Here is a 226,309-nt window from a genome sequence, read left to right on the forward strand (position 1 = left end):
CTGGTTCGCGCGGGAGATCTGAGGTGATCGAGTTCCGCCAGATCGACGATGCAAACCCGGCGCTGGCGCATTCGCCGATGGTGCGGGCACTGGAAAGGACTTTTGCCTACATCGCCGAACATGGCGAAATCGGACTGACGCCATCGAAAGCCTTCAAGCGGGTATTTGTGCATTGGGCCGCGCGCGAGTTCGACTGGCCCGACTACACCGAGGAAGACCTGTTCGCCATCAACAAGGTGCTGAACGAGATCGACTTTGGCCCGCTGATGGATCTGCACGACGTGATGATCGCGTTGAAGATCGGGCGGCACTACAAGGGACAGTTCAAGCTGACCAAGGCGGGCCAGGAGCTGGTCGGGCATCCCGGCCGCATCTTCAGCATCGTTACGCCGTTTTACCTGTTCGAGGTCAATCACGCCCGCGTTTCCCGTTTCGACGACGAGCCGATCTTGGGCAATTGGGACGTGTTCCTGAACGTGTTGAACGTCGAGACCGAAGACGGCGCGACGGGCGCTGACCTCCGTAAGGTGCTGTTCGGCGAACCCAATCCCAGCGATCGTTTCGACCAAGTGCTGAGCAACCTGTATATTCAGGTGCTTCGGCCTCTCTGCTGGACAGGGTTACTGCAAGAAAACCGTGCCAAGGGGTTGCTTCGGACGCGGGAGAGCACGTTCACCAAGACGCCGTTGTGGCGAGCGGCGCTGAGGCTGGAGACCGACAGGATGATGCGACCCCAGACACGACATTGATATTCAGGATCAACGTTGCTGCATGACGAGAGCGCAACCACCGTTACTGACTACGTCAGAAATAATGGACATAATAGCCATAATGTACCCTATGGACATATGAGCCGAAACGAGACAAGAAGAAGGAATGAAAAACTTCTCTGCGCGTGATGCGAAGAACCAGTTCGGCCTGCTCATAGATACCGCGAGGGTGGACCCCGTGGTAATCGAGAAACATGGTAGACCAGTGGTCGTCGTCTGCTCTGTCGAAGAGTTTGATCGCCTGAGACGAATTGCATCAAAGCATTCCGATCCAACCAAAAAGGGGTCTGAATGACAAAAACGCCTGAAAAAGTCTGGATCTACCACATCGTTCACAAGGACCGATTGCAATCAATTATGGATGATGGGTTTCTTTGGTCGGACGCCGAAGCCCGCGCGCGCTCAAGTGCTGGAACGACTGTCGGAATGATGGGGATCAAGGACAGACGCCTCGCGACAAGTTTGAGTTCGCATCCGGACCTTACCGTGGGCGCGTGTGTCCCTTTCTACTTCTGCCCTCGCTCAATAATGTTATTCCTCCTACACAGAGGAAATCACCCCGAAGTAACCTATCGCGGCGGTCAGGAACCAATAGTCCACCTAGTCTCGGAATTGCCTACTACTGTTGCATGGGCAGAAGAAAATGAACTGCGGTGGGCTTTCACCCTATCTAACGCCGGCTCAAGTTACTTCGAAGACCGCTCGGATCTTGGCGCTCTGGATGAAATCGACTGGAACTCAGTAGCTGCCACCAAGTGGAGTGGGAATGGCGTCAGTCGGCAGGTGAAGGAGGGTAAGCAGGCAGAGTTCTTAGTTGAGCGCTGCTTTCCTTGGACGCTCGTGCAGGGCATCGGTGTCCGCTCAGAAGCCGTTGGCAGAGATGTCACCAGAATGATGTCTGGCAGGGCCCACAGGCCAACGGTGAAAGCCTTGCCAACGTGGTATTACTAGAAAAGGGAGGACAATAATGATTCGATATATGACTGGAGATATCCTCCGCAGCGAAGCCGATGCTTTGGTTAACACAGTCAACTGTGTAGGCGTTATGGGGCGTGGTATTGCCCTTCAATTCAAGAAAGCATTTCCCAGAAATTTTGAAGACTACAAGAATGCCTGTGATCGCGGTGAAGTTGTGCCTGGGAAAATGTTTATCACGGAACGGAACGCACTGACAGCGCCAAGGTTCATTATCAATTTTCCGACGAAACGACACTGGAGAGGGAAGAGTCGAATAGAAGATATTGAGTCTGGGCTAGTCGATCTTCGCCAACAGATTGAAGCGCGTGGGATCCGGTCCATTGCAATTCCCCCACTGGGCAGTGGGTTGGGTGGATTAAACTGGTCTGATGTCCGGAAGCGTATCGAGGCATCTCTGACGGGCACGGATGCCGAGATTATTGTGTTCGAACCCGGTGAAGCTCCTGACGCTCAAGTTATGGCGCGAAGCACAGAACCTCCAAAGATGACGACTGGCCGAGCTACTCTAGTCACTTTGATGCACCGGTATCTTTCCGGACTGCTGGACCCGTTCGTGACGTTGATCGAGCTTCATAAGCTAATGTATTTCATGCAAGAAGCCGGGGAGCCACTTCGTTTGAAATACAAGAAACACCATTACGGCCCCTATGCTGAGAACCTACGGCATGTCTTGAACCAGATTGAGGGGCACCTCGTGTCCGGTTACGCAGACGGCGGGGACATTCCTGGCAAACAAATAGAATTGGTACCCGGAGCGGTTGCTGAAGCTGAAGCACTTCTGCAGGTGCATGAAGACACACATGAGCGGTTCGAGCGAGTAAGTCGCTTAGTGGAAGGATTCGAATCTCCGGTTGGACTAGAACTTTTGGCAACGGTTCATTGGATAGTACGCCAGGAAGCTGTCACGAATGTTGAAGAAGCTATCGAGCGGACATACGCATGGAATGACAGAAAGCGACGCTTCACACCCCGACAAATCAAACTTGCATTCAATCGCCTCGTTGAATGCGGGTGGGGTCCGGAGCGAACACAAACTCAGTAAGAGCCCAACAAACTTGAAGTGGCGACAATACTGGAGCAAAAAAGTAAAACTGCCTGAGACCGCTACATTTGTGGTTTTGTTCCGCCAGCGAGAGAGTTGAGTGTTGGAATTCACCGGCACCTCCTCATTTTGACGATTGAAGCGGCGCGTCCGATCCTCTCCTCATGATTTCGCCCCTCTACGACAACCCATTGTTTTAACTTGAAATCCCATCCGCATCGCGGCCACCACAGGGCAAAACAGCTCCTGAGGTTCGCCCGCCATGCCCGATAACGACGTCAATTTCGCCCCACCGCCTGAAACGCTCACCACCAATGAGCGGCTGGCAGAACTCGCCCAGATCCTCGCTTCGGCCGTGGATCGCGCCAACCCACCAAAAATAAACGAAAAATCTCCGGACGAAGGAGACAGTTCGCTGGACATCCTCGCCCTTGTTCGCCGTCGTCGTCACCAATTGCGAACCCGAGTTGGAGAGGACGAATGACGAAAACCAAAACGAAATCAGTGGGAAAGAGAACAGGCACTGGCGCTTCGCAGGACCACGTTGTCCTGGCGGACCTGGTCGCGCTGAAGGCGATGACCGTGCCCGAATTGCGCGAGAAATGGGCGGCGATCTTTGGCGCGCCCGCGCCGAACACCAGCCGCCAGAATCTCGAGCTGCGGCTTGGCTACCGCATCCAGGAACTGGCCCTTGGCGGCATCGGCCGCGACACCCGGCGGACGCTGGATGCACTTGCGGCGGAGGTGGCTTCTGGCGAACCCGGTCAGGTGATGACCGACCCGCGCCGCCCGATGCCGGGCACCAAACTGGTCCGTGAATGGAACGGCGTCGAGCACACTGTCACTGTGCTGACGAAGGGCTTCGAGTGGCAAGGTCGCCGGTACAAATCGCTTTCTGGCGCGGCGCGGGCCATCACCGGCGCGAATTGGAATGGCTGGAAATTCTTCGGCTTCACTCCACGCCCGAGGATCAGCAAATGACGCGCCAGACACAGCCGCAACCGCCCCGCCGCCTGCGCTGCGCGATCTACACACGCAAGTCGAGCGAGGAAGGGCTCGACATGGAATTCAACAGCCTCGACGCGCAGAGGGAGGCCTGCGAGGCCTATATCGCCAGCCAGAAGGCAGAGGGTTGGGTATGCCTGCGCGACAAATACAATGACGGCGGCTTCTCCGGTGGCACGCTGGAACGCCCCGCGCTGAAGGACCTGATAGCCGACATCGAAGACGGGCTGATCGACATCGTCGTGGTCTACAAGATCGACCGTTTGCCGCGCGCGCTGATGGATTTCTCAAAGCTGGTCGAGATCTTCGACAAGCACGGCGTAACCTTTGTTTCTGTCACCCAGTCCTTCAACACCACCACGTCCATGGGGCGGCTGACGCTGAACATCCTGCTCAGCTTCGCTCAGTTCGAGCGCGAAGTCATAGGTGAGCGGATCCGCGACAAGGTTGCCGCGTCGCGCAAGAAGGGCATCTGGATGGGTGGGCCGGTGCCGCTGGGTTACAACGTGAAAGACCGCAAGCTGATCGTGGATCCGGTCGAGGCCGAGACGGTGCGGACGATCTTCACGCTCTACGCACGGTCAAGTTCCACGGCGCAGGTGATCCTAGAGCTGGACGCACGCGCGATCCTGACCAAGACCGGCAGGCCCTATGACAAGACTTCGCTGCTCAAGACCCTGCACAACAAGGTCTATCGCGGCCTCGCCGTCCACAAGGGCAACGCCTATCCCGGCGAGCACGACGCGATCATCGACGAGACGCTCTGGGACGAGGTGCACGAGGTGATCGCTAACAACCGGTATCTTAGGAAGGCCGCAGCTCAGGAGCCGTCACCGGCGCTGCTGCGCGGGTTGATCTTCATCGAGACCGGCGTGGCGATGACCCCGCACCACACCAAGAAAGGCACGCGCCGCTATCGCTACTACGTCTCGATGGACGTGATCAAAAAACGGCCCAAGGCCGAGTTGCGCGGCCCGCAGCGGTTGCCGGGTGGCATGGTCGAGGATGCCGTGATTGGCGAAATCCGCCGCCTGCTGCGCACCCCCGAGGTTGCCGCGCGGGTGTCGCGGACTCTGCGCAAGGATCGGCCGGACCTTGGTGAGGACGCGATCAGCGCGTCGCTCACCCAGTTCGACGACATGTGGAACGCGCTGATTCCGGCGGAACAGGCACGCGTGGTCCGGCTTCTGGTGGCGCGGGTCACGGCCAGCGAGGCCGGATTGGCTGTCGATCTCCGACATGAGGGCTTGGGCGCGATTGCAGCACTCATGGCCCCGGCAAAGCCAGAGGTGGCGTGATGGCAGAGCCAGAAACCCTGCGCGTCCACATCCCGCTCACCCTGCGCAATCGCGGCGGCCGCCCCCGCATCCTGCCGTCCAAGGAGATCGAGGTCGCCATGGATCTCGGACAGGACGCTCGGCTGTTACGCGCCATCGGCCGCGCGTGGGACTGGCGGCGCAGGCTGGAGCGTGGCGATGTCACCACCATCGCCGACCTCGCCAGAGAGGAAGGCATCTCCGACCGCTATGTCAGCCGTGTGATCCGGCTGGCATGGCTTGAACCGTCGGTGCTGGAGAGGCTGGTCCTGCGGCGCGAACCCACAGTGCTGTCGATCTTCGACCTCTGCGGCGTGGCGGAGCTGCCGTGGGTCAAGCAACCGGGGCTGGTGTTCGATTGATAGACACCCGTTTTAGCTGACCGCCGGATGCACCCGGATCTTGTCCATCGAAAGCGGTCCGACCGGGTCGGACATATCATATGACACCAGTGGGCCGTCCTTGCCTGCAGAATAGTCGAGACAAAGCGCGTTATGTGCCTGTAGGACCGGGTCGCCACTCAACCAGTAATGCCCGAAGAACACCGGTCGCGCAGTGGCTGGATAGGTCTGCGCCGAAAGCGTCTCCGGCAAGTATTCGTCAGGCAGGTCCTCAATTGATGGCACAGAGATCGCGATGTCGCGCCAGGTGCGAGCGGCGGCGTTCCACCATTGCAGCCGCACATGATCCTGCTCCGTCCCGTCCTTGTCCGTGAACGACCAGCCATCAGGTAGCTGCTGCTCCGGCCCCTTGGTGATCTGCTCGGCCAGTATAAACATCTCGTCGGTCTCGTCTCGATCCGCAGCACGGATCAGTTGTTCCTCGGTCAGCACGCCATCCCCGGTCAGTGTCTTGAGCCGATCCAATGAGGCGTCGATCCAGCAGGCGTGCACGGCACGAAACCCGTCCTCCTCCAGAAACAGTGGCAGGCTGCGCATCCAGTCCAGAACGTCGCGAGTCTGCGGATCGCCGGGCGGGAACTGGTCGAGGAACGTCCGGTACTGCCGGATGTTCTTAGGGGAATGCGCACGAAGCGGCTGACCATCATCGGGGTGCATCGTGTGGAAATGCAGAGCGTTGAGCTCATGATTGCCCATGATCGCCTTGGCCTTGCCTGCATCGACAAGTTCGCGAACGGTCTTGAGAACAGCCCGATTATCCGGCCCACGGTCGATGAAGTCTCCCAGAAAGACGATCTGTCGATCCGGATCCGGATGGGTCCATCCGAGAGCACTCCGCCTCCACCCCAGCCCAGCGAGGGAAGCGTCGAGTTTGGCGGATTGGCCGTGGGTGTCTGGAATGATGTCAAATGGGTTCATGCGGTCATCCTGGGATTGTTCTCGGTACTTGGTTTGGCTCAGCCTCCGCATCGATCTGAACCAACCCGAGGTTCTTGAAACGCTAGCGGTGCCAAAATGGTTTGTCATCAGGGGTTTCGGTGAGTGAATGGGATGCGAACCAGCCCCAGCAATCCGCTGCTTTACGCTGGGCTCCCGAGCAACGCGCCTACCGTGTGTTCCGTCTACGTTGCCATCGTTACCTTTCGGATCGCCGATTTGGGTTTTGGCGGGGTTTGGAAGCAGGTCATTGAAAGGTAATGAGAAAACGGGACCGAACCGGAACGAACGAGGTTCGCCCAAACTGAGACTGAGGGCCATTCTGAACCCAGCTTCAGCTAGGCGGCGCGTCTATGAGGATCGGCCGGCCCCTGTAAACCGCTTTGATAACACGAAAAAAACCGTGCCCGTCAGGGCGGTGTCACTGGTTCGAAATGGGAATAATGGCGGAGAGGAAGCCCGCCATTGGTTGTTCCGGCGCGATCCGATATGGACCTATATGTTCCTGTATACATGAAACCTTTCACCTTCCCTTGTGCGATGCGTTCCGGCATAATCCGAGGCAATCCACGCTGCAGTGGGGGATGTAACGGGGGATGTCATGCCGCGCGAAAATATCCGCAGACCGGAAAAGGCCCTGTCGCCGCGCTTTGTGGAGACCGTGACGGAACCGGGCAAGTACTTCGATGGACAGGGCCTCTTTCTAAGGGTGTCGAACAACGGCGCGAAACAATGGGTGCAACGGATAACCATTCGCGGAAAGCGAACCGAACTCGGGCTGGGCAGTCCGCCCGCCGTACCGCTGGCAACCGCACGCAAGCTAGCGCTCGAAAACCGGGGCACGGCGATGCTGGGCGGCGACCCGCTAGCCGACAAGCGCAAAGCCCGCGAAGGCATGACCTTTGCCGAAGCGGTGGATAAATACCTTGCCGCGAAGCTGTCGGAGTTCAGAAACGAAAAGCACCGCAAGCAATGGCGCTCAACCTTGGACACCTATGCAGCGCCCGTGCTAGGGCCGAAACTGGTTTCGGAAATCACAGTGCAGGATGTCCTGCGTGTCTTGCAACCGATATGGGCCGCAAAAACGGAGACCGCATCCCGCCTTCGCGGCAGGATCGAAAACGTGCTGTCATGGGCAACCGTGTCAGGGCATCGGACAGGCGACAATCCCGCCCGCTGGAAGGGCAACTTGTCCGAGACACTGCCCAAACCCTCCAAGGTGGCAAAGGGGGGTAATCAACCCGCACTGGCACTGTCCGACGTATCACGATGGTGGGCAGATCTGGGACAACGCGACGGCATGGCGGCGCGGGCGCTTCAATTCCTGACCCTGACCGCTGCGCGCTCTGGCGAGGTGCGTGGATTGACATGGGATGAAATCGACCTTGGGGGCGTTGCTAGAAGCAATACGCAGGGGGCGGTCTGGACCGTTCCGGCTTTACGGATGAAGAACGGGCGGGAACACCGCGTGCCGCTGACACCCGAGGCCGTGGCCTTGTTGGAGGCTCTGCCGCGTATGGATGGATCACCCTTTGTGTTCTTTGCACCGCGCGGTGGGATGCTGTCGGATATGTCCATTTCTGCCGTCATGCGGCGCATACAAGAATTAAAGACAAAGAATGGTGAGATTGGCTATCTTGACCCGCGCAACAAGCGCCCTGCGGTGCCGCATGGGATGCGTTCAACCTTCCGGCAGTGGGCGGCGGAACGAGGTTATCAGCGCGACATGGCTGAAATCGCTTTGGCGCACTTCATTGGTTCAGAGGTGGAACGCGCCTACCAGCGGTCCGACATGCTGGACCGTCGGAGGGCCATGATGGAGGACTGGGTAGGTTTTCTCCTTGGGGCAGAGGCGGCTGGTAACAACTTGATACAAATGGGTGAGCGACAGTGAACGCGTCTCGGAGATCGCTCGAAAGGCGGGTCAGCAAAGTCTTGGACAGACATCTTTATTTGAGTGACGCTCCTGAAATCGCTCAGACTTTGCTTGTCGAATCTTTCGTGTCGGCGCTGGCGGCAGCAAATGAGAACCGGATAGGTCGACAATTTGAGGATGAAAAAAATGTGGCGTACGAACAGCTTGAGGAAATAGGAAAACTGCTTCGAACCGCCTCACAAGCGGTATCAAACCTAAACCCTATCGCAAAAGAACTCCTTGCGCGGGACAAGTTGAGTCTACTGGAATTGTCCAATGGCGAGCTGGATCAGTTCTTTTGGGCTGGCACTGAAATTGGCGATACAGAAGCAATTCAGCATCATGTTGAACAACTCAATTCAATACACCAAAGCGTCGAACATGCTCGCTCTCAGCTAGAAGGCCGGTTCAAGAAGTTTGGTCGAGGAAGACCGGCCTTGGATGGCGCGTTAGCCGTTGCGAAACACTGCGCGCTTGCTTTCCGTGAGTATGTTGAAGACCCTCATTACCCACCCAGGGGTAACTATGGCCAAGAATACGAAGGGCGATTCTTTAAGTTTGTAGAAGACGTCTTTCTCGCCGGTGAACTCGATGCGCAACCTGAAGCCTACACAAGGCAAGCGGTTGATTTTATAAAATTATTAAAACCAAGAAAATCTGAATAAGCTCCGTTATCTATATCGATCGTGTTCCTCCAAGTTCCCAGAGCACATGGGAAGTAAGGAAAGGAACCGACAATGTCCAAGGCAACCACACATCGCCCCGCAACTCCTCACGACCAGCATGAGGTCTCAAAAAAAATCCACGACTTGAAGACGTTGGCCGAGGCATCCAAGGGCCGGATCTCCGGGTTTGACTTTGAGCGCGAAGCCAATTCTGCGCACTCTTTGCGCATACGCCTTCTCCGCCGCCGCGAGGTGGAAGCCCTGACCGGCCTCTCCCGCTCCACGCTCTACGACTGGATGAAACGCGGCGAATTCCCCCAGCCAGTCAAGCTGGGAGCTCGTCTTGTTGCTTGGCGCGAAAGCGATGTGATCGCTTGGCTGGAAAGCCGTGAAACGCGGATGGTTTAAATGATGATCGCAAACGAAAACCCCGGCGCGACGGCAATCGCAACCGGGGTTAAAGACATTGTGGAAAGCGTCTATCTTCCCGAACGTGATAGCCCAGAATGGGCCGGAGCGCCAGCGATTATCCCGCGCCACTTCTGCGGGGTGGCAGCATGACCCGTATCCCGTTCAGGATCTTCCCCGTTGGCCCCGACAAGGCCCCGCTTGTGGCGGGCTGGCAGGATAAGGCCACCCGCGACGGCTACACCATATCGCAATGGGAGGCCCACGGGGCTGTCGCATGGGGCATCCCATGCGGCGAGACCAACGGCCTGTTCGTGATCGACTTGGACGTGGACAAGGTCACGAGCGAGCCGATGGGCGAGGTCAGCTTGCAGGCTTTGCCCCGCTATGCGGGCCTGATGGATCATGCCAACGTCTACACGCCCTCAGGCGGGCGACACATCTACTGCCAGCACTTCAACGGGGCGCGGAACACGGCGAACAAGATCGGCCCCAAGATCGACACGCGGGGGCAAGGCGGCTACGTGGTCGCGCCCGGATCGTTTGTCGAGGGTGGTTCCTATCTCGGCCACTTCCCTGAGACGTTGCCCCCGGTCCCTTTGGGTCTGCGGGCGATGCTGCTGCATACGCCCCCGGCACCGGCGCACACCTTCGACCGCCTGGCGCCCACTGGCGAAGTGGAGGAACTGCTGACCCACATCCCGGCGGATGTGCCCTACGGCGATTGGGTGGCCGTGCTGATGGCCTTGCATGACCGTTTCAATGGGTCTGACGAAGGTTTCGTGCTGGCGGATCGCTGGAGCGCGACCGGATCGAAATACCGCAAGGGCGAGGTTGCCGCCAAGTGGCGCAGCTTCAAGCGCAGCGGCGTGTCGTGGGCGACAATCCCGGCACTGGCCCGTCAAAACGGGGCTAACCTGTCCGACATCGCGCGGAGGTGGACAGCTTGGCCGTGATTACCTCAACATGAACGCTTCTCGCGCGTCCCAAATCGAAACCCGCCTTGTGAGCCTGTCGGCAATCGACCCGGTGTTGACCAGCAACTATTTGGTCAAAGGTTGGATGGATCGGAATTGCCTTTCGATGCTCTATGGCCCGTCCAACGCGGGCAAGACGTTCGTGGCGCTAGACATTGCTATGCACATAGCTGCGGGCCAGCCATGGCACGGCCAGCGGGTGAACGGTGGGCCCGTCCTATACATCGCCGCTGAGGGCGGCGCGGGTATCCGCAACCGCCTTGCGGCGATCAAGCGTGACCGCCCCGAAGTGGCGGGGGCACCCTTCACCCTGTTGCCTGTCGGGCTGGACCTGCACGGCGAAGGCGATGCAACGGCCGTTTGCACGATCATGCCGGACGCTGACCCGGCCCTTGTGGTGATCGACACCTTGGCCCGGTCCATGGGCGGGGGCGATGAGAACGCGGCCAAGGATGCGGCCATGTTCGTCCGCAACTGCGATCTTATCCGCGAGGCGACCGGCGCGCACGTCATGGTGGTCCACCACACCGGCAAGGATGAGGACCGGGGCGCGCGTGGATCGTCTGCCCTGCGGGCGGCGATGGATACCGAGATACAGGTAACAGCCGGTTGGGAAATCATATCCCGCAAGCAACGCGATCAAGAACCGCCTGAGCCGCTGCATTTCAAGCTGCGCCCAGTCACACTTGGCATGGATGAGGATGGCGAGCCGGTGACAAGCGCGGTGGTGGACATGGCCGAACCGCCCAAGAAAGAACGTAAGCCCCTGACCGGCAAGAACGAGGTGGCGATGCAGGCGCTCTATGACGCCCTGCGCGACCACGGCGAGACGCGCACCGGCAACCTGTATCCGTCCAACCGCAAGGTGGTGCATGTGAAACGATGGCGGGACGCCTGTGACGCCCACAGGCTGGCCTCAGGCGCCAGCGATAGCGCAGGACGCCAAGCCTTTAAGCGAGCCAGGGACAAGCTGATGGAAATGGACGAAGTGCGTCAGCATGGCGACCATGTGTGGAGGGTGCAGGATGATGACTGACCTCTTCCGTGACAAACGTGACAGGCCGTCACTGTTCGTGACATGTGCGGGCCAGAATGACCGTGACAAACGTGACACCCCTCTAGGAGGTGTCACGTTTGTCACGCTGGCGCGTCCGTGCGGGGCCTAAACTGAAATCAAGTTTAAAACAGGAGCTGAAATATGAATGACGAACCCACAAACGCCGAATTGATCGCCGCTGCGTCCGGTCTCATCCTCAACAAGCGTCGGATAATCAAGGCGACCAATATCGACGACCGGGCGGACATCACATCTACCCTTGACGGGTTGTCGACCTGACCTGCACCCAGCTCGACCTGCCCATAGTGCAGGTAGTGCGACGTGGCCACCTCAACACTAGTCGGATGGTGTAACGACATGCGACACGCCCCCCAAGAAGAAATCAACGCAAATCAAAGCACCCTCGGCCCTTCCTGGTGGCCTCAAAAGCAACTAGAACTGCGGATTTTTCGCCTTGGAGCGACAGTTGAGTACCGCGCCCTTTCGGAAAAAATGCACGCAAATGACAACATCAGAACGGAGGATGCCAACTCCAAGGTGATCCTACATGCCCCGTAGTTGTCCCTGTCGACTTGTCCCTATAGCCTGCGTCCCAGACTTCGTTGCATAAGGTCGATTACCCCCCATGTCTCAGTCCGAGCTTTCCAACCTCATCTGGTCCGTGGCCGACCTGCTGCGCGGTGATTACCGCCAGTCCGAATATGGCCGCGTTATCCTTGCCTTCACCGTCCTGCGCCGTCTGGACTGTGTCCTTGCACCCACCAAAGAGGCCGTCCTTGACATCCAAAAAAAGATGCGTGCCCAAGACCTCCCACCCGACAGGTTCATGCGCCGCGCCTCGGGGGCAAGCTTCTACAACGGCTCCACCCTCGATCTGGCCAAAATCATCGGTGACCAGGACAACATCGGCCCCAATCTGCTGTCCTACGTCGACGCCTTCTCGCCAGAGGTGCGCGACATCTTTGAACGCTTCAACTTCACCGAACAGGTCGACCGCCTAGTCAAGAACAAGCTGCTCTACATGGTGACCGAGAAGTTCGCCGGCTTCGACCTGCTTCCGCACCGCGTCACCAACGCCCAGATGGGCCTTGTCTTCGAGGAACTGATCCGCAAGTTCGCCGAGGCCTCCAACGACACTGCCGGGGAACACTTCACCCCGCGCGAGGTCATCCGCCTCATGGTCAACCTGCTGTTCATCGAGGATGACGATGTCCTCTCCGGTTCCAACGTCGTGCGCACGATCTACGACCCGACGGCAGGCACCGGCGGCATGTTGTCCGTCGCTGACGAATATCTGATGGAGCACAACCCCAACGCCGCGCTCACCATGTACGGGCAGGAGTTGAACGACATGTCCTACGCCATCTGCAAGGCGGACATGCTGATCAAGGGCCAGAACGTCCAGAACATCATCGCGGGCAACACGCTGTCGGACGATGGCCACCCGGACGCGAAATTCGACTACATGCTGTCCAACCCGCCCTTCGGCGTCGAATGGAAGAAGGTGCAGAAGGAGGTCCAGCAGGAACACAAGCTGCAGGGCCACTCTGGTCGTTTCGGCCCCGGCCTGCCGCGCGTCTCGGATGGCTCGCTGCTCTTCCTCATGCACCTGCTGTCCAAGATGCGCCCGTTCAAGGACGGCGGCTGTCGCTTTGGCATCGTCCTGAACGGCTCACCGCTCTTCACCGGCGGCGCAGGTTCGGGCGAGAGCGAGATCCGCCGCCACGTGCTTGAAAGCGATCTGGTCGAGGCCATCATCGGCCTGCCCACGGACCTCTTCTACAACACCGGCATCGCCACCTACGTCTGGATCCTGTCGAACAAGAAACCGGAGCATCGAAAGGGCAAGGTCCAACTGATCGACGCCTCTGGCATGTGGCAGAAGATGCGCAAGTCGCTGGGCTCCAAGCGGCGCGAGATCAGCAATGAGGGCATCGGCATCGTCACACGGCTGTTCGGCCAGTGCATCGAGGCGCAAATGGCCATCCTGATCGACGCCGACGGCAAGGAGACCGGGCAAGTGGCTGTCGAGGCAGGGCAGGACGCCCCGCGCGCGCCGGAGGGCGGCAAGGTCAAGCTGCGGCCGCTGTCGATGCTGCTGCCCAACAAGGCCTTCGGCTACCGCCAGATCACGGTGGAACGGCCCCTGCGCGACGAGGACGGCAAGGTCGTCGTCGGCACACGCGGCAAGCAGAAGGGGCATCCGCAGCCGGACAGCAGCCTGAGGGACACCGAGATCGTGCCGCTGACCGAGGACGTGCAGGCGTACTTTGACCGCGAGGTGAAACCGCACGCGGCCGATGCCTGGATCGACGTGAGCAAGACGAAGACGGGCTACGAGATCCCCTTCAACCGGCATTTCTACGTCTTCGAGCCGCCGCGCGAGCTGGCCGAGATCGACGCTGACCTGTCCGAGGTCACGAAGAACATCCAGCAGATGCTGGTGGAGTTGGCGGGATGAGGCGGTATCCGCAATACAGGGACAGCGGAGATTCCTGGATCGGAGACGTACCCGTTCAATGGACGGTGGCTCCGATCAAGTCTGTTGCCAAGGTAATAAACGGCTTTCCGTTTGCTAGCGACAAGTTCGGCCCCGAAGGCGGGATGCCGCTTGTCCGCATCCGCGACCTGAACAAGTCAGTTTCGGACGTTAACTTCACGGGCGACCCGATCGAAGTGGCAATCATAACGAAGGATGATGTCCTCATCGGTATGGACGGCGACTTCAATGTTGGCCGATGGCTCGGCAGTTTGCCAGCGCTCCTGAACCAGAGAATGTGCTGCGTCAGAGGCCGAAATGAAGCCATGACACGGTTGATTGAATATTGCTTGCCTACGCCGCTCAAGCGGATCAATGACGTAACGTATTCGACGACAGTCAAGCATCTTGCTGCATGGCAGGTTGAGAAGACCAAGGTTCCGGTGCCCGATACCGACGAGCAGCTTCTCGCCATTCTCTCCTTCCTCGATCGGGAGACGGCGAAGATCGATGCGCTGGTCGAGGAGCAGCGACGGCTGATTGCGCTGCTCAAGGAAAAGCGGCAGGCCGTCATCTCTCATGCCGTCACCAAGGGCCTCGACCCCGCCGCCCCGATGAAACCCAGCGGCATCGACTGGCTCGGCGATATTCCGGCGCATTGGGAGGCACGTCCGATACGCCATCTTGCGAAGCTGGAGAGCGGTCACACACCAAGCCGGTCTCGACCCGATTGGTGGGAGAACTGCTATATCCCGTGGTTCGGTCTCGCAGACGTTTGGCAAATCCGAAGCGGTGATGTCGAATATGTCAGCGAGACCAAGGAACAAGTGAGTAATTTAGGGCTTGAGAACTCGTCAGCGCGGCTTTTGCCTGCGGGCACCGTAATTCTGTCGCGAACAGCCTCGGTCGGCTACTCCGCCATCATGGCTGTGCCAATGGCGACCACTCAGGACTTTGCGAACTGGATATGTGGCGACAAAGTGCAGCCGGAGTACCTGCTCTATTCGCTCCGGGCGATGAATGGCGAGTTTGAACGCCTGAAGATGGGGTCAACGCACAACACGATCTACATGCCGGACATCGCAGGTTTCAAAATTGCCGTTCCCTCAAAAGAGGAGCAGGCGGAGATTGTCGAGCACATCCGGAACAAGGTCGGCAATCTATTCGCCCTCATCACAGAGGCCGATCGTGCAATCACCCTCCTGCTGGAGCGCCGCTCCGCCCTGATCTCCGCCGCCGTTACCGGCAAGATCGACGTCCGCGACACGACCACCAACAGCACCGAGGCCGCATGAGCATCGACAAGATCATTGAGACCCTGCCCGAGAAATCCGCCGAGGAGCGCGCCCGGATGCGGCGCAACGCCGAGGACAAGAAAAAGCCTGGCCCGCCCAAGCTGCGTGCGGAGGCGGAAAAGCTGCTCGACGCCCTCGACACACTTGAGGTTCAGGAGCGGGAAGTCGTCCGCAACATGCCGGTCTCCGAACGCGTGGTGCAGGCCTTCACCAAGCGCCCGCCCAGCGAAACGGAGGAAAAGCTCCTACGCGTGTTACTGGATAACCCTGGCTCGACCTCCTCCGCGCTGACACAGGCGCTCGGCTGGCGCGCGCAGTCCTGGCACCTGCACTTCGGCACCATGTGTCAGAACCGCGAAGCCGATCTTTGGCCGGCCGAAAAGTTCGACAAGCGAGACAAGGGCTTCTTCTCAGGCATCCTCGCCGATTTCGACGGCGAAGGCGCGACTTTCACGATGAAGCCCGAGGTGGTCGGCGCGTTGGCGAAGCTGGGGATCCATAGAAAGGCAACGGCATGAGTTCCGAAGCCGCCGGTCAACGCCTGTGGATGGTGCGGTTGGGTCGTCATGGGGAGTTCGAACCCCGGGCCTTGGACGACAAGAAGCTACGCATCAGTTTCGGCATCGGGCACGACATTTCTCATCTCAACAGCCGAGAGGCGCTGACGGAAGAGATGGCCAAGATGTTTCCGGAGGACAAGCCGGGGCGGCACAAGAACTTTGCGACGCAGATCAACCAGTTCAAGAACGTGGCGAAGACTGGTGATCTGGTGGTGACGCCGCTCAAGACCACGTCCACCATCGCCATTGGACGGTTTGCGGGACCCTATGAAGTCGGGCCGGATGGCGCCTGCGAGCGACCTGTAGAGTGGTTTCAAACTGAAATCCCGCGAGACGCCTTCAAGCAGGACATGCTGCACAGCCTTGGTGCCATCGGGACCGTCTGCGAGATCAGCAGGAACAACGCCGTTGCCCGTTTCAAAGCCGTAGTCGCAACAGGGAAGGACCCCGGCGATGGCCAGACGCCGAAGACATCGGCGACGCCCGTGACGGAAGATGCCGAGGAGGCCTCGGATCTGCCGCTTGACCTCGTACAGGTCGCCCGTGACCAGATCGAACGCCGCATGGCCTCAGTGTTCGCCGGGCACGACTTTACCGAACTCGTGGCGGCGCTCCTGAGGGCGCAGGGGTATCAAACACGCGTGTCTCCACCTGGCGCAGATCAAGGCGTGGACATCGTGGCAGGCAGCGGGCCGCTTGGCTTGGATGCGCCGCGGATCGTGGTGCAAGTAAAGTCCGGCAGCCAGACGGTTGATCAGCCGACGTTGCAGGCGCTTATCGGCAGCATTCACGATGTGCAGGCGGATCACGGGCTGATCGTCAGCTGGGGTGGTTACACGTCCAACGTCAGAAGGCGACTGAACGAGCTTTTCTTTCGTGTTCGGCTTTGGGGAAGGGATGATGTCATTGACGCCTTCCTAACCCACTACGACAAACTGCCGGAAGATATGCGGGCAGAACTCCCGATGAAGCGGATTTGGACCTTGGTGCTCGACGATGACGAGGAATTGTCGTGAACCTGCACAAGGAGATTAGCTTCGAGGACGAGATCTGCGCGCATATGGCAGCGCATGGCTGGGAGTACGATCCGAACGCGGCCAAGCTCTACGACCGTGAGCGCGCGCTGTTCCCGGACGATCTGCTGGAATGGGTCAAGGCCTCGCAACCGAAGGCCTGGGAGGGGATCGAGAAACTTGGCTCGGACGCGCTGCTGGACCGGGTGCGCAAGCAGATCGTTGCGCGTGGGACGCTGGACGTGCTGCGCCACGGGATCGAGATGATGGGCGTGCGCGGCACACTGAAGCTGGCCGAGTTCAAGCCGGCCCTTGCCGAGAACACCGAGATCATGGCGCGTTACGCAGCGAACCGTCTGCGCGTGGTGCGCCAAGTGCGCTATTCGACGGCGAAGGGCGACAGTATCGACCTTGTGCTATTCCATAACGGTATCGCCGTGGCCACGGCAGAGTTGAAGACAGACTTCACCCAGAACATTGGCGACGCCATCGACCAGTATCGGTTCGATCGCCCGCCAAGGACGCCGGGGCACGGCGCCGAGCCGCTGCTGGGTTTCCACACCGGCGCGCTGGTGCATTTCGCGGTCAGCACCTCCGAGGTGTTCATGTGCACGCGGCTGGAAGGCAAGGACAGCTTCTTCCTGCCCTTCAACCGTGGCCGCGACGGCGGCGCTGGCAATCCGTTGAACGATGCCGGCCACCCGACCGCCTATCTCTGGCAGGAGGTCTGGCAGCGCGACAGCTGGCTTCAGTTGATCGGCCGTTACATCATCCCGGAGAAGGACAAGAAGGGCGCGGTCACCAAGCTGATCTTCCCGCGCTACCATCAGCTGGATGCAACGCGCCAACTGGTAGCCAAGGTGCTAGAGGAAGGCCCGGGCAAGAAGTACCTGATCCAGCACTCGGCCGGGTCCGGCAAAACGAACTCCATCGCTTGGTCCGCACACTTCCTCGCCGATCTGCACGACGCCACGAACACGAAGATGTTCGACACCGTCATCGTGGTGTCGGACCGAAAGGTGATCGACGGCCAGTTGCAGGATGCCATCTTTGCCTTTGAACGCACCAAAGGCGTTGTGCAAACGATCAAGGGCAAGGGTGGCAGCAAAAGTGGCGAACTCGCCCAGGCCTTGGCTGATGGCAAGAAAATCGTGGTGTGTACGATCCAGACATTTCCCCATGCCTTGAAGGAAGTGCGGGAGCTGGCGGCCACCGAGGGCAAGACCTTTGCCGTGATCGCCGATGAGGCTCACAGTTCGCAGACCGGGGAGGCGGCGAACAAGCTGAAAGAGACGCTTTCGGCAGAGGAGTTGGAGGAACTTAAAGACGGCGGAGAGGTCAGTACAGAAGACATTCTCGCGGCGCAGATGAAGGCCCGTGCCAGCGAGACCGATGTGACATATGTGGCTTTCACGGCGACCCCCAAAGCCAAGACGCTGGAGCTGTTCGGGCGCCGACCTGACCCAGAGAAGCCCGCAGGCGACGGCAACCTGCCGGAACCGTTTCACGTCTACTCGATGCAGCAAGCGGTCGAGGAGGGTTTCATCCTCGACGTGCTGCAGAATTACACGCCGTACAGCCTCGCCTTCAAACTGGCGAACGAGGGGCAAGAGTTTGATGACGACGAGGTGGAGCGCAGCCAGGCCATGCGCGGCCTCATGCAATGGGTCCGCCTGCACCCTTACAACATCAGCCAGAAGGTGCAGATCGTCGTCGAGCACTTCCGCGCGAACGTGCAAGATCTGCTGGGCGGCAAGGCCAAGGCGATGGTCGTCCTGCAATCCCGCAAGGAGGCCGTGCGCTGGAAACTGGCCATCGACAAATACATAAAGGAGAAGGGCTATCCACTGGGCACGCTGGTCGCCTTCTCCGGCGAGGTGGTGGACAAGGAAAGCGGGCCGGAACCCTTCACCGAAACCAACCAGACCGTGAACCCGGACCTCAAGGGGCAGGATCTGAAAGAGGTCTTCGCGGGTGAGGAGTACCAGCTCTTGCTGGTCGCCAACAAGTTCCAGACCGGTTTCGATCAGCCATTGCTGTCAGCCATGTACATCGACCGGCGCCTTGCCGGGGTCCAGGCCGTACAGACGCTGTCCCGCCTGAATCGGGCCTACAAGAGCGGCGACATTCGGAAGGACACGACATACGTCCTCGACTTCTCGGACAGTTCCGATGAGGTGCTGAAGGCCTTCAGCCAGTATTACGGAAAGGCTGAACTTGAAGCGGCGACGGATCCCAACCTGCTGTTCGACCTCAAGGCCAAGCTCGACGAGGCGGGTCACTACGACGACTACGAGATCGACCGGGTGGCCGAGGTTGAGCTGGATCCGACATCGGTGCAGGGCGATCTCAGCAAGGCCATCGGCCCGGTTGCTCAACGCCTGCTTGACCTGTTCTCGGCAGCCAAGAAAGCATGGAAACAGGCGGTCGAGGCCAAGAATGTGGCCGCAGCGAAAGAAGCGAAACTGGCGATGGAACGTTTACATTTGTTCCGGGGCGACATGCAGGCCTTTCAGCGGATGTACGCTTTCCTGTCCCAGATCTTCGACTACGCCAGCACCGGCATCGAAAAGCGCGCGCTCTTTTACCGCCGATTGGTGCCATTGCTGGAGTTTGGTCGTGACCGTGAGCAGGTCGACCTGTCTCAGATCAAGATGACCCACCATAAGCTGACCTCAAAGGGAAAGCGGTCACTTTTACCGGACACCGACGGGCAGAAACTTGTCCCCGTGACAGCAACTGGCACCGGTGCTGTGCGCAACGAAGACAAGATCCGCCTTCTGGAGGTCATCGAGAAGCTCAACGAGTTGTTCGACGCCGACCTGACGGACGACGACCAACTGCAATGGGTGTTCGGCACACTGCGGACCAAGATGGAGGAATCAGACGTTTTACGGGGCCAAGCCGCGAACAACAGCAAAGAACAGTTCGCCAGTTCCCCGAACCTCAAGGACGAGTTCCTCAACGCCGTAATGGACAGCCACGCGGCCAACTCCGCGATGAGTAAACGGGCGCTGGATAGCGAGACGGTGTTGGATGGGCTTCTAGCGATTCTGATGGACCATGGGCAGCTTTGGGAGAGGCTTCGGGAACAAGCGCGGTAGCCGCGGCGGTTTGTTGTATGTGATGAACCACATTTGACAAAAGGTCGATTTAGTCGCCTCTGGCCGATGGGCACTGCTTGGTTGGAGCCGAAGCCGCCAGTCCAAAGGCAAGCGCGGTGTCTGATCTTTGAACATGCGGCCCAATGCTGCCATTCAAACCCGACGCAGCGAATGTCTGGAGATGGCCATTTAACTATGGGGGGCAGCGCAGCATAGCCGAGAGAAGTGACCTGCAACCGATACGATTAATTATGTAGCTAAACGATGCGCCGGGAAAGCTCTCTGGACGCACACCATGTTTTCACTAGTTATCTGGGAAGACCCGAAGCGGGACTTCCCAGTCGTGTCGAGTTGTGCAGACTCAAAAGATTTCAAAATCCAAATTGTCGACGCGTGATAGATTGCCATCCGATTCGAAAATTAGAATTTCCACATCAGTGATGTTGACGGCCACATCGGTTCCTGTGCCATTCGCATCGAACAGGACATTTCCGTCGCCATCCTTGATCTGAAAACCGGAGTCAGCAAGGATATCGAGGGTGTCCAGGTTGAACGAACCGCCGTCCGAGCGGGTCACGATGAGGTCGTTGTCGCCAGGGTTTCCGCCGTCATCATGCCAGGTGAGTTCGCCGATCTGATCGACATGATCTCCGTCTGATGAATGCCGGAAAACGAAGCCGTCTTCCGAATAAATCTCGCCACCAGACCCCGCCGAGGTGTTCATTGAGCCACTGAAGTCTACGGTCACCGGAACTGCCGATACGCCCGAGACCGTCATGGTCACCGTCGCCGTATCTGTGCCGCCGTTGCCGTCAGAAATCGTGTATGTGAAGGTATCTTGAAGGATTTCTCCGTCATCAAGAGCTTCGAGTGTCGCGGAAGTTGTCGGGTCGTAGGTGACCGAGCCGTCCGGATTCAGGGTCACGGTTGCCCCCAGATCGCTGGTTGCCGAAACGGCAGAAATGGTCAACGGGTCGCCATCGGGATCGGTGTCATTTCCGAGGAGATCAGCGGAATCGATTGTATAAGCTGTGTTCTCGTCGGTGACCGAGCCATCCGCAGGCGTGCCGTCTGCCTTGAAGATCCGGGCTTTGACGCCGGTAGACGACGGGTCGTCAACACCGTCCTCTGTTTGCCAGCTCACCACGAAACCACCATTCGGCAGGGCCGTGACGACAGGGTATTCTTGGAACCCAAAGCCCTCTTCATTGACGAGGAATTCTTGGGAGACCGCGGTCCCATCAGCATTGTAGACCCGTGCCTTGATCGCGAAACCGTACCCGTCACCGCCACTTCTGGCCCCGGAGGCCCAAGTCACCACGAACCCGCCATCTGCGAGCGCTACAACGTCAGGATACCATTGGTTTACAATAATGTTCTCGTTGACGAGAAACTCACTCACGGCCTCCGTGCCGTCGGCATTCAGGATCTTGGCCTTGATTCCATTGAATGATGTGTCGTCTACCCCATCGTTAGAATACCAGGTGACAACGAGGCGCCCATCTTCAAGGGCCGTGACTCGGGGAGAGGCTTGTCTATCAAATGTTTCGTCGTTCACGAGGAATTCGCTGACGACTTCCACTCCATCTGCATCGAAGATACGAGCCTTGATTCCGGTTCTCGATGTGTCGTCCACCCCATCTCCAGAATACCAGGTCACAATGAAACCACCCCCCGGAAGCGCGACCAGGCTTGGGTCATGTTGGGCGCCTGTGGTGATATTGTTTATGGGGAATTCGCTCACAACTTCGTTTCCGTCCGCATCAAATATTCGCGCTTTGATGCCGCTGGCAGCACTATCTTCAACGCCATCATTGGAAACCCAGCTCACGATGAAATTTCCGTCCTCAAGCGCGACGACGTCTGCATCAAACTGGAAGCTATTTATTCTTTCGTTGACGAGAAACTCACTTCCGGCAGGCGTACCGTCCGCGTTGAAGATCCTTGCCTTGATGCCACCAGAGGGGTCCAATGGATCTATTCTGGATTCCCAAGTCACGATGAACCTACCGTCTTTTAGGGCGGTAACGGTTGGGTTGAATTGATTGTTGTCGGTCAGCTCATTGACGAGGAATTCGCCAACAATTTCCACTCCATTGGAGTCAAAGATCCGAGCTTTTACACCGGTACCAGACGTGTCATCCGCCCCGTCGAAACTGGTCCAGGTGACCACGAAACAACCATCTGTGAGCGTAGTGATACTGGCAGCATTTTGAGAACTATAGGTTTGTTCGTTTACAAGGAATTCGCCGACCACGCTCCCCATCACCACGTCATCATTTGCTACCGGCGGCAGGTTGTCCGTCACGCCAGTGACCGAAAGCGTTGCGGTGTTGGCCACTCCGACGAAGCCATCCGAAACGTCGTAGCTCACGGTCACGATCCGGCTTTCGCCCGTGTCCAGGTCATCGTACTGGTACGGATCCACGCTAATCGTGCCATCACCATTGTCAGTATAGGTAACCGCTGCGCCGGTATCGTCGGTCACCACGATGGCGTCTGCGGTCAGTACTGCGCCATTGTCGACATCTGTCTGCCCGGCGAGCAAATCGATGACCACTAGGGCATCATCTTCAGTCACCGAGCCCGCGTCGATTGCAGACACTTCGGGCGCATCGTTGGTGCCGGTGATCTTCACCGTCACCGTCTCGGTCGCTGTGCCGCCGTTGCCGTCATCAATGTTGACGGCATAGCTCTGGATCAACACTTGGCCTGCTGCGAGGTCGTCGATGGCTGCATCGGCGATATCGAAGGTCCAGTCCACCGCACCCGTGGTTGTCGCGTCTGTCGAGGTCGGCGCCAGGATGGAGAAGGTGCCCCGGTAGTCCGCGCCGTTCGGCACAAAGCTCGCCGTATGGGTGTCTGTCACATCGACATCGGAGAAGTTCACCGCGCCGGTGGTTGTCAGCGTGTCAGCATTCTCACCTGCCGCGCCGTCGGCAATCTCGGTCACCGCCCCGGTCAGGGTCGATGTCTCGATCACCGGCGCATCGTTGGTGCCGGTGATGGTAATGTCGAAGGTGGTGGTGGTCTGGTTTCCGTTGCTGTCTTCGACGATCAGCGTGACGGTCTCGACCGTGGATTCACCAAACGCAAGATAATCGAAATCCGTCAAAGGATCGAAGGCGATTTCAAGACCTTCGCTTGACCCCATGACGGCGAACTGGCCAGCCGCGAGACCCTCGGCCGCGCTGACAGAGCCACGCGACGAGGATACGCCGACAACGGAAACCTCGTCACCGTCAAAATCATACATGTCTCCCGACAGTGTCAGTGCGGTATTTTCTTCTGTTGTTGCGGAGCTGCGCAACACCGCTATTGGCGCGTTGTCGCCTTTGGTCGAATAGTTAAAATCGTCAAACTGAAAATGCTCGAAATGTTTGAGTTGGTCGTTTCCGTCGGCGCCGGAGACATTCAGCGTGTTGCCTTTGGCCCATTCCCAAGTGTAGTCGAGGATCGATCCTGAGAAGACCGCTGTGTCGTCGCCATCATTGCCAAACAGGATGTCATCGCCAATGCCTCCATTGACGGTATCGTTACCGTCACCGGCATTTACACGGTCTTCCGCATCAGTTCCAACGATATCGTCGTTGCCATCACCGCCGTTGATCTTGGTGCTGTCCGTATCGGTCGACGTGTCGATCTCGTTATCGTCATCATTACCTGTAACAGGCCTACCTACGGTTTTTGTCTTGCCAAAAGCTTTGCCTGCCATCTCAAAGTCACCTTAATGTTCCTAAATGTTAGCCTCAACATTCGATACCAAAAGGCGACGGGTCAAGCGGTAATGACTGAGGTCCTCTTTTCACTGGTCGGTGTTCCTGAGCCCCGCCCCTCCCAACATAGTCCCAAACCTTTTTTGTGGGATCACTTGAACGATACTCTAACTGACCGAGTCTTGTCCTCCAAGGACGTTGCAGGTTCGGTTGATCGAGGGCCCACCTCGCAAACTCGGGCTTACTTCCTTCACACTTTTGCCATTCGTGAAACATGCAGCGAACTTCCCCTCTCCGCCCTCTTTTCTTGGACGACACAACCAGCCCAGAGCCGACATCCAGCAGCCAACCAAGATGCTGCGGTCGCATCCGCTGCAGATGCATTCTATCACTGAGGCGAAACACGCGACTGGGCGGAAAAGTTGACCAACCCAGAATTTTCGAGTTTCCGTTTTCCCAATTGGGCCAGTTCACGGGACAAGACCAGAGCGGCATCAAACTGCGACAGGTCCAATAATCTGCGGAGGCTTTTTGTGTCGACGCGTCCTGTCTTGGTGGCGGGGTCGATCTGTCCGATACGCAGTTTTCTTTGGTATCCCGGTAAACTGCTGATTGCTGCATCTGCTCATCAGCCGACCGCAAGGATGTCTTCCGCGTTTGGCAAGCTGGCAAAGATGCAGTCGGAGAGCCATAGCGTAATATCACGGGTCAGGGCAGTTGGGCCGATGATTTCCATTTCGCCGGAAGCCTTCGCCGCACGATAACTGGTGCGTCCCAGCCAGGCATCCGCCATTGCGCGGACCTTGGTGGTAATAAAAACATCCACGTCCAGTCCCGGATCGGTGGTGCAGACGTCGACATTGCCACCCTCCGCCGTGATCCACCATTTCGGCTGTTCGGGAAAGTCAGTGAACTGGAATAACACGACCGTTTTGCCATCCGGCAGGTTGTCGGTGACCACGCTGCGTTGCAGGTAAAGCATGAGCAACTCGACGTCATAGTCGGCGTCGCTCATGAAGGCCTTGGACCACTCCATTCCCCAGGCGCCCAATGCCAACAGGATCGGTTGCAGTTTCTTGCAGCTTGGCGTCGGCACGTATTCGTGGCCGCGTCCCCCTTGTATTTGGCGTTTGTATACGAGGTCGTATTCCTCAAGCGTGGCCAGCCTGCGCGTCAGCAATGTGGGAGATATTGCACCCAGCCCGCGTTGCAGTTCGGAGAACCGTGTGCTGCCCATCAAGAGCTCGCGCACGATCAGCATCGTCCATTTCTCACCGAGGATTTCGGTGGATTTCGCGATCGGGCACCACTGACCGTACTTGTGCGACATGACGGCTACTCCAGAAAATGTAGCGACTTGCTCCAATCGGTATAGCGCGTTGCTCCATTGTGTAAAGCGGCCAAGGGCCGTGGCGCAGGGTACATCTGCCCCCACGAAACGCCTGCTTTGGCGTCTTGCTGGAGACAACCCCTCCATTCGTTCCTACCCGGCTTTGCCGCCGTTGGACGCAATCCGGGCCGGACGCGGCATCGCGCTGGGTGCCCTTGGCAAGAACGTCTGGAGGTGACGGACATCAAGGAGACTGCGCCGTGAAACACGAGATATTCACAATTAAACCCGCGCCTAAACCCGCGCCCCCGTACGGAAACGGCTTTGCCCGACTGCGGGGGCTGATCGGCCCCGGGGGCTTCCGCGACTGGTTCGCGGCCCGGACCCGCATCGCGCCACATGACGTCCGCCAGCCAAAAACTGTGGCGGACAAACGCACCCAGACCCAACCGCACACCAACCCCAACCCGAAGGAAAAAGACATGACCATGCACACCCAAGTTATCGACAACGGCGTCAATACCGAAGCGCTGATCGGCGCGCGCGACGCCTTCGCCGAGATGCCGCGAGCCGCGGCCTTCACCTTTCGCAGCGCATGCGAATGGAAGGGAGGCACGTACAACGTCAACACGATCAACGGCTATTTCGGCCTGGGCGAAGAGCATACACGCAAGCAGAGCTATACAATTGAAGCCGATCACCCTGAGGTCTTCGCGGCCCATGACCGCGCGGCCACGCCGACCGAGATCGTGCTGGCGGCCCTTGCCAGCTGCCTCACAGGCGGTGTCGCGGCCGTTGCACAGCATCGCGGGATCCAGCTTCGCTCGGTCCGCTCGACGGTCGAAGGCGATATCGACGTGCGCGGGATCCTCGGCATGGACCCCGAGATCCGCAACGGCTTTTCGGCGATCCGCGTGACCTTCGAGATCGACGCCGACGCGAGCCACGAAGACATCCGCGCGCTGGTCGCCCAGTCGCAGAAACGTTCGGCCATGTTCGACATCCTGACCAACCCGACGAATGTCGCCGTCCACGTCGCGTGAGACACGACAAAACCTCCGCCTGTGACTGGTCGGGCGGAGGCACTCTCATTGGAAAGGCAAAGAACATGAAACGGATACCAACGCTGGTCATCGGCGCCGGACAGGCGGGCCTCGCCATGAGCCATTGCCTGACCGAGAGGTCGGAGCCGCATGTGGTGCTCGAACGCGGAGAGGTCGGCAACTCCTGGGTTCATGAGCGGTGGGACAGTCTCACCATGCAATCGCCGAACTGGCAAAGCCGCCTGCCGGGGTTCGCTTATTCCGGGCCGGAGCCGCATGGTTACATGACTATGCCCGAGGTCGCCACTTTCCTGAAATCCTACGCTGCGCACTCCTGCGCACCGGTCGAAACCGGCACCACCGTGACGTCGGTCGCCCGGGACGGTTCGGCCTACGTCGTTGCCACTGATAAGGGCAATTGGCGCGCGTCGAACGTGGTGGTGGCAAGCGGTGCTTGCAATCGCTCCGCCATGCCGGATTTTGCCTGCGAAATACCTCGACGGATTACGCAAGTAACGCCTCTGTCGTACCGAAACCCCTCGGTTTTGCCCTCGGGCGGTGTTCTCGTGGTCGGTGCGTCCGCCACGGGCGTACAACTGGCTGCCGAAATCCATGCCACGGGCAGACCTGTTACCCTTGCGACCGGCAACCACATCCGGATGCCGCGCCACTATCGCGGCCATGACATCACCTGGCTGATGGACCAGGCCGGCCTGTTTTCGGCGACGCTGGACGACGTCGACGACATTGCCCGCGTCCGGTCCCTTCCGTCGCTGCAGTTGATCGGCGACCGATCCCGCCGGTTCCTCGACCTGAACGCGCTTCAGGAGATGGGTGTCGAAGTCACCGGTCGGTTGGTTGGCTACCGCGACGGGACGCTAATGTTTTCCGGTGCGCTGGCCAATGCCGCAGAACTGTCAGACCTCAAGATGAACCGCGCCCTTGCGGCGATCGACGGCTGGGCGGCGCAGAGCCTCCTGGACTTCACCGAGTCCCCACGTCGCTTTGCACCGACATCGGTGCCGCAAAATCCGCGCCTTGCCCTGTCACTGGCCAGTGGCGCCATCTCGTCAATCGTCTGGGCCTCGGGGTTCCAGCCCGACATGTCGTGGCTTCACCTCCCCGTCTTCGATCAAAGGGGCCGACTGAGACACGACGGCGGCATCGTCGCGCCGGGGCTCTACGCCCTTGGGCTGCCGTTCTTGCGGACCCGGAGATCCACCTTTCTCGACGGTGTGGGCGACGATGCCCGCGTGCTCGCACGGCACATTGCCGAAACCCGCGGTCGACAGGCCGCATGACCTGAAGGAATCAGCCATGTACCAGAACCCGAACCATTTGACCGAAGAAAACACCTTGGAAGAGGCGGCGTACTGTCAGGGCGGGTGCGGATGCGGCGCGGTGCGCTATCGCGTGACTTCTGTGCCGCTGATCGTCCACGCTTGCCACTGTCGGCTTTGCCAAAGGCAGACCGGCAGCACGAACGCCGTCAACGCGTTGATCGAAGCAGATCGGGTCATCGTTTTGTCCGGCACGGTCGAGGAATCCCTTCTCGACACGCCCAGCGGTCGCGGACAGCGTATTGCGCGATGCACCTCTTGCAAGGTTGCGCTCTGGAGCAACTACCTGATTACCAACCAAGGGGATCACATGCGGTTCCTGCGTGTGGGCACGCTGGACGACCCCGCGCTCATGTCCCCCGACATTCACATCTACACGAGCACCAAGTTGCCCTGGTACGCCCTCGCGCGCGACGTGCCAGCGATCGACACCATCTATGAACGCAAGGGGACGTGGTCAGAGCAAAGCATGAAACGGCTGAAAGCCCTTTGTAAAAAAAGCGGCGCGCCGTTCAAATGACCTGCCAGTAAACCCGGCAAGCCGCCCCTAAGGGCAAAAAACAGAAAGGACCCTGAAATGTGGCCTGACGACCGAATTCGCGATCTGTTCAAGATAGATAATCCCATCATCCAGGCCCCCATGGCCGGCGCCAGTGGTCTTGATATGGCTCTTGCAACAAGTGCTGCGGGCGGGCTTGGGTCGTTGGCCTGTGCCACGCTCAATCCGGACCACTTGCGCAGCCTCTTGTCCGCCGCTCGGGACGCGACGGACCGTCCGCTCAACGTGAACTTCTTTGCCCATGACCAGCCCGTGGAAGACACAGAACGCGACGCCGCGTGGATTGGCAGGATGTCGGGTTACTACGCCGAGTTGGGGCTGGACGTCCCTGAATCCCTGTCTACCGGGCCCATCCGTCCCTTCGACGCAGCGCGTTGCGCAATCGTCGAGGAATTTGCACCGTCCGTCGTCAGCTTTCACTTCGGACTGCCGGACCTGGTACTGGTGTCACGGATCAAGGCCGTCGGCTGTAAGATCATCAGTTCCGCCACGACCGTGACTGAGGCGCGCTGGCTGGCCGCCAATGGCTGTGACGCCATTATCGCCCAGGGCCTTGAGGCCGGCGGACATCGTGGCATGTTTCTGACCAACAGCCTTGGCAGCCAGATGGGAACGCTCTCCCTGGTGCCCCAGATCGCCGATGCTGTCGATGTCCCAATCATCGCAGCCGGCGGTATCGGGGATGCGCGCGGCATCGTTGCCGCCTTTGCACTTGGGGCAAGCGCCGTGCAAATCGGTACGGCGTATCTGTATACCGACGAGGCCACGATAAGCCCTGTCTACAAGCGATCCCTGGAGGACGCTGCCAACAGCGAAACCAGAGTCTGCAACGTGATTTCCGGCAGACCGACCAGGGTGCTCGTTAACCGAATGGTTCATGATCTTGGACCGATTTCGCAGAGCGCCCCGAATTTTCCCAACGGGTTTGTCGCCACAGGCCCGATACGCGACGCAGCCGAAGCGATTGGAAAACAAGATTTCAGCGCCCACTACTGTGGTCAATCGGCCGCACTTGGGCGCAGGGCCACTGCATTCTCGCTGACGCGGGAACTGGCTGCAGAGGCGCTGCGGTATTTCCATCCGCAGTGCGCTGCGTCGCCTTGAGTCTTACTGCTAAATGGGTTTGTGGCAGCTAAGTTCGTTCATAGCGCCGAGGTTTCCACGTCGGTTTGCGGCCAGCATTTCTTCTGCGTTTGATGCAAACATCGGTATTTTTGACAACATCCAAGCTCGCGGCACTGAGCGACCGCAGAGGAACAACTTCTACCAGGAACCAACCAAGAAAGGATCTGTCGGATAGTGCTCCAACCGGACCATCGCGACGCAGGACGGCAACGTGGGTTCTCCAGTTGCCGCTGGTCAGCTTCCGCGACCTACGCCATTCTTTCTCGCACTTGCAGCGAATGATCAGGCTCCGCCGTCAATGCCAGAGGAGCGCATCCGACGCTCTCGGCCGATTGTGTTGAAAAACTCCCATCCAGCGCGTTGACTCCAAATTTGGCAGAACAAAATTCTGATTTACTTAAATTTCGACAGCGGTATTGGCTGCAATCAACTCGTCAGGGAACGATATCCCACTTTTCCGAAATTTGCAGATGCAGCAAAGAGTTTTTCAACAGAATCGGCCCATTGCTGACATTCGCCTCAATCGCGCACGCTGCATTGCAGCTTCACTAAAGCGGACATTGATCGCCTCTGCCGTATTTCAAGGCTTTGTTTGCTACGATCGAGGTATGTGCAAAGCATTTTCAGGTCAATTTGAAGCTGGAGGAACCCTCTGTCGGCTCCATCTCGCCCCGTGGTTAAAATGCCGAAATGCGCAGCCTTTAGCTGTTACCTTAATTGACTGATTGCGGACCAATGTGGTGGAGAATGACCTTACTCTTCGACCCCATCCATGCAACCGTTACACCGTGTCGGTCAGCATTGATCGCAGACTTGAGTGTTCCCAAGCGATACATGTCCACGCTGTAAATACCGGTTTCCCCATCGGCTTCATCTCGCAGCGACAGTAAGGTGTCTTGATCCGGCACATCTCCAACCCAATCGACACCGTGGGTGCTCGTCTGGGATCTCCATCTGCGGAACCGTCCTTTCCGAATGCTGTCCCTAAAAGACTGCCAGACTGCCCGTGTCTCTGGCGTTGGCCAGTCCGCTTGCTTCTGAAGTGCTCGAACTTGTGGGGACAGCTGCCATGCTCGCAGGCCTGCTCGGGTCTCGAAGTCTGCAGCAGTCTTGTCGACTGCCGCCCGAGCAGCTTCTCGAGAGCCGAGCCCTGCGCGGAGGAGGAGAGCGTCAGAACGCCGTGATGTACCGGTTTCCACGGCTAGGGCTGCGCGACTTATATCAACGTCATCACCCGAGTAGCCGACAATGTCCTCGGCATCAGGGAGATCGCTTCGAAGCCTGATCACTTCCAGCGCCCAGACTAGGCGATACACAAAGGCATCTTCGACGAAACGCGGAAGGCCATCCCCCTCCTCATGAGGTAATGCATCTCCTGCGAGCCAGGTGCCCAGGAGGGCTTGCCAGTCGTCTCGAAGATCATTCGGAACGAAAGGCGGGATGGCGAACACAGTTTTCGCGATGCGGACCAAGGCCTTTGTAGCCTCTTCCGTGTCCGCCTCCATTAGGGCGACTTCGGCGGTGAGGAGATCAATCCCGAGACCAGGCATCGCCTTTTCAATGGTATGCCCGTTTGATAAGCCGACCCCGGCGAGGAAGAAGAAGCGCCTTTGGTTCGGTGTGGTCGTGTTGACAACAATGCGCGTGCGGGCCTCAAGGGTCGCGTTCAAACGTTGCACCTGATTGGGGTTTAAACCCCGCAACGTATAGTCCCAGAGGGATGTTGCCAGGACATCGTCGAGCAACGTGGCAACGTCTATGGCGTCTTCTGTTTCACTTTCCCCGAGCAGCGCTAGGATAGCTGTATCAAGGCTATCGAGGTACTCCGTCCACTTCTTCTGTGTTGTTTCCCAATCCCTGTCGTTGCGATCCGCCTTCATACGCTTCAAGGCCCAGTTATCAGCATTGCCAATGTACTCGATAACTTCATCGATTTTTTTTAGGCCGGCTTGCTGCTTTAGACGGCGAAAAAGCACCCAGACAATGCGTGCAAGCCCACTTCTCATTTCACGACCATGGCTGTCTGCTATCAAGCCCTTCCAAGCAGTTCTCTTTTTGCTCCTGTCGCTTCCACCTTTGAAAGTTGGCAGCAGCACAAGACCTTCCGTGTCTACATAGGCCCTGCCTGCTCGTCCAACGACGTTCCGAAACTCTGCCGCGGTAAGGAAGTCTTTGGATTTCTTCAGGTCATGAAACACTAAAACCGAGGCAGCGAGATTCAATCCTTGTGCTAAGGTCGGTGACGAGATGACCAGCGGCAAAATGCCCGTTGCGATTAGTCGATCCAGTTCACGCCTGAATGGCGAGGGTAAGCTGCCGTGATGGATAGCCACTCCAAGCTTTAGACAAGCGATGATATCGCTATCTGGGCCGAACCATTCCAGTCCTATGGCGCAGGCTGCATCAATATCGCCTTCCTTGCCTCGAAAGACAGAATTGAAAGCACCCCGCTTGTGCAGATCGATGATGCGGGTGGCATATGGCCCAACGGACCTTCTTTGTGGGCAGAAAATGAGGACTGTTTTCTCTTCGTCCAAAAACTTCTTCGCAGTCGCGAGGCACAGTTCACGCTGATCTCTAGGAAAGATCGTTGTACGCTTACCAACCGGAGGTATAATTCCTTCAATGAGCTTCGGAACGAACGTCTTTTGACCAGATATCTCGATGTCCAGACGAGCATGGCCGGGTAGCTTCGCGTCGTACCAACTGACCTGCCCAAATCGAAGCTCAGTTGGCCTCCAGTCGCTTTCAATTCGCCCTTCCTTGGGGTCTCCGGTCAGCCATTCAGTGAAGTCGTCCAGCGCATCGCCGGGTGGCAGAACGGCTGACAAACAAACGATACGACGTTGATCTGCATCCTTGCGACGCAATAGGCGTTGCACCTGCACCTCATACCGAACCTCACGCTGACCTGTTCCGATCATGTGACCTTCGTCGAGCACGATAAGACCGACATCATCGAGGAGGTGTGGATCACTCCTCAAAGCAAAGTCGAGTTTCTCTGGCGTTGCGACAACGATCTTCTCATCTGTCAGAAGGTCATGATCCGGGCCAACATCCCCGATCGAGCCATAGAGCGCAGACACGCGCGCCCCAAGCGGCCCGAAAGTCTTGCGAAGACTGGTCTCTGTTTGTGCGGATAGAGAGCGCAGCGGCGTAACGAAGACGATGCGCTTGCCGGTTGCAAGCGTGGCTAGAATGCAAAGCTCGGCAACCCTGGTTTTTCCCGCACTGGTTGGGAGTGCCACAACCATATCGTCTTCCAGATCGAACGCTCGATCCGCGGCTTCGATCTGAGAAGGCCAAAGTCCGATCTCCGACTGATCCCGGGAAAACAGCGAAGCGATGTAGGTCTCACGTGCTTCTTCAGCCCCGTCGGAGGGACCGATGGGAGAGGGCAATCGTGCGTGAAAGCTATCCTTCCACAGGTCTCGAAGGAGACGGATCGCTAGGCGGTGCAGCCACCACTGTTCTACGAGCGCCTCATTCGCGGAAATTTTGAGGCCCTCAGTGAGCCGGCTGACCGCGATGCCTATGAACTCCGCGTTTCCCAGTTCGAACGCATGCAGTGCAACTGCAACTGCGCGAAAGAAATGATCGGTCAACGCGGCTCCGACAATCGTTGTTCGCTCGCGATCAATGACTCCATCGGGCTTGTCTGATGTAGCTATACGATCAATCGACGACAGGATCTGCCCATCGATTTCGCCATCCAGCAAGGTGTCGAAAAGGAATTCACGAAGACCTGAGATATCTCGCACCAAGAGGCGGATGATAATCTCACCGCCCGGTAGAAGCAGTTCGCTGCCTCGCGTTTCGTTGACCAGAGAATAGGATCGGGCGGCGAGACGCGCAAAGTGATATGCACATCCCGCGACCAGGCGGTGGAAATCCCTGTCAGGGTCTTGTGTGCCGCCATTCGTGACCACGCTCGCGAGGGCGTCAGCTGCTGCGGTGTAGCCCTGTTCGATCAACGCTACATGCTCATCACCGAAATCGGTCGGAGCCTCGCCCATAACCTCCTCTTCAAGACGCAAAGAATGGTCGAGGAGGCCGAAGCCATAGGTAAGAAGGTCATATCGGAGATGGTCGTCGAAATTCGGCGCATCGTCTGGCACCTCGCCATCCCGCATGATGAGGGAACGGGCGCGGCCGCGAGCGATCAGATCACCGCGGAAGCCCGGCGCTGTTGCGGCTTCGATTGCTGATGCAAGTGCGTCGAGCGTTCTAGCCATCGATATCGTACTCGAAGACGTCTGTTATGAACGCACCGTGATCCGGAATTCGAACACCGATGCTCATCTGCTCATTGGCCCCTTCGTAAGTGTCAAGATCTGCCTCAAGGAAAGATGTCGGGTCGTTCCCGGATAGGGTGAAGAGCATATGACAAACATCATCGGGACGTATGCCACTTGTGAGGTTTACATCATCGATCTTGTCAGCAAGATCAGAGTTGCCTGTTTCGTAGAGCCTATCGGCTACGAAAGTCAGGGCGTGAGGTGAGGGTAGCCCGTCGTTCTTATTCAATCCATCACGGGCCTCTGTCACGGTCTTGGTATTCAGTTTTGCTCTGCTCTTTGATTCCCCCTTGAGGAAAAATAGGTGGCCACCGGCCTCGTGGAAGGCCAGCATGTCTTCGCCACGCATTGCCATCTCAGGGTGATCGCTCCAACGCAAACGGGCAATCCCCATGTCGTAAACCGTTTCCTGATTGATATAGTGTGATGCTACTATCTCACCGAAGTCACCAGACCGAGCCGTTAGCTTTTGCGGGAGCTTCTGTTTGACAGCTTCGGCTGCCGCAGGCTTGCCTAGACGTTCAAGGATCCCTTCCAGCCTCTCTATGGCGATGTAGTGTGACCGCAGCGCGTTCGCCGCCGCATGCAGCGCGTCCTCACGGAAATCATCATCCGCACAGAGAACCGTGAACTGGGGTTCAGCCTTTGTGTCTCGTATAGGATTGAGCCAGACGTCGAAGGGTAGATCTGGTAGATCGTTCATACATTTTTCCACGAACAAAAAGTACCGAATTCTTCAACACTGCAACGGATAACATCAAAAGGAAAACCACTGCCGCGGCTTGGTGCAAAATTGATCAATTAATCATTGATTGCCAATTATGTGGCATACTTCATTTTCATATTTTGGCGCAAGAAGGCATTTCAAGCCTGTCGCTCACTACCGCCGCTATCAATGTCTGCTGATGAGGCAAGAGTGCCTTACTAACACCATTGCAGAGAGTGACCGCTTCCCGCCCAATGTCCAAATCGTCCTGAACTTCTAAAGCACGGAAAGCAGTAGTGTTGCCAACACTTGGCAACACCTGGTGCCTGTGGGTCCGGACCCAAGGGTCTGCCTTTGGGCTGGGGCGCGGTTTGCACCCTTGGTCCAGACAAGGGGAAACTCCTGGTCACTGCGGACCGTTTCCACCCAAGGAAAGGCCAGTATCGGCGTTTTGTAGTCACAGCGAACAAGCCAAGCGATCAGTCCTGTGCCGTGATCCGCGCCCGACATCCGCATCTCTCGAAAGATCGCGCATGTTAACACAGCGGCCCCGAGATGGATAAAAAGCCCTTGGTCCGAGCAAGTCCGACGCAATCCCTGTTCAAGTGGGGGATGCCTTGAGGGATTGGATTTTCAGAAACTAGATTTTAGTGAGTTAAAACAGTCTGTTGATCGCGACTTGTGGCGGAGAGGAAGGGATTCGAACCCTCGAGACGGTCTCCCGCCTACACACTTTCCAGGCGTGCGCCTTCGACCACTCGGCCACCTCTCCGTCGACCCCTTTAGCAAGGACGGGGCCAGGGCTGCAAGGGGCTTTCTGAATGCGCCGGTTCTCGGCCAGATGTGTGACCCCGATGACGCCTCGGATGGGAGCCGCCCAGGGCGCGCGGCGGAGGGGGGCTGGGGCGCAACAACATCTGCCGCTGACGCGGGCCAAAGTGCGCCGCAGTGCGGCTTTTGGGCCTTTCCAGACCGAATACGCGAAAGACGATGACCGGGCAGAAGGCCATTTTCACGGGTCTGACGGGGCCATTCTCTGTTTCCGGCTCAAACTCCTTTTTCGGTGTGACCGTCGGCGATCCGCGTGGCAGGAGGCAGGGGCGCACTGGCCGTTACAGTCGGCTCCGCCCAGCCATTCAGCTTCCCCAAAGGGCGCACAGGCCCGGCAACCTGCCTTGCGATCAAAGGGCTCAAAGGGACGCAACTGCGACTCCCGCAGACGCCCGCCTCAGGTAGAGACCTGTTCCCGGAGGATCGACGCCGTGAGCGAGATCATCAGGTAGACGCCGCCAAAGATAAGGAACGCAAGGATCGTGTTCTCGAACTTGCGTGGATAGCTCGGGTCTTCGGAGGCGACCGGTTCAACCGAGGTGGTCAGGTAACGCGCCTGACTGTCGGCATCACGCCGCGCCTGTTCCAAACGCTCCAGCGCAGTTTGCAGCATCAGGTCGCGCGTGGCGAGGTCGGCCTCTGCCAGTTTGATCTGCACCGCAATTTCCGCCAGCGATTCCTCACCCGTGGTTGCGGTCGTCATCTCGCGGTTCAGCCGTGTCAGCAGCGTCTCCAGCCGCCGAATGTCACCTTCGGTGCCATCGACCTTGGCGCGGTTCGGACGGTTGTTGTCCAGAAGCGCCTGTAGTTGCAGCTGTTTCTCCTGGAGTTGCAGCTCATATGTATTGATTTGCGACCGCAGCGCGGCGATCCGTCCCTCGGGGTCAATCACATTGCCGTCCTGCTGCATGCGCACCAGTTTCTCCTGCGCCTCGCGGCGGCCAGCCTCTGCGTCAAGAAGGCCCTGTTCAGCGTCGGTGACGGCATTGGACCGCTTGCGGAACGACAGGTTGTCCACGCGTTCCTCTGCATAGCCGATCAGCGCCCGCGAGAAATCGCGCGCGGTCTGCGGGTTGGCGGCCATGACTTCCATCTTCACCACGCCTTCGGTGGGATCATAGCCGATCTCGATGTGGCGCTTGTAAAGCGCATAGGCTTCTTCGTTGGTGGGGTCAGGGTCCAGTCGCTGGATCGGGTCGATGAACTCTTGCGAAAAATGCGCCTTGAACCCTTCGTCCCGGTCCAGCCGCAGCATGGCGTCCTTGGAGGTCAGGTAGGATTGCACGGCGATGGCGTCCTGATTGGTCGCGAACTGCGTACCAGAAAACAAAGAGCCCATCGCGCCGCCGGTGTTTTCCGCCTTAAGGATCAGGAATTCCGATTTCGTCGAATACATCGGCGTGGCCATGGCGTAGAAATAATACCCCGCCAGCACCGTTGGCAGCAGGACAAAGGCCGCCAGCCGAACCATCAACAACATCATCTTTTTGCGGCGTCGGGCGGCCAGTTCGCGCTGGATTTGCAGGATTTCAGCGGCGCGGCGCTCTGCCGGGCTGATGGTTTCCGTCGACGGCAACTGCTGCTTTTCAGGCTTTATTGTCTGTGGCAGTTGCACCTTGGTGTCGGGTTTGACCGGTTGCGCGGGCTCCGGTCTGGGACCGGCCTCTGCCTGCACGAGTTCCAGCATATTGGTGCGCTGGAACGGATCGATCCCGCGTTGCCGCAACAGGCGCACAGCGTCGAAATCAGAGGTCGGGTTCAGCCCGTGTTTGTTGGCCACCCGCCGCGCCATTCGCAACTGTCGCCCGGTCAGCCCCTCGTCCCGGATGCTGTCGATGTCGATCTCACCGGCCACCTGACGGGGCGAGGCGACCTCACCGCTGCGGACCTCCGGTGGAGAGGCGGGTTTAGAAAATTGCGGGCGCGACGCGGCGGGCGGCGTCGCTCTGGCCTGCGTTGGCGGGGTCACGGGGGGCAGCTCCGCCGGGGGCGGTGCCGCCGGGTCGAGGGCGGGGGCACGCGCGGCGCTGCCGGTGTCCGGCGCTGGTCTCTCTCCGGGCAAGGCGGGTGCGGCCGGGGAACGCCGAATGCGGAATTTCTTAGCTTTCGGTTTCGTAGTCATACAGCCGTTTCGCTTCTTCCAATGTGTCGAACATATGCATTTTGCCATCCATCAGGACAGCCGCCTTGCGGGCGAATTTTTCCAGTATCTTGGGCTGGTGTGAGACGATGATGATCGTCGTGGTCCGCAGCCGGTCGGCAAGGATATCGCCGGCACGTTTGTTAAACCCCGCATCGGTGGAGTTCGGCATACCCTCGTCGATCAGGTACATATCAAAATCCAGCGCCAGCATCAGCGCAAAGGTGAACCGCGCGCGCATCCCGGACGAATAGGTGCCCAAAGGTTGATCAAAGTATTCCTTGAGGTCGCAAAGCCAGCGGCAGAAAGATTCGACATAGTCGGGGTCCAATCCGTAGAGCCGGGCGATGAAACGGGCGTTTTCCTTGGCCGAGATCTTGGAGACGACGCCGCCCATGAAACCCAGCGGAAAAGACACCCGGCAGGTGCGCCGGATTTCACCCTCATCGGGTTTTTCCAGACCGGCCATCATCTTGATGACAGTGGATTTTCCGGTCCCGTTGGGCGCAAGGATGCCAAGGGATTCCCCCATCTCGACACGAAAGGACACCCGGTCAAGGATCACCTTGCGCTGGGTTCCTGTCCAGAAGGACTTGCTGACCATGTCGAACTCTAACATCTGGGCGTCCCGGTTGTGCCTCGGTTCCCTCGTACTTTGGTGTATGGGTGATTTAGGTAGATAATTTGTTCACATTATGACCTTGCGGCGAAACAAAAACAATTCGGGCCCCGCGTGGGGGCCCGACTGGTCAACAGTTAACCAAGGTTTTCAGGCAATCGCGCCCCATATCAGCCCGGCGATCATCGCCCCCATCAACGCCCAGCCCAGATAGGCAAAGAAGATCCTTGGCTTGACCAGCGCCCAGACCGCGATGGCGGCGGGGATGCAACTGACGCCCCCCGCGATGACAAAGCTCATGGCAGCCCCCGGTGCCATGCCCTGCGCCAGCAGCGCATCGACCAGCGGCACGGCGGCATAACCATTCAGGTAGGCGGGGGCCCCGACCAATGCGCCCATCAGGATCGGCATGATGCCAGTGCCGCCCAGCAGGCCCGCGATCATCTCTGCCGGGACATAGTGGATCATCAGCGCCTCCAGCACATAGGCCAGCGTCAGCCACTTCAGCAGGAACAGCGCGTTCTCCAGCCCGGTGTCCCGGAACGTCTCAACCCGGTCGCCGTGCTGCCAGAACTGCCAGACCGGCTTGCCCTGAAACGGTTTCTTGACGCCACAGCAGCCGCCCACCTGCGGTTTCTCCCGCAGCGGATCACGAAACACCGCGCTGTTGGCCAGCGCGCGGGTGCCGAACCCGCCCAGCAGACCCAATCCGACCGCCGCCAGCGCCTTGGCCACGGCAAAGGACCAGCCCAGCGTGCCCGCGGTGATCAGGAACATCGCCGGGTCCATCAGCGGCGAGGCCAGCCAAAAGGCCATGACCGCCGCCAACGGCGCGCCCACCGCCAGCAGGGCGGCGATAAACGGGATCACCTCGCAGGAGCAGAACGGCGAAAGCCCGCCAAGCGCGGCGGCCAGAAAGATCATCCGCACCTCGCGCCCCTCGAACGCCTTGGCCAGCAGCGTCTCGGCCCCGGTCGCCTTCATGTAGGCGACGGCCAGCACGGCAAACAGGATAAACGGCGCGGTGCCCAGCAGCGCCTCCCACGTGAACCGCACCGTCTCGGGGAACTGCGGCCAGTCCAGCAGCGCGACCAGCGCCAGAATGCCGACGATGACCAGCCAGACCTTGGAAACCGGGGGCAGGCGGCGGGTTGCGGTTGTCGTTGTATCAGCCATGATCGGCATCCTTGTGGCAGGTGGTGGCATCGGCGCAGCACTGGCGCAGCAGGTAATCGGACAGCGCCTCGACCTCGGAATAGTCAGCCGCCGCGCAGATGGTGGACCGCCCCTGCCGCGCCTGTGTCACAAGACCGGCGGCAGAGAGGATTTTCAGGTGGTGGGTGAGGGTCGACCCGGTGATCCCGGTGCGCTCACCCAGCGCGCCGATGCTCAGCCCGTCACGACCTGCGCGCACCAGAGTGTGCAGCACCTGCAAACGTTGTTCAGAGCCAAGCGCCGCGAACTTGGAGGCGGCGGTTTCGACGGTGAGGGCGGGGGACTCAATCATTTTCATATTTCTAACGTTGTCGAAATAAACGCGCTGTGCAAGCTTTATTTCGACAAGTGTCGAAATGAATGCCCGCGCCCCGCGCCAACGTGACCTCATCCCGCGCGGCCTGTAGGGTCCGCCACATGGACAACCTGCTGACAGAGATCCGCGCCTGCCGCCTTTGCGCTGACCGCTTTGCCGCGACAGAAACCGCCCACGCGCCGCGCCCGGTCCTGCGCGCGGCCGCCTCGGCGCGGCTGCTGATCGCCGGGCAAGCGCCGGGGATGAAGGTACACCTGTCCGGTCTGCCGTTCACCGACCCCTCGGGCGACCGCTTGCGCGACTGGCTGGGGATCGACAGCGCCACCTTTTACGATGACACCCGCGTCGCCATTGTGCCGATGGGCTTTTGCTTTCCAGGCTACCGCAAGGGATCAGACCTGCCGCCGCCGCCGATCTGCGCCCGCACATGGCGCGCACAGGTCATGGCGGCGCTGCCCGAGGTGCGCCTGACCCTGCTCATCGGCGGCTACGCGCAGAAATGGCACCTTGGCGTCAAAACCGGCGTGACCGACACCGTCACCCGCTGGCGCGACTTTTCGCCCGACGCCATGCCCTTGCCGCATCCGTCTTGGCGCAATACCGCATGGCTGAAACGCAATCCCTGGTTCGAGGCAGATCTCTTGCCGGTCCTCAGAACCCGCATCAAAGAGGTGCTGGCATGAATGATGAGACCCTGACAGAACTGGACCGCGCCCACGCAGCGATGGAGGCCACCCCAGAGGATGACGCCACCCGCCTGCGCTATTACGACCGCCTCGCCAGCACCGAACTCTTCCTGATGCTGACAGAGGAACCGGAGGGTGACGCCATCTCTCCTGAACTCTTCGATCTCGGCGATGCGCGGTTCCTGCTGGCCTTTGATCGTGAGGACCGCCTGTCCGCCTTCGCCGGGCGCGCCGTGCCTTACGCGGCGCTGTCAGGCCGCGCGCTGGCCAGCATGGTGGCGGGGCAGGGCATCGGCCTTGCGCTGAACCTTGAAACCGCGCCCTCGCAGATCCTGTTGCCGCCAGAGGCGCTGTCGTGGCTGGTTGAAACCCTCGGCACCGGCCCGCAAGAGGCACAGGCCCGTCCGTCCGAATTTCGCGCCCCTCGCGTGCCTGAACAACTTGTCACCGCATTGGACTCCCGCCTTGCCACCGCCGCCGGTCTGGCCCGCAAGGCCTATCTGGCAGAGGTGATCTATGATGACGGCACGCGCGGGCACCTGCTGGGCCTGACCGGCACAACCCCCGGGGCCGAACGCGCCCTCGCCGGGGCCATCAATGAGGCGTTGGTGTTCTCGGGGCTGGAGGCGGGTGCGCTGGACGTGACCTTTCTGGCGGACAGTGACGCCACCACGGCGCTCCTTGCCGGTGTCGCGCTGCGCTTTGACCTGCCGGAACCGCCCAAACCTGCGAAACTCGAACAGATCGCGCCGGGGTCCGACCCTGACAAGCCGCCAAAGCTGCGCTGATCACCCGCCATCCACCGCCTGACACACGCCGCACGCCGTAGGGCGGGGTTTACCCCGCCGCCAACCCCAACTCCTGACGCAATGTTGGCAAGGTATCGCCCGCTTCGGCCCGCGCCTCCCATACCGCGCGGGCAATGGCGCGGCTCAGGCAAACGCTCGCCGCGTGGCCGATCATCGCCACCTGTGCCATCGGGTCGGACAGCGCCTTGGCCCCGGTCGCTGCGGCAAAGACCAGATCGCCGTCCATCGGGCTATGCGCTGGCAGGATCGCCCGCGCCATGCCGTCATGCGCCGCCACCGCCACCCGGTGACACTGCGCCTTGTCCAGCGCCGCATCGGTCGCCACAACGGCAATCGTCGTATTGCCCTGCTCCGCCATTGCCGCCACCTTGCGGCTGGGGGGCAGGACCAATCCCGGCGCCGGGTCCACGCCCAAGCCGCCGAATTCATCCCCCACCTCAAACGGGGCCGCCCAGAACTGTCGCCCCGAGGGCGTTGTCACACTGCCCATCGGGTTCACCGCCACCAGAGCGCCCACGGTGATCCCGCTGTCCAGAACCAGACTGGCGGACCCAAGCCCGCCCTTGTGCTGCGCCGTCTGCGCCCCCGCACCGGCCCCGAACGTGCCAAGATCAAACTCGGGTGACGCCGCCGCCAAGGCCCGCCGCCCCAAGGCCGGGTAGGGGTTGTCACCCCATTCCTTGTCGCCGCCGTTCAGCAGATCGAACAGGATCGCCGCCGGGACAATCGGCACCCGCGCCGAGAATATCTCAAACCCCTTGCCCTGCGCGTGCAAGGCATCCATCACCCCCTGCGCCGCGGCCAGCCCAAAGGCGCTGCCCCCCGACAGCACCAGCGCATGGACCGCCTGCACCGATTTGTCCGGGGCCAGCAGATCGGTTTCCCGCGTACCCGGTGCGCCCCCCATGACAGAGACAGAGGCGGCAAAGGGTGCCTCCGCCGTCACCACCGTGCAGCCACTCTTGATCCGCGCATCCTGCGCATTGCCCACGCGCAGACCGGCAACATCGGTGATCAGGTTCTTGGATCCGGGACGCATCGGGGATCTCCTGTGCTGCACATCCCGCACCATCCCCGCGCATCCGCCCGCGCGCAACCCCTCAGACCCTGCGGCCTTCTCAACGGTTCGGTTTGGCATCCCGCAGGGCATTGGACACGGCGTGCAGCAGGTCCGCACGGCCAATCGGTTTCATCAAGCGGACATCCGATGGCTTTAACCCATTGCCGTGGACCGTCGCTTCGGCGGCGTACCCGGACAGGAAAATGCACGGCAAATCCGGGTCCATCACCCGGACAGCCTTGGCCAATGCCGGCCCCAGAGTCGCGCCGGGCATCACCACATCGGTAATCAGCAGGTCAAACGGGCCAAGGCTTTGGTATATCTCCAATGCCTCATCGCCCGTCATTGCGGTGGTGACGTCATAGCCCGCGTCTTCCAGCGTGCGCTTCAGAATACGCATCACGTCCATCTCGTCCTCGGCGACAAGGACCGATGTCTTTCCGCTTGGCGGCTGCAAGGTCTTTTGCGGCTCGGCCCTCGCCTCGTGCTCGTGCTTCTCAGCGGCCTTGAAGTACAGCTTGAACGTCGTCCCGACGCCGACCTCGGAGTAGACCCGGATCGCGCCACCTGACTGCTTGATAAAGCCCTGCACCATCGACAGCCCCAGCCCGGACCCCTCGCCAACTGGCTTATCGGTGTAGAACGGCTCAAAGATACTGTCCAACTTGTCGGCGGCGATGCCGTGGCCCGTGTCGCTGATCGCCAGCATCACGTACCGGCCCGGTTCGATGTCCTCTTCCCGCTCGGTCACATACTCTTCGCCGATCCGCATATTGGCGGTCTCGATCGTGACCCTGCCGCCGTCCGGCATCGCATCCCGCGCGTTCAGCAGGATGTTGATGATCGCATTCTCCGCCGAGGTCGCATCCAGTTCCACATCCCAAAGCCCCGCCATCAGCGAGTTCTCAAGGGCAATCGTCTTGGGCAACACCCGTGATCCCCATGTCATCGTATCCTGAATGGTCTGGTTCAGGTTGATCCGCTTGGGTTCCAGATGCGCCCGCCGGGCAAAGCTGAGCAGGTTGTGGGTCAGGCCCGCGCCCCGCACCGTCGCCTTGATGGCAGCCTGGATAAGCTCCCTGCGATCCTCTTCCCGGTCCAGTTCCAGACACAGTTCAAGATTGCCAAGGATCACCGCCAGCAGGTTATTGAAGTCATGCGCCACACCCCCGGTCAGCGTGCCGATGACCTCGATCCGCTGCGACTGGCGCACCCGCGCCTCGGCTTGGCGCAGATCGGTCATGTCCATGCTGGTGCCGATGTGCTCGACCACCTTTCCGGTCTCATCGGACCGTGGCACCTCGATCTGGCGGATGTACCGAACCTCACCCTTTGCGTCCAACAGGCGGTATTCAAAGGTCTGGCTCTCGCCAGAGTTGAGCTTCTCAATCGCCGCCATCACAATCGCCCGGTCGTCGGGGTGGACATGCGGCAACTGCGGCCCGTTGCCTTTGGCAATCTCTATGAATTGCTGGGGTGTCATGCCCAGATTGGCGGCGTGTTGTTCAGAGCAGTAGTTGCAATTGCCGGTGAAGGCTTCGAACGAGAAATGCCCAAGGCCCGCGATCCGGGTCGCGGTCACCAACTGCGCTTCGCGCTCTGCCACAATGGCTTCTTGCCTGGACCGTTCCGCAAATTCCTTTTGCAATAAGATTTCAAGATTTTGCTCATGATTGCGAAGGGCAAGCATGCTGGCGTCCCGCTGATCTCTCAATCGCCCAAGCAGTGTTCCTATCAGAAAGAACAAGACCGACCCAATGACCACTTGCAGCACGCCACCTGTCAACGTGGCGGGGCCAAACTGATCGAAATACGACTTGACGACAAACAGCGCGGCGATAAGCCCGGCAACAAACCCGGTGCGCTGCCCGCCAAAGGATCCGGCAAGGACAACGCTCACGAATATGATCAGAAATGGCGCGGGCATGGTAAAGTCCGCCTGCGCGCTTGCGCCCACCAGACCAACGGAAATCAGGGTGGGCAGGGCCCAGGCCAGCTTGATCATGGGCGTGTCGTACAAAGAACGCCGCCAAGAAAACCCCATCCACTGCATCCCTTCAAACGCCGTCACCTGTCCGGTGCCTTGGGTGATCAGGGGCGATTGTCAAAGCGCCCTGTCTCACTGTGTAATGTGTCACAAAAATATGCAATTCCTGCGGCGCAACCGCCGCGATCAGGCAATGCACCCCTTTGTTTTGACAGTGTTAACCCGAAGGCGGGCAAAATCCGGTCAGATTTTCAAACAAATCCCGCGTTGTGTTTTCGCGGCCATCTGTGAACAGCCCTCTCATCACGTCCATGCCCCTCAATCCTTGCGCCCCACCAATCCGGTCAGCGCCGCAGCCCCCACCGCCGTGATCAGCCAACCGGCAATCTGCAACGCAGGCTTGGCGTAAAAACCGAACGTGCCCCAACCGCCCCGGACGGGGGAGGGGGCCCAAGCGGACTCCTGCCCCAAGGCATCCAGCGGGATAAACACATCCAGCGCATAGAGCGCGGCGTTGAAGGTTTCATAATCCTGAGAGGCGGCATGGCCCTTCCACAGGGCCAGCGGCAGCGGCCCCGCCGTGTCGGCCTCATACGCATGAACCGCGTCGATCCAGCCGGATGAGGTCAGCACAATGGCCGATTCCGGGGCCATCTGGTCCACTGCCCAGACCTGCGCATACAATGCCGTGGTCAGCAGCCACAGCCCCGCAACCCAGTACAGCGCCCGCCCCGGTTTGTGGCCATAACCAAAGACATATTCGAACAACCAGTCCACCGGGCGCATCACGGCGGCCATCTGCCCCGCCCAGCCTGCGCGCCAAGTGCCGTCCTGCTGTGCCATCGCCCGGTGATAGCTGGCCCGGCGCACACGTTTGTCCCGCATTTCCAGAACCCGCGCGGCCCCCTGCGTGACCCCCTGAGCGCGCAACACCTTGGCAAGCTGGGTATAGGGCTGTGGATCACATTGTTTCTTGTAAGCGCCGCGAATGAAGGGCGGCGGGACGTGCCGTTTGCCTCCCTGTTCCTCGACCAAATCGCCAAACGCCGGGTCTATCCGCCGCTCCGCCTTTCGGCTCAGCCATCTCAGCCGCTCACCAATACTCATCCCGCTGTCCAGCCGCTCATAGCGCAAGCCGGAGATGTGCAGCGGCTTGACCCCCTGCCAGCTTTCCGCGTCATCACACAGCCGCCCCAGATGCGCATCGTCAAGGTCAAGCGGCCCGGAAAATCCTTTTAACCCGCGCCAGTACAGCGCCGCGCCCACATGCAGCCCTTCGGCATGAAACCCGCCTTCGAACCGTCCTGCTTCGGCTGTCAAACTACCGGCAACTCGTGAATGCATGAGGTTCACTTTCCCCGTGGCGTGAAACCCGTCCCGCAGAAAGACATCTGCGCCCACCTGCATGGCATCGCCATTCAGCGCCATGCCGTCGGGTGTCTCGAACCGCCCACCGGTACAGTCCAACTGTCCGGTGATCTGTGCACCCGTCAGGTTCACTGTCCCCAACGCGTGAAACCCGTCCCGCAGTAAGGCACCTGCCCCCACCTGCAAAGCATTACCATTCAACGCGATGCCGTCTGGTGTCTCAAACCGCCCGCCGACGCAGGCCAACTGTCCGGAGATCCGCGCCCCTTTCAGATCAACCGTGCCCTTGCTGTGAAAGCGTTTGTCAAGAAACAAGTTTTTGTCACAGCGCAACCGCTGCGCATTTAATCCCGGCAGGGCGCAGCCGGGCAGGTAAACCCCACCCAGCTTGGCATCGCTCAGGTTCGGCCTCTGATCAAAACGGCAGCAAAAAAGGCGCAGGGCACGCGGGGTGTCGATCCCGTCTAGGTCCAGCAGGCCGGTGATCCGCGCGCCCATCACAGCGATGGACCGTTCCGGCAGGCGCAGCTCTTTGCAGCCGCCCAGCACGATATGGCGGATCAATTCGGCGCGCACCTCCGGGGCCGCGCCCTCTTCTTCCGGGCGGTCCATTCCCAGAACGACGTGGCCGTCCGGGGCCTCGGCGATCACCCGTTCCTCGGCGTCCGTCCACGGGGTGTCGCCCTTGATGTCCTTCAGCGTTTTGCGATTGTTGGCCATCCTGCCCTCCCCCCGTCAAAGCTAGCGGCAAAGCGCACCTGATGCCAAGGGGCGTCAGGCAGACTCCGGGCCTTTCCGGCGGGCGGATCAACGGGCCAAGTATGAAGGCTTTGTAAATTCGTCTCTGTAACCCATTGATTTTACATAGGCGTCCCGCTGTCCACGCGTGGACACCCTAAATACACCGCCCCCCATCCACCTCCAGACAGGTCCCGGTGATCATATCCGCCTCATCCGAGCACAAGAACAGCGCCGCATTGGCCAGATCCCGCGGGGTCGAGAACCTCCCCAGCGGAATGGTCGCCAGAAATTTCGCCCGCATCTCCGGCGTGTCCTCCCCCATGAAGCTCGCCAAAAGCGGCGTCTCGCCAGCCACCGGATTGAGCGCGTTCACCCGGATGCCCGAGGGCGCCAGCTCCACCGCCATCGCCTTGGTCGCCGTGTTCATCCACCCTTTCGAGGCGTTGTACCAGTTCAGCCTGGGACGGGGCGACACCCCCGCCGTCGAGGCCACGTTCAGGATCGCCCCCGCCCCCTGCGCTTTCATCTGAGGCACCAAGGCGCGGGCGGTCAGGTAGACCGATTTGCAATTGACCGCAAAGACCCGGTCAAAGTCCTCCTCGCTCACATCCTCCATCAACGCGGGCAGATGGGTGATGCCCGCGTTGTTCACAAGGATGTCGATGCCGCCCATTAGATCGTTAGCTTCGGCCATCAGATTGGTGACGCTGGCCGGATCAGAAACATCGGCGTGCAGCGCATGCCCCCCGGTCTCGCCCGCAACCCTACGGGCGTTCTCCATGTTGATGTCGGCGATGACCACCTGCGCGCCCTCGGCGGCAAAACGGGCGGCGATCCCCTCGCCAAAGCCAGATCCACCCCCGGTGACGATGGCGCGTTTGCCCTGTAGTCTCATGGTGCCCTCCCTAGTAGACCGCCCGCCCGCCGGACTGGTCAAAGACCGCCCCGGTGGAAAAGCTCGCCTCATCCGATGCCAGCCAGCAGGCCATGGCGGTGATTTCCTCGATGGTGCCAAAGCGGCCCATCGGGATCTTGGATTTCATGTAGGCGATGAACTCATCGCTCATCTGGTCAAAGATCGCAGTGTGCACGGCAGCGGGCGCGATGGCGTTGACGGTGATGCGCGTGTCGGCCAGTTCCTTGCCCAACGATTTGGTCAGGCCGATCACAGCCGCCTTGGAGGCGGAATAGGCCGAGGCGTTGGGGTTGCCCTCTTTGCCTGCGATAGAGGCCATGTTGACGATCCGGCCAAACCCAGCGGGCCGCATCAGCGCCGCCGCCGCGCGGTTGCAATAGAACAGCCCGTGGACGTTGAGGTCAAAGACCTGCCGCCACGCGTCGGTGGGGTATTCGATGACTGTGGTGTTGGGGCCGGTGATGCCCGCCGAACAGACCAGCGTATCCAGCCCGCCCATCGCCGTCTGATCCTCCGCCATGGCGGCGGTAACAGCAGCGGGATCGGTCACGTCGATCTGGCGGGTGCGGATGTTGGCCTGATCCTCCATGGCGGCAAGGTTCGCCTCGCTGATGTCCCAGACCGTGACCCGTGCGCCCTCGGCGGCAAGGCGGTGGGCAATGCCCGCGCCAATACCGGACGCGCCGCCGGTGACAACCGCGTGGCGGTTTTCAAAACGCATGGTGTCCTCCCCTTTTGGCGGCATCCTGCTGTGCCGGCGCGGGAAGGTCCAGCAATTTGCAAGCGCGGTGCGTCAGCCTGCAAGCGCGGGCAGTTGCGGCGCGGCGGCCAGCAGGGTTTGCGTGTACGCGTGGGCAGGCGCGGTAAAGACGCGCTCTGTCGGGCCTTCCTCGACAATGCGGCCGGCGCGCATGACCATGACCCGGTCCGTCACCCCGCGCACCACCGACAGATCGTGGCTGATGAACAGGTAGGCCAGCCCGTAAGAGGCGCTGAGGGCGGCCATCAGGTCAAGGATCTGGGCCCGCACCCGCACATCCAGCGCCGACACGGCCTCGTCAAAGACGATCAACTCAGGGCGGATGATCAGCGCGCGCGCGATGGCAAGACGCTGGCGCTGGCCGCCGGAAAAGGCATGGATGTGTTTGTGCGCGTCGTCGGGCGACAGACCCACGGCGGTCAGCGCCTCGGCCACGGCGTCAGCGCGGGCAGTGCCCTGTGGCGGGTCGGGCAGCAGGTGGAAAGGTTCCGTGATCAGGCGCGCGACGCGGTGGCGGGGGTTGAAACTGCCGTAGGGGTCCTGAAAAACCACCTGAATGCGGCGGCGCACCGACAGGTTGGGCCTGTGGTCGGTAAAGACCTTGTCGCCGTCCAGCGTGATGGTGCCCGCCGCGATGGGGGTCAGCCCCAGCAGGGCGCGCGTCAGCGTGGATTTGCCGCAACCGGACTCACCCACCAGACCAACTCGTTCGCCGCGCCCGATGTGAAAGCTGACGTCCTGCACGGCGGTAAAGCTGGGTCTGGCCGCAAAGGGGTGCGGGCGCGGCAGCGGATAGGTGCAGGTGACGCCTGATGCCTGTAGCAACGGGCCGCTGTCGGGGCGTGGCGGCAGGTGAGGCTGGTGGTTGGAAGCCTGAAACAACGCCTGCGTGTAGGGATGTTTGTGCTGTGCCAGCAGGGGCGCTGTGGGGCCGGTTTCAACAATCCGCCCGTTCTGCATCACGGCGATACGGTCGGCCATGTTGGCCACCACGGCAAGGTCATGGGTGATCATCATCAGGGCCATGCCCTCGGTCCGGGTCAGGTCCTGCAACAGGTCGAGGATCTGTGCCTGCGTGGTCACGTCCAGCGCCGTGGTCGGTTCGTCCGCGATCAGCAGGCGGGGGCGCAGGGCAATGGCCATGGCGATCACCACGCGCTGACGCTGGCCGCCCGACAGTTCGTGCGGAAAACGTGACAGCGGCAGGTCCAGACCGCAGCGGTGCAGCGCCTCGCGCGCCTTGTCCCGTGCCTTTGCGCGCGGGATACGGGGGCTGTGTTGCAGGATGGTTTCGGCCACTTGCGCGCCGATGGTCTGCACCGGGTTGAGCGCGGTCATCGGTTCCTGAAAGACCATGCCGATGTCGCCGCCGCGCACCTCGCATAGCTGGCGTTCGGGCAGCGACAACAGATTTGTGCCGTCCAGAGATAGCCGCCCCGTGGCCTTTGCGCCTTGCGGCAACAGGCCGATGGTTGCCAGCGCGGTCATGGATTTGCCAGAGCCGGATTCGCCGGTCAGGGCAACGATTTCCCCCGGCGCAATGGTCAGGTCGATGCCATCGAGAATGGCCCTGCCATGGATCGTCACCGACAGGCTGTCGATCTGTAGAAGCGGTGCGGTCATGTGCGCAGCACCTTCAGGCGCGGATCAAAATGATCGCGCAACCCGTCGCCCAGCAGGTTCAACCCCAACACCATAAAGACAATCGTCAGGCCGGGGATCAGCGCCACATGCGGGGCAAGGGATACCAGCGTCTGTGCGTCGGCCAGCATCCGGCCCCAAGACGGCACCGGGGGTTGCGCGCCAAGGCCGACATAGCTGAGCCCCGCCTCGGCGAGGATGCCCAGTGAGAACTGTATGGTGCTTTGCACGATCAGCAGATTGGCGATGTTGGGCAGGATGTGTTCGGCGCTGATGCGGGCGCGGTTCTTGCCAGCGACACGGGCGGCAAGGATGAACTCGCGGGTCCAGAGGCTTAGCGCTGCGCCACGGGAGAGGCGGGCAAAAACGGGTATGTTGAAAATCCCGATGGCGAGGATCGCGTTCACCGCGCCGGGGCCAAAGACGGCGGTGATCAGGATGGCGATGACAAGGCTGGGAAAGGCAAAGATCAGGTCGGCGGAGCGTGAGATCAGCTCATCCAGCCAGCCGCCCGCGCGGCTGGCGGCGGCAAGACCCAGCGGCACGCCAATCGTGATGCCGATGCCCACCGCCACCAGTGCCACGGCAATCGAGGTGCGCGCGCCAACCATCAGCATCGACAGGATGTCGCGCCCAAAATGATCGGTGCCCAGCAGGTGATCGCCGCCCGGTGGTTGCAGGCGGCCCGGGATGTTCAGAGCCACCACATCGTGCGGTGTCCAGAGAAACGACAGCGCGGCAGCGCCAAGAAACAGCGCGGTCAGCGCGCCGCCAAGGATCAGGTTGCGGCTCATCCCTTGCGCAGCCTTGGGTCGGCCAGCGCATAGGCGAGGTCGGTGAGAAAGTTCACGAGGATCACGGCAAAGACCAGCAGCATGACGGTGGATTCCACGACGATCAGGTCCCGTTGGCTGATGGATTGGAAGATCAACCGCCCAAGACCGGGCAGATAGAATACCTGTTCGATGATGATGCCGCCCGCGATGAGAAAGGAAAATTGCAGTCCGATGATGGTCAGCACCGGGATAAGCGCATTGCGCACCCCGTGACGCCAGAGGGTCTGGCGTCGGGTCAGACCCTTGGCGCGGGCGGTGCGGATGTAGTCCTCTCCCAACACGTCGATCAGGGAGGACCGGAGCACACGGGCAAGAATGGCGGCCTGCGGCAGGGCAAGGGCCACGGCAGGCAGGGTCAGCGCGCGCATCGCCATGAGCGGGTTGTCCCAGCCGGGAAAGCCGCCGGAGGGAAAGATCCGCCATGTGATCGCAAAACCCAGCACCAGCAGCATAGCAAACCAGAAGTTTGGGATCGCAACGCCTAGTTGCGAAAACGCCATGATCCCGAAATCAGGTGCGCGCCCGCGCGTAGCGGCGGCGATCAACCCCGCCGGAAAGGCCAGCAGGATCGCCAGCGTCAGCGCATAGAGCGCCAGCGGCAGTGAGATCCACAGCCGGGTCGTGATCATCTCGGCCACCGGGGTGCGATAGGTGTAGGACAGGCCGAAATCGCCGGTCAGCATGCCGCCGACCCAAGATAGATAGCGTTGAATTTTCGGCTGATCGAGACCCAGTTCGTCGCGCAGGGCGGCGACGGTTTCCGGCTGTGCATTGATGCCCAGCATATAGCTGGCCGGATCGCCGGGGGCGACCTCGACCACAAGGAAGATCACTACCGAGGCGGCAATGAGGCTGAGGATCAGCGAGGTCAGACGTCGGGTCAGGTAGGCCAGCATGGTCGGCACCGTAGGAGCGGGCAGGGCGGGCGTCCAGAGGTCACTCGATCAGGAAGGCACGCAGGGCGTCGGCGGTCTGTTGCGGCGACTGGTCGACAAAGAAATGCCCGCCGGGGATGGCGCGGGCGGTCATGTCAGACAGCCGGTCGGCCCATGTGGCAGGCACGTCATAGGCGCGCGCCATCGCGCCGTCGGCCCCGAAAAGGACAAAGGCGGGGCAGGGAACGCGACGGTTCAGGTCCGCAGCATCAAGGTCGAAATCAACCTCTATGGCCGCGCGGTAGTCGTCGCACATGGCGCGGCGACACGCGGGGTCCGCCCATGCTGCGCGGTAGGCGGCTAGTTGTGCTGGTCTGAAATCGGCCAGGGTCGCCTTGCCAAAGCCCAGCAGGCAGCTTTCGTAGTAGGCGTTCGGGTTGGCTGCGATCATGTTTTCCGGAAAGGGTTCCGGCTGGGCGAGGAAGAACCAGTGGTAATAGGCCTTGGCGACCTTGTAGGTCAGGTCGTTCAGTAAGCGGTGCGTGGGGACGATGTCCATGACGGTCAGGGTACGCACGGTCTGCGGCGCATCCAGCGCCATGCGATGCGCGGTGCGCCCGCCCCGGTCGTGTCCAGCCACATGAAATGACTCATGTCCAAGGTGTCGCATCAGCGACACCTGATCACGGGCCATTTCCCGAAAGCTGTAGTTGCCCACGCCCGTTGGTTTACCGCTTTCGCCGTAGCCGCGCAGATCAGGGCAGATGACGGTGAAATCCTTCGCCAACAGCGGCGCGACCTCGGCCCACATCGCACGGGTCTGCGGAAAGCCGTGCAAGAGCAGCAGCGGTGGGCCATGTCCGCCGGTCTCATAGGCGATGCTCTGGCCGTCTAGGGTGGCCAGAGCGGGTGTAAAGCCAGGGATGTCGTTGCGCATGAGGTAGGTCTTTGTGTGATGGCTGGGCGGCAGGGCTGAAACGCGAAAGGGTGGGATGGTACCTGTCAGAGACCGCCGACGCAGACGACCTGCCCATCCGACATCCGGCGCAGGCATCGGTTACCGTTGCCCTCCGGGAGGGCGGCCACATTGTCGACGAAGTATAGATCGGTTGCGGATGTCTCAGAGGGCATGTGGATCGTGATCTCAATCACGGTCACGGCGCCAGAGGACCAGCGCAAGGTATGGCGAAGGTGCGGGCGCACCGGGTCATCGACCAAATCGACGGATTGTGTGCAGGTCTCATCGCGCAGAACGGCCCCCGAGGGCGCAAGCAATGTGCAGCGCGCCTTGCGGATGACGTCTGCGGCGACCGGTGCGTCCCGTAGGGCCGCGAATTCGGTCAACGGATGAAAGCGGGTTTCAGGCGGGAAAGCCTCAAACTCACCTGCGGCACAATCGCCAATCGGAGTGCTGAGGTACGGATCATCACCGCAGATTTCAACACGATCGGGGTATAGCTTGATCTGACATTCCACGGGCAGCTCCAAATACCGAAAGCTGAAAATCTCGGTGGCCCCGTTTTCAAATGGCGGGCCAATTTCGAACAAGCGGTCCGCGCCGAGAATCCGCTCAAAGCCAAACACAGCTTTGGTCATCATCGAGGGGGTGTAATATCCGTAGCTGCGCTCGGACGGCAAAAGATAGCCGTGCACCAGACTGTTTTCGCACCCCATCTGCAACTGCAAATTTCGTTGCGGATAAAGTGGCCTCAACCCGTCCAGGTTGATCTCCCAGTTCAGGACCTGTTCCAACGTTCGAATGTGGAAAAGCTCATCGCCGGGGGTGGCGAGCATCTTTTCCACTAGCTCGGGGTGGATCATCGGCCGTGTCTTGAACGGACGCAGCATGGCGGAGGTCCGGACGACCTCCAGCATGCTTTCAATACCAAGGGCATAGGCCTTTTCAATGGCTTCAGAGGAATACTGCTGGTTGGGCTGGATCTTGAGCGAGGGGCTGTGAAAGGCCAGATCGCCGCCTATGTGCAATGTCCTGTGGTATTTGAACCTGTCTTCGGGAAGCTTTGCGCCTGGATATTCCTGATTGCCCATCATGAAGATGATGGCGCATATCGAATAACACTGGCTGCCGTCGCCGATGTAGGTGGGATATTGGCGAGCACGGATTTCGTTCGCAATTTTGGTGCCTTCTATCAGATGGCCGCCGTCGCTATCTAGACAAACGAGCCGCGCTCCTGTGCGAACCTTTTCGACAGCTGCATCGCTGACTTGGCCAGACCTGACTTTGTCCGAAAAGGCGTCATTGGCGATCTCGAGTTTTTCGAAATCGCCAACTTCGATCGTGCCCCTGAATTGAATCATGCAGGGCTCCCCATCTCCTGCCTCGATCGTCGCGGCGCGGACTAATGTCGTCTGCATAAGAGACAGGCCCAGAGCACAGGCAAGAAGCACGGCAAGAGGACGGACAAAATCTGTGACTGTCGCTTGGGGCATCTGACCATCTCCGTCTGGTTCGCTCGGGATACTGTTCTGCGTGGGGCTTGCCAACGCGAGGTGCCACATGGGGGGATGCCGGACCCCATTCCCGTATGGGCTGCGGTCCGGGTGTCGTTTTGCAGGTGTCGTCCTTATTGGGTCCAGCGCACTTTGGTCAGGTCGTTCGCCTGTGTCGGCTGGTTCGGCCACAGCCCTTCCAGCCGGGCATCGGCAACCGTGGGAAAGGCCAGTTGGAACAGGTAGCCGTTGACATAGTCCTTCGCGATGATCGTCTGCGCCTCGGCCAGCATGTCAGAGCGCGCGCTGGGGGCCGTCGTGGCGTTGAGCAGCTTCATCAGGGCCTGAAACTCGGGGTTGTCATACTGAAAGTAGTAATCGGGCCGGGCATAGATGCCGATATCGAAAGGTTCGGTATGGCTGACGATGGTCAGGCCGAAATCCTTGCCGCGAAATACCTCTTCCAGCCACTGCGCCCATTCAAGGTTGGTGATCTCCGTCTCGATGCCGACGTTGCGCAGTTGCGAGGCGATGATTTCACCGCCACGACGGGCGTAGGAGGGCGGCGGCAGTTTCAGGGTGGTTGTGAACCCCTCGGCATAGCCCGCATCCACCAGCAACATCCGCGCGCGGTCGGGGTCATAAACGGACAGGCCGGTCAGATCGACGTAATCGGGGTTGTGCGGGGCAAAATGGGTGCCAATGGGCGTGCCAAGGCCGAACATTGCGCCGTCGATAATCGCTTGCCGGTCGATGGCGTGGGACAGGGCCTCTCTGACCATCGGGTTGTCGAAGGGCGGCTGCTTGTTGTTCATCGCAAGGATGGTCTCGCCCTCGGACGATCCCTTGATGACGGTGAAACGCGGATCGACCTCGAACTGGGGCAGGTTTTCGGGTGCGGGAAAGCCGGAAAAGGCGTCGACGTCCTGCGCCATCATCGCGGCAAAGGCTGCCGTGGGGTCCGAGATGAACTTGAACGTCGCCTTGGTCAGATAGGGGGCCTCTCCCCAGTAGTCGGCATTCTGCACCAGCGTGATACTGTCGCCTTGCTTCCATTCTTCGAACTTGAACGGGCCGGTGCCGATGGGGGTCTGCTTGATCTCGTCGATGCTTTCGGGGGCCACGATCACCGCGTCGCCCCAGGCCAGATTGAACAACAAGTTGCCGTTGGGCGCGTCCAGCGTCAGTTGCACGGTCATCGGGTCGATAACCGTGACGTCACTGATGCCGGTGTACAGCGCTTTTTGCGCGTTTGTGCTGTCCTCGGCGCGGGCGCGGTCGAGGCTGAACTTCACGTCCTCGGCGTCAAAGCGGGTGCCGTCGTGAAATGTCACGCCCTCGGCGAGGTGAAAGGTATAGGTCAGCCCGTCCTCGGAAATTTCCCACTCGCGCGCAAGGCCGGGGACGATGGCGCCGGTCTCTGTAAAGCGGGTCAACCCCTCGAAGACATTGGAATACAGCACGCTGTCGATGGCCCCGGCGGCGGCAGAGGTCGGGTCAAGGTGCGGCGGTTCCAACTGGATCGCAAGGGTCAGGTCGGTCTGCTGCGCAAGGGCTGCGGTGCCGCTGAGCAGAGCGGCGGCAAGGGTCAGGCGGAGGATCATGGTGGGGCTCCCGGTTACTTTGGCCCGAGTGTTGCGCTTTGGGGCCGCGTGATCAAGCGCGGCCTGCATTTGCCCTCTGGTTCTGCGGCGCGGCAAATGATAGGGCGGTGCGCAATTTTGTTGCGCGATCTGGTGCCTGAGCCTCCGGACCTTGCGCAGCGTTGAACGGGAGGATGAGACCATGAGCGCGACCGCAAAGAAAAGAGCGCCGATGCCGGACGATATTCGCGCCCGCAAAGGGGGCACGCCGCTGGTCAGCCTGACCGCCTACACGACGCCGATGGCGCAGATGATGGATGCGCATTGCGACTTTGTGCTGGTGGGCGATAGCGTCGGGATGGTGCTGCACGGCCTGCCGTCGACGCTGGGTGTCACGATGGAAATGATGATCCTGCACGGGCAGGCGGTGGCGCGCGGGTTGCAGGCGGCCATGATGGTGATCGACATGCCGTTCGGGTCCTACGAAGAAAGCCCGCAACAGGCGTTTCGCAACGCGGCCCGGTTGATGGCAGAGACGGGCGCGGGCGCGGTCAAACTGGAAGGCGGGGTCGAGATGGCAGCGACGATTGCCTTTCTTGTGAAACGCGGCGTGCCGGTCATGGCGCACATCGGCCTGACGCCGCAGGCGATCAACACGCTGGGCGGCTACAAGGTGCAGGGCCGTGGCGCGGCGGGTGACGCGCTGATGGCGGATGCCATGGCGGTGGCCAAGGCCGGGGCCTTCGCCGTGGTGCTGGAAAAGGTGCCGGCGACCTTGGCGGATGCGGTGACGGCAGAGGTGTCGATCCCGACCATCGGAATCGGAGCCAGCGCAGGCTGCGACGGACAGATTTTGGTCGTCGACGACATGCTGGGACTGTTCACAGCTTTCAAGGCCAAGTTCGTGAAACGCTATGCCACCCTGGGCGCGGACGGCGAGGCGGCGATCGCCGCCTATGCCGAAGACGTCCGCGCGCGCCGCTTTCCGGGGCCGGCGCATATCTTTGGCGACGCCGTGCCGGAGCCAAAAGCGTGATTGCCCCTATCGTTCGTTCGGTTGCCGAGTTGCGCGCGATGACTACCGCTTGGCACCGGGCCGGTGAAACGGTTGGCGCGGTGCCCACGATGGGCGCGCTGCATGACGGACACCTCAGTCTTGTGGCGGCGGCAAAAGAGCGTTGCGACCGGGTGATCGTGACGATCTTTGTGAACCCCAAGCAGTTCAACAGCCCCGAGGACTATGAGAACTATCCGCGCACCGAACATGACGACGCGGCCAAGCTGGCGCGTTTTGCGGTCGACGCGATTTTTGTGCCGGATGGCGATGAGATGTACCCGCAGGGGTTCGCGACCGGCGTGTCGGTCAGTGGCCTGACGGACGTGCTGTGCGGCGCGTACCGGCCCGGACATTTCGACGGGGTCGCAACCGTGGTGACCAAGCTGCTGTTGCAGACCTCCGCCGATCAGGCGTTCTTTGGCGAGAAGGACTGGCAGCAGGTGCAGGTGGTGCGGCGGCTGGTGGCGGATCTGAACATCCCCTGTCAGATCGTCGGTTGTCCGACCATCCGAGAGATTGACGGGCTGGCAATGTCGTCACGGAACCTGTTGTTGTCTGACATGGCGCGCGGTCGCGCGGCGGCGCTGAACGAGGCGCTGGAAGAGATGGCAGAGGGGTTGCGCGCCGGGCTGGCGGCGTCGGACCTGCGCCCCAAGGCTGAGGCACGTCTGGCGTCGGCGGGATTCACAAAGGTCGAATATCTGGACCTGCGGGCCAATGAGGACCTGTCGCAACTGGAGCGACCGGACAAGCCCGCGCGCCTGCTGGTGGCGGCGTGGCTGGCGGGCGTGCGTTTGATCGACAATATCGGTGTCTGACGCGCGTCAGACGTTGGGCGGACGCTGTTTCGGCTTTGCCGAAAGGCGCCCCGCCCACCGTCCCATTGGCGTCACGCCTCTGGCAAGAGCAGCGTTTCCAAACTGCGCGCCATGACCTTGGCACTGTCCAGCATGTCCGTCACGCCTACCCATTCGTCCGGTTTATGCGCCAGTTCCAGCACGCCCGGCCCGTAGGCGATGCAGTTTTTCAGCCGCCCGATTCGGTCGATGTGTTTCTGATCATAGGAGCCGGGTGATGCGACATAGGCGGGCGCTGCGCCCATCACATCCTGAATCGCAGAGGCCACGGTTGTCACAATCGGCGCCTCCTGCGGGGTCATCGACGGGTCGATGCGGTTGATGTCGCGGATGGTGTAGTCAAACCGGGGGCGGTTGGCCTTGAGGTCGTCCAGCATGGCGATGACCTCTCCGCGCACCTCGTCATAGGCCTCTTCGACAAGGAACCGCCGGTCGATCACCATGCGGCAGCTGTCCGGCACATTGGGCGCAGGCAGGCCGGTGAAATCCTCCAGTTCCGCCTCGCCGCCGTGGATCGAATTGATGTTGAGCGTGGACTGCCGGGCTGCCTCTGGCGTGACGGGCATTGCGGTTTCGCGGGTTGTCAGCGCCGGAAACAGCCGGTCCTCAAAGGCTCGCATCACCGCCCCCATATGGCGCACGGCGCAATCACCAAGAAAGGGCATCGAACCATGGGCAATCTCCCCTTTTGTCTCGATCTCGGCCCACCATGCACCGCGATGGCCAAGGCAGATACGGTCCTTGTTGAGAGGTTCGGGGATGATGACGTGCTGCACCCGGTCCGGCGAAAAGAACCCTAGATGTGCCAGATGCGCGACGCCGCCATAGCCGCCGGTTTCCTCATCCGCCGTGCCGGAAATCTCGATTGCGCCCGCATAGTCGGGGTGTTCGGCGATGAAACACTCGGCAGCGATGATCGACGCGGCCAGCCCGCCTTTCATGTCGCAGGTGCCGCGGCCATAGATCCGGTCGCCGTCCAGCACGGCCCCGAACGGCTCATAGGTCCAGCCACGGCCGACCTCGACCACGTCGATATGAGAGTTGAAATGCATGCATTCGCCGGGGCGGGTGCCCTCGCGGCGGGCGATGACGTTCCAGCGGGGATAGCGGTCGCTGTCACCGGGCGCACCCGTTGCGCGGATCATCTGACAGTCAAACCCCGAGGCGGCCAGCCTGCGCTCCAGATAGGCGCAGATGTCATGATACAGCGCGCCCGGCGGGTTCAGCGTGGGCAGGCGGACAAGGTCTTGGGTGAGCGCGATCAAATCGTCGCGGGCGGCGTCGATGCGTGCAAAAAGCGTGTCAGTCATGGGACAACTGTCGACCCCTCTGCGCCCCTGCGCAAGGGGGAAGCGCTATTACGGCAGATGCAGGCGCGGGGCGTCCCCCAGAGGGATCAAACCAAAGGCGACCCGCCCCTCGTTGAAATCCAGCGACAGGTCCAGCGTATCAGGCTTGCCCTTGAGCCCGGCGGCCATCGTCAGGGCGGTTTCCAAGGCGTCGGCCAGCCCCTCGGGCAATTGTCCGGCGTCACGCGCACGGCCCAGCCTGTCGCGCCAGTTGACCGCACGCACTGTCATCTCGCCACCGGCGCGCCCGCGCGCGTCGGCGTTCAGGCGCCCGGCAAAGTTCAGTTCCAGTCCCTCGAACCGGTATTCAGCTTTGCGCAGATCGATCTTTTGCGGCTGCGGTCGGGGGCCGCTCAGGGCATCAAGGGTCCAGCCCCGGTCAAAGCTGACCTCAGCCTGTAGTTGCAGCCCATCCGCGCGGGCAGGGCCGGGCACCAGCGGGCTGTCGGGTCCGGCCAAAGCCTCGGACGTGAGGCCGATCCGGTAAAGGTCGGGGGTGCCTGCGACGCCGGTGACGGCGGCCCGCAGACCGGCAAAGGCCAGCGCCCCCTGCGGTCCGTCGAGGTTGAGAACCTCTGCCTCAAGGTTGGCGCGCAGAATCTGGCCGTCTGCACCGTGAACCAGCGAGGCGCGCAGCCCGGTGCTGTCCACGGCGACCGGACCAGAGGGGAGCGTCAGCCTTTGCGAATCCGGCCAGACAAGGATCAAATGACCAGGCCGATAGGTCAGCCCGAGGATCTGGAAAAACGCTGCCTCCCAACCCACGCCGCGCGCCGGATCGCGCAGCCGCACGCCGGTCAGCGTTGCGTCAAGGCGGCTGGGAAAGCCGCGCACTGTCAGATCGTCATACTCTGCCTGCCACCCTTCGGCGCGGCGCGCGTCGAACCATCCCGTGATGTCGCGTTTCAGCGACCAGGACGAGAGGAACCAGAACCCCGCCCAGCCGATGAGCAGCGCCGCCGCCACCGCAAAGATCAAGCGATTCATGGGTACTGCCCCTTTTCCTGCCGCACCTGATCGTGTTTACAGGCCGCCAGCGAGAAGGACCAGATTGATGACGCTATGGGTGTTCGGATACGCCTCACTTTTGTGGAACCCCGGGTTTCCGGTGGCGGAACGGGTGCAGGGACGGCTGCACGGCTATGCGCGCAGTTTTTGCATGTATTCGATCCACCATCGCGGGACCGAAGACTCGCCGGGGCTGGTTCTGGCGCTGGATGAACAGGACGGCGCCAGTTGTGACGGGCTGGCCTTGCGCGCGGTGCCGGGGACCGAGGATGAAACTCTGGCCTACCTGCGCGAACGTGAGCTGATTTCGTCGGCTTATCTGGAAAAGCGGCTGGACCTGAGCCTGACCGACGGACGGCGGGTCGAAGCGGTGTCTTACGTGATCGACCCGCATCATGTGCAATATTGCCACCTTCCGCTGGAGGAACAGGCGCGGATCATCGCGCAGGCTCAGGGCGGGCGTGGGCCGAATACCGAATACCTCTACAACACCGCCGCGCATCTGGATGAGATCGGTGTGCCGGATGCGGACCTGCACTGGCTGGTGCGTGAGGTGAAGGCGCTGACCGGCGAGGGTTGAGGCCCGTGGTCAGGCGCGGAAAAGGGGCGCTGCCCCTCTTGGCCTGACGGCCAATTCACCCCGGAGGTATTTCAACCAAGAAGAAGCCGGAGCGGAGTTTATGCCTGTCGGCGGCGCGCCGCCATGACCGCCGGGCCGATCCGGGCAAGGTGTTTGTCCCAGCTGCCGCAGCATCCGCCCCAGATGTCGGCCTGCGGAAAGCGTCGGGCAAGAGCCCCCATCTGCTGACCGAGTTCTTCGGGATCGCCCTCTTCAATGTGGTTCAGCTTGCACAGGGCGATCTTGTCCATGGCGGCGGCGTTGGGGCGAAAGCTGCGCAGGCGCGCCTGCCATGTGCCGGTCTCTAGCGCAGGTTCGAATTCCAGCGGGTGAGAGCAGTTGACGCCATAGCTGTCCGGGCGCGCACCGGGGCCACAGGCGGCGTCGGTGGCGATGACGGCCTCGGCCAGGGTGGGGCCTGCGCGCAAGCGGTGGTCCGCGGTCAGGGTGAACGAAATGTTCACCGGGATTTCCGCACGGGTGGCGGCGCGGGCGATCCCCACTGCCTCTGGCACGTTGTTGATGGTGGCGGCCCAGATCAGATCGACCCCCTCGCGCGCATAGGTGTCGATCTGCTGGCTGTGGTAGTCTTCGGCCTCAGTGTCGGTGATGGTTCGGTTGAGCGCATAGGCGTCGCCGCGCGGGCCAAGGATACCGGCGATGCGGATCTCTCGGATTTGGTCCGTGTAATGGGCGCTGACCTCGCGCAGGAAGGCAATGTTGCGCAGTTGGATGTCTTGCAGGGCGGCACCTTCGTAACCCACCAAAGCGCCCCAATCGGCGCTGGCGCGATAGTCCAGCCCGCCGAGCAGCGCACATCCGCCAACGGCCGCGATCTGGTCCAGCAAGCGGCGGTACATGTCGCGCGTCACCTGCATGGCCTTGGGATTGTCCAGCAGGGTGAAGGCGCAGAAGTGATCGAAGTCAAATCCGTGGCGAAACATCAGCTCTGTTTCTGTGCCGCCTTCAGTGAACCACGGCAGGCCATCGGGGTGTGGGGCAAAGGCAGGGGGCATGTGGCGGCTCCTTTTGTGCCAGTCTGACGGTTGGTCAGGGCGGCCGCCAGTGGACTCGTGGTACACTGCACCATCGGTACAGTGATCCGCCTGCCGCCTTGCGGTAAGCTGACCGAGAAGGGAGAGGCCATGTCCTTTATCAAGCCACGCAGTACAGCGACGACCCGAGACCGGCTATTGACCGCAGCGGAAGTGGCCATTCTGGACAAGGGTTTTGCCGCCACCTCGATCGAGGAGCTGATCGCCGAGGTAGGCATCACCAAGGGCGGTTTCTTTTACCATTTCAGAGACAAGAGCGCACTGGTCGAGGCCATTCTGGAACGCCATCTGACCGCCGAAGAGGACTGGCTGGACGGGCTTTTCGCCCGCGCCGCGGAAGCGACGACAGAGCCGCTGGCGCAGTTTCTGGTGTTTCTACGGTTGTTGCGGGAGCAGATGGCGGCATTGCCGGATGTTCACCCCGGCTGCCTGATCGCTGCCACCTGTTTTCAGGAGCGGCTGTTCACCCGGACCGTGCACGATCTGGCCCGGCAGAACCTGCTCAACTGGCGGGCGCGTTTTCACGCGCGATTGACCGCGATAGCCCAGACCCACCCGCCCAATAGCAAAATCGACCTGGAGGCGCTGGCCGATATGCTGGTCGTGCTGGTGGACGGGGCGATCATCCTGTCCAAGACCGTGCGTGAGAAAGACGCGCTGCCACGGCAAATCGCCCTCTACGAGCGCTTTGTCGCCGAGGTGTTCCGGGACGTAGGGTAACTGTTGCGCAAAGCGCCGCTTTTTCCCCGATCCTGCGGGAATTGTTCATAACTTCTTGGCTCTGCAGCGCTAAACGCTTAGATGTAGCGCAAGAGAACAAGCGTCAGGTGTCCAATGGACCAGCCCGACCTCGAGGCCGAGCCACAATTCACGCAACCCGTCCGTCAGGTGATCCTCATGCTGGCGGTGCTTGGCTTGTCGGGGTTTGGCGGCTTTCTCGCGTTGCCGCGCGTTCTGCCAGTGTTCCAGTCGAACCCGTACCTGAACGGCTTTATCCTCTTTGTCTTTGTCGTTGGGGTTCTGGCCTGTTTCTGGCAGGTGGCGCAGCTGATGGTTTCGGTCCGCTGGATCGAACGGTTCACCGCCCGTGGCGATCAGGGGGTGCGCGCCGTTCCACCGCGCTTGCTAGCCCCATTGGCAGCGCTGTTGCGGCGCCGCCGTGACAAGCGGATGCAGATCACCACCACCTCGACCCGGTCGATCCTCGACTCCGTCGCCCAGCGGATTGACGAGGCGCGGGAAATCACCCGCTACATCGTGTCTTTGCTGATCTTTCTCGGTCTTCTGGGCACCTTTTACGGGCTGGCAACCGTGGTGCCCGCGCTGGTCGAAACGATCCAGAGCCTTGCGCCGCAAGACGGCGAAACCGGCACCGATGCCTTTGCGCGATTGATGTCGGGACTTGAGGGGCAGTTGGGGGGCATGGGCGTGGCCTTTGCCAGTTCGCTGCTCGGGCTTGCCTGCTCACTGATCGTCGGCCTGCTGGAACTGTTCGCGGGACATGGCCAGAACCGCTTTTACCGCGAGCTTGAGGAATGGCTGTCCTCGATCACGCGTCTGGGCTTTTCCTCTGACAGCGAAGGGCCGGATTTGGGCGCCGCGGGGCTGGTTCTGGATCAGATGGCAGAGCAGATGGAACGCCTGCAACGCCTCTTTGTCGAATCCGAACAAGGCCGGTCCGAGGTTGACGCCCGGCTGGCGCAACTGGCCGACAGCGTCGAACGCATGACCGAACGGATCGAGGCGACAGCGCCTTCGGCGAATTCCCTGGCGCGCATTGCCGAAGGGCAGGAACTGCTGGCGCAGGCGATCCGCGAAAAGGAATCGGATGAGGGACTGGATGCCGAAAGCCGGATGCGGCTGCGGTCGATCGACGTGCAGATGCTGCGCATCCTCGAAGAAATCAGCGCTGGTCGGCAGGAAAGCATGGCCGAACTGCGAACCGATCTTGCGGCGCTGTCGCGGTCGTTGGGTGTGACGCGCAACATCCGGCCGCGCGGGGACGGGTGATCCATGGCGCTGTCGCGACGCACCGGCGCGCGCTTTCAAGCGTCCATCTGGCCGGGTTTTGTCGATGCGATGACCGGCCTCTTGCTGGTGCTGACCTTTGTGCTGTCGATCTTCATGGTCATGCAGTTTGTCCTGAACGAAACGATCACCGGGCAGGAATCTGAACTGGACACGCTGAACGCCGAAATCTCGGCTCTGGCGCGGGCGCTGGGCGTCGAAAAGTCCAAATCCACCCGGCTGGAAAACGAGGTTGGCCAGCTCAGCTCGACCCTGTCGGACCGCGATTTGCGGCTGGCCGAACAGCAGAATATCATCAACAGCCTGACCGCCACCCGCGACCGGCAGGCGGCGCAGCTGGACACTGCCGCCGCTCAGATCGCCTCTTTCGAGGATCGGGTGGCGGCGCTTTTGCTGGAACGGGATGAGGCGCGGGCCGAGGTGCGTGATGTGACCGCCGCCCGCGATGCGCTGGCAGATGAACGCGTGTCCCTGCTGGCCACCCGTGACTCCTTGGCAGAGGAACGCGATGCGCTGACCGCTGCCCTGACCAGCGCGCGCAGTGAAATCGACGATCAGGCCGAGGCCGCCAAGCTGGCCGCCGCCCGCCGGGAGGCGCTGGAGGCGTTGATCACTGACCTGCGCGCCCGCAACGCCGACCGGGACGCGCGGATCGGTGCATTGACCGCCGAACTCACTGATCTAGAGGCCGACCTGACCGAGGAAGAAACCGCCCGTCTGGCCGAGGCAGAGGCCGCAGCGGCCCTTCGCAAGCGGCTGGAAGAGGCGGGGGCCGAACTAACCGCGATGACCATGGCGCTGGAACAGGAACGCGCCCGGGCCGAGGAAACACTGACCCTGCTTGCGGCATCGCGTGAGGCGGAAAAGGACCTGAACGCCCGTCTGGCCGCCGCCCTGCTGGCCGGTCGGCAGCAAGGCGACGACCTTCAGGCACGCATCGACACGCTGGAGGCGCAACTGGCGGATTTGCAGGACGAAACCGCGCTCACGGCGCAAACCCTCAAGGCGCGTCTAGACGATGCAGCGGTGCGGATTGCGCAACTGGAGGCCGCGTTAAGCGACGCCGAGGCGACCGAGAAGCAGTTGACCGCCGATCTTGCGCAGGCGCGCAACTCTGGTGCGGAGACGGCGGTTTCCCTGCAGACTCAGGTGGATGCGGCCTTGGCCCGGATCACCGAGCTTGAGGCCTCTCTTGCGCAGGCGCGACAGGCCGAGGCGCGGATCAATCAGGAATTGGCCAGCGTTCTGGCCGACGGTGAAAGTGAGGCCCGCACCCTCCAGAACCGTATCGACGCGGCGCTGGCGCGGATTTCAGAACTGGAAGAAACCCTTGCCGATGCGCGGGCTCAGGGGGCGCAGACCGACAGTCGGCTTGCCAATCTGCGGGATGATTTGACGACCGCCCGCGCCGCGCAACGCGACGCGGAACAGGCGCTGGCCCGCGAAGAGGCCGCGCGCGCGCTGGCGGAACGCGGCCTGAAGGACGCGCAGGCACAGGCGACGCTGCGAGCGTCGCGACTCACCGATCTTTCGGCGCAACTGGCGCAGGCGCTCGCCCGTCTGGCAGAGGCCGACGCGCTAAAAACGGAGCTGGAGGCGCTGCGCACCCGCAATCTGGCGCTGGTGTCTGACCTGTCCGCGGCCGAGGGCACGGCCGTGGATCGCGCCGCCGCATTGACAGAACTCCGGGCAGAGCGCGACAGGCTGGACGCGGCGCTGACCGATGCCCGCGCCGAGATCGGTGAGGCGCAGGGCAACGTGGCCGGGCTACGCGATCAGGTCGATGCGCTGACCGGGCAGCTTGCTCAGGCCCGCACCCGAGAGACTGAGCGCACAGATGTGATCGAGTCCATGCGCGGTCAGGTCGCCCAGATCGAAGCGCAGCTGGATGCCGCCCTGAAACGCGTCGCGGATCGCGGTGACCGGATCGAGCGGCTGCAAAATGAAAACGCCGATCTATCTGCCCGATTGGCGCGGTTGGGCGGAGAGGCGGCGCAACGGGATTCTGCGGTCACCGCGTTGGGCGCAACCAACGCGCGCCTTTCGGCCGAACTGGATGCCGCCCGCGCCCGCGCGGTCGAACGCGACGCCCAGATGGCCCGCCTGCAACAGGAACTGGCGCAGGCAGAGGCGCGCGCCGAGGACCGCACCGCCGAAGCGGCAGAGCTGGAGACGCTGCGCGGCGATCTCGCGCAATTGCGCACCCGGCTTGAGGCGGCACAGGGCCGGGCCACGCAGGGTCTTGGGCGGGTTATCGTGCTGGAAGCCGAGAATGCCGACCTGACCCGCAAGCTCGCCGCAGCAGACGGGCGCGGTGCTGAACGCGACGCCGAAATCGGTCTTCTGAAAGGCCGGATCGACCGGATCGCTGCCGAACTCCAATCCTTGCGGGCGCGGGATGCACAGCGCGACGGGTTGATCGCCGACCTGCGCCAAAAGCTGGCCGAGGCAGAGGCGCGCGCGCTGGAACAGACTGATGACAAACGCTCGCTGGAAGAAAAGCTGGCGGCCGCGCTGGCCGCCCGGTTGGCGGCGGAGGCATCGGTTGAAGAGACGCGTGATCGGCTGGCCTCGGCCCTTGCGGCGCAAGAGGCGGCGGATCTGAAGCTGGATGATCAACTGGACGCGGTGGAAGAGCGGCAAATCCTGCTCAATCAGGCGCGGGAAAAGCTGGGCCAGACAGAGGAACGCGCGACGCGGGCGGAATTGCAGGTCGAGGCGCTGAATCAGAACGTCGCGGAACTGCGCCGCCAGTTGCGCGAATTGCAGGCGTTGTTGGACGATTCCTCCGCCAAGGATGCAGCGTCAGAAGTGCGCTTGCAGAACCTTGGTTCGGAACTGAACGCGGCGATTGCCCGCGTCGCGCAGGAAGAGCGCCGCCGACGTCTTGCCGAAGAGGCCAAGCGCAAGGCCGAAGAAGAGAAACGTAAGCTTGAGGAAGAGCGCGCGGAACGGCTGGAAGAGGAAAAGAAAGACCTCGAAGCCTACCGTTCCGAATTCTTTGGCAAGCTGCGCGCTGTGGTTGGCGACCGCGACGGTATCCGCATCGAAGGCGACCGTTTCGTGTTTTCCTCCGAGGTGTTGTTTGAGGTCGGGTCGGCCGACCTGTCCGCGGCCGGGCGCGGAGAGATCAAGGAAGTCGCGGACATCCTTCTGGATATCGCGGATGAAATCCCCAAAGGCATTGACTGGGTGATCCGCGTCGATGGCCATACCGACAACCGCCAGATCCGGCCGGGCGGGGAATTTGCTGACAACTGGGAGCTCAGTCAGGCGCGCGCGCTGTCGGTGGTGCGTGATATGATCGACAACTACGGCATCCCGCCGCAACGCTTGGCCGCCAATGGCTTTGGTGAGTTCCAGCCCGTCGATCCGGCAGACAACCCGGAGGCATGGGCGCGCAACCGGCGGATTGAGCTGAAGCTGACAGAACGGTGACCGGGCCGGGGGCCGACTGTGCTAGTCCGCGATGGTCACATGAGCAAAACGGTGCGCGATGACCTTGCCATCGCGCGTCAGCTTTGCCCGCCCGATGTAGTCCCCCGTCGGCCAGCCCGCCGCCGGGGCCTTGCGGCCAAAGGCGCGCATCTGGCTGGCCTGATCCGACTCCAGCGTGATCTCTTTCCGGAACACCTCTGTCCCCGCGGGGCTGTGTGCTGAGAGGGTCAGCACGTCCCCCGGTTGGGGATAGCCGACATGCGCGTAAAGCACGATGGGCTGGCCCGGCGCCAGCGCCGTCCGACGGGCAGAGCCGTCAGCCACGGATTTGAGTTGCGGCACACTGTCCGAGAACCCGGCCGTGACCAGCCCGGTGCGGGTGTAGGAGGGGGTATCTGTCCACAGCGTCGGGACCGGATCGCCGCAGGTGCCCGTGGACTGCGGGCGGAAAGGATCGACCACCTCTCCGTTGCGCATCACGGTCAGATGCACATGGGGATGATTGGTCTGGCCCGACAGCCCAACAAGGCCCAGCGGATCACCCGTCTGCACGATATCGCCGGGCGCGACCGAGACGGAGCCAAGCCGCAAGTGGCAGTACAGGGTTTGCCAGCCATCGCCGTGGTCGATCAACACCGCGTTGCCGCAGGCGTTCTGCGCGGTCACGCCGCGCATCAACCGGTCATCCGGCATCTGGTCGCGGATGCGTTTGACCATCCCCGGCGCGGCGGCCTGCACCGAAACGCCGGTCTTGATGGCGTCGAAGTCCAGCAGCGCGAAATCCGTCCCCTTGTGTGCATCGCGCGAGTTGATGCCGCAGGAAAAATCGCGCTGGCGGCCTTGGGCCGGGTCGTTGTCGACGTAATCCTCGATGAAACAGGTTTCACCTAAGGTGCAGTCCAGAGGCACCGCCAGACGAAAATCCTCCGCCCCGGTGGCCGGGACGGAGGTGATCAGGGCCAGCGCGGCCGCGAGGGCGGCGCGCGACAGGGTCATTCCGCGGTCAGCAAAGGCGGCTTTTTCGACCCGAGTCGCGGCTTGTCCGGACCGCTGAGATCAAGGAACAGGTCGCCATCACGAACCGACACCTTCACGACCCCACCCTTGGCCAGTTGGCCAAAGAGCAGCTCCTCGGCCAGCGGCTTTTTGATGTGCTCCTGAATCACGCGGCCCAGCGGGCGTGCGCCCATCTTGTCGTCATACCCCTTGTCGGCCAGCCATTCGGCGGCGGGTTTGGTCAGTTCGATGGTCACATTGCGATCCATCAGCTGTGCCTCAAGCTGTAGCACGAACTTTTCGACAACCTGCAGGATCGTGTCCTTCGGCAGCGGCTGGAAGCTGATGACCGCGTCCAGACGATTGCGGAATTCCGGCGTAAAGGTCCGTTCGATGGCGGCGGTATCCTCGCCCTCGCGGCGGTCGCGGCCAAAGCCGATGGCCGATTTCGCCTGTTCCACGGCCCCTGCGTTCGAGGTCATGATCAGGATCACGTTGCGGAAATCAACTGACCGGCCGTTGTGGTCGGTCAGCGTGCCGTGGTCCATCACCTGCAACAGAATGTTGAACACATCCGGGTGCGCCTTTTCGATCTCATCCAGCAACAGCACACAGTGCGGATGCTGATCCACTCCATCGGTCAGCTGTCCGCCCTGATCAAAGCCCACATAGCCCGGAGGCGCACCGATCAAACGGCTGACCGCATGTTTCTCCATGTATTCGGACATGTCGAAACGCAGCAGTTCCACACCCAGTTGGTCGGCCAGTTGCTTGGCGACCTCGGTCTTGCCGACGCCTGTGGGACCCGCGAACAGGTAGTTGCCGATGGGCTTTTCCGGTTCGCGCAGGCCAGCGCGGGCCAGTTTGATCGCCGAGGACAGCGCCGTGATGGCGGCGTCCTGCCCGAACACCACCCGTTTGAGCGACTTTTCGAGATCTTTCAGAACCTCGGCATCGTCTTTGGACACGTTCTTGGGCGGGATGCGGGCGATCTTTGCCACCACTTCCTCGATTTCCTTGGTGCCGATGGACTTGCGCCGCTTGGAGGCGGCCACAAGATGCTGCGCCGCGCCTGCCTCATCGATGACGTCGATGGCCTTGTCGGGCAGCTTGCGGTCATTGATGTAACGCGCCGACAGTTCCACCGCTGTTTTGATCGCATCGGCGGTGTATTTGACGCTGTGGTGATCCTCGAAATAGGGCTTCAACCCCTTTAGAATCTTCACGGTATCCTCGACCGATGGCTCATTCACGTCGATCTTCTGGAACCGGCGGCTGAGCGCGCGATCCTTTTCGAAATGCTGGCGGAATTCCTTGTAGGTGGTCGAACCCATGGTGCGCAGCTTGCCGCCCTGAAGCGCGGGTTTGAGCAGGTTCGACGCATCCATAGCGCCGCCAGAGGTGGCTCCGGCCCCGATCACGGTGTGGATTTCGTCGATGAAGAGCACCGCATCGGGATGTTCTTCAAGCTCCGTCACCACGGATTTCAGCCGCTCTTCAAAGTCGCCGCGATAGCGCGTACCGGCCAGCAGCGCGCCCATGTCGAGCGAATAGATGGTGGCGTTGGCCAGAACCTCGGGCACTTCGCCCGAGATGATCTTGCGCGCCAGCCCCTCGGCGATGGCAGTCTTGCCCACGCCGGGATCGCCCACCAGCAGCGGATTGTTCTTGCGGCGGCGGCACAGCACCTGAATGCAACGCTCCACCTCAGAGTCGCGGCCAATCAGCGGGTCCACATCGCCAGCCTGCGCCTTGGCGTTGAGGTCCACGCAATACTTGCCCAGTGCCGATTCTTTGTCCGCCCCGGCGGTCGAGGCGTCGGCCTGCACCGCTTCCTCTTCGGCATCGGTGGCGCCCTGTACCGGGCGTGCCTCGCCGTAGGCGGGGTTTTTGGCGACGCCGTGGGCGATGAAGTTCACCGCGTCATAGCGCGTCATGTCCTGCTCTTGCAGGAAGTAGGCGGCATTGGATTCGCGTTCGGCAAAGATGGCTACCAGCACATTCGCGCCTGTCACCTCTGTGCGACCGGACGATTGCACATGAATGGCCGCGCGCTGGATCACGCGTTGGAACGCAGCGGTTGGCACCGCCTCTGATCCTTCGATGTCGGTGACCAGATTGGACAGGTCATCGTCGATGAATTCGACCAGCGTGGTGCGCAGCTCTTCGGTATCGACAGAGCAGGCTTTCATAACGCGGGAGGCATCGGGTTCGTCGATCAAAGCAAGCAGGAGATGTTCCAGCGTGGCGAATTCGTGGCTGCGCGAGTTCGCGAGCGCCAGAGCCGAGTGAATTGCCTGCTCAAGGGTGTTCGAGAATGAAGGCACGGGCGTGCTCCTCTTGTCTGCGCGGATCCATTTGTTTGGACCAGCATTGCCTCATAGTATTAAAGTTTGGTCGATTGCGGCCAACCTTCAAGTTTTTTCTCAGGATTCCTGCATCACTTTTGAACCTGCGGTCGAAATCTGCCGCGAGTGTGATCAGAAGCTATCCTTGCGTTTGCGCACCTCGGCAAAGACTTCGGCGTCGGTGCCGTCGGGTAATCCAACGGCTGTTTTGACACTCTGCCGGGTGGCGCGAAGAAAGGGGTTGGTGTCCAGTTCAACCGAAAGCGCGACCTGCGCGGTCGGAAGACCCTCGGCGCGGGCGGCCTCGATGGCGCGTGCACGAGAGATAAGCGCTTCGTTCCCGGGTTCAATGGTCAGGGCAAAGGCGGCGTTGGACGCGGTGTATTCATGACCCGAATAGACCATCGTTTCCGGCGGCAGGGTCATCAGCTTGGAAAGGCTGTCCCACATCATGTCCGGTGTGCCCTCAAAGATGCGTCCGCATCCCAGCGCCATCAGGCTGTCGGCGGTAAAGACGGCCTTGGCCTCGGGGTAGTGAAAGGCGATGTGGCCAAGCGTATGACCCGGCACGGCGATCACCTCACAGCGGCCTTCGCCGGTGCCGCCGGAAAATCCCGGATCCAGCGCCATGTCCAGTTTTGGCAGTTTGGCCTCTTCGGCTTTGGGGCCCATCACCGGGCAGCCGTATCTTTCGCGCAACTCGGCCACGCCGCCCACATGGTCGTGGTGGTGGTGTGTCAGCATGATCACCCCCAGCGACCAGCCGCGCGCCTCCAGCGCGTCGATGATCGGCCCGGCCTCAGGCGCGTCGATCAGCGCGGTGCCGTCCGGGCCGTGGACGAGATAGGCATAATTGTCCGACAGGCAGGGCACGGTCACGATTTCGAGGGGCATGGTCTTTCCTTCGCGGCTTTGTCAGGATGGTCCGGGACCAGAGTGGCGCATCGTTCGAGGGGGTTCAATGCATCTGGACGTTCAGGTGTTGCGGGATTTCTACTATCGCAGTGCGCTGGGGCGCGCGGCGCAAAAGATTCTGCGCACTCAGGTCTGCAAGTTCTGGCCCGAGGCCAAGGGCCAGACCGTGGTTGGCTACGGCTTTGCGGTGCCGCTCTTGCGTCCCTACCTCAAGGAATCGCGCCGCGTTCTGGCGTTGATGCCCGCGCCGCAGGGGGTGATGTCGTGGCCTGCGGGCATGGCCAATGTGTCGGTGCTCAGCGAAGAGACGCTCTGGCCGCTGGAAACTGGCCATGTCGACCGTTTGATCCTGATGCACGGACTGGAAACCTCCGAGCGGCCATCGGACCTGCTGGACGAGGCGTACCGTGTGCTTGGTCCGGGCGGCAAGGCGCTGTTCATCCTGCCCAACCGCTCGGGCATCTGGGCGCGCGCCGATCACACGCCGTTCGGGTATGGGCGGCCTTATTCGTTGGGGCAGCTTGAAACACAGCTCAAGCGGCACGATTTCGTGCCCGAGGCGCATGTCTCGGTGCTGTACCAGCCGCCCTCGACCCGGCGATTCTGGATGAAGACCGGGCCGTTCTGGGAACAGGTCGGGCGCGCGGTTCCGGTGACGGCGGGCGGTGTGATGCTGGTCGAGGCGTCGAAACGGCACCCACCCTCGCGGCGCAGGGTGGGGCAGGCGGCAAAAGTGCTGAACCCGCTGGAGGTGCTGGCCCCCGCCGGCAAAGCCAAGCCGGTCTGACCGGGACGCCGGACCGGCGCCCGTCGCCTGCGGCAACATCGCCCCGCCACCGTCCCCGGCCACGCCTGTTGCCTGCCGGTCGCGGGGGCGGATTCTGCCCGGGAATCGTGCATTTGCAGCAAAAACCGTGTCTTCTGTGCATCTTGGCAGGGCACGAATGGTCGCACCATGGGGGCGGATTCTGCCAACCCTTTGAAATTAGGGCGTTCGCCCCATGCGTTTATCTTTTCTAAGGTTGTTGCGAGGTGGGGGAGGCTCTGCTACATCCGCGTCGATTTGATTGCTTTGACGTCGGTCAAGGTATGGAAACGCCGCCAGACGCCGCCCCGGGACGGGGCGCGCGTTGTATCGGCATACTACGGAAGGGTGGACGTGTCTGACTCAGCATCGATTTCCTCCGGCATCGCAGAGCGCTATGCCACCGCCGTCTTCGGGATTGTGAAGGAGGCCGCTGAGCTTCCCGTTCTCGAAGCCAATCTGGACGACCTTGCTGCCGCTCTCGACGAAAGCGCCGATCTGCGGGACCTTCTGGTGAACCCCGTATATTCGCGTGACGCGCAGGGTGCAGCAGTTGGCGCGATTGCCGACAAGATGGGCCTGATGCCCGCCATGAACAACGCGCTGCGCCTGATGGCCTCCAAGCGTCGTCTGTTCGTGGTGCCGCAGATGGTGACCCGCCTGCGCGAGATGATCGCTGCGGAAAAGGGTGAAGTGACCGCCGAGGTAACCTCGGCCACCGCGCTGACCGACGCTCAGGCCGCCCAACTGGCGGAAACCCTGAAGGCAAATGTCGGCAAAGATGTTAAGATCAATGCGACCGTTGATGAAAGCCTCATCGGCGGTCTTGTCGTCAAGATGGGCTCGAAGATGATCGACACGTCGATCCGCTCGAAGCTCAACTCCCTCCAGAATGCAATGAAAGAGGTCGGATAAATGGGTATCCAAGCAGCAGAGATTTCTGCGATCCTGAAGGACCAGATCAAGAACTTCGGCCAAGATGCCGAAGTTGCCGAGATCGGTCGCGTGCTCTCGGTCGGTGACGGTATCGCCCGTGTCCACGGCCTCGACAACATCCAGGCCGGCGAAATGGTCGAGTTCCCGGGTGGCATCATGGGCATGGCGCTGAACCTCGAAACCGACAACGTCGGTATCGTGATCTTCGGCTCTGACCGTGACATCAAGGAAGGTGACACCGTCAAGCGCACCAACTCGATCGTGGACGTGCCCGCAGGCAACGGTCTGCTGGGCCGCGTTGTGGACGGTCTGGGTAACCCGCTGGACGGCAAGGGCCCGATCGATGCCGCAGAGCGCCGCATCGCCGACCAGAAAGCGCCGGGCATCATCCCGCGTAAGTCGGTGCATGAGCCGATGGCAACCGGCCTCAAGGCCGTTGACGCGATGATCCCGATTGGCCGTGGCCAGCGCGAACTGATCATTGGCGACCGTCAGACCGGCAAGACCGCTGTCGCCCTCGACGCGATCCTGAACCAGAAGACCTACAACGACGCCGCAGGCGATGACGACAGCAAAAAGCTGTACTGTATCTACGTCGCCATCGGCCAGAAACGGTCGACCGTTGCGCAGCTTGTGAAAAAGCTCGAAGAGACCGGTGCCATCGACTACTCGATCGTCGTGGCCGCCACCGCGTCCGACCCGGCGCCGATGCAGTTCCTGGCGCCCTACGCCGCGACCGCAATGGCCGAATTCTTCCGCGACAACGGCAAGCACGCTCTGATCGTCTACGATGACCTCAGCAAACAGGCCGTGTCCTACCGCCAGATGTCTTTGCTGCTGCGCCGCCCGCCCGGCCGCGAAGCGTACCCTGGCGACGTTTTCTACCTCCACTCGCGCCTGCTGGAACGTTCGGCCAAGCTGAACGAGGACAATGGCGGCGGTTCGCTGACGGCTCTGCCGATCATCGAAACCCAAGGTGGTGACGTTTCGGCGTTTATTCCGACCAACGTGATCTCGATCACCGACGGCCAGATCTTCCTTGAAACCGAACTTTTCTATCAGGGTATCCGCCCCGCCGTGAACACCGGTCTGTCGGTGTCGCGCGTTGGGTCGTCCGCCCAAACAGACGCCATGTCGTCGGTCGCCGGTCCGGTGAAACTGTCGCTGGCTCAGTACCGCGAAATGGCGGCCTTTGCGCAGTTCGGTTCCGACCTCGACGCCGCCACCCAGCAGCTGCTGGCCCGTGGTGCCCGTCTGACCGAACTGATGAAGCAGCCGCAGTATTCGCCGCTGACCAACGCGGAAATCGTCTGCATCATCTTCGCCGGCACAAACGGCTACCTCGACAAGGTGCCGGTGGCCAAGGTGGGGCGCTTTGAAAGCGGTCTGCTGGCCTTCCTGCGCGGCAAGAAGGCCGACTTCCTGAACTGGATCGAAACCGAAGATCCCAAGTTCAAGAAGGGCGAGCCGGTTGAAAAGATGAAAGCGGTTCTTGACGAATTTGCCGCAGACTTCTCGTAAGGGGATCGACAGATGCCCAACCTGAAGGATCTCAAAAACAGGATCGCGTCGGTCAAATCGACCCGCAAGATCACCAAGGCCATGCAGATGGTGGCTGCCGCAAAACTGCGGCGGGCACAGGAAGCGGCTGAGGCGGCCCGCCCCTACGCGGAACGCTTCAACGGTGTGATGGCGTCGTTGGCCGCGTCGGTCGGTGACAGTGATGCAGCTCCCCGCCTTCTGGCGGGGACCGGCAAGGATGATGTGCAGCTTCTGGTGGTCATGACCTCGGAACGCGGACTCTGCGGCGGCTTCAACACGAATATCGTGAAGCTGGCAAAGACCCGCGCGGACAAGCTTTTGTCCGAGGGCAAGACCGTCAAGATCCTGACCGTCGGCAAAAAGGGCCGTGAGCAGCTCAAGCGCGAGTACGCAAAGCACTTTGTGGGTCACGTTGACCTCGGCGAGGTCAAGCGGCTTGGCTACAGCAACGCACAGGACATCGCGCGCGATGTGCTGGCGCGCTTTGACGGTGGCGAATTCGACGTGGCAACGATCTTCTACGCGACGTTCCAGTCCGTTATCGCGCAGGTGCCGACAGCCCAGCAGATCATTCCCGCCGCCTACGAAAGCGAAGGGTCGGACGAGACCGGCGAAAGCACGCTCTACGACTACGAACCCGACGAAGAGGCCATCCTCACCGACCTGTTGCCGCGCGGTGTCGCGACACAGATATTCTCGGCTCTGCTCGAGAATGCCGCCTCTGAACAGGGCGCGCGGATGTCGGCGATGGACAACGCCACGCGGAACGCGGGTGATATGATCGACCAACTGACCATCGAATATAACCGCTCGCGTCAGGCCGTCATCACCAACGAACTGATCGAAATCATTTCGGGCGCCGAGGCGCTCTAAAGAAGACCGGAGACGAAACATGGCAAACGCACAAGGCAAGATCACGCAGGTGATTGGCGCCGTGGTCGACGTTCAGTTCGACGACGACCTGCCGGCAATTCTGAACGCGCTGAACACCGACAACAACGGCAAGAAGCTGGTGTTGGAAGTGGCTCAGCACCTCGGCGAAAACACCGTCCGCACAATCGCGATGGACGCGACCGAAGGTCTGGTGCGCGGTCAGCGCGTCGAGGACACCGGCGGCCCGATCACGGTTCCCGTGGGCAACGCGACGCTGGGCCGCATCCTGAACGTCATCGGTGAGCCGGTGGACGAAGGTGAGCCGCTCAACGCGACCGAATTCCGCGCCATCCACCAGCCCGCCCCGGAATTCATCGAGCAATCGACCGAATCCGAGGTTCTGGAAACCGGCATCAAGGTCATCGACCTGCTGGCCCCCTACGCCAAAGGCGGCAAGATCGGCCTGTTCGGCGGTGCCGGCGTGGGCAAGACCGTGCTGATCATGGAACTGATCAACAACATCGCCAAGGTGCACTCGGGCTTCTCCGTGTTCGCCGGTGTGGGTGAGCGGACCCGTGAGGGCAACGACCTCTACCACGAGATGATCGAATCCAACGTCATCAAGCCCGACAACCTTGCAGAATCGCAGGTTGCCTTGGTGTACGGCCAGATGAACGAGCCTCCGGGTGCGCGTGCGCGCGTTGCTCTGACCGGCCTGACGCTGGCCGAACAGTTCCGCGACCAGTCCGGGACCGACGTTCTGTTCTTCGTCGACAACATCTTCCGCTTCACGCAGGCGGGTTCCGAGGTCTCGGCTCTGCTCGGCCGTATTCCTTCGGCGGTGGGCTACCAGCCGACGCTGGCCACCGACATGGGCGCGATGCAGGAACGCATCACCTCGACAAAGTCGGGCTCGATCACCTCGATCCAGGCCGTCTACGTTCCCGCGGACGACCTTACCGACCCGGCACCTGCGACCACCTTTGCGCACCTCGACGCGACCACGGTTCTCAACCGTGCGATCTCGGAACTCGGCATCTACCCCGCCGTGGACCCGCTCGACTCGTCGTCGCGCCTGATGGACCCGCAGATCGTTGGCGAAGAGCACTATCAGGTGGCGCGTGACGTGCAGGGGATCCTGCAGCGTTACAAGTCGCTTCAGGACATCATCGCCATCCTCGGGATGGACGAACTGTCCGAAGAGGACAAGCTGACCGTGGCCCGTGCCCGCAAGATCCAGCGCTTCCTGTCGCAGCCCTTCGACGTGGCCAAGGTCTTCACCGGTTCTGACGGTGTGCAGGTTCCGCTTGCGGACACCGTGTCGTCGTTCAAGGCGGTTGTGGCCGGTGAGTACGACCACCTGCCCGAAGCGGCCTTCTACATGGTTGGCGGCATCGAAGAGGTGATCGCCAAGGCCGAGAAGCTGGCCGCCGAGGCTGCCTAAGCGTGTGGCGGGGTCAACCCCGCCCTACGCGAACGATCAAACGCCGGGTGCAGGGCGGGGGTGACCCCGCCGCCCGGTACAGGAGATGAACATGGCAGAAACGATGCAATTCGACCTGGTCTCGCCCGAGCGCCGTCTGATGTCGGCCGAGGTGACCTCGGTTCGCATTCCCGGTGCCGATGGTGACCTTACAGCCATGCCCAACCACGCGCCGCTGATCACCACGCTGCGTCCGGGCGTCCTGACGGTCGAGACCGAAAAAGGCGCCGAGGAATTTGTCGTGACCGGCGGTTTCGCCGAGATCGGCGAAAGCCTGTCGGTGCTGGCGGAAAAGGCGATCCCGCGTGCGGACGTCGATCAGGCCGCCTACGAGGCGCTGGTCGATGAGGCGCACCGCGTCTACCAACTGACCAAGGAAACCGCCGAACATCCCGGTTTGGTGGATGACGCGGTCAAGCTGCTGCAGGACATGGTTGCCGTGGGCACGCATATCGGGCTGGATCCGAAATCGCCCTCGTTCTGAGGCGCGGATTGGCGTAATACTGAAAAGGCTCCGCTCCGGCGGGGCCTTTTCCTTTTGGGACCGCGTGTTTCGCGTGGAAAATTCAACGGACGTCATTCATGTCGGCACCGCGCGGCGCGCTTTGGTTCATCCTTGCGACCATCTTTATCGACGCAATCGGAATCGGTCTGATCTTTCCGATCATGCCCGATTTGATGGTGCGCGTGGGGGCAGGGGACAACGCCACCGGTGCCTTCTGGGGCGGTGTGCTGATGTCGGCCTATGCGGGCGCACAGTTCCTGTTCTCGCCCGCTGTGGGCGGAATATCGGATGCGCTGGGGCGCAAGCCGGTATTGCTGTTTACGCTGGCAGCGCTGGCGGTGGACTATGTGATCATGGCTCTGGCCACGGGGTTCTGGATCCTGCTGATCGGGCGACTGGTGGCGGGCATCGCCGGGGCCACCTACATCACCGCCACGGCCTATCTGGCCGACATTTCGGACCCCAAGGATCGCGCCGCGAACTTTGGCCTGATCGGTGCGACCTTCGGGGTGGGATTCATCTTTGGCCCGGCCCTTGGCGGCCTGCTGGCGGGGGTCCATGTCACCGCGCCGTTCTGGGCCGCCGCCGCGCTGGCGGCGCTGAACTTTGGCTTCGGGCTGCTGATCCTGCCCGAAAGCCTGCCACCTGCGAAACGCCGTCCCTTTGATCGCCGCGACCTCAACCCCTTTGCGTCGATCCTCAAGGCTGCGCGCTTGCCGGGGCTGATGCTGCCGCTGATCGGGCTGTTCCTGTTCGAGTTTGCCAACATGGTCTACCCGGTGCTCTGGGCGTTTTGGACGCGCGAGGCGTTTGGCTGGTCCTCCGCCGTCATCGGCCTGTCGCTGGCGGCCTACGGGGTTGGCGTTGCGGTCACCCAAGGCGGGCTGATGCGGGTGCTGATCCCGCGCATCGGTGAATGGCGCACGCTGATGTTTGCCGTGGCCGCAGGCGTTGTCGCCTCGACCGCCTATGGCGTCATTTCGGCGGCATGGATGGTCTGGGCCTTCTTGCCCTTTGCCTGCCTCTCGGACATGGCCCCGCCCAATGCCACCGGCATGGCGTCGAATCTGGTGGATGAGGACCGGCAGGGTTTGTTGCAGGGGGTCATCGCCAGCCTTGCCGCCATTGCCGCCATCGCGGCCCCGCTGATCATCACCCCGCTGTTCCGCACCTTCGCGGCCCCGGACGCGGCGCTCTACCTGCCCGGCGCGCCATTCCTTGTAACAACCGCCCTGTTGCTGGTCAGCGCGGCGGTTTTCTGGCCAATGCGGGCGCGATCCTCTGCCGCGGTCTGAGCAGAGCCTTGTGGCGGTCGTCGCAACCTGACAAAACGCTTTCGGTTCCCTCGCATTGAAAGCTTGCCCGCATGGAGTTTGACGTCAGTTCCCTGTTGCGTGAATTCATCACGCTGCTGGTCGTGATCGACCCGATCGGCACGCTGCCGGTGTTCTATTTCGCGACCGCTGCGGTTCCGGCGGCGTTGCACTGGCGGTTTGCCCTGCGCGCGGTCGTTGTTGCGTGGATCGTGCTGATGGGTTTCCTGATCGCGGGTCAGGTGCTGCTAGAGGGGCTGGGCCTGCGGTTTGGCTCTTTCCAGATCGCGGGCGGCATCGTGCTGTTTCTGTTTGCGATGACCATGATCTTTGGCGAGTCTAAACCGGAACGTGAGATCGAAGAGGCGGGCCGCGGCGACCTGTCCGGCGCGGTTTTTCCGCTGGCCATGCCCTCTATCGCCTCGCCGGGCGCAATGCTGGCCATCGTGGTGCTGACCGACAATCACAAGAACTCGATCCCCGACCAACTGGTGACGGCGGGTCTGTTGACGGTCATCCTTGCGCTGACGCTGGTGTTGTTGCTTCTGGGGGCGATGCTGAAAAGGGTTCTGGGAAACTCCGGGGCCTCGGTGATTTCACGCGTGATGGGGATCATCCTTGCCACCGTGGCCGTGGACGCGATCCTTGTCGGGCTGGACGCGGTCGGTGTCCTGTCCGTCGACGCGCCAACAAGCCTGCACTGAGTGCAGCCGTAACCGCCTTTCACCCTTCACAATTTTGCCCGATTGCCCAATTATCCACCAAGGGCGGACAAAGGGCATACTATGAAGAAACTGAGCGGCAGCCGGATCGGCGTGGATCAGGGCGACGAAGAGGTATTTTCGGAATTCGCCACGGGTGGCGACATGTGGACCGGTGAGGGCAGTCGCGAACGCCGAAAACGGGTGCGCTTTTCCGAGGCTTTTCGGACGCCGCCCATGGTGCATGTGGGGCTGTCGCTCTGGGACGTGGATCAGCGGGCCAATGTCCGTGCCGAACTGGTCGCCGAAAAGGTCTGCAAAGAGGCGTTTGAGCTGGTCTTTCGCACATGGGCCGACACGCGCATCGCCCGTGTCCGGCTTAGCTGGATGGCCATTGGCGAAGTCTCCAGCGAGGACGACTGGGACCTTTACTGAACGGCTTCCGGCGGCAGGTTTGTTGTCAGGCGCTCGACGATGACCGGCACTTCTTCCGGGGTCAGCCTGCCGTGGTCGATCAGGAAATCGGCAATGTCGCGCCCGCTGTAGCGCCCGGTCAACTGGCCGTCCCGTTCAATCAGCTTGAGTTGGGACAGCAGCACGGCCCGCTGGTGGCAGACATAGCATTTCTGCTGAAAAAGCTGACCGCCCTCATGGATCGACGTGAAATGCCGGGCCAGTACCTCGGCCTCCGCCGCTGAAATCCGTCCGTGCCCCGACGCCAGAAACGACGCCACCGGCAGACCGGTGGTTTGTCCCACCAGCCCGTCGCCGGTCATCATCAGGCTTTCAAAGACAAAATCGCCCGCATGGGCTGCGTGGCACTTGGCGCAGGCGCTTTCATACAGAGTATGCGGATCGGCCTGTTGCGCGGACGCCCCAAAGGCCCCCGACACCACCATCAGTCCTGCCAGCCAAATCTTTGCAATCATCGGAACCCTCACCATACGTCCACTGCCAGATTGCACGAGGAGACAAGACCCTCCTTGATCCCCGTCAAGCCGGGCGGCGCGTCCGGCTTGCGGTGTTAAAGAATGCCTTCGTAGATCGGCCCAAGCGTCCCGGTTTCAAACAGCGACGACACGCTGGTGCCGTTCCAGATGTTCAGGATCGCCTGCGCGAACATCGGGGCCGTCGGCAGGATGCGGATGTTCGGCGCGGCGGCCACGGCGGCGGACGGCTGGATGGAATCGGTCAGAACCAGCGATTTCATTACCGAATTGGTCACCCGCTCGACCGCCGGGCCGGACATGACCCCGTGCGAGATGTAGGCGTGCACCTCGGTCGCGCCGTGCTCCATCAGCACTTCGGCGGCTTTGCACAGCGTGCCGGCCGTGTCGCACATATCGTCCACGATGATACAGCGCTTGCCCTCGACGCTGCCGATCACCGTCATCTCGGCCACTTCGCCCGCCTTTTCGCGGCGTTTGTCGACGATCGACAGCGGTGCCTCGATCCGCTTGGCCAGTTCACGCGCCCGCGCCACGCCGCCCACGTCCGGAGAGATCACCATCACGTCGCTGAGGTCCTCGAACTGGTTCTTGATATCCAGCGCAAAGATCGGCGAGGCATAGAGGTTGTCCACCGGAATATCGAAAAAGCCCTGAATCTGCGCCGCGTGCAGGTCCATCGTCAGCACCCGCTCGATCCCCGCCTCGGCGATCATGTTGGCCACCAGCTTGGCGGTGATCGGCGTGCGCGCCTTGGTGCGGCGGTCCTGCCGGGCATAGCCGAAATAGGGGATCACGGCGGTGATGCGGCTGGCCGACGACCGGCGCAGCGCGTCCGACATGATCAGCAGTTCCATCAGGTTGTCGTTCGCCGGGTTCGACGTCGACTGCATGATGAACATGTCCTCGCCGCGGACGTTCTCGAACACCTCGACAAAGATTTCCTGATCGTTGAACCGTTCGACGCGGGCGTCGACCAGTTTGACGCTCATGCCGCGATACAGCGACATGCGGCGGGCGACGGCCTCGGCCAGCGGGCGGTTGGCGTTGCCAGAGATGATCTTGGGTTCGATGACGGTGGGCATGAGCAGGGCCTTCGGCAGGTGACGGATTCGTGACGTTGCGGTCCCGTTAGCATGCGCCTAGGGTCTGCGCCAGCGCAGGACCCAGGAGGCGACGACATGGCCCATATCGACTATTTCTTCTCGACGATTTCCCCCTTCACCTATTTCGCTGGTTTGCGGCTAGAGGAGATCGCCGCCAAACACGGCGCGACCATCGCCTACAAACCCATCGACATCATCGCCCTGTTCGGGCGCACCGGCGGCACACCTCCGGGGCAACGCCACCAGAACCGGCAGGATTACCGCCTGCAGGAACTGGCGCGCGCGTCAAAGAAAACCGGCCTGCCGTATCATGAGAAACCCGCGCATTTTCCCACCAACGCCGCGCCGTCCTCTTATGCGGTGATTGCCGCGCAACAGGCCGGGGGCGGCGATCTGGGCAAGCTTTGCCACAGCCTGCTGACCGCCGTCTGGGCAGAGCAAAAGGATATCGCCGAGGACGCGGTCATCAAGGCGTGCCTCACAGGCGCTGGCTTTGATCCGGCGCTGGCTGACACTGGCCTGCTGGCCGGGGCCGAAGCCTATCCCGCCAACCTCGAAGAGGCGGTGGAAAAAGGGGTGTTCGGCGCGCCGTTCTACGTTGTGGACAGCGGTCAGGTGTTTTGGGGCAATGATCGGCTGGACGATCTCGACGCCCATCTGGGCGGTCAGCTCTGATGCGCGTCCCCAGCGCCGGTTCGGATCTGAACTGGCGCACATGGGGGCAGGGGCCGGCGCAGGTGCTGGCCCTGCACTGCGGTCTGGGGCAGGGCGGCATGTGGCGGGCGGTGGCGGAGGCGCTGGCCGACAACGCCACCCTGCGGGCGCCCGACCTGCCGGGGCATGGCAAAAGCCCGCCGTTCCCTGACGGCGAGGATGTGCATGACGCCGCCTGCGACGCCCTGCGCCCGCATCTGACCGATGGCATCCACCTTGCCGGGCACAGCTTTGGCGCGACCATTGCCCTGCGCCTCGCGTTGGAGGCACCGGACCGGATCGCCTCGCTGACACTGATAGAGCCGGTGTTTTTTGCCGCCGCTGCGGACAGCGCTTTGAAACGCACCCACAAAGCCGCCGAGCAAGACATTTACACGGAATGCATGGCCGGTAACCTGCTGCACGGCGCGCGCCTGTTCAACCGCCTCTGGGGCGGCGGCGTGCCTTGGGACAGCTTTCCGGACAAGGTGCAACAGGGCATGGCGCGGCAGATGCCCTTTGTCTGCGCCACTGAACCGGCGCTCTGGCAGGACCGCGCCGGGATGCTGGCGCAAGGCAAGCTAGAGCGGATCACCTGCCCGGTCACCCTGCTGCGCGGCGCGGACACCGTGCCGATCATCGCCGAGGTCCACCGGGGCCTGAGCGACCGTCTGCCGCAAGCGCGCGAAAAGGTCGTCGCGGGCGCGGGCCACATGGTCCTGCTCAGCCATCCGGATGCGGTGACAGAGGCCCTGCGCGGTGCGTGCGCCGCCTCTTGCGCTTCTTCTTGGTAAAAATACTCCTGTTCTTTCCTAAAGGCCTTGCGACCGTCCAAAGGACGGCGGTTCCACCCGGTCAGAACAGAACAACCTACTTCTGACCGATCTTCGGCTCTGTCCCGGCACGCAGCCGCGCGATATTGGCCGAATGCCGCCACCAGACCAGCGCCCCCAGCAGCAGCGCGCTGACGATCAACTCAACCCGCCCGGTCAACAGCAGCCAGACCGGGGCCGAGGCAGAGGCGACCAGCGCGCCGACAGAGGACACCCGCGACAGATAGGCCCCCGCCAGCCAGCTTGCGCAGCACAGCAGACCCACGGGCCATGCCAGCGCCAGCATCAGGCCAAGGAAGGTCGCAACCCCCTTGCCGCCCTTGAAGCCCAGCCAGACCGGAAAGCAGTGGCCGAAAAAGGCCGCGACGCCTGCCGCCTGCACCGCCAGATCATCGGCCCCAAAGGCGCGCGCCAGCAGCACCGCCGCCGCCCCCTTGCCCCCGTCCAGCAGCAGCGTCGCCAGTGCAGCGGGCTTGTTTCCGGTGCGCAACACGTTGGTCGCGCCGATGTTGCCCGACCCGATCTTGCGCAGATCGCCCAGCCCCATAGCGCGTGAGATCAGCACGCCAAAAGGCACCGACCCCAGAAGATAGCCCAGAACCGCCCAGAGGATCATCATGCCGCTCATCCTTCGAATACCCGGCGTCCGCCGACCCATGTGCCCAGAACGCGCCCCTGCAACCGCGCGCCGTCAAAGGGCGTGTTCTTGGACTTTGAGCGCAGCTTGAACCGGTCCAGCACAATCGGCTTGTCCGCGTCGAACAGCACCAGATCCGCAGGCGCGCCCTTGGCGATCCGTCCGCAATCCAGACCCAGCCGCCGCGCCGGATTATACGACAGCGCGCGGAACAGCGTCGGCAGCTCCAGCTCACCGCCATGATACAACCGCAGCAGCACCGGCAACATGGTTTCAAGGCCGACAGCACCGCTAGCGGCCTCTTCAAACGGCAGGCGCTTGCTTTCTTCGTCCTGTGGTGAGTGATAGCTGCCGATAATGTCGATCAGCCCCGTGCGCACCGCCTCGACCACCGCTTGGCGGTCTTCCTCTGAGCGCAGCGGCGGCGTCACCTTGAAGAAGGTGCGATAGTCGGCCACGTCCATCTCATTCAGCGTCAGGTGATGCATCGAGGTGCCGGCAGTCACGTCAAAGCCGTTGGCCTTGGCGCGCTCCAGCGCGGGCAGGGCGCGGGCGGTGGTGATCTTGTCTGCGTGATAGCGCACGCCGGTCATCTCGATCAGCGCAATATCACGGTCCAGTCCCATGCGCTCCGCCATCGGCGACACTGCGGGCAGGCCGCGCAATGTCGCGAATTTGCCGCTGGTCACCGAGGCCCCCTTGGACAGGCCGGGGTCCTGCGGGTGGCCGATGATCAGCGCGCCAAGGCTGCGGGCATAGGTCATGGCGCGGCTCAGCACCTTGGAGTCGCGGACCACATGGGTGCAATCGGTAAAGGCCACCGCCCCCGCATCCATGAGAAAGCCGATCTCTGTCATTTCGCGCCCTTCCCGGCCCTTGGTCAGGGCGGCCATGGGCAAGACGTTGACGGGGGCCTCTTCTGTGGCGCGGCGGCGGATGAATTCCAGCGCCTCTGGCGTGTCGATGCAGGGTAGGGTGTCGGGCCGGGTGACCATGGTGGTCACGCCGCCCGCCGCCGCTGCCTGACCGGCGCTGCCATAGCTTTCCTTGTGCCGCTCTCCCGGCTCACCGACCTTGACGCCGATATCGACGATGCCGGGGGCCAGAAAGGCATTGTCCGCATCGACGCGATCCGCAGAGATGTTTCGCGCGCGAAACATCTCTTCAATATCAGTGTCTTGCGTTAAGACTTCGGTAATCTTTCCGGCCTCGACCAGCAGGGCGCCGGGGGTGATGGTGCCAGCCTCCGGGTCGATCAGTCGGGCGTTGTGGATCAGTGTTATGGTCATTCGTGGCCTCGTGGGCGGGCAGAGTCGATGCGGGCCTTGGTGGCCTGCGGGTCCGCCTGAAACTTGATCAGGTGTTTGTCGCCGGTCCGGGTGATCATCTGGACGGCAGCGCCGATGGTGCGCAGTTTGTCGATCTCCGACAGCGCCACGCGGCGGCCCTGCGGCCCTTCAAGCGTGTCGCCGGTCAGGTGCCAGACATGGCTCATTTCCTCGTCCATCAGATACCAGCCGCGCAGGGCGACGGCGGCCAGCCCGCCGATGGCCCCGGTCCAGACATGCGGATTTCCCAGCGCCCAGAGGAGCGCCATGCCCGCCGCCATCGCCACGGCGGCCATGATCCAATGGGTGCGGATATAGGTCAGACGGTCGGGTGCGAATGTCATGCCGCGCCCCGCTGAATGTCCCGCAAAAGGCCATAAACCTCGCGTGCGTCCGTGATGTATTCAAAGCCGACATGGGTTTCACGGTAGCCGTTTTTGGTGCGGTGCTTTTCATAGGCAAAAAGGACCGACCCGGGGTCACCGTCCTTTAAGGTCAGCGGGCTGTCGGCTGAGATCGGGTAGCTCTTGAGCGTTTTGCCCCGCACCGGCACATCCGTCGCGATAAAGGCCCGTTTGCCGGTCAGCGTGTACCATGTGTGCCGCCGGATATAGGGCCGCCCCAGCAACGGCCATAGCATGACCCCGGCGCCAACACTGAAATGCAGCAGGCCGAACATCCAGAGAAAGCCACCCGCAAGCGAGGCCAGCGCCATCCAGACCAGAGCAAAGCCGCCAAAGACAATACCGAAACCGATCATGATATAATCGCCAACGCGCAAGCGGATGGCATCGTCCGGGCGCCCCTGCCAGAGGATTTCTTCACCGGGGTCCAACAACCCGTCCCAGCCGGATTGCGCTGGGGTTTCATTGACGGGCCGGGTCATCTCAGGTTGCCCCTCTCATACCAGCGCCAGCCAAAGAACAAGGGCCAGTACCAGCGCGATGGCGGCAAGGATCAGCTTGAGCAGGCCCGAATTTCCGCGCGACATGGGGCCCGGGCCACCGCCTGATCCCTGTCCGCGTGCCGATTTCGACGTCACCTTGGGCCCTCTTGAGGCGGGGCGCGCCTCGGCATAGCTGCCGATCAGTTTGAGAGGTGACGAGATGGTCAGGGTCTGGGTGGTTGTGTCAAAGGCCTGCGGCGGCAGGACGATGACATGCCCCTTCAAGGCGTCGATGCGTGTCCGGTCGTCGCCCAACGTGCGGGCCTGCACGTCATAGGCCTCGGACAGATAGCGCGACAGCGGCATTTCCCCGAGATCGCGGATCGACACGACATCGACAAAGGCCTCGCGCAGGCGGACCGCGCCAAGGGCGTATTTCAGCGGCCACTCGCCGGTGCCAGCCATCTGGGTGAACCGTTCGATTGCCTCTGGTGGCAAGTCCAGATGCAGGACACGCAGCGTGACGGTGTCCGATCCGTTGACCTCAACCTGTGTCATACCATTACCTCTGACGGGCGGGCGCGCAGGTTGCGCGCCAGCAGGTCCATCGCTGCCATACGCACGGCGACGCCCATTTCGACCTGATCCTGAATGACAGAACGGTTGATGTCATCCGCCAGCGTGCCGTCGATCTCGACCCCGCGGTTCATCGGGCCGGGGTGCATGACGATGGCGTCTTCCTTGGCGTGTGAGAGTTTCTCGGCGTCCAGCCCGTAGCGGTGGTAATACTCGCGTTCGGAGGGGATGAAGCCGCCGTCCATGCGCTCTTTCTGAAGGCGCAGCATCATCACCACGTCCACGTCTTTCAGCCCTTCGCGCATGTCGTCAAAGACCTCGACCCCGAAGGCGTCGATGCCGGAGGGCATCAGGGTGGACGGACCGATCAGACGGATGCGGTTTTCCATCTTGTGCAGCAGCAGCAGGTTCGACCGCGCCACCCGGCTGTGCGCGATGTCACCGCAGATGGCGATGGACAGCCGGTGCAGCCGTCCCTTGGCACGGCGGATCGTCAGCGCGTCAAGCAGCGCCTGAGTGGGGTGTTCGTGCCGTCCGTCGCCCGCGTTCAGCACCGCGCAGTTCACCTTTTGCGCCAAGAGATCGACCGCGCCGGAATGCGGGTGGCGCACCACCAGCAGGTCGGGGTGCATGGCGTTCAGGGTCATCGCCGTGTCGATCAGCGTCTCGCCCTTTTTGATGCTGGAGGCCTGCATCGACATGTTCATGACGTCCGCGCCCAGCCGCTTGCCCGCCAGTTCGAAACTGGCCTGCGTGCGGGTGGAGTTTTCGAAGAACATGTTGATCTGGGTCAGGCCCGCCAGCGCATTGGCGTGCTTGTCCCGGCGGCGGTTGAAATCGACGTATTGGTCGGAGAGGTCGAGAATCGTGGTGATCTCATCCGGGCGCAGGGGTTCGATCCCCAGCAGGTGACGGTGGTCGAAGCGCATCAGGTCCCCTCGGCGGCGTTTGCCCTTCTTAGGTTTGAGGGACGGTCGGGGCAAGCCTCTGGCGGCGGGGGCCAGAGGGGACCGGCAAAAAGAGGAGTATTTGGACCAAGAAGAAGCCGGGGGCGATTTTCTTTGCCTTGGGTGAAGGATAGGGTGGCGGGCATGGATCAGATGGACTGGCACGCCGCAAAGGCGCTTTTGGACTGGCAGATGGAAATGGGGGTGGACGAGGCAATCCTCGACGCGCCCGTGGACCGGTTTGCCGCCGAGGCGGAGCTGCGCGCCCAGCATGCAGAGCGGGCGCAGTCCAAGGGGCTGGCGCAGGCCCAGCCCGTGCCAAAGGTCGAAGAGGTCGATCCGGTCGCAGAGGCACAGGCCTTGGCGGCGGGCGCAAAGGATCTGGAGGGGCTGCGCGCGGCGCTGGCCGGGTTCGAGCATTGCCAGTTGAAAAGGGGCGCGCGCAATCTGGTGTTCGCCGACGGGACGCGCGATGCGCGGGTCATGTTGGTGGGCGAGGCTCCGGGCCGGGAAGAGGACATGCAGGGCAAACCGTTTGTCGGACAGGCGGGGCAGTTGCTGGACCGGATGCTGGCGGCGGTGGGGCTCAGCCGCTCTGAGTCGGTCTACATCACCAACGTGCTGCCATGGCGGCCGCCGCAGAACCGCGACCCCAAGCCCGAAGAAATCGCCATGCTGATCCCCTTTCTCCAGCGTCATATCGCGCTGGTCGATCCCGATGTGCTGGTGATCATGGGCAACACCTCGGCGCAGGCGCTGCTGGGGCGGCGCGGAATCACCCGGCTGCGCGGTCAGTGGCAGCAGGCGGCGGGCCGCCCGGCGCTGCCGATGCTGCATCCCGCCTATCTGTTGCGGACCCCTCTTGCCAAACGTGAGGCATGGGCAGATTGGTTGGAGCTGAAGGCGAAACTGAGGACACTGGCATGATTGTCGATCCCATTTTGTTGTTGGCGTTTATTCCCGCCGGTTTGGCGCTGAACGTGACCCCCGGCCCGGACATGATGTTCTGCCTCGCGCAGGGTCTGCGGGGTGGGCCGCGCTGCGGCTGGGCGGCCTCTGCGGGGGTTGCAATGGGCGGAATGGTGCATGTCCTGTTGGCGGGGCTGGGGCTGGGCGCGCTGGTGTCGGCGCTGCCGGGGGCCTTCGACGTGATCCGCTGGGGCGGTGCGGCCTATCTGGCGTGGATCGCATGGCGGACGCTGCGCACACCGATCGCGGGCAGTGACGCGCCGGTGATGGTGCCGTCCAAGGCCGCGCGTCAGGGGTTTGTGGTCAATATCACCAACCCCAAGTTCATCTTCTTTGTTCTGGCCTTTGTGCCGCAGTTCATCGACGCCTCGCTGCCGGTGTTGCCGCAGTTTCTGGCCTATGGCGCGCTGATGGCCACGGGCGGGTTGCTGGTGAACGGTCTGGTCGGTCAGTTTTCCGGGCGTTTGCGGCGCAAGCTGGAGGGTGGCAGCAAGACAGAGCGCGCGCTGCGCTATGGCTGCGCCACGCTGTTTGGCGGTCTGGCCGTGCGGCTGGCGATCTGAGCGAGCACCCGTCCGCCTATGAGGGGCCGCTTGACACGGGCCGCGTGCTGCCGACAGTGCGCGGGTGTCCCCGTATCCGAGAGGTCCCATGCCGCGCATCGACGAAACAAAGGAATTCATCCCGGTTCGCATCGCCGTCCTGACGGTGTCGGACACGCGAGGCCTGTCCGAGGACCGCTCGGGCGATACGCTGGTGCAACGGCTCACCGATGCGGGTCATATTCTGGCGGATCGCGCAATCGTGAAGGATGAACGGGCCGAGATCGCCGACCGGCTGCGCGCATGGATTGCCAACCCGGAGGTGGACGTGGTGATCTCGACCGGCGGCACCGGGCTGACGGGCCGCGACGTGACAGTCGAGGCGCACAGGGATGTCTACGAAAAAGAGATCGACGCCTTTGGCACGGTGTTCACGATGGTATCCTACCAGAAGATCGGCACATCGGCGGTACAAAGCCGCGCCACGGGCGGTGTTGCGGGCGGCACCTATTTGTTTGCGCTGCCCGGATCGACCGGTGCCTGCAAGGATGCTTGGGATGAAATTTTACGCTGGCAACTGGATTATCGTCACCTGCCTTGTAACTTTGTCGAGATTTTTCCCAGACTCGACGAACATCAGCGACGGAAGTGATCGGCACTTGCGTATAAGCCGATAGGGTTGGAAAGACCCCCTGCGCCGCTATTTCTGTGGTGTGGTCCGCGGAGTTATAAAGATGCGTTTTCTGCGAAAGAGCCTGACCGGGCTGTTCCTGATGTCACTTACCCTTGGTCTGATGGCCTATGCCGGGATCATGGTGCGCGATGCCGTGCTGGCGCAGATGGCCAAGGAGGCCGTTGTGCCACAGGCGCGCGAACGCGTCTTTGCGGTCAACGTGGTGCCGGTACAGTTGGAAACGGTGGTGCCGGTGCTGACCTCTTTCGGCGAGGTCCAGAGCCGCCGCACACTGGAAATCCGCGCCGCCGCCGCCGGGACCATGGTGGAACTGGACCCGGCCTTTGTCGAAGGCGGACAGGTGACAGAGGGGCAGTTTCTGGGCCGCATCGACCCGGCGGATGCACAGGCCGCACTGGACCGCGCCGAAAGCGACCTGCTGGACGCGCAGGCCGAGGTCCGCGAGGCCGAGCGTGCGCTGGTCATCGCGCAGGACGAACTGGTCGCCGCCGAGGATCAGGTGGTGCTGAGGGAAACCGCGCTGCGCCGACAGCGCGACTTGCTGGACCGCAATGTCGGTACGGCGGCCGCAGTGGAAACAGCGGAACTGTCCCTGTCCAGCGAACGGCAGTCGGTGCTGACCCGTCGGCAGGCGGTGGCCACCGCCGAGGCGCGTATCGATCAGGCTGCAACACGCCTGCGCCGGGGTGAGATCGCCCGCGACGAAGCGCAGCGGCGGCTGGAGGACACGGAGATCCGCGCCGAATTTGCCGGCACTCTGTCGGGCGTGACGGTGGTCTCCGGGCGTTTGGTGTCGACCAATGAGCAACTGGCGCAGCTGGTTGATCCGCAGGCGCTGGAGGTCGCGTTCCGCGTCTCGACCCAGCAATACGCGCGGCTGCTGGACGAGGCGGGGCAATTGCGCGGCGCGCAGGTGACGGTGACGCTGGACTTCTTCGGCACCAACATCTCGGCGCTGGGGCGGATTTCGCGGGAAGGGGCCGCCGTGGGCGAGGGCCAGACCGGTCGGCAGCTGTTTGCCACGCTGGAGGCTCCTCGCGGCTTCAAACCCGGTGATTTTGTCACCGTCAGCATCGAAGAGGCCCCGCTGGACAACGTCGCGCGCCTGCCCGCGACGGCGGTGAACGCCGCTCAAGAGGTGCTGGTGGTGGGCGCGGATGACCGGCTGGAAACGGTGCAGGTCCAGGTGTTGCGGCGGCAGGGCGATGACGTGCTGGTGCGCGCGCGGGATTTTGCGGGCGCAGAGGTCGTGGCACAACGCACGCCGCTTCTGGGCGCAGGCATCAAGGTCAAGCCGCTGCGGCAGGGCGCGGCCCCCGAAGAGGCGGCCATGCTTGAACTGACCGATGAGCGGCGCGCGAAACTCGTGGCCTTTATCGAGGCGAATACCCGGATGCCCGAGGCGGCCAAGACCCGCCTTCTGGCGCAGTTATCGCAAAAACAGGTGCCCGCAGAGATGGTCGAGCGCCTCGAATCCCGTATGGGGGGCTGATTTATGGCGCGCGCACTTCCCAACGCCGCTGGTGGCATCTTTGGTTACTTCGTGCGCCATCCCACGGTGGCCAACCTGTTGCTGGTCATGATGCTGGCCGCCGGGGCCTTTGCCGTTCCCAACATGCGGGCGCAGTTCTTTCCCGATGTGATCGTCGATGAGATCGACGTCAGCGTGTCATGGGACGGGGCCGGGGCAGAGGATGTGGACGCCGCTATCGTGCAGGTGCTGGAACCTGCGCTGCTGTCGGTCGATGGGGTGATCTCATCCACCGCGCTGTCGCGCGAGGGGCGCGCCTCGATCGAGTTGGAGTTTGAACCGGGCTGGGACATCGCCCGCGCCGCCGATGACGTGCAACAGGCGGTCGATGCGATCAACACCCTGCCCGAGGATGCCGACGACCCCAGCGTGCGCCGGGGGGGCTGGCGCGACCGGGTGACGGACCTTGTGATCACCGGCCCGGTGGGCGTCGACCAACTGGCGCGCTTTGCCGATGAGATGATCGTGCGGCTGTTCGCCGAAGGCGTGACCCAGACCACGATCCGCGGCCTTGCCGCGCCGCAGACGGTGATCGAGGTGCCGGTCCAGAACCTGATCGCCCATGACATCACCATGCGAGAGATTTCCGACGCCATCGCCGCCGAGGTACAGGCCGATCCGGCGGGCGACGTAGCAGGTGCAGGCGCGCGTGTGCGGACGGGGATCGAGAAACGCTCTGCCGATGCCATTGCCTCCATCGTGCTGCGGTCCAATCCCGGCGGAACCAACCTGACGGTCGGGGACGTGGCGATTGTCCGGGTCGAAGGCATCGACCGCCAGCGCAGCTATTTTGTTGGCCAGAACCCGGCCATTTCGATCCGGGTCGATCGCTCTGCCGGGGGGGACGCCATCGGCATTCAGAACACGGTTGAAAAGGTCGCCGCCGAACTGACCGCTGCCCTGCCCGAAGGCGTCAAGATCGACCTGATCCGCACCCGGTCAGAGGCGATCACCGGCCGTCTGAACATCCTGATCGACAACGCGGTGACCGGCTTGGCGCTGGTCGTTGCGCTGTTGTTCCTGTTCCTGAACACCCGCACGGCGTTCTGGGTGGCGGCGGGTATCCCCACGGCGCTGCTGTCGGCCATCGCGCTGATGTATGTGGCCGGGCTGACCATCAACATGATCTCGCTTTTTGCGCTGATCATCACGCTGGGCATCGTGGTGGATGACGCCATCGTGGTGGGCGAACACGCCGACCACCTGTCGCGCCACGGAAACAGCCCGTTCGAGGCCGCAGAGGGGGCGGCCCGGCGCATGGCGCTGCCGGTGTTCTCGGCGACGATCACCACCGTGATCGCTTTCTTTGGCCTTGTCGCCATTGGCGGGCGGTTCGGCGAGTTGATTTCGGACATTCCGTTTACCGTGATCGTGGTACTGATGGCCTCGCTGGTGGAATGTTTCCTGATCCTGCCCAACCACATGGCCCATGCGCTGAAACCGCGCGAGCAGAAGGGCACCAGGCTTTGGCGCGCGGCGCTGGGCGTGCTGGGCGTGGCGCTGGTCTGTGTGCTGGTGTTGGCGCTGTTGACGTTGGCGGTGCTGGCGCTGCCGGGTGTTCTGGCCGCCCTGTGGGGCGTCTTTGTCGACGCGCCCGAGGCGCTGACCGCCCTCAGCCAGAGCGCGCTGGACCTGCGCGCCGCTCTTTGGGCCGATCTGCCCCTGGTGCTTGGCGGACTTGCGACGCTGGTTGTCACCGGAATTGTGGTGCGGCTGTTGCTGATGTCGACCACGCGCCGCGCCGCCACACTGCGGACCCTGTCGGACGGTGGCATCGACATGGCCTCGACGCTGGTCAATCGCGGCTTTCGCTGGATGCGAGAGACGCTGTTCCGCCCCTTCATGCGTGGCGTGATCGCTGCGCGCTACGCGGTCTTTGCGCTGCTGACGCTGGCGCTGGCCAGTCAGATCACCGCCTTTATCAGCGGCGATGTGACATGGCGGTTTTTCAACTCGCCAGAGCAGGGGTCCGTCACCGGCAACTTTGCCATGTCCCCCAGCGCCACACGCGCCGACACGCTGGCACAGATGCGCCTGTTTCAGGAGGCGACAGAGGCCCTGGGCCGCGAATACGAAGAGCGTTACGGCACCAACCCGCTGGACTATGTGCTGGCCGAAATCGGCGGCAACGCCGGGCGGTCGCTGCCGGGGGCCGACACCAAGGACCCGGAACAACTGGGTGCCATCTCTATCGAGCTGATCGACGCCGACCTGCGGCCCTATTCGTCGTTTGCCTTCGTGGGCGAGTTGCAGGACCGCGTGACCCGTCATCCGCTGGCGGAGACCATCTCGTTCCGGGGCTGGCGCGGCGGGCCGGGCGGCGATTCGCTGGACGTCCAGTTCTACGGGGCCGGGTCCGAGACGCTGAAAGCCGCCGCCGAGGACCTCAAAGAGGCGGTTCTGCGCTTCCCCGAGGTTTCGGCGGTCGAGGACAACCTGTCCTATGACAAGGACGAGTTGATCCTTGAACTGACGCCGCAGGGGCTGGCGCTGGGCTTTGACATCGACGGGCTGGGGCGCACCCTGCGCAACCGTCTGGGCGGGATCGAGGCAGCCACCTATCCCGACGGTCCGCGCTCTGCCGAGATCCGTGTCGAGCTGCCCGAGGATGAGCTGACCGCCGATTTCATGGAACGGATGCAGTTGCGCACCCCCGGTGGGGCCTATGTGCCGCTGGCGGACATCGTGCGCGTCGACCGCCGCACCGGGTTTTCCACCGTGCGGCGTGAGAACGGACTGCGCGTGGTGTCCGTCACCGGCGATATCTCCGAGGATGACGCCGCCCGCGCCGAGGCGGTCGTCAAGGCACTGCAGGAAGAAATCCTGCCGCAGATCGCCGAAACCCGTCAGGTGGACTACCGCCTTGCCGGGCTGGCCGAGCAGGAGAATGAGTTCCTGACCGATGCGCGCAACGGGCTGATCATGGTGCTGCTGGGGATCTACCTTGTCCTTGCCTGGGTCTTTGCCAGCTGGACACGGCCCTTTGTGGTCATGGCGATTGTGCCCTTTGGTCTGGTCGGCACCATCTACGGCCACGCGCTCTGGGACATTCCGCTGAGCATGTTCACCGTGGTTGGGCTGTTGGGCATGACCGGGATCATCATCAACGATTCCATCGTGCTGGTGACGCAGATCGACGAATACGCCAAGGACCGGGGGCTGATCCCCTCGATCATCGACGGGGCGGCAGACCGCCTGCGGGCGGTGTTCCTGACCACTGCGACAACCGTGCTGGGCCTTGCACCGCTGTTGTACGAATCGTCCTCGCAGGCGCAGTTCCTGAAGCCGACGGTGATCACGCTGGTCTACGGGCTTGGCTTTGGCGTGGTGCTGGTGCTGTTGATCGTGCCCGCGCTGGTGGCGATCCAGCATGATGTGGCGCGGCAGGTGGCGGCGTTGAAGCGCGGGCTGCGGTTCCGGGGCACGGCGGTGCGCGGGGTGCTGGTGACCGGGTCGGTGCTGATGCTGGGCTGGCTGGCGGCGACGCTGGGCTATACCGCGTGGACTGGCGCGCTGTTGCCGGCGCTGGCGGGCTGGATGCCGCAAGGGATGTCGCCGACGCTGGCGGCCTTGGGGCTGTTCCTGCTGGGGGCAATCGTCGTGCCGTTGGTGCTGTACGTACTGGGCGGACTGGTGATTGCCATCCGTCACCTGTCGGGAAAGTCCGAAGAACCCGCCGCCTGACCGACCGACCGACTGCCTGTTCTGCTCCACTGACGATACAGGTGTGGGGTGGCCACGAGGCCCCGGATCAGGTCCGGGGCGTGTTGCGCGAAAAGGCTATCGGATCACCCGGTACAGCCGCGAATGTCCACCGGCATCTTGCCGCCAAGGATGGTGATCCGCAGGCCAGAGCGGTCCAGCGCGAAGGCCCCGCCAGACATATGGGTGACGCGGGTTTCTGCCACCAGTTGTCCGCTTTTCCAGCCGGTTTCCGGGTCGGCGACCCACAGGTTCGGGTCGTCGGCCTCGATCACCGTTTCCTCGCGGCCCGTGCCGCGCGGCATGTCGATGGCCACGCGCAGCCCCATCCCGTCCGCGCGCGGCGTGATCTGGCAGGCCACGTGGGTGACGCCCGCATCCTTGGCCCCAAAGGGCACGTCGGCCATGGCCGCGGCGATCACCGCGTCGGGCTTCTTTTGCTGGGCCGAAAGATCCGCCGAGACACGGATGCGGTGCGGCAGGCAGACCTCCTTGCAGATGCCGATGTCGATCACACCGCCAAGGCGCGCGTCGCGGCCAGAGTTCTTCAGCCGCACCTTCAGCGGCAGGATCACGTCCCCTTTGTAACCGACCGACCGCATACCCGATTGCCAGAACACCTGCGGCGCGGGCCAGTAGACGCCGATCGCCTGCATGTTCTTCGCCCCGCGCCAGTCGAATTGCGGCGGGATGCCGGCGTCGCCGGGGGTGCGCCAATAGGTCTTCCACCCCGGTGCAAGCTTGATGTGCAGGGCGGTCATGTGGTCGCCATTCGGCAGCCGCCAGCCGGGCAGCAACCGCGCCTCGACCACGTTGTCATAGGACTGGGCGGCGCCAAGCGCGGGCAACAGGGCCAGCAGGATCGTCAGGGCAATACGTTTCATGACAATGGGATGTGCCGGGTTTGCGCTGAAATGAAAAGTCACGTTCCGGCGAACACCCCGTCAGGCTGACGAAGATGTGACGCACTTGCCAGTCTGGGCGCGCGCCGTCATGGTGATCGTGTTCACAATCGAGGGGAGGCCAATGGTCGTCGCACAGGGAACCGAATCCACCAATCTGACCGGGCATCTGCTGATCGCCATGCCCGGCATGGGGGATCCGCGGTTCGAACACAGCGTGGTGTTCATCTGCGACCATTCCGACGAGGGCGCCATGGGGCTGATCGTCAACAAGGCCAGCAGCGACGTCGATTTGCCGACGCTTCTGTCGCAGCTCGACATTGAATCGGCCCATGACCTGTCCCGTCGCACCGTACATTTCGGCGGCCCGGTCGAGATGGGGCGCGGCTTTGTCCTGCATACGCCGGACTATCACTCCATCGTGACCACGCTGGAGGTCCGCGAGGACATTCACATGACCGCGACGCTGGATATCCTTGAGGATCTCGCCAAAGGCGAGGGGCCGGAAAAGTGGATGATGATGCTGGGCTATGCGGGCTGGGCAGCGGGCCAACTGGAAAGCGAGATCGCTGACAATGGCTGGCTGGTTTGCGATGCCAGCCCCGAGTTGATCTTTGACCTGCCGGACCCGGAAAAATGGGAGGCCGCGCTGGCCACGCTGGGTGTGGCGGCGCTGGCGCTGAGTTCGGCTGGGGGCCGCGCCTGAGACCTGCGTTCGGCGTTGGGGTCAGCGCTCGGCGGCGGCGCGGCTGAGACGGTCGTTGATCGCCACGCCAAGACCGATATGCGGCACTGGCGTGATGGCGATGGTTCCGGCCCCGGTCGCATCCAGCCGATGCAGGTATTCAAACAGATTGGCCGCCGCCTCGGTCAGGTCCTCGCTTGGTGACAGGTTCAGATCGCAGGCCACCGGGCCAAAGCCCAGCCGGGCCTCACCCGGTTCAAACTCGACCGCGTTCAGACGGACCTTGGCCCGTGGCGCATAGTGTGAGCGGGTCTGGCCGGGCGCGGTGATCCCGTCGGTCTCGCGCCGCCGCGCGATATGGGTGTGCAGGACCGCGCCCAGGGCGTCTTCGGTGATGCCGCCGGGGCGCAACAGCGTGGGCGGAGTGCCGGTCAGGCCGAGGATCGTCGATTCGAGGCCAACAGCACAGGGGCCGCCATCGACCACCGCCTCTATCCTGTCGCCAAGGTCCGCCATCACATGCGCGGCGCGGGTCGGGCTGATCTGACCCGAGCGATTGGCCGAGGGCGCGGCCACCGGCCCGCCAAAGGCGCTGAGCAGGCTGTGCGCCACCGGCGCGGCGGGCATCCGCACCGCCAGACTGTCCAGTCCCGCCGTCACCAGCCGCGACACGCCCGCATCCGCGCGCAGGGGCAGCACCAGCGTCAGCGGGCCGGGCCAAAAGGCATCGGCCAGCGCCTGTGCCGCCTCGGACCAGTGGACCAGCGCCTTGACCTGATCCAGTTCGGCGCAATGCACGATCAGCGGGTTGAACGCGGGCCGCCCCTTGGCCTCGAAGATGCGGGCCACGGCGCGGTCCTGACGGGCATCCGCGCCCAGCCCGTAAACCGTCTCTGTCGGAAAGGCGACCAGCCCGCCGTCGGCCAGAAGGCGGGCGGCGTGGATCAAGTCCTGCGTGCTGGCGCTCAGGCGAAGGGCAGGCATCGCGGCGGTCCTCTCGTGACGCGGCGTTCTGGTTGCGGCGGGGCCGGGGGCGTCTACCCTCACCCTTGTGCTGCGGGCGTGCTACAAGAGCCGCGCCAACTTGCCAAGACGGAGGAGAACCCCATGCCCTATCGTGCGCCAATCGATGCCTATATGCGGCTTTTGCGCGACGTTGTCGGTTACGACCGCGTCGCCGGGACAGAGCGTTTTTCCGAGGCGACGCCCGACATGGTCGCCGCCATCCTCGGCGAGGCCGGAAAGCTGTGCGAAGAGGTGCTGGCCCCCTTGCAGCGGTCTGGCGATCTTGACCCGGCGCGGCTGGAAAACGGCGTGGTGCGCACCTCCAAGGGGTTTGCCGAAGGCTACAGGGCAATGGCCGAGGGCGGCTGGATCGCCACCTCCGCGCCAGAGGAATTCGGCGGCATGGGCCTGCCGCTGACGGTCACGACCTGCGTCAACGACATGGTCGGCGCGGCCTGCCTGTCGCTGCAGTTGAACCCGCTGATGAGCCAAGGCCAGATCGACGCGCTGGAACACCATGCCAGCGATGAGTTGCGCAACCTTTACCTGCCCAAGCTGATCTCTGGCGAATGGGCGGGTACGATGAACCTGACCGAACCGCAGGCCGGATCGGACGTGGGCGCGCTGTCGTCCAAGGCGGTACCCAATGGCGATGGCACATACGCGATCAGCGGGCAAAAGATTTACATCTCGTGGGGCGACAACGACTTTACCGACAATGTCTGCCATCTGGTGCTGGCGCGGCTGCCGGACGGTGTGCCAGGGACCAAGGGCATCAGCCTGTTCCTTGTGCCGAAACTCATCCCCGACGCCGATGGCAATCCCGGCGTGGCCAATGACCTCAAGGTGGTCAGCCTTGAGCACAAGATGGGCCTGCACGGCTCACCGACCTGCGTCATGCAGTATGACGGTGCCAAAGGCTGGCTGGTGGGCGAACCGCATGACGGGATGCGCGCCATGTTCACCATGATGAACAACGCGCGTCTGGGGGTCGGCGTGCAGGGGGTCAGCGTCGCCGAGGGCGCACTGCAACACGCGCTGGCCTATGCGCAAGAGCGCAAGCAGGGCCGCACCCCCGAGGGCACCATCATCGGCCACGCCGACGTGCGCCGGATGCTGGCCACAATGCGGGCCGATACCTTTGCCGCCCGCGCCATTGCCTTGTCGCTGGCGGTGGCCATCGACACGGGCAACGCAACCGGCGATGCGGAATGGAAAGCGCGCGCCGCGCTGCTGACCCCTATCGCCAAGGCATTCGGCACAGAGACGGGCATAAAGGTCGCCGATATGGGCGTTCAGGTCCATGGCGGCATGGGCTTTATCGAGGAAACCGGCGCGGCGCAGTATCTGCGCGACGTCCGGGTGACCGCGATCTACGAGGGCACCAACGGCATTCAGGCAATGGACCTTGTCGGGCGCAAGATGATGGACGGCGGTGAGGCCGCCTTTGCCTTGCTGGACGAAATCGAGGCCGGGGCAGAGGCCGCCCGCGCCAGCCTGCCGGATCTGGCCGAACCCGTCTGGCAAGCGGCCGAATCGCTGCGCGAGACGACAGAGGCGCTGCTGGCCCGCGAAATGCCCGACCGTTTCGGTGGCGCGTTGCCCTACCTGCGCGGCTTTGCCCGCGTGCTGGGAGGACATTTCCACCTGCGCGCCGCGATGGCGGCCCCGGACAGCGCGGATGCGCGGCTGGCTGCCTTCTACATCCTGCGGATGTTGCCGGAACATGCTGGCCTGCTGGCCGAGGCCCGGTCAGACGTCAGCGCGCTTGCCGACATCCTGACAGAGGATCTGGTGGCGTGATGGACGGCGCGCCGCACGCGATCCGCTATCCGTGGGAGACCCCGCCAGAGCCCGGAGAGGCCATTGAAATGGCCGAGGGCGTGCTGTGGATGCGCCTGCCGCTGCCGATGAAACTGGACCATGTAAACGTCTACGCGCTGGACGATGGCGACGGCTGGACCATTGTCGACACCGGCTTTGCCTCCAACACATCACGCCGGATCTGGGGCGACCTGATGGCCGGGCCGCTGGGCGGCAAACCGGTGCGACGGGTTATCGCCACCCACCACCACCCCGATCACATGGGGCTGGCGGGCTGGTTCCAGACCGCGCATGGCGCGGAACTGGTGACAACGCGCACCGCTTGGCTGTTTGCGCGGATGTTGCAACTGGACGCACAGGACCGGCCCACGCCTGAAACGCTGGACTATTGGCGCGGCGCGGGCATGGACCCGGCAATTCTGGCCGAACGCATGGCCGAACGCCCCTTCAACTTTGCCGATTGCGTGGCGCCGATGCCGCTGGGCTTTACCCGCATCAAACAGGGCGATTCCCTGCGCGCGGGGGGGCGGACTTGGGACGTGCATATCGGCAACGGCCACGCGCCCGAACACGCAACCCTGTGGTCACGCGACGATGATCTGGTGCTTGCGGGCGACCAGATCCTGCCCTCGATCAGCTCCAACCTTGGCGTTTACGCGACAGAGCCAGAGGCCGACCCGGTCGGCGACTGGCTGGAAAGCTGTGAGCGGCTGACCGCGCTTGCGCGGCCCGGTCATCTGGTCATGGGCGGCCACAAACTGCCGTTTACCGGGCTCAGCCTGCGCATGGCCCAACTGATCGAAAATCACCACGGCGCGCTGAACCGGCTGCACACACATCTGGCCATGCCGCAGACCGCCGGAGACTGTTTTCCGCCGCTGTTCAAACGTCGGATCGGCTCTGGCGAATACGGGCTGGCACTGGTCGAGTCGATGGCGCATTGCCTGCACCTCTGGCACGAGGGCCGCGCCACGCGGACCCGCCGCGATGACGGGGCGTGGCTGTTTCAGGCCGTCTGACGGCGCGGGGTGCGCAAACTTCGGGCGGCGAAGGTCACAACCGCGTGGGGCGCGACATCCTTGCCACCCCCCGGCGCGTGACAGCCGCGCGGAATTGCGCTAACCCGTTGCGGAACGCAAACAACGGACAGGCCGCGGGGACACATCATGGCTGAGCACAAGCACGGTAGCATGGACATCGAAACGCAGGAAAAGACCTTTGAGGGCTTTATCAATTTCACGATCCGCAGTGTGATCGTGATTCTGGTCCTCGTGATTTTCATGGCGATCTTCAACTCCTGATCTCACGAAACGCCTGATTTGGGCGGGGTGGTATGACATGATGAACAGACGTACAGCGATGATGGCGCTGGGGGCGACGGCTGTTGTCGCGGGCTGCGGCAATGCCTCGGGGCGCAACTCTACCCCCGAAGAGGCGGCGCGCGCTGCCTATCGCCATCCGGGCGCGCCCGAAATCGTGCTTTATACCATGATCAACAACCGCACCGGGTCAGGCGCGCATTCGGCCATGCTGATCAATGCGCCGTCGCAGCGGGTGATCTTTGACCCCGCCGGGACAGCCCGGTTTACCGGCGTGCCTGAAATCGGTGACGTTTTGTACGGCATCACCCCTCAGGCGCGGCGCTTTTTCGAAAGCGCACATGCCCGGTCGACCTATCGGATGCGCATTCTCAGCCGTCCGGTCGACGGCGCAGTGGCCGAACGCGCGCTCAAGATCGCCGAGAGCAAAGGGCCGGTTGGTCCGGCGCTGTGTTCCAACGCGGTCTCGGACGTCATCGGCAAGCTGCCGGGATTTGAATCGGTGCGCGGCATCTGGATGCCGAACAAGCTGGCCGACAGGTTCGCCCGCTTGCCCGGCGTCACCGAAAGCGAACTGCGTGAGGACGATGGCGACGACAAGCAGGCCGCCATCGCCGAGCTTGAGGCGCAAAAGAAGCGCAAGCAGCAGCAGAACTGATCTGTTTCAGAACGGCAGCCAGGCGCCCGCTATCATCACCGCGGCGCCTGCACCCACCGCGCCGTACAGGCTTTTCCAGACATAACCCACAACCAGCGCCGCCGCCGCCGCTGTCAGGCGCAGCGGATCGGTTTCGCCGCCCGTTGCGGTGGGCCAGACCACCAGCGGCGCGACCAGCGCGGGCAGGACCGCGACGGCGGTATAGCGCAGGTGGCGCAACAGCCAGTCCGGCATGGCGCGGTCGCCCACCAGTCCCAGAAACAAAAAGCGCAGCCCGAAAGAGCCGACGCCCATACCGATAATAATGACCCAGAGATCTGTCATGCGCCCGGCCTCCGGTCCGCCTGCATGCCTGCGCGCCGCTCTACCTCTGCCCCGGACATCATGCCCGCCAGCGCGCCCACCATCAGCCCAAGGTTATATGGCAAAAAGGCAAACAACAGCGCCGTCACGGCGGCCACCACGGCGGCGGCCCGATGCGCCCCGGTCCGCAGTCCGGGCGCAAACAACGCGATAAAGGCGATGGGCAGCACAAAATCCAGCCCCATCTCTGACGGCACCGCCTCTCCGACCCAGCCCCCGACAAGGGTGAACAGATACCACGGCGGGCAGATCGGCGTCGCCACCCCCATGAAAAACGCGAACTTCTGCGCCACTGTCTGGTTGGGCCGCTCCTCGAAGTCGATCACAGAGGCGGCATATGTCTGGTCGACAAGGAAATAGGCCACGATCCCCCGTTTCCACAGCGGCAAAGGTCCAAGGTGCGGCGTGATCGACGCGGAATACATCGCCATCCGCAGGTTGACCGCCAGCGCAGAGATCAGCACCACCACCGTCGGCGCGTTCTCGTTCATAAGTTGCACGGCGGTGAACTGCGCCGCGCCCGCAATCACCACAATCGAAAACATCAGTGTCTCGAACAGGCTCAGCCCGGCCTCGGTGGCGATCACGCCGAACAGCATGGCAAAGGGGCCGACGACAAACAGGAAAGGCAGCGCGTTCCGCACGCCCCGCCAATAGCTTGACATCACTTGCTGACCGTCCATGACTACACCCTCAAATTCCCGACCGCCCTACCCAAGGGAGACGCCAGATGCAATCGCCAGCCGACCGGCCAGAGCGCACCGAAACCGACTACCTGATTGCCCCCGATCCGGCCGCGCCGCGCCTGACCCGCGCGGTCACCGGCACCGACCACACCGGGGCCACGGTCACGGTGCGCGTGGTTGAGGAACGCCCCCTGACGATCTTTCTCAACCGGCAGGAAATCGTCACCGCCATGACCATCGGCGACTACCCCGAATATCTGGCGATCGGTTTCCTGCGCAATCAGGGGATGCTGGCGGACAGCGAACAGATCACCGGCGTCGACTATGACGAGGAACTGGAAACCGTGGTCGTGCGCACCGCCTCGCAGACCACCTACGAAGAAAAGATGCAAAAGAAAACCCGCACCTCGGGTTGCGCCGTCGGCACCGTCTTTGGCGACATGATGGAAGGGCTGGAACAGGTCACTCTGCCCGCGACAGAGGTGCGGACCTCATGGCTGTATGCGCTGGCGCAGCGGATCAACACCACCCCGTCGCTGTACCTGGAGGCGGGGGCCATCCACGGCACCGTGCTATGTCAGGGCGACCGCCCGCTGGTCTACATGGAGGATGTCGGGCGGCATAACGCGGTCGACAAGATCGCCGGCTGGATGTTCCGCGAAGGCGTGCCCGCGCATGACAAGATCCTCTACACCACCGGACGGTTGACCTCGGAGATGGTGATCAAGACCGCGCTGATGGGCATTCCGGTGCTGGCGTCGCGCTCTGGCTTTACCGCCTGGGGCGTCGAGATTGCCCAACAGGTCGGCCTGACCTGCATCGGGCGGATGCGCGGCAAGCGGTTCACCTGCCTGTCCGGCGCGGACCGCCTTGTGCGCGACATCGACCCCGACAGCGTCGTCGAGGAAGACCGCAAACACCGCCGCAAAAGCGCGGCCACCGAATGAGACAGCCTGTCGGAGTGATCCTCGCGGGCGGTCTGGCCTCGCGCATGGGCGGCGGCGACAAGGCGCTGCTGCCCTTGGGCGGGCAAAGCCTGCTGGCCCGCGTGATCGACCGGCTGTCGCCGCAGGTGGCGGCGCTGGCCCTGAACGCCAATGGCGACGCGGCGCGCTTCGCGGACTATGGCCTGCCGGTGGTGGCCGATTCCATCGCCGATTACCCCGGCCCGCTGGCTGGGGTTCTGGCCGGGCTGGACTGGGCGGCAGAGCAGGGGGCCGATACCGTGGTCAGCGTCGCGGCCGATACGCCCTTTTTCCCCTGTGATCTGGTGCCGCGCCTGCTGCTCGCGTCTGAGGGGCAGGCCCATCCGCTGGTTCTGGCCGCCACCAAGGGCGACGCCCAGACCCGCAGCAAGTCGCGCTCTGGCCTGATCCGCCATCCCACTTTTGGCCTCTGGCCGGTGGCCCTGCGCGACGATCTGCGCGCTGCTCTGGCGGGTGGGCTGAAAAAGGTCGTGCTCTGGACCGAACAGCATGGCGGACGTGAGGCGCTCTTTCCCGCGACCCCGTTTGATCCATTTTTCAACGTGAACACGCCAGAGGACCTGGCACAGGCGGAGGCGCTGCTATGAGGCTGTATGGCGTGACGGGCTGGAAAAACGCGGGCAAAACCGGCCTGATGGAACGCTTGGTGACCGAAATCACCGGGCGCGGCCTGACCGTCAGCACCGTCAAGCACGCGCATCACAGCTTTGACGTCGATCACCCCGGCAAGGACAGCTATCGCCACCGGCAGGCAGGCGCGTCCGAGGTCGTTCTGGCCTCGCGCAACCGCGTGGCGCATATGGTCGAACTGCGCGGCGCAGAGGAACCGACGCTGGACTCGCTGCTGGCGCGGCTGGCCCCCGTCGATCTGGTGCTGGTTGAGGGCTACAAACGCGACCGCCACCCCAAGGTAGAGGCGCACAGGGCCGAGACCGGCAATACGCTGATCGCGCCGGATGATCCGACGATCCGCGCGGTGGCTTCGGACGTGCCGCTGGATCTGGACCGCCCGGTGTTCGATCTGAACGACACCGTTGCCATTGCCGATTTCATACTGTCGGAGGTCGGTCTGGCAAAGGCGGCGGAATGAGAGGCTTTGACCGCTTTCTCATGGTCGACTGGTCGGGCGGCAATGACGCCGGGGCCCGCCCGCGCAAAGACGCCATCTGGATCGGGGAAAGCGGGCCTCAGGGCGATGCCACGCCGCTCTACCAGCGCAACCGCACCGTCGCAGAAGAGACCTTGGCAACACGTATTGAGGCGGCGCTGACAGCAGGAGAGCGGCTGTGCATCGGGTTCGACTTTCCCTTTGGCTATCCGGCGGGTTTCGCCGCCGCACTGACCGGCCACGCTGATCCCTTTGCTGTCTGGGGCTGGCTGGCCGCGCGGATCGCGGACGCGCCTCGGGAGAATAACCGCTTTGATGTGGCCGCCGGTATCAACCTGCACCTGACACAGGGGCAGGGGCCATTCTGGGGCAACGGCCTGAGGCGCGACATCGCGGGCCTGCCACGCACCAAAGCAGGCTATCGCAATCCGTTTCCCGACCGCCGGGTGATCGAAACCCGTGCCAAGGGGGCCTTTACCTGCTGGCAACTGTCGGGCGCGGGCGCGGTCGGATCACAGGTGCTGATGGGCCTGCCGGTGCTGGAGCGTTTGCGGCAACGCTTCGCAGACCAAGTGGCTGTCTGGCCGTTTGAACCGCTGGACCGCCCCATCGCCTTTGTCGAGATTTGGCCGTCGCTGATCAATGATACCGTAAGGGCGGCGACCGGCGAGGGTGATATTCGCGACGCCGTGCAGGTGCGGTTGGTCGCGCGTGCGCTGGGCGGACTTGCGCCCGACCGTCTGGAGGCCATGCTACAGGTCGACGCCCCCGAAGAGGGCTGGATACTCGGCCACGGCTTTGAACAGGAATTGCTGCAACGTGAGGGCGCGCCATGTCCCTGAAACCACCGCCCCTGAACAACGATTGTTTCGCCCTGCCGCCGGGGGTCAACTGGACCCCGGTGGATGAGGCGCTGGCGCTGTTGCGGACCCGCCTGCACCCGGTTGTGGCGCGCGAATCCGTGCCACTGATGCAGGCCTCGGGCCGCGTGCTGGCCGAAGACCTGAGCGCGCGGCGCGCCAACCCGCCGCTGCCCAATACGGCTGTGGACGGCTACGGCTTTGCCGCCGACTCCATTGCGGGTCAGGCTGAAATCACCCTGCCGCTGGTGGCGGGCCGCGCCGCCGCTGGCCTTGCCTACCCCGGCGAGGTTCCTCCCGGCTATGCCATCCGAATGCTCACCGGCGCCACCCTGCCGCAGGGCGTCGATACGGTTGTGCTGGACGAGGACTGCGCCACCGATGAGGGCCAGGTGGCCTTTCGCGGTCCGGTCAAACCCGGCGCCAACACCCGCCGCGCGGGTGAGGATGTGACCGCAGGTGCGCCGATCCTGCCCCGGGGTCGCGTCCTGACACCCGCCGACCTCGCGCTGGCCGCCGCCACCGGCCTGTCCGACCTGCCGGTGCACGCCCCCTTGCGTGTTGGCGTGCTGTCCACCGGCGATGAGGTCGTGCCCGCCGGCAGTCCCGCCGCCCCGGGCCAGATCTTTGACGCCAACCGGCCCATGTTGCTCAGCCTGATCGCGCGGTTCGGCCATGTCCCGGTCGATCTCGGCCACGTCCCCGACAACCGCACCACCCTGCGCGCGCGGTTGGACAGCGCCGATGCGGACGCGATCCTGACCTCCGGCGGGGCCTCGGCGGGGGATGAGGATCACGTCTCGGCGCTTCTGCGCGAAAGCGGCGCGCTGAACGCGTGGCGCATCGCGCTGAAACCGGGCCGCCCGCTGGCGCTGGGCATGTGGCACGGCAAGCCGGTGTTCGGCCTGCCCGGCAACCCGGTCGCGGCCTTTGTCTGCGCGCTGGTCTTTGCCCGCCCCGCCCTGAGCCTGCTGGCCGGGGCCGACTGGTCCAAGCCCGATGGCTTTGACGTGCCCGCCGGTTTTGCCAAAAACAAGAAACCGGGCCGCCGCGAGTACCTGCGCGCGCGCATCCGCGAAGGCCGCGCCGAGGTGTTCAAATCCGAAGGCTCAGGGCGCATCTCGGGCCTCAGCTGGGCCGAAGGACTGGTCGAACTGCCCGACGGTGCGGCAAACATCACCCCAGGCACACCTGTACGGTATATTCCATTCGGCAGCTTTGGCATCTGATGACCCGCGATCGGGGGCGTCATGCCGGAGGCATGCTTGTAGCATGCCCCTCCGGGATATTTCAGGACAGAAGAAGCCTCGGGCGCGCTTGTGTTTCTTCTGTCCTGAAATATCCCGGGGGTGAGGCCGCAGGCCGAGGGGGCAGCGCCCCCATCCTTCGGTTAGGTTCGGCCCAAGGCTCAGTCGAACGTGCCTGCCACGCGGCCCAGCAGCATGAACGCGCGCGAGGTGCGCGTCATCGCAAAGGCCGAGATTTCCTCGTCCGAGGCCCCGGGCTCGAACCCAGCAAAGCTGGTGTCGAATCGGCGCAGGAAATGGTGCGCCGCATCGCGGAAAATCGGGTCTTCGCGCATCCGCCCCGCCGCCAGCGCCAGCGAGGATCGGTCGCGGATGCCGCCCAGTGAGGCGATGGCCCGTCCGCGCTCACCCTTGGCAAAGGCGCGCCATGTCTCGGGGCGGGCCATGTCGGGGCGCAGATCGTCCATATAGATGCCGTCCTGGCTCATCAGGGTCAGAACGTCCTGCGCCGCCTGAATCAGCTTGGCGGTGCCACGGTCCTTCAGCGCCCGGCGCAGCGCGGCAAAGCCGTCCTCGTCCTCGGCGGTTTCCGGGAAATGCAGCGCGCGGATGTAATCCTCGTTGGGCAGCGGCGGTTGCAACGCCTCGGCGGGGGTGCCCAGCGACAGTGTCGGCTGGTGGTCGCCATCCGCAGAGCCGGGGGCAGGCAGGGCACCCTGAGCGCCACCCGCCTGCCGGATGCCGCCCAGCATCGCCAGCGTGCCCTCAAGGTTCTTTTGCGCGCCAGCAATGTCGTCCAGCCGTTTCAGCAGGGCGGGGTGCGGCGGCTGGCCCTTGCCGCTTTGGGCCTGCGCCACATAGGCCTGCCGGATCGCGTCGATGGCCGCCTGCAAACGCGCGCTTTCCGCACGCATGACCCGTGCCGCGCGGATCGCCAGCGCCGCCACCCAGATCATCGCCACCGGCATGACAATCACCATGACCGCCAGCAGGAACCGCAACGCGCCGCTTTCGGCCGTCGGGACGTTGAGAAAATACCAGCCGGACAGGCAGACCCAGACCACGCTCACCGCCATGGCGGCGATTTCGGTGCCTGTGACCCCTTCGGCCTCGCCGCGCGCGTAGAGACCGGGCAGCGTCGGGCGGGCGTCCTTGGGGTCGCTCATGGGGTCAGCCTTACTTGTAGGCGATGCTCAGGATTTCATAGGACTTGGAGCCGCCGGGGGTGTTCACCTCGACGCTGTCGCCTTCGTCCTTGCCGATCAGCGCGCGCGCAATGGGGGACTTGATGTTCAGCAGCCCTTTTTCGACGCTGGCCTCATGTTGGCCGACGATCTGCCAAGTTTTTTCCTCATCCGTGTCCTCGTCCACCAGTGTCACGGTGGCACCGAACTTGATCGTGCCCGACAGGGTCTTGGGGTCGATCACCTCGGCCAGACCGATGGCGCCTTCAAGCTCCTTGATGCGGCCCTCGATGAATCCCTGCTTTTCGCGCGCCGAGTGGTATTCGGCGTTTTCTTTCAGGTCACCCAGTTCGCGCGCCTCTGCGATCGCCTGAATGATGGCGGGACGCTCAACGGACTTGAGCTGTTTCAATTCGGTTTCAAGCGCGGTGTATCCCGCGCGGGTCATCGGGAACTTGTCCATATTCGGATCGTCTTTGCCTTGTCAGCGGGTGTTTCGGAAGTGTCGTCGCGTGGCTCGTCGATGTAAAGCCAAGCCGCGCGTCAGACCAGCGGGAATTTACCGACAGCCCATGACTTTGACTTTCTGTTGGGTGCGGGTACTCTGTTGCGCACTTGTATAACAACAGGATTTTGTCATGCGTTCCATTTTTTCATTTGCCGCCGCGCTGGCACTGGCCGGGTTTTCCGCCGGCGCCGCCCATGCCCAGACCATCGAAACCATCAGCGTGTCGCCTGACGGCAAGACGGTTCTTGTCGGCGGGTCCAACCGCACCGTCTACACCATCTCTGCCGAAACGATGGAGGTGACCGGGCGTCGGTACGTGCCCCAATTGGTGCGCCAGATCGTCCACGGGGCGATCGGCGAGATGGTTTTTTTCCGGGACGATGCGGATGTTCTGACCGCCTACAAGGTCGACGGGATGACCGAGGCGTGGCAGGTCTCTGATGTCGATGACATGGTCTATGACGCGCCGTCGCGGGTGATCGCCGCGCTGGACAAGCATTTCAAGGACGATTCGGTGCGCCTGTTGCAGGCCTCGACGGGCGAGCAACTGGCGCGGGTGGCCATGGGCAAGATCAAGGCAGACCTGATCGCGCTGGAACCGGGCGCGGGCAAGGCGCTGATCCTGACCGGCTACACCAAGACCGACGCAGAGCAGAAACAGGACGAACCCACCGACCTGACCAAGTTGCAAAAGGCCGATTTCAAGCAAAAGACCGATGGCTACGTCAGCAATGTCGTGACGGTGGATTTTGTGGCGGGCAGCTTTGAGATGGCAGAGACCGGCTATCGCGTCTCCTACCCCAAGGCGGTGCGTCTGGACGGCGACAAGATGATGGTGTTGCGGACCAACATGGATTCGATGCTGCTGGGTCCGGATGGTACGGGCGAACTGATTGATCTGGGCGAGGATTACTTCAACCACGCCGGGATCGACGCAAAAGGCGAAAGCTATATCCTCTCCAAGGGGGTCGAACTGCGGTTTGTGCCGGTCAATGGCGAAGGGGCAGAGGGGCTTTTGAAAGGCGACCGGCTGCGCGGCGGTCCTGCGGAATGGATCACCGCCATGACCGAAGCCTCTGACGGCACGCTCTATTTCGGCACCAACGCCTACCGCCTGCTCAAGGTGGGGCCGACGCGCGGCAAGATCGAGATCATGCCGATTTACTAACCGCGCAGTGCGCGCGGGCAGGGCGACTGGCGTCCGGGGGAATGCTGTTCCGGGCGCCTTTTGTTGCGCCCGACAGGTCGGAATCCGTCCCCGCGACGCCGTGTCGTGATTGACCCGTGCTGCACTGCCGCGCTACTCAGTCGCGAAACATTATTTCTTTGCCCCTGTGGGAGGAGCCGGAATGTCCGACGCGCAGCGCGAATCCATGGAGTATGATGTCGTCATCGTGGGGGGCGGCCCGGCAGGGCTGTCCGCCGCGATCCGGCTGAAGCAACTTGATGCGGACCTCAATGTTGTCCTGCTGGAAAAAGGCTCTGAGGTGGGCGCGCATATCCTGTCCGGCGCGGTGCTGGACCCCTGCGGTCTGGACGCGCTGATCCCGAACTGGAAAGAGTTGGGCGCGCCACTCGACACACCGGTGACCGAGGATAACTTCTACATGCTGGGCGAGGCGGGCCAGATCCGCATCCCCAACTGGCCGATGCCGCCGCTGATGAGCAACCACGGCAACTATATCGTGTCGATGGGCAACGTCTGCCGCTGGATGGCCGAACACGCCGAGGCGCTGGGGGTCGAGATCTTCCCCGGCATGGCCTGCTCGGAACTGGTCTACGGCGACAACGGCGAGGTGCGCGGCGTCGTCGCCGGTGAGTTCGGCAAGAACCCCGACGGCAGCCACGGCCCCAGCTATGAGCCGGGCATGGAACTGCTGGGCAAATACGTCTTCCTCGCCGAGGGCGTGCGCGGGTCGCTGTCCAAGGAGGTCATCGCCAAATACGATCTCTCGAAGGACAAGGAGCCGCAGAAATTCGGCCTTGGCATGAAAGAGATCTGGGAGATCGACCCGGCCAAGCACAAAGAAGGCTCCGTCACCCACACCATGGGCTGGCCCCTTGGCGGCAACGCGGGTGGTGGCTCATTCATTTATCACATCGAGAACAATCAGGTTTACGTCGGCTTTGTTGTCCACCTGAACTATGAAAACCCGCATCTGTACCCCTACATGGAGTTCCAGCGCTTCAAGCATCACCCGATGGTGGCAGAGCTGCTCAAGGGCGGCAAACGTGTCGCTTACGGTGCCCGCGCGATCAGCGAGGGCGGCTATCAGTCGATGCCCAAGATGGTGGCCCCCGGCGTCGCCCTGCTGGGCTGCTCGGTCGGCATGGTCAACGTGCCGCGCATCAAGGGCAACCACAACGCCATGCTGTCGGGCAAGGCCGCGGCAGAGGCCGCCTTTGCCGCGATCAAGGATGGCCGCGCCTCGGACGAACTGCCCGATTATGAGGCAGAGGTCCGCGACGGCCCAATCGGCAAGGACCTGCACAAGGTCCGCAACGTCAAACCGCTGTGGTCGAAATACGGTCTCACCGCCAGCCTGACCCTTGGCGGGTTGGACATGTGGACGAACAACCTGCTGGGCCTGTCGCTGTTCGGCACCATCAAACACGGCAAGACCGACGCCGAGGCCACTGGCATCGCGCAGAAATTCGACCCCATCGACTATCCCAAACCCGATGGCAAGCTCAGCTTTGACCGGCTGACCAACGTCGCCTTCAGCTTTACCAACCATGAGGAAAGCCAGCCCGCGCACCTGCACCTGAAGGACCCGCATGTGCCGACCTCGATCAACCTGCCGAAATACGACGAACCGGCGCAGCGCTACTGCCCGGCAGGCGTCTATGAGGTGGTCGAGGACGACAACGGGCCAAAGTTCGTGATCAACTTTCAAAACTGCGTCCACTGCAAGACCTGCGACATCAAGGACCCCAGCCAGAACATCAACTGGACGGTTCCGCAGGGCGGCGACGGGCCGAATTATCCGAACATGTGACCGCCCGCCCGGCGCCCCCGCGCCGGGCACCCTCACAAGGAGGTGATGCCGCGTCGGCATCTGCGCGCTTGTCGTGATTGCCATGCCTGTTCATGCGTTCTACGTTCTTCCCAAACCGCGATTGAGGAGATCGGCACTTTGACAGTTTGGACACAAACGGTGCGCGCAGGCCTTATGGCAGCGGCGCTGACCCTGCCGACCCTTGTATCGGCCAACGGCTTTGCGGGCGACTACCTCGCCGCGCGGCAGGCCAGCTTTCTGGGCGACTACAAATCCGCCGCGCTTTTCTACAGCAAGGCGCTGGCCCGCGATCCGGGCCGCCCGGAACTGCTGGAACGCGCTGTTCTGTCCAATATCTCGCTGGGCGAGGTTGACCGCGCCTCCACCTACGCTGACCGTCTGGCGCAAGAAGGCGTTGCCAGCCAGATCGCCCAGATGGCGACCGTGGCCCGCGACGCCCATGGCGAGGCGTATGACGCGATCCTCACCGCGATTGAGGAAAAGCGCGGGCTGGGTCCGCTGGCCGACGGTCTGATAAAGGCATGGGCGCAATTGGGGCAGGGCGACATGACCAATGCGCTTGTCACCTTTGATCAGGTTGCGCGCATTCAGGGCCTCGGCCCGTTTGCCGCCTATCACAAGGCGTTTGCACTGGCCTCGGTCGGCGATTTCGAAAGCGCCAATGACCTGCTCGGCAGCAAGCTGGGCGCTGGCATGGGATCGACCCGCCGTGGGGTCATGGCCCGGGCGGAAATCCTCAGCCAGCTTGACCGAAACGGCGACGCAATCGACCTGCTGACCAAATCCTTTGGCAGCGATCTTGACCCCGGTCTCGAAGACCTGCGCAACCGCCTGCAGGGCAACGAAACCGTGCCGTTCACCCATGTCACCTCGCCCCGCGATGGCATCGCAGAGGTGTTCTATACCCTCGCCGGGGCGCTGGCGGCCGAGGACAATCAGGACCTCACGCTGCTTTACGCGCGGCTGGCCGAATACCTGCGCCCGGACCATATCGACGCGATCCTGCTGTCGGCAGAGGTGCTGACCCAGATCGGCCAATACGATCTGGCGGTCGAAACCTATAGCCGTGTGCCCGCCGACCATCCCGCCTTTCACGCCGCTGAACTGGGTCGGGCAGAGGCGCTGCGCTCGGACGAGCGTATGGAAGAGGCGATTTCCGTCCTCGAAGCGTTGACCGAAACCCATGGCAACATGTCGGTCGTCTATACCACGCTGGGGGACTTCCTGCGTCAGGAAGAACGCTACGCCGAAGCGATTGACGCCTATACCACAGGTCTGGACAAGGTCGCCGAAGTGACCCAGCGCCAGTGGTTCCTGTTCTACGCCCGCGCCATTTCCAACGAACGTGAGGGACTGTGGGAGGCGGCAGAGGCCGATTTCCGCAAGGCGTTGGAACTGAACCCGGACCAGCCGCAGGTGCTGAACTATCTTGGCTATTCGCTTGTCGAAAAGCAGATCAAACTGGATGAGGCGCTTTCGATGATCGAACGCGCCGTCGCGGCGCGGCCCAACGCGGGCTATATCGTCGACAGTCTTGGTTGGGTGCTCTACCGGCTTGGCCGCTACGAAGAGGCGGTGCCGCATATGGAACACGCCGCCGAACTGATGCCCATTGACCCGATCGTCAATGATCACCTTGGCGATGTCTACTGGGCCGTCGGGCGCGCACGTGAGGCAGAATTCATGTGGAAACGCGCGCTGTCCTTCGTCGATTGGGAAGACGCCGCCGAAGAGGCAGACCCGGTGCGGATCAAGCGCAAGATAGAGATCGGTCTGGACGCGGTTCTGGCCGAAGAAGGCGCACCGCCATTGCAGGTTGCGGATGACAACGGCGGCGATTGAGGGTTTCGCCCCCGCCAAGGTCAATCTCACTCTGCATGTCACCGGACAGCGCGCGGATGGCTATCACCTGCTCGACAGTCTGGTGATGTTCGCCGACGTGGGCGACCGCGTGACCGTGGCCCGCGCCGAGCAGATGTCGCTGACTGTTACCGGCCCGAGGGCCGCAGGGGTGCCAGAGGATGCGCGCAATCTGTGCTGGAAGGCGGCAGAGGCGTTTGGCGCGCCGGTAGCGATCACCTTGGACAAACATCTGCCTGCGGCGGCGGGGATTGGCGGCGGCTCCTCCGATGCGGCGGCGGTGCTGCGCGCGATGGAGGAGTTGTTTGGGCGTCCGTCCGGGGTCGATCCGCTGACACTGGGGGCCGATGTGCCGGTCTGCCTGTTGGGGCGGGCGGCCCGGATGCAAGGCATCGGAGGGGCGGTCACGCCGCTGGATATGCCGTCGCTGCGCGCCATTCTGGTCAACCCAGGGGTCGAGGTTTCGACCCCGGCGGTGTTCAAGGCGCTGGCCCGGCGCGACAACGCGCCGATGCCAGCCGTGCCAGACGCAGCCGCGCAGGCGCGCGACGTGTTGGACTGGCTGGCGCAGCAGCGCAACGATCTGGAACCCCCGGCGGCAGCCCTGCGCCCCGAGATCGGGCAGGTGCTGCGGGCGCTATCCTCTCTGGACGGGGCACGGCTGGTGCGCATGTCCGGCTCCGGCGCGACCTGCTTTGCGCTGTTTGATCCCGACTCCCCGACAGACGGGATGGCCCGCGACCTGCAAGCGGCCTTCCCGCAGTGGTGGGTGGCAGAGACAATGCTGTCGTAAACGAATGCCGTAGGCCGGGCTTAAGCCCGGCTTACCCCTGCCCGGACAGGTCGGCTCTTTCCTAACGAAAGGTAAAACCGTCTCTGTAAGCCCTTGATTTTGCGTGACCGCAGGGCTGTCCACGCGTGGACAGCCCATTTTTTCGGTCAGCTTACCCGGCTCACCACATAGTCATTGAGGTCGATCAAAAGGTCGCGCAATTCGCTCTGCGGCAGGCTCTCCATCGCCGCCTTCGCCTTGCCCGTCCAGGCCAGCGCCTCTTGCCGCGTCGCCTCTAGCGCGCCGTGCCGATTCAGCAGGGCGATGGCGTGCTCAAGGTCACCCTCGCGCTGGTCGCCCTTCTCGATGACACGCTTCCAGAACGCCTTTTCCTCTTCATCGGCAGCAGCAAAGGCCTTGATCAATGGCAGCGTCAGCTTCCGCTCGCGGAAATCATCGCCCACGTTCTTGCCCGTCGCGTCCGATCCCCAATAGTCCAGCAGGTCATCCACGATCTGAAAGGCGATCCCCAGCGCGTCGCCGTACTCAAACAGCGCCTGCACCTCTTCCTCTGGCCGGCCCGCGATCACGCCGCCCACCTCGGTCGCCGCCGAGAACAACGCCGCCGTCTTGCCCCGCACCACCTGAAGATAGATCGCCTCAGAGGTCGTCAGATCCTGCGCCGCCGTCAGTTGCAGCACCTCGCCCTCGGCAATGGTCGCCGCCGCGTCGCTGAGGATGCGTAGAACCCGCAGGTTGCCCGTCTCCGTCATCAACTGGAACGACCGCGCAAACAGGTAGTCGCCGACCAGCACGCTGGATTTATTGTCCCACAGCAGGTTCGCCGTGGGCCGCCCGCGCCGCTTCTTGCTCTCGTCCACCACATCGTCATGCAGCAGGGTCGCGGTATGGATGAACTCCACCGTCGCCGCCAGATGGATGTGGTAGGGGCCGTCGTAGCCGCACATCCGCGCCGTCGCCAGCGTCAGCAGCGGGCGCAGCCGCTTGCCCCCGGCCTCGACCAGATGCGCCGTCACCTCGGGGATACGCGGCGCGTGCTCTGAGGCCATCCGCTCACGGATCAGAACTTTCACAAGATCGAGATCGCCGGTCAGCAGTGCTGCGAGGCGCTCATGCGGTTTCTGCATGCCTTCGTCCAAGCTCATCATTCTCCCGTGCAAGGCTCGACAAATGTGGTGCCTTGTCCTTACATCGCCCTCATGGAAGAGCTCTTGCGCACGAACGACATCACTTTGATCCCGCTGGTCACAACCCTTCTGAACGGGGAGGGTATAGACACCTTTGAATTGGACGTAAACATGAGCGTTCTCGAAGGGTCCATAGGCATTCTGCCGCGCCGCCTGATGGTGCGCGCCGATCAGATTGACGATGCACGTCGAATCCTGCGTGAGGCCGGGGTGCGGTTTGAGGGATGAGGCCTTTCCCCCGGACGCGTTGACCGAAGACGCGATGCTGGGCGGGCGCGTGCGCCTGTTGCAACCAGCCTACGGATACAGGGCGGGAACCGATCCGGTCCTGCTGGCGGCGGCTGTGTCCGCGCTGCCGGGGCAAAGCGTGCTGGAACTGGGCTGTGGTGCCGCGCCGGGGCTGTGTTGTCTGGGCGTGCGGGTGCCCGGTCTGCGCCTGTCGGGGTTAGAGCTGCAACCGGGCTATGCGGATCTGGCCCGGCGCAACCTTGCGCACAACAGTCTGGTCGGCACCATCTGGACCGGCGACCTTGGCAGTCCCCCGCCGGAGATGAAAATACAAAGCTTTGATCACGTTTTTGCCAATCCTCCATATTTCGAGGCGGGCAAGCGCATTGTCGCCGAAGGCGGCGACCGCGAGATCGCGCTGGCAGGGGCGACTCCGCTGGCGGATTGGGTGAATTGCGCGGCGAAACGGCTGAAGCCGCGTGGCTACGCCACGTTCATTCAGCGTGCCGAGCGCCTGCCAGAGCTTTTGTCCGCCATGGCGACGTGCCTTGGCGCGCTGGAATTGCTGCCCCTGCTGCCCAGAGAGGGGAGGCCGCCGCGGCTGATCCTTGTCCGGGGCCGCAAGGAAGGGCGCGCGGCGTTTCGGTTTCACGCAGGCCAGGTGATTCACAAAGGTCAGCGCCATGAAGAGCCCGGCAGCCGATACACGGACCGTTTTGAACAGGTCATGATGCACGGCGCGGCGCTGGAATTTCCGGCAAGCCGTGCCTGAGAACAATCTGTAATATATTTTTGTGAAATCATGCTGCGCTCGCAGCGTGACTTGGACGAAAAACTGTGCTGCACTGAAGGTCCAACTGTTCAAAAGGAGGATCCCATGAGCTTGAGTTCGCACTTGCAGGAACTGAAGAGGAAGCATGTTGCCCTTTCGGAGGCCGTCGAAAAAGCCCAACGGGCCCCGGGGACTGATGACCTGCACATCGCGGACCTGAAAAAACAGAAGCTGAGGATCAAGGAAGAAATCACTCGGCTCGCACCCGAAGCGGTGATGTAACCACGTCTTACGAGGCTTGTCCTGACGCTGCGGTTTGCAAGACGATCCGTGGGAAAAGGGTCAGGGCAAGTCCTCGATCGAAACCAGAGTTTTGCCCTCGATACCCGTGGGCAATCCTCTGATCTCAGAGAATAGCCACTCACGGAATGCGGCGATCTGGGGCCGCGCCTCAGTGCCTTTGGCACAGATAAAGCGGAAATGCGCCGCCGTGGTCAACGCCACGTCGTACGGGGCCACCAATTGCCCTGACGCCAGGTACTGCTGTGCCAGAGAAGTGCGCGACAGGACAACTCCGCTGCCTGCCAGACTTGCATCAAGCGCATGATCGGCCTGCGAAAACCGCGCCGCCGGGGTTGGCATGTGGTCTATTCCGCAGGCCCGGAACCATTCCGCCCAGCCTGCTGGCGGATCCAGAAAATCATGAGAGGCATCCTGCAATAGCGGCGCGTCCAGCAAGCTTTGCGGTGTCGGATACCGTGCCGCAAGATCAGGCCGCATCATCGGTGCGATGCCTTCATCCACTAGGTGGGTGCTGACCAAACCCTCATCGGTGCCATAGCCATACCGGATCGCAACGTCGACTTCGTCGCGGTCGAAATCCATCATGCGCAGCCCGGCGACAAATCGCAGTTCAATCTCGGGGTGGGCACGGGCAAAGCCGTACAGACGTGGCGCAAGGCATTTGGCGGTAAAGGCGGGGCCTGCGGTCACGGTCAGCAGGCGCGTGTCCTGCAGTCGCCGGGTGGCCCGCCACGCGGCGGTCAACTGCTCAAACCCTTGTGTGGCACCGGGGGAAAGGATGCGTCCGGCCTCTGTCAGGTCAACGGCGCGGTTCAGGCGGTGGAACAGCGGTGTGCCTAGGTGATCCTCAAGGTTCTTGATCTGGAAGGACAGGGCGGCCGGGGTCACGTTCAGCTCTGCCGCAGCCTTGGCAAAGGACACGTGGCGCGCGGCGGCCTCAAAGGCGCGCAGGGCCGTCAGTGGGGGCAGGCGGTCGGGCATATCCAGATAAGTATAACTTAACTGAAGGCTTGGAAAGTCTCGTTTGTTCACTGCTCGCGCAAGGTCTACTTTATGAGGGCGTCAAGTAACCTTTACCTCAAGGGGGCCACCATGTTCGAATCCGCCACTGACAATCGTCATCACGCCGCCATTCGTGCGGCCCATGCCGCGCGCGGGGCTCTGGTGGCTGACCTTTGGCACGCTGTTTTCGCGCGGCGTCGCTGACCGCAGGCCGTCACTCCCTGACCCGCCGGTCTGACCGCGCGAAGAAACGCCTCCGTACCGTTTGGTTCCGGGGGTGTTTTTCTTGCAACTGCGGGGCTCAGAAAGGGACGAGGCGGTTGCGCAGCATGACCCCGCCGACGCTGGTCAGCGCCAGCAGCAGGATACCAAAGACAAAGGCCACATTCGCACTGCCCGCTGTCTCTGCGATCACGCCTGACATCGCAGGCAGCGCGGCCATCCAGAAATAGTAGAGCGTAAAGAACAGCCCCATGCCGATTGCCCGTGTTTCAGGCCGCAGAACGCGGGCTGGCAGGGCCATTATGGGGCCAGCGGGAAGGCCACAGAACAGGCCCATGAGGACAAAGACCGGAAGACTGGGCGACAGCAGCGCCAGCACAAAAGTGGCGGCAAACCCGGCAAGGCCGGCCATCATCACGGCATCGGGGCGGCCGATGCGGTCCCCGATCAGGCCGCCCGCTGGAACCGACAGCACGGCCAGCCAAAGCACCAGAGAACTGGTGCCACTGGCCTGCGCCAACGATGCGCCGCGTTCCACCAACACTGCTGGCCCAAAGGCGAACACCATCGCCAGTGCACCATTGTAGAACCCCCAAACAGTGCCCGCGGTCAGAATACCTTTCAAGGCGGCACCGCGTGGCCATGCGCCGCGCGGAGCACCCGCGCCCGTGTCGGGCGCATCGCGGTAGACAAACAGCATCAGTAAAAGCCCGCCGAGGGTGAGTGCCAGTGAAAAGGCCAGCGCAACCCCCAACCCGGCAGACCCGGCGATCAACGGCAGGACCAGCAAGGCCAGGGCGATCCCGGCAGGCCATGAATTGACAAAGATCCCCATGGCGGTCGCGATATTGCGCCCGGTGAACCAGTCGGCCACCATCTTGGTCATCACGACGTTGAGCAGAACGCCCCCGGTCCCGGCCAGCAATCGTCCGACGATCTGAAGTGTCCAGCCCTGTCCCAGCCACATAATCAGACCGCCACCCACCATGACGACCAGCCCGCCAACAACCACGCGACGGTCGCCAAATCGCCGGGCGATGCCGCCACCGGGTAGGGCAAAGATCATGCCGGGCAGAAGGTAGAGGGAAATCAGGACCCCAAGATCCGCCAGATCCGCGCCGTGCCGATCCATCAAGAGCGGCCCGAGTGCGGCGGCGACCTGATACTGAAACGCCATCGACAGGCGCGCGGCAAAGAGAATCGCAAGGGCGGTCCAAGGGGAGGCCATGGGCGGGCCTTTCAAATGGCCCTGCATTTCGGCAGGCGCGGTTGCGGGGCGGTCAGAAAAAAGAAAGGAACGCAGTCCGACATGACACTGCGTTCCTTTCCCTGTATTTCAAAGCGTCAATGCCGCCTTAGACGAAGAATTGCGCCCCGTTGGCCGAAATGGTCGAGCCATTGATAAAGCCCGCGTCGTCAGAGGCAAGGAAGGTCACGCAGCGCGCGATTTCCGAAGGCTCGCCCAGACGACCTGCGGGGATGCCCGCCACGATGGAATCGCGCACTTTCTCGGGGATCGCCATGACCATTTCGGTGGCGATGTAGCCGGGGCAGATCGCGTTTGCGGTGATCCCGGCGCGCGCGCCTTCTTGGGCCAGCGACTTGACGATGCCCAGATCACCCGCCTTGGTCGCGGCATAGTTCACCTGCGCGAACTGGCCTTTCTGACCGTTGATCGACGAGATCACGATGATACGGCCGAACTTGCGCTCACGCATACCGGGCCAGACCGGGTGAACGGTGTTGAAGACACCGGTGAGGTTGGTGTCGATCACCTCTTTCCACTGCTCCGGGGTCATCTTGTGGAACGGGGCGTCGCGGGTGATGCCCGCGTTGGCGACAACCACGTCGATCGGGCCAAGGTCGGCCTCGACCTGTGCAATACCGGCCTTGGACGCGTCATAGTCGGCGACGTTCCACTTGTAGGTCTTGATGCCGGTGGCTTCGGTGAAGGCTGCGGCCTTCTCGTCGTTGCCGGCATAGGTCGCGGCGACCTCATAGCCTTCGGCCTTGAGAGCCTTGGAAATGGCTTCGCCGATGCCTCGGCTGCCGCCGGTGACGAGTGCTACACGTGCCATGGGGAATCCTCCAGTTTACTGTCCGTTATTGGTAACTTTGTTACCCTTTGAATTTGGGATGAGCAACAATATTGCGCTAATTCCGGGCCGGTTGTTTCGACCTCTTTTGGTGCCCGGTATTCTCCCGGACCCTCCCCACAAAAAAGGGGCGCCGGTTGGCGCCCCTGATATTCGTTTGCAGAGGCGTTACGGGCGCTCCACGCAGAGCGCGACACCCATGCCGCCACCGATGCACAGCGTGGCGAGACCCTTCTTGGCGCCGCGGCGCTTCATCTCGAACAGCAGGGTGTTCAGGACGCGCGCGCCCGAGGCACCGATCGGGTGGCCGATGGCGATTGCGCCGCCGTTCACGTTCACGATGGCCGGATCCCAGCCCATGTCCTTGTTCACGGCGCAGGCCTGTGCGGCAAAGGCTTCGTTGGCTTCGACGAGGTCCAGATCGGACACCGACCAACCGGCTTTTTCCAGCGCCTTGCGCGAGGCGTAGATCGGGCCGACGCCCATGATTTTCGGGTCAAGACCGGCAGTGGCGTAAGAGGCGATGCGTGCCAGCGGCTCGATCCCGCGCTTTTCGGCCTCATCGGCGGACATCAGCAGGGCACCTGCGGCACCGTCGTTCAGGCCCGAGGCGTTGGCGGCGGTGACCGATCCGTCCTTGGTGAAGGCCGGGCGCAGTTTCTGCATGGCTTCCATGGTGGCACCGTGACGGATGTACTCATCCTTGTTCACAACGATGTCGCCTTTGCGGGTCTTGACGGTATAGGCGACGATCTCATCGTCGAACTTGCCCGCCTTTTGCGCCGCTTCGGCCTTGTTCTGCGAGCCGACGGCAAATTCGTCCTGCATGTCGCGGCTGATCTGCCACTGCTGGGCGACGTTTTCGGCGGTCTGGCCCATGTGGTAGCCGTTGAAGGCATCCCAGAGACCGTCGCGGATCATCGTGTCGATGTACTGCATGTCGCCCATCTTTTGACCCTGACGCAGGTTGGCGCAATGGGTCGACATCGACATGTTTTCCTGACCACCGGCGGCCACAATCGAGGCATCGCCAAGCTGGATGTGCTGCGCGGCCAGCGCGACAGCGCGCAGGCCCGAGCCGCACACCTGATTGATTCCCCATGCGGCGGAGGCCTCAGGCAGGCCGGCGTTGATATGCGCCTGACGGGCGGGGTTCTGGCCCTGACCGGCGGTCAGCACCTGGCCGAGGATGGTTTCCGAAACCTCTGCCTTGTCGATCCCGGCGCGTTCAACCAGTGCTTGCAGCATGGTGGCACCGAGGTCATGGGCGGGAATATTCGCAAACGACCCCAGGAACGAGCCCACCGGCGTCCGGGCGGCGCTTGCGATAACGACATTGGTCATGTGTTGTCCTCCATGCAAGCGGGTGCATCAGGGCAAGACGCGGGTCCGCCGGGTGCGGCCCCTTCTCTTCCTCGCTTGTCGGCATGTGGAATAGCGGAAACGTTGCGTCATAAGAACTGGACAGGGTGTCTCAGGCGCAGGTGCAAACCCGTCATGCAAGAATCGCCGTGCCACCGGGCAAGGCCAATTCCAGCCTAGCCAAAACGGCGGTCATTGCCCTGCTGACGCCAGGGCGGGCGGACGCTGGGGGCTGCAAACAGGAAACCCTGCAGGCAATCTGCGCCAAGCGCCGCAAGGCAATCCGCATCGGTCGGTGTTTCAACCTTTTCGGCAACGGTGAACATATCGAATTGTTCAGCGATCTTGATCATCGCGCCAACCAGCACCTGATTGTCCGGATCGGTTGCGATGCCGCTACAGAACTGGCCGTCGATCTTGAGGATATCAAAGCGGAAGTCCTTGAAATGGCGCAGGGCGGTGTAGCCGGCGCCAAAGTCGTCAATGGCAAAGGAGATGCCGCGGCTTTGCAGGTCATCCATGAAGCTGACCACCAGTTCCGGCACCAGCATTGCCGAACTTTCGGTGATTTCAAGAATCAACCGTTCAGCCACTGTGGGGTCTTTTTCCAGCCCACGGGACAGGGTGCGCGTCCATTTGCGATAGCCGATGGACCGGGCGGACATGTTGATCGACAGCCGCAGGCCCGGCGTCTGCGCCAGTTCTGCCAACCCTTTTTCAAGGGCGATACAATCCAGCATGCGCCCGTATTCCGTCTCTTCGACGGTGTCGATGAATTCGGCAGCGGGAATGATCCGTCCGGTTTCGTCAAGGACGCGAATCAACCCCTCATGAAAGGCGACCCTGTCGCGTGCCCGCGCCTGTATCACAGGCTGAAAGGCCAGCAGGACCTGCCGGTGCTGGATTGAACGCCGCACGATATCTATCGTAGAGGCATCGCGCGCCATGACCGCATGTTCCAGCGCATTGCGCGCCGCGCCATCGAATGCTGCAGATTTCGCCACTTCCGCCTCCGTGCCGTGGTCCTGCCCCATTTGCATCCCAAGGCGTGAAGCAACTGTTAATGCTCCCCTTAGGCTCAAATTGTTCCGGTCCATCTCCGCGTGCTTGACACGCCATCGCGCGACTGTATAAGCGCGCCTTCATTGGTGTTGGTGGCCCCCGCAAGGGAATGCCTGTCACTCCGGCCCGTTCCGGGGAGAGGACAACGCCCTTCGACAACATAAACGAAGGAGATCAGCCGTGACCAAACGCACGACTGCCAAGTACAAGATCGACCGCCGCATGGGCGAAAACATCTGGGGCCGCCCGAAGTCCCCGGTGAACCGCCGCGAATACGGCCCCGGCCAGCATGGCCAGCGCCGCAAACAAAAGATTTCCGACTTCGGCCTGCAGCTGCGCGCCAAGCAAAAGCTCAAGGGTCACTACGGCGACCTGACCGAAAAGCAGTTCCGCCGCATCTTCGCCGAAGCCGAGCGTATGAAGGGCGACACCGGTGAGAACCTGATTGGTCTGCTCGAGCGCCGCCTCGACGCTGTTGTGTACCGTGCCAAGTTCGTGGCCACCGTCTTTGCGGCGCGTCAGTTCGTGAACCACGGTCACGTTCTGGTAAACGGCAAGCGCGTGAACATCCCGTCGTACCGCGTCAAAGAAGGCGACGTGATCGAGGTGCGTGAGAAGTCCCGCCAGATCGCCGCGTTGATCGAGGCCACCCAGCTGCCCGAGCGTGACGTCCCCGATTACATCGAGGCGGACCACTCCAAGATGACCGCGACGTTCGTTCGCACCCCGCAGTTGGGCGACGTGCCTTACGCGGTGCTGATGGAACCGAACCTCGTCATCGAATTCTACGCCCAGAACTGATCCTTGCCGGGCTTTCGCCCACAGGTATCGCGAGATTTCGAAAGGCCGCCCAAGAGGGCGGCCTTTTTCATGGGCCCGGGAAACCGCACTTTCACACGAAATTGTTGCTATTTTTTCTACGGCTCTTGCGCGAATTTGGACTGTGGCCGCGCTAGCGGCCGCCGGGCATTTGGAGGAACCGGACATGAGATGGACAACACGAGCAGGCGCATACTGTCTTGCAGCAGCGGTTTGCCTTACTGTGACAAGCCCGGCCACGTCCCAGATGGCGGGGCATGGGCCCGGTATGGGACTGCACCACGGTGCGGACGGGACCGGCCATGACGAAATGACCATGCCCGGCCTGCGCGGTCTGGATGCCTCACCCGAAGAGAGCGCTGAGTTGGCGGTGATGTTCCGAAATTTCCAAAAGATCGAGCGCAGTGTAACCAATCTGCCAAACGGTATCCGCACGGTGACCACATCCAGCGATCCGGAAGTGATGGACATCCTTGTCAGCCATGTGGCGGGGATGATCGGGCGGGTTGATGAGGGGCGCGACCCTCAGGTCTTTATCCAGAGTCCGACGCTGGATATCTTCTTTGCCCGCGGTGACGAGATCGAGACGGAAATAGAGATCACCGAAGAGGGCATTGTGGTGATCCAGACGTCAGAAGCGCCGGAAATGGTTGACGCCCTTCAGGTTCATGCGGCGGAAGTGTCCGACATGGCAGCCCGTGGCATGGCGGCGGTCCATGAGATGATGATGCGCCGCGCGGGAAATTGATTAAAGGCCCCGGTCACAGGCCGCCAAGACGACGACGCCGCGCTCGGGGTCGAGCGCGGCTGTCTTGATCGGATTGGTTCCGGATAATTGCGGGCCGCCTGACTGGGCGGCGGGCAAGGTCAGACGTAAAGGTAGTCGCGGAAGACGTGGCGCACGATATCTTCGCGCTTGAGGTTGCGGCGGGCCAGTTCGTCATCGGACATCGCGTTCAGGCGCTCGACCTCTTTCAGGCGCGGGTTTGCTTCTGCGATGGCCGTCAGTGCGTTGAACAGCGACGAAAAGAAACCGGCGAAGATGTTGCCGCTCGGTGCGACGGTGGTGTGGATATTAGCCATTTCGGGACTCCTACTTGAGTGGGTGGAGGTCCTCCCCTTGCCAGTGAAACTAGGCTTTGCCGCACTGCAGCGCCAGTTGTTGTGCTGCATACCCGCCTTCGCGTCCCTGCATGGCTGATATCCGGCACACTGGAATGCCTGTGCACAGAGCCTCGGGCGGTGTCCAAGTTACAAAAGTTTTGCGCAACCGTCACGGAACGGACAAGCCTCACGCTTAGCACGCACCTTCAGAGACATGGGGGATCCGCGTGTTACGCATCGACAAGCTGACCAAGCGCTTTGGCGTAAACGCTGCCGTGGACAACGTCAGCTTTGCCATTGAAAAACCTGCGATGATCGGGGTTATCGGGGCCTCCGGTGCCGGAAAGTCCACGCTGTTGCGAATGATCAACCGTCTGGCCGACGCCTCTGAGGGGGCGATCTGGTTCAAGGATCGCGATGTCACGCAATTGACGGGCAAGGCCAAGCGTCAGTGGCAATCCGAATGCGCGATGATCTTTCAGCAGTTCAACCTCGTCCCGCGCATGGATGTCGTGTCGAACGTGCTGCACGGAACGTTGAACCGGCGCTCCACCTTCGCGACGCTGTTCAACCTGTACCCGACCGAGGATATCCACCGCGCGATAGAGATCCTTGACCGGCTGGGCATCGCCGAAAACGCACCCAAACGGGCTGAGGCGCTGTCAGGGGGCCAGCAACAGCGGGTCGCTATCGCGCGCGCCCTGATGCAGGACCCGCAGATTATCCTCGCGGATGAGCCGATCGCCTCGCTGGATCCGATGAACGCACAGGTCGTCATGGACGCATTGCGCCGCATCCATGACGAGGACGGCCGCATGGTCATCGCCAACCTGCACACGCTGGATACCGCGCGCCGCTACTGCGACCGGGTGATCGGGATGCGCAAAGGGCGCATGGTCTTTGACGGCACACCGGAGCAACTGACCACCGGCGTGGCCCGCGACATCTATGGGGCCGGGGCCGGGTTCTCCGAGGCCGCGACCTCTACCGACATTGCAGCGCTTGAGATCGGGCATGAAATTCTGCCCGCCTGAGACTGCCGCTGACAGGTTTTCATCCCCCTGCCCAAAGGTTGGCAGGGGCCACCAACCAGAGAGGAAGACGATGAAAAAGCTCCTTGCCGCTCTTGCAGCAACCACCGCACTGGCCGCCCCGGCCTTTGCAGACAGCCACGCCATCACCGAGTTCCGCATCGGCATTCTGGGCGGCGACAACGTCCAGAGCCGTCTGAACAACTACCAGTGCTTTGCCGACTACATCGGCGAAGAGCTGGGTGTTGAGGTCAAGATGTTCACCCCCGCCGACTACAACGGTGTGATCCAGGGCTTTCTGGGCGGCACCCTTGATCTGGCATGGTTCGGCGCGTCGTCCTACGCCGCCCTGTATCTGCAGGACCCCGAAGCCGGTGAGCCCTTTGCCGTCAAGACCAACCTCGACGGGTCGTATTCGTACCACTCGATCGGTTTTGCCCGCAAAGACAGCGGCGTGACCAAGATCGAAGACCTCAAAGGCAAGGTTTTCGGCTTTGGCGATCCGAACTCGACCTCGGGCTACCTGATCCCCTCCGTCGAAATTCCCGCCCAGTACGATGTAACCATGGAGTCGGGCGACTTCTTTGGTGAGGTCAAGTTCACCGGCGGACATGAGCAGACCATCGTTGCCGTCTACAATGGTGACATCGACGCGGGCGTGACCTGGGCCGACGGTCTGGGCAACTGGGAAGACGGGTATAACTCGGGCGCGCTGCGCCGCGCCGTGGACAACGGTCTGGTCGACATGAACGAACTGGTCGAAATCTGGACGTCCAAGCCGATCCCCGAAGGCCCCGTGACCATCCGCAAGGCCCTGCCGGCGGACGTCAAGGAAAAGGTCCAGGCCCTGGTGCTGGGTCTCTACGCCAAGGACAAGGACTGTGCTTACAACGTGGCCTTCGGCGACACCGCCGGTTTTGAGCCGATTTCGCACGAGGCCTATGAGAGCATCATCGCCGTGCGCAAGGCAAAGGTCGACGGCTGATCCTCTGATCAGACGATGATACCGAACCCCGCCCCGACCGGGCGGGGTTCTCACGTAAAGGCAGGGCAGATGACAGACATGACGCAGGGCGGCACACCGCTTGCCGCGACGCAGGACAGCTATACGGCGATGGTGCGCCAAAAGCGGCTATATAGCGGCATAGCCCTCCTGATCTTTGTGATCCTGCTGGTTTCCGGCTTTCGCGTGGCGAATGCGCGGAATGCAGGCGGCTTTTTCGACGGTCTGCACCGCATTTTGGACTTCCCTGCCGACGTCGTGTCCGAGGCGTGGGAAAAGCGCGCCGACCTGCTCGGCCTGTTGTGGACATACCTGCCCGACCTGATCGAGACACTGAACATCGCCGCCGTCGCCACCCTGCTGGGGGCGGGACTTGGCCTGTTGCTGTCGCTCTTGTCGACGCGGGGCATGGCGCTTTGGCCGCCGCTGATCCCGGTCTTTCGGCGTGTCATGGACGTATCCCGCGCCTTGCCGGAAATCGTGGTGGCGCTGGTGTTGATCTACATGCTGGGCAGCGGGCCAATCCCGGCGATGATCGCCATTGCCCTGCACACCGCAGGCGCGCTGGGCAAGCTGTATTCAGAGGTGAATGAAAACGCCGACCTGAAACCGGTCGATGGTCTGTCCTCGGTCGGATCGAACTGGAGCCAGAGAATGCTGTTGGGCGTGATGCCACAGGTCGCGCCGAACTACCTCAGTTACGGGTTGCTGCGGTTCGAGATCAATATCCGCGCCTCGGCCATCCTTGGCTTTGTCGGTGCGGGCGGCATCGGCTATGAACTGCGCAACTCCATGTCGTGGGGGCCGGGGCGTTTTGATGAGGCGGCGGCGATCTTCATCCTGCTCTTTGTGACCATCGTTGTGGTCGACAATATCTCATCTGCCGTGCGCAACCGTCTGAGCGAAGGGGCCAAGTCATGAGCGACGCCACAGTTTCGCTGATCGACCGGCAAGACGCCGCGCAACAGTTGTTCCGGCGTAAACGTTTGGTTTCTGTCGGGGTGCCGGCGGTGATCCTGCTGTACCTGACTTATATCTTCTTTGCCTTCGACGTGATGGGGCTGGCGGATCGGGCGCGTCTGGACAACGCGATGACGCTGATCCGCGATACCTATAGTTACAAGACCCATGTCACCCGCAACAACCGGACCGGCGACCTGACCGTCGCCAAAGAGGGTGAGCGGCCCGCCACTTGGCCAGAGGGGCAGACACCCGATTGGGTGGTGGCGGACGGTGAGACGGTCACCATCGACCTGCCCAAGGGGCACAGCGTCGTCTTTCTGCCGAACAAGACCGCGATCTATCATCACCCTGAGTTCGGAGCCATTACGGCCAAGCTGAATCCGGGTGTTGTGATGGACCTGCCAGAATCCGACATCCCCGACTGGATCAGCTATTCCGGCACACGCCTCGATATCCGGACAGAGGCGGGGCGGCTGACCATGACCCGCTCCAAGACCGAGGTGTTCCGCTATTTCTTTGGCTGGGAACTGTTCTGGTTCACCCTCGACAGTCCGTACCACGATCACTCTGTCTTTCAGGTCGCCTTCGGCCCGCAGCTTGATCCCGACCGGTCCAACATCGCGGGCGCGTGGCAGGATTTCTGGGGCAATCCTCTGTGGCATCACGGCAAGGTCGCATGGGCCATTGGTGAGACGATCCTGATGGCCTTTCTTGGCACGATGGGGGCGGCGCTGGTGGCCCTGCCGCTGGCCTTTCTGGCGGCAAGGAACTTCACCCCGTTTGTGGTGGTGCGGCAACTGGTGCGGCGGGTCTTTGACTTTGTGCGCGGCGTGGATGCGCTGGTCTTTACCATCCTGCTCAGCCGCGCCTTTGGCCCCGGCCCCCTGACCGGTGCGCTGGCGATCCTGCTGACCGACAGCGGGTCACTGGGCAAGCTGTTCTCCGAGGCGATTGAAAACGTCGACCAGCGCCAGATCGAAGGCGTCTCTTCGACCGGGGCCAAACCGCTGCAGCGCTACCGCTTTGGCGTCCTCCCGCAGATCACGCCGGTGCTGCTGAGTCAGGTGCTGTACTACCTCGAATCCAACACCCGTTCCGCGACCATCATCGGCGCGATCACCGGGGGCGGCATCGGTTTGATGCTGACACAGGCGATCATCACCCAGAAAGACTGGGAAGAGGTCAGCTATTACATCGTGTTGATCGTGCTGATGGTGATTTTCATGGACTGGGCTTCGGGCATCCTGCGCCGCCGCCTGATCAAAGGCAAAGATGGCAGGCATTAGGCGGAAATATCGATGACAAGGCTCTCTGCCGACGGGCCGGTCATCGGCGACGGCTGCGCCATATCAGACAGCCAGTTCGGCCCCTTCACAGAGGTGGGGCAGGGCAGCCGCGTCGCGAGCAGCCGTTTCGGAGCCTACAGCTACTGCGATCGGATGTGCGATATCGCCAACGCAGAGATCGGCAAGTTCGCCAATATCGCCAGCTTTGTGCGGATCGGTGCCACCGACCATCCTTTGGACAGGGCCAGCCTGCATCATTTCCTGTACCGTTCCGCCTCTTACTGGGAAGATGCCAAGGAGGACGCTGACTGGTTTGCGCATCGTGCGTCGCGCCGGGCGTTCATCGGGCATGACACATGGATCGGCCACAATGCGCAGATCAAACCAGAGGTCACTGTCGGCAATGGGGCGGTGATCGCCTCCGGTGCCATCGTCACGCGCGACGTGGCCGCCTATAGCATCGTCGCAGGTGTGCCTGCCAAACCCGTTCGGGACCGTCTGCCGCGCGCTCTAGCCGCGCGGGTCGAGGCGCTGGGATGGTGGGATTGGAACCACGCGGCCCTGCGCGCTGCGCTTGACGATTTTCGCGCGCTTCCTGTGCCGGAGTTTCTGGAGAAATACGGCGGATAGGCGAAGGTGACCGCCCCGCCAGTCCGGTGCGAAAAACAAATTGGGCGACCAGGAAACTGGCCGCCCGGATTGGTCATGAAAATTTTCTGAAACCTGCGCTTTATGTATCCCGTCGCAACGATTGTCTTTGTTCCGGGCCGCAGTCACACTCACGCGCCATCCAATAGCGGCGGGCTGTGACACTTGTGTGAAGCGGTCATGAATACTTTTGAACGAAGTTCACATTTGGTGTGGCGTCATCCACATTCACTCGGCGGCCAGCCTCAGGTTGCGTCCCGCCCCCAGAAACCGGTGCGCCGCTTCGCCCGCCAGATGGGTGATCCGTCCGCCACAAATGGTCGCCTCCACTGCGCGGGTCCGCACATTGACCACCGCCAAATCCGCCCGGCGTCCATAGTCGATCCTGCCCCGGTCGGGCATCCGCAGGATGTCGGCCGGATGGGTTGAGATCATCGCCCAGGCGCGGGGCAGGTCCGCCACACCGTCATCAACCAGCCGAAAGGCGGCCTGCATCAGCGCGGGATAGTAGTAATCCGAAACCAGCGCATCACACAGCCGTTCCTCGATCAAGTCCCGCGCCGCGATATTCCCCGATTGCGATCCGCCGCGCACCACGTTGGGGGCCCCCATCAGGATCGGATCCCCCACAGCGCGCGCCAGTGCGGCGGCAGAGCGTCGGGTCGGGAATTCACATATCTTTGCGCCGATTTGAGAGTAATACTCGCGCGTTTCGCCATCGCGGTCGTCGTGGCTGCCATAGGTGACGCCCAACGTGTCAAACGCCTCGGCCAGACGGCAGAGATAGCGTGGCACGTCGCGTTTCTGTTCGCGCGCTGCGTGGACCTGCGCCATGTGTTCATCGACAGAGCGGCCCGCCTGTTGCGCCCAAAGTGCCAGCCGCGACCTGTCCACCTCGACCAGTTGCGCCGCCTCGTCGAGGTGATTGTTGAACACCACGTAGTCGACCCGGTGGCGACGCACAGCGGCCAGCAGCCGGTCGGCGGTGTCTACTGTGTGGGTTTCGCAGCGGATTTGCACGCGCAGGTCTGTCAGGGCCTCGTCGCCATAGCTGTCGACCGCCTCCAGAAACGCCTCGGCGTGGTCGGGGCCCCGGGCGCCGCCCTCCCAGCTCCAGCTGTGGGCCATCCATGCTGTGGTCACGCCATTTGCCGCCGCGTCTCGGTCTGTGGCCCGCAGGGCGGTGCGCAAGGGAAACGGGGCAGAGGGCCGGGGGGCAAGGTGCCGCTCGAACGCGTCGCCATGCAGGTCGACGATCCCCGGAAGGATATAGTAACCACTCAGGTCGACCTCGGGCAGAGGGCCTTTGGAAATACGTCCGTCCTGAATCGCGACGGACCGCGACTGAAGCGCGCCGTTGCGCAGAACCGTGGCACCCGTCAGGCGCAAGGAAGAGGGAGCGATGGGCATGAAATTGCTCCGGACAGTTTTTGTCCGAACTACCTACGCTTGTATTGTATCAACGCAGTGACAGGACGTGTCATATTTCCCATGAAAATAAGGGGTCCGGCGTCACGACTCCAGCGTCAGGGTTACGCGGTCACCGGCAAACCACGTCTTGCCGTATTCGATCGGCACCCCGTCGGGGTCGATGTTCACGCTGGTGGTGCGCAGAAGCGGCGCGCCTTCGGCCAGTCTCAACCGGGTAGCCTGAGTCGGGGTGGCCAGATGGGCGGTCACGCGTGTCGAGGCGCGGGTATAGTCAGGCACGCCGCAGGCGGCGAGCGCCTCTGTGATGGTGGCAAAGGCGAGCAGAGCCTTGGGCAGGTCAGGCAGGCGGGCAGCGGGAAAAACCCCGACCCCCAGCGCGATGGGTGCACCATCAGCGGTCGCCAGCGTTTCATGGACATGCACCGGATCGCCGGGGGACAGACCCAGCGCGCGCGCCTCTCCCGGATCGGCCAGCCGGGTTTCCGTTATCAGGATCTCACGCCCGGGCACCTGTCCTGCGGCGCGCAGGTTCTGGTTGAACCGGACGCGCCGCCCAATTGGGTAGTCTGTCGGTTTTGCGGCCACAAAGACGCCCGCACCACGCCGCGCGTGGACCAGACCCCGGTCGGCCATGGCCTGTAGCGCCCGGCGCACGGTGTGTCGGTTCACCCCGAACCGCGCCGACAGGTCCGCCTCTGTTGGCAGCTTGTCCCCGGGCCGATAGCGCCCCATGGCGATGTCGCCGGTCAGGCTGTTCAGGATGGCGGTCCAGAGTGCGGGGCGGGGCATGTCACGAAACTTTCACCAGAGACGGACTTGTCAGGTTTGCGGATGGGCGATAACAATTTGTCTAGTTGTATGTTTATTTCGACAACTCTGCAAGGTGTCTAGATGGGCGACGAACCCGCGCGCAAAGAATGGATGAGCCTGCTGGCCAAGTCGGAGCCAGATGCGCTGAAGGCGCTCTGGCAGGGGAGGCCGGTGCCGGACTTCACATGGCTACGCGCGCCAGAGATCGGCGCGGCGATGGTGCGCGGACGGATGGGCGGCACCGGCGCGCCCTTCAATCTGGGTGAGATGACGGTGACACGTTGTTCGCTTCAGCTTGATGATGGGACGGTCGGGCACGGATACGTGCAAGGGCGCGACAAACCCCATGCAGAACGCGCCGCCGTGATCGACGCGCTGATGCAAACCGGTGCGGCCGCGCGGGTCGAGGCCGAGGTGCTGGCCCCGCTGCGGACGCAATCCTCTGCCCGGGCACAAGACCGCGCCGCCAAGGCTGCGGCGACAAAGGTTGAATTCTTCACACTTGTCCGGGGGGAGGATTGATGGACGCAGCTTTGCTCAAGGGCGGGTTCGCGGATGCGCCGGTCGAGTCGTCTCGCGCCTTTCGGGCCATCATGACGGCTATGGCCCGCCCCGGCACGATCCATCCAGTTGCAGGCGCAATGCCGCCTGCCCCGATGTCGGTCGCCGCAGGGGTTCTGATCCTGACGCTGTGCGATCCGGAAACCGGCGTCTATCTGGCCGGCACACATGATTGTGCCCCCCTGCGCGACTGGATCATCTTCCACACCGGCGCGCCTTTGGTGGCCGCAGAGGACTGCGATTTCGCGTTGGGCACATGGGATGCGCTTCAGCCTGTCAGCCGGTTCCGTGTGGGGGAGGCGCAATACCCCGACCGCTCCGCCACGCTGATCGTCGAAGTGCCGGACGTTTTGCCAGCGGGCGCGCGCCTGACCGGGCCGGGCATCCGCGACAGTGCGGCACTGTCGCTGCCGGAGACCAAGGCCTTTCAGGCCAATGCCGCCTGTTTTCCGCTGGGGTGGGATGCGTATTTCTGCGCCGGGGATCGGCTTGCCGCCCTGCCGCGCAGCACCACGGTAGGGGGCTGAGCGATGTATGTTGCGGTCAAGGGCGGCGAACGCGCCATCGACAATGCCCACGCCTGGCTGGCCGAAGAGCGGCGCGGCGATACCGCCGTGGCCGAACTGTCGGTGGCCCAGATCCGTGAGCAGCTAAAGCTGGCGGTCAACCGTGTCATGACAGAGGGGTCGCTCTATGATCCCGACCTTGCGGCGCTGGCGATCAAACAGGCGCGCGGCGACCTGATCGAGGCGGTCTTTCTGATCCGCGCTTACCGCACGACGCTACCGCGCTTTTGCGCTAGCCGACCCATCGACACTGCCAATATGGCCTGTATCCGGCGCATCTCGGCCACGTTCAAGGACGCGCCGGGGGGGCAGGTTCTGGGGCCGACCTTTGACTACACGCACCGCCTGCTGGACTTCAAACTGGCGGCGGATGGTGAGGTGCCGCCCGCGCCACAAGCCACGCCGCGCCAAGAGCCGACGCCGCATATCACCGGATTTCTGAACCGCGAAGGGTTGATCCAGCGGGAAAAACCGTCGGACGAAACCCCCTCCGACCTGACCCGCGAACCGATGGAACTGCCTGGGTCGCGTGCGCTGCGCCTTCAGGCGCTGGCCCGTGGCGATGAGGGCTTTGTCCTTGGCATGGCCTATTCCACGCAGCGCGGCTACGCCCGCAACCACGCCTTTGTCGGTGAGTTGCGCATTGGCACGGTGGCGGTGGAAATGGACATTCCCGAATTGGGTTTTGCCATCGACATCGGAGAAATCGAAGTCACCGAATGTGAGACGGTCAACCAGTTCACCGGCTCCAAGACCGAACCGCCGCAGTTTACCCGTGGCTACGGCCTGACCTTTGGTCAGACAGAGCGCAAGGCCATCTCAATGGCCTTGGTGGATCGCACCCTGCGCTGGCGCGAGTTGGGTGAGGACAACGTCGGTGCACCCGCGCAGGATGAGGAATTTGTCCTCTATCATTCGGACAACATTCAGGCGACCGGCTTTTTGGAACATATCAAACTGCCGCACTACGTCGACTTCCAGTCGGAACTGGAACTGGTGCGCAAATTGCGCCGCGCGGCGTCGGACGACCAAGCCGAGGCTGCGGAATGAGCCCGTCAGCCCTTTGTATTGCGCGCGTGGATCACCTTGGCGACCAGGGCAAGGCAGAAGACGACAAGCAGGGCAGTGACAACTGGAAACATGGATACAGTCCTTTCGCGGGTTTCACGCCAATGGGGTATCGGGCAAAGAGGGCGAGAATGTGAAACAGAATGACGATCAGACGCCCGAAAAAGCGCGCGAATTGAACAACTACAATTTTGCCTACCTCGACGAACAGACCAAGCGGATGATCCGCCGGGCCATTCTCAAGGGGCTTGCCGTGCCCGGCTATCAAGTGCCCTTTGCCAGCCGCGAGATGCCCATGCCCTACGGCTGGGGTACTGGCGGCGTGCAGGTCTCGGCGGCAACCCTGACACCGGAGGATACGCTCAAGGTGATTGATCAGGGGGCGGACGACACCACCAACGCGGTGTCGATCCGCAAGTTCTTTGAGCGCACGGCAGGGGTGGCCACGACCGAGGAAACCGCCAAGGCCAGCGTGATCCAGACCCGTCACCGCATCCCTGAGGAACCGCTGAGCGAGGATCAGATCCTTGTCTATCAGGTGCCCATCCCGGAACCGCTGCGCTTTCTGGAACCGTCTGAGATCGAGACGCGCAAGATGCACGCGCTGGAGGACTACGGGTTGATGCATGTGAAGCTATATGAGGACATCGCGCGGCACGGGCAGATCGCCACCTCCTACGCCTATCCGGTCAAGGTTGAGGGGCGCTATGTCATGGACCCGTCGCCGATCCCCAAGTTCGACAACCCCAAGATGTCAGGCAATGCGGCGATCCAGCTTTTTGGCGCGGGGCGTGAACAACGCATCTATGCGCTGCCCCCCTACACCGAGGTTGTCAGCCTCGATTTCCGCGACTTCCCGTTTGAAGCGACCAAGGCCGATGCCGCCTGTGATTTGTGCGCGGCAGAGCACAGCTATCTGGACGAGGTGATTGTGGATGACGAAGGTGGACGCATGTTCGTCTGCTCCGACACGGATTTCTGCCGCACGCGCCGGGCGGCAGGGCATGTAGGGGCCAAGGCCGCCTCGGAGGACGCTGCATGACACCGCTGCTCAAGGTCGAGACCCTGACAAAACGTTATGGTGCGCGCATCGGCTGTGCGGAGGTGAGTTTCGATCTCTGGCCCGGTGAGGTCATGGGGATTGTCGGCGAAAGCGGGTCTGGCAAATCAACGCTGCTCAACTGCATGGCCGGGCATCTGGTGCCTGACGCGGGACGCGTCTTGTTCGACACCCGCGCCGAGGGGCTGCGCGACACCGTCACCATGTCCGAACCCGAACGCCGTATGCTGGGCCGCACCGACTGGGCCTTTGTCCATCAGCACGCGCGCGACGGGCTGCGCATGAACGTCAGCGCGGGTGGCAATGTGGGGGAGCGTTTGATGGCTGTCGGCGCGCGCCACTACGGTGAAATACGCGAACAGGCCCGAGACTGGCTGGGCCGGGTCGAGATTGACACCACCCGCATCGACGACCGCCCCACCGCCTTTTCCGGCGGGATGCAGCAACGCCTGCAAATCGCGCGAAACCTTGTGACCGGGCCGCGCCTTGTCTTCATGGACGAACCAACCGGGGGCCTTGATGTCTCCGTTCAGGCGCGTCTGCTGGACCTGTTGCGCGGCTTGGTGCGGGAAATGGGGCTGAGTGCGATCATCGTTACCCACGACCTTGCCGTCGTGCGCCTGCTGGCGGATCGATTGATGGTGATGAAAGACGGGCATGTGGTCGAGGCGGGTCTGACCGATCAGGTTCTGGACGATCCGCAACACGCCTATACCCAGCTCCTTGTTTCATCGGTACTACAAGTCTGATGATGTACGCCTATCACATTGCCGAAAATCGCCTGCACGCGCTTGCACCCGACGCGTCCCCCGAGCCCGCGCATTGGATCGACCTCTATCGCCCCTTGCCAGAGCAGGTCGCTGCGGTCGAGGCGCTGGGCATTCAGGTCCCATCGCTGGAAGACATGGAAGAAATTGAGGTCTCGAACCGCTTTTACCGCGAGGGCGAGACCGAGGTCCTGACCGTCATGCTGCCCGGACTGGACGCGGAAAAGCGCCGCAGCTTTGGCCCCGTCGCCTTTTTGCTGACGCCGACCCGCATGATCACCGTCCGCTATCATGCCCCCCGCAGCTTTGAGACCTTTCCGGAACACGCGGGACTCACCGCAACCGGATGTGGCGGGCCCTTGCACCTGTTCCTTGGCCTGATCGAGGAAATCGTGTCCCGCCTCGCCGATCTGCTGGAGGGCACCGGTCGGGCGCTGGACGCCGCCGCGCGCGACCTGTTTGAGCGGGACGAGCCCGAAGATGAGCTGAAGACGACGCTGCGCGCCGTCGGGAAACGGGGTGAGGAACTGGCCAGCTACCGGCTGTCGCTGCTGACGCTGGAACGGGCGCTCACGACCTTTTCGCTGAACATTCCCAAAAAATCCGGTCAGAACCTGCAACCGGTGCTCAAGGCACATACGCGGGACATCCGCTCTTTGGTGGTTCATGCTGACTTTCTGACCGGGCGGGTGGCCCATGTGACGGATGTGGTCCTTGGCATGGTCAATCTCGATCAGAGCAACGCCAACCGCACCCTGTCGGTGGTCGCGGTGCTGTTCTTGCCGCCGACACTGGTCGCCTCTGTCTATGGCATGAACTTTGAGGTTCTGCCGGGGCTGGGCCAGAAATACGGCTACTTGATCGCCACCGGCCTGATGGCCGGATCGGCGCTTGGATCGTTCCTCTTCTTCAAATGGAAGGATTGGCTATGAGCGCCATGATCGACATTCGCGACCTGTCCAAGACCTTCACCCTGCACAATCAGGGCGGCGCCGTGATCGAGGTGATGCGCGGTGCATCGCTGTCGGTGCTGCCGGGGGAATGTGTGGCACTGACGGGCGCATCTGGCGCAGGGAAATCGACCCTGATGCGGATGATCTACGGCAATTACCTTGCCGCCTCTGGCACCATCATTGTGGGCGGCGTGGACGTGGCGCGGGCCGAACCGCGTGAAATCATCCGCCTGCGCCGCGAGGTGTTGGGCTATGTCAGCCAATTTCTGCGCGTGGTGCCTCGGGTGCCGACACTGGACGTGGTGGCCGAACCGTTGCTTGCCATCGGCGTGGATCGCGACACGGCCAGGGACCGGGCGCGCGCGCTGTTGACCCGGCTGCGCATTCCAGAGCGGCTCTGGTCGTTGTCACCCACCACATTTTCGGGCGGCGAACAGCAGCGCGTGAACATCGCGCGCGGGTTTGCCCATGCCTATCCGGCGTTGCTGCTGGATGAGCCGACCGCCTCTCTGGACGCCGCCAACCGCGAAACCGTGCTGACCCTGATCGAAGAGGCCAAGGCGCGCGGTGCGGCCATCGTCGGCATCTTTCACGATCAGGCGGCGCGTGATCGGGTCTGCGACCGCGAAATCGACGTGACGCAATTTACACCCGGACTGGCCGCATGATGGCGGGGCGCTTCATCGCTGTTGTCGGTCCTTCAGGTGTCGGCAAGGACAGCGTGATGGCGGCGCTGGCCGCGCGCGACCCGCGCTTTGTGGTCGCCCGCCGGATGATTACCCGCCCCGAAGAGGCGGGCGGAGAGGATCATACCGGCGTCTCGGGGGCAGAGTTTGACCGGATTGAAACCGACGGTGGGTTTGCCCTGTCGTGGCGGGCGCATCGGCTGTCCTACGGCATTCCGACCGAAGTCGACGCTGACATCGCAAAGGGCCGCGATGTGCTGGCCAACCTGTCGCGGGGGGTGCTTGCACGGGCTCAGGCGCGGTTTGACCGCTTTGCCGTCTTGTCGCTGACCGCGCCGGTTGAGGTGCTGGCACAGCGACTAGCCGGGCGTGGCCGCGAAACCGCCGATCAGATCGCGGACCGGCTGGGCCGCACGGCGTCGCCATTGCCCAACGGCCTGCCGGTGATCAGCGTCGAGAATACCGGCCCGCTGGAGCAAACGGTGGACACGATCCTGACCCGGCTTCAGCCGCAAAGGGTGTAGCGGTGAAGCTCATGGAAATATCCGGTTTGATCCTCACCGCACAGCGTCAGCGCATCCACCGTAAAGGGTCGCGGCAGGCGCTGGTCAATATGGGGCAACAGCGCGGCGCGGACCTGTTCGGCATCCGCCTTGCCCAGCCGACCGCTCAGCGTGATGTGAAAGCGGAACTGGTCCATGACATAGGGATAACCCCATTGCGCCAGCAGGGCGTCCTGCCGGTCGCTGAGGCCGGACTTGCGGCGCTTGGCCACCTCGACCTCTGTCAGCGGCGCGCGGAACGGGTCCAGAGTCTCGACCGCCTGCGCGGCGAGCCTTGCCAGCGCGTCCGCGTCTCCCACCGGCGTCAGCGCCAGAAAGCTGCCCAGCCGGGTCAGCGCCAGCCCGTCCAGCGTCACCGGACCGTGCGCGGCGCAGAACGCGGCGAACCCATCGTGCAGTGCGTTGAAACTGTGCCCGTCCGCAAGGCGGAACGGCGGTTTCATGGTGCCGTGCAACCCGTATTTGCGCGGGGTGGCGGTAATATCATGGGCGGGCATCGGAAGGCCGTGGATCATCGGGGCGTCGGGGCGTTCGCCGGTTGCGGCGTTCCAGCCCAGCCATTGAGCACCGAAGTCAGACAGCGGACCCTTTGGAAGGGTCACGTAGACAGCGTAACGGGAGAAATGCATGACGACCTCCACTCTCTCCGGGCCTATGCCCAATGCGCGTGACGCGGACGTGACAGACGGGCGCACGCTTGCCAATGCGACACTGGTGCTGCCTGATCGGGTGGCGCGCGGCTGGGTGCGTGTTGAAAACGGCGTCATCGCGGCGATGGGTGAGGGGGTGTCGGTCCCCGCGGGCGCGGTGGATTGCATCGGCGATTACCTCGCGCCGGGGATGATAGAGCTGCACACCGACAATCTGGAACGTCACATCCAGCCGCGTCCGGGGGTCGACTGGCCCCACGCGGCGGCCATCGTGGCGCATGATGCGGAACTGGCCTCGACCGGGATCACCACGGTTTTCGATGCCATGCGGATCGGCTCTATTCCATCCGGGCGGGGGCGTTACCTGAAATATGCCCGCGCCCTGTCGCGGGAGATGCTGGATCTGCGCACGGCGGAGATGCTCAAGATCAGCCACTTTCTGCACCTGCGGGCCGAGGTCTGCTCGGAGACGTTGGTTGAGGAACTGGCGGAGTTCGGGCGTGAAGACCGCGTCGGACTGGTCAGCCTTATGGACCACACGCCGGGGCAGCGGCAGTTCCGGGATATCGACAAGCTCATGGCCTACAAGAAGGGCAGGTTGGGGCTGTCGGACGCGGAGGTCATCGAACATATCGCCGAGCTGAAGGCCCTGCGCGACCGCTATGGGGCGGCGCATGAGGCGGCGACGGTGTCCGAGGCGGCGCGGTTCGGGGCGGTGCTGGCCAGCCATGACGACACCACGCGCGCGCAGGTCGAGACCTCGGCGGGCTATGGCATCCGGCTGGCGGAATTTCCGACCAGCGCCGAGGCGGCGCAGGCCTGCCGGGCGCATGGCATCGCGGTGATGATGGGGGCGCCCAATCTGATCCGGGGCGGCTCTCATTCCGGCAACGTGGCGGCAGAGGAACTGGCGCGGCTGGACCTGCTGGACATCGTCTCCTCCGATTATGTTCCGGCGGCGCTGCTGTTGGCGGCGGTCAGGCTGGGTGAGATATGGAGCGATCTGCCGAGGGGCATCGCGACCGTGACCAAGGCCCCTGCCGAGGCGGTGGGGCTGGATGATCGGGGGGTTCTGGCGGTGGGCAGGCGGGCCGATCTGATGCGCTTTGGGGTGTCGGGGCAGGTGCCGCTGCTGAGGGGCGTCTGGAGCCGGGGCAATCAGGTGGCCTGAGGGGCTGTCCACGCGTGGACAGCTTTGGCGCTTATAAATATCAAGGGGTTACAGAGGTGGTTTTACCTTTGGTTAACGTCTTGGCCCTCTGGCGGATGGATGCGCAAGGGCCTGAAACGGCGCTCGACGCTCAACGCCCGCTGCGTTCGATTCGGCGCGTGCGCTGCTCTTCGCCCGACTGGTAGATCAGAATCCACGCCAGCGCGATGAACATCGGGTGCGTCAGCCCGCCTGAAAAGATGATCGCCGGAATCCAGATCAGGAAGACGATGATCGACAGGATCGGCCGCCCGGTCAAAAGGATCGAGATCGGCGGCAGGAAGAGGGCGAGGACGTAGTTCATTCCGGACTCCGATGCGGCGGCGGGTCAATGTTGATGGGATTAACATAAGGGCGCGGGCGCAAAAGTTAAGAGGCGGCGCCCACGATGGCCCGCTCTCGCATGATGATGCCCGTAGTGGCAGCGCGGGTGAGACCCTATCGCCGCCTCGATCCGACAACCGATAGACCAGACCAGAGCGCGCTGCGCCGCCGATAGGCATTTGGGTCAGTCGGCACGCGGGGCCACTCGCGATCAGGATTACCTGACGGAACATACGTCTTCGGCGGGTAAATCCTGAATAGTTTGTTAACGAGCATGTTCAATAGGCTAGGTTATTGGCGTAAATTACAGCGAAACGTCTTTCGCGGGGGGCCGCTCTGACACATGGCGTGCGCAGGAGGCGTGCCTTAAATATCAAGCAATATCATAAGGTTGTGGAAATAGATGGACTCTGAGGACCCGATGGAGCCGCTCTTTGTTTCGGCGCCGGTGCTTATGCACTCGATCGACCAAGACGGTAATCTTTTGCGTGTCAGCCGTTTTGGGCCAATATGCTGGGCTACGAAATCGAAGAGATGGTCGGCAGAAAGTCCGTCGATTTTCTGAGCGACGCATCGCGGGAATACGCGCGCAAGGTTACCCTCCCGCAATTCTTCCGCACCGGAATCATGCATATTGTCGCCTATGACTTTGTTAGCGCGGACGGCGAACTGGTGCCGGTTCTTTTGTCTGGGATGGCCGAATATGATGATCAGGGCCGGTTCGTGCGGTCGCTGGCGGTGATGTTCGACAACAGCGAAGCACAGCGGGCCGCGGCGCAGTTGCGTCAACAGCATCGTCTGGACGCCATTGGCAGCCTTGTCGGCGGCGTCTCACGACAATGGTTTGCAGGCGGACGATTGGCACCTGATCAAACCGGTGGCCCAGCGTGATATGCTGGAGGCGGTGAACACGGTGATTGGCGCGGCCTGAGAGGGGCCGGGGCGCCCTGCCATTTATCCAACCCCAACTCGCAACTCCATAGGGCCGATGGGCCGCTGTTTGACCGGCAGGACAGCGGCTGCAGCGTAATGAGCCGGGGCGCAAATTTCCTGATTCGCGAAAAAAGGCGCAGACTGGCGGGGCCGCGCCATGTCCGGGGCGGCTTTTTCCGGGGGAGATAAAATGGCACATTTTACGATTTCGCATTGGGAAACAGAGGACTGGACCGACGAGATGGAGACCTTGGCGCGCGAGAAATACGTGCCGCTGGTCAAGTCGGTCGGGGCGCAGCGGGTCACTATGGTGCGGGTGGCGGACCGCAGTTTCATGGTTGTGACCGAATACGCGGATGCCGCGACGGCAGAAGCGGCGCAGGCGCGCATCGCCGAAATCCGGTCGCAGGCGGCAGAGGAATTGCCGATGAAGATGACCGCCGCCATGGGCGGTGAGGTCTTTGCGGCGGGGTGACGGGGGGGGCGGGCTGAAGCCCGGCCTACGCCCGGCCCATGTCCGGTCTGGACTTGGCTCGCAAGGGACTGCCGGGGTGGATGTCTTGACCGGCGGCTTCGCGTGGTCTATACGCGCGAACGTCGACAAGGCATCAAACGCCGCGGCAAAGAGATCGAGCAGGGTCGGACACTATCCGGCCCTCTTTGTTTTGCGGCATGCCCACTGACCAACCCGTTTCGCCGAAGGCGGACATCATCCCAGACCGGCGGAGACAACCGCATGGCCAGAAAACTGTTGTAAAGGACCGTACACACATATGCCTAGCGCATCGATGGAGGAATTCGAGGCCCTCCTTAATGAAAGCCTCGAAATGGACACCCCGGACGAAGGTTCGGTTGTCAAAGGCAAAGTCATCGCGATTGAAGCGGGACAAGCCATCATCGACGTCGGTTACAAGATGGAAGGCCGCGTCGATCTGAAAGAATTCGCAGAACCAGGCGAAAATCCCGAAGTCAAGGTTGGCGACGAAGTCGAGGTTTACCTCCGCTCCGCCGAAAACGCCCGTGGCGAAGCTGTCATCTCCCGCGAGATGGCGCGCCGCGAAGAAGCCTGGGACCGTCTGGAAAAAGCATACGCCGACGACGCGCGCGTCGAAGGTGCGATCTTTGGTCGGGTCAAAGGCGGCTTTACTGTCGACCTTGGCGGCGCTGTTGCGTTCCTGCCCGGCTCTCAGGTTGACGTGCGCCCCGTGCGTGACGCCGGCCCGCTGATGGGTCTCAAGCAGCCGTTCCAGATCCTCAAGATGGACCGTCGCCGTGGCAACATCGTTGTCTCGCGCCGCGCGATCCTTGAAGAGTCCCGCGCCGAGCAGCGCGCTGAGGTTATCAGCAAGCTGCAAGAAGGCGACGCGGTTGACGGCGTGGTCAAGAACATCACCGAGTACGGCGCATTCGTCGATCTGGGTGGCGTTGACGGCCTGCTGCACGTCACCGACATGGCATGGCGCCGTGTGAACCATCCGTCCGAGATCCTGTCGATCGGCGAGACCGTCAAGGTTCAGGTCATCAAGATCAACAAGGACACCCACCGTATCAGCCTCGGCATGAAGCAGCTGCAGGAAGATCCGTGGGATCTGGTTGGCATCAAGTATCCGCTGGCCTCGGTCCACAAGGGCCGCGTGACCAACATCACCGATTACGGCGCATTTGTTGAGCTGGAGCCCGGTGTCGAAGGTCTGGTCCACGTCTCCGAGATGTCCTGGACCAAGAAGAACGTGCACCCCGGCAAGATCGTCTCCACCTCGCAGGAAGTGGACGTCATGGTGCTGGAAATCGACGGCGCCAAGCGTCGCGTTAGCCTGGGTCTCAAGCAGACCATGCGCAACCCGTGGGAAGTGTTTGCAGAAACACACCCCGAGAACACGCAGGTCGAGGGCGAAGTCAAGAACATCACCGAATTCGGTCTGTTCATTGGCCTCGAAGGCGAGATCGACGGCATGGTCCACCTGTCCGACCTGTCGTGGGACCAGCGCGGCGAAGAAGCCATTCAGGAATACCGCAAGGGCGACATCGTTCAGGCGATCGTCTCCGAAGTGGACGTCGAGAAAGAGCGTATCTCGCTCTCGATCAAGGCGCTGGGCGGCGACAAGTTCGCCGAAGCGGCTGATGGCGTGCGCCGCGGTTCGATCGTGACCGTCGAGGTCACCGCGATCGAGGATGGTGGCATCGAGGTGGAATACGAAGGCATGAAATCCTTCATCCGCCGCTCTGACCTGTCGCGTGATCGTGCCGAGCAGCGCCCCGAGCGTTTCTCGGTCGGTGACAAGGTCGACGTGCGCGTCACCAATATCGACACCAAGACCCGCCGTCTGGGTCTGTCGATCAAGGCACGCGAGATCGCCGAAGAGAAAGAAGCCGTGGAACAGTTCGGGTCCTCCGACTCGGGTGCGTCGCTGGGCGACATCCTTGGCGCGGCTCTGAAGCGCGACGAGTAATCTCGTTTCCTGAAAACACCGAAAAGGCCTCGCATTTGCGGGGCCTTTTTGCTTTTGTGCCAAGGACGCCAAGGGGCGCTTGAGACAGGGGATCGGAATGAAGCATGTCGTGCTGTTGGTCTTTGGGCTGATCTTGGCGGGGCCGGGTGCCGCGCAAGACCAGATTGTGCTCCCTGACGATGGGGCAGAGGTCACGCAGGACGGGCCTCCGCCCGGAGGCACCGGGATGACCATGCGCCGGGTCGAGGTACAGGGTCAAAAGCAGCTTCGCGGGCGCTATGGCTCTGCCTGGACGGCGCAGGACGTCAAGGAAGAGGCCGCCAAGACCTGTGCTGAGGGGGGGATGCGGCTCGTTTATTTCAAGCCGGCGGAAAAAGCGTCCGGTGACTGGACCGAGTTTGCGGCGGTCTGCCAGTAGCGAGGCCCGACCGGCGGCAGACGTTTTTCAGGGGCGATGGTGCCAGCGCATTGGGCCGTCAGGCGTCCGGGTTTCGCGGCGTTGCGGTCCGTGCAGGACGCGCGGCGCGCTGCAACCGGCGGAACAGTGTCAGCAGGGAAAACAAGACCCCGCCGTGACACGGGGTCTTGAAGTGCGACGATCGCGGTGCGCTTATTTGGCGACCGGGGTCACCTCATGGCTGGTCATGCCACCGATGGCATCGCAATCAGCGGACTTTTCGGCCAGCACGGTCACATCGTTGAGGACGCAGAGAACGGCGTTTGCACCTTCTTCCGCAAAGCCGATGCTAATGTGAAATGCATGAGCGGACAGGGTCGATGCTGCGAGGATTGCGGCTGCCATTGCATATTTCATAGTCATTCTCCACTTGGGGGGATGAGCGACGGACGCTCGGAGGAGGCCGGAATGGCCGGGCATGAGGTCGCGCGTGTGCGCAACCACATCTGGTGCGGGATCAAAGGCCGGGTAAAACGGCCTGCGGATCCCGGATAACGGGTGTTTGTCGACAGTCGGGCGTAAAGCCACCCGGGGTCGCTGATTTGACCTTATGCGCAGCGCAGATCGGCCCCGAGGTGTCGGTGACCTGACCCGAGACGGTGGTCAGCAGCTCTGACAGCGGCAGCTTTGGGCCGTTCATTGCGGCGACCAGCAGGTTGCTGAACAGAGGCTGTTTGTAATCCAGTGTCAGGTTTGCGTACTGGCCCGCCTGCGCGGATGCGATGGTGGCGACATGTTTGGTCTTTGGGGTCGTTTCATGCAGGATCTCAAGCCCCAGAGCGCCGGATTGGCAATTTTCCAGAAACGCGACCAGCGTGCCCATCCCGAGTTGGCCGATCGCGTCGCCAAAGTCGCTGGCGCGGAGCCATTTGCCTTCGGCAATGGCAAATTCGATCACGCCCGGGTCGGTATCGGACCAGAACACAAGGATATCGTCCGTGGCCGAGGCGGCGCGGTCCTGATGACCGCCGCCGTTGTGCATGACGACATAGAGAAAGACCCGGTCATCGGCGGCGATGGGGGGCAGGGCATTCAGAAAGTCCACAAAGCCCGTGACCGTGGCCTGCGCATTCAGGAGGGTGTGGACCTGCGTATCGGGAACGGCGTAGCGCGCCGACAAAGCGGCCGTCACCTCTGTCACGGCGGTTTCGCAGACGGCGGGCGGGACACCGGCCCAAGCCGGACAGGCACCGATGGCAAGAATGTGGTCGTCGGCCTGTGCGCTGCCAGCGCCGATAACCCAGCAGGTCAGGGGCAAGGCGGTCCGGACAAGGGAGGTGACAGGTCTGCGCAAGGCGCGCATCAGGGTCCGGCGAAACGCGCCCGAAAAAGGGAAGGGTGTCAAAATCTCTCCAGTCCATGCAACGCATAACAAGCCTTGGCAACGGCCCGTTCAGTCAATCGTTGGGGCGACTATGAGAGCGATGTCTTGACCAACCCCTAACGGATACAATGCGACGGAAAATGGCCCCGCCGGGCAGGTCGCGCAGGGCGAATCGCAGGCCGCGATGCCGTGGTTTTGTGTCGTGCCTCGGCTGGCAGGACAGCGGGGATTCCCGCCGGTGTCCGGGATTCGGCACGCAAACTGCTGCGAATCCTGATTTTTTCACGTTCTTAGGCGGTTCCCGTTTCAATCATCGGCGCGTATAGTTGCGCAAAAGACCAAGGCAAATGCCGAGTCCACGGGGGATGTGGGGTATGATCAGATCTGAATTGATCCAGAAGATTGCGGATGAGAATCCACATCTGTATCAGCGTGACGTGGAGAGGATCGTGAACACGATCTTCGAAGAGATCACCAACGCCATGGCCCGGGGCGACCGGGTCGAGCTGCGGGGCTTCGGGGCCTTTTCGGTCAAGAAGCGGGACGCGCGCGTCGGGCGGAACCCCCGCACCGGGGAGTCGGTCGAGGTCGAGGAAAAGCACGTGCCCTTCTTCAAGACCGGCAAGCTCTTGCGAGACCGCCTGAACGGAAAGTAATCCATGCGCTACGTTCTTTACGCATTCTACGCGATTCTACTCATTGTCCTGACGGTTGTCTGCGTCGCGAACTTGCAGTGGGTGACGCTGAACACGCTGCCTGAGGGGCTGACACGTCTTCCGCAGATGGACAGGCTGGCGTTTTCCGTCGAGGTGCCGCTGTTTGCCGTGGCGCTGGGGTTCCTCGTGCTGGGCTGGGTTCTGGGCGAGGTCTATGAGTGGCTGCGCGAATACAAGTACCGCGCCGAGGCCTCTGCCAAGAAGACCGAGGTGCGCAAGCTGGAGCGTCAGTTGAAGAAGACGCAGGCCGAGCGCGACAAGGACAAGGACGAGGTGCTGGCGATTCTGGATCAGGCCAGCTGATCCGGTCACCGGGAGGGGAGGGGCGCTGCCCCTCTGCGCCTTCGGGCGCATTCACCCCGGAGTATTTTTACCAAAAAGAAGCAGGGGCCTGCATGGCGGACGTGCGCGTGAAGATCTGTGGCCTGACGCGGCCTGAAGATGTCGATGCCGTGGCCGGGGCAGGGGCCTCTTATGCCGGGTTGGTCTTTTTCCCCAAGAGCCCGCGGCATGTCTCTGTCGCGGTGGCGCGGGAGCTGGCGCTGCGGGCGCCGGTGGGGCTGGCCAAGGTCGGGTTGGTAGTGAACCCCTCGGACGCCTTGTTGGACGAGATCACCGCGCAGGTGCCGTTGGACATGATCCAGTTGCACGGGTCAGAGCCGCCGGAACGGGTGGCCGAGGTGCGCTCGCGGTATGGATTGCCGGTGATGAAGGCGGTCGGTGTGGCCGACGCGGCGGATCTGGACAAGCTGGATGTGTATCAGCGGGTTGCGGATCAGATCCTTGTGGATGCCAAGCCGCCCAAGGGGGCGGACTTGCCGGGTGGCAACGGGTTGGCCTTTGACTGGCGGTTGATTGCCGGGCGGCGCTGGTCACGGCCGTGGATGTTGGCGGGGGGGCTGACACCGCAGAACGTGGCGCGCGCCGTCGCAATGACCGGTGTGGCGCAGGTGGATGTGTCCTCGGGCGTGGAGAGCGCGCCGGGGGTCAAGGATGCGGAGCTGGTCCGGGGTTTTGTCACCGCAGCCAAAGTGGCGGAGGCTGTGCCGCGTCTGTGAGCGTCAGCGGTACGAAGTCACGCGGGCATTAGAGCCACGCGCTGCGTCCGCTGCCCACGGCCTGTGCGACCGAGTCAAAACCGTCGCGCGCCAGTAGGGTATCCAGCCCCTTGGTGATCTCCTCGACGAGGCTAAGGCCGCCGTAGACCAGCGCGGTGTAGAGTTGCACGAGGCTCGCCCCGGCGCGGATCTTTTCGTAGGCCTGTTCGGCAGAGCCGACGCCGCCGACGCCGATAAGCGGCAGCGCGCCATCGGTCAGTTGCGACAGGCGGGCGAGGACGCGGGTGGAACGGTCGAACAGCGGCTCGCCGGACAGCCCGCCCGCCTCATCGGCGTGGCGGGAGCGCAGGCCCGCCCGTGACAGGGTGGTGTTGGTGGCGATGATGCCCGCCACGCCGGAGGACAGCGCGACCTCTGCCACGTCGGCGAGTTCGGCATCGTCCAGATCGGGCGCGATTTTCAGGAATACCGGGATGGGGTGAGCCAGCGCGTCGCGGGCCTGCATGACGCCCGCGAGCAGGGCGGCGAGCGCCGCCTTGCCTTGCAGGTCGCGCAGTTTTTCGGTGTTGGGGGAACTGACGTTGACGGTGGCGAAATCGACGTTGGCGCCGCAGTGGGTCAGCACGCGGGCGAAATCCCCGGCGCGGTCGGCGCTGTCCTTGTTGGCTCCAAGGTTCAGGCCCAGCACCAGATCGCGGGGGCGGGTTTTGAGCCGCGCGCCGATGGCCTCCATTCCGTCGTTGTTAAAGCCGAAGCGGTTGATCGCGGCGCGGTCCTCGGTCAGGCGAAACAGGCGCGGGCGCGGGTTGCCGGGCTGGGGGCGCGGGGTGGCGGCACCGACCTCGATAAAGCCGAACCCGGCGCGGGACAGGCCCTGAAGGGCTGTGGCATTCTTGTCGAACCCGGCGGCAAGGCCGACCGGGTTGGGCAGGTTGAGACCCGCGACGGAGGTGCGCAGCCGGTTTGACGTCACAAGGCCGGGGCTGTGCGACACACCGGCCTGAAGCGCCTTCAGCGCGAGGCCATGCGCGGTTTCCGGGTCCATCCGGTGCATCAGGGTAAGGCCAAGACGTTCGAGCGGGGTCATCCGAACACCTCTCCGGCGGGGGCGGGCGCGCAGCGGATCAGGCGCGAGTCGCGGACGGCGGCCTGACGGTGGACAACGGCGCGCTGATACGCGGGGTCCGTCACCATGGCGAGAAAGGCGTGCGCAGAGGGGTAGCGGGCGACAAAGACGTGGTCCCAGTGCTCGGCCTCTGGCCCGGTCAGCATGGTGCGGAAATCGCCGCGCCAGAGGATCTGACCGCCGACGCGGGCAAAGACCGGGCCGCTGTGTTTGCCATAGAGGCGATAGGCCTCGGCCCCGCTGAGGCCGGAATCCGCCAGTTCATGCCCTTCGGGATATTGCGCGGTGTCGCGCAGGCGGACAAGGTTCAGCATCTCACAGGGTTCATCGCGGTCGAGCGCCTTGAAGGCGTCGAACTGCGGGCGCGTGGGGTCGATGTGGTCACTCATGCAATGCCGGGCGGAAAGGCGTGGCTGCCGTCCGCGCCCAAGGGCAGGGGCTGACACCAGAGGATATCGGCCAGCCGCAGCGGGCCGTAGAGATGCGGGAACAGGGCATCGCCGCGCGACACCTCCCATTTCAGCGCGTCACCCAGAGCATCGCTGTCCAGCGCGGCCAGAAACAGCCCGTCAGCCCCGGCGAAATGTTTCGCTGCCGTCTCTTGCGCCTGCTGGGCGGTCGAGAAATGGATAAAACCGTCAGCGACGTCGATGGGCGCGCCAGCGGTTTCCTTTTGGTCACGCAGGGCCGACCACTCGTCGGCGCGGAGGATCTTGTAGATTTCCATGGCCCGAGTGATGCCGCGCCGCGTGACCGGGGTCAAGCGTGGCGCTGAATGTTGCGGCTCAGGATCGGGACAGGTTTCATCACGCTGTTACAGCCGTGAGCGAGACGCAAAGTCAGGCTTTGACTCTTGGCACGCGCCGGGGTCTGCTATTGGCATAAACAAAACCGACAGAGAGGAAACCTCATGTTTCGCATGATGACAGGTGCGGCCACGCTGGCACTGATTGCCGGGGCCGCACAGGCGGATTATTCGCTGACGATCCTGCACACCAACGATTTTCACGCCCGGTTCGAGCCGATCAGCAAGTATGATTCGGGCTGCGGCGCGGAGGACAACGCCGAGGGCAAATGCTTTGGCGGCTCGGCGCGTATGATCACGGCAATCAACGCGGCCAAGGCACGGACCAACAACTACATCCTTGTGGATGGCGGCGACCAGTTTCAGGGCACGCTGTTCTACACCTATTACAAGGGTATGCTGGCGGCCGAGATGATGAACCTCATGGGCTATGACGGCATGACCGTCGGCAACCATGAGTTCGACGATGGCCCCGAAGTGCTGCGCGGCTTTATGGATGCGGTGGAATTCCCGATCCTGATGTCGAACGCCGACGTCTCGGGTGAGCCGCTGCTGGCCGATGCGCTGATGAAATCCACGGTGATCGAGCGTGGCGGTGAAAAGCTGGGCCTGATCGGTCTGACACCGCAGGACACCGATGAACTGGCCAGCCCCGGCGACAATATCATCTTCACCGATCCGTCGGATGCGGTGCAGGGTGAGGTCGACAAACTGACAGAGATGGGCGTGAACAAGATCATCGTTCTGTCGCACTCTGGGTATGTTGTCGATCAGCGCGTGGCGGAGAACACCACCGGCGTCGACGTGATCGTGGGTGGCCACTCCAACACCCTGCTGGGTGACATGGAGGGCGCTGCGGGTGCGTATCCGACAGTCGTGAACGGCGTTCAGATCGTGCAGGCCTATGCCTATGGCAAGTTCCTGGGTGAGCTGAATGTGACCTTTGACGACGCCGGTGAGGTGATCTCTGCCGAGGGTGCGCCGATCCTGATCGACGCATCGGTGACCGAGGATGACGCCGTCAAGGCGCGCATCGCAGAGGCCGCCGTGCCACTGGAAGAGATCCGCAACAAGGTGGTGGCAGAGGCCGCCGAAGCCATCGAAGGCGGCCGCGATGTGTGCCGTGCGATGGAATGCGCGATGGGCAACCTTGTGGCCGATGCGATGCTGGACCGGGTCGCGGCGCAGGGCATCGACGTGGCCATCGCCAACAGCGGCGGCTTGCGGTCGTCGATTGACGCGGGCGAAGTGACCATGGGCGAGGTGCTGACCGTGCTGCCGTTCCAGAACACCCTGTCGACCTTCCAGATCACCGGCGCGACGCTGGTCGAGGCGCTGGAAAACGGCGTCAGCCAGATCGAGGAAGGCGCGGGCCGTTTCCCGCAGGTGGCGGGCATGACCTTTACCGTTGATCCCTCCGCAGAGCCGGGCAGCCGGGTTTCCGAGGTCATGGTGGGCGGCGCGCCGGTTGAGTTGGACAAGGTCTATGGCGCGGTGTCGAACAACTATGTGCGCAACGGCGGCGACGGCTACAAGATGTTCAAGGATGCTGAGAACGCCTATGACTTTGGCCCCGATCTGGCGGACGTGACGGCAGAGTATCTGGCCAAGGATGGCGCGTATCAGCCTTACACCGATGGCCGGATCACCATGAAGTAAGCGGCGCTTCACGCCCCGTCTGCAGGGTTGCCCCCTCCCGGGGGGCGGCCCTTTTTCGTTCCCGGGACCGCGTGGGGGTGACGGTGAACTGGGCGGGCTGATCCGGGGCGTGGCAGATCGTGACAATCAGGCCGTCCCTGTGCCAGCTGTTGGCCGGTCCCTCGGGGGCAAAACCCACGTCGGCTAGCAGGTGCGGGGCGGTTTCCGCGATGCGGGTGATGTCGCGGTCCATTTGGCGGTCTTGGCGCCATTGGGCAAGGTACAGTGCAGTTTTCCTAATCCAGTTGGCGCTATTTGCGATCAGCGAGCGTGAGCGAAGGCTGGTTGTGGTCTGCATGTCTGGCCCTTCTATGTGCGCGACTACTTTCCCGGAGTCTGGCGCCTGACCCGCTTGCGCGCAAACCAGGCTTTCTCCTATCATGGATCAGGTAATCTGATCCAAGGTGGCACCGATGCCGAAACTGCCCCCACTCAACGCGCTCCGCGCCTTTGAGGCCGCCGCCCGACACGAAGGCTTTATCGGCGCGGCAGAGGAGCTGCATGTGACGCGGGGCGCCGTCAGCCGGCACGTCAAGCTTTTGGAGCACCATCTGGGGGTGCCGCTGTTCCGGCGCCATGCGCAGGGCGTCAGCCTGTCTGAGGCGGGGCGTCGCCTGATGCCGGTCCTGACAGAGAGCTTTGCCCGCATCGCCGCCGAGGCAGAGCGGATCGCTTCGGACGCCTTGGATCTGCATATCATTTGCCCGCCCGCCACCTCTATTCGTTGGCTGCTGCCGCGTCTGGACCGGTTTCGCGCACGTCATCCGGATATCCAGGTCCGGCTGACCACGGATTTCCATTGCGATACGATGTTTAACGGGGTGGAGTACGACCTTGGTTTCTCGATCGAGAACCAGCCAACCCGGGCGCCGAACATCGCGGTTCAGGGGTTGTTCGGTGTGCGTATGTCCCCGGCCTGCTCACCAGCCTACCGGGCTAGTCACCCGCTGGAACGGCCCGAGGACCTGGCGCAGGCGGACCTGCTGCACGAGACACCACGGCACGGGGACTGGACTGATTGGCTGGCAACCTTTCCCGTGACCGGGGTCGATCCGGCGCAGGGGCATGATTTTGCGAACCTCGATCTGGCCACGCGGGCGGCGGTGATGGGGACGGGCGTGGTTATGGCTGACCTGATGCTGTGCCGCGACGAACTGGAGGCCGGGACGCTGGTGCTGCCCTTTCCCGAGATGGTCAGCGATTCGCCCCTAGGGGGAATCTGCCTGCTGGGGATGGCTGACAAGTGGGACTTGCCCAAGGTGCGGCTGTTCCGTGACTGGGTGGCGGAGGAAGTGGCGGGGTGAACCCCGCCCTACGTATTACTCCGCCGCCACGCCTTCGGTGAACTGCAACCGCGCCAGTCGTGCATAAAGCCCGCCTTCGGCGACCAGCGCGTCATGGGTGCCGGTGGCGACGATCTGGCCGTTTTCCATGACCACGATCCGGTCGGCCTTTTTCACCGTTGCCAGACGGTGCGCGACGATGATGGTGGTGCGGCCTTCGGCCAGTGTATCGACGGCCTGTTGCACCGCGCGTTCGCTTTCGGCGTCCAGCGCGCTGGTGGCCTCATCCAGCAGCAGGACGGGCGCGTCGCGCAGGATGGCGCGGGCGATGGCGACGCGCTGTTTCTGCCCACCTGACAGCATCACGCCGCGTTCGCCCAGATAGCTGTCGTAGCCGTCCGGCAGTGCCGTGAGAAACTCATGCGCGGCGGCGGCGCGGGCGGCGGCCTCGACCTGCGCATCAGTGGCGTCGGGGCGGCCAAAGCGGATGTTGTCGCGCGCCGAGGCGGCGAAGATCACCGGGTCCTGCGGCACCAGCGCCATGTGGCGGCGGAAATCATGCCGTGCCATAGCGTCCAGCGCCACGCCGTCCAGCAGGATACGGCCCTCAGCGGGATCGTAGAAACGCTGGATCAACTGTATGATGGTGGTCTTGCCCGCGCCCGACGGGCCGACAAGCGCCACGGTTTCACCCGGCGCGATGGTCAGGTCGACCTCTGCGAGGGCCGACACACCGGGGCGCGAGGGGTAGGAAAAGCTGACGTGATCAAAGGTGATCTCACCGCGGACCGGCGTGGGGGCGGGCAGAGGTTTGGCCGGGTCACTGACGGTGTCCTCGGCCTGTAGCAGTTCGACAAGGCGTTCGGTGGCGCCTGCGGCGCGTTGCAGTTCTCCGAACACTTCGGACAGGGCCCCGACCGCGCCGGCGACCATGACGGAATAGATCACGAACTGGATCAGAGTGCCCGCGCTCATGCCACCCGCGCGCACGTCCCATGCACCGATCCAGAGCACGCCGACAATGCCGGTGAACACAAGGAAGATGACGATCATCGTCATGATCGCACGGGTCCAGATGCGTTTGCGCGCGGCGTCAAAGCTTTTCTCTGTCACGTCGGCAAAGGCACCGCGCGACTGGGTCTCATGGGTGTAGGCCTGCACGGTCTGCACGCTGGTCAGCGCCTCTGACGCATTGCCCGAGGAGGCCGCGATCCAGTCCTGATTTTCGCGGCTGAGTTTGCGCACACGGCGGCCCAGCACAAGGATCGGAATAACAACGGCAGGCACGATCAGCAGCACAAGGCCGGTCAGCTTGGCCGAGGTGAACAGCATCAGGACAATGCCGCCCACAAACAACAGCACGTTGCGCAGCGCGATCGAGATCGACGAGCCGATGACCGACAGGATCAGCGTGGTGTCGGTGGTGATCCGGCTGAGCACCTCGCCGGTCATGATTTTTTCATAGAACGATGGCGACAGCCCGATGACCTTGTCAAAGACCGCCTTGCGGATGTCGGCCACCACCCGTTCACCCAGCCGCGTCACCAGCGCGTAGCGCAGCGCCGTGCCGGTCGCCAGCAGCGCGGCGATCAGCAGCGCGGCCCCGAAATACTGATCCAGCAGCGCGCCGTCCTCGGTGTTGAAATTGTCCACGACGCGGCGGACCGCCAGCGGCAGGATCAGCGACACCGTGGCGGTGGCGGTCAGCGCGGCCAGCGCGGCCAGCATCAACAGCCGGTAGGGGAGCAGAAAGGGCCAGAGCGCGCGCAGGGATTTGAGGCGGCGCGATTTCTCACGCTCCTGCTCACCGGTGCCGGGGGTGGTCTTGGCGGCCATGGGGGCTCCTTCCTTGTCACGCACAGGGCGTTTTGCCACGCGGGGCGCGGGGGTCAAGCGCCGTCTTGACGCGGGACATGTCCGATACGGGAAGGATTATGGAGCGGGCGACGGGAATCGAACCCGTATCATCAGCTTGGAAGGCTGAGGTCTTACCATTACACAACGCCCGCTCAGCGGGTTATGTCCTATGATAGACTCAAATCGGGGTCAAGGTCGTGTAAACCGGTCAGGGGGGAAAGCTGGATGGATAAACCGCAGGCGGTCATCATCGGGGCCGGGGACGGGCTGTCCGCCGCGCTGGCGCGCGAACTTGGCCGCGATCACCAGCTGACACTGGCCGCGCGGACCGGCGACAGGATGCAGGCCGTGGTGCAGGAGACCGGGGCGCGGGCGGTGCTGCTGGACGCGACGGACGAGACGGCGGTCAGGCGGCTGTTCGATGACCTGTCCGACGCGCCGCGTGTGGTGATCTACAACCCCTCCGCGCGGGTGCGCGGCCCGGTGGCAGAGCTGGACGGCGAGGAGGTGCGCAGGGCCATCGAGGTCACCGCCTTGGGGGCCTTTTTTGCCGGAAAACATGCGGCGCGCAGGATGTTGGCGGCAGAGCCGGTGGGCGGCACACGCGGCACCATCCTGTTCACCGGGGCGTCGGCGGGGGTCAAGGGCTTTGCCCAGTCGGCCCCGTTTGCGATGGGCAAGTTTGCCCAGCGCGGATTGGCGGAAAGCATGGCGCGGGAATTGCACCCCAAGGGCATCCATGTCGCCTGGGTCAATATCGACGGGGCGATCCTGAACCCGGGCCGGGTGGAGCCTGCGGATGCGCCGGGGTCGATGTTGCGCCCCGAGGCGATTGCGCGCACCTATCGCCACCTGATCGAACAGGACCGCAGCGCATGGTCGCAAGAGATCGCTGTCCGGCCTTGGGTCGAACGGTTCTGACCGTGGCGCGGCAGGTTATGGCACAAAGGCGCGGCGCATGGCCCGCATCCTGATCCTGTCCAGTTGGGTGGCGCATGGCCATGTCGGCGCGTCGGCGGGCGCCCCTGCGTTGCAGGCGCTGGGCCATACGGTCACGCAACTGCCGACGGTGATGCTGTCCAATCATCCCGGCTGGCCGCATGTGGCCGGGGTGCCGGTCCCGCCGGAACGGGTCTCCGCGATGATCGACGCGGTGGCGGCGAACGGCTGGCTTGCGGAGCAGGACGCGCTGCTGGTGGGGTATCTGCCGACGCCCGAGCACGTGGCACTGGCCGCCGATCTGGTGGCCCGGATGCGCCGCCTTGGGGCGCGCATCGTGATTGATCCGGTGTTGGGGGATGCGCCGAAGGGGCTGTATATCGCCGAAGAGACGGCAGAGGTGCTGCGGGGCCGACTGCTGCCGTTGGCGGACGTCTTGACACCAAACCTGTTTGAACTGGGCTGGCTGACGCGCGCGCCCGTTGACGATATGCAGGCCGCCCGCGCTGCCGCCGAAACGCTGTTGGGGCCTGCGCAAGAGGTGCTTGTCACCTCTGCTCCCTTTGGACCGGGGACAACCGGGGTGCTGCGGGTGACTGCGCAGGGCGCGCAGGTCTGTCCGGTGCCGCTGCGCAACGGTGTGCCGCATGGGGTGGGCGATGTCTTTTCGGCATTGATTGCCGGGGGGCTGGCGCCGGGGGCGGCGCTGGGGCATCTGTCGGACCTGATAGACGCCAGCCTGCACACGCCGCACCTGCGGATCAGTGAGGCCGCCGCCACATGGACCCGCGCCACCCCCCTGACCGCAACGGAGATCTGAGCCATGGCCTTTGACTTCATTCTCATGCTGACCGCCAATGACCGCACCATCCCCGATGCCCGCGCGCGTCTGGAAGAGGCGCTGGAAGGCGGGGTGCGCCATATCGGGTTCAAGGACGTGGGCCTACCCTTGTCCGAGCTGAAGGTGCTGGCGGCGGCGATCCGCAGCGCCGGGGGGCGCAGCTATCTGGAGGTGGTCAGTCTGGACGCGGAAAGTGAGCTGGCCTCGGCCCGCGCGGCGGTCGAGATCGACGTGGATTGTCTGCTGGGCGGAACGCGGGCGCGCGAGGTGACAGAGGTCACGCGCCACCATCCGGTGCGGTATTATCCGTTTCCGGGGCGCATCACCGGCCATCCCAGCGTGCTGAAAGGCCCGATTGAGGACATCGCTGCCTCGGCCCGCGAGTTGGCGGATTTCGAACATGTGCACGGGTTGGACCTGCTGGCTTACCGGTTCGACGGCGCGGTTCCGGCCTTGATGAAAGCGGTCTGCGGCGCGGTGGGCAAACCCGTGATCATGGCGGGCAGTATCGACAGCGAAGACCGGGTTGCAGCCTGCGCGCAGGCGGGCGCGGCGGGGTTTACTGTGGGCACGGCGGCGCTGTCGGGGGTCTTTCCGGCAGAGGGCAGCGGGTTCGCGGCGCAGGTGCGCGCGATATTGGCCATCACGGCGCGGGCGCGGGCGGTATCCACGGCACCCCGGCGGCTGGCGCTGGTGGCGCATGACACGCGCAAGGCGCAGTTGCGGGCATGGGTTCTGCGGCACCGCGCGGCGCTGGCGGGGCACCGGCTGATCTGTACCGGAAGCACCGGGCGCATGCTGTCCGAGCTTGCCCCGGAACTGGCCATTCGACGGTTGCAACGCGGCGACCGGGGAGGCGATCAGCAGTTGGGCGCGCTGGTTGCGACCGGCGAACTGGACGCGGTGATCTTTTTCGCCGACCCGACGGTGCCGCATGGCGGGGACGTGGACTTGCAGGCGCTGACACGGCTGTCGATGCTGCACGACACGCCTCTGGCGCTGAGCACCTCGGCGGCGGATATGCTGGCGGCGGCGCTGCTGGCGGGCGGGCGCGAGGCGTGACTGTTCCAGTTTTAGGCATTGTCCGGCCCGTGTAGACACTTCGTTTCCATTTCATCGCCAATCTGCCTCTGAGTTTCCCTCAGGCAGAGGCGATCATGCCCATTCTATCCGTACCCCTTGCCAGTGCTGGCGAGGCCGCCACCGCCTGGCTGTTTGGCGGCAACCTTCTTGCGCCGCGCGCACCGATGACCGGCCCCGGCAGCCATGCCGAGGCGGTCGAGGCGCTGGGCGTCACCAGTCTGCGCTATCCCGGCGGGTCGCTGACAGAGAGCTTTTTTGACCTGTCGGACCCGGATTCCCCGACCGCCAGCGACAATGAGACCGGCGAGGTGGTAGATTTCATGCCGCTGTCGGACGCGATGGATTACGCGGGCGACACCGGCCGCGCGGTGACGATTGTGCTGCCGACGCGCGAACAGATCTCTGACACGCGGTTTGACGACAATGGGGACCGGTTCGCGGCGGTGGATGAGGCGGAACTGCGCGCTTTCGTGCGCGAGGTGATCACCGGCGAATACGGCGACGCGCCGGTCGCGGGCTTTGAGATCGGCAATGAATACTGGGGGTCGGGGCGGATGAACGCGGTCGAATATGGCCGCGTCGCGTCCGAGATGACGCGCATCATCGACAGCGAATTGCAGGCGCTGGCCCCGCTGTATCCCGAAGCGGCGGAGGTCGATATTCTGGTGCAGATGGGCACCAACTTTGGCGAATCCTCGCTGGATGAGGTTTATGACGGCTTTACCGACGCCGAGATAGCCGCCGACCTGAACGCCACCTACGGGCTGGACCTGTCGCTGACCGCACGGATCGACTGGACCGAGGTCAACAACCTGCTGGTGATCGAACAGTTCGACGCGGCGGAACTGGACGCCGTCGATGGCATCATCGCGCATGTCTATTCGCGCGGTCCCGATGCGCCGCACACCCGGTATTTCCACCTCGATCAGATACAGGACACATGGTTTGAGGAAAATCCGGACCTTGAGATCCATGTGACCGAATGGAACCTGCGGTCAAACTCCTCTTCGCTGGATGAGGCGCAGGATTACGGGCTGTTTCAGGCGCAGGAGATGCTGGAACAGGTCGAGGCGTTTATGGCCGAGGGGGTGGATGCGGCGCAGGTCTGGCCGCTGATCCAGAACACGCCGTCGGCGTTGAGCGAAGGAATGAGCTATTCCGGCAACACGCCCCCCGGTGAGATGTTTGCCCTGATGTCGGAGAACCTGCCGGGCATGACGATGCTGGATTTCGCGCCGAACGATGCGCGCGAGACAGAGTATGAGGGCGCAGGGATCGAGGTGCATGGCTTTGCCGATGGCGATGACATGCTGCTGTATATCATGGCACCGCAGGGCGGTGGCATGGTGCAAACCGGGGTGGACCTGCGCCCGCTGGTGGCGGATGTCGGCGGGGTCGAGGCGGTGGTGCTGGGCGTGGCCCCGGGGCAGGCGCCGGGGGACACCTCGTCGGACGCGGTGCTGGAACGACTGGACCCGGAGGACGTCTATGACGGCGGGCAGGTCGATGTGGTGCTGGCCGAGGGGGAGATCCTGCAACTGCGGCTGGTGGATGTGACCCCGACAGCCTCATTTGCGCCAGTGTTCGACAGCACCGCGCCGGGGGCGGGCCCGGCCGAACCGGTCGTGGTCCTTGACGACATCACCGAGATGGAGCCCTTGGTCGATCCGGTGCCGGATGCGCAGGCCGATGCACCGGACCCTGCGACCGATGCGCCAAGGCCGGGTCAGGCGCAGGCCAAGGATTTTTCCGCCAGCGACCCGGCCCCGGTCGCAACTCCGACCCCGGCCGCAGACCGTGGAATCGCGGACACTGATGTCTTGACCAACATCTTGGATCAAGAAGACGGGCAAAGGGACGCCCCGGAGACGGCACAGGTCGACGGGCCGGGTGCGGCGCTGCAAGACTGGGCGCAGGTGATGTCCTTCGATTCGGCAGAGCCGACCTCCGCACGCCCCTCCCAAACCCCGTCGGGACCGGGGCGGGAAGAGGATGAGGCCCATGACCTCTGGTCCGAGATCAACGATCTGCTGCCCCAGACCGAGCCTGCGCCGCCGCCCCCCACCGCTGCCGACCCCGCCGAGGCCGCGCACGAGCTGTTGACGTTGTTGGGGTTTGCGCCGGATCAGCAGGATCACGCGGCGGAGTCCTTCGATCTGTTCAGCGGTCCACCGGACGCATCAGAAGAGCCGGACGAGGAGGCAGAGCCCGGAGAGGGGTTTGACGATCTGGGGCTTAGCTGGGCGCTGGCTGCTTTGCCGCTGCTCGCAATGGCGGGGTTGGGATAGGGGGCGCTGCCCCCATCGCCTGTCAGGCGACCCCCCCCCGGGATATTTCCGGACAGAAGAAGCCGGGGGCGGCGGCCCTGCATCAGCGCGATGGACCTCTGCGCGGACGCTTGTTATCAGGCGGCGACGATTTTGCGAGGAGAGCGCTTATGTCCGCCCACGGCACCCCGATTCCGATGACTGCCCGCGCCTCCGGCCCGCTGAAGGGCGAGGCGCATGTGCCCGGCGACAAGTCGATTTCGCACCGGTCGCTGATCCTAGGCGCGATGGCGGTGGGTGAGACCAGAGTGACCGGTCTGCTGGAAGGGCAGGACGTGCTGGACACCGCCAAGGCGATGCAGGCCTTTGGGGCCGAGATCGAAAAGATCGGCGACACATGGCATGTGCATGGTGTCGGCGTCGGCGGTTTTGGCGAGCCGGGTAATGTCATCGACTGCGGCAATTCCGGCACCGGCGTGCGGTTGATCATGGGGGCGATGGCGACCTCTCCGATCACGGCGACGTTCACTGGCGATGCTAGCCTGAACAAACGGCCGATGGCGCGGGTGACCGATCCGCTGGCGTTGTTCGGGACGCGGTCCTATGGCCGGTCGGGCGGGCGACTGCCCATGACCATCGTCGGCGCGGCGGACCCTTTGCCGGTGCGCTATGTCGTGCCGGTGCCCTCGGCGCAGGTGAAATCCGCCGTCTTGCTGGCGGGGCTGAACGCCCCCGGTGAGACCGTGGTGATCGAGCGTGAGGCGACGCGCGACCATTCCGAGCGGATGCTGGCGGGATTTGGGGCGGTCATTTCGACCGAGGTCACTGATCAGGGCCGCGTGATCACGCTACAAGGGCGCCCCGAGTTGAAACCGCAGACCATCATCGTGCCGCGCGATCCGTCCTCGGCGGCGTTTCCGGTCTGTGCGGCGCTGATTGTCGAAGGCTCTGACGTTGTGGTGCCGAACATCGGGTTGAATCCGACGCGGGCGGGGCTGTTCTTTACCTTGCAAGAGATGGGTGCGGACCTGACGTTCGAGAACATGCGCGAAGAGGGCGGTGAGCCGGTGGCGGACCTGCGCGCGCGGTTTTCGCCGGATCTCAAGGGCATCGAAGTGCCCGCAGAGCGCGCCGCCAGCATGATCGATGAATACCCGGTGCTGTCGGTTGTCGCCGCCTTTGCCGAGGGGCGCACCCATATGCCGGGTGTCAAGGAATTGCGGGTCAAGGAGAGCGACCGTATCGACGCCATGGCCACCGGGTTGCGCGCTGCCGGTGTGCATGTCGAGGAAGGTGAGGATTGGTGGACGGTCGAGGGGCGCGGCCATGGCCACGTGCCGGGCGGCGTGACGGCGGAAAGCCATCTGGATCACCGCATCGCCATGTCGTTCCTGGTGATGGGCATGGCCTCGACCAAGCCGATGTCGGTGGATGACGGCGGCCCGATTGCGACCAGCTTTCCGATTTTCGAGGCGCTGATGGGCGGGCTTGGGGCCGAGGTCACGCGCGGATGAGCCGCGCGGCCTATCTGCTTTTGACGCTCATCACGCTGGCGGTCTATTTCACCATGGTGCTGTGGACCTTTTCGACAATTGCGGCGGCAGCGGGCGGATTGGTGCCTTTCGACCTGCGCCCCTGGGGCTATTCGCCCGAAGAGGTCGAGGCGTTCGTGAGCGCGCTGACAGAGGCGGGGCGCAGTCTGTATGCCGACGTGCAGTTGCGTCTGGATACGGTCTATCCGCACTTACTGGCGGCCTGGACCTGCGCCTCTGCGGCGCGGTTGTTTCGCGGGCCGGTGTTTTGGGCCATCTGCCTTGTGGCAGTGGTCGGCATGGCGGCGGATCTGGCAGAGAACGCCGCCGTGGCGCGGTTGCTGGAGGGGTTTGACGCGGACACGGCGCGCCGTGCCGCCCGCTGGACCGTGCTGAAATCGGCGGCCACGACGGTTGCGCTGACGGCGCTGTTGGTGGGGTTTGCCACATGGCTTTGGCAGAAGTGGCGCGGCCGGACGGCGGGCTGAACAGGTGGTGTTCGGCGATTGTTGACGCGCGCCGTCTGCAGTAGATCGGGACCAAGGAGAGGGATATGAGTTTTACCATCGCCATCGACGGGCCTGCGGCCAGCGGCAAAGGCACCATTGCGCGGCAATTGGCGGCGCGTTTCGGCTTTGCCCATCTGGACACCGGCCTGCTGTACCGGGCGGTCGGGCGCAAGATGCTGGAGGGGATCGACCCCGTTGAGGCGGCGCAGGCGCTGGATGTAACAAGCCTTGACGCGCTTGAACTGCGCGGGCCCGACGTGGCGCAGGCGGCGTCCAAGGTGGCGGCGCTGCCAGCGGTGCGCGCGGCGCTGGTGGACGTGCAGCGCGCCTTTTCTCGGCGCTCTGGCGGCGCGGTGCTGGACGGGCGTGACATCGGCACGGTGATCTGCCCCGAGGCTGAGGCCAAGCTGTTTGTTATCGCCAGCGCAGAGGTGCGGGCCGAACGGCGTTGGCGCGAGCTGGTGGCGGCGGGGCATGAGGTGACGCTGGAGGATGTAATGGCCGATGTGCTGGTGCGCGATGCGCGCGATATGAACCGGGCCGATGCGCCGCTGAGACCGGCAGACGACGCGACCACTCTGGACACCTCAAAGATGGCCATCGAAGACGCGGTGGCAGAGGCGGTTGCAATTGTAAACGCGGCGCGCGTTTCGGGCTAAGGCCGTTTCAGGCGGTGCACGGCCGGCAGCCGGGAGGTCCCGGGGCAGGTCCGGTTGGGCGCCTCAGCGGCGTTTCAGCGTATCGCCGTAGTCGATCGTGGGCGTCAGTTCGATAACCGATTCTGTCTGCGTTTCAGGATTCTCGACCCGCGCGGCGATGATCTGCGCCGCCTTGCGGCCAACCTCTTCGCGGCAGGCATCCATGGTGGCCAGATTGCGCGGCAAACCGTCCAGCAATTCGACCCCGTTGAACCCGGCAAGGCCAATCTGGCCGGGAATATCGATCCCGGCGTCCAGCAGATGCATCAGGCCACCGGCGGCGATCATGTCGTTGGAGTAGTAGAGAAAATCCAGCTCTGGTTCGCGTTCCAGCATGGCGCGGGTCATCTCTCGGCCTTTCCGGAGCGCCGATCCGCCAGAGTAGAACTCCTGATCGACGACTTCGATGCCTTCCTTGGCCAGCGCCTCTGTGAAGCCTTCGAACCGTTTGCGGGCGCGGTGGTCCAGCGGCATCTTGGTGCCCATGAAACCGATGCGCTGATACCCCTGTTTGAGGATCGCGCGGGCCATCTCGCGGCCAGCGCGGCGGTGGCTGATGCCCACGGCGCAATCGATGGGTGTGCCGTCCGTATCCATGATCTCGACCACCGGGATGCCGGCGGCCTTGAGCATCGCGCGCGCGGCGTCCGTATGTTCCAGCCCGGCGACGATCACCCCGGAGGGCCGCCACGACAGCATTTCATACAGAACGCGCTCTTCCTTCTCTGGCATGTAGTCGGTGACGCCCACAACCGGCTGCAAATCGGTCTCCTCCAGCACGGCGCTGATCCCCGAGAGGACCTCAGGGAAGACCATGTTGCGCAAGCTGGGGATGATCACGGCGACCAGATTGACCCGCTGGCTGGCCAGCGCGCCAGCGATCTTGTTGGGCACGTAGCCCAGCGTTTTGGCCGCCTCCAGCACCTTTTCCCGGGTCGCCTGGCTGACGTCGCCGCGGTTGCGCAGGACGCGGGACACGGTCATTTCCGAAACACCGGAAGCCTCTGAAACATCGCGAAGGGTGAGCGGGCGGGTATCGTCTGCGGCCAAGGGAATTTCCTTTTAGAGAGATATCGATACGTTATCGCAATCGGGGCGGTGCGCAAGGGGGCGGGGGACCGCAGGCGTTGGTCTGTGGCCCCTTGTCCCGGGTTCACAAGGACGCACATGGACCGCGGGTGCCAGAGCCGCCATTGCAGCCAATCCAAGGGTGACAGCAGCACGCGGAGCGGTTATCCACCAAGCGCACGGCCCCGTGGCTCAACTGGATAGAGCAGCCCCCTCCTAAGGGGCAGGTTGCAGGTTCGAATCCTGCCGGGGTCGCCATGATGCCGTCTTTTCCCTGATTTTAGCGTGTAGCAGGGCCGAATAGCCACTTTGGCCAGAGGTTTGGCCCAGAAGGTTGGTTGGGCTGTGTGTCGCGGGCATGGGTAAGGGCCTTTGGCGGCCTGATGCGGCGCATCGGGTTTTGGCAATCGGCGCGCGCGGCAAAAGCCCAGACATAGGACTAAAAGGCGCTTGGGGTTCCCATGGGGGTACTGGTTCGCCTAATCCGGGTACGGGGGTCAGTGGCCTTTGATCTGGATGGCGAAACCGCGCCTTGCGCCGCTTGGCGGTGGCGGGAATGGGGCCGCATTGCGCACCACTTGCAGGGCCGCCCGGTCAAGCGTGGAGGACCCCGAACTGCGCGACAATGAGACTGAGGCAAGGCCGCCGCTGGACGTAACCGTGAAAGAGACAACCGCCGTTCCACGGGCATTCACCTTGGGCCGACCAGCACGAGACAGTTTGCGCATGACAAGGCCGGGGTAATTGCTGGCCGAAGCGTTGCCGGTGGCGGCCTTGCGACCGGCGGCACCGCTGGTCGGGCTCTTTGCGGCGCGATTGCCTGTCAGTTCGCCCGCGCGGGTGTTGTGTTTTGCGCCGCCGCCGCCTTTGGGAGGGACGGCTTTGGGTTTCGGTGTCGGTTTTGGCTTCGCGACCGGTTTGTGCGCGGCTTCGAATCCTGGGGAGCGCACGCGTGGGCGGAGTGAGCGGGAAACAGCGGCGCTTTTCGGGGCTTCGCCGGTCAGGCGGTGCACAGGTGCGGCAGCGGGGCTGATCGGGTCCGCCGATTCCGATGTCGCCAAGGGACGCGGAGCGGAGGCCGTGACCGGCGCGGCCTTGTCCGGAGACAGGGGCGACACGCGGGTCGGCGCAGCGGTCGGCGTCAGTGCTGCGCGTTGGTCCGGTGCGCCTTTGTCAGGCTGACGTACGGCCAACGCCACACCTGCCTCCGCCTTGACCGGCAGGGCACGCGAAGAGGGGGCCACGGGGTTCAAGGGGCGCGCGATGGCTGTGTCATTGGCATGGCGCAACGCCGGGCCGGTCGCGGCCGGTTTGGCGGCAACGGTGGTCCGGTCGGGTTTTTCGATTGTGTCCCGGGGGCGGGCCGGGCGCGTCTCTTCCGGCGTCACTTTTTCAGCGGTGTCCTTGGGGGGCTCGGGGTCCGTTTTCTCTGGCGTGGCCTTTTCGGCGGTCTCTTTGGCCCGGTCCGGGTCTGTCTTGTCAGGATCGGCTCTTTCGGCGGTGTCCTCGGCAGGTTCAGGGGCGACGCGCCCTGCGGACATATCGGCAAACGACGTGCCCAACCGCACCTCGGGCCCGCCGGGTGCACCGTCGATTTGGGCCTCTTGCGGGGAGGACAGGGTCAAGGCAATGGCCCCATGCGCGACCAGCGCCAGTGACAGCGCGGCAGTTTTGGCAAGGCGGGAGGAAGCGATCATTTCAGGGCCTTTTCGGTGACGATAATCACCTTTTCTGCCCCCGCCACACGCAGATCCCGGGCGATGCGGATTAGCTGGGCCGCCTTGAGATTGCGGTCAGGGACCACGCGCACCCGCGCCTGCGCGACAGGCGGCAACTGCGCGAAATAGGCGGAAACCGTGGTCAGCGGTGCGCCTTTCCATGTGATGCGCCCGTCTGCGTGCACGACAAGCGTATCTGCGGGGGCGGTCCCGTCAAGCGTGGCGGTTCGGACCAGTGTCAGGGTCTTGTCCAGCGGGCGTGCCAGCGTTCCGGCGACGAGGAAGAAGATCAGCATCAGGAAAACGATGTTGATGAGGGTGATGGTGGGTTCCCGTTCGGAAGTCTTGCGACCGGCGCGTTTCATGTCGCCTCCAGTACCGTGATGTTCAGGCCGGGGATGGTGCGGATGGTGACCAGCAGATCGGTCAGGCGCTGCGCCGTCACGTCCGCTTGCAGCGCCACGACCACCGGCAGCTCGCCAGCCGTCCGGGACAGATGCGGTTTCAGAGCGTCGGCAAGGGCGGTCATGTCCCGTTGGGTGCCGTTCAGGCTAAGCCTGTCCATTTCAAGGCGCAGGAACACGGGCGCGGTGGCGGAGGTCGCCCCTGTGCCACCGCCGCCCGCCGCCAGTTCCACCTCGGCGAACTTGGTAAAGGTCGAGGTGAGCATGAAGAAAAGCAGCAGGAGAAAGATCACGTCGATGAGCGAGGTCATCGACAACCGCCGCCGTCGGTGGTGCTTACGCATGGACGGCAGAGCGGACCGGCGGGGTCGCCACCTCGACCTGACCGGCGGGGGCCAGAATGGTGCGCAGCGCCTTTTGCGCCAGCACGCGTTCCGCATCCATCCGGCCTTCGAACCAGCTCAGCACAAGGGCCGTCGGCATGGCCACGGCAAGACCGACCGCCGTGGTCAGCAGGGCAACCCAGATCCCGCCCGCAAGGAGTGAGGGATCGACCTGCGCCCCGGCGTCCTGCAGCGCCTGAAAGGCAGAGATCATGCCCAGAACGGTGCCGAACAGCCCCAGAAGCGGTGCCAGCTGCGCAATGGAATCGAGCAGCCGCAGACCGGATTCCAGCCGCGCGAAACGGGCCTCTGCCTCGGCGCCCAGCCGTTCGGCATCTAACTGACCGTCGAGCGCCATGGCCACCACGGGGCGCAGATAACTGCGCGAAGCGTCCAGATGTCTGCGTGCGGCCATGCGGTTGCCCATGTCCCATGCCTCGACAGCCTCGCGCAGGGCCTTGTGCCGTCCGACACCCGCAGCGGCGAATTGCCAAAGCTTGTACAGGATGACGGCGGCCACCAGAATGGACAGCGCGCCAAGCAGAATGACCACCGGGCCACCCAGATCGAATATCCTCAGAAGAGCCGCGCGCACCGTGTCGATCATCCGATGATCTCCACATCAGTGCGGCTGCGCAGTTCCAGCCCCTTGGTGCAGGCGCCGGGAACGATGCCTTCACCGCTGCAGGTTTCTGCACCATTGATCAGCAATCGACCCAGCCCGGCGCAGGCCAGGCCGGAGATGATGAACTGCCGCACGCGCGGCCGCGCGGCGGGCAGTTCCCCAAAATCGAACAACGTCATGCGGTTCACCTGGCCATCCGTGTCGAACAGGACGGCCTCATACACCGCCTGTTCGATGTCAGTCGTATGGCCGTTCTGGATGAGGAAGCTCATCCGGCACGCATCCTCGACGGGTTCCAGCGCATTGAGTTCGATGGACAGATGTGCGCCCTGCACCTCTTGGGCCGCGACAGACCCTGCGGCCAGAGCGGCGGCAAGGCATATGGCGGCAAAGCTTTTCTGGAATGCGCGCATGGCTCCAGCCTCCGATTTCCCGAATTCTACTTGGCTGGGGTCACGGCCCTTGCTGGATGGCAAAGAGATACCAGCCAGAGTGGGTGGACTCAATACCCAATAAAAACCATAAGGTATATTTTGCCGCGACGCATGCGCCGGTTCCTCAGTTTGCCTTGAGAGAGGCGCAGGGGTCGTCACGGGTGGTCGGTGGCACGATGCGGATGTCGTCAAAGGGCACGTCTGTCGGACCTTCGACAAAGGCGATGGCATGGGTTGTGACACCGGGGGCGGCCCGCGCGATCTGTGCGGGCACGCCCCAGTCGGTGCGGGCATGGCCGTTCCCCGCGATCACAGCGACGGGCGCGCCGTAGGTCTCCAGCGCGGCCAGCGCCGCACGGGCAAAGACCGCGTCGCGATAGCGCTGGACGGCGACCATGCCCGCCATCATCTCAATCGGCATCGCCTGACAATGGGCATCGAATTGCAGCGCGGCGCGTGTCGCCTGTTGGTCGGCGGGCAGGGGCAGGTCCAGACCAAAACGCGGCGCGTCAGCCCCGAACAGCCCGGCGGGACCATCGTTGTAGACAGAGCGGACCGTATCGCGCGGGGCGGCGGCCCCGACAATCCGTGCCGCGCCCAGAGCGTCGAAAATCGGCGCGTAGATCGGGAAATCCCGCCAGCCGCTTGCCTCCCATGCTTGCGCGATCAGCGTGCGGTCGGCATCGGCTTTGGCCGCCTCGTCCGGCGTCAGCATTTCAAAGACGACAGCGGTTGGCCGCAGGTCCGCAAGCGCGGCGGCCTGTCCCAGATGCGCGTCGGGGTTGTCGTGAACCTCACCCAGAATGACGATGTCGGGGCCGGGATCGGCAACGGCGGATCCAGCAAGGCAGAGAATGACGGCAACAAGGCGCATATGCGATCCTTTCAGGCAGAGGCAGCGTGCGGCAGGACATAAGGAATGCCCACCGGCGGCGGGGCAGAGACGCGCAGAGTACACCGATAAGCGCGCGACAGCGTGTCATCGGTCAGCACCTCAGCCGGGGTTCCAAAGGCCAGACGCTGCCCCTCTGCCAACACCGCCACCCGGTCAGCATAGAGCGCGGTCAGGTTCAGGTCATGCATCACCGCGATGACACCTCCGCCAGCGCGGGCGAAATCGCGCGCGATCTCCATGACCTGCAATTGGTGCGCGATGTCGAGGCTTGATACCGGTTCATCCAGCAACAGCCAGCGCGGCTCTCCGTTTTCGACCGGGGCCCAGACCTGTGCCAGAACCCGTGCCAGCATGACCCGCTGCGCTTCGCCGCCCGACAGATCCTGAAAAAGCCGGTCAGCATAATGGGCCAGCCCGACGCGGGCCAGCGCCTGCATGGGCACCTCTGGCCGGTCGCCGGCGGACCCGGATTGCAACCCGATGCGGACCACTTCGAGGACGGTAAAGGCGAATGCAAGGCGGGAAGATTGCGGCAAGACCGCCCGCAGTGCCGCCAGCGCCCAGGCTGGTTGGTCCGCTACCGGACGGCCATTCAGGCGGACCCGGCCGTCATGCGGAATGGTGCCGTCGATGGCCCCCAGCAGGGTGGATTTCCCCGACCCGTTTGGGCCGACAATGGCCGTGACTTCACCGGGTTGGGCCTGCAGGGTGACGCCGCGCAGGGCGTCAAAGCGGCCATAGCGGACGCGGATTTCTTCGGCTTCGAGTGTCATAGTCCGACAAGCCCCCGACGTTTCAACAAGATCCAGAGAAAGACCGGCGCGCCCAGCACGGCGGTCACGATGCCGATAGGAAGCTCGGCAGGGGCGATCACCACGCGGGCAATCACATCGGCAAGGACCAGCAGGCTAGCCCCCAGCAGCGCCGAATTCAGCAGAAGCGTGCGGTGATCTGGCCCCGACCACAACCGCAACAGATGCGGCACCACGATCCCGATGAATCCGATCCCCCCCGAGACCGCAACCGCCGCCCCGGCGGCCCCTGCAACGGCAAGGATGGCGATGTTTTTCATCCGCTGGACGTTGATCCCGATATGGGCGGCAGTGGCCTCTCCCAGCGCCAGACCGTTCAGGCCACGCCCCAATGCAAGCGCCACGCCGATCGACACCACGATCAGCGGCCCGACGGACAGGACCTTGGCGAAACTTGCGCCCGCCAGCGACCCCATTCCCCAGAAGGTGAGGTCACGCAATTGCCGGTCATCGGCAATGTAGACCAGAATACCTGATAATGCCCCTGCCAGTGCCCCCAGCGCGATCCCGGCCAACAGCATGGTGGCGACAGAGGTACGCCCGTGCCGGGTGGACACGCGGTACAGCACCAGCGTCGTTCCCCACCCCCCAAGAAAGGCGGCGAAGGGCGTCAGCTGATTTCCGGTCAGGTCCTGCACCCAGACCGGCAGAAAGGCCCCCAAAACGATGGCTAGGACTGCACCCAACCCGGCCCCCGCGCCGACCCCGACGATACCCGGATCGGCAAGGGGATTGCGGAACAACCCCTGCATGGTGGCCCCCGATACGGCGAGGGCCGCCCCCACGAGAATGCCCATGGTCAGGCGCGGCAGGCGGATGTCGAACAGAATGACGCGCTCGATCTGGCCTAGCTCCGTGCCGCTCAGGAGTTTGCCGATGAGGGCGGTCAGGGTCACATCCGCCGCCCCCACCTGAAGGCTGAGCAGCGCGCAGAGCACGAGCACGCCCGCAAGTTGCCAGTGCAAGTTGCGGGCGCGGGACTGCCGGTCGCGCGGCAGGTCAAGGTCGTCGGTCGTCACGGACATCCGATCAACCCGACTGACCGTAAAGCGCCTGTTGCAGCGCAATGACGGCGTCCGCAGTGCGCGGCCCGAACCCCAGCATCAATAGCCCGTCCATCCGCACAACAGAGCGGGTTTCAGCCGCCGGGGTCAGGCGGATGGCCGGCATGGCGAACAGGTCGCCATTCTCGGCGGCATGATCGCCGCTGCGTTTCATCATCAGGATGACATCCGGCGCGGCCAGCCCGACAGCCTCGTCGGTCAACTGCCTGTAGCCGTCGAATTCGGTGACGGCATTGACGCCCCCGGCCATACGGATGATCGCGTCTGCCGCCGTCCCGCGCCCTGATGCGTTGATCTTGCCGCCTTCGGTGGACAGCACAAAGAGCACGCGCTTGCGGTCTTCGGGCGCAACATCGGCCTGCGCCTGCGCCGCCTCCAGCTTGGCACCAACCTCTGACGCCAGCCCGTCCGCCCGTTCGGGCACGCCCAAGGCGTCGCCGACAACAGCGATCTTGTGCAGGATGCCTTCGGCGCTATAGGCCTCGGGGATCTCGACAAATGTGACGTCGGCGGCGCGGATCACATCCAGCGCCTCGGGCGGGCCTGCGCCCTCCGTCGACAGGATCAGCGCGGGACCGACAGAGAGCACACCCTCGGGCGACAGCGCGCGCATGTAGCCGACGTCCGGCAGGCTTTGCACATCCGGCGGAAAGGTCGAGGTAGTGTCGCGGGCGATCAGTCGATGCTGCTGGCCCAGCGCCACGATGATTTCTGTCACCGATCCGCCGATCGACAACACATCGGCCTGCGGGTGCGCCGGGGCCGGCTGCTGGGCAGAGACCGTCCAGGCGACCAGCGCGCCGAACATGGCGGTCGAGAGGCCGGTGAACATGCCGATGCCACCGGCAGAGGGGCGGCGTGTCATGCGGTCACCTCTTCAAGCGCGGGTAAAGCCGCGACAATCCGGCCCCACTCCGGTCTCGAATCGCGGCCTTCCTTGCCGACACCAAAGACTTGGAAGATGATGCCGCCATCGGCGTCGAACGCCTCGACGGAAATGGCCGATCCGCGCTGGGTGGGCTTTTCGACGGCCCAGACCTCGGCCACCTTGTCCAGACGCAGGTGCAGGTTGAATCCGGGGTCCATGACGTTCTGCCAGGGTCCCATCGCGTGCAGTTTGTGGATCGGACCAGAGTGGATCTGGATGCACCCGCGGTTCCCGACAAAGATCATGACCTCTGTCCCGGCCCGCTGCACGGCCTCCAGCATGGTATTGACGGCCTCGGGTGCCAGCGGGCGAACGAAAGGCGCGCCTGCGATACGGTATGCGCCTAGCCGGTTCATCTTCAGCTTGGAACACAGCCTCAGGAACTGGTGCGTATCGTTCAGCCGGGCCCATTCGTCGCGCAGGATGTCCAGCTTGTCGGGGCGCGACCTTGGCGGCTCGGTGGGTTTGCGCGGCGCGACCGCCTGACCCTCGGCCTGATCTTCCAGCGCAAGGCCCGCGACGACCTCCTGCCATGCGTCGTGGTGCGATGCGTCACGCAGATGGATCTTGTGGATCGCGTCGCCCGCGGCGTCAAATATCTGCAGGGACCGGCGCGGCAAAGCGCCGTCGACGCCGGGAACCTCGACCGCGTAGGCATGGACCCACTGCGACGGGAAGATGCGCAGGTCGATCTCTTCGTTCAGGACCATCGCAGCATGTTCGCCGGGGTGGTAGTTGGCGTAATGCCCAACCTTTTCATGCACGCAACCGGCGACCCGGGTCAGGGCCATGACCTCGCCAAGGCGTTCGGCAGCGGCCATGATCCGGTCGGGATGGGCCGCGATGCGGGTCGCACCTGCGCCCACCTGCGCCGCGACAAGCTGCGCCTCGCCTAGACCCAACTGGTCTGCAAGGTCGCGGGCGCGCATCTTTGGGTGGTCTGCCTGGGCGGCGCGAATGTGGTCAGGGGTCAGCACGGTCTGCTGGGTCATGGGCATCCTCAGATCATGAAAATCATCCGATGGCTGCGCCTGACCGTGGCCTGCGTGGCTCTCGCAAATTACTTGACTACTTTAGTCTGGTTAATGTAGCGCTGCAAGCCGTCGCGATAAGATTTATCGCCCAGGCAACAATTCGCCTCCGCCAGCCCTTCGCAAGCCGCGGCCAAAACACTCGGACACGAAGGAAAGTGGAAATGCTCTCTCCCCTCTATCGCGGGACCACCGCGCTTGTTTGCATGTCGCTGGCATTGCCTGCGGCAGCGCAGGACTATCCCGGATTTCTCGGCACGCTGATTCTGACCGGCGGCAAACGGGACCTCAGCTTTGGCACGGCGCTGTCGCGCACTGTGATCGACGAAGAGGAAATCGAGGATCGTCAGGCCAGCACCGTTGCGCAACTGATCGATTCCGCCCCCGGTGTGACGCTTGTCAACGGCACCACGCCACAGGGGTCGGGCATCAACATTCGCGGTTTCGGGGCAAACACGACCTATGGCTCGGACCAGAAGATTGCCGTTCTGGTGGACGGCGCCGCGGTGGGATCGGAGGAACTGTATCGCATCGGCACGCAACTGTTCACCGATCCGATGCTTTACAAACAGGCCGAGGTCCTGCGGGGCACCATCGGCAGCTTTGCCTATGGGGCGGGGATTGTCGGCGGCGTGGTCAAGCTGCAGACCAAGGATGCCGGGGATTTCACCGGCGGCGAACCGGGGTTCGGCGGCGCGCAGACGTTCGAGTTCAGCTCAAACGGCGGCGGCAAGGTCAGTTCCACCACGCTGGCGTGGCAGCCGACACAAGGCGCGGAGTTCCTGCTCAACTACACCCTGCGCGATCAGGGGGACCTGACCGCCGGTGACGGCAAAACTATCGGCAACAGCGCGTTTCGTACACCGTCGGGTCTGGCCAAGGCCAAGTTCACCTTTGGTCAGGACGACGCCCATGAACTGACGTTCAGCTATTCGCAGACCATCGCCGACGACAAGGATGTGCCCTATGACCAGTTCGCCACGACCGGCGGAAGCTTCGGCAATGTCGACCGGCTGACCGACACGCGACAAGCGGTGCTGGACTACCGCTACAATCCGGCCAGCGACCTTGTCGATCTGCGGATGAACCTGTCCCACGCCGATCAAAAGATCGAATACGCCTATGTCCCCGGCTCCTCGCCGCTGGAGGGAACGCCGACCTTTCCTTTCCTCGTCGGCACCGTGAACGCGGACCAGCGGTATCAAACCTCCAAGCTGACCCTGTCCAACCGCGCGCTGTTCGGGTCGGATATGATCGGGCATGACCTGCTGGCCGGGGTGGAGTTCATCCGCAAAGAGCGCAAGGACAACGGGGCCGCCGGTGCTCCGGGCGGTACGGATCGGCGGCTTGCGCTGTTCCTGATTGATGAGATCACCATGGGCGCGGTCACAGTCACACCGGCGCTGCGCTACGAAACATCCAAGGTCGAAAGCGCCACCACCTTTGGCACCTTCAAGAACGACGCGTTGATGGGCGGTCTGGCCTTGGCCTATGATTTCGGCAATGGCCTGTCCGTCTTTGGAAGCGCGGCCTATACCGAGGGCCTGCCGATCATCGACGATCTGGGGGCCGGCGCCGTCGCGATCGACAAGATGCGCAAGACGGAAAAGTCGCATACCTTCGAACTGGGGGCCGAATACACCGGGGCGGATGTCTTTGCCTCCGGCGACAGCCTGACCCTTCGTGGCAACGCCTATGCGACGCAGATGTGGGACATCACCAGTTACACGGTCGCCGGATCGACTTCGACAAACCTTGAGCGGGTCGAGACGCGCGGTTTTGAACTGGAAGCCTCATACGGACATGCGACCGGCCTTTACGTCGATGTGGCGGGCCACATCGGATCGGGGGAAGAGTTTGCACCGGGCGCTAGCGGGATCGACTGGCGCAACGCCGCCGCAGATCGCCTGCAACTGACCCTTGGCCAGAAATGGAGCGACCGGCTGGATCTCAGCTGGGAGATGGTCCATTCAGCGGATCGGCGCGATGCCTTTGGCGCGGATCTGCCCACGGCCACCGTCCACAATCTGCGCGCAACTTGGCGGCCTGAGCTGACTAGCTGGCTGGACAGGACCGAAGTCCGCTTCGGGATCGAAAACGCGCTTGATCTGGACTATGTCGGCCACCTTTCATCGCCGACGCGCAAGGCTCCGGGCCGCACGTTCAAGGTGAGCCTGACAAAGGCGTTCTGATCCTGAACCAGAGCAACGAAAGGGCGAGGGGGGAGGGCATTGCCCGGTTCCCCCTCGTCCGGCGCGTCCTGCCCATCGGGCAGACTGCCCTTGGCATAGGCGTCACAGAAGACGTAGGATGAAATCGGCCGGGGAACGGGGCGGTTCCGCCTCACACGATCCGTGCCCTGCAGCCGCACAACGCCATCAAACCCCGGTCTCACCTGAAAGAAAGCGCGCCTCCCTTGGATGACAAACCTCTCACTCTCCGCGAATTTCTGCTGAATGCCTGCCGTGTCGACGGGTTGGACCGCGACCTGATCCCGCTGCTCGAAGATATCGCCACCTCCTGCCGGGTCGTGTCGCATCTTGTGCAGAGCGGCGCGTTCACCGGCACCCTTGGCGCGGCTGGATCGACAAACGTGCAGGGCGAAGCGCAGCAGCAACTGGATGTTCTGGCCAATGACGTCTTTGTCCGCCACTGCTCCAGCAGCGACCGCGTCGCGGCGCTGGTGTCCGAAGAGGTCGAAGAGGTCTACTGGCTCAAGAACAATCCGGGGCCGGGGGATTACATCGTCTATTTCGATCCGCTGGACGGGTCTTCGAACCTTGCGGTCAACATGTGCGTCGGCTCGATCTTTTCAGTGGTGCGTCTGGATCGTGAGATCGACGCCAGCGATGACAGGTCGGTGCTGTTGCCCGGGTCCAGTCAGATTTGCGCGGGCTATTCGGTCTACGGCCCCTCGACATCCTTTGTCCTGACCACCGGCAACGGCGTCACCGGGTTTACCCACCAACCGGGCACAGGGGAATTCCGGATCACACATCCGGACATGAAAATCAGCGAAACCGGCAGCGAATTTGCGGTCAATGCATCGCGCTATGCGCTATGGGACGCGCCTCTGCGCCGCTATTTCGACGAATGCCTAGAAGGTGACAACGGACCACGGGGCAAGCGGTACAACATGCGCTGGGTCGCCTCGATGGTCTCCGAGGTGCACCGCATCCTGACGCGCGGCGGTGCCTTTATATATCCCTGCGATGACGGCAACCGGGAACAGGGCGGCAAACTGCGCCTGATGTATGAGGCCAACCCGATGAGTTTCATCATCGAACAGGCGGGTGGCCGCGCCTCTACGGGGCTGGAGCGTATTCTGGACGTTGTGCCCACCTCACACCATCAACGGGTGCCGGTCTTTTTGGGGTCGAAATCCGAGGTGGATGTGCTGGACCAGTATCACCGTGAGGCGCAGCAGGGCTGATGCCTTGCCTGTGGCGGCGGGGACCGCCGCCACAGCGGAAAGATCAATCGTCAGGCCGCCATGCGGTCCGCGATCAGCGCGATCAGCGTGTTGTGGTCCTTGTCGAAATTGCGGATGCCCTCGGCCAGCTTTTCGGTGGCCATGGCGTCGGCGTTCATGTCCCAGCGGAACTGCGCCTCATCCATCTTGATCGGGGCCATGCCGGTTGCCGCGTCGGGTGACAGGACGCGGGGCAGGTCCGAGGTGTCGGCAGCAAGGGCGTCCAGCAGCTTGGGCGCGATGGTCAGGTTATCGCAGCCCGCCAGCGCCTTGATCTGGTCGGTGTTGCGGAAGGACGCGCCCATCACCACGGTCTTGATGCCGTTGGATTTGTAGTAGTCATAGATGCCGCGCACGGATTTGACGCCGGGATCTTCGTCGGGGGCATAGCTGTCGCGGCCTTCGGCCTTTTTGTACCAATCGGTGATCCGGCCTACAAAAGGCGAGATCAGAAAGGCACCGGCATCGGCACAGGCGACGGCCTGCGCCATCGAGAACAGCAGCGTCAGGTTGCAGTCGACCCCTTCGTCCTGAAGGATCTCGGCAGCGCGGATGCCTTCCCAAGTGGAGGCGAGCTTGATCAGGATGCGGTCCTTGCCGACCCCGCGCGCCGCGTAGTCGGCCACTATGTCCCGCGCACGCGCCACGGACCCCTGCGTGTCAAAGGACAGCCGCGCGTCGACTTCGGTCGAGACGCGCCCCGGCACCAGTTCGGTCAGCTTGGCACCAATGGCGACGGTCAGGGTGTCGGCCACGGCCTTGGCATCCAGCCCCTTGTCGCGCCCGATCCCGATCTCGGCCGAGACCAGCGCCTCGGACGCCGGGTCCTTCATCGCTGCCAGCACCAGCGACGGGTTCGTCGTGCAATCGACGGGTTGATAGGTCTTGACCGCCGCAACTTCGCCGGTGTCGGCGACCACGGTGGTCATCTCGCGCAGTTGATCCAATACGGTTGTCATGGTGTCTTGCCCCTTGCTGACATCGACGCAGTTTTGGCGCCGGCGATGTTAGCGCCCTAATTGATACCGGATAAAGGGTAAAGCCCGCAGCCGGGACCGGCAAGGGCCAGAGGCCGGATACAATCGGTCAGTCGATTGGTCTTGGCGGAGCACAGCCGGGGCGCTGGCCCTGAATGCGCTCTCCACCAAGAGGCGAATTGCCGGGTGGCTGGCGGGGGCAGTTCAAACCACTGTTCGGCCGGTAAAACGTCGGGCCGCGGTCCGGTTCGGGTGCCAGACGGACCGGGTGACACATCAAAGAGTGACGTTAGGGCAGTCCGCCAGTCCGTTAATGCTTTACAGAATGATATTCCGGCCTTTAGGCTTTTACAGGAAGATTAGAGCAACAGGGATTATTCACATGCCGGCAAACCCTTTCATCGCCCAAGTCATACCGTTCGCAGGCAATTTTGCGCCCCGGGGCTGGGCCTTTTGCGATGGGCAGCTCTTGCCGGTCAGCCAGAACACGGCGCTCTTTTCGCTGGTTGGCACGATCTACGGCGGCGACGGGCGGACCACATTCGCCCTGCCGGACCTGCGGGGGCGCGCGGCGGTAAATCCGGGGCGCGGACCCGGCCTGACACCCTATACGCTCGGGGAAAAGGGCGGGGTTGAGACGGTCACGCTGACCGAACTTCAAATCCCCAATCACAATCATAGCGTGAAGTCGCGCGCGGAATCCCGCGGTGGCAACCTGACGGACCCGGCGGGCAATATGCTGGCGTCGGGTACGACAGTGTATCGTGCCAACACACCTGCGGACGACGTGGACATGGATCCTGCGATGATCCAGGAGACCACCGTCGGCGGCAGCCAGTCGCACAACAACATGCCACCCTATCTCGCGTTGAATTTCATTATTGCACTGCAAGGGGTCTACCCGTCGCGAAGCTAGGGTGGCGCTGACCAGCCGCATCCCGTGACGGACCGCCGGACCGTCGTTCCAAGAGAGCCATTACAGACACAGAAAGTTCCACCATGTCAGAACCATTTCTTGCCGAAATCTCGCTGTTCGGGGGTAATTTCGCGCCGCGCGGATGGGCCCTCTGCGATGGTCAGATATTGCCGATCAACCAGAACCAATCGCTCTATTCCCTCTTGGGGACAACCTATGGCGGCGATGGGCGCACCTCTTTTGCCTTGCCCGATCTGCGCGGTCGAATCCCGGTGCATTCGGGCAATGGCTCGCAGGGGCCCGGGCTGTCGCCATACAGTCTTGGTCAAAAGGGCGGCGCAGAGTACGTGACCCTGACCGTGAATGAGCTGCCCGCGCACAACCACGGCGTCAAGATGCGGGCCGAATCCCGTGGCGGCAACCTGACCGATCCGGCCGGCAACATGCTGGCATCGGGATCCGCGATCTTTCGCGCCAATACACCGGCGGACGATGTGGATCTGGATGCCGCGATGATCCAGCAGTTCAACGCTGGCGGCGGCCAGTCGCACTACAACATGCCGCCCTTTCAGGCAGTGAATTACATCATCGCTCTTCAGGGTTTGTTTCCGTCGCGCAGCTGACGGGCATCGGGGACGGAGGCAGCGCCGCGCCAAAGGCCGACCTGCCCGTCTCCCGTGGGATCGAACATAGATACAAAAGGGAATTGCAAGATGTCTGAACCGTATGTCGCCCAAATCACGATGTTTGCGGGCAACTTTGCGCCACGCGGATGGGCCTTCTGCGATGGTCAGTTGCTGGCGGTTTCGCAGAACGACGCGTTGTTCTCGCTGCTGGGGACGATCTATGGCGGGGACGGGCGCACGACGTTCGGTCTGCCGGATCTGCGCGGACGCGCAGCGATACACGCAGGCCACGGGCCGGGTCTGTCGGATTACCGCCTTGGGGCAAAAGGCGGCATAGAACGTGTGACGCTGACCCAAAATGAAATGCCCTCGCACAATCACAGCGTCAAGATGCGGGCTGAATCCCGTGGTGGCAACCTGACCGATCCGGCCGGCAACATGCTGGCATCCGGGTCCACGATCTTTCGCGCCAACACTCCGGCGGACGATGTGGATCTGGATGCCGCGACGATTCAGCAAAACAACGTCGGCGGCAGCCAGTCGCACACCAACCTGTCACCCTTTCTGGGGGTGCACTACATCATCGCTCTGTTCGGCGTTTATCCGTCGCGCAACTGATGCGACCCATTGAAACAAAGGAGAGCGCCATGGGTGTTCTGAACAGTCTTACACGGCGCGCGGTTCTGGCAGGGCAGGCGGCCCTTGCGGGCCTGACCGCATTGCCGGGAATGGCATTCGCCCGCACTGAAACCACCGCACCGGTGGTCAAGGCGGCGGGACCGGTCGCGGTCAAGGCCCCGCGCTGGCATGATGCCACAGCCGAGGAACTGGCCAGTCTGGTCGGCGACAGGTTCCGCGTCTCCACCAAGGCGCATGGCAACGTGGTGCTGAAACTTGTCGCGCTGGAGCCGGGGGCCTCTGGTCCTGCGCGCCCCGGCGAGCTTGTGCGCCGCGAAAGCGTCACCGCGCTGTTCGACAGCCCGGATGTCGCGCCCTTGGTTGCGGACGGTCACGGTGTGCACCGGGTCTGGCATCCGCGCATGGGGGCGGCCGATCTCTATATGACGGCGGTGCCGCGCAAACATGGCGGTGCCGACATCGCGATCGTCCTGAACTGAGCCGATCGGTGGACCTGATCCTGCGCCCGGTCCGTGCTGCGGATCGGGCGTTTCTATTGCATCTGTTCACCGAGGCGCGGCCCGACCTTGCCGCCCTGCCACTGCCAGAGGGGGCGCGGCAGCAGATGATCGACCTGCAGTTCGACGCCCAGAGCCGGGGCTATGCGCAGGCCTTTCCGCGCGCCAGTCATGACATCGTCCATCTGGACGGGCGGGACGTGGGGCAACTGCGTCTGGACCGGGGGGCAGAGGCGCTGCATCTGGTCGATCTGTCGGTGCTGTCGGATGTGAGGGGCCAAGGGCTTGGCGCCCGCCTGTTGCGCGGCATACAGCAAGAGGCCACAACCGCAAACCAGCCCGTCAGGCTCAGCGTTCAGCACGGCAACCCTGCCGCCGGGCTCTATCGGCGGATGGGGTTCGTGGCGACCGGCGACACGGGCGTCCATCTGACGATGGAATGGTGCCCCTGATCCGCGATCAGTTAAAGATGATCTCGTAGCGGGTTGCGTCTTCGGTCTGGTTGTAGGGCGACAGGAACAGCGCGGCAACGCCAAGGCCGGGCAGGGTGATCTCCCACGCGCCCTGTTGCAGCATCGGCGAAAGCGGCCCGCTGAGGGTCAGGGTAAAGCCCGTGCGCGCCGCATCCTCGGGCTGGGTGTGGTCGGGATGCGGCGCGACCGCATCCAGTGTCAGGGGCAACGCGCCTTCAGGCGTGGCGACCGAAACGGGCTGGCCCACCAGCGGTTCCAGTTTGTCGGCGGTCAAAGTCGAAATATCCATGGGCGATCTCCGGGCAGCGGGCGACTATTTTGCCCTTTATGCAACCATACGGGGGGTTTTCAAGTTCCAGATCCCGGCTTATGACTCAATAAACGGGGATTCCGTTAAGCTTATTATCAAATATGCGCGTCGCAAGGGGTGAGCACATGGCAACGTTCGATTTCAATGACGGGGGCGTGGTGGTCAATGCCTCTTCGGTGGCATTCAATGACACCGGTGTCAATTTCACGATCAGCACGGTGGGCAACCCCGGCGCTAACCAGATTTCTTACAGCCCGTCCATTGCACCGGACGGCTCTTTTACGCTGTCGGACTTCGGCACGCTTGGTGCGTTTACCTTTGACGTCGCTGGCACAGAGGTGAACCAGTTCTTTGCGGGCAACGGACTGCAACTGGAGATCGGCACGGTTTATTCCGGCAATTGGAACGTGACTTTCGTGTCCGTCAACGGCGACAACGTCACCAACAACATCACGGTCACCAACGTCACCAGCAACCAGATCATCAATCTGGGCGCAGAGACCAAGGTGTTTTCGGAAATCCGCTTTACCGCGACCAACCCGGGTGGTCTGGCCATCGACAGTCTGAACGCCACCTTGCTGTGCTTCCTCGAAGGCACGTTGATCGCCACCCCGAACGGCACCAAACCGGTTCAGGACCTGCGTGCGGGCGACACCGTGCTGACGGCGACCGGCGGCACCACCACCGTAGCATGGCTGGGCGAACAGCCGGTTCAGACGGCGACGACAAATCCCGCCAAGGTCAACCCGATCCGCATATCCGCCGGTGCGCTGGGTGACACTGTTCCCGCGCGCGATCTGCTGGTCTCGCCCGACCACGCCATCGGCATCGACGGCTATCTGGTCAACGCCAGCGCCCTGATCAACGGCAGCACCGTGACCCGTGAGGCCCGGATGCCCGGCGCGGGCTTTACCTATTTCCACGTCGAGACCGGCACACATGAGCTGTTGCTGGCCGAGGGCTGCCCGGCGGAAACCTATGTCGATTTCATCGGTCGCGACGGTTTTGTGAACGGGGCAGAGCGCACGGACGCACCGGCGATCCCGGAAATGGCCACGCCGCGCATCAGCGCCGCACGCCACCTGCCGCCGCAGATCCGCGCCCGTCTGGAGACCCGTGCAGAGGCATTGGGCCGGACCATCCGCGCCGCTTGATCGCCGCTATTTTATTGTGACTCGCGCCGCGCCCGGGGGATTGACTTCCCCGGGCGCGCTTGCCCTTCTCCGGGTGCCGAATGGGAGACCCTGACATGACCAGCCCCGCCGCGCCGACCGACGCAGCCGCTCTTGACTCCGTCAATGCTGAACTGGCCCGCATTGCCCGCCACCAGAATGCCGGCCGTTTTGCGGAGGCCGGTACAGCCTTGGACCGCTTGCTGGAGCAATACCCCGGCCATCCCCGTCTGGTGCACCTCAAGGGGTTGAACCTTGTTCATCTGGGGCAAGCCGAAGAGGGTATGGCGCTGCTGGACGAGGTCATCACCCATCAGCCCGAAGACGTGGCCGTTCTGGTCGATATCGGAACCCTGCTGGCGCAGCAGGGCAAGATGGACGCCGCCCGCGAAAAGTTCCAGACAGCGGTCGAGGTTGCGCCAAATTATGCGCTGGCCCATGCCAATCTTGGCGCGGCGCTGGTGGTGGCCAAGGATTACGCCCGCGCCATTCCGCATCTGGACCGCGCCATTGCTCTGGATCCCGATGTCCTGGACGTGCACCTGAACCTCGCGCAGGCCTGCCTGCGCACCGGCCATTTCCAGCGCGCCGTCGATGTACTGTTCCGGGCGCTGGCAATCGACCCGCAGTCGGTGGCGGTGCATGTGAACCTCGCTCACGCGCTGTTTCGCCGGGAACGCCACGAGGCTGCGGAACACCACGCCCGCCGCGCCATCGAACTGGCCCCTCAGGCCGGGGAGGCCTGGCTGCATCTGGGCAATACGCTGGCCGCCTCCGGCCGGATGGAAGAGGCGGCGCAGACCTTTCTCCGGGCTGCGGCGCTGCCGGGAATGGCGCTGTCGGCCTTCACGCGGTTGGCGAACCTGCGCAAGATCAAATCCGACAGCCCCGAATGGCAGGGCTTGCAGGCGGTGGCGCAAAAGGCCGACCAACTGCCCGATGAGGCCCGCGCCACGCTGGAATTTGCGCTTGGCAAGGCGCAGGACGATCTGGGTGATCCCGACGCCGCCTTTGCCCATTATGCCGAAGGCAACCGCCTGACGCGCGCCCTGTTTCCCTACGACCGCGCCGCCAATACCGCCCGCGCCGAGCGGCTGCGCGCGCTGGTGATTCCCGCGCTTCTGGACCGCCACGCAGGTGCCGGGCTGCGCGGCGTGGCGCCGGTTTTTGTCTGCGGGCTGCCGCGCTCTGGCACCACCTTGATGGAGCAGATGTTGTCGCGTCATCCCGCCGTGCAGGCGGGCGGAGAGATGCTGGCGGTGCAGCGCGCCTTTCAGGCCAACCCGCGCCTGCGCGCGGTCTTGGAAGAACGCGCCGCCGACACCGACCTAACCGATGATGATTTCACCCGGCTGGGCGAGGAATATCAGGCCTTCCTGCACGGCGAGGGGCTGCGCAGCCCCCGCGTCACCGACAAGATGCCGGGCAACCAGCTTTACATCGGGTTGCTGGCGCTGGCCTTGCCAGAGGCCAAATTCCTGATCATGCGGCGGCACCCGCTGGACGGGCTGATGTCGAACTACCTGCAAAACTTTGGCCAGAACCAGCCGGTCTCGACCGACCTTGAGGATCTGGCCGAATCCTGGCGTCAGTTCGACCTCAATGCCAAACACTGGACATCTCTGCTGCCGGACCGCGTGCAAGAGGTCCCCTATGAGGCACTGGTCGCCGACCCCGAGGGGCAGGCCCGCGCGGTGCTGGAATTTCTAGGGCTGGACTGGCACGGGGATGTGCTGGATCACACGGCGTCCACGCGGCAGGTCAATACCGCCTCGGTGGCGCAGGTGCGTGCGCCGATTTATGGCACCTCGGTTGCCCGCTGGCGGCGCTATGGTGCGCATCTGGGACCGCTGGCCAAGGCGCTTGGCGAGGCATTGACCGCCGAGGAGCGTTTGGCCTGTGGGCTGGATGCCTGAGTCTTGACCCCACAGACCATCTCCGACCTGCTGGCGCTGGTCGATTTCACGCTGACCCGGGGGACGATGCCGATCAGGCGTTGGCGTTGGCGCTGGCGGTCGAGGCGCTGGATATACGTCCAGATGATCCCGCGCTGAGGCGCGGCGGGCCGGGCTGATGATGCATATGGGACAGCCCGAGGCCGCCGTCAGCGCCCCGCGGGATCTTCTGGACGATCTGGCCAGCGCCGCCCCCGGCATGACAGACCCGAACTACTGCGGTTTTTCAAACTGGGCGAGCAGGGCGGCCATGTCGATTGCGCGCTGGCGGTGATGGACAGCGTGACTGCGCGCGCGCTTATTTCACAATTGACCGCGCAGTTTCTGGCCAGCCGGGTGCGGCTGATTGTGCTCCCGGACGCGGCAGAACGCGTGACCGGTGGGCTGGAACAGCGCCTTGCGCCGTCGCGACGGGCAGAGTTCCACGTCTTCACCGCCGGGCTGTTTGCCGGCCCCGAAGAGTCGCTGGCCCGCGCCAGGGCCGATCTGGCCAGCCCGCGCGAGCATTTTCGCCCGCGCCTTTCAACTGGCCAACAATGTGATCTGTGCGCCTTTCGGACACCCGGCGCCGCTCTGGGCGGTGCGGTCCCTGCTGGCGCGCGAGAACGACGGCACATGGCTCAAGACCGGGCCGGGGCTGATGACGCGCGCCGTGGCCGTCTGGCCGGATCAGGAGCCGTCCGCAGAGGCGGCGCAGGGCCTGACGATCCTGACACAGGCGCAATTGGCGGCCCACGTCCAGCCGAATGTGCGCTTCAGCTACAAGACCTCGGGCCGGTACTGGAGCGCCCGCGACCGCTACGCGCCGCAGCCACTGGTGGCGGCGCTTGGCGGATTGGCCAGATCTACCATGCTGTAATGCCGCTCCGGCGTGCGTGCGGATGCAACAGTTTACCGCCCTTGATCCGCCGCAAGGGGAACGCCGGAACGCCACCGGCACCGCAAGAACGCCAAAACACTGGGATCGGCCCGGTTCGCGCCGACAGGTGGCCGCAACGCCCGTCGTGGGGGGGGCAAAGGGGCCCCTACAAAACTTCGATTACACCTTTGTCGATGGCCAGCATATAGCCGCGCCGGGCGATGTTCTTGACCAGCAACTCGCTGACCATCTGGTTGCCCAGTCCGTCGCGCAGCCGCTTGATCCGTGTGGCCCCGGCGGCCTCATCGCAGTCGGCCTCTGCCTTGCCCGAGATCATCGACTCGATCTGGCTGCCGGACAGCATCTCATCGTCCAGCCGCGCCTCTGCCAGCACCGCCAGCGTTTCCATCATCGCTTCTGTCAGTTTGAATCCCATGGTGTTCAGGTAAACGGTGTTTTCCTCGCGTGAGATGATCAGGCTGGACACCTCGATCCCCGACCGTTCGATCTGTGCCATGCGGCGGTTCAGCGACACCAGCATCACCAGAAAGACCAGCGCCGCCACCAGCATCGCGGCGGCAAAGACCAGCAGCACAAAGATCACCACCCGGTAACTGGCCAGCGTGTCGGAAAACGAGGTGCCGGACTGGGCGAGGATCTCTAGCAGCTTGACCTCTGCCTGACTGTTCAGGTTGTCGTTTTCGATGAATATCCGTTCGACCCGCATGTTGAACGCATTGGCGTCAGGCAGAGTCAGCATCAGCACCGCCCCCACAATGGCCAGAATCGCCACGATGGCAATGATGCCCCCCGTGACGATCCGCGAGCCTGAACGGCGACTTTCGCTAGCGGTAATAGTGTGAGCCTGCACTGGCAATTTCCGATGAGTTGGGACGCGCGGTCGTGACCTTGACGATGTTCAGGATACTCCAGCCGCCAGAGGAAATCCGCGACTGAACGGTGCGCTGCGGCGACGACGGGCAACTGCCGGACACATGCACGATGCCATAGTGCAGCCCGTAAGGTTTATTGCGCTTGGCCTTGTAATGCACGTAGCAATCCGCAGCGGCGGCGCTGGGCAGGGCCAGCGTGACAAGCAGCAGGGCTGCGGCAAACCCGCGAGAGAGGGCTGAGAACATGATATGGCGACCGGTTTGGGACATGATGCCAACCTGCGCCTCCAGCCGAAGAAATTCAATAACGTGAAGGGGCTGGTACCGCGGTTATCCGATAGCAGTGGGCTGATATTGCGACACAGGGCCGACTGACGCGACGCTGGGGTCCGGAGTTCCCGACTTGACGGTGCTCCGGACCATTCATCCGAAAGGAATTGACCCATGTCTGCACGTTTCATCACTTCGCTGCTTGCCGCAGGCGCGCTTGTCGTCTCGTTGGCTGCAGCCTCGCCGGTTCAGGCCGGGCATGACAAGAACGTAAAACGTTTTGTCGGGGCTGCAATCGGTCTCTACATTCTGGGACAGGCGCTTGAGAACAACAACCGGGGCCGCGTCGTGAGGCATCACAACTCGCACCGCAAGGTCTATCGCAACCACCACCGCCACGGCGGAAAATGGAAACAGCGCAACGGACGGCGGGACAACTGCCGCTACAACGGTCGCCACAACCGCTGCTGGTAACCGGACCGCAACACTTTCGAGCAGCCCCGCACATGCGGGGATACGGCCCCGGGCGGCACAGCCCGGGGCCTTTGCCTGTCGGGCGGTCTTGTCTTGACCCCGACCCGCCGATGCGCCTGACTGACCGCAGGGCATGTTAAAGGGCAGAACCATGGGCGACGGCTATCTGACGACACATGTGCTGGACACCGCGCGGGGCTGCCCGGCAGAGGGCATGACCATCCTGCTGTACCGCGTGTCGGGCAATTCCCACCGCAAGATCGCCGAGGCGGTCACCAACGCGGATGGCCGCACCGATGCGCCGATCCTGCCAAAGGGCAAGTTCAAACCCGGCAGCTATGAACTGATCTTCGGTGCGGGCGACTATCTGCGCGCGACAGGGCAGGCGGGCGATGAGCCGCTGTTTCTGGATCAGGTGCCGATCCGCTTTGGCATGGCCGAAGAGACGCATTACCATGTGCCGCTGCTGCTCTCGCCTTTTGGCTATTCGACTTACAGGGGCAGTTGAGCGTCGGCGGCCAGTTTACACGCCCGGTATCCGTGACTATCTAGACGGACCATGGCCAAGAAACCCAAGTCTGACCCGAACTACAAGGTGATCGCCGAGAACCGGCGCGCGCGCTATGATTACGCGATCGAGGACGATATCGAATGCGGTATCATCCTGACCGGGTCAGAGGTCAAATCCCTGCGCGAGAACACCACCAACATCGCCGAAAGCTATGCGGCGGTCGAGGAAAGTGAACTCTGGCTGGTGAACTCTTACATCGCCCCCTACGAGCGCGCGATGTTCAGCCATGAGGAACGCCGACGGCGCAAGCTGCTGGTCTCCAAGAAAGAGCTGTCCAGGCTGTGGAACGCCACCCAGCGCGAGGGCATGACGCTGGTGCCGCTGGTGATGTACTTCAACCACAAGGGTATCGCCAAGCTCAAGATCGGCATCGCCAAGGGCAAGAAGAACCACGACAAGCGTGAGACAGAGGCCAAGCGCGATTGGGCCCGACAGAAACAGCGCCTTTTGAAAGAGCGTCACTGAGCCAGGTACTGATCCACTTGACGTTGAGTGGCGTCAGGTGATTTTCTGTCGGTGACCCGTTCGCACAAGCGCGGACGATTTGGGGCGCTGTGACATTGCGACATTTCCTGTTTGTGCTTTTGGCAGTCTTGGCCGCGCCGGTTTTGGCGCTGGATGAGGCTACGGTTTTCGAAAAGACAGTGGCCTATCTGGCGCGCGATGCCGATTGCGGTGAGGCCACGACAGACCCGGGCTGGGAGCGGCGCGTGCTGACCATGCCCCACGATGGCTATCGCCTGCGCTACAGCCGGTTTGGCTGTGCGCCGGGGGCCAAGGGCGCGCTTGTGATCGCGCCGGGCCGCAGTGAGCCATCTTATGAATTTGCCGAAACCGCGATTGATTTCATCGCCCGTGGCTTTGCGCCCGTCTATGTGATCGACCATCGCGGGCAGGGCCTGTCGCCACGCCTGCTGGACGATCCCGACAAAAGCCACGTAGAGAATTTTGATGACTACATTGAGGATTTCGCGCAGTTCGTCGAAGCGGTCGAGGCGGACTTATCTGCGCTGGGCGCGCGGTCCGATCTGCCGCTGTTCCTGACCTCGAACTCCATGGGCGGTGCCATTGCCATCGGCTATCTGCAAAAGGTCGGCGGTGACACACCTTTTGACGCGGCGGCCCTCGTCAGCGCGATGATCCATGTGAACTACATCAGCTACACCGGCAAACGGGCCCGCTGGCTCAACCTGCGGATCTATTCCGAAACCGGGGTCGCGGTGCAGGGCTGGTGGCGCTGCGCCGTGGCGTGGGTCTGGAATGCCCGCCTATGCCACGACTATGCCTCGGCCAGAACCTTTGGCCCTTATCAGCCCGGCACCCGCAGTTTCGAACAGGACGCGGAGGCGATGATGACCCGCAGTCGCGCCCGTTTTGCGCTGCGCACCCATATGTGGGATCAGTTTGACTGGAGCGACATTCGCAAGGCGGAATACGCCGGGGAAAACTGGCAAGGGCCGCAGATCGGCGGCACCACCAACAACTGGACGCGTGGCTCTGTCCGCTTTCTGCGTGAGATGCGTGCGCCCGAAAGCCTTGCGCGCATGGTCGATACACCGGTCCTGCTGCTGAGTGGCACGCGCGACTTGCGGGCCTACCGGCAATACCCCGGCGTCTTCGACGCCCCGCCGGACCTGTCCCGCCACACCGGGTTCTGCGACGACCTGAACGCCGCCAGCCTTGCGGCGGACAAGGGCTATGCTTGCCAGTTCTCGGCCATCAACGGGGCCTTCCACGAGATATACAAAGAACGCGATGCCACGCGGAACACCGCGCTGGACATGGTCGAAAGCTTTTTCCTGCGTCACGCGCATTGACGTGCGGCCAAGGCGGGGAAACCGGTCCCGCCATTCCCGTGCCGCGCCGCCCCCTGACCGGCTAGGGATGTCGCGTCCCAAGGTGGGGACGAGTTAAGGGGACGGACATGGAACTTATCATTGCACTGATCTCGGGCGCGCTGGGCGGTAACGCGGCGGGCGGTCTGGTCAAGAAGATCGATCAAGGCACGCTGATCAACTCGATCTCGGGCATCGTGGGTGGCGGCCTCGGTGGCACGATCCTGGGTATGCTGGGCGCGCCTGAAATGGCAGGGGCCGCGGGTGAGGCCGGTGGTCTGGATATCGGCGCGATCATCGGTCAGGTCGCAGCGGGTGGTGCCGGGGGCGGTGTGGTTCTGGCGATTGTCAGCGCCCTGCGTGGCATGCTGGCCAAGTAATCACTTGCCTCCGGGGTGGCATTTCCGCCCCGGGGGCCGGTTCGCGACGCGACCCGCTTGCAAGCCGCTGCCCTCTTGCCTAATCACATGGGTATCACGGATGAGGGGGGCCCATGTTCGTTGACGATCCCAAGACGCTTGTCTCTACCGAATGGCTGGCGCAGCACCTGAATGACCCTGACCTGCGGGTCCTCGATGCAAGCTGGTACTTGCCCGATATGGGCCGGGACCCACGCGCCGAATATGCCGCCGGGCATATCCCCGGCGCGCGCTTTTTCGACATTGACGATGTGTCCGACGCCCGGTCGGACCTGCCGCACATGGCACCGCCGCCAGAGAAATTCATGTCGCGCCTGCGCGCCATGGGGGTCGGCGACGGCCATCAGGTGGTGGTGTATGACGGCATGGGTCTGTTTTCCGCCCCCCGCGTCTGGTGGCTGTTCAAGCTGATGGGCAAGGATGACATCGCCGTGCTGGACGGCGGGTTCGCCAAGTGGCAGGCCGAGGGCCGCGCGGTCGAGGATATGGCCCCGATGGTGCGCGACCGTCACATGACCGTGCGCCGTCAGGCCCATCTGGTACGCGACGTCACGCAGGTCTCAGCCGCCGCCAAGCTCAAGAATACAGAGGTGATCGACGCCCGCTCACCGGCGCGTTTCGCCGGGGAGGCCCCGGAACCGCGCGAGGGGCTGCGCGCGGGCCATATCCCGGGATCGAAAAACGTCTACTACCGGGATCTGCTGACCGAGGGCGGCACGCTCAAGGACAATGACGGTCTGCGCACGGTCTTTGAGGCCGCAGGCGTCGACCTGTCGAAACCGGCGATCACCACCTGCGGGTCGGGCGTGACAGCGGCGATCCTCAGCCTTGCGATGGAACGCATCGGCAAGACAGACCATTCACTTTATGACGGCTCGTGGTCGGAGTGGGGCGCCTTTGCCACGCTGCCCGTCGCCACGGGACCTGCCGACTGACCGGAGAAAAAGATGTTCGAGACGATCAAGGAACAACCCGCCGACAAGATCCTGATGCTGATGCAGTCCTTCCGCGAGGACCCACGCGACGGCAAGATCGACCTTGGCGTCGGCGTCTACAAGGACGCCTCTGGCAATACGCCGATCATGCGCGCGATCAAATCCGCCGAACAGCAGCTGTGGCAGGCCGAGCAGACCAAGGCCTATACCGGCCTCGCGGGTGACCCCGGCTTTGCCGACGCGATGGTCGCGCTGGTGCTGGGCGACTCGGTGGCGCGCGACAACGTGGCCGCGGCGGCAACGCCCGGCGGCACCGGGGCGGTGCGGCAGGCCTTCGACATGGCCAAGATGGCCAATCCCGACGTGCGGGTTTTTGTCAGTGACCCGACATGGCCCAACCACCTGTCGATCCTCAAGCACATGGGGATCGAAACGGTGATGTACCGCTATTTCGACAATGACACCGGCGGCGTGAATTTCGACGGCATGATGGCCGACCTCGCACAGGCGGGCAAAGGCGATATCGTGCTGATACACGGCTGCTGCCACAACCCGACCGGGGCCAACCTGAACGCGACCCAGGTTCAGGCGGTGATCGACCTTCTGAACCAGACCGGGGCCACGCCGATGGTGGACCTTGCCTATCAGGGCTTTGGCGACGGGCTGGAGGAAGACGCACAGGCGGTGCGGATGATCGCCGGTTCGGTGCCCGAATGCCTGATCGCGGCGTCTTGTTCCAAGAACTTTGGCATCTACCGCGAACGCACCGGCCTGCTGATGGCCGTGGCGCAGGACGGCGGCGCGAAAAAGCTGAACCAAGGCACGCTGAACTATCTCAACCGGCAGAACTTTTCCTTCCCGCCGGACCATGGCGCGCGTCTGGTGACCATGGTGCTGACCGATGAGACGCTGCGCGCCGACTGGCAGGCGGAACTGGAAGAGATGCGCACGGGGATGCTGTCCCTGCGCGAAAAGCTGGCCAGCGAGTTGCAGCGCCTGTCCGGGTCGGACCGGTTTGGGTTCCTTGCCCAGCATCGCGGCATGTTCTCGCGCCTTGGGGCCAGCCCCGAGCAGGTCGAAAAGCTGCGCGCTGACTCCGGGGTCTACATGGTTGGCGATTCGCGTATGAACATCGCCGGGCTGAACGCGCAGACCGTGCCCTTGCTGGCCGAAGCGATCATCAAGGCGGGCGTCTGATCCAAAGGAGCGGGCCCTGCGGGGCCCGCGCTTTATATCTCGTGGGCGGCCTTTGGCCGCCTGCCTCGGGGTTTGCCTCCGGCGGGGATACTTTCAGACAGAAGAAGCTGGGGTCGGGCGCGTAAACGCGGACTCGCAGCGAGAACAAAACGGGAATATATATCCTGTCATGTTCGCCGAGCTTTGCATCACCTCGAATTTTACCTTTCTCACCGGGGCCTCGCACCCGGAGGAGTATATGGAGCGTGCGGCCCTGATGGGGTTGTCCGCCATTGCCGTGGCGGATGTGAATTCTGTCGCGGGGATTGTGCGCGCCTATAGTGCGGCCCGCGAGATTGCGCGGCAGGTGGCAGAGTTGGAGCGGTTGGAGGCGGAAGGGGGGCTGATTGGCCCACCTGCGCCGCCGGGTGTGCCTGCGCCGCCGCGTGCGCCGGTGCGCAATGTGCCACGGCTGATCCCGGCGGCGCGGCTGGTGTTTGAAGAGGGGGTCGAGATGACGGCGCTGGCGGCCTCGCGCGCGGGCTGGGCGCTGTTGTGCCGGATGTTGTCGGCGGGGCGTTTGCGGTCGAAGAAGGGTGATTGCCGGTTGCTGTTGTCGGATCTGCCAGAGGTCGTGGAGGGGTTGACCTTTATTCTGCATGTGCCGGCTGCCCCGGAGGCGGGCTGGCGCGACCGGGTGGCGGCCTTGGTGCAGGTGCATCGCGCGCGGATGCATCTGGCGTTGGCGCCGCGCTATGATGGTGAGGATCGTCAGCAGTTCGATCTGCTGGCCCGGTTGGCCGAGGGGTTCGGCCTGCCCACGGTGGCGACGGCGGTCCCCCTGATGCATCACGGTCGGCGGCGTCGGATGGCCGATGTGTTGAGTGCCATCCGTATTGGCGCACGGGTGGACCGGTTGGGGCGGGCGGCGCTGGCCAATGGCGAACAGCGGTTGCGCTCAGAGGTCGAGATGCGCCGCCTGTTGGGGCCGCATGAGGGGGCGGTTGACCGCGCGGTTGCCTTGGCCGAGCGTTGCGGTTTTGACATCGGATCGTTGCGGTATGAGTACCCGTCCGAGATCACCGGGGGCGAGACGGCGGGGGGGCGGCTGGCGCGTCTGGCCCTTGAGGGGCTGAAGTGGCGCTATCCGCAGGGGGCGCCGGAGAAGGTGCAGGCGCTGTTGCAGCACGAGTTGGCCCTGATCGGCAAGCTGAACTATGAGCCGTATTTCCTGACCGTCCGCGATATCGTCGCCTTTGCCCGGTCGCGCGGGATTCTGTGTCAGGGGCGCGGGTCGGCGGCCAATTCCGTGGTCTGTTATTGTCTGGGGGTCACCTCGGTCAGTCCCGAGATTGGCACCATGGTCTTTGAGCGGTTCGTCAGCGAGGCGCGGGATGAACCGCCCGACATCGACGTCGATTTCGAACATGAGCGGCGTGAGGAGGTGATCCAGCACATCTATGAGACCTACGGCCGCCACCGCGCCGGTCTGTGCGCCACCGTCATCCATTATCGTGGCAAGCGCGCCATTCGGGAGGTCGGTGCCGCCATGGGGCTGTCTCAGGACACCATCGGCGCGCTTAGCTCACAGCTTTGGGGGTTCTTCTCCACCAAGGGGTTGGAGGCACAGCGCATGCGCGAAATCGGCCTCGACCCGGACGACCGCCGCCTGCAACTGACGATGGAACTGATCTATGAGATCATCGGCTTTCCCCGCCACCTCAGCCAGCACGTCGGCGGGTTCATCATCACCGAGGGGCGGTTGGACGAACTGGTGCCGGTGGAAAACGCTGCGATGGAGGGGCGCACCGTCATCTGCTGGGACAAGGATGACATCGATGCGCTGGGCATCCTCAAGGTCGACGTGCTGTCGCTTGGCATGCTCACCTGCATCCGCAAGGCTTTTGACCTGATCGCCACCCATCACGGGCCAAAGCACACGCTGGCGACTCTGCCGCCCGAGGACCCCGCCGTCTACGACATGCTTTGCCGCGCCGACAGCGTCGGTGTCTTTCAGGTCGAATCCCGCGCGCAGATGAACTTTCTGCCCCGCATGCGGCCGCGCAACTTTTACGATCTGGTGATCGAGGTCGCCATCATTCGCCCCGGCCCGATCCAAGGCGACATGGTCCACCCCTACATCCGCCGCCGCAACGGCGAGGAGCGCGTCGAATTCCCCTCGGATGAACTGGGCGAAGTGCTGGGCAAGACCCTCGGCGTGCCGCTGTTTCAGGAACAGGCCATGCAGATCGCCATCGTCGGCGCGGGCTTTACCCCCGAACAGGCCGACCGCCTGCGCCGCTCCCTTGCCACCTTCAAGAAGCACGGCAATGTCAGCGAATTCCGCAGCCTCTTTCTGCGCGGCATGGCGCAAAAGGGCTATGACAGCGCCTTTGCCGAACGCTGTTTCAGCCAGATCGAGGGCTTTGGATCGTATGGGTTTCCCGAAAGCCACGCCGCCAGCTTTGCCCTGCTGGTCTATGCCTCCGCCTGGCTCAAATGCCATCATCCGGGGATCTTTGCCTGCGCGCTGCTGAACTCCCAGCCGATGGGGTTTTACGCGCCGTCGCAGATCGTCCGCGACGCCCGTGAACATGGCGTCCCCGTGCGGCGGGTCTGCGTCAACCACAGCTATTGGAACAACGTGATGGAGCCGGACGGCAGGGGCGGCCTTGCCCTGCGTCTTGGGTTTCGCCAGATCAAGGGCCTCAGCGAGGACGACGCCGCATGGCTGACGGCGGCGCGCGGCAACGGCTACCGCTCGGTGCGCGATGTCTGGCGACGCGCGGGCCTGCAACCCTCGGTTCTGGCGCGGCTGGCAGAGGCAGATGTCTTCGCCGACCTTGACCTGACGCGCCGCGCCGCCCTGTGGGAGGCAAAGGCCCTGATGAAAGGCGGGGAACTGCCGCTGTTTTCCCGCGACATGGATGGTGAGGCGATCTCCGAGGTGGCCGCCAACCTGCCCCAGATGACCGAGGGCGAACAGGTGGTCGAGGATTACGTCGCCATGCGTCTGACCCTGCGCGCCCACCCCGTCGCCCTGCTGCGGCACATCCTGACGCCCGAAATGGGCAAGCCCAAGGTCGCCACGACCCAACCCACCCCCGCCGAGGTTCGATCCGACCTCGCCCGCAGCAGACCCAGACACCCAAGGGACCTTCCCAGCCCGCTGGACCGGAGGTGAGGAGGGCCAAAGGTGGAAGCGGTCATAGGTGACGCGTTGCGTGGCAAAGGCCGATCAAGCGAGGGAATGGAGGAGGGGGATCAGGTGATCCGGGACAGCAGGCGAAGCAAGGTGTCCTGTTCGCTGCCCGTCAAGGGCGACAGCGTTTCCGCCGTAACGCGGGCTGCGGCCTCTACAGCTTCGGTTATCAACGCTTCGCCCTGTGGAGTCAGAGACAACAAATGTCGCCGACGGTCTTCGGGATCGCGCCGGGCGGTCAGCAAGTCCCGCGCAATAAGCCGGTCAACGACCCCTTTGGTCGTTGCCCCGTCCATGGCGACAGAGCGTCCAAGCTTGTTCTGCGATATCGGTCCGCCCACCGCGATCTGCCGCATGATCGAGAACTGCATGGTCGTCAAATTCCCCGGCACAAGGGTCAGAAAGATATTGGAATTGCGCTGATACGCCTTGCGCAGAAGAAACCCGATCTGCTCTTCAAGGACATAGCTCTGAACCTCGGCATCAGGTGTGTTCGTCACGGGCAGGTTCCTTCGTCAGACCGACAGGTAGGCGTCGCGGATTTCGGGATGGACCTCTAGCTCTTCGAAACTTCCGTCGAACTTTTTCTCTCCGCCCTCGATGATGATGGCGCGGTCCGCCACGGCGCGGGCAAAGTGAAGGTTCTGTTCCGAGATCATCACGGTCAGCCCTTCGGACTTCAGCTTGAGGATCGTCTCGGCCATCTCTTCGACAATCACCGGGGCGATCCCTTCGGACGGCTCGTCCAGCAGCAAGAGCATCGGGTTGCCCATCAGGGTCCGCGCGATCGTCAGCATCTGCTGTTCGCCGCCAGACATGTGTTTGCCCCGGTTGGTGCGCCGCTCTGCAAGGTTGGGGAAAATGTCAAAAAGCTGCTCGACGGTCCATTCCGGTGCGCCCTCGCGCCTTGGCTGGCGGCCGACTTCGAGGTTTTCCATCACAGTCAGGTCGGTGAAGATGCGCCGGTCCTCGGGGACATAGCCGATGCCGGACTTGGCGACACGAAAGGCGGGTGCCCCGGTCAGGTCGCGGTCCTGAAAGACGACGCGCCCGCTGCGGGGACGCACCAGTTGCATGACCGACTTCATGGTGGTGGACTTGCCCGCACCGTTGCGCCCCAACAGCGCGACGACCTCACCCCGGTTGATCCCGAAAGACAGGCCACGCAGGATTTCGGCCTTACCATAGTAGCTGTGAATGCCTTCGACACTAAGCATCGGCAGCCTCCTTGAACAGAGTTCCGCCACCCAGATAGACTTCCTGCACCTGCGGATTGTTGCGCACCTCGTTGGCAGATCCGTCAGCGATCAGCTCACCCCGGTTCAGCACCATGATGTGATGGGCATGGGCAAAAACCACGTCCATGTCATGTTCGGTGAACAGCACTGAAACACCCTGCGCCGCCACGATGTCGGCCACCAACTGCATCAGGGCGACCCGCGCGGTTGGGGACATGCCTGCGGTCGGTTCGTCCATCAGCAACAGGCGCGGTCGGTGCGTCAGGGCAATCGCCAGTTCCAGCCGCTTGAGGTCACCGTACGCGAGGATAGAACAGGGGCGGTCGGCCTGATCTTCCATCGAGACTGTCTTTAGAAATTCGAACGCCTCGTCGCGGTACAGCTTCCAGGCGCGCGGGGCGATGGAAAACAGCCGCCGATGATGGCTGATCAGCGCCATCTGGACGTTCTCGATCACCGTCATGGACTGATAGGTCCCGGTGATCTGAAAGGTCCGGCCGACGCCTTTGCGCCAAATCTCGCGCGGCTTCTTGCCGGTGATGCGTTCCCCGTCAAGGTAGACGTCCCCGGCGGTCGGTTTCAACTGGCCCATAAGCATGTTGAAACAGGTGGATTTCCCGGCGCCGTTCGGTCCGATCAGCGCCTTCAGCTCTCCCTGTTGGACAGAAAAGGAGACGCCGTTGACCGCGAGAAAGCCGTCATAGGACTTTTTCAGGTTTTCGACCCGCAGGATCTCGGTCATTGCACCGCCTCCTCATCCTTGCCGCGTATCTTCTGCCACAGCGTGCGCAGCGATCCGACGATGCCCTCTGGTGCGATGATGACGACGGCGATGATGACAAGGCCCAGCACCAGCCGCCAGTATTCCAGCCGGGTCAACCAGTCTTCGGCAAGGGTCATGAAGCCCGCGCCGACAACGCCCCCGGCCAGCGTCTTTACGCCGCCAAGGAAGACCACGATCAGCGCGTCAAAGCTGGCGGCGATCTCAAGCTCGGTCGGAAAGACAGAGCCTTTGGAGAAGACGAAAATGCCGCCCGCCAGCCCGGCCATGACACCGGCCAGAGCAAAGGCAAGGTACTGGATGCGCTTGACGTCGATCCCCATCGCCTCGGCCTGACGGGGACTGTCGCGACCGGCGCGCAGGGCGTAGCCAAAGGGCGAATGGATCACATGGCGCAGGAAGAGGATGCCGCCGACAGCAAAGATCAGGGTAAAGTAGTAGTAGGGCACGGTGCCGGACAGCCAGGGTGAGGGCCAGATGTTCACAAGGCCATCGTCGCCGCGCGTCACGCCGCGCCACTGAAAGGCCAGCGACCAGACGAGTTGCGAAAACGCGAGGGTGAGCATGGCGAAATAGACGCCGGTCAGCCGAATGCAGAACCACCCGATGCCAAGCGCCAGCAGACCGGCGGCAAGCGGGGCAAACAAGAAGGCCAGTTCCATCGGTGTATCGGTGTGAAAGACCAGCAGGGCCGCCGCATAAGCACCACCGCCGAAAAAGGCGGCATGGCCGAAACTCACCAGCCCGCCAGAGCCAAGGATGAAATGCAACGAGGCGGCAAAGAGCGCAAAGACCAACATGTCGATCATCAGGATCAGCAAAAAGCGGTCGGCAAAGAGCGGCATGGCGGCCAGCAGGGCCAGCAGGGCGACGATCAGCAGTTGCCCGGTGGTCCCATAGGGTCGGATCGGCGTTTCGGGTGCTCCGACCTGACCGTGTTCTCCGGCGACTTCCTCGCGGCCCAGCAGGCCATAGGGGCGGATGATGAGCACCACTGCCATGACGACGAACATCAGGACAAGGGTCGACTGCGGCAGGTAGGTTACGCCAAGCACGTTGAGCACAGAGATGAGAACCGCCGCGATAAAGGCACCGGGCAAAGAGCCCATGCCGCCAATCACCACCACGACAAAGACCGCGCCGATGATATTGAAATCCATCAGCAGATCCGCCCCGCCTTTGGGCAGTTGCAGCGCCCCGCCCCAACCCGCCAGCGCCGAGCCAAGCGCGAAGACCCCGGTAAAGAGCCACGCCTGATTGACGCCAAGCGCGCCGACCATCTCACGGTCCTGCGTCGCGGCGCGGACAAGGATGCCGACACGGGTTCGGGTGATCAGATACCACAGGGCAAAGAGGATAAAGGGCGTGATCGCAATGATGACGATATCGTATTTTGGCACCGGCTCTCCGAACACGCGCCAGACACCGCGCAGTCCGGGCGCACGCGGTCCCAGCCGGTCCTCGGCGCCCCAGATCATCAGCGCAAGGTCTTGGATCACGAGGATCACGCCGAAGGTCGCGACCAGTTGAAAGAGTTCCGGTGCGCGGTAAATCGGCCGCAGGACGACCACTTCGACAAAGGCCCCCACGGCCCCGACGGCAAGCCCGGTCAGCAGGATCGCGCCCCAGAAGCCAATGGAACCGGGCAGCACCTCCATCAGCGTGACGCCGATAAAGGCCCCCAGCATGTAAAAGGACCCGTGGGCGAAGTTCACGATTCGGGTGACGCCAAAGATCAGCGACAGGCCAGAGGCCACAAGGAATAGCGACGACGCATTGGCGAGGCCAGTCAGGAACTGGGCGAAAAGAAAGGCCATTCAGTCAAGTCCTCAGAAACATCCGGCGACCCTGCGGCCCCGGTCTTCTACGTGCCGGTAATAGTCTTGGGGGGAAGGCACCGGAGGTGTCGGGAGGCAGACAGCCTCCCGACATCGATTGGTCAGGTGCGCCGGTCACTCGGCCGGGCGCATCGCCTTGATTTCTTCGTCCGACGGCATGTAGCCATCCGGACCCTTGTAGGACCAGTCGACCATGACGCCTTTGCCGTCTTGCAGTGCGATGGTTCCGACATAGGCACCCATCGTCGACTGGTTGTCGACGGCGCGGTACATCAGCGGCCCGATTGGCGTTTCCGGGATTTCCAGACCTTCGAATGCGGCGATCAGGCTGGCGGTATCCGTGGCCCCGGCCTTTTCGATGGCGGCGGCGATGGAGAGAACGTCAAGGTAGCCGACAAGCGAGCCGATCTTCGGCGTCTCACCGGTTTCTGCGGTATAGGCGTCCGCAAATGCCTTTTCCGGGGTGCCATCCTCGAATGCGTACCAGGGATACCCGGTGACGACCCAGCCCTCGGGGGCCTCATCGGCCAAAGGCTCAAGGTATTCCGGCTCTCCTGTCAGCAGGCCGTAAACCTGACGGCCCTCGAACAGACCGCGGTCGCCGCCTTCGCGGACGAACTTGGCAAGGTCGGTGCCGAAGGTCACGTTATAGATCGCGTCGGGTTTGGCGCGTTCGATGGCCTGCACCTCGGCACCGGCGTCGATCTTGAACAGCGCGGGCCACTGTTCGGCGACGAACTCAACCTCGGGCTTCAGGCGCAAGAGGTTTTCCTTGAACGCCGCGACCGCGTCCTGCCCGTAGGCATAGTTCGGCGCGATTGTGGCGTATTTCACCGCGTCGGTCTTGGCGGCCTCTTCGGCCAGCATGGCGGCCTGAATCCAGGTCGAGGCGCGCAGGCGGAAGGTGTTGGGGTTGCCCGACGTCCAGACAAGGCTGTCGGCAAGCGGTTCCGCCGCGAGGTAGAGATAGCCCTTTTCGGCGGCGAAGGACGACAGCGCAAGACCCACGTGCGACAGGATCGAACCGGTCAGCATTACCGCGCCATCGCGGGTCATCAGTTCCTCGGCGATCTTCACCGCTTCGGCCGGGTCGCCCTGATCATCGCGGTAGATGAACTCCAGCGGCTTGCCCAGCACGCCGCCCTTGGCGTTGATCTCTTTCAGCCCCAACTCGATCCCCTTCTTGTAGGGATCGGCGAAGGCGGCCATGCGCTTATAGTGGTTGATTTCGCCGATTTTGATGGTGTCCTGCGCCATCGCGGCAGCAGGGGCCAGCGCCAGGGCGGTGGCGGCGGCGAGCATCATACGTCTCGTCAGGGTCATGCGTTGTGTCCTCTGTTGGCTGGCCGTTTTGGCCGGGTTATCCGGTCTGACGCCGGTCAATCGTGGTAGACATACGCCGGGGAAGGATGAGAAGCGAGGTCCTCTGTCTGTTCCAGTTCCAGCAACTCGTTGATCCGTTTGCGGTATACCAGCGGCCCCTTGTCGATGGCGATGCGGATGGGGCGGCGCTTGTTGGGCCGGTTTTCTTCTTCGTGAATGGCCTCCAGCACCTCCTTGTCCTCGGCAAAGGCGACCCGGAACATCTTGTCCATTGTCGCCTCTGCCGTGGGATCGTCGAGGGCCGAGTTGCGGATGTGCATCCAGCGGTCGATTGTATAGTCCTCGGTCACCGGGGTGACGAAATGCAGCGCGAAAATGCGAACGCCCTTGTCGCGCTCGTCCTCTCCGATCTTGTCCTCGACGGGGGCAGAGCCAAAGTCGATGACGGCGGTGCTTGGGGTGTAAAGATAGTAGTAGTGCCAGCGGTCAACGTTGCCGGTGAACCCGCCAAACCCCTTGAAGAACCCCACGGGTTCCGCGTCACGAATCCAGCGCCACGCCAGAATGGCATCGCCGTCGGTCTGGACATGCACGGGCACGTTTTCCGACGCGGATGAGCCAAGGGTGGTGGGGTGCACAAAACTGATATGGGCCGGGTCGACAAGATTTTCGGCCACGTTGAGGTAGTTGGCCTTCAGGTGCAGCGCGTCGCCGTGATGGACCTTCCAGCCGGGCGCGTCGAATTGCGGCAAGTCGAAGATCTTGGAGCGGTCTGCCTTGTCCGGGTCTCCCATCCAGATCCAGACGATGCCGTGGCGTTCCTCTACCGGGAAGGTCTCGACATAGGCGGATTTCGGCAGGTTTGTCTGTCCGGGGACGCGGGTACACATGCCTGTCGTGCCGTCGAAGGTCAGGCCATGATAGCCGCATTGCACTGTATCGCCGATCCGCTTGCCTTTGGACAGCGGCAGCTGGCGGTGCGGGCACCTGTCTTCGAGCGCGGCAATAGACCCGTCTGATTTGCGAAACATGACCACGTGTTCATTCAGCAGCGTATAGCGTCGAAGCTGATCGTCGATCTCTGTGGACCAGGCGACGACATACCAGGCGTTGCGGACGAATTGGGTCATCGTGTCGGCTCCTTGTGGTCTGTGCGAAATGGCGCGCCGGATAACGGGGGCGCGCGACGGCCCGCATGTGGTCTGCGTTTGGTCTCAGGAACGAGTTGGTCCACCTGTGCGGCCAGTGCCCTGCGCATTGGGTCCTTGCGGTCAGAGGGGCGAGGGCGGTCCCCGTGACCTCCACCTGTGAGGAGAGGCGGCTTATGGCGCAAGCCGTGCATCATCTCAGCCCGTCCTCACCAACCAAGTCGTCATGGGTCAGCCCGCCGACGCGCGGCAGGGGCCGCCCGGTCAGTTGCAACGCCACGGCGACGACAATCTCTGCCGGGCGCGGGGCATCCGGGATAGAGACCCGCATCCCGTCGAAATGGCTGCGGACATAGGCGGCGTCCTTGTGGCCCAGCGGCACGTCCAGCACGACACCGGGGCCGCCCATGGATTTCGACGAGGGCACCAGCGCCTTGCCACCACCCAGCACGGCGCGCAGCGGCGCGCCCAATTGCGGGTGCAAGAGGGCGGCGGCATGTTCCAGCTCGCCAGCCTCTCCGACAAGTGCGGCCTTGCCGTAGCCTTGGACATCGGCGGCGGCGCACCCCAAGGCGGCCAGTGCCTCTCTGCCCAGCAGGTCGCCCAGCTTGGCGCCGGTTTCCATCAGGTCGCTCAGGTCGTCGGCATATACCCCGGCAAAGGGGTTTTCGATCACCGCCGCCGCCAGCGCCCGGCGCGACGGCGGCGCCAGGGTCTGTCCCATCTCGGTCCGGACCTCTTCGGCCAAAGTGATGATCTTGCGTATCTTCACCGAAGCCCGTCCTCGCCCTTGACGTCCTCAGCCTTGAGGCCCCCGGCTCGGTTGTGGACGCGCGCGCCGGTGGTCATCACCAGCACCAGCAGCATCTCGTCGGCCTTTGGCGCATCCGCAAGCCCGACCTCGATCGAGTCGAAATGCGACCGCACGTATGAGGCGTTGGCATGGGTGATCGGCACGTCCAGCTTTGTCCCCGGCCCGCCGACCTTTTTGGTCGAGGGCACGATGGCCATGGATTTCTCGATCTTGGCGCGCATCGCGTAGCCGCCGGGTGCGTGCCAGAGCGCGCCGTGTTCCAGCTCTCCGTTTGTGCCGATGATCGCGCCCTTGCCGTAGCCCTCGATCACCGAGGCGTCACCGCCAAGCGCGTCTATCAGGTCCTGCGCCATCTGCTCGCCAAGCGGCTCCAGATCTTTCATGAAGGGCTGAATGTCCTCCACATAACGTCCGGCAAACGGGTTGGCGATGACCGCCATGATGGCGGCCCGGCGCAGGGGCTTTTCGGCGACGGGGCCGCCTTCGTGCCAGATGGTTTCGGTCAGGATCGCGGTCTTGCGGATCTTGGGTTCAGGCATGGGCAAGGGTCTTTCCATGTTCGGCGACGTTGGACCCAACGGTGCGCCGCATGCCTTGGCAAGCCAGACATGCGGCGACGATCAGGCCGCGGTCGCGGTACTCTTCGGCAACGATCATACCGGCCTTTAGGGCGCGGCTCAGGGCGCGGTCCGACAGCGGGGCGACATCGGTGGTCACCAGACGGTCGCCAAGATCGCTGTCAGGGGCAAGGCTGCGCGCGGGCGCGCGGCGGACGCCGGGGTGGTCCTGCAGGTCGACCGCATTGGCGATCAGCGTGGCGGCGGCATCGGCTGTCGCAGCATCACGGGCAAGCACCGTCACCGCGTCGGCGATGCCTAGCGAATGTGAGCGGCCGCGCCAGCCCGAGGTGGCGACGCCGCCGATCCCGTCACTGGCCGCGACAGAGGCACGCGCCCCTGCGGCACCAGTCACCGGGTCTTCGCAGATGGCAAGGCTCAGGGGCGTCGTGCCGGTCCAGAGGGCGATATCACCGCCGTTGTTCACATGCGCCCGGTCAAGGCCGTGCTCCGGGATCAGCATCGTGGCAAGGATGTGGTCCGCGACCGAACCGGCGACGGCGGCCATCGGGGTGACAAAGGCCGGTTCAAAACGATCGGTGGCCAATTGCATCCGGCGGGCCACGGGGCCGGTCAGGTCCGGACCCCGCGGCGCGCGCAGGCGGGGCAGTTCAGAGGCAAGGGCGCTCAGCACCGGCGCAAAGGCATCGCGGGCGCGGGTATACGCGGCGCGGATGGCGTAGGCGGGGCCTTCGGCGGTGACGATCAGGTCAATCGGCCCGTGGATCAGGCGCAGCCGTCCGTCAGGGGACAGGCCCGCCGTCGGAGAGTCTTGCCAGCTCATGACGCATCTTCCTTGGGGCCGTGCGACACCGGCCACGGGGCCCCCGGCTTGCGCCCCTCGGACCGCCGGCCAGACAGGCGGTGATCGTTCTGGCGTCCTTTCATTCCGCGCAGGGCGTCCTCGATTGGCATGACATAGTCCATATGCCCGCCAAGCGCGGCATAGTCGGCAGCGGACATGGTAAACTCTATCGGGGCGACAAGGGCCGGTGTCGGGACATAGCCAAAGGCATTCTTCGGCATCTGGGTCACATCGGCCATATAGGTGATGCCACCGCCCGGCCACATAAAGACCGGCGCGCCACCACAGGTCACGCGGGTCAGGCGCGACTGCACAGACCGGGTGAGCGAAACCGGGTTCTCTGTCACCCCGGACCGCAGCGACCCACCGGCACCCGCCATGAAGAGCACAGAGGTCAGCGACGGCTCACAGTTTTCCTCGATCCGCGCGACCGACGGGAACAGCCGCTCGGGCATCTCCTTTTGGACCGGTTCCAGATCGTCGTTCAGTTCGTAATAGGCTGAATGCTCCCCGGTGGTAGAGACCATCAGCAGCGACAGGCCGGGACGCGCGCCTTTGGCCTCTTGCCACTTGTCGAGGATCGTCAGCGGGTCGGTCAGGTCGGTCCCGCCCCAGCCCGTGCCCGGCTCGGCCACCTGAAAATAACGACCGGGGGTCGAGCGGCGGCCCTTGATGCGGATGCCCGAGGGTTCCCAGCCGATGACCTTGCCCGCCTGATGTTCGGACATGATGCCGGTGATGTGGTCATCGACCACCACAACCTCGTCCACCAGCCCTTTCCATTGGGCGGCGAACATCCCAACCGTGGCAGAGCCACAGCCGACGCGCATCCGCTGTTCCTGCTGGCCGTTCACGACGGGGGCCTTGCCGGCCGTGATCTCAAGATCGGCACCGTCGTCGATGGTCAGCGCCACCGTCTCGCCATTGCAGAGCGCAAGCAGAGAGGCGCAGGTGACGCGGCCCTCTTTCTTTGAGCCGCCGGTCAGGTGATGCACGCCGCCCAGCGACAGCATTTGAGAGCCGTATTCAGAGGTCGTGACATGGCCGATGACCTCTCCGTCCGCCCGGACGGCGGCGCATTCATTGCCAAGGTGGCGGTCAGTGTCGATCTTCACCTTGGCCCCGCAGTAGGAAAAGATCCCTTCGGTCACCACAGTGATCATATCCGCGCCCGCCGTCTTTGACGCGACGATGAACGGCGCGGGCTTGTAATCGGGATAGGTCGTGCCGGACCCGACGGCGGTGATAAACGTGTCCTCGCCACTGACAAGCTCGCCGTCCCACTCCCGGTCCAGAAAGGGGACCAGTTCTACGTCGGCGCGATTTTCGAGGATGGTCAGCGGATCGAGGCGGACAAGTTCCCCGCCCTCGTTGGCGTATCGGTCACAGGCCCCGGCGCGACCGTCGGCGATGTAGCACATGACCGGACAGGCATCGCAGCGGATCTTTTCCGGTCTTTCGGGGCGTTGTGTCGCTGCGTCGGTCACGAGGCTTGCTCCGGGATATTCGTTTGTACACGAACGCACGGGCGTCCGGGCTGAGTCAACAGGTTTGAAGAGATCAGGATCATGGCTCAGGTCACGAAAGCCTTTTCGATTACGAATTCAGCAGGCCTGTTGTTCGCCCCTTCCTCTAGCCCGTGGTTCAGGCAAATCGCCTTGCAGTCCCCCAGCATGTCCATAGAGCCGCAAATCATCACGCGGTCGTCCTGCGCTGAGATCGGCGGCACATCCAGCATACTATAAATGTCGCCGGATGTGATCAGATCGGTGACCCTTTTGCGCACCGGATAGTCCTCTCGCGTGGCGGAACTGACAAGACGCAGGCGGTCGTGGGCCAACTCTCCGACCAGCGGATCGTGGCGGGTGGCGTGGGTGATCTCTGCGCCATAGGCCAGTTCAGCGACCTCCCGGCAGCCGTGCATCAGGATGACCTGCTCGAACCGGTCATAGGTGTCTGGGTCGCGGATCAGCGAGGCAAAGGGCGCGATGCCAGTGCCGGTCGACAGCATCCAAAGCCGCTTGCCCGGCTTCAGCGCGTCAAGCACCAGCGTGCCGGTCGCTTTCTGGCGCATTAGGACGGTGTCGCCTGCACGGATCTGCTGAAGGTGCTGGGTCAGCGGTCCGTCCGGCACCTTGATCGAATAGAATTCCAGCGTGTCATCCCATGCAGGAGAGGCGATGGAATAGGCGCGCATCACCGGGCGGTCGGCATTGGGCAGGCCGATCATCACGAACTCTCCGGACCGAAAGCGAAAGCTGGCCGGGCGGGTCACGCGAAAGCGGAACAGGCGGTCCGTATAGTGGTGAACTTCGGTCACCGTCAGGGTGTGGCATCCGGCGGGGGCGGCGAATCCAACAGGCGCTCCGCGCAGGATCAGGTCTGGGTGATGGTCGTCCATGGGGCGCTCCTGCTGCATCATTTCAGAGCAAATGCTGCGGCAAAATTCATTCGTGCACAAACAAAATCTGATTTATTTGGCGAAACGCATCACGGCGATTGACAACTTTTCGGGCAAGTTCCTACCGTGCGTGTATTGTTTGCACACAAATGATGTTCCGGACCGCTCCGGAACGGGAAAGAGGCCCGGATGACGCTGCATCGCCCCGAATCGCTTGATGCTGCCCTTGCGCTACTTGCTCAGGGGGGTGTGCTTTTGGCCGGGGGGACGGATGTCTACCCGGCGTTGCGCGACGGTGCGCCGCCTGCCCAGATGATAGACGTCACCCGGGTGGACGGCCTGCGGGGGATCACCCGCAACGATGGGCTGTGGCGCATTGGGGGCGCGACAACATGGACGGATATCCTGCGGGCGGATCTGCCCGCCTGTTTCGACGGGCTAAAGCTGGCCGCGCGAGAGGTCGGGTCGGTCCAGATTCAGAATGCGGGCACCGTGGCGGGCAACATCTGCAATGCCTCTCCCGCCGCAGACGGCGTGCCGCCGCTGCTGACGCTGAACGCCGAGGTTGAGATTGCCGGGGCAAGCGGAGTCCGGCGCGTGCCTTTGTCCGATTTCATTACAGGGCCGCGTCAGACGGACCTGCGCGCGGGCGAGATCGTGACCGCCCTGCTGATCCCGGATGCAGCGGGGCGGGGGGCATTCCAAAAGCTGGGCGCGCGCAAGTATCTGGTCATCTCGATTGCAATGGTTGCCGTTGTGGTCGACGCCACAGGCGGCAGGATCGACCGGGCCGCCGTCGCGGTTGGTGCCTGTTCTCCGGTGGCACGCAGGCTGCCTGCGCTGGAGGCGGCACTGGTCGGGGCCTCGGCCAATGACCTGCCGTCGATCTGCGTCTCTGCCCCCATTGACCTGTCGCCGATAGATGATGTCCGCGCCTCCGCTGCCTATCGGCGGGAGGCGGTCCGGACCTTGATCTCTCGTACTCTCCTTCAGGCTATGGAGGCCTCTCATGTCGCTTGACGAACCGCAGGGCCACATCGGCTTTACCCTCAACGGCGATGAGGTGTCCGTCCCCGCGCCATCAACCGCCCGCCTGTCAGAGGTCCTGCGCGAAACCGCCGGGGCAATAGACGTCAAGGTCGGCTGCAACGCGGGCGACTGCGGGGCCTGCACCGTTCTGGTTGATGGCGCGCCGGTCTGCGCCTGCGTGACCGCAGCGGGGCAGGTGCAGGGACGCGTTGTGGAAACGCAGTCGGGGCTGGTCGCCGGGGACGAGATCGCCAAACGGCTCGCCCGGTCGTTCCAGCGCCATCAGGCCGCGCAATGCGGGATCTGTACGCCGGGGATGATGGTTGCGGCGGTGGCGCTGCTGCGCTCTGGCGAGGCTCTGGATGAGGCGCGGGTTGCGGATGCTCTGGGCGGCGTGCTGTGCCGCTGCACCGGGTATCGCAAGATCATCGCGGCCGTGCTGGACGCCTCAGAGGCAGAACCGGTGACCGAAGGCGGCGTTGGGGCGCGGATCGAACGTCTGGACGGCTGGCCCAAGGTTTCTGGCGCAGAGCGGTTCGGCGATGATGTCGCGCCGTCGGATACGCTGACCGTTGCGGTGATCCGGTCGCCCTTCCACCGCGCCGGGTTCACTTTCGGAGACTTGGAGACGTACCGCAAGGACACCGGGCTGGACCTGATCCTGACGGCGCAGGACGTGCCGGGCGACAACCTCTTTGGCGTCATCCCCGGCTTTATCGACCAGCCGGTCTTTGCTGTGGACGAGGCGAGGCACAAGGGAGAGGCGGTCGCTGCCGTGGTCGGCCCTGCCGCGCTGCTGGCGGAACTGCCGCCGTTCCCCGTGACATGGGAAGAACGCCCCGCCGTCCTGACCCCGGAGGGGGCGGGACAGGCCGACCTGCTTCATGCCACGCGGGCGGGGAACGTCATGTGCCGAGGCTATGTCGCGCGCGGCGATGCCGCCGGGGCAATGGAAAAGGCGACGCACCGGGTGTCGGGCGACTTTTCGACCGGGTTCATCGAACACGGCTATATCGAACCCGAAGCCGCCAGCGCCCGCCGCGTCGGCGACCGGATCGAGGTCAGTTGCTGCACGCAGGCCCCCTTCATGAACCGCGACGGGCTCGCGGGTATCCTCGGGCTGAAACCCGAGGACGTGCGGATCATCCCGACCGCGACCGGCGGCGGCTTTGGGTCCAAGCTGGACTTGTCGGCCCAGCCTTTTGTCGCGCTGGCGGCATGGACCCTCAAACGCCCGGTCCGCATGGCCTATACCCGCACCGAAAGCATCGCGACCACCACCAAACGGCACCCCTCGGCGGTCCACATGGAGATCGGCGCGGACGCGACCGGCCGTATCATCGCGGCGCAGTTCGACGGGGTGTTCAACACCGGCGCTTATTCCAGTTGGGGGCCGACGGTTGCGAACCGGGTGCCGATCCATGCGTCGGGGCCGTATCTCACGCCGAACTATGAGGCAAAGAGCGTCGGGATTCACACCAACACCGTCTCCTGCGGCGCGTTCCGTGGCTTTGGCGTGCCGCAATCGGCGGTGGCGCAGGAACAACTTTACGACATGCTCGCCGACACCCTGGGCATCGACAGGCTGGAATTGCGCCGGATCAACGCGCTGAAGAACGGCGAGCCGACCGTGACCGGGCAGGTCTTTGAGACCGGCATGGGGATCGACGCCTGTTTCGACGCGCTGAAACCGGCGTGGGACCGGGCGTTGGCAGAGGCGGCGGCGCACAATGCCACGGCTCCGACGACGCGGCGCGGGGTCGGCGTGGCGGGCGGCTGGTACGGCTGCGGCAATACCTCGATGTCGAACCCCTCGACCATCCGGGCAGGGGTGACCTCGGCGGGTGAGGTCGTGTTGCATCAGGGCGCGGTGGATATCGGTCAGGGGTCGAATACGGTGATTTCGCAAATCTTCGCGACGGCCCTTGGCGTGCCGGTCGGGCAGATCACCCTCGTCGGCGCCGATACGGATGTGACGCCGGATGCGGGCAAGACCTCGGCCTCTCGCCAGACCTTCATCACCGGCAATGCGGCGCGGCTGGCGGGTGAGGCGCTGAGGGCGCAGATCCTGCGGCTGGGCAACGTTGGAGACGATGCCAGTATCATCCTTGGCGCGGGCGGGATCGACCTTGTCGAAGACGGCATGACCCGGCGCATTGCCTTGCCCGAAAGCGACGGTTACGCGCTTGAGGTGCTAGAAACCTATGACCCGCCGACCCTGCCGCTGGATGCAAACGGACAGGGCGCGCCCTATGCCGTCTTTGGCACGACAGCGCAGATGGTTGAACTGGAGGTCGATATGGAACTGGGGACGGTGCGGTTGTTGCAATTCACCGCCGCCCATGATGTCGGTCGCGCGATCAACCCGCTGCTGGTCGAGGGCCAGATCGAAGGCGGGATTGCGCAGGGCATCGGGCTGGCGCTGATGGAAGAGTTCATCCCCGGTCGGACCGAGAACCTGCACGACTACCTGATCCCGACCATTGGCGACGTGCCCGAGATCGCCTCGATCATCCTCGAAAGCGGAGACCAGCATGGCCCCTATGGTGCCAAGGGACTGGGCGAGCACTGCCTGATCCCGACCGCGCCTGCGGTGTTGAACGCCATCGCCCATGCCTCGGGTGTCCGTATCCACCATTTGCCCGCGACGCCTGACAAGCTGCGCGCGGCGATCCTTGCGAAAGGCCTTGAATGACGCGCTCTGACCTGACCGGCAGTTTTGCCGGGATCGACGTTGGCGGGACGTTTACCGACCTCGTCCATTACGACAGCCGCGCGGGGCGGGTCCGTCTGGCCAAGGTGCCGACAACGCTGGACAATCAGGCGCATGGTGTGCTCGCGGCGTTGGACGCGGCACAGGTCGACGCGGCCACGCTTGACCTGATCGTGCACGGGACGACGACAACGACCAACGCGGTTTTGGAACGGCGGCTCTGCAAGACCGGGCTGATCACGACGCAAGGCTTTCGGGATGTGCTGGAACTGGGGCGGCGGACCCGCCCGCAGGCTTATGGCATGTCCGGCCAGTTCCGTCCGCTGATCCCGCGCGACCTGCGGCTGGAGGTGCCGGAACGCATGTTGGCGGACGGGACCGAATACCGGCCGCTGGATGAGAACGCCCTGCGCGCGGCCCTGCGCCATTTGGTGGCCGAGGAGTGTGAGGCGCTTGTGATCCATTTCCTGCACGCCTACGCCAACCCTGCGCATGAGCGCCGCGCCGGGGAGATCGCGCAGGAGGAATGGCCGAACGGCAACATAACCCTCGGCCATGCGCTGCTGTCGGAAAGCCGCGAATACGAACGCGGCGTCACGGCGGCGGTCAATGCGTCGGTCCAGCCGCTGCTGCGACGGTACGTCGAACGGTTGGCCGACCGTCTGTCCGAGCGCGGATATCAGCGCGACCTGCTGGTGATGAACGGCAATGGCGGCATGGTCTCGGCCCGGATCGTGGCCGAAGAGGCGGCAAAGACGGTGATGTCTGGCCCCGCGTCGGGCGTGATGGCCGCCGCCTATACCGGGCGGCGCGCGGGCATACCCGATCTGTTGACCTATGACATGGGCGGCACCTCGACCGACGTGGCGATGATCCGGGGCGCGGACCCGGCGGTGTCGCATGAGATCGAGATCGAATACGCCATGCCGATCCACGTGCCGATGGTCGACGTGCGGACCGTGGGCGCGGGTGGCGGGTCGATTGCGCGGGTGAATGCCGCTGGACTGTTGCAGGTCGGGCCCGAGAGCGCAGGCTCTGCCCCCGGGCCGATCTGCTATGGCAAAGGCGGGACAGAGCCGACGATCTCGGATGCCAACATGCTGCTGGGCCGGATGAACCCGGACCGGCTGAACACCGGGGCAGGGGGCGTTTCGCTCGACACGATCCGCGCGGCCTTTGCGGCCAAGATCGGCACGCCCCTTGGGCTGGACCCGACCGAGGCCGCCGCCGCCGTCTTGCGGATTGCCACGGCTAAGATGGCCGATGCGGTCCGTATGGTGTCAATCTCCCTTGGCGAGGACCCGCGCGATTTCGCGCTCTTCGCCTTTGGCGGCGCGGGGCCACTGCATGCCTGCGCCATCGCGCGGGAACTGGGCGTGCCACGTGTTCTGGTGCCCGCACGACCGGGGATCACCAATGCGCTTGGCTGTATCGTCGCGGACCTGCGGCACGACTTTGTGCAGACCATCAACCGGCCGCTTGACCTGTGCGACATGGACGAGGTCCACGCCGCCTTTGCGGCACAGATCGAGGCCGGGACAGCAGCGGTCAACCGCGAACGGGTCGAGATCGCCGAGCAATTGGTCGTGCACTCCGTGGACATGCAGTTCATCGGCCAGACCCATCTGTTGCGGGTGCCACTGTCGGACGCGGTGCCGTCCCGCGAGGCGCTTCAGGCGCTGTTCGAAGAGGCCTATTTCCGGCGCTTTCAGGTCAAGCTGCCAGAGATCCGGCCCGCCCTTGTCAATGTGAACACCTCGGTGATCGGACGGCGGCCAGAGGTTGACCTGTCGCTGCTGATCAATGCCTCTGACCGGCGGGCGACACTGGCCAAGGCGCAGACCGGCGCGCGTGAGGTCTATTTCGACGGGTGGGTCAAGACTCCGGTATTCTGGCGGGATTTCCTGCCCGCCGACGCGACGGTGTCCGGGCCTGCGATCATTGAACAGATGGACTGTACGCTGGTGATGGAACCCGGCGACAGCGCCACGCAAGATGGCGACGGCAACCTCATCGTCACCGTGGGGCGGCGGTCATGACCGCCGCGTGCCGCCGGGCGTGCGCCCCGCAGGCGTTAGGGGACTATAACGGACCCCGGCCCTGTCCTTTCGCAAAACACCGCCGCCAGAGGCACCCCGATCTTCCACACGGCCCCAAGGCCGGGACAGGAGCGCGCCCATGACCATCGACCCGATCACTCTTACCGTCATTCAGTCCGGGCTTCAGCAGGTCTGCGACGAGATGGACCTGAGCTTTTCGCGCGCGGCCTTTTCGCCGGTGATCGCCGAGGCCAATGACCGCTCTGACGGGATTTACTCTGCCGAGGACGGCAGCCTGATCGCGCAGGGCTCTATGGGGCTGCCGGTCTTTGTGGGCACGATGCAGTTTTCCACCCGGACGCTGATCGCGATGATTGCCTCGGGCAAGGCCGCCGCGCCAAAGCCCGGCGATATCTACATCGTCAACGATCCGTATTTGGGCGGGACCCATCTGATGGACGTGCGCTTTGCCATGCCGGTCTATCGCAACGGCCAGATTTTCTGCTGGCTGTCCAACACCGGGCACTGGCCCGATACCGGCGGCGCGGTGCCGGGCGGATTTTCGGCCTCCGCGACGGAGGTCGAACAAGAAGGGCTGCGGCTGCCACCGGTGCGGCTGTTCAAAGAGGGTGAGCTTGATCCAGAGATCTACGGCATCATCTGCTCCAACATCCGCGTCGCGGACCAGCGGATCGGCGACGTCAAGGCACAGGCGGCGGCGCTCTACGTGGGAGAGACGCGTCTGAAGCGTCTGCTTGACCGCTATGGCGACGACACCGTGCGCGAAGCAATCGGAGAGTTGCGGACCCGGGCCGCGCACCAGATGCGCGCCAACATCGCGCGCATCCCGCCGGGAACCTATAGCTCGGTCGCCTATGTGGACAGCGACGGCGTTGTGAACGACCCGTTGGAGATCCGGCTGGCGATCACCGCCGATGGTGAGACGCTGACCTTTGATTTCACCGGCTCATCGGCCCCCTGCACCGGCCCGATGAACTCTGTTCTGGCGACCACGCAATCCTCTGTCTACCTCGCCATGCGCCACATCTTTCCGGATGTGCCGATCAGCGCCGGGGCCTTTGAACCGCTCAGGATTCGGCGGCCAGAGGGCACCTTTCTGGACGCGCAATATCCGCGCCCTGTGTCAGGCTGTGCGGCCGAGGTCAGCCAGCGGATTGCCGAGGCGGTCTTTGCCGCGTTGGTCGGCCCCTTGCCCGATATCGTCACCGCGGCACCCGCCGGGACATCGGGGAACTTCGCCCTTGGCGGCGATGTGCCCGAAGAGGGCCGAAGCTATGTGATGTACCAGATTTCAGGCGGCGGCTACGGCGGCTACGCGGAGGGGGACGGGATTTCGAACGGCTGTTCGACCATCGGGATTTCCAAGTCTCCGCCGGTCGAGATCATGGAGCAGCAGTTTCCTGTCCTGTACCACCGCTATGCGCTGCACGAGGGATCGGGCGGGGCCGGCAAGCACCGCGGCGGACTTGGCCTCGACTACGAGGTTGAGATCCTGCGCGGCACGGCGCGGGCCAGCTTCGTGATGGATCACGGCAGGTTCGGCCCGCAAGGCGTGCTTGGCGGCGATGACGGCGGGGTGAATCGCGTTGTCGTCACCCAGTCCGGGCGCAGTTTCGTGCCAGAGCATCTGTCCAAAGCGCAGGGCATCGCCTTGGCTGTGGGCGACCGGGTGCGGGTCCGGACGCCGGGCGGTGGCGGCTATGGCGACCCGTCCCAGCGCGACCCGGACCTTGTTTCCGAAGACGTGCGGCTGGGCCGATACACAAAGGAAGAGGCGGCAAGGCTCTTTGGCCCCACAGACGGCAGCTAGCCCCGCGACAAAGGGGCGAGGGCGGGGCGGCTCTAGGGGGGCGCTTGGGACAAAGGTCACAATCGGCCCACGGTTGTGCCTTGTACCGGCTGCGGCATATCCTGACGCCAAAGCCGGCCAAGCGCGCCCCGTAGGGTAGGTCTCCAACCCAGCACAACGCCAGATCAGGGGCTAACGACGGAGGCGATACCCAAGTAGACGCGTTTGCTGAAGAACGGCTGCCCGAGCGGCGGCTCTGGGCGTAATTCGTTGAAAAACGCGCGCTTGATCGAACGGCCTTCGGCTGATTCAATTCCTGCATCAGATGGGAGGATCGGCATTGATGGGACCGAGGCAGGAGGCGCAACCCGCGCTGTTCTTCGAGTTCTCACTTGAGGAGCACGTTTCGCAGGATCACTTGCGCCGGGGCCATCGACCGGTTCGTCGATCTGACCGGGACTCGCAGATTTCTATAGCCTGACTGGCCGTCCGTCCGTAGATCCGGAGCTGCTGATACGCATGATACTCGTCGGGTATTGCTTTGGCATTCGGTCGGAACGACGGCTCTGCGCGGCGGTGCATCTGAATCTGGCATATCGCTGGTTTTGCCGGCTTGATCTGAGCCACCGTGTCGCTGACCACTCGACCTTCTCCAAGAACCGACATGGCCGGTTCCGTGACAGCGAATTGCTGCGCCATGTGTTTGAGACGCCCGGGGCGCGGTGCATCAAAGAGGGCTTGGTTAACGGCCAGCGCATGGCAGTGGACGCCAGTCTGATAGAGGCAGACGCCAACAACCAGAACTCGACGCCAAAGGAGGATTGGGACGCCGGACGGATCGACCCGTGGCCCGACCGGCAAAGGGACAGCCCGCTATCGTGCCTTGAAAGAGGTCTGTCATGCCTGCCCGTCCAAGGCGATGTGCTGCCCGAACGCGGACGCGCGCAGGTTAACACGCGAGGAACATGAGGACGCCCGCCAAGTCGCACGCGACAGCGCAAAGACCGGGCAATACGTGATCTCGATGAAACTGGGGAAGAAGGTGAGGTGCTCTTCGCCCACCTGAAACGGGTCCTTGGCCTGAACAGGCTCCGATTACGTGGTCCATGCGGTGCGAATGACGAATTCCTCCTTGTCGCCACCGCCCAGAACCTCCGCAAACTGGCCAATATCGTTCCTGCACCGCAGCAACTGCGGAAGGCCTGACAGGAAAGGCGCTCACGGCTGTTCAGCCAAACAGATTCCGCAATCTCGAACCGATGTTTTCAACAAAATCAGCCGTGAGCGATGGTCGGCATGAAGCCGTTTTCATGATCGGGGGGGATTACCTAGCCAGCCCAACCCCATTTGTAGTGGTGATGCTCGTAGGCGACGTGTGCTGGGGCACCGACGACGCCTGCGCGCGAATGGCGATAAACCGAGCGCCAGTAAGGCTGGATCGTCACAGCTTCGGCACGGATGACCTCGGCTGCCTTCTTGGCCACTGCACTGCGTTTTTCGGCATCGGCGATCGATAGCGCCTCTTCCAGCAATGCGTCGAATTCAGCATTGGACCACCCGAACTCATTCCACGCCTCGCCCGACCGATAGGCGAGCGCCCAGATCTGCACACCAAGCGGGCGGTGGTTCCAGTTGGTCGAACTGAACGGGTACTTCGCCCAATCGTTCCAGAAGGTCGATCCAGGAAGAACCGTCCTTTTTACATTCAGTCCCGCATCGCGCATTTGGGCGGCAACCGAGTCTGCGGTATTCTTGCGCCAGTCGTCGTCGATCGACATCAGCTCGAATTCGAAATCCGCCATGCCGGCTTCTTCCATCAAGGCTTTTGCCCGGGCCGGATCGAATTCGGGTTTGGGAAGCTCGGCGTATTCGGGATGGATCGGCCCAAGGTGATGGTTTTCGGCTACCGTACCTGCGCCGCTATAGCCAAGCTCGAGGCAAATCGCATTGTCCACGGCCATCTGGATTGCCTGACGTACGCGCACATCCGCAAATGGCTTTTTCCCGTCGACTTCGGCAAGTTGATTCCCTCTGACCACGATCGACTGCATTGAGACCGATTCAGATTTCTCGTAGCCGAGATCGTCGAGCACGGCCACGAATTCCCCAACGGTTTCGTGCAGCATGTCGACCTCGTCGGAATCCAGTGCCGCCAGCCAAGCGGACGAGTCCGTTCCGAAATCGATGTATTCGATCCGATCCAGCGCTGGACGTCCGAAAAGCTCTTCGCCCCACCACGTGTGGTTGTCCAAACGCACCAAATTGCATTTGATCCCGACCTCAAGCGCTTCGATTGCATATGGACCAGTGCCAATGAACTGGGTGGGATCATCCGATGAATGGTTCGCGTGAATGATCGCCGCCGGATAATCAGACATGGACGCAATCAGCGAAATATCCGGTCGTGGAAGATTGAGTTTGACAGTGTGCGTGTCTACAACTTCGACCGATCCGTCGATCGCCTTGCTGGTTTCGGGATCGACAAGGACGGCAAAACGCCCGGCCATCGAGTTGCCTTCGACCGTCTTGTCGCACCATCCAATGATATTGCGTGCGACGTCCTCGGCAGTGAGATCATCGCCATTATTCCATTTGACGCCCTGCCGCAAGTTCAGGGTGTATTCGGTTGCATCTTCGTTGATTTCCCAGCTGTCCAACAACATGCCCCGGAAACTGCCGTCGGAATTGTACTCGACCAGATATTCCAGCGTCCCACGGGTCTGGTTGCCAAGTTCAGACCAATCGTAAAGCCGCGGGTCTTTGAGCGCGCGGACGCTCATCTGGACACGCAGCTTTCCACCTTCTTTGACCTGGGCACGGGCCGGTGTCGGCATGGCCACGCCAATCAACCCGTAGGCGGCGGTAGCCGTCAAGCCAAGGCCCGTCGCCCGGGTCAGAAATTCGCGGCGATCAAGCTGGCCGTTACGATGCTCTTGCGCATACATCAGCGCCGCCGGATGCAGAGTTTTTCCAGTTTTTGTTTTTGTCATTTCAGTTCTCCTTGTTGGTGCGGTTTGAATATTCTCGTCCGAGCCGCACTTTCGGTCTTATTCGATTTTACGTCTCGTTTTCGGCCAGGACCTTTTTCGCCACCCGGAAACATTCCAGCGCTTGAGGCACACCACAGTAGATGCCGATGATATGAATGATCGCGCGGATTTCGTCTTGGGTCACGCCGTTGTTGATCGCGCCACGGCAATGGATCTCCCATTCGTGCATTTTGCCCAACGCCCCGATCATTGACAGGTTCATCATGGACCGGGTCTTGGCGTCGATCACTTCATCGCCCCAGCCAAAGCCCCAGCACCAAGCGGTCATCGCTTCTTGGAATGGGCGGGTAAAATCATCTGCCGCAGCAAGGTTCTTTTCAACGTATTCCGCGCCAAGAGTGGATTTGCGTTGCTCTAGCCCCTTCAGGAACAGGTCTTCATCAAATGCACTCATGTCTTAGCCTCTCAGTTTAATCGCGACGTTTTTCGTCTGCACGTAATTCCACAAGGCTTCGCGGCCCTTTTCGCGGCCATACCCCGATTTTCCGTAGCCGCCAAAGGGCGTCTCAACTCCGCCTGCATACCATTCGTTGACGAATACCTGTCCTGCCCGCAACTGCCGTGCGGCCCGCGTTGCCCGATCAAGCTTGCTGGTAAAGACACCGCCAACCAACCCATAGGGCGTGCCATTTGCAATCTCGATTGCCTCTTCGTCCGACGAGAATTTCAAGACAGAAAGAACTGGTCCGAACACTTCGTTCTGGGCGATGGTCATATCAGGTGTCACGTCGGTCAGGATGGTTGGTTCAAGGAATGCCCCGGGGATGTTCATTTTGCGGCCGCCCGTTGCGACATTGGCCCCTTGCGCCTGTGCATCGCTGACCATTTGTGCTGCACGGTCGCGCTGGCCCTCGGATACCATCGCCCCCATCGTCGGGCCGAATACAGGTTGTTCGACGCCCGGTTTCACACTCAATGATTGCGCCACGCCGACCATGCGATCGACCAGTTCATCATGAACGCTATCGTGGACAATCACGCGGCTCATCGCGGAGCAAACTTGACCCGCGTTGAAGTAAATGCCCCACCTCACATCATTCTCAAACGATTCTAGGTCAGCGTCGTCATGGACAATTGCAGCCGACTTGCCGCCAAGTTCCAGCACGCAGGGAACGACGTTCTGGGCAGCAGCCGTCGCAATGGCGATGCCTGTTGGCACTGATCCTGTAAAAACGATCTGGTTTACATGTGGGTGTGCGGACAGCGCCGCACCTGCCTCGGATCCCAACCCACACAGGATATTCACAGCGCCGTTGGGTAAGCCAACCGCTTCGGCTGCACGAGCAAACCATGCATTGCTGAGCGGAGTCAGTTCGGGGGTCTTGATGACGCAGGTGTTGCCCGTAGCCAGCGCCGCAGACAGCGAACGGGCCGTCATTTCAACGGGATAGTTCCAAGGAATGATCTGGGCCGAGACGCCAAAGGGCTCGTAGGTGGTGAAATCGAAGTAGTCTTTGCCAAGCGGGATAGAGCGGCCTTCGACGGTCTCAGCTTGATTGCCATAATACTCGAAATAGCGCGCGGCCCCTTCGACCTCGATCCGCGCCTCCCAGAGGGGTTTGCCCTGTTCGAGCGTCAGAACGGGCGCAATCTCGTCGATGTGGTCCAGCAAGAAGCGGCCCATCGCCTGCACCATCCGACCCCGTTCAACGGGGCGCAAATCCGACAGGGCGCCGGACATGTGGACCCGACGGGCCGCCATGACCGCGCGGTCCACATCGGCGGCATCCGCCAGCGCCTGTTCGGCCAGCTTTTCACCCGTCCCGGGATTGATCACGTCGATGCGCCCCGCGCCACCATCACACCACGCACCGTCGATATAGTTTTGCCAATAGGTCTTCATTTTGGTTTGATCCGGTGCCGATAAAGGTGATCGTAGTGCGGCTTCACCCGCCTGTGCACGCGGCGCACCCGTTCGGGGGCATCCGCGACTTCGACATAGCGGCGCGGCTGCGGCGTCAGGCCGGTTGATTGCGCCAGATTGGCGTGAAAGCTGCCCCCGTCCCACCACGAATGGGCCGATGGATCCCCGCCCGGCTCCCATGACATCGCCTCTGGCAGAAACGGGATGCCCACCGCCTCACAGAACGCAGCGACCATGGCATTGGGGTCTTCAAGCAGATCGTCGCTGTCGATCACGGGTGGCGGTGTGCCTTGCAAGGCGGTCAGCAGATCGAACAGGGCGCGTTGTTCGGGAAAGCCCACCTCCAGCTCATCAAAGTCGGGCCATTTGTTATACATGCTCGAGATCGTCTTGGCCGGATCGCGGATCAGGAAGGCATGGGTGAACTGCCCCAGAAAGTCGGGCGTCCACATGTGATTGATGTAGTGGGGGAAATCCTTGAGGAAGACCGGGCCTTTCCCAGCGCGGGCCTGAATGTCGTCCCAGACGCTTTCAATGGTCAGACCCTTGGTGGTTTTCTCGCCCTCTTTGAAGCGCGGCCAAAGCGGGTCTTCGCCCTGATACCACGCCTCGCCAAAAGGTTCGTGCAGACAATCCAGATCGCCGCGCTGGCGCATCATCCATTCAAACGCGGTGGAGGTGGAGCGCGGGATGGCCCAAAGCGCGACGATCTTATGCATGTAAGCTCTCCAGCAGGCGGCTTTGCGGGGTGGTCGGCGCGATGCCGAGGTCCTTCATGATCCGCCAATAAAGCGCTGTGTCATGGCCGATTACCGGCTTGCCCAGCTTGGCCTCCAGCGCGCGGGCAAGATGCAGTGGGCGTTGCGGCAGGCCGTCCGGGCCGGTGCGGAAATTGCACATGCCGTTGATCAGGTAGGCATCAGCATTGGGGGCCTTGTCGGCCACGTAGGAAAAACTGCGTTCAAACAGATCGCCATCGAATATCCAGCGTTTGGCGTTGACGGTGGCCTGATCGGGGAACCAGCCCTGATCGACGAAATTGCCCGCCCAAAGCACGTCAAACCCGGCCTCGCGCAGGAACCCGGCGGTGCCCTGCCACCATTCGGGCCAATGGTAGGCGCCGTTCAGCGCGACCTTTTCGATGCCTTGATCGCGCAAGGCCTCGACCATGGCGTAGCCGGACATGTGAAACCGGGTCTGGTATTTATCCGACAGGTCCGCGCAATGCTGGCGGATGCCTTCGACACCCAACCCGCTGGCGTGGACCCAGTTGGACCCCACTTGCCCGCAGACATCGACGCCATTACGGGCCATGCAATGCACGAAATCATCCATCATGCCGAAGTTCGCTTTGCGCTGCTCCAGCCCGTGGGCGTAATCGGGCACATGCAGCATCCAGCCATGCACGCCGACCGTCTCGGGCGACATCCGCAGGAAATCCGACGGGGCGGCGTCAAAGTCGAACGGCGGGCAGGTAAAGCCGACCTGTTGGGGGAACAGCTTTTGGTCTGCCGTCCATTGGGTTGGCATTAAGGTATCAGCCATCAATCGCCTCCTTCATCCAGCGTTGCAAATGCATGACGGGATGTTCGGAATTGACCCCGCCTTTTGGGTCCACAACCAGCGGGCCGGGCTTGTAGCCGCGTGACTGCAACCCGCGCTGCACGCTTTCGACCAGATAAATGTCTTCTTCCACGGTCGTCGCGCGGTCCTGCTTGGCCAGCAGACGCACCTTTTCATCGTCAATCCCATCGACAGAATACCAGCCGCGCCAGACGACCACGCGGTCTTTGTCCACGGCACGCCAGTGATAGGTGTTCAGCACATTGCCGGGGTAGACCTGAAACGACACCATCGGCCAGAGGAACCAACTGGAATACTCGTCGGCATGCTCAAACCCCGAGTTGATATCATAGGTCATCTGGTCCCGCGCCTGACACTCTGTCGTATGGCGCAAACACATGCCTTGAGGCTGGATGTCATAGGTCTCGGGCTTCACCACGCCATTGGCAAATGTCGGGTGGTTCAGCGAGCAATGATAGCACTCAGAGTAATTCTCGACCGAGACTTTCCAGTTGCAGTTTTCGGGAATTTCCACCCATTCCAGCGGCTTCAGATCGGCCCAATTGGGCACCCATTCTTCCAGCTCGCTCCGTGCGCCCGGAAACCACGTTTCCATCGGGGCGGCATCGGGATCGAGGTTCACAAAGACAAAGCCAAGGAATTCCTCAACCCGGACCTCGGTCAGGCACACTGATGATTTATCAAATCCATCGACGGCCTTCAGGTTCGGGCCGGCGCGCAATTGTCCGGTCAACTCGTAGGTCCAGGCATGATAGGGGCAGACCACGACCCGCGTGATCCCGGACCCGCTGACCAGCTGATGCGCACGGTGCTGACAGACATTGTAGAAAACGCGGATCTTTTCGTCTCGCCCGCGGATCGCAAACAGGCTTTCGCCCGCGATTTCAAAGGTGGCGTAGGCGCCAACCCCCTCTAGCTCGGACGCGTGGCAGCCAAACTGCCACGTGCGCGCCAGCAGTCCTGCGCATTCCACCTCGAACACGGCGGCGTCGGTATAATATCGCGCATCAAGCGACCGGATCGGTTCTGTCATCTATCCTCCGCGTAATAAAGGCCAAGCTGGTGGCGGCGTTTGTGAAAGGTCTCAACCCGCTCGACGATCTCGTCGCTGGCCACGGCCACCACGAAGGACAGGAGCGTTTCAAGCAGGGCAATCGTGCCGATGGACGACGGGAAAAACTGCGGCGTGTCTACGGACACGACGAAACCGTGATCCGCTCCACGCAGGATCGGGCTCGCCGGACTGTCGGACAGTGCAATAATCGTCATGCCCTGTTCGCGGGCTATCTCAACCGCTTTGACCACTTCTGTGCGGTAAGGCTTGTAGGTCATTGCAATTAGCGCATCCTGACCATCGGCCCATGCCAGATCATCGACCGGGGTTGAACCCGGCCCTGGGATGGCGTGGAATTCTGTCATGCCGGTCGAGGCGAGGTAGGTGAAATTCCGCGCCACGGAATTGTTCACACCAACCCCCAGCGTAAAGACACGCCGCGCAGCCCAGATCGCCTCGGCGGCGGCCTTCAGATCGTCAGTGGAAATCGCGGCGAATGTGTCTTCGATATTGCGCAGCGCGTCATGGAGCATATCCGCATAAAGCCCGCCCAGATCGCCTGACTTGCGGATGTCCTGCAACCAGCGCGCACGGTCTGGAAAATCCGCGGCACCGCGGCGGATGGCGTCACGGAAAGGCGTGCGGAAATCCTCGTAGCCTTCAAACCCGACCTGACGCGCCATGCGCACCACAGTGTTGGGTTTGACGTTTGCCGCCTGCGCAATCTCGCGCACGGTCGAAACGCCGACATCTCGCGGGTTCTCCAGCACATACTTAGCCGCTTTACGGGCTTCGGGCGTCAGGTCCGGCAGCTCTTGGGCCAACCGCTCCAGAATCGCGTTTGATACATTTGTCCCATTCATGATTGACGATGGTACTTATGTCCGCTTAGCCTGTCGAGAGAAAAACCGACTCGATGAAAGGGATTGTTGTGGCATCAGAGTTTCCATCGACTGCACGTGTGGTCATCGTCGGCGGCGGCGTCATGGGTGTGGGGCTGGCCTATCATCTGGGCCACGAAGGCTGGGGTGCCGACACCGTTTTGCTTGAGAAGGCAGAGCTGACATCTGGCAGCACATGGCATGCAGCGGGCCAGATCACCCATTCGACATCCAGCTTCGGGTTGGGCAAATGCGTCGACTACAACATCGGGCTTTATTCCGGCGGCCTTGAGGCCGAAACAGGCCAGCCCGTTACATGGCACGGCTGCGGGTCATTTCGGCTGGCCTATACGACTGATGAAATGGACTGGCTGCGCCACACCTTGTCCGTTGGCCGGTCGCTGGGCTTCAACATCGAGTTGGTAGGGCCGGAAAAGGTCGCCGAGTTGCATCCTTTCTACAATCTCGACGGCGTGTTTGGCGCATTGCACACGCCCGATGACGGCCACGTGGACCCCACGAACGTCACGATGGCCATGGCCACCGGCGCGCGCCAGAAGGGTGTTAGGATCATCCGCCAGTGCCGCGCGACGAACATCACGCAATTGCCGTCTGGTGAATGGCAGGTCGAGACGGACAAGGGCACGATCACCTGCGAACACGTGGTCAACGCGGGCGGCACCTATGCGCGCCAAATGGGCGAATGGTCTGGCTTGCAACTGCCGATGACCTCCATGACCCACCACTATTTTGTCACCGAGCCCGTGCCCGAGTTTGAAACGCTGGAACGCGAACTGCCTGTCATCCGCGACGACAAGAAGGTGTCGGGCTACATCCGGATGGAGCAAAAACGCGGCCTCATCGGGATCTATGAAAAGGAAAATCCTAACTCGGTCTGGCATGATCATTGCCCGTGGGACTATGAAAACTGGTTGTTCGATGCCGACTACGACCGTGTCATGCCTTATCTTGAGGAAAGCCTGAACCGCATGCCGATTTTTGCGGAACTGGGCATTCAACGCGAAGTGCACGGCGCGATCAGCCACCCGCCCGATGGCAATCCATTGATCGGCCCTGCACCCGGCGTGCGCAACTACTGGTGCTGCTGCGGCACCCAGATCGGCATCGGCTGGGGGCCGGGACTGACCCGGGAATTGGCCCGTTGGATGGTGCACGGGGCCGCAGATATTTCCATGCGCGACTACGATCCGCGCCGCTTTGGCAGTTATGCGACGAAAGACTGGCAGGTGATGAAAGCGGAAGAAGATTACTGCCTGCGCCACGAAATCCCGTTCCCGCATTTCAACCGTCTGGCTGGCCGTCCGATCAAACCCTCCCCCCTGCACGATCTGTTGAAATCCAAGGGCGCGGTCCATGAAGAGGTCTACGGGTTCGAACGCCCGCGCTTCTTCGCCAAGGGGATCGCCCAGAAAGATCACTATTCCTTCAACCGCACGCCTGTGGATGACGTCGTCGCAGCCGAAGTCAAAGCCGTGCGCGAGGCGGTAGGGATCATGGATGTGACGGCCTTTACCAAGGTGCGGGTCGAAGGGCCTGACGCCTATGCCCTGCTTGACCGTCTGACAGCAAACCGGATGCCGCAGAAGGTGGGGTCCATCACATTGACCCATATGCTGAACCGCGCGGGCCGGATCGAGTTGGAAACAACCATCGTGCGGATGGCCGAAGATGCGTTCTACCTTGTGTGCGCGGCCTTCTTTGAACAGCGCCTGCTGGATCATCTGGACCAGAACCGCGCGGGCGAAAAGGCGACCATCACGGCGCTGTCTTCCGATTGGTCGGCCCTGTCCCTGAATGGCCCGATGGCAAGGGATGTTCTGGCCGCCTGCACCGATGCTGACTTGTCAAATGCGGGCTTCCGCTGGCTTTCCGCACAGCAGATCACCGTCGCGGGCCACGATATCTGGGCCTTCCGCATGTCCTATGCGGGCGAATTGGGCTGGGAATTCCACATGCCCGCCGCCGACTGCCTTGATGTTTACAACGCCCTTTGGGCCGCTGGAAAGGCACACGGAATTGCCGATTACGGCAGCTTCGCGATGAACGTCATGCGGATGGAAAAAGGGTTCAAAGGCGCGGGCGAGCTGACCAACGAGGTGACGCTGGCCGAGGCGGATGTGCTGCGATTTGCGCGCACCGACAAGGATTATCTGGGCCGCGACAAGACGCTGAACACCGATCTACCTTGGGTATGTGCCTATTTGGAAATCGAACCGGACGGCGTGGCCGACGGACATGGCGGAGAAGCGGTTATGTTGGGGGGAAAAGTTGTCGGCTCTACCGCATCAGTGGCATACGGCCCGACTGTCGGAAAAATTCTGGCCTTTGCCTATATCAAGCCGGAAGCGGCCAAACCAGATACCGCGCTAGACGTCGTGATCCATGGTAGCCCCCGCCGTGCACGCGTGTTGGGCGAACCTGCCTATGATCCACAAAGTATGAAACCAAGGATGGACGCATGACACTTCCCGATACAATGCGCGCTATGGTCACGATGGGGCATGGCGGCCTAGAGCAGATGGTGCTGCATGCGGACTGGCCACGCCCTGACCCCGCCGAGGGTGAGGTTCTGATCCGCGTCGGAGCTTGCGGGCTGAACAATACGGACGTGAACACGCGCTCGGGCTGGTATTCCAAAACCGTGACGGACGCGACAACCGGCGGTGCCTTCGCGGAGGTGGGCAAGGATGATCCCACATGGGGCGGTGCCCCCATCACCTTTCCGCGCATTCAGGGTGCGGATGTTTGCGGGCGCATCGTCGCCGTTGGCACAGGCGTTGATCCTGCGCGCGTTGGTGAACGCGTGATCACTGATGGATGGTTGCGCGACGAAAGTGACCCCGGCAACATGGATAAGACCGGCTATTTCGGGTCAGAGCGTGATGGCGGTTTCGCCGAATACACGACGACGCTGTCGCGCAGTGCTTTGGCGGTTCGGTCTGACCTGACCGATGCCGAACTTGCGACGTTTTCATGTTCCTATTCCACAGCCGAAGGCATGCTGAGCCGCGCCAATGTCGGCGCAAGTGACACTGTGCTGGTGCCCGGTGCGTCAGGCGGCGTTGGTGGGGCCTTGGTGCAATTGGCCAAGCGACGCGGCGCGCGCGTGATCGCGATGGCGTCAGAGGCCAAGCACAAAGAGGTTGCAGGTCTTGGACCTGACAAAATCCTGCCCCGTGCTCCGGAAAACCTGCGTGCCGCCTTGGGCGATGAAAAGATCACCGTGGTGGCAGACGTTGTCGGCGGCCCCTATTGGCCGCACTTGATTGAAGTCCTCGAGCGTGGTGGCCGTTATACCTGTTCCGGCGCGATTGCGGGGCCGATGGTCTCGCTTGATCTGCGTACGTTCTATCTGCGCGACCTGACCTTTACAGGTTCGACCGTGATCACCCCAGAGGTCATGCCCAACCTGATCCGCTACATCGAACAGGGCGAGATCAAGCCAGCCCTTGCCGCGACCTATCCTCTGGATCAACTCCGCGAAGCGCAAGCCGCCTTTATCGCCAAAACGCACACCGGCAACATCGTGGTGACACCGTGAAAATCACACGCATCTCTGTCTATCAAGTCGATCTGCCGCTCAAGTATCCCTATTGGCTGTCCGGCGGGCGGCTGAAATTCGAAATGCTGGACGCAACGCTGGTCAAGATCGAAACCGATGCCGGGTTGATCGGCTGGGGCGAAGGGACCCCTTGGGGGCATACTTACTTGCCCGCCCATGGAGGCGGCATCCGCGCGGGGCTGGCGCTGTTGGCCCCACATCTAATTGGCCTTGATCCGCGCAGCCCAGAGGCGGTGTCGCGGATCATGGACGTGCAACTGCCGGGGCATCCCTATGTCAAATCGGCTGTTGATGTTGCCTGCTGGGATATTTTGGGCCAATCCGCTGGCATGCCGATCTGGCAGTTGCTGGGCGGGGAAGCGGATCAACAGGTGTTGATAAATTCCTCGATCTCGACAGGGTCACCGCAGGATATGCTGGCCCTGATCCAGGCTGCCGCGGACAAGGGATACACAGTGCATTCCGCCAAAGTTGGCGGCACTGACGTCGCCCTTGATATCGAACGGATCGACACGATTTCGGCGGCTGTTCCAGCAGGTCACAAGATCACGTTTGACGTCAACCGGGCATGGCAGCCAGCAGTGGCCATCGAAGTGCTGAATTCCGTGTCTGCCCGTGATTGGGTCGAACAACCCTGCGAGACTTTGGCGCAATGTGCTCATGTGGCGGGGCGCGTGTCCAATCCGATCATGTTGGACGAATGCATGTCAGGATTTGAGGACCATCTGCACGCTTGGAAGCTGGGGGCCTGTGAAGGGGTCAAAGTCAAACCCAATCGTTTGGGCGGGCTGACCCGCGCCCGGCAGGTGCGCGATTTTGGAGTTTCCGTTGGCTGGCAACTGCATGTCGAAGACGTGGGCGGCTCGGTTTTGGCGGATACCGCTGCGCTGCATCTTGCCGCCTCTACTGCCGCACCGAACCGGCTGGCGAGTTGGTTGTGCCACGACCACCTAAGCGTCGATCTGGCACCGGGCCAAGGGGTGCGCAATCAGGGCGGTCATGTGGAGCTACCAAACCAGCCGGGTCTGGGCGTCGTGCCAGAGGCGGACCTTCTAGAAGAGCCAGTGGCTGTCTATTCATGAAGGTGACCGGCATCACCCTCTGGTCGGTGGATCTGACCAGCCACGAAACCTACTACATGGCCGACGGGAAAACCTGCGCCACCGTCAAAACCCATGTGCTTTGTCTGGAAACGGATACCGGCCTGAAAGGCTGGGGCGAGGTGTGCCCGATCCCGCATTACCTGCCGGCGTTCGCGGACGGCGTGCCAAGTGCGATAACAGAGATGGCCCCCGAAATCCTTGGCATCACACCGACGGGTGTCGATGCGCCGATGCGCAAGCTGGACGCTTTCCTACCGGGACATAACCACGCGAAATCCATTGTCGATATGGCGCTGTGGGACCTTTTTGGCAAAGCCACGGACCTTCCCCTCTATCACCTTCTGGGCGGCAGAACCCGCCGCGACATGCCGCTGTATCATTCGATCACCTGCGTAGCGCCTGACGAAATGGCACGGATCGCGAAGGAGGCTTATGCAACGGGTATTCGGCAGTTTCAGGTGAAACTGGGGGCGGATGCAGATTGGCAGGCAGATACCGAACGATTGATACGCGTGCGTGAGGCCGTGGGTCGCGGGCCTTTGGTGTATGGTGACTGGAACTGTGGCGCCACGAAACTGCATGCCACACGCACAGGCCGCGCGGTGGCCCATCTCGACATTATGCTAGAACAGCCCTGCAAGACACTCGAGGACTGCGCCGCCGTGCGCCAAGCCACCGGCCTGCCCATGAAAATCGACGAGGGCGTATATGATCTAGCGTCGTTGATGCGGGCGGCAGACCTTGGCGTACTGGACGCGGTCGCCCTGAAGCTGTCGAAATTCGGTGGGCTTTCGGCCATGCGCCGCGCGCGCGACCTGACGGTGCATCTGGGCGCTCAGATTTGCGCAGAATGCACATGGGGCTCGGACATCGTCACCGCAGCCTCACTGCATTTCGCCGCATCAACGCCGCAAGGCGCACTGCTAAATACGTGCGACTTGTCGTCCTATGTCACACCACGGATCGCACCGGATTGCCCGACCCGCGAAAACGGAAGCATCGCCCCGCCGACCGGAGCGGGGCTTGGCGTCACGCCTGACCCTGACATCCTTGGAACCCCCATTCTTGAACTGGCCTGAGACATGCAAAAACTGACATCGCAATCCGACTGGATCACCCGCGCACAAGCGGTCTTGCCCGCTGGCGGTTTCGGCAATTTCGACCCTGGCATCATGATCGCGCGGGGGGAAGGCAGCCGCGTTTGGGATGAGGATGGCAACGAATACATCGACTATCTGATCGGGTCTGGCCCGATGCTGCTGGGTCATGGCCACCCCGAGGTCATGGAAGCGGTTCTAGAACAGCTGCCCAAGGGCATGACGTTCTTCGCCAACAACGCCAAAGGCGTCGAGCTGGCCGAGGCGATCGTGGAGGCCGTCCCTTGCTGCGAGCAGGTCCGGTTCGTGGCCTCTGGTGGCGAGGCGGATATGTACGCCATCCGCCTTGCCCGCGCCTACACAGGTCGCAACAAAATCCTGAAATTCGAAGGCGGCTATCACGGCATGAGTGCCGAGGCACAAATGAGCCTTGCGCCTGCTGCCCGCGTGAACTTTCCCCAAGCGGTGCCAGACAGCGCTGGCATCCCGCAGGGTGTTGCGGATCAAATGTTGATCGCACCATACAATGATCTGGCAGCAGTCGACGCTCTTTTGAACGAACACAAAGACGTCGCGGCGATTATCGCGGAACCTTTGCAAAGGATCATTCCTGCCGAGCCGGGGTATCTTCAGGGGCTGCGTGATCTCTGCGACAAGCACAATGTCCTGCTGATCTTCGATGAAATCGTCACAGGATTTCGCGTGGCCTACGGCGGCGCGCAGGAGCGATATGGCGTGACGCCTGACATCTGCACGTTGGGCAAGATTATTGGCGGCGGCTTTCCTCTTGCGGCTCTTGGGGCCAGCGCGCAGATCATGCAGCATTTTGACAAGGATATTGTCGGCGCTGACAAATGGCTCATGCAACTTGGGACACTCTCGGGTAACCCCGTCGCAGCGGCGGCGGGTCTCAAGACAATGGAGGTTCTGCGCCGTCCGGGAAGTTATGAACGTCTGCGCTCCATCGGCAAAAAACTTCAAGAGATGCAAAGTGATGCCCTGACCAAGGCCGGTGTCCCGCACCAAATCTGCGGCGATGAAACCCTGTTTGATATCTTTTTCACTGAGGCTGCCTGCAGGGATTATCGCTCTGCAAAACACGATGATCCGGCCAAAAACGCCGCTTATAACGCCGCGCTGCGCAAACATGGCATCTTCAAATCACCTGGAAAGCTCTACCCATCCCTTGCGATTACCGAAGCCGATCTGGAACACACACAAGCTGCGGTTTTGGAAGCTGTACGTTCAACCTTTTTGGATTAGGAGTGTTTGGCGCACAGCCAAACAGGAGAGTTTACGTGACCTACCAGATAGGCATCGGCCCAAATGTCCGGAAGTCAGTGTACTTCGATGCAACTGTCGCGGATGGAGTTGAAAGCTTTTCGGTTTATAATCATATGCTTATACCGTCCCATTTTGGTGATCAGCAGGCTGAATATGACAGTCTGATGACCGGTGTGGCGATGTGGGATGTGGCGGCTCAGCGTCAGATTGAAATTGCGGGTCCGGATGCGGCGCAGCTTATTCAATATCTGACCACGCGCGATATGGGTAAAACCAGAGTTGGCCAAGGGCGGTATGTTCCGATCTGCAATCATGACGGCATTCTGATCAACGATCCCGTCTTGCTGATGCTTGCCCCGAACAGGTATTGGCTCTCTATCGCGGACAGCGATATCGAACTTTGGGCAAGCGCCATCGCTGCGGAACGTGGCTTGGATGTACGGGTATTTGAACCCGATGTGTCGCCGCTCGCAATTCAGGGTCCGTTAGCCGAGCAGGTGGCCGTTGATCTGTTTGGCGACTGGGTGAAATCCCTGAAATACTTTGGGTTCAAGCAAACCGAGCTGGATGGAATCCCGCTTGTGCTGGCGCGCTCTGGCTGGTCCAAACAAGGCGGGTTCGAACTATACTTGCAGGATGGATCACGCGGTCATGAGCTTTGGCAACGCGTCAAAGCCGCAGGCGCGGCTTATGGTATTCGTCCGGGCGCACCCAATGACATCGAGCGTCTCGAAAGCGGTCTGGTCTCTTACGGTGCCGATGGGAGATTGCAGGTAAATCCCTGTAATCCTTTTGAAATATCTTTGGG

At 62.9% G+C, this 226,309-nt stretch carries 220 protein-coding genes, 3 tRNA genes and 1 pseudogene (2 of these 224 only partly in view); 131 read left to right on the forward strand and 93 right to left on the reverse strand.

Translation table 11 applies throughout. The annotated features are described in order from the left end of the window. From VOI21_RS08245 to VOI21_RS08285, 9 genes are all read left to right on the forward strand, one after another. Positions 1-22, forward strand: the end of a protein-coding gene (locus VOI21_RS08245; protein WP_323769325.1) for a LexA family transcriptional regulator. The gene continues 656 nt to the left of window position 1, outside the view; only the last 22 of its 678 coding nucleotides appear in the window; its start codon lies beyond the left edge, outside the window; its stop codon occupies positions 20-22. Position 23: 1 nt separating this feature from the next. Then, on the forward strand, positions 24-749 hold the full coding sequence (locus tag VOI21_RS08250) for a hypothetical protein (protein ID WP_323769326.1): 726 nt from the start codon (positions 24-26) through the stop codon (positions 747-749). Positions 750-876: 127 nt separating this feature from the next. After that, complete coding sequence (locus VOI21_RS08255; protein WP_323769327.1) at positions 877-1,065, forward strand: type II toxin-antitoxin system Phd/YefM family antitoxin; 189 nt, start codon at positions 877-879, stop codon at positions 1,063-1,065. Beyond that, on the forward strand, positions 1,062-1,721 hold the full coding sequence (locus VOI21_RS08260) for a DUF4433 domain-containing protein (RefSeq protein WP_323769328.1): 660 nt from the start codon (positions 1,062-1,064) through the stop codon (positions 1,719-1,721). Before VOI21_RS08255 ends, VOI21_RS08260 begins: the two co-directional genes overlap by 4 nt. 16 nt (positions 1,722-1,737) lie before the next feature. Continuing rightward, positions 1,738-2,790: a macro domain-containing protein gene (locus VOI21_RS08265; protein ID WP_323769329.1), complete on the forward strand. Its 1,053-nt coding sequence runs from the start codon at positions 1,738-1,740 to the stop codon at positions 2,788-2,790. A gap of 262 nt (positions 2,791-3,052) precedes the next feature. Next, the gene (locus tag VOI21_RS08270) at positions 3,053-3,274 is read left to right on the forward strand and encodes a hypothetical protein (RefSeq protein WP_323769330.1); all 222 of its coding nucleotides are present in this window, start codon (positions 3,053-3,055) and stop codon (positions 3,272-3,274) included. Further along, positions 3,271-3,771, forward strand: coding sequence for a DUF2924 domain-containing protein (locus VOI21_RS08275; protein ID WP_323769331.1), 501 nt, complete (start codon positions 3,271-3,273; stop codon positions 3,769-3,771). Before VOI21_RS08270 ends, VOI21_RS08275 begins: the two co-directional genes overlap by 4 nt. Next, positions 3,768-5,093: a recombinase family protein gene (locus tag VOI21_RS08280; protein ID WP_323769332.1), complete on the forward strand. Its 1,326-nt coding sequence runs from the start codon at positions 3,768-3,770 to the stop codon at positions 5,091-5,093. The genes VOI21_RS08275 and VOI21_RS08280 overlap by 4 nt, the downstream gene beginning before the upstream one ends. Then, entirely contained in the window at positions 5,093-5,473 is a 381-nt protein-coding gene (locus VOI21_RS08285; RefSeq protein ID WP_323769333.1) for a hypothetical protein, read from the forward strand. The genes VOI21_RS08280 and VOI21_RS08285 overlap by 1 nt, the downstream gene beginning before the upstream one ends. 12 nt (positions 5,474-5,485) lie before the next feature. Here the strand turns inward: VOI21_RS08285 and VOI21_RS08290 are convergent, their stop codons facing one another. Continuing rightward, positions 5,486-6,430 carry a metallophosphoesterase gene (locus VOI21_RS08290; protein ID WP_323769334.1) on the reverse strand — a complete coding sequence of 315 codons (945 nt, stop codon included), beginning with the start codon at positions 6,428-6,430 and terminating at the stop codon, positions 5,486-5,488. A 619-nt stretch (positions 6,431-7,049) separates the two neighbouring features. Between VOI21_RS08290 and VOI21_RS08295 the strand changes: the two genes are divergently transcribed. From VOI21_RS08295 to VOI21_RS08350, 12 genes are all read left to right on the forward strand, one after another. Then, positions 7,050-8,342 (forward strand): tyrosine-type recombinase/integrase, encoded by a 1,293-nt coding sequence (locus VOI21_RS08295; RefSeq protein WP_323769335.1) that lies wholly within the window; start codon positions 7,050-7,052, stop codon positions 8,340-8,342. Between the two features lie 59 nt (positions 8,343-8,401). Further along, the gene (locus VOI21_RS08300) at positions 8,402-9,028 is read left to right on the forward strand and encodes a hypothetical protein (protein WP_323769336.1); all 627 of its coding nucleotides are present in this window, start codon (positions 8,402-8,404) and stop codon (positions 9,026-9,028) included. Positions 9,029-9,100: 72 nt separating this feature from the next. Further along, positions 9,101-9,436, forward strand: coding sequence for an AlpA family transcriptional regulator (locus VOI21_RS08305; RefSeq protein WP_323769337.1), 336 nt, complete (start codon positions 9,101-9,103; stop codon positions 9,434-9,436). Next, entirely contained in the window at positions 9,437-9,589 is a 153-nt protein-coding gene (locus VOI21_RS08310) for a hypothetical protein (protein WP_323769338.1), read from the forward strand. It begins immediately after the preceding gene. Then, positions 9,586-10,392, forward strand: coding sequence for a bifunctional DNA primase/polymerase (locus tag VOI21_RS08315; protein WP_323769339.1), 807 nt, complete (start codon positions 9,586-9,588; stop codon positions 10,390-10,392). The genes VOI21_RS08310 and VOI21_RS08315 overlap by 4 nt, the downstream gene beginning before the upstream one ends. A gap of 10 nt (positions 10,393-10,402) precedes the next feature. Then, positions 10,403-11,449: a helicase RepA family protein gene (locus VOI21_RS08320; RefSeq protein WP_323769340.1), complete on the forward strand. Its 1,047-nt coding sequence runs from the start codon at positions 10,403-10,405 to the stop codon at positions 11,447-11,449. A 162-nt stretch (positions 11,450-11,611) separates the two neighbouring features. Further along, entirely contained in the window at positions 11,612-11,749 is a 138-nt protein-coding gene (locus tag VOI21_RS08325) for a hypothetical protein (protein WP_323769342.1), read from the forward strand. 346 nt (positions 11,750-12,095) lie between these two features. Continuing rightward, positions 12,096-13,931, forward strand: coding sequence for a class I SAM-dependent DNA methyltransferase (locus tag VOI21_RS08330; protein ID WP_323769343.1), 1,836 nt, complete (start codon positions 12,096-12,098; stop codon positions 13,929-13,931). Then, positions 13,928-15,244 (forward strand): restriction endonuclease subunit S, encoded by a 1,317-nt coding sequence (locus VOI21_RS08335; RefSeq protein WP_323769345.1) that lies wholly within the window; start codon positions 13,928-13,930, stop codon positions 15,242-15,244. Before VOI21_RS08330 ends, VOI21_RS08335 begins: the two co-directional genes overlap by 4 nt. Then, positions 15,241-15,762 (forward strand): hypothetical protein, encoded by a 522-nt coding sequence (locus tag VOI21_RS08340; RefSeq protein WP_323769347.1) that lies wholly within the window; start codon positions 15,241-15,243, stop codon positions 15,760-15,762. Before VOI21_RS08335 ends, VOI21_RS08340 begins: the two co-directional genes overlap by 4 nt. Then, positions 15,759-16,820, forward strand: coding sequence for a restriction endonuclease (locus VOI21_RS08345; protein ID WP_323769349.1), 1,062 nt, complete (start codon positions 15,759-15,761; stop codon positions 16,818-16,820). Before VOI21_RS08340 ends, VOI21_RS08345 begins: the two co-directional genes overlap by 4 nt. After that, positions 16,817-19,921, forward strand: coding sequence for a type I restriction endonuclease subunit R (locus tag VOI21_RS08350; RefSeq protein ID WP_323769351.1), 3,105 nt, complete (start codon positions 16,817-16,819; stop codon positions 19,919-19,921). Before VOI21_RS08345 ends, VOI21_RS08350 begins: the two co-directional genes overlap by 4 nt. A gap of 361 nt (positions 19,922-20,282) precedes the next feature. Here the strand turns inward: VOI21_RS08350 and VOI21_RS08355 are convergent, their stop codons facing one another. After that, on the reverse strand, positions 20,283-23,636 hold the full coding sequence (locus VOI21_RS08355) for a cadherin-like domain-containing protein (RefSeq protein ID WP_323769353.1): 3,354 nt from the start codon (positions 23,634-23,636) through the stop codon (positions 20,283-20,285). 629 nt (positions 23,637-24,265) lie between these two features. After that, positions 24,266-24,967, reverse strand: coding sequence for a helix-turn-helix domain-containing protein (locus VOI21_RS08360; RefSeq protein ID WP_323769354.1), 702 nt, complete (start codon positions 24,965-24,967; stop codon positions 24,266-24,268). Between the two features lie 260 nt (positions 24,968-25,227). On the opposite strand from VOI21_RS08360, the gene VOI21_RS08365 reads away from it, so the two are divergent. The 4 genes from VOI21_RS08365 (at position 25,228) to VOI21_RS08380 (ending at position 29,013) form a co-directional block, all read left to right on the forward strand. After that, positions 25,228-26,010: an OsmC family protein gene (locus tag VOI21_RS08365; protein WP_323769356.1), complete on the forward strand. Its 783-nt coding sequence runs from the start codon at positions 25,228-25,230 to the stop codon at positions 26,008-26,010. A 65-nt stretch (positions 26,011-26,075) separates the two neighbouring features. Then, positions 26,076-27,311, forward strand: coding sequence for an NAD(P)-binding domain-containing protein (locus VOI21_RS08370; protein ID WP_323769357.1), 1,236 nt, complete (start codon positions 26,076-26,078; stop codon positions 27,309-27,311). A 16-nt stretch (positions 27,312-27,327) separates the two neighbouring features. Then, a complete protein-coding gene (locus VOI21_RS08375; protein WP_323769359.1) occupies positions 27,328-27,870 on the forward strand; it encodes a GFA family protein in 543 nt (180 codons plus the stop codon). Between the two features lie 57 nt (positions 27,871-27,927). Next, a complete protein-coding gene (locus VOI21_RS08380; RefSeq protein WP_323769360.1) occupies positions 27,928-29,013 on the forward strand; it encodes a nitronate monooxygenase in 1,086 nt (361 codons plus the stop codon). A gap of 734 nt (positions 29,014-29,747) precedes the next feature. Here VOI21_RS08380 and VOI21_RS08385 read toward each other — a convergent pair. Further along, complete coding sequence (locus tag VOI21_RS08385) at positions 29,748-33,050, reverse strand: DEAD/DEAH box helicase (RefSeq protein ID WP_323769361.1); 3,303 nt, start codon at positions 33,048-33,050, stop codon at positions 29,748-29,750. 24 nt (positions 33,051-33,074) lie between these two features. Here VOI21_RS08385 and VOI21_RS08390 point away from each other — a divergent pair, with 24 nt between their 5' ends. Beyond that, positions 33,075-33,242 (forward strand): hypothetical protein, encoded by a 168-nt coding sequence (locus tag VOI21_RS08390; protein ID WP_323769362.1) that lies wholly within the window; start codon positions 33,075-33,077, stop codon positions 33,240-33,242. 19 nt (positions 33,243-33,261) lie between these two features. Here the strand turns inward: VOI21_RS08390 and VOI21_RS08395 are convergent, their stop codons facing one another. The 6 genes from VOI21_RS08395 to VOI21_RS08420 form a co-directional block, all read right to left on the reverse strand. Next, positions 33,262-34,035: a Hachiman antiphage defense system protein HamA gene (locus VOI21_RS08395; protein WP_323769363.1), complete on the reverse strand. Its 774-nt coding sequence runs from the start codon at positions 34,033-34,035 to the stop codon at positions 33,262-33,264. 685 nt (positions 34,036-34,720) lie between these two features. Then, positions 34,721-34,810 (reverse strand) — tRNA-Ser (locus VOI21_RS08400). 456 nt (positions 34,811-35,266) lie between these two features. Further along, entirely contained in the window at positions 35,267-36,991 is a 1,725-nt protein-coding gene (locus VOI21_RS08405; protein ID WP_323769364.1) for a capsule biosynthesis protein, read from the reverse strand. Then, positions 36,969-37,628 carry an ABC transporter ATP-binding protein gene (locus VOI21_RS08410; protein WP_323769366.1) on the reverse strand — a complete coding sequence of 220 codons (660 nt, stop codon included), beginning with the start codon at positions 37,626-37,628 and terminating at the stop codon, positions 36,969-36,971. Before VOI21_RS08410 ends, VOI21_RS08405 begins: the two co-directional genes overlap by 23 nt. Positions 37,629-37,778: 150 nt before the next feature. Then, the gene (locus VOI21_RS08415) at positions 37,779-38,804 is read right to left on the reverse strand and encodes a permease (protein ID WP_323769367.1); all 1,026 of its coding nucleotides are present in this window, start codon (positions 38,802-38,804) and stop codon (positions 37,779-37,781) included. Further along, positions 38,797-39,141, reverse strand: coding sequence for a metalloregulator ArsR/SmtB family transcription factor (locus VOI21_RS08420; RefSeq protein WP_323769368.1), 345 nt, complete (start codon positions 39,139-39,141; stop codon positions 38,797-38,799). Before VOI21_RS08420 ends, VOI21_RS08415 begins: the two co-directional genes overlap by 8 nt. Before the next feature lie 119 nt (positions 39,142-39,260). Here VOI21_RS08420 and VOI21_RS08425 point away from each other — a divergent pair, with 119 nt between their 5' ends. Together VOI21_RS08425 and VOI21_RS08430 are read left to right on the forward strand one after the other, a co-directional pair. Next, entirely contained in the window at positions 39,261-39,842 is a 582-nt protein-coding gene (locus tag VOI21_RS08425; protein WP_323769369.1) for a uracil-DNA glycosylase family protein, read from the forward strand. Beyond that, entirely contained in the window at positions 39,839-40,633 is a 795-nt protein-coding gene (locus VOI21_RS08430; RefSeq protein WP_323769370.1) for an SseB family protein, read from the forward strand. Before VOI21_RS08425 ends, VOI21_RS08430 begins: the two co-directional genes overlap by 4 nt. Before the next feature lie 49 nt (positions 40,634-40,682). Here VOI21_RS08430 and VOI21_RS08435 read toward each other — a convergent pair whose 3' ends face one another. The 11 genes from VOI21_RS08435 to VOI21_RS08485 all read right to left on the reverse strand — a co-directional run bounded on the left by VOI21_RS08435 (position 40,683) and on the right by VOI21_RS08485 (position 54,893). Continuing rightward, complete coding sequence (locus VOI21_RS08435) at positions 40,683-41,693, reverse strand: P1 family peptidase (protein ID WP_323769372.1); 1,011 nt, start codon at positions 41,691-41,693, stop codon at positions 40,683-40,685. A 79-nt stretch (positions 41,694-41,772) separates the two neighbouring features. After that, positions 41,773-43,719, reverse strand: a complete 1,947-nt coding sequence (locus VOI21_RS08440; RefSeq protein WP_323769374.1) for a PAS domain-containing hybrid sensor histidine kinase/response regulator — start codon at positions 43,717-43,719, stop codon at positions 41,773-41,775. A gap of 300 nt (positions 43,720-44,019) precedes the next feature. Next, on the reverse strand, positions 44,020-45,789 hold the full coding sequence (locus tag VOI21_RS08445) for a hypothetical protein (RefSeq protein ID WP_323769375.1): 1,770 nt from the start codon (positions 45,787-45,789) through the stop codon (positions 44,020-44,022). 175 nt (positions 45,790-45,964) lie between these two features. Further along, positions 45,965-46,705 (reverse strand): glucose 1-dehydrogenase, encoded by a 741-nt coding sequence (locus tag VOI21_RS08450; RefSeq protein ID WP_323769376.1) that lies wholly within the window; start codon positions 46,703-46,705, stop codon positions 45,965-45,967. Between the two features lie 10 nt (positions 46,706-46,715). Further along, positions 46,716-47,447 (reverse strand): SDR family NAD(P)-dependent oxidoreductase, encoded by a 732-nt coding sequence (locus VOI21_RS08455; RefSeq protein ID WP_323769377.1) that lies wholly within the window; start codon positions 47,445-47,447, stop codon positions 46,716-46,718. Between the two features lie 72 nt (positions 47,448-47,519). Then, on the reverse strand, positions 47,520-49,109 hold the full coding sequence (locus VOI21_RS08460) for a dipeptide ABC transporter ATP-binding protein (protein ID WP_323769378.1): 1,590 nt from the start codon (positions 49,107-49,109) through the stop codon (positions 47,520-47,522). Further along, positions 49,106-49,921 (reverse strand): ABC transporter permease, encoded by an 816-nt coding sequence (locus VOI21_RS08465; RefSeq protein ID WP_323769379.1) that lies wholly within the window; start codon positions 49,919-49,921, stop codon positions 49,106-49,108. The genes VOI21_RS08460 and VOI21_RS08465 overlap by 4 nt, the downstream gene beginning before the upstream one ends. Next, complete coding sequence (locus VOI21_RS08470; protein WP_323769380.1) at positions 49,918-50,859, reverse strand: ABC transporter permease; 942 nt, start codon at positions 50,857-50,859, stop codon at positions 49,918-49,920. Before VOI21_RS08470 ends, VOI21_RS08465 begins: the two co-directional genes overlap by 4 nt. A 40-nt stretch (positions 50,860-50,899) precedes the next feature. Continuing rightward, a complete protein-coding gene (locus tag VOI21_RS08475; protein ID WP_323769381.1) occupies positions 50,900-51,775 on the reverse strand; it encodes an alpha/beta hydrolase in 876 nt (291 codons plus the stop codon). 65 nt (positions 51,776-51,840) lie between these two features. Continuing rightward, positions 51,841-53,289, reverse strand: a complete 1,449-nt coding sequence (locus VOI21_RS08480; RefSeq protein ID WP_323769383.1) for a hypothetical protein — start codon at positions 53,287-53,289, stop codon at positions 51,841-51,843. A gap of 134 nt (positions 53,290-53,423) precedes the next feature. After that, positions 53,424-54,893 (reverse strand): ABC transporter substrate-binding protein, encoded by a 1,470-nt coding sequence (locus VOI21_RS08485; protein WP_323769384.1) that lies wholly within the window; start codon positions 54,891-54,893, stop codon positions 53,424-53,426. 181 nt (positions 54,894-55,074) lie between these two features. On the opposite strand from VOI21_RS08485, the gene panB reads away from it, so the two are divergent. Both panB and panC read left to right on the forward strand, forming a co-directional pair. Further along, positions 55,075-55,908 (forward strand): 3-methyl-2-oxobutanoate hydroxymethyltransferase, encoded by an 834-nt coding sequence (gene panB, locus VOI21_RS08490; RefSeq protein ID WP_323769386.1) that lies wholly within the window; start codon positions 55,075-55,077, stop codon positions 55,906-55,908. Continuing rightward, positions 55,905-56,747 carry a pantoate--beta-alanine ligase gene (gene panC / locus VOI21_RS08495; RefSeq protein ID WP_323769387.1) on the forward strand — a complete coding sequence of 281 codons (843 nt, stop codon included), beginning with the start codon at positions 55,905-55,907 and terminating at the stop codon, positions 56,745-56,747. The genes panB and panC overlap by 4 nt, the downstream gene beginning before the upstream one ends. Before the next feature lie 71 nt (positions 56,748-56,818). On the opposite strand, the gene VOI21_RS08500 is transcribed toward panC, so the two are convergent. Then, the gene (locus VOI21_RS08500; RefSeq protein ID WP_323769388.1) at positions 56,819-58,096 is read right to left on the reverse strand and encodes an acetylornithine deacetylase/succinyl-diaminopimelate desuccinylase family protein; all 1,278 of its coding nucleotides are present in this window, start codon (positions 58,094-58,096) and stop codon (positions 56,819-56,821) included. Between the two features lie 48 nt (positions 58,097-58,144). Then, complete coding sequence (locus VOI21_RS08505; RefSeq protein ID WP_323769389.1) at positions 58,145-59,122, reverse strand: DUF2125 domain-containing protein; 978 nt, start codon at positions 59,120-59,122, stop codon at positions 58,145-58,147. 67 nt (positions 59,123-59,189) lie between these two features. Between VOI21_RS08505 and VOI21_RS08510 the strand changes: the two genes are divergently transcribed. Continuing rightward, the gene (locus VOI21_RS08510) at positions 59,190-59,723 is read left to right on the forward strand and encodes a gamma-glutamylcyclotransferase (protein WP_323769390.1); all 534 of its coding nucleotides are present in this window, start codon (positions 59,190-59,192) and stop codon (positions 59,721-59,723) included. A gap of 98 nt (positions 59,724-59,821) precedes the next feature. Here VOI21_RS08510 and VOI21_RS08515 read toward each other — a convergent pair whose 3' ends face one another. Further along, positions 59,822-60,778 carry a homocysteine S-methyltransferase family protein gene (locus VOI21_RS08515; protein WP_323769391.1) on the reverse strand — a complete coding sequence of 319 codons (957 nt, stop codon included), beginning with the start codon at positions 60,776-60,778 and terminating at the stop codon, positions 59,822-59,824. A gap of 129 nt (positions 60,779-60,907) precedes the next feature. On the opposite strand from VOI21_RS08515, the gene VOI21_RS08520 reads away from it, so the two are divergent. The 3 genes from VOI21_RS08520 to VOI21_RS08530 all read left to right on the forward strand — a co-directional run bounded on the left by VOI21_RS08520 (position 60,908) and on the right by VOI21_RS08530 (position 66,283). Next, a complete protein-coding gene (locus tag VOI21_RS08520) occupies positions 60,908-61,537 on the forward strand; it encodes a TetR/AcrR family transcriptional regulator (RefSeq protein WP_323769392.1) in 630 nt (209 codons plus the stop codon). 114 nt (positions 61,538-61,651) lie between these two features. After that, positions 61,652-62,827 (forward strand): biopolymer transporter ExbB, encoded by a 1,176-nt coding sequence (locus VOI21_RS08525; RefSeq protein ID WP_323769393.1) that lies wholly within the window; start codon positions 61,652-61,654, stop codon positions 62,825-62,827. Positions 62,828-62,830: 3 nt separating this feature from the next. Next, positions 62,831-66,283, forward strand: coding sequence for a peptidoglycan -binding protein (locus tag VOI21_RS08530; protein ID WP_323769394.1), 3,453 nt, complete (start codon positions 62,831-62,833; stop codon positions 66,281-66,283). Between the two features lie 21 nt (positions 66,284-66,304). Here the strand turns inward: VOI21_RS08530 and VOI21_RS08535 are convergent, their stop codons facing one another. The 3 genes from VOI21_RS08535 to gloB form a co-directional block, all read right to left on the reverse strand. Next, positions 66,305-67,279 (reverse strand): M23 family metallopeptidase, encoded by a 975-nt coding sequence (locus VOI21_RS08535; protein ID WP_323769395.1) that lies wholly within the window; start codon positions 67,277-67,279, stop codon positions 66,305-66,307. Continuing rightward, the gene (gene clpA, locus VOI21_RS08540; RefSeq protein ID WP_323769396.1) at positions 67,276-69,606 is read right to left on the reverse strand and encodes an ATP-dependent Clp protease ATP-binding subunit ClpA; all 2,331 of its coding nucleotides are present in this window, start codon (positions 69,604-69,606) and stop codon (positions 67,276-67,278) included. Before clpA ends, VOI21_RS08535 begins: the two co-directional genes overlap by 4 nt. Positions 69,607-69,759: 153 nt before the next feature. Continuing rightward, the gene (gene gloB / locus VOI21_RS08545; protein ID WP_323769398.1) at positions 69,760-70,521 is read right to left on the reverse strand and encodes a hydroxyacylglutathione hydrolase; all 762 of its coding nucleotides are present in this window, start codon (positions 70,519-70,521) and stop codon (positions 69,760-69,762) included. A gap of 67 nt (positions 70,522-70,588) precedes the next feature. On the opposite strand from gloB, the gene VOI21_RS08550 reads away from it, so the two are divergent. From VOI21_RS08550 to VOI21_RS08590, 9 genes are all read left to right on the forward strand, one after another. Beyond that, a complete protein-coding gene (locus VOI21_RS08550; protein WP_323769401.1) occupies positions 70,589-71,329 on the forward strand; it encodes a class I SAM-dependent methyltransferase in 741 nt (246 codons plus the stop codon). 366 nt (positions 71,330-71,695) lie between these two features. Beyond that, the gene (locus VOI21_RS08555) at positions 71,696-72,262 is read left to right on the forward strand and encodes a F0F1 ATP synthase subunit delta (RefSeq protein ID WP_416358969.1); all 567 of its coding nucleotides are present in this window, start codon (positions 71,696-71,698) and stop codon (positions 72,260-72,262) included. After that, positions 72,263-73,804 carry a F0F1 ATP synthase subunit alpha gene (atpA, locus tag VOI21_RS08560; RefSeq protein WP_323769405.1) on the forward strand — a complete coding sequence of 514 codons (1,542 nt, stop codon included), beginning with the start codon at positions 72,263-72,265 and terminating at the stop codon, positions 73,802-73,804. Between the two features lie 12 nt (positions 73,805-73,816). Continuing rightward, entirely contained in the window at positions 73,817-74,698 is an 882-nt protein-coding gene (locus VOI21_RS08565; protein WP_323769407.1) for a F0F1 ATP synthase subunit gamma, read from the forward strand. A gap of 19 nt (positions 74,699-74,717) precedes the next feature. After that, a complete protein-coding gene (gene atpD / locus VOI21_RS08570; RefSeq protein WP_323769408.1) occupies positions 74,718-76,142 on the forward strand; it encodes a F0F1 ATP synthase subunit beta in 1,425 nt (474 codons plus the stop codon). 91 nt (positions 76,143-76,233) lie between these two features. Further along, entirely contained in the window at positions 76,234-76,665 is a 432-nt protein-coding gene (locus tag VOI21_RS08575; protein ID WP_323769410.1) for a F0F1 ATP synthase subunit epsilon, read from the forward strand. Positions 76,666-76,763: 98 nt separating this feature from the next. After that, positions 76,764-77,981, forward strand: coding sequence for an MFS transporter (locus VOI21_RS08580; RefSeq protein WP_323769412.1), 1,218 nt, complete (start codon positions 76,764-76,766; stop codon positions 77,979-77,981). A 71-nt stretch (positions 77,982-78,052) separates the two neighbouring features. Continuing rightward, positions 78,053-78,703, forward strand: a complete 651-nt coding sequence (locus VOI21_RS08585; protein ID WP_323769414.1) for a MarC family protein — start codon at positions 78,053-78,055, stop codon at positions 78,701-78,703. An 81-nt stretch (positions 78,704-78,784) separates the two neighbouring features. Further along, positions 78,785-79,135 carry an H-type lectin domain-containing protein gene (locus VOI21_RS08590; protein WP_323769416.1) on the forward strand — a complete coding sequence of 117 codons (351 nt, stop codon included), beginning with the start codon at positions 78,785-78,787 and terminating at the stop codon, positions 79,133-79,135. Here the strand turns inward: VOI21_RS08590 and VOI21_RS08595 are convergent. Continuing rightward, positions 79,129-79,629: a hypothetical protein gene (locus VOI21_RS08595; protein ID WP_323769418.1), complete on the reverse strand. Its 501-nt coding sequence runs from the start codon at positions 79,627-79,629 to the stop codon at positions 79,129-79,131. The genes VOI21_RS08590 and VOI21_RS08595 overlap by 7 nt on opposite strands. A 95-nt stretch (positions 79,630-79,724) precedes the next feature. Beyond that, a complete protein-coding gene (locus VOI21_RS08600) occupies positions 79,725-80,732 on the reverse strand; it encodes a ribose-phosphate pyrophosphokinase (protein ID WP_323769420.1) in 1,008 nt (335 codons plus the stop codon). 96 nt (positions 80,733-80,828) lie between these two features. Between VOI21_RS08600 and VOI21_RS08605 the strand changes: the two genes are divergently transcribed. Together VOI21_RS08605 and VOI21_RS08610 are read left to right on the forward strand one after the other, a co-directional pair. Further along, positions 80,829-81,428, forward strand: a complete 600-nt coding sequence (locus tag VOI21_RS08605) for a 2-hydroxychromene-2-carboxylate isomerase (protein WP_323769422.1) — start codon at positions 80,829-80,831, stop codon at positions 81,426-81,428. Next, positions 81,428-82,240 (forward strand): alpha/beta hydrolase, encoded by an 813-nt coding sequence (locus tag VOI21_RS08610; protein WP_323769425.1) that lies wholly within the window; start codon positions 81,428-81,430, stop codon positions 82,238-82,240. The genes VOI21_RS08605 and VOI21_RS08610 overlap by 1 nt, the downstream gene beginning before the upstream one ends. Positions 82,241-82,316: 76 nt before the next feature. Here VOI21_RS08610 and plsY read toward each other — a convergent pair whose 3' ends face one another. The 6 genes from plsY to VOI21_RS08640 are packed head-to-tail and all read right to left on the reverse strand — an operon-like array spanning position 82,317 to position 86,635. Beyond that, the gene (gene plsY, locus VOI21_RS08615) at positions 82,317-82,898 is read right to left on the reverse strand and encodes a glycerol-3-phosphate 1-O-acyltransferase PlsY (protein ID WP_323769428.1); all 582 of its coding nucleotides are present in this window, start codon (positions 82,896-82,898) and stop codon (positions 82,317-82,319) included. Positions 82,899-82,903: 5 nt separating this feature from the next. Next, entirely contained in the window at positions 82,904-84,205 is a 1,302-nt protein-coding gene (gene pyrC, locus VOI21_RS08620) for a dihydroorotase (protein ID WP_323769430.1), read from the reverse strand. Next, positions 84,202-84,588 (reverse strand): hypothetical protein, encoded by a 387-nt coding sequence (locus VOI21_RS08625; RefSeq protein ID WP_323769432.1) that lies wholly within the window; start codon positions 84,586-84,588, stop codon positions 84,202-84,204. Before VOI21_RS08625 ends, pyrC begins: the two co-directional genes overlap by 4 nt. Beyond that, positions 84,585-85,130: an aspartate carbamoyltransferase catalytic subunit gene (locus VOI21_RS08630; RefSeq protein WP_323769434.1), complete on the reverse strand. Its 546-nt coding sequence runs from the start codon at positions 85,128-85,130 to the stop codon at positions 84,585-84,587. Before VOI21_RS08630 ends, VOI21_RS08625 begins: the two co-directional genes overlap by 4 nt. A gap of 15 nt (positions 85,131-85,145) precedes the next feature. Continuing rightward, positions 85,146-85,688 carry an aspartate carbamoyltransferase catalytic subunit gene (locus VOI21_RS08635; RefSeq protein WP_323769436.1) on the reverse strand — a complete coding sequence of 181 codons (543 nt, stop codon included), beginning with the start codon at positions 85,686-85,688 and terminating at the stop codon, positions 85,146-85,148. Beyond that, positions 85,685-86,635, reverse strand: a complete 951-nt coding sequence (locus VOI21_RS08640; RefSeq protein WP_323769438.1) for an aspartate carbamoyltransferase catalytic subunit — start codon at positions 86,633-86,635, stop codon at positions 85,685-85,687. Before VOI21_RS08640 ends, VOI21_RS08635 begins: the two co-directional genes overlap by 4 nt. 162 nt (positions 86,636-86,797) lie before the next feature. Between VOI21_RS08640 and VOI21_RS08645 the strand changes: the two genes are divergently transcribed. The 5 genes from VOI21_RS08645 to VOI21_RS08665 all read left to right on the forward strand — a co-directional run bounded on the left by VOI21_RS08645 (position 86,798) and on the right by VOI21_RS08665 (position 94,073). After that, on the forward strand, positions 86,798-87,580 hold the full coding sequence (locus VOI21_RS08645; protein WP_323769440.1) for a uracil-DNA glycosylase: 783 nt from the start codon (positions 86,798-86,800) through the stop codon (positions 87,578-87,580). Next, complete coding sequence (locus tag VOI21_RS08650) at positions 87,577-88,185, forward strand: LysE family translocator (RefSeq protein ID WP_323769442.1); 609 nt, start codon at positions 87,577-87,579, stop codon at positions 88,183-88,185. Before VOI21_RS08645 ends, VOI21_RS08650 begins: the two co-directional genes overlap by 4 nt. An 88-nt stretch (positions 88,186-88,273) precedes the next feature. Continuing rightward, positions 88,274-88,816 (forward strand): molybdenum cofactor biosynthesis protein B, encoded by a 543-nt coding sequence (gene moaB, locus VOI21_RS08655; RefSeq protein ID WP_323769443.1) that lies wholly within the window; start codon positions 88,274-88,276, stop codon positions 88,814-88,816. 82 nt (positions 88,817-88,898) lie between these two features. Continuing rightward, the gene (locus VOI21_RS08660; protein ID WP_323769446.1) at positions 88,899-90,350 is read left to right on the forward strand and encodes an efflux RND transporter periplasmic adaptor subunit; all 1,452 of its coding nucleotides are present in this window, start codon (positions 88,899-88,901) and stop codon (positions 90,348-90,350) included. 3 nt (positions 90,351-90,353) lie between these two features. Beyond that, positions 90,354-94,073, forward strand: coding sequence for an efflux RND transporter permease subunit (locus VOI21_RS08665; RefSeq protein WP_323769447.1), 3,720 nt, complete (start codon positions 90,354-90,356; stop codon positions 94,071-94,073). A 104-nt stretch (positions 94,074-94,177) separates the two neighbouring features. Here VOI21_RS08665 and VOI21_RS08670 read toward each other — a convergent pair whose 3' ends face one another. Beyond that, complete coding sequence (locus VOI21_RS08670) at positions 94,178-94,975, reverse strand: protein-disulfide reductase DsbD domain-containing protein (RefSeq protein WP_323769448.1); 798 nt, start codon at positions 94,973-94,975, stop codon at positions 94,178-94,180. A gap of 142 nt (positions 94,976-95,117) precedes the next feature. Between VOI21_RS08670 and VOI21_RS08675 the strand changes: the two genes are divergently transcribed. Further along, a complete protein-coding gene (locus VOI21_RS08675) occupies positions 95,118-95,699 on the forward strand; it encodes a YqgE/AlgH family protein (RefSeq protein ID WP_323769449.1) in 582 nt (193 codons plus the stop codon). 21 nt (positions 95,700-95,720) lie between these two features. On the opposite strand, the gene VOI21_RS08680 is transcribed toward VOI21_RS08675, so the two are convergent. After that, positions 95,721-96,662 (reverse strand): L-threonylcarbamoyladenylate synthase, encoded by a 942-nt coding sequence (locus VOI21_RS08680; RefSeq protein ID WP_323769450.1) that lies wholly within the window; start codon positions 96,660-96,662, stop codon positions 95,721-95,723. Between the two features lie 123 nt (positions 96,663-96,785). Here VOI21_RS08680 and VOI21_RS08685 point away from each other — a divergent pair, with 123 nt between their 5' ends. The 4 genes from VOI21_RS08685 (at position 96,786) to VOI21_RS08700 (ending at position 100,484) form a co-directional block, all read left to right on the forward strand. After that, positions 96,786-98,486, forward strand: coding sequence for an acyl-CoA dehydrogenase (locus VOI21_RS08685; protein ID WP_323769451.1), 1,701 nt, complete (start codon positions 96,786-96,788; stop codon positions 98,484-98,486). Beyond that, positions 98,486-99,526 (forward strand): MBL fold metallo-hydrolase, encoded by a 1,041-nt coding sequence (locus tag VOI21_RS08690; RefSeq protein ID WP_323769821.1) that lies wholly within the window; start codon positions 98,486-98,488, stop codon positions 99,524-99,526. The genes VOI21_RS08685 and VOI21_RS08690 overlap by 1 nt, the downstream gene beginning before the upstream one ends. A 147-nt stretch (positions 99,527-99,673) precedes the next feature. Beyond that, a complete protein-coding gene (locus VOI21_RS08695; protein WP_094033477.1) occupies positions 99,674-99,808 on the forward strand; it encodes an aa3-type cytochrome c oxidase subunit IV in 135 nt (44 codons plus the stop codon). A gap of 37 nt (positions 99,809-99,845) precedes the next feature. Then, positions 99,846-100,484, forward strand: coding sequence for a hypothetical protein (locus VOI21_RS08700; protein ID WP_323769453.1), 639 nt, complete (start codon positions 99,846-99,848; stop codon positions 100,482-100,484). A 6-nt stretch (positions 100,485-100,490) separates the two neighbouring features. Here VOI21_RS08700 and VOI21_RS08705 read toward each other — a convergent pair whose 3' ends face one another. Together VOI21_RS08705 and VOI21_RS08710 are read right to left on the reverse strand one after the other, a co-directional pair. Beyond that, a complete protein-coding gene (locus tag VOI21_RS08705) occupies positions 100,491-100,808 on the reverse strand; it encodes an AzlD domain-containing protein (RefSeq protein WP_323769454.1) in 318 nt (105 codons plus the stop codon). Continuing rightward, positions 100,805-101,530, reverse strand: a complete 726-nt coding sequence (locus tag VOI21_RS08710) for an AzlC family ABC transporter permease (RefSeq protein ID WP_323769455.1) — start codon at positions 101,528-101,530, stop codon at positions 100,805-100,807. Before VOI21_RS08710 ends, VOI21_RS08705 begins: the two co-directional genes overlap by 4 nt. A gap of 47 nt (positions 101,531-101,577) precedes the next feature. Here VOI21_RS08710 and VOI21_RS08715 point away from each other — a divergent pair, with 47 nt between their 5' ends. Genes VOI21_RS08715 through glp form a run of 5 tightly spaced genes read left to right on the forward strand, consistent with a single transcriptional unit; the run spans position 101,578 to position 105,716 of the window. Beyond that, the gene (locus tag VOI21_RS08715; RefSeq protein WP_323769456.1) at positions 101,578-102,480 is read left to right on the forward strand and encodes a formate dehydrogenase accessory sulfurtransferase FdhD; all 903 of its coding nucleotides are present in this window, start codon (positions 101,578-101,580) and stop codon (positions 102,478-102,480) included. After that, complete coding sequence (mobA, locus tag VOI21_RS08720) at positions 102,477-103,106, forward strand: molybdenum cofactor guanylyltransferase MobA (protein WP_323769457.1); 630 nt, start codon at positions 102,477-102,479, stop codon at positions 103,104-103,106. The genes VOI21_RS08715 and mobA overlap by 4 nt, the downstream gene beginning before the upstream one ends. Beyond that, on the forward strand, positions 103,103-103,609 hold the full coding sequence (mobB, locus tag VOI21_RS08725; protein WP_323769458.1) for a molybdopterin-guanine dinucleotide biosynthesis protein B: 507 nt from the start codon (positions 103,103-103,105) through the stop codon (positions 103,607-103,609). Before mobA ends, mobB begins: the two co-directional genes overlap by 4 nt. Then, positions 103,606-104,469, forward strand: a complete 864-nt coding sequence (locus VOI21_RS08730) for a molybdopterin guanine dinucleotide synthesis (protein WP_323769459.1) — start codon at positions 103,606-103,608, stop codon at positions 104,467-104,469. The genes mobB and VOI21_RS08730 overlap by 4 nt, the downstream gene beginning before the upstream one ends. After that, positions 104,460-105,716: a gephyrin-like molybdotransferase Glp gene (gene glp / locus VOI21_RS08735; RefSeq protein ID WP_323769460.1), complete on the forward strand. Its 1,257-nt coding sequence runs from the start codon at positions 104,460-104,462 to the stop codon at positions 105,714-105,716. Before VOI21_RS08730 ends, glp begins: the two co-directional genes overlap by 10 nt. A gap of 179 nt (positions 105,717-105,895) precedes the next feature. On the opposite strand, the gene VOI21_RS08740 is transcribed toward glp, so the two are convergent. Further along, positions 105,896-106,900 carry a hypothetical protein gene (locus tag VOI21_RS08740; RefSeq protein WP_323769461.1) on the reverse strand — a complete coding sequence of 335 codons (1,005 nt, stop codon included), beginning with the start codon at positions 106,898-106,900 and terminating at the stop codon, positions 105,896-105,898. Between the two features lie 10 nt (positions 106,901-106,910). Beyond that, positions 106,911-107,381 carry a transcription elongation factor GreA gene (gene greA, locus VOI21_RS08745; RefSeq protein WP_089276344.1) on the reverse strand — a complete coding sequence of 157 codons (471 nt, stop codon included), beginning with the start codon at positions 107,379-107,381 and terminating at the stop codon, positions 106,911-106,913. A 175-nt stretch (positions 107,382-107,556) separates the two neighbouring features. On the opposite strand from greA, the gene VOI21_RS08750 reads away from it, so the two are divergent. The 4 genes from VOI21_RS08750 (at position 107,557) to VOI21_RS08765 (ending at position 113,099) form a co-directional block, all read left to right on the forward strand. Continuing rightward, positions 107,557-108,594, forward strand: coding sequence for a WD40 repeat domain-containing protein (locus VOI21_RS08750; RefSeq protein WP_323769463.1), 1,038 nt, complete (start codon positions 107,557-107,559; stop codon positions 108,592-108,594). 181 nt (positions 108,595-108,775) lie between these two features. Continuing rightward, entirely contained in the window at positions 108,776-110,425 is a 1,650-nt protein-coding gene (locus VOI21_RS08755; RefSeq protein ID WP_323769464.1) for an electron transfer flavoprotein-ubiquinone oxidoreductase, read from the forward strand. A 174-nt stretch (positions 110,426-110,599) separates the two neighbouring features. Beyond that, positions 110,600-112,288 carry a tetratricopeptide repeat protein gene (locus VOI21_RS08760; protein ID WP_416358970.1) on the forward strand — a complete coding sequence of 563 codons (1,689 nt, stop codon included), beginning with the start codon at positions 110,600-110,602 and terminating at the stop codon, positions 112,286-112,288. Continuing rightward, the gene (locus tag VOI21_RS08765) at positions 112,269-113,099 is read left to right on the forward strand and encodes a 4-(cytidine 5'-diphospho)-2-C-methyl-D-erythritol kinase (RefSeq protein ID WP_323769466.1); all 831 of its coding nucleotides are present in this window, start codon (positions 112,269-112,271) and stop codon (positions 113,097-113,099) included. Before VOI21_RS08760 ends, VOI21_RS08765 begins: the two co-directional genes overlap by 20 nt. A gap of 146 nt (positions 113,100-113,245) precedes the next feature. Here the strand turns inward: VOI21_RS08765 and VOI21_RS08770 are convergent, their stop codons facing one another. Further along, positions 113,246-114,244 (reverse strand): polyprenyl synthetase family protein, encoded by a 999-nt coding sequence (locus VOI21_RS08770; RefSeq protein ID WP_323769467.1) that lies wholly within the window; start codon positions 114,242-114,244, stop codon positions 113,246-113,248. A 54-nt stretch (positions 114,245-114,298) separates the two neighbouring features. Between VOI21_RS08770 and VOI21_RS08775 the strand changes: the two genes are divergently transcribed. The 3 genes from VOI21_RS08775 to VOI21_RS08785 all read left to right on the forward strand — a co-directional run bounded on the left by VOI21_RS08775 (position 114,299) and on the right by VOI21_RS08785 (position 115,568). Then, complete coding sequence (locus VOI21_RS08775) at positions 114,299-114,514, forward strand: DUF2007 domain-containing protein (protein ID WP_323769468.1); 216 nt, start codon at positions 114,299-114,301, stop codon at positions 114,512-114,514. After that, on the forward strand, positions 114,504-115,286 hold the full coding sequence (locus VOI21_RS08780) for a methyltransferase (RefSeq protein ID WP_323769469.1): 783 nt from the start codon (positions 114,504-114,506) through the stop codon (positions 115,284-115,286). Before VOI21_RS08775 ends, VOI21_RS08780 begins: the two co-directional genes overlap by 11 nt. Positions 115,287-115,391: 105 nt before the next feature. Beyond that, positions 115,392-115,568 (forward strand): YdcH family protein, encoded by a 177-nt coding sequence (locus VOI21_RS08785; RefSeq protein ID WP_323769471.1) that lies wholly within the window; start codon positions 115,392-115,394, stop codon positions 115,566-115,568. Positions 115,569-115,628: 60 nt separating this feature from the next. Here VOI21_RS08785 and gcvA read toward each other — a convergent pair whose 3' ends face one another. The 5 genes from gcvA to VOI21_RS08810 form a co-directional block, all read right to left on the reverse strand. Continuing rightward, positions 115,629-116,570: a transcriptional regulator GcvA gene (gene gcvA, locus VOI21_RS08790; RefSeq protein ID WP_323769822.1), complete on the reverse strand. Its 942-nt coding sequence runs from the start codon at positions 116,568-116,570 to the stop codon at positions 115,629-115,631. A gap of 322 nt (positions 116,571-116,892) precedes the next feature. After that, on the reverse strand, positions 116,893-118,041 hold the full coding sequence (locus tag VOI21_RS08795) for a CynX/NimT family MFS transporter (RefSeq protein WP_323769472.1): 1,149 nt from the start codon (positions 118,039-118,041) through the stop codon (positions 116,893-116,895). Positions 118,042-118,168: 127 nt separating this feature from the next. Further along, entirely contained in the window at positions 118,169-118,891 is a 723-nt protein-coding gene (gene phbB / locus VOI21_RS08800; RefSeq protein WP_323769473.1) for an acetoacetyl-CoA reductase, read from the reverse strand. A 186-nt stretch (positions 118,892-119,077) separates the two neighbouring features. Beyond that, positions 119,078-120,253 carry an acetyl-CoA C-acetyltransferase gene (locus tag VOI21_RS08805; protein WP_323769474.1) on the reverse strand — a complete coding sequence of 392 codons (1,176 nt, stop codon included), beginning with the start codon at positions 120,251-120,253 and terminating at the stop codon, positions 119,078-119,080. A 194-nt stretch (positions 120,254-120,447) separates the two neighbouring features. Further along, positions 120,448-121,218, reverse strand: coding sequence for an EAL domain-containing protein (locus VOI21_RS08810; RefSeq protein WP_323769823.1), 771 nt, complete (start codon positions 121,216-121,218; stop codon positions 120,448-120,450). 295 nt (positions 121,219-121,513) lie between these two features. Between VOI21_RS08810 and rpsD the strand changes: the two genes are divergently transcribed. Then, the gene (gene rpsD, locus VOI21_RS08815) at positions 121,514-122,134 is read left to right on the forward strand and encodes a 30S ribosomal protein S4 (RefSeq protein WP_323769475.1); all 621 of its coding nucleotides are present in this window, start codon (positions 121,514-121,516) and stop codon (positions 122,132-122,134) included. Positions 122,135-122,420: 286 nt separating this feature from the next. Further along, positions 122,421-122,900 carry a hypothetical protein gene (locus tag VOI21_RS08820; protein ID WP_323769476.1) on the forward strand — a complete coding sequence of 160 codons (480 nt, stop codon included), beginning with the start codon at positions 122,421-122,423 and terminating at the stop codon, positions 122,898-122,900. Positions 122,901-123,019: 119 nt separating this feature from the next. On the opposite strand, the gene VOI21_RS08825 is transcribed toward VOI21_RS08820, so the two are convergent. Then, positions 123,020-123,235 (reverse strand): DUF1127 domain-containing protein, encoded by a 216-nt coding sequence (locus VOI21_RS08825; RefSeq protein WP_323769477.1) that lies wholly within the window; start codon positions 123,233-123,235, stop codon positions 123,020-123,022. A 248-nt stretch (positions 123,236-123,483) separates the two neighbouring features. Here VOI21_RS08825 and phnC point away from each other — a divergent pair, with 248 nt between their 5' ends. The 5 genes from phnC (at position 123,484) to VOI21_RS08850 (ending at position 128,169) form a co-directional block, all read left to right on the forward strand. Then, complete coding sequence (phnC, locus tag VOI21_RS08830; RefSeq protein ID WP_323769478.1) at positions 123,484-124,290, forward strand: phosphonate ABC transporter ATP-binding protein; 807 nt, start codon at positions 123,484-123,486, stop codon at positions 124,288-124,290. Between the two features lie 70 nt (positions 124,291-124,360). After that, positions 124,361-125,272 carry a phosphonate ABC transporter substrate-binding protein gene (phnD, locus tag VOI21_RS08835; protein ID WP_323769479.1) on the forward strand — a complete coding sequence of 304 codons (912 nt, stop codon included), beginning with the start codon at positions 124,361-124,363 and terminating at the stop codon, positions 125,270-125,272. A 78-nt stretch (positions 125,273-125,350) separates the two neighbouring features. Continuing rightward, on the forward strand, positions 125,351-126,211 hold the full coding sequence (phnE, locus tag VOI21_RS08840; RefSeq protein WP_416358971.1) for a phosphonate ABC transporter, permease protein PhnE: 861 nt from the start codon (positions 125,351-125,353) through the stop codon (positions 126,209-126,211). Continuing rightward, on the forward strand, positions 126,208-127,539 hold the full coding sequence (phnE, locus tag VOI21_RS08845) for a phosphonate ABC transporter, permease protein PhnE (RefSeq protein WP_323769481.1): 1,332 nt from the start codon (positions 126,208-126,210) through the stop codon (positions 127,537-127,539). The genes phnE (VOI21_RS08840) and phnE (VOI21_RS08845) overlap by 4 nt, the downstream gene beginning before the upstream one ends. A 12-nt stretch (positions 127,540-127,551) precedes the next feature. Further along, the gene (locus tag VOI21_RS08850) at positions 127,552-128,169 is read left to right on the forward strand and encodes a chloramphenicol acetyltransferase (RefSeq protein ID WP_323769482.1); all 618 of its coding nucleotides are present in this window, start codon (positions 127,552-127,554) and stop codon (positions 128,167-128,169) included. A 246-nt stretch (positions 128,170-128,415) separates the two neighbouring features. Here VOI21_RS08850 and VOI21_RS08855 read toward each other — a convergent pair whose 3' ends face one another. Both VOI21_RS08855 and phnF read right to left on the reverse strand, forming a co-directional pair. Beyond that, the gene (locus VOI21_RS08855) at positions 128,416-129,597 is read right to left on the reverse strand and encodes an alpha-D-ribose 1-methylphosphonate 5-triphosphate diphosphatase (RefSeq protein WP_323769483.1); all 1,182 of its coding nucleotides are present in this window, start codon (positions 129,595-129,597) and stop codon (positions 128,416-128,418) included. A 102-nt stretch (positions 129,598-129,699) separates the two neighbouring features. Further along, positions 129,700-130,407: a phosphonate metabolism transcriptional regulator PhnF gene (gene phnF / locus VOI21_RS08860; protein ID WP_323769484.1), complete on the reverse strand. Its 708-nt coding sequence runs from the start codon at positions 130,405-130,407 to the stop codon at positions 129,700-129,702. 102 nt (positions 130,408-130,509) lie between these two features. Between phnF and phnG the strand changes: the two genes are divergently transcribed. The 8 genes from phnG to phnN all read left to right on the forward strand — a co-directional run bounded on the left by phnG (position 130,510) and on the right by phnN (position 136,613). Next, complete coding sequence (gene phnG / locus VOI21_RS08865) at positions 130,510-130,950, forward strand: phosphonate C-P lyase system protein PhnG (protein ID WP_323769485.1); 441 nt, start codon at positions 130,510-130,512, stop codon at positions 130,948-130,950. Next, a complete protein-coding gene (gene phnH / locus VOI21_RS08870; protein WP_323769486.1) occupies positions 130,950-131,516 on the forward strand; it encodes a phosphonate C-P lyase system protein PhnH in 567 nt (188 codons plus the stop codon). Before phnG ends, phnH begins: the two co-directional genes overlap by 1 nt. 3 nt (positions 131,517-131,519) lie before the next feature. Then, entirely contained in the window at positions 131,520-132,605 is a 1,086-nt protein-coding gene (locus VOI21_RS08875) for a carbon-phosphorus lyase complex subunit PhnI (protein ID WP_323769487.1), read from the forward strand. Positions 132,606-132,798: 193 nt separating this feature from the next. Continuing rightward, positions 132,799-133,665, forward strand: a complete 867-nt coding sequence (locus VOI21_RS08880) for an alpha-D-ribose 1-methylphosphonate 5-phosphate C-P-lyase PhnJ (RefSeq protein WP_323769824.1) — start codon at positions 132,799-132,801, stop codon at positions 133,663-133,665. Next, positions 133,662-134,432, forward strand: coding sequence for a phosphonate C-P lyase system protein PhnK (gene phnK / locus VOI21_RS08885; protein ID WP_323769488.1), 771 nt, complete (start codon positions 133,662-133,664; stop codon positions 134,430-134,432). Before VOI21_RS08880 ends, phnK begins: the two co-directional genes overlap by 4 nt. Then, the gene (locus tag VOI21_RS08890) at positions 134,432-135,382 is read left to right on the forward strand and encodes a magnesium transporter CorA family protein (RefSeq protein WP_416358967.1); all 951 of its coding nucleotides are present in this window, start codon (positions 134,432-134,434) and stop codon (positions 135,380-135,382) included. The genes phnK and VOI21_RS08890 overlap by 1 nt, the downstream gene beginning before the upstream one ends. A gap of 5 nt (positions 135,383-135,387) precedes the next feature. Continuing rightward, positions 135,388-136,071 carry a phosphonate C-P lyase system protein PhnL gene (gene phnL / locus VOI21_RS08895; RefSeq protein WP_323769825.1) on the forward strand — a complete coding sequence of 228 codons (684 nt, stop codon included), beginning with the start codon at positions 135,388-135,390 and terminating at the stop codon, positions 136,069-136,071. Further along, positions 136,068-136,613, forward strand: coding sequence for a phosphonate metabolism protein/1,5-bisphosphokinase (PRPP-forming) PhnN (phnN, locus tag VOI21_RS08900; protein ID WP_323769490.1), 546 nt, complete (start codon positions 136,068-136,070; stop codon positions 136,611-136,613). Before phnL ends, phnN begins: the two co-directional genes overlap by 4 nt. Here the strand turns inward: phnN and VOI21_RS08905 are convergent. Then, positions 136,595-137,281: a DUF1045 domain-containing protein gene (locus VOI21_RS08905; RefSeq protein ID WP_323769491.1), complete on the reverse strand. Its 687-nt coding sequence runs from the start codon at positions 137,279-137,281 to the stop codon at positions 136,595-136,597. The two genes, phnN and VOI21_RS08905, sit on opposite strands and share 19 nt — an antisense overlap. A gap of 49 nt (positions 137,282-137,330) precedes the next feature. On the opposite strand from VOI21_RS08905, the gene VOI21_RS08910 reads away from it, so the two are divergent. Next, positions 137,331-138,473: an alpha-D-ribose 1-methylphosphonate 5-triphosphate diphosphatase gene (locus VOI21_RS08910; protein ID WP_323769826.1), complete on the forward strand. Its 1,143-nt coding sequence runs from the start codon at positions 137,331-137,333 to the stop codon at positions 138,471-138,473. 130 nt (positions 138,474-138,603) lie between these two features. Here VOI21_RS08910 and VOI21_RS08915 read toward each other — a convergent pair whose 3' ends face one another. Continuing rightward, positions 138,604-138,816, reverse strand: coding sequence for a hypothetical protein (locus VOI21_RS08915; RefSeq protein ID WP_323769492.1), 213 nt, complete (start codon positions 138,814-138,816; stop codon positions 138,604-138,606). Positions 138,817-139,346: 530 nt separating this feature from the next. Here VOI21_RS08915 and VOI21_RS08920 point away from each other — a divergent pair. From VOI21_RS08920 to VOI21_RS08935, 4 genes are all read left to right on the forward strand, one after another. Further along, positions 139,347-139,727, forward strand: coding sequence for a PAS domain-containing protein (locus tag VOI21_RS08920; protein ID WP_323769493.1), 381 nt, complete (start codon positions 139,347-139,349; stop codon positions 139,725-139,727). A 232-nt stretch (positions 139,728-139,959) separates the two neighbouring features. Next, positions 139,960-140,244, forward strand: a complete 285-nt coding sequence (locus tag VOI21_RS08925; RefSeq protein WP_323769494.1) for a hypothetical protein — start codon at positions 139,960-139,962, stop codon at positions 140,242-140,244. 298 nt (positions 140,245-140,542) lie between these two features. Next, the gene (gene rpsA, locus VOI21_RS08930) at positions 140,543-142,219 is read left to right on the forward strand and encodes a 30S ribosomal protein S1 (RefSeq protein WP_323769495.1); all 1,677 of its coding nucleotides are present in this window, start codon (positions 140,543-140,545) and stop codon (positions 142,217-142,219) included. A 97-nt stretch (positions 142,220-142,316) separates the two neighbouring features. Beyond that, complete coding sequence (locus VOI21_RS08935; RefSeq protein WP_323769496.1) at positions 142,317-142,637, forward strand: hypothetical protein; 321 nt, start codon at positions 142,317-142,319, stop codon at positions 142,635-142,637. Positions 142,638-142,829: 192 nt separating this feature from the next. On the opposite strand, the gene VOI21_RS08940 is transcribed toward VOI21_RS08935, so the two are convergent. Both VOI21_RS08940 and VOI21_RS08945 read right to left on the reverse strand, forming a co-directional pair. Then, positions 142,830-143,033: a hypothetical protein gene (locus VOI21_RS08940; RefSeq protein WP_323769497.1), complete on the reverse strand. Its 204-nt coding sequence runs from the start codon at positions 143,031-143,033 to the stop codon at positions 142,830-142,832. Positions 143,034-143,133: 100 nt separating this feature from the next. After that, complete coding sequence (locus VOI21_RS08945) at positions 143,134-144,021, reverse strand: hypothetical protein (protein ID WP_323769498.1); 888 nt, start codon at positions 144,019-144,021, stop codon at positions 143,134-143,136. A 353-nt stretch (positions 144,022-144,374) separates the two neighbouring features. On the opposite strand from VOI21_RS08945, the gene ihfB reads away from it, so the two are divergent. The 3 genes from ihfB (at position 144,375) to VOI21_RS08960 (ending at position 145,774) form a co-directional block, all read left to right on the forward strand. Further along, positions 144,375-144,656 carry an integration host factor subunit beta gene (gene ihfB, locus VOI21_RS08950; protein ID WP_058245850.1) on the forward strand — a complete coding sequence of 94 codons (282 nt, stop codon included), beginning with the start codon at positions 144,375-144,377 and terminating at the stop codon, positions 144,654-144,656. 3 nt (positions 144,657-144,659) lie between these two features. After that, positions 144,660-145,019, forward strand: coding sequence for a LapA family protein (locus VOI21_RS08955; protein ID WP_323769499.1), 360 nt, complete (start codon positions 144,660-144,662; stop codon positions 145,017-145,019). Between the two features lie 92 nt (positions 145,020-145,111). Further along, positions 145,112-145,774 (forward strand): phosphoribosylanthranilate isomerase, encoded by a 663-nt coding sequence (locus tag VOI21_RS08960; protein WP_323769500.1) that lies wholly within the window; start codon positions 145,112-145,114, stop codon positions 145,772-145,774. Positions 145,775-145,802: 28 nt separating this feature from the next. On the opposite strand, the gene VOI21_RS08965 is transcribed toward VOI21_RS08960, so the two are convergent. The 3 genes from VOI21_RS08965 to VOI21_RS08975 are packed head-to-tail and all read right to left on the reverse strand — an operon-like array spanning position 145,803 to position 147,627. Beyond that, positions 145,803-146,861 carry a quinone-dependent dihydroorotate dehydrogenase gene (locus tag VOI21_RS08965; protein WP_323769501.1) on the reverse strand — a complete coding sequence of 353 codons (1,059 nt, stop codon included), beginning with the start codon at positions 146,859-146,861 and terminating at the stop codon, positions 145,803-145,805. Further along, the gene (locus VOI21_RS08970) at positions 146,858-147,289 is read right to left on the reverse strand and encodes a DUF1330 domain-containing protein (protein WP_323769503.1); all 432 of its coding nucleotides are present in this window, start codon (positions 147,287-147,289) and stop codon (positions 146,858-146,860) included. Before VOI21_RS08970 ends, VOI21_RS08965 begins: the two co-directional genes overlap by 4 nt. After that, on the reverse strand, positions 147,286-147,627 hold the full coding sequence (locus VOI21_RS08975; protein ID WP_323769827.1) for a DUF952 domain-containing protein: 342 nt from the start codon (positions 147,625-147,627) through the stop codon (positions 147,286-147,288). The genes VOI21_RS08970 and VOI21_RS08975 overlap by 4 nt, the downstream gene beginning before the upstream one ends. Before the next feature lie 183 nt (positions 147,628-147,810). Here VOI21_RS08975 and VOI21_RS08980 point away from each other — a divergent pair, with 183 nt between their 5' ends. Continuing rightward, complete coding sequence (locus tag VOI21_RS08980; protein WP_323769504.1) at positions 147,811-149,364, forward strand: bifunctional metallophosphatase/5'-nucleotidase; 1,554 nt, start codon at positions 147,811-147,813, stop codon at positions 149,362-149,364. On the opposite strand, the gene VOI21_RS08985 is transcribed toward VOI21_RS08980, so the two are convergent. Continuing rightward, the gene (locus tag VOI21_RS08985; RefSeq protein WP_323769505.1) at positions 149,351-149,701 is read right to left on the reverse strand and encodes a hypothetical protein; all 351 of its coding nucleotides are present in this window, start codon (positions 149,699-149,701) and stop codon (positions 149,351-149,353) included. The genes VOI21_RS08980 and VOI21_RS08985 overlap by 14 nt on opposite strands. 115 nt (positions 149,702-149,816) lie before the next feature. Between VOI21_RS08985 and VOI21_RS08990 the strand changes: the two genes are divergently transcribed. Then, positions 149,817-150,707: a LysR substrate-binding domain-containing protein gene (locus tag VOI21_RS08990; RefSeq protein WP_323769506.1), complete on the forward strand. Its 891-nt coding sequence runs from the start codon at positions 149,817-149,819 to the stop codon at positions 150,705-150,707. Between the two features lie 15 nt (positions 150,708-150,722). Here the strand turns inward: VOI21_RS08990 and VOI21_RS08995 are convergent, their stop codons facing one another. Beyond that, positions 150,723-152,522, reverse strand: coding sequence for an ABC transporter transmembrane domain-containing protein (locus tag VOI21_RS08995; RefSeq protein ID WP_323769507.1), 1,800 nt, complete (start codon positions 152,520-152,522; stop codon positions 150,723-150,725). Positions 152,523-152,621: 99 nt separating this feature from the next. Beyond that, positions 152,622-152,695: transfer RNA gene (locus VOI21_RS09000), tRNA-Gly, on the reverse strand. Between the two features lie 73 nt (positions 152,696-152,768). Here VOI21_RS09000 and VOI21_RS09005 point away from each other — a divergent pair. The 7 genes from VOI21_RS09005 to VOI21_RS09035 all read left to right on the forward strand — a co-directional run bounded on the left by VOI21_RS09005 (position 152,769) and on the right by VOI21_RS09035 (position 160,373). After that, positions 152,769-153,464: an SDR family NAD(P)-dependent oxidoreductase gene (locus VOI21_RS09005; RefSeq protein WP_323769508.1), complete on the forward strand. Its 696-nt coding sequence runs from the start codon at positions 152,769-152,771 to the stop codon at positions 153,462-153,464. A gap of 37 nt (positions 153,465-153,501) precedes the next feature. Then, on the forward strand, positions 153,502-154,302 hold the full coding sequence (locus VOI21_RS09010; RefSeq protein WP_323769509.1) for a pyridoxal kinase: 801 nt from the start codon (positions 153,502-153,504) through the stop codon (positions 154,300-154,302). Positions 154,303-154,305: 3 nt separating this feature from the next. Further along, entirely contained in the window at positions 154,306-155,385 is a 1,080-nt protein-coding gene (locus tag VOI21_RS09015) for a methylglyoxal synthase (RefSeq protein ID WP_323769510.1), read from the forward strand. 95 nt (positions 155,386-155,480) lie between these two features. Further along, complete coding sequence (locus VOI21_RS09020) at positions 155,481-157,694, forward strand: type I secretion protein (protein WP_323769511.1); 2,214 nt, start codon at positions 155,481-155,483, stop codon at positions 157,692-157,694. Between the two features lie 149 nt (positions 157,695-157,843). Next, a complete protein-coding gene (gene aroA, locus VOI21_RS09025; protein WP_323769512.1) occupies positions 157,844-159,187 on the forward strand; it encodes a 3-phosphoshikimate 1-carboxyvinyltransferase in 1,344 nt (447 codons plus the stop codon). After that, on the forward strand, positions 159,184-159,693 hold the full coding sequence (locus VOI21_RS09030) for a hypothetical protein (RefSeq protein WP_323769513.1): 510 nt from the start codon (positions 159,184-159,186) through the stop codon (positions 159,691-159,693). Before aroA ends, VOI21_RS09030 begins: the two co-directional genes overlap by 4 nt. Positions 159,694-159,758: 65 nt before the next feature. Then, the gene (locus tag VOI21_RS09035; RefSeq protein ID WP_323769514.1) at positions 159,759-160,373 is read left to right on the forward strand and encodes a d(CMP) kinase; all 615 of its coding nucleotides are present in this window, start codon (positions 159,759-159,761) and stop codon (positions 160,371-160,373) included. A gap of 63 nt (positions 160,374-160,436) precedes the next feature. Here VOI21_RS09035 and VOI21_RS09040 read toward each other — a convergent pair whose 3' ends face one another. Next, positions 160,437-161,462: a LacI family DNA-binding transcriptional regulator gene (locus tag VOI21_RS09040; RefSeq protein WP_323769515.1), complete on the reverse strand. Its 1,026-nt coding sequence runs from the start codon at positions 161,460-161,462 to the stop codon at positions 160,437-160,439. 199 nt (positions 161,463-161,661) lie between these two features. Between VOI21_RS09040 and VOI21_RS09045 the strand changes: the two genes are divergently transcribed. Then, a tRNA-Arg gene (locus tag VOI21_RS09045) sits at positions 161,662-161,738 on the forward strand. Between the two features lie 239 nt (positions 161,739-161,977). Here the strand turns inward: VOI21_RS09045 and VOI21_RS09050 are convergent. From VOI21_RS09050 to VOI21_RS09095, 10 genes are all read right to left on the reverse strand, one after another. Further along, on the reverse strand, positions 161,978-163,177 hold the full coding sequence (locus VOI21_RS09050) for a TonB family protein (RefSeq protein ID WP_323769516.1): 1,200 nt from the start codon (positions 163,175-163,177) through the stop codon (positions 161,978-161,980). Beyond that, positions 163,174-163,563, reverse strand: a complete 390-nt coding sequence (locus VOI21_RS09055) for a biopolymer transporter ExbD (RefSeq protein ID WP_323769517.1) — start codon at positions 163,561-163,563, stop codon at positions 163,174-163,176. The genes VOI21_RS09050 and VOI21_RS09055 overlap by 4 nt, the downstream gene beginning before the upstream one ends. Further along, positions 163,560-163,946, reverse strand: coding sequence for a biopolymer transporter ExbD (locus tag VOI21_RS09060; RefSeq protein WP_323769518.1), 387 nt, complete (start codon positions 163,944-163,946; stop codon positions 163,560-163,562). The genes VOI21_RS09055 and VOI21_RS09060 overlap by 4 nt, the downstream gene beginning before the upstream one ends. Further along, entirely contained in the window at positions 163,939-164,592 is a 654-nt protein-coding gene (locus VOI21_RS09065; protein ID WP_323769519.1) for a MotA/TolQ/ExbB proton channel family protein, read from the reverse strand. The genes VOI21_RS09060 and VOI21_RS09065 overlap by 8 nt, the downstream gene beginning before the upstream one ends. Further along, positions 164,589-165,023, reverse strand: a complete 435-nt coding sequence (locus tag VOI21_RS09070; protein WP_323769520.1) for a hypothetical protein — start codon at positions 165,021-165,023, stop codon at positions 164,589-164,591. Before VOI21_RS09070 ends, VOI21_RS09065 begins: the two co-directional genes overlap by 4 nt. A gap of 145 nt (positions 165,024-165,168) precedes the next feature. Further along, positions 165,169-165,918: a ChaN family lipoprotein gene (locus tag VOI21_RS09075; protein WP_323769521.1), complete on the reverse strand. Its 750-nt coding sequence runs from the start codon at positions 165,916-165,918 to the stop codon at positions 165,169-165,171. 11 nt (positions 165,919-165,929) lie between these two features. Next, a complete protein-coding gene (locus VOI21_RS09080; protein ID WP_323769522.1) occupies positions 165,930-166,712 on the reverse strand; it encodes a heme ABC transporter ATP-binding protein in 783 nt (260 codons plus the stop codon). After that, positions 166,709-167,776, reverse strand: coding sequence for an iron ABC transporter permease (locus tag VOI21_RS09085; RefSeq protein ID WP_323769523.1), 1,068 nt, complete (start codon positions 167,774-167,776; stop codon positions 166,709-166,711). Before VOI21_RS09085 ends, VOI21_RS09080 begins: the two co-directional genes overlap by 4 nt. Before the next feature lie 4 nt (positions 167,777-167,780). Further along, a complete protein-coding gene (locus VOI21_RS09090; RefSeq protein WP_323769524.1) occupies positions 167,781-168,680 on the reverse strand; it encodes a heme/hemin ABC transporter substrate-binding protein in 900 nt (299 codons plus the stop codon). Then, positions 168,677-169,735, reverse strand: a complete 1,059-nt coding sequence (locus VOI21_RS09095) for a hemin-degrading factor (protein WP_323769525.1) — start codon at positions 169,733-169,735, stop codon at positions 168,677-168,679. The genes VOI21_RS09090 and VOI21_RS09095 overlap by 4 nt, the downstream gene beginning before the upstream one ends. 203 nt (positions 169,736-169,938) lie before the next feature. On the opposite strand from VOI21_RS09095, the gene VOI21_RS09100 reads away from it, so the two are divergent. Then, the gene (locus VOI21_RS09100; RefSeq protein WP_323769526.1) at positions 169,939-171,966 is read left to right on the forward strand and encodes a TonB-dependent receptor domain-containing protein; all 2,028 of its coding nucleotides are present in this window, start codon (positions 169,939-169,941) and stop codon (positions 171,964-171,966) included. Positions 171,967-172,190: 224 nt separating this feature from the next. After that, positions 172,191-173,207: a class 1 fructose-bisphosphatase gene (locus VOI21_RS09105; protein WP_323769527.1), complete on the forward strand. Its 1,017-nt coding sequence runs from the start codon at positions 172,191-172,193 to the stop codon at positions 173,205-173,207. Positions 173,208-173,257: 50 nt separating this feature from the next. Here the strand turns inward: VOI21_RS09105 and tal are convergent, their stop codons facing one another. Next, positions 173,258-174,205, reverse strand: a complete 948-nt coding sequence (gene tal / locus VOI21_RS09110; protein ID WP_323769528.1) for a transaldolase — start codon at positions 174,203-174,205, stop codon at positions 173,258-173,260. A 400-nt stretch (positions 174,206-174,605) separates the two neighbouring features. Here tal and VOI21_RS09115 point away from each other — a divergent pair, with 400 nt between their 5' ends. From VOI21_RS09115 to VOI21_RS09135, 5 genes are all read left to right on the forward strand, one after another. After that, positions 174,606-175,139 carry a phage tail protein gene (locus VOI21_RS09115; RefSeq protein ID WP_323769529.1) on the forward strand — a complete coding sequence of 178 codons (534 nt, stop codon included), beginning with the start codon at positions 174,606-174,608 and terminating at the stop codon, positions 175,137-175,139. Between the two features lie 83 nt (positions 175,140-175,222). Next, positions 175,223-175,762 (forward strand): phage tail protein, encoded by a 540-nt coding sequence (locus tag VOI21_RS09120; RefSeq protein ID WP_323769530.1) that lies wholly within the window; start codon positions 175,223-175,225, stop codon positions 175,760-175,762. Positions 175,763-175,852: 90 nt separating this feature from the next. Then, a complete protein-coding gene (locus VOI21_RS09125; RefSeq protein ID WP_323769531.1) occupies positions 175,853-176,383 on the forward strand; it encodes a phage tail protein in 531 nt (176 codons plus the stop codon). A 29-nt stretch (positions 176,384-176,412) separates the two neighbouring features. Beyond that, positions 176,413-176,883, forward strand: coding sequence for a DUF6916 family protein (locus tag VOI21_RS09130; RefSeq protein ID WP_323769532.1), 471 nt, complete (start codon positions 176,413-176,415; stop codon positions 176,881-176,883). An 8-nt stretch (positions 176,884-176,891) separates the two neighbouring features. Further along, positions 176,892-177,353 (forward strand): GNAT family N-acetyltransferase, encoded by a 462-nt coding sequence (locus tag VOI21_RS09135; RefSeq protein ID WP_323769533.1) that lies wholly within the window; start codon positions 176,892-176,894, stop codon positions 177,351-177,353. Positions 177,354-177,360: 7 nt separating this feature from the next. Here the strand turns inward: VOI21_RS09135 and VOI21_RS09140 are convergent, their stop codons facing one another. Continuing rightward, positions 177,361-177,663, reverse strand: a complete 303-nt coding sequence (locus VOI21_RS09140; protein ID WP_323769534.1) for a DUF6916 family protein — start codon at positions 177,661-177,663, stop codon at positions 177,361-177,363. 146 nt (positions 177,664-177,809) lie between these two features. Here VOI21_RS09140 and VOI21_RS09145 point away from each other — a divergent pair, with 146 nt between their 5' ends. The 5 genes from VOI21_RS09145 to VOI21_RS09165 all read left to right on the forward strand — a co-directional run bounded on the left by VOI21_RS09145 (position 177,810) and on the right by VOI21_RS09165 (position 181,670). Continuing rightward, positions 177,810-178,838, forward strand: coding sequence for a Hint domain-containing protein (locus VOI21_RS09145; protein WP_323769535.1), 1,029 nt, complete (start codon positions 177,810-177,812; stop codon positions 178,836-178,838). A gap of 95 nt (positions 178,839-178,933) precedes the next feature. After that, positions 178,934-180,772 carry a tetratricopeptide repeat-containing sulfotransferase family protein gene (locus tag VOI21_RS09150; protein WP_323769536.1) on the forward strand — a complete coding sequence of 613 codons (1,839 nt, stop codon included), beginning with the start codon at positions 178,934-178,936 and terminating at the stop codon, positions 180,770-180,772. 3 nt (positions 180,773-180,775) lie between these two features. Then, positions 180,776-180,910, forward strand: a complete 135-nt coding sequence (locus VOI21_RS09155; protein ID WP_323769537.1) for a hypothetical protein — start codon at positions 180,776-180,778, stop codon at positions 180,908-180,910. A 19-nt stretch (positions 180,911-180,929) separates the two neighbouring features. After that, a complete protein-coding gene (locus VOI21_RS09160) occupies positions 180,930-181,085 on the forward strand; it encodes a hypothetical protein (RefSeq protein ID WP_323769538.1) in 156 nt (51 codons plus the stop codon). A gap of 264 nt (positions 181,086-181,349) precedes the next feature. After that, a complete protein-coding gene (locus VOI21_RS09165; RefSeq protein ID WP_323769539.1) occupies positions 181,350-181,670 on the forward strand; it encodes a hypothetical protein in 321 nt (106 codons plus the stop codon). Between the two features lie 166 nt (positions 181,671-181,836). On the opposite strand, the gene VOI21_RS09170 is transcribed toward VOI21_RS09165, so the two are convergent. Together VOI21_RS09170 and VOI21_RS09175 are read right to left on the reverse strand one after the other, a co-directional pair. After that, positions 181,837-182,541, reverse strand: a complete 705-nt coding sequence (locus tag VOI21_RS09170) for a hypothetical protein (RefSeq protein WP_323769540.1) — start codon at positions 182,539-182,541, stop codon at positions 181,837-181,839. Further along, complete coding sequence (locus VOI21_RS09175) at positions 182,516-182,833, reverse strand: hypothetical protein (RefSeq protein ID WP_323769541.1); 318 nt, start codon at positions 182,831-182,833, stop codon at positions 182,516-182,518. The genes VOI21_RS09170 and VOI21_RS09175 overlap by 26 nt, the downstream gene beginning before the upstream one ends. Before the next feature lie 174 nt (positions 182,834-183,007). Between VOI21_RS09175 and VOI21_RS09180 the strand changes: the two genes are divergently transcribed. From VOI21_RS09180 to VOI21_RS09215, 8 genes are all read left to right on the forward strand, one after another. Continuing rightward, positions 183,008-183,307, forward strand: coding sequence for a hypothetical protein (locus VOI21_RS09180; protein WP_323769542.1), 300 nt, complete (start codon positions 183,008-183,010; stop codon positions 183,305-183,307). 151 nt (positions 183,308-183,458) lie between these two features. Beyond that, a complete protein-coding gene (gene uraH / locus VOI21_RS09185; protein ID WP_323769543.1) occupies positions 183,459-183,815 on the forward strand; it encodes a hydroxyisourate hydrolase in 357 nt (118 codons plus the stop codon). Between the two features lie 51 nt (positions 183,816-183,866). Next, positions 183,867-184,343 (forward strand): SsrA-binding protein SmpB, encoded by a 477-nt coding sequence (gene smpB, locus VOI21_RS09190; protein ID WP_323769544.1) that lies wholly within the window; start codon positions 183,867-183,869, stop codon positions 184,341-184,343. Between the two features lie 95 nt (positions 184,344-184,438). After that, a complete protein-coding gene (locus VOI21_RS09195) occupies positions 184,439-185,695 on the forward strand; it encodes an alpha/beta fold hydrolase (protein ID WP_323769545.1) in 1,257 nt (418 codons plus the stop codon). A 107-nt stretch (positions 185,696-185,802) separates the two neighbouring features. Then, on the forward strand, positions 185,803-186,093 hold the full coding sequence (locus tag VOI21_RS09200) for a hypothetical protein (protein WP_323769546.1): 291 nt from the start codon (positions 185,803-185,805) through the stop codon (positions 186,091-186,093). A gap of 113 nt (positions 186,094-186,206) precedes the next feature. Beyond that, positions 186,207-187,067, forward strand: a complete 861-nt coding sequence (sseA, locus tag VOI21_RS09205) for a 3-mercaptopyruvate sulfurtransferase (RefSeq protein ID WP_323769547.1) — start codon at positions 186,207-186,209, stop codon at positions 187,065-187,067. Positions 187,068-187,079: 12 nt separating this feature from the next. Continuing rightward, on the forward strand, positions 187,080-188,264 hold the full coding sequence (locus tag VOI21_RS09210; RefSeq protein WP_323769548.1) for an amino acid aminotransferase: 1,185 nt from the start codon (positions 187,080-187,082) through the stop codon (positions 188,262-188,264). 169 nt (positions 188,265-188,433) lie between these two features. Beyond that, the gene (locus VOI21_RS09215; protein ID WP_323769549.1) at positions 188,434-191,427 is read left to right on the forward strand and encodes an error-prone DNA polymerase; all 2,994 of its coding nucleotides are present in this window, start codon (positions 188,434-188,436) and stop codon (positions 191,425-191,427) included. A gap of 80 nt (positions 191,428-191,507) precedes the next feature. Here the strand turns inward: VOI21_RS09215 and VOI21_RS09220 are convergent, their stop codons facing one another. The 11 genes from VOI21_RS09220 to VOI21_RS09270 form a co-directional block, all read right to left on the reverse strand. Next, on the reverse strand, positions 191,508-191,945 hold the full coding sequence (locus VOI21_RS09220; protein ID WP_323769550.1) for a MarR family transcriptional regulator: 438 nt from the start codon (positions 191,943-191,945) through the stop codon (positions 191,508-191,510). A gap of 15 nt (positions 191,946-191,960) precedes the next feature. Then, positions 191,961-192,662 carry an ABC transporter ATP-binding protein gene (locus VOI21_RS09225; RefSeq protein WP_323769551.1) on the reverse strand — a complete coding sequence of 234 codons (702 nt, stop codon included), beginning with the start codon at positions 192,660-192,662 and terminating at the stop codon, positions 191,961-191,963. Beyond that, on the reverse strand, positions 192,655-193,425 hold the full coding sequence (locus tag VOI21_RS09230) for an ABC transporter ATP-binding protein (protein ID WP_323769552.1): 771 nt from the start codon (positions 193,423-193,425) through the stop codon (positions 192,655-192,657). Before VOI21_RS09230 ends, VOI21_RS09225 begins: the two co-directional genes overlap by 8 nt. Continuing rightward, positions 193,422-195,281, reverse strand: coding sequence for an ABC transporter permease (locus VOI21_RS09235; RefSeq protein WP_323769553.1), 1,860 nt, complete (start codon positions 195,279-195,281; stop codon positions 193,422-193,424). The genes VOI21_RS09230 and VOI21_RS09235 overlap by 4 nt, the downstream gene beginning before the upstream one ends. 135 nt (positions 195,282-195,416) lie before the next feature. Then, positions 195,417-196,625, reverse strand: a complete 1,209-nt coding sequence (locus VOI21_RS09240; protein ID WP_323769554.1) for an ABC transporter substrate-binding protein — start codon at positions 196,623-196,625, stop codon at positions 195,417-195,419. A 56-nt stretch (positions 196,626-196,681) separates the two neighbouring features. After that, complete coding sequence (locus VOI21_RS09245; RefSeq protein WP_323769555.1) at positions 196,682-197,755, reverse strand: aromatic ring-hydroxylating dioxygenase subunit alpha; 1,074 nt, start codon at positions 197,753-197,755, stop codon at positions 196,682-196,684. 211 nt (positions 197,756-197,966) lie between these two features. Then, the gene (locus tag VOI21_RS09250; RefSeq protein WP_323769556.1) at positions 197,967-198,545 is read right to left on the reverse strand and encodes an amino acid synthesis family protein; all 579 of its coding nucleotides are present in this window, start codon (positions 198,543-198,545) and stop codon (positions 197,967-197,969) included. Further along, positions 198,542-199,126 (reverse strand): amino acid synthesis family protein, encoded by a 585-nt coding sequence (locus VOI21_RS09255; RefSeq protein ID WP_323769557.1) that lies wholly within the window; start codon positions 199,124-199,126, stop codon positions 198,542-198,544. The genes VOI21_RS09250 and VOI21_RS09255 overlap by 4 nt, the downstream gene beginning before the upstream one ends. Continuing rightward, a complete protein-coding gene (locus VOI21_RS09260) occupies positions 199,119-199,988 on the reverse strand; it encodes a UPF0280 family protein (protein WP_323769558.1) in 870 nt (289 codons plus the stop codon). Before VOI21_RS09260 ends, VOI21_RS09255 begins: the two co-directional genes overlap by 8 nt. Further along, a complete protein-coding gene (locus VOI21_RS09265) occupies positions 199,985-201,430 on the reverse strand; it encodes a 6-hydroxynicotinate reductase (protein WP_323769829.1) in 1,446 nt (481 codons plus the stop codon). The genes VOI21_RS09260 and VOI21_RS09265 overlap by 4 nt, the downstream gene beginning before the upstream one ends. 152 nt (positions 201,431-201,582) lie before the next feature. Next, a complete protein-coding gene (locus VOI21_RS09270) occupies positions 201,583-202,410 on the reverse strand; it encodes a ferredoxin--NADP reductase (protein ID WP_323769559.1) in 828 nt (275 codons plus the stop codon). Between the two features lie 189 nt (positions 202,411-202,599). Here VOI21_RS09270 and VOI21_RS09275 point away from each other — a divergent pair, with 189 nt between their 5' ends. The 5 genes and pseudogenes from VOI21_RS09275 to VOI21_RS09295 all read left to right on the forward strand — a co-directional run bounded on the left by VOI21_RS09275 (position 202,600) and on the right by VOI21_RS09295 (position 211,207). Next, positions 202,600-203,430: a xanthine dehydrogenase family protein subunit M gene (locus tag VOI21_RS09275; protein WP_323769560.1), complete on the forward strand. Its 831-nt coding sequence runs from the start codon at positions 202,600-202,602 to the stop codon at positions 203,428-203,430. Continuing rightward, entirely contained in the window at positions 203,420-206,134 is a 2,715-nt protein-coding gene (locus VOI21_RS09280) for a molybdopterin-dependent oxidoreductase (protein ID WP_323769561.1), read from the forward strand. The genes VOI21_RS09275 and VOI21_RS09280 overlap by 11 nt, the downstream gene beginning before the upstream one ends. Continuing rightward, on the forward strand, positions 206,131-208,191 hold the full coding sequence (locus VOI21_RS09285; protein WP_323769562.1) for a hydantoinase/oxoprolinase family protein: 2,061 nt from the start codon (positions 206,131-206,133) through the stop codon (positions 208,189-208,191). The genes VOI21_RS09280 and VOI21_RS09285 overlap by 4 nt, the downstream gene beginning before the upstream one ends. Positions 208,192-208,330: 139 nt before the next feature. Continuing rightward, a complete protein-coding gene (locus VOI21_RS09290) occupies positions 208,331-210,022 on the forward strand; it encodes a hydantoinase B/oxoprolinase family protein (RefSeq protein ID WP_323769563.1) in 1,692 nt (563 codons plus the stop codon). Positions 210,023-210,341: 319 nt separating this feature from the next. Continuing rightward, positions 210,342-211,207: pseudogene (locus VOI21_RS09295) on the forward strand (transposase). A gap of 122 nt (positions 211,208-211,329) precedes the next feature. On the opposite strand, the gene VOI21_RS09300 reads toward VOI21_RS09295, so the two are convergent. From VOI21_RS09300 to VOI21_RS09330, 7 genes are all read right to left on the reverse strand, one after another. Next, positions 211,330-212,991: an ABC transporter substrate-binding protein gene (locus tag VOI21_RS09300; RefSeq protein WP_323769564.1), complete on the reverse strand. Its 1,662-nt coding sequence runs from the start codon at positions 212,989-212,991 to the stop codon at positions 211,330-211,332. Positions 212,992-213,058: 67 nt separating this feature from the next. Further along, a complete protein-coding gene (locus tag VOI21_RS09305; RefSeq protein ID WP_323769565.1) occupies positions 213,059-213,445 on the reverse strand; it encodes a carboxymuconolactone decarboxylase family protein in 387 nt (128 codons plus the stop codon). Between the two features lie 3 nt (positions 213,446-213,448). Then, entirely contained in the window at positions 213,449-214,894 is a 1,446-nt protein-coding gene (locus VOI21_RS09310) for an aldehyde dehydrogenase family protein (RefSeq protein WP_323769566.1), read from the reverse strand. After that, positions 214,891-215,634: a sulfotransferase family protein gene (locus VOI21_RS09315; RefSeq protein WP_323769567.1), complete on the reverse strand. Its 744-nt coding sequence runs from the start codon at positions 215,632-215,634 to the stop codon at positions 214,891-214,893. The genes VOI21_RS09310 and VOI21_RS09315 overlap by 4 nt, the downstream gene beginning before the upstream one ends. After that, positions 215,627-216,460, reverse strand: a complete 834-nt coding sequence (locus VOI21_RS09320) for a hypothetical protein (protein WP_323769568.1) — start codon at positions 216,458-216,460, stop codon at positions 215,627-215,629. Before VOI21_RS09320 ends, VOI21_RS09315 begins: the two co-directional genes overlap by 8 nt. After that, the gene (locus VOI21_RS09325) at positions 216,453-217,532 is read right to left on the reverse strand and encodes an aromatic ring-hydroxylating dioxygenase subunit alpha (protein WP_323769569.1); all 1,080 of its coding nucleotides are present in this window, start codon (positions 217,530-217,532) and stop codon (positions 216,453-216,455) included. Before VOI21_RS09325 ends, VOI21_RS09320 begins: the two co-directional genes overlap by 8 nt. Then, a complete protein-coding gene (locus tag VOI21_RS09330; RefSeq protein WP_323769570.1) occupies positions 217,529-218,416 on the reverse strand; it encodes a MurR/RpiR family transcriptional regulator in 888 nt (295 codons plus the stop codon). The genes VOI21_RS09325 and VOI21_RS09330 overlap by 4 nt, the downstream gene beginning before the upstream one ends. 53 nt (positions 218,417-218,469) lie before the next feature. Here VOI21_RS09330 and VOI21_RS09335 point away from each other — a divergent pair, with 53 nt between their 5' ends. The 6 genes in view from VOI21_RS09335 to VOI21_RS09360 are tightly spaced (at most 35 nt apart) and all read left to right on the forward strand, a layout consistent with a single transcriptional unit that may run on beyond the window. Then, a complete protein-coding gene (locus tag VOI21_RS09335; protein ID WP_323769571.1) occupies positions 218,470-220,917 on the forward strand; it encodes an FAD-dependent oxidoreductase in 2,448 nt (815 codons plus the stop codon). Continuing rightward, positions 220,914-221,996 (forward strand): alcohol dehydrogenase family protein, encoded by a 1,083-nt coding sequence (locus VOI21_RS09340; protein WP_323769572.1) that lies wholly within the window; start codon positions 220,914-220,916, stop codon positions 221,994-221,996. Before VOI21_RS09335 ends, VOI21_RS09340 begins: the two co-directional genes overlap by 4 nt. Further along, complete coding sequence (locus tag VOI21_RS09345; protein ID WP_323769573.1) at positions 221,993-223,099, forward strand: mandelate racemase/muconate lactonizing enzyme family protein; 1,107 nt, start codon at positions 221,993-221,995, stop codon at positions 223,097-223,099. Before VOI21_RS09340 ends, VOI21_RS09345 begins: the two co-directional genes overlap by 4 nt. Then, positions 223,096-224,199 (forward strand): mandelate racemase/muconate lactonizing enzyme family protein, encoded by a 1,104-nt coding sequence (locus VOI21_RS09350; RefSeq protein WP_323769575.1) that lies wholly within the window; start codon positions 223,096-223,098, stop codon positions 224,197-224,199. The genes VOI21_RS09345 and VOI21_RS09350 overlap by 4 nt, the downstream gene beginning before the upstream one ends. Before the next feature lie 3 nt (positions 224,200-224,202). Next, positions 224,203-225,480 carry an aspartate aminotransferase family protein gene (locus VOI21_RS09355; protein WP_323769576.1) on the forward strand — a complete coding sequence of 426 codons (1,278 nt, stop codon included), beginning with the start codon at positions 224,203-224,205 and terminating at the stop codon, positions 225,478-225,480. A 35-nt stretch (positions 225,481-225,515) separates the two neighbouring features. Continuing rightward, a protein-coding gene (locus VOI21_RS09360; protein ID WP_323769577.1) for a glycine cleavage T C-terminal barrel domain-containing protein crosses the window boundary here: on the forward strand, positions 225,516-226,309 show its 5' portion. It continues 325 nt past the right edge of the window; the window shows 794 of its 1,119 coding nt (coding positions 1-794); its start codon is at positions 225,516-225,518; its stop codon lies beyond the right edge, outside the window.

The sequence above is a fragment of the Antarctobacter sp. genome (assembly GCF_034670325.1).
In the GTDB taxonomy this organism is placed as follows: Bacteria; Pseudomonadota; Alphaproteobacteria; order Rhodobacterales; family Rhodobacteraceae; genus Antarctobacter.

Coding starts and splice junctions, on each gene's coding strand:
- VOI21_RS08255 (WP_323769327.1), top strand. CDS start 877: ATGAAAAACTTCTCTGCGCGTGATGCGAAGAACCAGTTCGGCCTGCTC.
- VOI21_RS08260 (WP_323769328.1), top strand. CDS start 1,062: ATGACAAAAACGCCTGAAAAAGTCTGGATCTACCACATCGTTCACAAG.
- VOI21_RS08265 (WP_323769329.1), top strand. CDS start 1,738: ATGATTCGATATATGACTGGAGATATCCTCCGCAGCGAAGCCGATGCT.
- VOI21_RS08270 (WP_323769330.1), top strand. CDS start 3,053: ATGCCCGATAACGACGTCAATTTCGCCCCACCGCCTGAAACGCTCACC.
- VOI21_RS08275 (WP_323769331.1), top strand. CDS start 3,271: ATGACGAAAACCAAAACGAAATCAGTGGGAAAGAGAACAGGCACTGGC.
- VOI21_RS08280 (WP_323769332.1), top strand. CDS start 3,768: ATGACGCGCCAGACACAGCCGCAACCGCCCCGCCGCCTGCGCTGCGCG.
- VOI21_RS08285 (WP_323769333.1), top strand. CDS start 5,093: ATGGCAGAGCCAGAAACCCTGCGCGTCCACATCCCGCTCACCCTGCGC.
- VOI21_RS08290 (WP_323769334.1), bottom strand. CDS start 6,430: ATGAACCCATTTGACATCATTCCAGACACCCACGGCCAATCCGCCAAA.
- VOI21_RS08295 (WP_323769335.1), top strand. CDS start 7,050: ATGCCGCGCGAAAATATCCGCAGACCGGAAAAGGCCCTGTCGCCGCGC.
- VOI21_RS08305 (WP_323769337.1), top strand. CDS start 9,101: ATGTCCAAGGCAACCACACATCGCCCCGCAACTCCTCACGACCAGCAT.
- VOI21_RS08310 (WP_323769338.1), top strand. CDS start 9,437: ATGATGATCGCAAACGAAAACCCCGGCGCGACGGCAATCGCAACCGGG.
- VOI21_RS08315 (WP_323769339.1), top strand. CDS start 9,586: ATGACCCGTATCCCGTTCAGGATCTTCCCCGTTGGCCCCGACAAGGCC.
- VOI21_RS08320 (WP_323769340.1), top strand. CDS start 10,403: ATGAACGCTTCTCGCGCGTCCCAAATCGAAACCCGCCTTGTGAGCCTG.
- VOI21_RS08325 (WP_323769342.1), top strand. CDS start 11,612: ATGAATGACGAACCCACAAACGCCGAATTGATCGCCGCTGCGTCCGGT.
- VOI21_RS08330 (WP_323769343.1), top strand. CDS start 12,096: ATGTCTCAGTCCGAGCTTTCCAACCTCATCTGGTCCGTGGCCGACCTG.
- VOI21_RS08335 (WP_323769345.1), top strand. CDS start 13,928: ATGAGGCGGTATCCGCAATACAGGGACAGCGGAGATTCCTGGATCGGA.
- VOI21_RS08340 (WP_323769347.1), top strand. CDS start 15,241: ATGAGCATCGACAAGATCATTGAGACCCTGCCCGAGAAATCCGCCGAG.
- VOI21_RS08345 (WP_323769349.1), top strand. CDS start 15,759: ATGAGTTCCGAAGCCGCCGGTCAACGCCTGTGGATGGTGCGGTTGGGT.
- VOI21_RS08355 (WP_323769353.1), bottom strand. CDS start 23,636: ATGGCAGGCAAAGCTTTTGGCAAGACAAAAACCGTAGGTAGGCCTGTT.
- VOI21_RS08360 (WP_323769354.1), bottom strand. CDS start 24,967: ATGTCGCACAAGTACGGTCAGTGGTGCCCGATCGCGAAATCCACCGAA.
- VOI21_RS08370 (WP_323769357.1), top strand. CDS start 26,076: ATGAAACGGATACCAACGCTGGTCATCGGCGCCGGACAGGCGGGCCTC.
- VOI21_RS08375 (WP_323769359.1), top strand. CDS start 27,328: ATGTACCAGAACCCGAACCATTTGACCGAAGAAAACACCTTGGAAGAG.
- VOI21_RS08380 (WP_323769360.1), top strand. CDS start 27,928: ATGTGGCCTGACGACCGAATTCGCGATCTGTTCAAGATAGATAATCCC.
- VOI21_RS08385 (WP_323769361.1), bottom strand. CDS start 33,050: ATGGGCGAGGCTCCGACCGATTTCGGTGATGAGCATGTAGCGTTGATC.
- VOI21_RS08390 (WP_323769362.1), top strand. CDS start 33,075: ATGGTCGAGGAGGCCGAAGCCATAGGTAAGAAGGTCATATCGGAGATG.
- VOI21_RS08395 (WP_323769363.1), bottom strand. CDS start 34,035: ATGAACGATCTACCAGATCTACCCTTCGACGTCTGGCTCAATCCTATA.
- VOI21_RS08405 (WP_323769364.1), bottom strand. CDS start 36,991: ATGACTACGAAACCGAAAGCTAAGAAATTCCGCATTCGGCGTTCCCCG.
- VOI21_RS08410 (WP_323769366.1), bottom strand. CDS start 37,628: ATGTTAGAGTTCGACATGGTCAGCAAGTCCTTCTGGACAGGAACCCAG.
- VOI21_RS08415 (WP_323769367.1), bottom strand. CDS start 38,804: ATGGCTGATACAACGACAACCGCAACCCGCCGCCTGCCCCCGGTTTCC.
- VOI21_RS08420 (WP_323769368.1), bottom strand. CDS start 39,141: ATGAAAATGATTGAGTCCCCCGCCCTCACCGTCGAAACCGCCGCCTCC.
- VOI21_RS08425 (WP_323769369.1), top strand. CDS start 39,261: ATGGACAACCTGCTGACAGAGATCCGCGCCTGCCGCCTTTGCGCTGAC.
- VOI21_RS08430 (WP_323769370.1), top strand. CDS start 39,839: ATGAATGATGAGACCCTGACAGAACTGGACCGCGCCCACGCAGCGATG.
- VOI21_RS08435 (WP_323769372.1), bottom strand. CDS start 41,693: ATGCGTCCCGGATCCAAGAACCTGATCACCGATGTTGCCGGTCTGCGC.
- VOI21_RS08440 (WP_323769374.1), bottom strand. CDS start 43,719: ATGATCAAGCTGGCCTGGGCCCTGCCCACCCTGATTTCCGTTGGTCTG.
- VOI21_RS08445 (WP_323769375.1), bottom strand. CDS start 45,789: ATGGCCAACAATCGCAAAACGCTGAAGGACATCAAGGGCGACACCCCG.
- VOI21_RS08450 (WP_323769376.1), bottom strand. CDS start 46,705: ATGAGACTACAGGGCAAACGCGCCATCGTCACCGGGGGTGGATCTGGC.
- VOI21_RS08455 (WP_323769377.1), bottom strand. CDS start 47,447: ATGCGTTTTGAAAACCGCCACGCGGTTGTCACCGGCGGCGCGTCCGGT.
- VOI21_RS08460 (WP_323769378.1), bottom strand. CDS start 49,109: ATGACCGCACCGCTTCTACAGATCGACAGCCTGTCGGTGACGATCCAT.
- VOI21_RS08465 (WP_323769379.1), bottom strand. CDS start 49,921: ATGAGCCGCAACCTGATCCTTGGCGGCGCGCTGACCGCGCTGTTTCTT.
- VOI21_RS08470 (WP_323769380.1), bottom strand. CDS start 50,859: ATGCTGGCCTACCTGACCCGACGTCTGACCTCGCTGATCCTCAGCCTC.
- VOI21_RS08475 (WP_323769381.1), bottom strand. CDS start 51,775: ATGCGCAACGACATCCCTGGCTTTACACCCGCTCTGGCCACCCTAGAC.
- VOI21_RS08480 (WP_323769383.1), bottom strand. CDS start 53,289: ATGCCCCAAGCGACAGTCACAGATTTTGTCCGTCCTCTTGCCGTGCTT.
- VOI21_RS08485 (WP_323769384.1), bottom strand. CDS start 54,893: ATGATCCTCCGCCTGACCCTTGCCGCCGCTCTGCTCAGCGGCACCGCA.
- panB (WP_323769386.1), top strand. CDS start 55,075: ATGAGCGCGACCGCAAAGAAAAGAGCGCCGATGCCGGACGATATTCGC.
- VOI21_RS08500 (WP_323769388.1), bottom strand. CDS start 58,096: ATGACTGACACGCTTTTTGCACGCATCGACGCCGCCCGCGACGATTTG.
- VOI21_RS08505 (WP_323769389.1), bottom strand. CDS start 59,122: ATGAATCGCTTGATCTTTGCGGTGGCGGCGGCGCTGCTCATCGGCTGG.
- VOI21_RS08510 (WP_323769390.1), top strand. CDS start 59,190: ATGACGCTATGGGTGTTCGGATACGCCTCACTTTTGTGGAACCCCGGG.
- VOI21_RS08515 (WP_323769391.1), bottom strand. CDS start 60,778: ATGCCCCCTGCCTTTGCCCCACACCCCGATGGCCTGCCGTGGTTCACT.
- VOI21_RS08520 (WP_323769392.1), top strand. CDS start 60,908: ATGTCCTTTATCAAGCCACGCAGTACAGCGACGACCCGAGACCGGCTA.
- VOI21_RS08525 (WP_323769393.1), top strand. CDS start 61,652: ATGGACCAGCCCGACCTCGAGGCCGAGCCACAATTCACGCAACCCGTC.
- VOI21_RS08530 (WP_323769394.1), top strand. CDS start 62,831: ATGGCGCTGTCGCGACGCACCGGCGCGCGCTTTCAAGCGTCCATCTGG.
- VOI21_RS08535 (WP_323769395.1), bottom strand. CDS start 67,279: ATGACCCTGTCGCGCGCCGCCCTCGCGGCCGCGCTGGCCCTGATCACC.
- gloB (WP_323769398.1), bottom strand. CDS start 70,521: ATGCCCCTCGAAATCGTGACCGTGCCCTGCCTGTCGGACAATTATGCC.
- VOI21_RS08550 (WP_323769401.1), top strand. CDS start 70,589: ATGCATCTGGACGTTCAGGTGTTGCGGGATTTCTACTATCGCAGTGCG.
- atpA (WP_323769405.1), top strand. CDS start 72,263: ATGGGTATCCAAGCAGCAGAGATTTCTGCGATCCTGAAGGACCAGATC.
- VOI21_RS08565 (WP_323769407.1), top strand. CDS start 73,817: ATGCCCAACCTGAAGGATCTCAAAAACAGGATCGCGTCGGTCAAATCG.
- atpD (WP_323769408.1), top strand. CDS start 74,718: ATGGCAAACGCACAAGGCAAGATCACGCAGGTGATTGGCGCCGTGGTC.
- VOI21_RS08575 (WP_323769410.1), top strand. CDS start 76,234: ATGGCAGAAACGATGCAATTCGACCTGGTCTCGCCCGAGCGCCGTCTG.
- VOI21_RS08580 (WP_323769412.1), top strand. CDS start 76,764: ATGTCGGCACCGCGCGGCGCGCTTTGGTTCATCCTTGCGACCATCTTT.
- VOI21_RS08585 (WP_323769414.1), top strand. CDS start 78,053: ATGGAGTTTGACGTCAGTTCCCTGTTGCGTGAATTCATCACGCTGCTG.
- VOI21_RS08590 (WP_323769416.1), top strand. CDS start 78,785: ATGAAGAAACTGAGCGGCAGCCGGATCGGCGTGGATCAGGGCGACGAA.
- VOI21_RS08595 (WP_323769418.1), bottom strand. CDS start 79,629: ATGATTGCAAAGATTTGGCTGGCAGGACTGATGGTGGTGTCGGGGGCC.
- VOI21_RS08600 (WP_323769420.1), bottom strand. CDS start 80,732: ATGCCCACCGTCATCGAACCCAAGATCATCTCTGGCAACGCCAACCGC.
- VOI21_RS08605 (WP_323769422.1), top strand. CDS start 80,829: ATGGCCCATATCGACTATTTCTTCTCGACGATTTCCCCCTTCACCTAT.
- VOI21_RS08610 (WP_323769425.1), top strand. CDS start 81,428: ATGCGCGTCCCCAGCGCCGGTTCGGATCTGAACTGGCGCACATGGGGG.
- plsY (WP_323769428.1), bottom strand. CDS start 82,898: ATGATGATCCTCTGGGCGGTTCTGGGCTATCTTCTGGGGTCGGTGCCT.
- pyrC (WP_323769430.1), bottom strand. CDS start 84,205: ATGACCATAACACTGATCCACAACGCCCGACTGATCGACCCGGAGGCT.
- VOI21_RS08625 (WP_323769432.1), bottom strand. CDS start 84,588: ATGACATTCGCACCCGACCGTCTGACCTATATCCGCACCCATTGGATC.
- VOI21_RS08630 (WP_323769434.1), bottom strand. CDS start 85,130: ATGACCCGGCCCGTCAATGAAACCCCAGCGCAATCCGGCTGGGACGGG.
- VOI21_RS08635 (WP_323769436.1), bottom strand. CDS start 85,688: ATGACACAGGTTGAGGTCAACGGATCGGACACCGTCACGCTGCGTGTC.
- VOI21_RS08640 (WP_323769438.1), bottom strand. CDS start 86,635: ATGCGCTTCGACCACCGTCACCTGCTGGGGATCGAACCCCTGCGCCCG.
- VOI21_RS08645 (WP_323769440.1), top strand. CDS start 86,798: ATGGATCAGATGGACTGGCACGCCGCAAAGGCGCTTTTGGACTGGCAG.
- VOI21_RS08650 (WP_323769442.1), top strand. CDS start 87,577: ATGATTGTCGATCCCATTTTGTTGTTGGCGTTTATTCCCGCCGGTTTG.
- moaB (WP_323769443.1), top strand. CDS start 88,274: ATGCCGCGCATCGACGAAACAAAGGAATTCATCCCGGTTCGCATCGCC.
- VOI21_RS08660 (WP_323769446.1), top strand. CDS start 88,899: ATGCGTTTTCTGCGAAAGAGCCTGACCGGGCTGTTCCTGATGTCACTT.
- VOI21_RS08665 (WP_323769447.1), top strand. CDS start 90,354: ATGGCGCGCGCACTTCCCAACGCCGCTGGTGGCATCTTTGGTTACTTC.
- VOI21_RS08670 (WP_323769448.1), bottom strand. CDS start 94,975: ATGAAACGTATTGCCCTGACGATCCTGCTGGCCCTGTTGCCCGCGCTT.
- VOI21_RS08675 (WP_323769449.1), top strand. CDS start 95,118: ATGGTCGTCGCACAGGGAACCGAATCCACCAATCTGACCGGGCATCTG.
- VOI21_RS08680 (WP_323769450.1), bottom strand. CDS start 96,662: ATGCCTGCCCTTCGCCTGAGCGCCAGCACGCAGGACTTGATCCACGCC.
- VOI21_RS08685 (WP_323769451.1), top strand. CDS start 96,786: ATGCCCTATCGTGCGCCAATCGATGCCTATATGCGGCTTTTGCGCGAC.
- VOI21_RS08690 (WP_323769821.1), top strand. CDS start 98,486: ATGGACGGCGCGCCGCACGCGATCCGCTATCCGTGGGAGACCCCGCCA.
- VOI21_RS08695 (WP_094033477.1), top strand. CDS start 99,674: ATGGCTGAGCACAAGCACGGTAGCATGGACATCGAAACGCAGGAAAAG.
- VOI21_RS08700 (WP_323769453.1), top strand. CDS start 99,846: ATGATGAACAGACGTACAGCGATGATGGCGCTGGGGGCGACGGCTGTT.
- VOI21_RS08705 (WP_323769454.1), bottom strand. CDS start 100,808: ATGACAGATCTCTGGGTCATTATTATCGGTATGGGCGTCGGCTCTTTC.
- VOI21_RS08710 (WP_323769455.1), bottom strand. CDS start 101,530: ATGGACGGTCAGCAAGTGATGTCAAGCTATTGGCGGGGCGTGCGGAAC.
- VOI21_RS08715 (WP_323769456.1), top strand. CDS start 101,578: ATGCAATCGCCAGCCGACCGGCCAGAGCGCACCGAAACCGACTACCTG.
- mobA (WP_323769457.1), top strand. CDS start 102,477: ATGAGACAGCCTGTCGGAGTGATCCTCGCGGGCGGTCTGGCCTCGCGC.
- mobB (WP_323769458.1), top strand. CDS start 103,103: ATGAGGCTGTATGGCGTGACGGGCTGGAAAAACGCGGGCAAAACCGGC.
- VOI21_RS08730 (WP_323769459.1), top strand. CDS start 103,606: ATGAGAGGCTTTGACCGCTTTCTCATGGTCGACTGGTCGGGCGGCAAT.
- glp (WP_323769460.1), top strand. CDS start 104,460: ATGTCCCTGAAACCACCGCCCCTGAACAACGATTGTTTCGCCCTGCCG.
- VOI21_RS08740 (WP_323769461.1), bottom strand. CDS start 106,900: ATGAGCGACCCCAAGGACGCCCGCCCGACGCTGCCCGGTCTCTACGCG.
- greA (WP_089276344.1), bottom strand. CDS start 107,381: ATGGACAAGTTCCCGATGACCCGCGCGGGATACACCGCGCTTGAAACC.
- VOI21_RS08750 (WP_323769463.1), top strand. CDS start 107,557: ATGCGTTCCATTTTTTCATTTGCCGCCGCGCTGGCACTGGCCGGGTTT.
- VOI21_RS08755 (WP_323769464.1), top strand. CDS start 108,776: ATGTCCGACGCGCAGCGCGAATCCATGGAGTATGATGTCGTCATCGTG.
- VOI21_RS08760 (WP_416358970.1), top strand. CDS start 110,600: ATGGCAGCGGCGCTGACCCTGCCGACCCTTGTATCGGCCAACGGCTTT.
- VOI21_RS08765 (WP_323769466.1), top strand. CDS start 112,269: ATGACAACGGCGGCGATTGAGGGTTTCGCCCCCGCCAAGGTCAATCTC.
- VOI21_RS08770 (WP_323769467.1), bottom strand. CDS start 114,244: ATGAGCTTGGACGAAGGCATGCAGAAACCGCATGAGCGCCTCGCAGCA.
- VOI21_RS08775 (WP_323769468.1), top strand. CDS start 114,299: ATGGAAGAGCTCTTGCGCACGAACGACATCACTTTGATCCCGCTGGTC.
- VOI21_RS08785 (WP_323769471.1), top strand. CDS start 115,392: ATGAGCTTGAGTTCGCACTTGCAGGAACTGAAGAGGAAGCATGTTGCC.
- gcvA (WP_323769822.1), bottom strand. CDS start 116,570: ATGCCCGACCGCCTGCCCCCACTGACGGCCCTGCGCGCCTTTGAGGCC.
- VOI21_RS08795 (WP_323769472.1), bottom strand. CDS start 118,041: ATGGCCTCCCCTTGGACCGCCCTTGCGATTCTCTTTGCCGCGCGCCTG.
- phbB (WP_323769473.1), bottom strand. CDS start 118,891: ATGGCACGTGTAGCACTCGTCACCGGCGGCAGCCGAGGCATCGGCGAA.
- VOI21_RS08805 (WP_323769474.1), bottom strand. CDS start 120,253: ATGACCAATGTCGTTATCGCAAGCGCCGCCCGGACGCCGGTGGGCTCG.
- VOI21_RS08810 (WP_323769823.1), bottom strand. CDS start 121,218: ATGGCGCGCGATGCCTCTACGATAGATATCGTGCGGCGTTCAATCCAG.
- VOI21_RS08820 (WP_323769476.1), top strand. CDS start 122,421: ATGGGACTGCACCACGGTGCGGACGGGACCGGCCATGACGAAATGACC.
- VOI21_RS08825 (WP_323769477.1), bottom strand. CDS start 123,235: ATGGCTAATATCCACACCACCGTCGCACCGAGCGGCAACATCTTCGCC.
- phnD (WP_323769479.1), top strand. CDS start 124,361: ATGAAAAAGCTCCTTGCCGCTCTTGCAGCAACCACCGCACTGGCCGCC.
- phnE (WP_416358971.1), top strand. CDS start 125,351: ATGACGCAGGGCGGCACACCGCTTGCCGCGACGCAGGACAGCTATACG.
- phnE (WP_323769481.1), top strand. CDS start 126,208: ATGAGCGACGCCACAGTTTCGCTGATCGACCGGCAAGACGCCGCGCAA.
- VOI21_RS08850 (WP_323769482.1), top strand. CDS start 127,552: ATGACAAGGCTCTCTGCCGACGGGCCGGTCATCGGCGACGGCTGCGCC.
- VOI21_RS08855 (WP_323769483.1), bottom strand. CDS start 129,597: ATGCCCATCGCTCCCTCTTCCTTGCGCCTGACGGGTGCCACGGTTCTG.
- phnF (WP_323769484.1), bottom strand. CDS start 130,407: ATGCCCCGCCCCGCACTCTGGACCGCCATCCTGAACAGCCTGACCGGC.
- phnG (WP_323769485.1), top strand. CDS start 130,510: ATGGGCGACGAACCCGCGCGCAAAGAATGGATGAGCCTGCTGGCCAAG.
- phnH (WP_323769486.1), top strand. CDS start 130,950: ATGGACGCAGCTTTGCTCAAGGGCGGGTTCGCGGATGCGCCGGTCGAG.
- VOI21_RS08875 (WP_323769487.1), top strand. CDS start 131,520: ATGTATGTTGCGGTCAAGGGCGGCGAACGCGCCATCGACAATGCCCAC.
- phnK (WP_323769488.1), top strand. CDS start 133,662: ATGACACCGCTGCTCAAGGTCGAGACCCTGACAAAACGTTATGGTGCG.
- VOI21_RS08890 (WP_416358967.1), top strand. CDS start 134,432: ATGATGTACGCCTATCACATTGCCGAAAATCGCCTGCACGCGCTTGCA.
- phnL (WP_323769825.1), top strand. CDS start 135,388: ATGATCGACATTCGCGACCTGTCCAAGACCTTCACCCTGCACAATCAG.
- phnN (WP_323769490.1), top strand. CDS start 136,068: ATGATGGCGGGGCGCTTCATCGCTGTTGTCGGTCCTTCAGGTGTCGGC.
- VOI21_RS08905 (WP_323769491.1), bottom strand. CDS start 137,281: ATGCATTTCTCCCGTTACGCTGTCTACGTGACCCTTCCAAAGGGTCCG.
- VOI21_RS08915 (WP_323769492.1), bottom strand. CDS start 138,816: ATGAACTACGTCCTCGCCCTCTTCCTGCCGCCGATCTCGATCCTTTTG.
- VOI21_RS08920 (WP_323769493.1), top strand. CDS start 139,347: ATGCTGGGCTACGAAATCGAAGAGATGGTCGGCAGAAAGTCCGTCGAT.
- VOI21_RS08925 (WP_323769494.1), top strand. CDS start 139,960: ATGGCACATTTTACGATTTCGCATTGGGAAACAGAGGACTGGACCGAC.
- rpsA (WP_323769495.1), top strand. CDS start 140,543: ATGCCTAGCGCATCGATGGAGGAATTCGAGGCCCTCCTTAATGAAAGC.
- VOI21_RS08935 (WP_323769496.1), top strand. CDS start 142,317: ATGAAGCATGTCGTGCTGTTGGTCTTTGGGCTGATCTTGGCGGGGCCG.
- VOI21_RS08940 (WP_323769497.1), bottom strand. CDS start 143,033: ATGAAATATGCAATGGCAGCCGCAATCCTCGCAGCATCGACCCTGTCC.
- ihfB (WP_058245850.1), top strand. CDS start 144,375: ATGATCAGATCTGAATTGATCCAGAAGATTGCGGATGAGAATCCACAT.
- VOI21_RS08955 (WP_323769499.1), top strand. CDS start 144,660: ATGCGCTACGTTCTTTACGCATTCTACGCGATTCTACTCATTGTCCTG.
- VOI21_RS08960 (WP_323769500.1), top strand. CDS start 145,112: ATGGCGGACGTGCGCGTGAAGATCTGTGGCCTGACGCGGCCTGAAGAT.
- VOI21_RS08965 (WP_323769501.1), bottom strand. CDS start 146,861: ATGACCCCGCTCGAACGTCTTGGCCTTACCCTGATGCACCGGATGGAC.
- VOI21_RS08970 (WP_323769503.1), bottom strand. CDS start 147,289: ATGAGTGACCACATCGACCCCACGCGCCCGCAGTTCGACGCCTTCAAG.
- VOI21_RS08975 (WP_323769827.1), bottom strand. CDS start 147,627: ATGGAAATCTACAAGATCCTCCGCGCCGACGAGTGGTCGGCCCTGCGT.
- VOI21_RS08980 (WP_323769504.1), top strand. CDS start 147,811: ATGTTTCGCATGATGACAGGTGCGGCCACGCTGGCACTGATTGCCGGG.
- VOI21_RS08985 (WP_323769505.1), bottom strand. CDS start 149,701: ATGCAGACCACAACCAGCCTTCGCTCACGCTCGCTGATCGCAAATAGC.
- VOI21_RS08990 (WP_323769506.1), top strand. CDS start 149,817: ATGCCGAAACTGCCCCCACTCAACGCGCTCCGCGCCTTTGAGGCCGCC.
- VOI21_RS08995 (WP_323769507.1), bottom strand. CDS start 152,522: ATGGCCGCCAAGACCACCCCCGGCACCGGTGAGCAGGAGCGTGAGAAA.
- VOI21_RS09005 (WP_323769508.1), top strand. CDS start 152,769: ATGGATAAACCGCAGGCGGTCATCATCGGGGCCGGGGACGGGCTGTCC.
- VOI21_RS09010 (WP_323769509.1), top strand. CDS start 153,502: ATGGCCCGCATCCTGATCCTGTCCAGTTGGGTGGCGCATGGCCATGTC.
- VOI21_RS09015 (WP_323769510.1), top strand. CDS start 154,306: ATGGCCTTTGACTTCATTCTCATGCTGACCGCCAATGACCGCACCATC.
- VOI21_RS09020 (WP_323769511.1), top strand. CDS start 155,481: ATGCCCATTCTATCCGTACCCCTTGCCAGTGCTGGCGAGGCCGCCACC.
- aroA (WP_323769512.1), top strand. CDS start 157,844: ATGTCCGCCCACGGCACCCCGATTCCGATGACTGCCCGCGCCTCCGGC.
- VOI21_RS09030 (WP_323769513.1), top strand. CDS start 159,184: ATGAGCCGCGCGGCCTATCTGCTTTTGACGCTCATCACGCTGGCGGTC.
- VOI21_RS09035 (WP_323769514.1), top strand. CDS start 159,759: ATGAGTTTTACCATCGCCATCGACGGGCCTGCGGCCAGCGGCAAAGGC.
- VOI21_RS09050 (WP_323769516.1), bottom strand. CDS start 163,177: ATGATCGCTTCCTCCCGCCTTGCCAAAACTGCCGCGCTGTCACTGGCG.
- VOI21_RS09055 (WP_323769517.1), bottom strand. CDS start 163,563: ATGAAACGCGCCGGTCGCAAGACTTCCGAACGGGAACCCACCATCACC.
- VOI21_RS09060 (WP_323769518.1), bottom strand. CDS start 163,946: ATGCGTAAGCACCACCGACGGCGGCGGTTGTCGATGACCTCGCTCATC.
- VOI21_RS09065 (WP_323769519.1), bottom strand. CDS start 164,592: ATGATCGACACGGTGCGCGCGGCTCTTCTGAGGATATTCGATCTGGGT.
- VOI21_RS09070 (WP_323769520.1), bottom strand. CDS start 165,023: ATGCGCGCATTCCAGAAAAGCTTTGCCGCCATATGCCTTGCCGCCGCT.
- VOI21_RS09075 (WP_323769521.1), bottom strand. CDS start 165,918: ATGCGCCTTGTTGCCGTCATTCTCTGCCTTGCTGGATCCGCCGTTGCC.
- VOI21_RS09080 (WP_323769522.1), bottom strand. CDS start 166,712: ATGACACTCGAAGCCGAAGAAATCCGCGTCCGCTATGGCCGCTTTGAC.
- VOI21_RS09085 (WP_323769523.1), bottom strand. CDS start 167,776: ATGTCCGTGACGACCGACGACCTTGACCTGCCGCGCGACCGGCAGTCC.
- VOI21_RS09090 (WP_323769524.1), bottom strand. CDS start 168,680: ATGACACGCCGCCCCTCTGCCGGTGGCATCGGCATGTTCACCGGCCTC.
- VOI21_RS09095 (WP_323769525.1), bottom strand. CDS start 169,735: ATGACCCAGCAGACCGTGCTGACCCCTGACCACATTCGCGCCGCCCAG.
- VOI21_RS09100 (WP_323769526.1), top strand. CDS start 169,939: ATGCTCTCTCCCCTCTATCGCGGGACCACCGCGCTTGTTTGCATGTCG.
- tal (WP_323769528.1), bottom strand. CDS start 174,205: ATGACAACCGTATTGGATCAACTGCGCGAGATGACCACCGTGGTCGCC.
- VOI21_RS09115 (WP_323769529.1), top strand. CDS start 174,606: ATGCCGGCAAACCCTTTCATCGCCCAAGTCATACCGTTCGCAGGCAAT.
- VOI21_RS09120 (WP_323769530.1), top strand. CDS start 175,223: ATGTCAGAACCATTTCTTGCCGAAATCTCGCTGTTCGGGGGTAATTTC.
- VOI21_RS09125 (WP_323769531.1), top strand. CDS start 175,853: ATGTCTGAACCGTATGTCGCCCAAATCACGATGTTTGCGGGCAACTTT.
- VOI21_RS09130 (WP_323769532.1), top strand. CDS start 176,413: ATGGGTGTTCTGAACAGTCTTACACGGCGCGCGGTTCTGGCAGGGCAG.
- VOI21_RS09140 (WP_323769534.1), bottom strand. CDS start 177,663: ATGGATATTTCGACTTTGACCGCCGACAAACTGGAACCGCTGGTGGGC.
- VOI21_RS09145 (WP_323769535.1), top strand. CDS start 177,810: ATGGCAACGTTCGATTTCAATGACGGGGGCGTGGTGGTCAATGCCTCT.
- VOI21_RS09150 (WP_323769536.1), top strand. CDS start 178,934: ATGACCAGCCCCGCCGCGCCGACCGACGCAGCCGCTCTTGACTCCGTC.
- VOI21_RS09160 (WP_323769538.1), top strand. CDS start 180,930: ATGATGCATATGGGACAGCCCGAGGCCGCCGTCAGCGCCCCGCGGGAT.
- VOI21_RS09175 (WP_323769541.1), bottom strand. CDS start 182,833: ATGTCCCAAACCGGTCGCCATATCATGTTCTCAGCCCTCTCTCGCGGG.
- VOI21_RS09180 (WP_323769542.1), top strand. CDS start 183,008: ATGTCTGCACGTTTCATCACTTCGCTGCTTGCCGCAGGCGCGCTTGTC.
- uraH (WP_323769543.1), top strand. CDS start 183,459: ATGGGCGACGGCTATCTGACGACACATGTGCTGGACACCGCGCGGGGC.
- smpB (WP_323769544.1), top strand. CDS start 183,867: ATGGCCAAGAAACCCAAGTCTGACCCGAACTACAAGGTGATCGCCGAG.
- VOI21_RS09200 (WP_323769546.1), top strand. CDS start 185,803: ATGGAACTTATCATTGCACTGATCTCGGGCGCGCTGGGCGGTAACGCG.
- sseA (WP_323769547.1), top strand. CDS start 186,207: ATGTTCGTTGACGATCCCAAGACGCTTGTCTCTACCGAATGGCTGGCG.
- VOI21_RS09210 (WP_323769548.1), top strand. CDS start 187,080: ATGTTCGAGACGATCAAGGAACAACCCGCCGACAAGATCCTGATGCTG.
- VOI21_RS09215 (WP_323769549.1), top strand. CDS start 188,434: ATGTTCGCCGAGCTTTGCATCACCTCGAATTTTACCTTTCTCACCGGG.
- VOI21_RS09225 (WP_323769551.1), bottom strand. CDS start 192,662: ATGCTTAGTGTCGAAGGCATTCACAGCTACTATGGTAAGGCCGAAATC.
- VOI21_RS09230 (WP_323769552.1), bottom strand. CDS start 193,425: ATGACCGAGATCCTGCGGGTCGAAAACCTGAAAAAGTCCTATGACGGC.
- VOI21_RS09235 (WP_323769553.1), bottom strand. CDS start 195,281: ATGGCCTTTCTTTTCGCCCAGTTCCTGACTGGCCTCGCCAATGCGTCG.
- VOI21_RS09240 (WP_323769554.1), bottom strand. CDS start 196,625: ATGACCCTGACGAGACGTATGATGCTCGCCGCCGCCACCGCCCTGGCG.
- VOI21_RS09245 (WP_323769555.1), bottom strand. CDS start 197,755: ATGACCCAATTCGTCCGCAACGCCTGGTATGTCGTCGCCTGGTCCACA.
- VOI21_RS09255 (WP_323769557.1), bottom strand. CDS start 199,126: ATGCCTGAACCCAAGATCCGCAAGACCGCGATCCTGACCGAAACCATC.
- VOI21_RS09260 (WP_323769558.1), bottom strand. CDS start 199,988: ATGAGCTGGCAAGACTCTCCGACGGCGGGCCTGTCCCCTGACGGACGG.
- VOI21_RS09265 (WP_323769829.1), bottom strand. CDS start 201,430: ATGTGCTACATCGCCGACGGTCGCGCCGGGGCCTGTGACCGATACGCC.
- VOI21_RS09270 (WP_323769559.1), bottom strand. CDS start 202,410: ATGGACGACCATCACCCAGACCTGATCCTGCGCGGAGCGCCTGTTGGA.
- VOI21_RS09275 (WP_323769560.1), top strand. CDS start 202,600: ATGACGCTGCATCGCCCCGAATCGCTTGATGCTGCCCTTGCGCTACTT.
- VOI21_RS09280 (WP_323769561.1), top strand. CDS start 203,420: ATGTCGCTTGACGAACCGCAGGGCCACATCGGCTTTACCCTCAACGGC.
- VOI21_RS09285 (WP_323769562.1), top strand. CDS start 206,131: ATGACGCGCTCTGACCTGACCGGCAGTTTTGCCGGGATCGACGTTGGC.
- VOI21_RS09290 (WP_323769563.1), top strand. CDS start 208,331: ATGACCATCGACCCGATCACTCTTACCGTCATTCAGTCCGGGCTTCAG.
- VOI21_RS09300 (WP_323769564.1), bottom strand. CDS start 212,991: ATGACAAAAACAAAAACTGGAAAAACTCTGCATCCGGCGGCGCTGATG.
- VOI21_RS09305 (WP_323769565.1), bottom strand. CDS start 213,445: ATGAGTGCATTTGATGAAGACCTGTTCCTGAAGGGGCTAGAGCAACGC.
- VOI21_RS09310 (WP_323769566.1), bottom strand. CDS start 214,894: ATGAAGACCTATTGGCAAAACTATATCGACGGTGCGTGGTGTGATGGT.
- VOI21_RS09315 (WP_323769567.1), bottom strand. CDS start 215,634: ATGCATAAGATCGTCGCGCTTTGGGCCATCCCGCGCTCCACCTCCACC.
- VOI21_RS09320 (WP_323769568.1), bottom strand. CDS start 216,460: ATGGCTGATACCTTAATGCCAACCCAATGGACGGCAGACCAAAAGCTG.
- VOI21_RS09325 (WP_323769569.1), bottom strand. CDS start 217,532: ATGACAGAACCGATCCGGTCGCTTGATGCGCGATATTATACCGACGCC.
- VOI21_RS09330 (WP_323769570.1), bottom strand. CDS start 218,416: ATGAATGGGACAAATGTATCAAACGCGATTCTGGAGCGGTTGGCCCAA.
- VOI21_RS09335 (WP_323769571.1), top strand. CDS start 218,470: ATGAAAGGGATTGTTGTGGCATCAGAGTTTCCATCGACTGCACGTGTG.
- VOI21_RS09340 (WP_323769572.1), top strand. CDS start 220,914: ATGACACTTCCCGATACAATGCGCGCTATGGTCACGATGGGGCATGGC.
- VOI21_RS09350 (WP_323769575.1), top strand. CDS start 223,096: ATGAAGGTGACCGGCATCACCCTCTGGTCGGTGGATCTGACCAGCCAC.
- VOI21_RS09355 (WP_323769576.1), top strand. CDS start 224,203: ATGCAAAAACTGACATCGCAATCCGACTGGATCACCCGCGCACAAGCG.